The organism is Streptomyces sp. NPDC048473, from assembly GCF_043200155.1.
Classification (GTDB): domain Bacteria; phylum Actinomycetota; class Actinomycetes; order Streptomycetales; family Streptomycetaceae; genus Streptomyces.
This window is the reverse complement of sequence record NZ_JBICXE010000002.1, coordinates 172,373-398,307: the sequence shown is the minus strand read 5'-3', so window position 1 is coordinate 398,307 and position 225,935 is coordinate 172,373. Positions and strand designations below refer to the sequence as shown.

The window sequence follows — 225,935 nt, the reverse complement described above, 5'->3', positions numbered from 1 at the left end:
TCGGCGCAGTCATGGGCGGATGCACGGCAGCTGTGGGAGTTCCACCAGATGCATCATGAGCTGCGGCCGTGCTCGGTGGCGGTCGGCCTGGGCAGCCATGACCTGGGCGTGGCCGACACTGCGGTGAACCTGTACCAGCGCGGCATGGTGCCGCTCATCGTCTTCACGGGCGCTACAAGTCGTACGACGCGCGAGCGAATGCCTCGCGGAGAAGCCGTGCACTACCGCGAGCGGGCATTGGAACTGGGGGTTCCCGGTTCCGATGTGCTCGTTGAACCCAACGCGCGCAATACCGGGGAGAACATCCGCTTCTCGAAAGCCCTGCTCGAAGAATCCGGCGCGGACGTCTCGTCGGTCCTGCTGATCAGCAAGCCGTACGAGGAACGGCGCGCGTACGCGACGGCGCGCAAGCTGTGGCCCGATGTCGAGATCGTGAGTGCATCCACACCTATGACGTTTGACGACTATGTCGATTCCATCGGTGACGCTCGGCTGGTGCTCGACATGCTCGTCGGCGCGTTGCAGCGGCTACTGATCTACCCAGATCAGGGATTCATGATCAGCCAGTCGGTGCCGCACGATGTGGCGGCGGCCTACGAGCGCCTGTGTCATGCGGGCTTCACGAGTCGACTCGTGGCAGACGACGCCGGAACGCGTCGCTGAGAGCGCGTTTCTGGGGCCTCGCGGCCATCCTGCGGCCAAGGCCACCTCCCGCACAGCCCGTTGGGCGCTGAATACCCAGGTCGGAGCAGGTTCGCTCTCCATGGACCAGCCGGTCTTGAAAACCGTCGTGATCCCAGCGCGGTAGAACTTTCTCTACTTCATCAAGGCGGCTCGCTCCGCTCACCGCGCGCGGCCCGGCCCCCGGCCGGGCCTGCGCTCCTGTCTCCGCCCGGCTTCAGCCCGGCCGGCGCCCGCGCCGCGCCTTGAGCAATCAGCCGCCTGACCTCAGAGAAGGGGCACGTCGTGGCTGGGGCAGTCGGCTCCACGGCTACACCCGTGCTCGGCTCCACTCGGTGAACCGCCGGTGCGCGGTAGGCCCCGACGGGCCGAAGAGCTGCGCGAACAGCACACCCGTCGGCTCAAGAGATACGCGGTTGTGATTCGCGCCGGTGATTCTCACCATTCCCCGAAGCAGGCCCACGTTCAACGCGACGGGTAGATGCGGGTCAGATCTCTGAGTAACCGTACTTGCATACCTACTACCTGACCACCAGGAAAGCACTCGGCAGGGTCCGCCGGGGTGAATCGACGGTGTGTCAGATCAGTTACCGGTCGGGGGCCGGGCTGCCTGATCCAGAGTGGCGGAAGGCAAACCCTGCCGAGAGACCGCCTTTCCGCCTTCTGGGAGTAGATCGTGCCGTTCTCACTGTCAGTTGCTTCCGGTCAGTCAGGCTGCGGTGTGAGCGGATACCCTGCCGGTTCGGCGGGCCGCCGTCGACGTGCGCTGATCGCTGCGGCCAGCATGCTCTGTGTTGCCGGTATCACCCCGGTGGTGCTGTCCGGGACCGCCCACGCGCAGGGCAGTTGCACGACGTCAGGTTCCACCACGACCTGTGCGTTCGCCTTTACCGGCGCCGAGCAGACGTTCACCGTCCCCAGCGGCGTCACGCAAGTCGATGTCACGGCGATCGGCGCCGCCGGTGGCCTGGAGGGTGTCAACAACGCGCCCGGCGGCCGTGGCGCTCAGGTCTTGGGCACTTTTACCGGACTGTCCAGCGGACAGACTCTCTATGTCGAAGTAGGCGGCAGCGCCACCAACGACGGATCCTGCTACCCGACCTCGCTGTGCACCGGCGGCTTCAACGGTGGTGGCAGCACCAGGTTCGGCGGCGGAGGAGGCGGAGCCTCCGACATCCGCACCCAACCCCGCACCGTCCCCCTCACCACCACCGACTCCCGCCTCATTGTGGCCGCGGGCGGCGGCGGAGCCGGTGAGGGCTTCAGCTCCGGGTGCCCGGGAAGCCAGGGCGGGGACGCCGGCCAGTCGGGCGTAAACGGGGGGTGCAGCGGAGGAACCGGCGGCGGGGCAGGGACCGCCACCCAAGGCGGGGCCGGCGGTACATCGGGAGGTGGACCCGGCACGCTCGGGACCGGCGGCAACGGTGGCGTGAATACGGGTGGCGGAGGCGGTGGCGGCTACTACGGCGGAGGCGGAGGCGGAAACCTCAACTTCTCGGTCGACCCAGTAGGGAACGCGGGTGGTGGGGGCGGTGGTTCCTCCCTCGTACCCGTCGGCGGCACCGGCCCTGCGGTGACCAGCGCTGTTGCGAGTATCACCATCATCTACACCTCACCCATCGGCCCCACGGGCCCGACCGGCCCGACCGGCCCGACCGGCGCCACAGGCGCCGTCGGTGTCACGGGTCCGACGGGTGCTGTGGGTGTGCAGGGTCCGACGGGGGCCACCGGCCCGACCGGTGCTGCGGGTGTGCAGGGCCCGACCGGTGCCACTGGTGACACCGGCCTTATCGGCGCAACCGGCCCGACGGGGGCCACCGGCCCGACCGGTGCTGCGGGTGTGCAGGGTCCGACCGGTGCCACTGGTGACACCGGCCTTATCGGCGCAACCGGCCCGACGGGGGCCACCGGCCCGACCGGTGCTGCGGGTATTCAGGGCCCGACCGGTGCCACCGGTGACACCGGCCTTATCGGCGCAACCGGCCCGACGGGGGCCACCGGCCCGCAGGGTGCAACCGGCCCCGTCGGGCCGGTGCTCAGCCTCGATTCGGTGCCTGTCGGCTCCGCCGCCGTCGTGGTGGAGACCGACTCCCAGGGCGTCGCCTGGATCCAGGAGCGAAAGCTCCCACGCGGTGGCGGTGGCGGTGGCGGTGGCGGTGGGCGGTGGGTCAAGCTGTCGAACATCGCCGGCTACCCGTCGGCCCCGATCGCGAACGTCTCACTGCTCGTCTCCGACGGGCGGCTGTTCATCACCCTGCTGACAGCCGACGGCCAGAACTACGTCGCGAGCTGCCCCCTCGGCCACGGCTCGGTCACCGAACGCATCCTGCGCCACCAGTGCAAACCGTTCGTGCCCCTCGCCGGTCCCCCTGGTGACACTGGTCGACGACTCCCAGTCCGTGAGCCTCAGTCGCCCCTGGGACACCCTTAGTCAGGCGGAGCCTGGCCGCGGGCGGCAGGCAGCGCTCTTCACCACGGCTAGACCGGGTTCCCCTGCACGGCGCCAGCCGACCAGATGCTGCCTTGCGAGGAATGGCAGCGAGGGTCTGAGTTGTGGTCTCACCTGACGCCGGATCCATGGGCGTACGGGGTAGCCCGTGGGCGTCGATGAGCTGCGGAGACATGCGGTGACCGGACGCCCCTGGACTGCCTTGGGGCAAGATCGGACAACTCGTAATGCGTCGGTCGCGACAGCGACCAGCAGCACAGTGCTCTTCCAGGGTCTCCCAGACAAAGCCCGGTTCCTTCAAGCAGCAGCAGAAAAAGCCGCACGAGCTGCGGACCGTATGGGGGAACGGCTACTAGTGGACCGCCGCCCCGTCGCCTTCTGCCCCGAGGTCGCCGCCGGACTGACCACCCCGCGCCGCCCCGCCGAGATCGTCGGCGGCGACGGCCACGACGTGCTGGACGGCCGCGCCCGTGTCGTCGACGACGCCGGGCACGACGTGACGGAGGAGTTCGTGGACGGCGCCCAGCGGGCGCTGGAGACCGCGCGCAGGGCCGGGTGCACCGAGGCGCTGCTGATGGCGCGCAGCCCTTCCTGCGGGCGCGGCACGGTCTATGACGGTACGTTCACGGGCGAGTTCCGCGAGGGCGACGGGGTCACCGCCGCCCTGCTGGAGCGCCACGGCATCACGGTTCGCCCGGCGCCGGGCGGCTGAACCGAGGCGGCGGCCCGCCGGCCGAGACCGGGCGTACAGCCGTCAGAAAGCCGTATCAACGGCTCAGTTCAACGGTTCAGTTCCACTCAACGGTTCAACTCAACGGCTCAGTTCTACGGTTCAGTTCCCCGCCACGTCCTTCACGGCGACCGCCACCGGCATGCTCCCCGAGATGAGTTCCAGGGTCAGCCCCGCCGTCGCCGGGGTCTCCAGCAGCTCCAGCAGCGCCGCCGCCACATCGTCGCGTGGCACCGGTCCGCGGCCGGCCGAGGCGGTCAGGAGGACCATCCCCGTGCCCGCGTCGTTCGTCAGCATTCCGGGGCGCAGGATCGTCCAGTCGAGTGCGGTCCTGGAGCGCACATACGCGTCCGCAGCGCCCTTTGCCCGCAAGTACGCGTCGAAGACCTCGTCGCCCGGGTGGTCGGGGTCGGCGCCCATGGACGAGACCACTACGTAGCGCCGTACGCCCGCCTGTTCCGCCGCGTCGGCGAACAGCACGGCCGCGCCGCGATCCACCGTCTCCTTGCGTTCCGAGCCGCTGTTCGGGCCCGCACCGGCCGCGAAGACCGCCGCGTCGGCGCCGCGCAGCACCTGTGCCACCTCCTCCACGGAGGCCGATTCGAGATCCAGGACGACCGGCTCGGCGCCTGCCGCCCGGAGGTCCTCGCTCTGTTCCGGATTCCGGATGACACCTACGGCTTCGTCCCCGCGCGCGGCGAGCAGCCGCTCCAGCCGCAGCGCGATCTGACCATGTCCACCAGCGATGACAATGCGCATGGTCACGACCGTACGCCGCAGCGGGCCGCCGCGCTCAGGGCCCGCCGCAGGGACCGGAATCCGGCCGGCTCTGGCGGGGCAGACCGAGGGCGACGACGGTCTCCGACTCGCAGAACTCGCGCACCGCGCTCGTCCGCGTCACGACCCGGCCGCGATGCACCACGACCCGGCTGTAGGCGAGTGACAGCACGCCCGAGAGCTGCTCCCCGCGTACGGCGAGCAGCTCGGCCGGGAAGCCGGCCTCGACCCGGACCTCGGGCAGTCCCATCGCCTTCCTCGCGGCCGAGGAGACCGCCTCGTACGCGTCGTCGGCCCGCATCCCGTCCTGTGAGGCCAGCAGGTAGGCGGCCTCCAGTGGATCCCCGCGTCCCACAGGGTTTGCGACGTCCCGCAGCGCCCCGCTGCCCGCCGCGACCCGTACTCCGGCCGCACGCAGCAGCCGTACGGGGGCGGTGCCCCGGCCTTCCACCCCGCAGCAGCCGCCCTGGGGGAGGCAGATCACCGTCACCCCGGCCGCGGCGAGCTGGTCGGCGGCGCGGGCCGCGGCCTGCGGGGGAAGCCGGGAGAGGCCGGCGCACGGGCCGATGGAGACACCGGGCCGCAACCCGCCGGCCATGGCGGCCAGCCGGCCGAGCCGGGCCGGATCGTCACCGTCCGTGTGCAGATCGACGGGGCAGCCCTGTTCGGCGGCGGTCTCCAGGACGGCTTCCACGTACCCCGCCGGATCCGGGTCGAGATCGGGGCAGCCGCCGACCGCGCCGGCCCCCATCTTCACCGCGTCACGCAACATGGCCAGGTTGTCGGCGCCCGCGACGCCGGTGAGCAGTCGGGGTACGGCAACAGGGGTCAGTTCGACGAGTCCGCGCAGCGAGCGGCGTGCCTGCAGTACGGCTTCGAGGGAGGTGAGGCCCTGGACGTCCCCGATCCGCACGTGTGCGCGCAGTGCGGTGGCGCCGTGGCCGAGCTGCAGCAGGGCGGCCTCGGTGGCGCGGCGCTGGATGTCCTCCGGGCAGTGCGACACGGGTCCTGGGGTGTCGGGGCCCGCACCGTGGGCGGTGAGCGCGGTGTCGCTGTGGGCGTGGGGTTCGGCGGGGGCGGGGAGCAGCAGATAGCCGCGCAGGTCCACCCGCGGACCTGGTGCGGTCAGGCTGCCCGCGGTGCCGACGGCCTCGATGCGGCTGCCGCCGAGCCGTACGTCCACGATGCGGCCGTCGGTGAGACGGGCGCCGCAGAGCACCAGGGTGCCGGTCTCGGCGGTGGCGGGGCTGCTGGTCGCGTCGGCGGCGCCGTCGTCCGGCTGCCGCGGCTGGCTGTCGGGCATCGCGCTCCTGGGAAGGGGTACAAGATCACGCAGAGTGAGTCGAGCCTAGGGGCGTGTTCGGTCCGGTTCGAGGAGGAGCGAAATAGTCGTACCGGTGTGGCCCTGAGGGGGATCCGCGGCACGGGTGTACGGCTGGGGCTGCGGCGGCTCATGCGGTGGCCGAGGCGCGGTTCAAGCGGCTGGTGAGGGGGCCGGAAGGTGGCTGATCAAGGGATCGGCGGGGTCTCGATCAAGGGTGCCGGTTGGGGCTTCGAAACGGATTTGGGCGATCGGCGACCAACCGTGTAATGTCTTCATCGCTCGCCCCAATAGCTCAGTCGGTAGAGCGTCTCCATGGTAAGGAGAAGGTCTGCGGTTCGATTCCGCATTGGGGCTCTGGTGATCGGGAAACCCCGCTTCGGCGGGGAGACTCGTCATCAAAGCGGTGTAGCTCAGTCGGTAGAGCAAGCGGCTCATAATCGCTGTGTCACCGGTTCAAGTCCGGTCACCGCTACTTACGGTAGCCGATTGTGGGGTCGGTCCTTCGATCGGCTACTCTTTTTTTGCGTTCACCCGTCCATCCGTCCGTCCAAGGAGCACTCACGTGGCTGCCACCGACGTCCGCCCGAAGATCACGCTGGCCTGCGTGGAGTGCAAGGAGCGGAACTACATCACCAAGAAGAACCGGCGTAACAACCCGGACCGTCTTGAGATGAAGAAGCATTGCCCGCGCTGCAACTCGCACACTGCGCACCGCGAAACGCGCTGAAACAGGCTCGTACACGAGGCCGTCCCCACTGGGGGCGGCCTCGTGTCGTTGTATGGGGGCTGTCCTTCGGCCTTTTCATCTTTCATCAGGAGGTAGCGAGCTCATGGCGCTCGACCAGTCCTTCGTGGGGCGGATCTATCCGCCCACCCCGCCGTACGAGGTCGGCCGGGAGAAGATTCGCGAGTTCGCCGAGGCGGTGGGCGACACCAATCCGGTGTACGTCGACCCCGAGGCCGCCAAGGCGCTCGGCCACAGCGATGTGATCGCGCCGCCGACGTTCGTCTTCTCGATCACCTTCAAGGCCGCGGGGCAGGTGGTGCAGGACCCGCAGCTGGGCCTGGATTACAGCCGTGTGGTGCACGGCGACCAGAAGTTCGCCTATGTGCGCCCCGTGCGGGCGGGGGACCGGCTGACGGTCACCTCCACGATCGAGGGCATCAAGTCCCTGGCGGGCAACGACATCCTGGACATCCGTGGCGAGGTCCACGACGAGTCCGGTGAGCATGTCGTGACCGCGTGGACGAAGCTGGTGGCGCGCGCCGCCGAGGAGGCGTGATGACGGCGAAGGTGGCTTTCGAGTCGGTCGAGGTCGGTACGGAGCTGCCGGCGCAGTCCTTCCCGGTGACCCGGGCGACGCTGGTGCAGTACGCGGGCGCTTCCGGTGACTTCAACCCGATCCACTGGAACGAGAAGTTCGCCCGCGAGGTCGGACTGCCTGATGTGATCGCGCACGGCATGTTCACCATGGCCGAGGCGATCCGGGTGGTCACGGACTGGGCCGGCGACCCGGGTGCGGTCGTCGAGTACGGGGTGCGGTTCACCAAGCCTGTCGTCGTGCCGAACGACGACAACGGCGCCCTGATCGAGGTCAGTGCCAAGGTGGCCGCCCTGCTGGACGACAAGCAGGTGCGGGTGGACCTGACGGCCATGAGCGAGGGCAAGAAGGTGCTGGGCATGTCCCGCGCAGTGGTGCAGCTCGGCTGAGGCCGTTGAGTGTGGCGTAAGGGGCACTGTCCTGGGGCGGTGCCCCTTACGCATGCGGTCGAACCCGATGTGCCGCTCGGGAAGCCGCCCGGCATACCGATTGACTAAGTTAGTGATTGAGTACTAACTTCGTTGCATGGCAAGGATGAGTGCAGAAGAGCGGCGCGAGAGCGTCATCCGCGCGGCGATCACCGAGTTCGCCCGTGGCGGTTACGACGCCACCTCCACAGAGGCGATCGCCAAGCGTGTGGGTGTCTCGCAGCCGTACCTCTTCCGTCTCTTCCCCAATAAGCGGGCCATGTTCCTCGCCGCCGCCGAGCGCTGCCTCGTGGACACCCGGAAGGTCTTCTCGGATGCAGCCGAAGGCCTTGAGGGCGACGAGGCGCTGCACGCCATGGCCGCGGCCTATCAGCGCCTGATCGTCGGCGATCCGGACAAGCTGCTGATGCAGATGCAGACGTACGCGGCCGTTGCGGCAGCCGAAGCCTCGGGGGATCGCGAGTTCGGTGAGTCGGTCCGCGCCGGCTGGCTGCAGATGTGGGACGAGATCCATCTCGTGCTCGGCGCCGATCTCGGTGAGACGACGACTTTCCTCGCGTACGGCATGCTCGTCAACACCCTGGCCTCGCTGGGTTTCCCGGCCGGTCACCGGATCTGGTCGGGTTTCTACGATTCGGCCAGGCCGATCGCCTGAACAGTGCGACCCGGGTTCTGCCCGGTTTTCTGCCCAGAGAAGTTAGTCAGTAATAACTAACCCCCAGGGGAAGTAGTGAACCAGCACACAGCAGGCCGTTCAGGAGCGGTCTGGGCCCTCGTCATCACCAGCGTCGCCGGATTCATGGCGGCCCTCGACAACCTCGTCGTCACCACGGCCCTGCCCTCCATCCGCAAGAGCCTCGGCGGCGAACTGGCGGAGCTCGAATGGACGGTGAACGCGTACACCCTCACCTTCGCCGTCCTGCTGATGCTCGGGGCGGCCCTCGGTGACCGGTTCGGCCGACGCCGGCTCTTCCTCGCCGGGCTCACCGTCTTCACCGGAGCTTCCGCCGCGGCCGCCCTCTCGCCCGGGATCAATGAACTGATCGCCTTCCGGGCCGTCCAGGGCGTGGGTGCGGCGATCATGATGCCGCTGACGCTCACGCTGCTCACGGCCGCCGTGCCGCCCGCCCGCCGCGGTGCCGCGCTCGGCATCTTCGGCGCCATCACCGGACTGGCCGTGGCCAGCGGACCGCTGATCGGCGGAAGCCTCACCGAACACCTGTCCTGGCAGTGGATCTTCTGGCTGAACGTCCCGATCGGTCTGGTCCTGCTGCCGCTGGCGCGACTGCGCCTGACGGAGTCGCATGCGCCGGACTCACGGCTCGACATCCCCGGCACGCTCCTGGTCAGCGCCGGACTGTTCGGCATCGTCTACGGCCTGGTCAACGCCAACTCCGACGGCTGGACCAGCCCCACCGTCCTCACGGCCCTGTTCGCCGGCGCCGCGCTCATCGGCGGATTCATCCACCACGGCTTCCATGCCAAGAATCCGATGCTTCCCATGCGGCTCTTCCGCAGCCGTGCGTTCTTCGGGATCAACATGGCCAGTCTGCTGATGTTCCTCGGGATGTTCGGGTCGATCTTCCTGCTCAGCCAGTACTTCCAGGGTGTACTGGGCTACTCGCCGACCGAGGCCGGCCTGCGGATGCTGCCCTGGACCGGAATGCCGATGCTGGTCGCACCCATCGCGGGGACGCTCTCCGACCGGTTCGGCGGCCGCCCGGTGGTTGTGGCCGGGCTCGTTCTCCAGGCGGTCGGTCTCGCCCTCTTCGCGATGGTCATCGGGCCCGATGCCTCGTACGCCTCGCAGCTGCCCGGCCTGATCGTCGGCGGCGTCGGCATGGCCCTGTACTTCGCGCCCGCCGCCAGTCTGGTGATGTCCAGCGTGCGCCCCGCCGAGCAGGGCATCGCCTCCGGTGCCAACAACGCCCTGCGCGAGGTCGGCGGAGCACTCGGGGTCGCCGTGCTCGCCACGGTCTTCTCCTCGCAGGGCGGTTACGACTCCGCACAGTCCTTCACGGACGGGATCGTTCCGGCGGTGTGGATAGGTGCCGGTGTGGTGGCGCTGGCCGCCCTCGTCGCCCTGTTCATCCCGGGCCGCCACGAGACCTCGGCGCCGGAGCCCGAGGCGGCCGAGGGGCGCGTCGCCGTCGCCGCCTGAGTCACGGCTTCATGCGTACGGTCCCTGGCCCAGCCCGAGCGGCGGGGCCACGGACCGTACTCTTGTCCCCGTGCAGGAACTCCACGACGCCCCCCTCGCCCCCCTGACCACCTTCCGGCTCGGCGGCCCCGCCGCCCGCCTTCTCACGGCGACGACCGACGCCGAGGTGATCGAAGCCGTGCGCGAGGCCGACGAGAGCGGCACCCCGCTCCTCGTCATCGGCGGCGGCAGCAACCTGGTCATCGGCGACAAGGGCTTCGACGGCACCGCCCTGCGCATCGCGACCAGGGGCTTCGCCCTGGACGGTACGACGCTGGAACTGGCCGCCGGGGAGGTCTGGACGGACGCTGTCGCCCGCACCGTCGAAGCCGGTCTCGCGGGCATCGAGTGCCTGGCCGGAATTCCGGGCTCGGCGGGTGCGACGCCGATCCAGAACGTCGGCGCCTATGGCCAGGAAGTGTCCTCCACCATCACGGAGGTCGTCGCCTACGACCGGTACACCCGTGAAACGGTCACCATCCCGAACGCCGAGTGCGCCTTCTCGTACCGGCACAGTCGCTTCAAGGCCGCACCCGACCGCTTCGTGGTGCTGCGTGTCCGCTTCGAGCTGGAAGAAGCGGGCGGTCTGTCCGCGCCTCTGAAGTACCCCGAAACGGCCCGCGCCATGGGCGTCGAACAGGGCGAGCGCGTGCCCGCCGCGGCCGCCCGCGAAACGGTGCTCAGGCTCCGCGCCGGCAAGGGCATGGTGCTGGACCCGGAGGACCACGACTCCTGGTCGGCCGGCTCCTTCTTCACCAACCCGATCCTGGAAGAGGCGGAGTACGAGGCGTTCCTCGCCCGTGCCAAGGACCGGCTCGGCCCCGAGGTGACGCCCCCCGCCTTCCCCGCGGGCGGGGGACGCACCAAGACCTCCGCGGCCTGGCTCATCGACAAGGCCGGTTTCACCAAGGGATACGGCACGGGACCGGCCCGTATCTCCACCAAGCACACCCTCGCGCTCACCAACCGCGGCGGCGCGACCACCGAGGACCTCCTCGCACTCGCCCGTGAGGTCGTCGCCGGGGTCCACGAGGCATTCGGCGTCACGCTCGTCAACGAACCCGTGACGGTCGGCGTGAGCCTGTAGCAGGCGCGCCGCTCAGTACGCCACGCCCACGCCCTGCTTCACCGCCGCCGGATCGTCGATCAGCGCCAGCATCGCGTGCGCCACATCGGCCCGCGAGATGGACCGGCCGCTGCGCGGGTTGCTGCCGTAGACCGTGCGGTACGTCCCCGTCAGCGGCCCGTTGGTGAGCTTCGGCGGCCGCACCGACGTCCAGTCCGTCGCACTCCGGGCCAGCGCGGCCTCCATCAGCGTCAGGTCCGCGTAGACCTCCTTGAGGATCGCCCCGATCGCCTTCAGCATCATCCGGTCCAGCAGCGGGTCGTCCGCGGGCTTCGGTGCGACCGGGGCCGCGCTCACCACCAGCAGCCGCCGCGTCCCCTCGGCCTCCATCGCCCGCAGCACCGACTGCGTGAGCCGCTCGGCGATCCCGTCGGCCTTCCGGCCGCGCGAGCCGAGCCCGGAGAGCACCGCGTCCCGGCCCGCGACCGCCTCGCGCAGCGCCTCCGGGTCGTCGATGCTCGCCGCCGTGTGGACCTGTACGTCGGAGAGCGGGACGGGCAGTCGCGCGGGATCGCGGACCACCGCCGTCACTTCATGACCTGCCGCCACCGCCTGGCGGACGATCTCCTGGCCGATGCCGCCCGTCGCGCCGAACACCGTGATCCTCATTGCGCACCCTCCAGGGTGGGTAAGTATTCACTCACCCCCTAGAGTGAGCGGATACTCACCACCTCGTCAAGCTTCGCTGGAGTGCACATGGAGCAGAAGCCGGCCCGCGTCCGCATCATCGACGCCGCCCATCAGCTGATGCTCACCATCGGCCTGGCCCGCGCCACCACCAAGGAGATCGCCAGAGCCGCAGGCTGCTCGGAGGCCGCGCTCTACAAGCACTTCCCGAGCAAGGAAGAGCTGTTCGTGACCGTGCTCAAAGAGCGGCTGCCCAAGCTCAACCCGCTGCTGAAGCGCCTCATCGCGACTCCAGGGGCCGGGGAGCGGACCGTCGAGCAGAACCTCACCGAGATCGCCCGCCAGGCCGCCCTCTTCTACGAACAGAGCTTCCCGATCGCCGCCTCGCTGTACGCCGAGCCGAGGCTCAAGGAACGCCACAACGCGGCGATGAGGGAACTGGGCACCGGCCCGCACATGCCCATCCGCGGCCTGGACGCGTATCTGCGCTCCGAGCAGGCCGCAGGCCGGGTGCGGGCCGACGCGGACACCTACGCGGCCGCGTCGCTGCTCCTGGGGGCCTGCGCGCAGCGGGCGTTCGCCTACGAGGCCACGGAGGGCGGGGCTCCGCCGCAGTCCCTCGACGAGTTCGCCGCGTCCGTGGCCGGGGCGCTGATACGGGGGGTCGGGGCTTAGGCCGGGTCCGTCCGGAGGCCGGGGGAATCAGGCCCGGACAGGTCCTGGCCCGCCGACTTCGACAGCCAGCCGTCGATGCCGGCCAGGAGCTCCGTCCGTACCGTGGCCGGCGCCGCGGAGCCCCGTACCGACTGCCGGGCCAGTTCCGCCAGTTCCTCGTCCGTGAACGCGTGATGGCGCCGTACGAGGTCGTACTGCGCGGCCAGCCGGGAGCCGAAGAGCAGCGGATCGTCCGCACCCAGCGCCATCGGCACCCCGGCTTCGAACAGTTTGCGCAGGGGTACGTCGGCGGGCTTCTCGTAGACGCCCAGCGCCACGTTCGACGACGGGCACACCTCGCAGGTCACCCCGCGCTCCGCCAGCCTGCGCAGCAGCCGCGGGTCCTCGGCGGCCCGTACGCCGTGCCCGATCCGCGCCGCGTCCAGATCGTCCAGACAGTCCCGCACGCTCGAAGGGCCGGCCAGCTCGCCGCCGTGCGGGGCCGCCAGCAGACCGCCGTCGCGGGCGATGGCGAAGGCCCGGTCGAAGTCCCGGGCCATCCCGCGGCGCTCGTCGTTGGAGAGCCCGAATCCGACGACGCCCCGGTCCACGTACCGCACCGCGAGCCGGGCCAGTGTCCGGGCATCCAGCGGATGCTTCATCCGGTTCGCCGCGATCACCACCCGGATCGGCAGACCGGTCTCGCGCGACGCGCTGTCCACCGCGTCAAGGATGATCTCGATCGCCGGGATCAGCCCGCCGAGCAGCGGGGCGTACGAAGTGGGGTCGACCTGGATCTCCAGCCAGCCGGAGCCGTCCGCGACGTCCTCCTGGGCCGTCTCGCGCACGAGCCGCTGGATGTCCTCGGGGGCCCTCAGACAGGACCGGGCGATGTCGTAGAGCCGCTGGAAGCGGAACCATCCGCGCTCGTCCGTGGCCCGCAGGCTGGGCGGCTCGCCGCCGGTCAGGGCCTCCGGCAGATGCACGCCGTACTTGTCGGCGAGTTCGAGCAGGGTCGTGGGCCGCATCGACCCGGTGAAATGCAAGTGCAGGTGGGCCTTGGGCAACAGCCGTACATCACGCTCCATTCCAAGATCCTGCCGCACACGTGGGGTCCAGCGGTAGCCGCTTTCCCTATCGAGTTGATCCTCGAACAGACAAGCGACCCCCGGCCGGAGCCGGGGGTCGCCCACTGAATTCAGGACGTGCTAGGCCTTGGCCTCGCCCAGCAGCTTCTGGAGCCGCGAGACGCCCTCGACGAGGTCGTCGTCGCCCAGGGCGTACGAGAGCCGCAGGTAGCCCGGCGTACCGAAGGCCTCGCCCGGTACGACCGCGACCTCGGCCTCGTCCAGGATGAGCGCCGCCAGCTCGACCGAGGTGGCCGGGCGCTTGCCGCGGATCTCCTTGCCGAGCAGCTCCTTCACCGAGGGGTACGCGTAGAACGCGCCCTCGGGCTCCGGGCACAGCACGCCGTCGATCTCGTTGAGCATCCGGACGATGGTCTGCCGTCGCCGGTCGAAGGCGGTACGCATCTCGGCGACCGCGTCCAGGTTCCCGGAGACGGCGGCCAGCGCGGCGACCTGGGCGACGTTGGAGACATTGGACGTGGCGTGCGACTGCAGGTTGGTCGCGGCCTTGACGACGTCCTTCGGACCGACGATCCAGCCCACCCGCCAGCCGGTCATCGCGTACGTCTTGGCGACACCGTTGACCACGATGCACTTGTCGCGCAGCTCGGGCACGATCGCGGGCAATGAGGTGAACTTCGCGTCGCCGTAGACCAGGTGCTCGTAGATCTCGTCGGTCAGCACCCACAGACCGTGCTCGACGGCCCAGCGGCCGATCGCCTCGGCTTCGGCCTCGCTGTACACGGCGCCGGTCGGGTTCGACGGGGAGACGAACAGGACGACCTTCGTACGCTCGGTGCGCGCCGCCTCCAACTGCTCGACGGAGACCCGGTAGCCGGTGGTCTCGTCGGCCACGACCTCCACCGGGACACCGCCGGCCAGCCGGATCGACTCGGGGTAGGTGGTCCAGTACGGAGCCGGGACGATGACCTCGTCGCCCGGGTCGAGGATCGCGGCGAACGCCTCGTAGATGGCCTGCTTGCCGCCGTTGGTCACCAGGATCTGGGCGGCGTCGACCTCGTAGCCGGAGTCGCGCAGCGTCTTCTCCGCGATCGCGGCCTTGAGCTCCGGGAGGCCTCCCGCCGGGGTGTAGCGGTGGTACTTCGGGTTGCGGCAGGCCTCGACCGCGGCCTCGACGATGTAGCCGGGGGTGGGGAAGTCGGGCTCACCGGCACCGAAGCCGATGACCGGACGGCCGGCGGCCTTGAGGGCCTTGGCCTTGGCGTCGACGGCGAGGGTGGCGGACTCGGAGATTGCACCGATGCGGGCGGATACCCGGCGCTCGGACGGAGAAGTTGCAGCGCTCATGGCCCCCATGGTCCCAGACCGCAATCCCTGTCGGCACAGGGGTTTCAGGGACCGGACAGGACTCGGACAGCATGCGGACAACATGCGACCAGGAGTTGTCGGGAGCTATCTGTTCGACGCCGGGCCGCCGAACACGTACACTCACCTGTCGTTGGCCTTCACCAGCCGCACCGTTCCCGCACCCGGAGCATCGGGGAAGATGCGGTAGGTTGGTGGAAACCACAAAGGGTCGTAGCTCAATTGGTAGAGCACTGGTCTCCAAAACCAGCGGTTGGGGGTTCAAGTCCCTCCGGCCCTGCTACACACTCCTTCGCCAGGATGTGTGCGCATGTACGTACTTCAATGCACCGCCGTGCGGCTCCACCGGGCGCGGCACGGCCATGACCCGGAATCAGGTGAGAAGCGTGACGGACGCCGTGGGCTCCATCGACATGCCTGATGCCGAGGATGAAGTACCCGAGTCGAAGAAGAAAACTCGGAAGGGCGGCAAGCGCGGTAAGAAGGGTCCTCTGGGCCGCCTCGCGCTGTTCTACCGCCAGATCGTCGCCGAGTTGCGCAAGGTTGTCTGGCCGACTCGTAATCAGCTGACGACATACACCTCAGTGGTGATTGTCTTCGTCGTCGTCATGATTGGTCTCGTGACCGTGATTGACTTCGGATTCCAGCGGGTCATCAAGTACGTCTTCGGCTGATCCCGCGGAGGGCGCCTCATGGGCGCCCCTTTCGCATGTTCCACCCATTTGTATCCAGGAAGAAGCAGCCACCGTGTCTGACCCGAACCTGAACGACGCCGTCGAGCCGACGGCGGGCGCCTTCGAGTCCGCCGAGGACGAGCTCGACATCGTCGAGGCGGCGGACGCCGAGGAGCCGGACCAGGCCGAAGCTGCCGACGCCGCCGCAGGTGAGCCGGCCGAGCAGGCCGCCCTGCACACCGAGGACGACGACGAGGCCGCGGAGGCCGAAGCCGGTTCCGAAGACGACGAGTCCGCCGAAGACGACGAGCCCGCCGAATCTGACGAGGAAGCCGGGGAAGAGGCCGAGCCGGCCGCCCCCGTCGACGCCGTCACGGCCCTGCGCGAGGAGCTGCGCGGCCTTCCCGGCGAGTGGTACGTCATCCACACGTACGCCGGCTACGAGAAGCGCGTGAAGGCCAACCTGGAGCAGCGCGCCGTCTCGCTCAACGTCGAGGAGTTCATCTACCAGGCCGAAGTGCCCGAGGAAGAGATCGTCCAGATCAAGAACGGCGAGCGCAAGAACGTCCGCCAGAACAAGCTCCCGGGCTACGTCCTGGTGCGCATGGACCTGACGAACGAGTCCTGGGGCGTCGTCCGTAACACTCCCGGCGTCACCGGCTTCGTGGGCAACGCCTACGACCCGTACCCGCTGACCCTGGACGAGATCGTCAAGATGCTCGCCCCGGAGGCCGAGGAGAAGGCCGCCCGCGAGGCCGCCGAGGCCGAGGGCAAGCCGGTTCCGTCCCGCAAGGTCGAGGTGCAGGTGCTCGACTTCGAGGTCGGCGACTCGGTCACCGTCACCGACGGCCCGTTCGCGACGCTGCAGGCGACGATCAACGAGATCAACGCCGACTCGAAGAAGGTCAAGGGTCTCGTCGAGATCTTCGGCCGCGAGACCCCGGTCGAGCTCAGCTTCGACCAGATCCAGAAGAACTAGCGGCTTCCCGCCAGTTTCTGGACACATGCCTACCCAGCAGGTCAGACCGGCTCCACAGCCGTTCTGACCTGCTCGGTTTTTGGTCGCGCAGCTATACCCGTTATCGTTGTGCGGTATGCCTCCATCCGGATGACCGGACGGCGGCGAAAAACTCTCACTAGGACCCGGAGAGAGCAATGCCTCCCAAGAAGAAGAAGGTCACGGGGCTTATCAAGCTCCAGATCAACGCCGGTGCGGCCAACCCGGCCCCGCCGGTCGGCCCCGCGCTCGGCCAGCACGGCGTCAACATCATGGAATTCTGCAAGGCCTACAACGCCGCGACCGAGTCGCAGCGTGGCATGGTCGTGCCGGTGGAGATCACGGTCTACGAAGACCGTTCCTTCACCTTCGTCACCAAGACTCCGCCGGCCGCGAAGCTGATCCTCAAGGCCGCGGGCGTGGAGAAGGGCTCCGGCGAGCCGCACAAGACCAAGGTCGCCAAGCTGACGGCTGCCCAGGTCCGTGAGATCGCCACGACGAAGCTCCCCGACCTGAACGCCAACGACCTCGACGCCGCGTCGAAGATCATCGCTGGCACCGCCCGTTCCATGGGCATCACGGTCGAAGGCTGATTCAGCCCCTCACGTCCTCAGTGGTAGGGCCAAGCGCTGGCCCGCACCACGACTCCACACCCTGAAACCACAGGAGTAGAAGTGAAGCGCAGCAAGAACCTCCGCGCTGCGGACGCCAAGATCGACCGGGCGCGCAGCTACGCCCCGCTCGAGGCCGTCCGTATCGCCAAGGACACCGCCTCCACGAAGTTCGACAGCACCGTCGAGGTCGCGTTTGCCCTGGGTGTTGACCCGCGCAAGGCCGACCAGATGGTCCGTGGCACCGTGAACCTCCCGCACGGCACCGGCAAGACCGCCCGGGTCCTGGTCTTCGCGACCGGTGACCGTGCTGCGGCCGCGGAAGCCGCGGGCGCCGACATCGTCGGCGCCGACGAGCTCATCGACGAGGTGGCGAAGGGCCGTCTGGACTTCGACGCCGTCGTCGCCACCCCGGACCTCATGGGCAAGGTCGGCCGTCTCGGCCGTGTGCTCGGTCCGCGTGGTCTGATGCCGAACCCGAAGACCGGCACCGTCACCCCCGATGTCGTGAAGGCTGTCAACGACATCAAGGGCGGCAAGATCGAGTTCCGCGTCGACAAGCACTCGAACCTGCACTTCATCATCGGCAAGACCTCGTTCGACGAGACCAAGCTGGTGGAGAACTACGCAGCGGCGCTGGAGGAGATCCTCCGTCTGAAGCCGTCCGCCGCCAAGGGCCGCTACATCAAGAAGGCCACCCTGGCCACCACGATGGGCCCCGGCATCCCGCTGGACGCCAACCGCACCCGTAACCTCCTCGTCGAGGAGGACCCGGCCTCCGTCTGAGCCCCTGTGCTCGTACGATCGCCGCGTCACGTGTGACATTGACGGGCCCCGCAACCTTTCGAGGTGCGGGGCCCGTCCTCGTATCCGTATGTAACCGGTGGCTGTGTCGGAGCTGTGCGTTAGCGTGAGGCTTCGAGAGTCGAACGAGGGGTGGAAGCGGATATGAGGACCAGTACCGTGCGACGCGTGTGTCTGTCGGTAGCGGTGGCGGCGACGCTGACGTCGGTCGCGGCCTGCGGGGGATCGGACGGCAACGGCGACAACCGCGGCAGCGGCGTGGTGAAGGCCGACCCGATCGCAGCGTTGCGCGCCGTACAGAAGAAGACCGGTGGGGAGAACTCGGCGAAGGTCGAGGGCACCACCCAGATGGGCACCACCATGTCCATGAAGCAGAGCGGCACCATCGACTGGGCCGACGGTCTCACCGGCACCATGGAGATCACGTACACCGGCGGCAGCATGGCGGACGCCATGAAGCAGAACGGTGGCAGCGGCACAATGCAGGCCCGCTACTTCAAGGACGGCTACGTCGTCAACATGGGCGATGCCTTCGCCAAGCAGGCCGGCGGCAAGCACTGGATCAGCTACGGCTACGCCGACCTTGCCAAGCTCGCGGGTGCCTCCGGCGAGGCGATGAAGCAGCAGATGCAGAACACCACCCCCGACCAGGGTGTGAAGTCCCTGCTGGCCTCCGGCGACGTGAAGAAGGTCGGCCAGGAGGACATACGGGGAGTCTCCGCCACGCACTACTCCGGCACCGTCGACGTCGCCGAACTGACCGCGAAGAACTCCGCGCTCGACGCCGGTCAGCTCGACCAGCTGAAGAAGCAGCTGAGCGACGCCGGGATCACCACGGAGAAGGTCGACATCTGGGTCGACGAGAACAACCTGCTGGTCAAGAAGACCGAGCGCGGCCAGATGAAGACCGGCGAGCTGAACTCGACGGTGTACTACAGCGACTACGGCACGAAGGTCTCGGTCGAGAAGCCCCCGGCCGGCGACACGGTCGACTTCACCGATCTCGTGAAGCAGCAGCAGGGGACCGGTTCGGGCACGAACTGAAAGGTCGGTCCAAACCTCCCGCACCGCCCGAAGAGGGACGGATTTGCTCGGCGCGACCCCGGTCGCGTACTCTCCTAAAGAAGCCAAAGACCGCTGGTCGTTGCTGCGCTCTCGCAAGAGGGAACAGCAACCGAAGGATCCGTTGAGTACGGGCGACCTGCGCAGGTGACTGTGGAAAGCTCCCGGACTTCGTTCGGTCGAGCTACGCCCTGGCGCCTGCGCCGGGGCGTTTCGTCTTTCCCGGCCCCTTCTGAGCGGTCCTCATCACCCGGAAGGAGGCCGACGCTCATGGCAAGGCCCGACAAGGCTGCCGCGGTAGCCGAGCTCGCGGACCAGTTCCGCAGCTCGAACGCCGCTGTGCTGACCGAGTACCGGGGTCTCACCGTGGCACAGCTCAAGCAGCTGCGCCGTTCGCTCGGTGAGAACGCCCAGTACGCCGTGGTGAAGAACACGCTGACCAAGATTGCGGCCAACGAGGCCGGGATCAACACGCTGGACGACCTGTTCGCAGGTCCGACGGCGGTTGCCTTCGTCACCGGTGACCCGGTGGAGTCGGCGAAGGGTCTTCGTGACTTCGCCAAGGACAACCCCAACCTCATCATCAAGGGCGGTGTCCTTGATGGTAAGGCGCTGACCGCGGATGAGATCAAGAAGCTTGCGGACCTCGAGTCCCGCGAGGTTCTGCTCGCCAAGGTGGCCGGTGGAATCAAGGCGTCGATGGCCAAGGCCGCGGCGACTTTCCAGGCCCCGCTGTCGGAGTTCGTCCGCACTGCGGACGCGCTTCGCGCCAAGGTCGAGCAGGGCGGTGCCGGTACGCCGGCTCCCGCCGACGCCGAGGTGGCGGAGTAACCCTCCGCTTCACGGCTCGCAGCGGGCCCGTACGCCCGCCTTCATATACACCCGGCACCTGCCGACTTAGTGGAAGGACGCCATCATGGCGAAGCTGTCCCAGGACGAGCTGCTCGAGCAGTTCGAGACCCTGACCCTCATCGAGCTCTCCGAGTTCGTCAAGGCGTTCGAGGAGAAGTTCGACGTCAAGGCTGCCGCTCCGGTCGCCGTTGCCGCCGCCGGTGGCGCTGCCGCCGCCGCTGAGGCCGTCGAGGAGCAGGACGAGTTCGACGTCATCCTCACCGGCGCCGGCGAGAAGAAGATCCAGGTCATCAAGGTCGTGCGTGAGCTGACCTCGCTGGGCCTCAAGGAGGCCAAGGACCTCGTCGACGGCACCCCGAAGCCGGTCCTCGAGAAGGTCGCCAAGGAGGCCGCCGAGAAGGCTGCCGAGTCCCTCAAGGCCGCCGGCGCTTCCGTCGAGGTCAAGTGACTCAGGGAGTCTGCTGACTCCTTCTGACTGCCCGTGCCGCACGGCACGGACGTCAAAACGCGAAGGGCGATCACCCATCCGGGTGGTCGCCCTTCGGCGTACCCGCTGCGGCTGCCTTGCTCTTCCGGCGGCGACGAGTATGGTGATCTTCGCCGTTGCCTCTCGGGGGTGGCCGGCAGGCGCCGGGAGGCGGTCGAGTGAGGACCTCGGGGAGCTGTCCCGGCAGGGAGGCCTTGACGAACCGCACGCGGCGCGCAATTCTCAGGACGCGTCGTCACATCGATCCGAATCCGAGGCATGGATCGTGGGCGAAGAGGGCAGTAAAGAAGAGCGCACCGCGCGCAAGGGCTAGTCATAGGTGTTGAGAACAGCTGTTGAGAGCAACGTGGGTCTCTGAGAACCCCGACTGGACATCAGTGTGCCGTTTGGCTACACTGACCCTTTGCGCTGCCTGTTAGCTGCCTCCTGCCCGTCACCAGGGGCATGTCCAATCTTGAGCACCGATGGCTGATCGTCCCTGACCTGGGATTTCTGTCTTCGTGTCCAACTTGGGACCGGTACGCGCGTAGTGAGTCCGAGCCCTCGGAAGGACCCCCTCTTGGCCGCCTCGCGCAACGCCTCGACCGCGAATACGAACAACGGTGCCAGCACCGCCCCGCTGCGCATCTCTTTTGCAAAGATCAAGGAGCCCCTCGAGGTTCCGAACCTCCTCGCGCTGCAGACCGAGAGCTTTGACTGGCTCCTCGGCAATGCCGCCTGGAAGGCTCGCGTCGAGGCTGCTCTGGACAGTGGACAAGACGTCCCCACCAAGTCCGGCCTGGAGGAAATCTTCGAGGAGATTTCACCGATCGAGGACTTCTCCGGGTCGATGTCGCTTACGTTCCGCGACCACCGATTCGAGCCCCCGAAGAACTCGATCGACGAGTGCAAGGAGCGCGACTTCACGTTCGCCGCCCCGCTCTTCGTCACGGCCGAGTTCACCAACAACGAGACCGGCGAGATCAAGTCCCAGACGGTCTTCATGGGCGACTTCCCGCTCATGACCAACAAGGGCACCTTCGTCATCAACGGCACCGAGCGTGTCGTCGTGTCGCAGCTGGTCCGCTCGCCGGGTGTCTACTTCGACTCCTCGATCGACAAGACGTCCGACAAGGACATCTTCTCCGCCAAGATCATCCCGTCCCGGGGTGCCTGGCTGGAGATGGAGATCGACAAGCGCGACATGGTCGGTGTCCGCATCGACCGCAAGCGCAAGCAGTCCGTCACCGTTCTCCTGAAGGCTCTCGGCTGGACCACCGAGCAGATCCTGGAGGAGTTCGGCGAGTACGAGTCCATGCGCGCCACCCTGGAGAAGGACCACACCCAGGGCCAGGACGACGCGCTGCTCGACATCTACCGCAAGCTCCGCCCGGGCGAGCCGCCCACGCGCGAGGCTGCTCAGACGCTGCTCGAGAACCTCTACTTCAACCCGAAGCGCTACGACCTCGCGAAGGTCGGCCGCTACAAGGTGAACAAGAAGCTCGGCGCCGACGAGCCGCTGGACGCCGGCGTGCTCACCACCGACGACGTCATCGCGACCATCAAGTACCTGGTCAAGCTGCACGCCGGTGAGACCGAGACGGTCGGCGAGTCCGGTCGTTCGATCGTCGTCGAGACCGACGACATCGACCACTTCGGCAACCGTCGTCTGCGCAACGTCGGCGAGCTCATCCAGAACCAGGTCCGTACGGGTCTGGCCCGTATGGAGCGCGTCGTGCGTGAGCGCATGACGACCCAGGACGTCGAGGCGATCACGCCGCAGACGCTGATCAACATCCGGCCGGTCGTCGCCTCCATCAAGGAGTTCTTCGGCACCAGCCAGCTGTCGCAGTTCATGGACCAGAACAACCCGCTGTCGGGTCTGACGCACAAGCGTCGTCTCTCGGCTCTGGGTCCTGGTGGTCTGTCCCGTGAGCGGGCCGGCTTCGAGGTCCGTGACGTGCACCCGTCCCACTACGGACGCATGTGCCCGATCGAGACCCCTGAAGGCCCGAACATCGGTCTGATCGGTTCGCTCGCCTCGTACGGCCGCGTCAACGCGTTCGGCTTCATCGAGACGCCGTACCGCAAGGTCGTCGACGGCCAGGTCACCGACGAGGTCGACTACATCACGGCCGACGAGGAAGACCGTTACGTCATCGCCCAGGCGAACGCGACGCTCTCCGACGAGCTGCGCTTCACCGAGCCCCGCGTCCTGGTCCGCCGTCGTGGTGGAGAGGTCGACTACGTGCCCGGCACGGACGTCGACTACATGGACGTCTCGCCGCGCCAGATGGTGTCCGTCGCCACCGCGATGATCCCCTTCCTGGAGCACGACGACGCCAACCGTGCCCTCATGGGCGCGAACATGATGCGTCAGGCGGTGCCGCTCATCAAGTCGGAGGCCCCGCTCGTCGGCACCGGCATGGAGTACCGCTGCGCCACCGACGCCGGTGACGTACTGAAGGCCGAGAAGGACGGTGTGGTCCAGGAGGTCTCTGCGGACTACATCACCGTGACCAACGACGACGGCACGTACACCACGTACCGCATCGCCAAGTTCATGCGCTCCAACCAGGGCACCTCGGTCAACCAGAAGGTTGTCGTCTCCGAGGGCGACCGGGTCGTCGCCGACCAGGTCCTCGCCGACGGTCCGGCCACCGAGAACGGTGAGATGGCCCTCGGCAAGAACCTGCTCGTGGCGTTCATGCCGTGGGAGGGTCACAACTACGAGGACGCGATCATCCTGTCGCAGCGCCTCGTGCAGGACGACGTCCTCTCCTCGATCCACATCGAGGAGCACGAGGTCGACGCCCGTGACACCAAGCTCGGCCCGGAGGAGATCACCCGGGACATCCCGAACGTCTCCGAAGAGGTCCTCGCCGACCTCGACGAGCGCGGCATCATCCGTATCGGTGCCGAGGTCGTCGCCGGTGACATCCTCGTCGGCAAGGTCACGCCCAAGGGTGAGACCGAGCTGACCCCCGAGGAGCGTCTGCTCCGCGCGATCTTCGGTGAGAAGGCGCGCGAGGTGCGCGACACCTCGCTGAAGGTGCCGCACGGTGAGATCGGCAAGGTCATCGGCGTCCGCGTCTTCGACCGCGAAGAGGGCGACGAGCTGCCGCCGGGCGTGAACCAGCTGGTCCGCGTCTACGTCGCGCAGAAGCGCAAGATCACCGATGGTGACAAGCTCGCCGGCCGTCACGGCAACAAGGGCGTCATCTCGAAGATCCTCCCGATCGAGGACATGCCGTTCCTGGAGGACGGCACCCCGGTCGACATCATCCTCAACCCGCTGGGTGTCCCGTCCCGAATGAACCCGGGACAGGTCCTGGAGATCCACCTCGGCTGGCTCGCCAGCCGCGGCTGGGACGTCTCCGGCCTCGGTGACGAGTGGGCCAAGCGCCTGCAGGTCATCGGCGCCGACCAGGTCGCCCCCGGCACCAATGTCGCCACCCCCGTCTTCGACGGTGCGCGCGAGGACGAGATCTCCGGCCTCTTCGGAGCCACGATCCCGAACCGCGACGGCGACCGGCTGGTCCAGCCCTCGGGCAAGGCCAACCTGTTCGACGGCCGCTCCGGTGAGCCGTTCCCCGAGCCGGTTTCGGTCGGCTACATGTACATCCTCAAGCTCCACCACCTGGTCGACGACAAGCTGCACGCTCGTTCGACGGGTCCGTACTCCATGATCACCCAGCAGCCGCTGGGTGGTAAGGCTCAGTTCGGTGGACAGCGCTTCGGTGAGATGGAGGTGTGGGCCCTTGAGGCTTATGGCGCCGCATACGCCCTCCAGGAGCTCCTGACGATCAAGTCCGACGACGTGACCGGCCGCGTGAAGGTCTACGAGGCCATCGTCAAGGGCGAGAACATCCCCGAGCCCGGCATTCCCGAGTCCTTCAAGGTGCTCATCAAGGAAATGCAGTCGCTCTGCCTCAACGTGGAGGTGCTGTCCTCGGACGGCATGTCCATCGAGATGCGCGACACGGACGAGGACGTCTTCCGCGCTGCGGAAGAGCTCGGTATCGACCTGTCCCGGCGCGAGCCGAGCAGCGTCGAAGAGGTCTGACGGGCCTGGCCGGGGCTTCCTCGTGAAGCCCCGGCCGCCCCGGACCGTTCAGACCATGTTTGACACTCGACCCTGAAAGAGGGATTGACGACAAGTGCTCGACGTCAACTTCTTCGACGAGCTGCGGATCGGCCTTGCCACCGCGGACGACATCCGGACCTGGTCGCACGGCGAAGTGAAGAAGCCGGAGACCATCAACTACCGCACGCTCAAGCCCGAAAAGGACGGACTCTTCTGCGAGAAGATCTTCGGTCCGACCCGGGACTGGGAGTGCTACTGCGGCAAGTACAAGCGTGTCCGCTTCAAGGGCATCATCTGTGAGCGCTGTGGCGTGGAAGTCACGCGCGCCAAGGTGCGTCGTGAGCGCATGGGCCACATCGAGCTTGCCGCTCCTGTCACCCACATCTGGTACTTCAAGGGCGTCCCGTCGCGCCTCGGCTACCTGCTGGATCTCGCGCCGAAGGACCTCGAGAAGGTCATCTACTTCGCCGCGTACATGATCACGTTCGTGGACGAGGAGCGCCGTACGCGTGACCTGCCCTCGCTGGAGGCGCATGTCTCCGTCGAGCGTCAGCAGGTCGAGAACCGTCGCGACGCCGACCTCGAGGCCCGCGCCAAGAAGCTCGAGACCGACCTGGCCGAGCTGGAGGCCGAGGGTGCCAAGGCCGACGTGCGCCGCAAGGTGCGCGAAGGTGCCGAGCGTGAGATGAAGCAGCTGCGCGACCGTGCGCAGCGCGAGATCGACCGTCTCGACGAGGTGTGGAGCCGCTTCAAGAACCTCAAGGTCCAGGACCTGGAGGGCGACGAGCTGCTCTACCGCGAGCTGCGTGACCGCTTCGGCACGTACTTCGACGGCTGCATGGGTGCCGCTGCTCTGCAGAAGCGCCTGGAGTCGTTCGACCTCGACGAGGAGGCCGAGCGCCTCCGCGAGATCATCCGTACCGGCAAGGGCCAGAAGAAGACCCGTGCGCTCAAGCGCCTCAAGGTCGTCTCCGCGTTCCTGCAGACCAGCAACAAGCCCAAGGGCATGGTGCTCGACTGCGTGCCGGTCATCCCGCCGGACCTGCGTCCGATGGTGCAGCTGGACGGTGGCCGCTTCGCGACCTCCGACCTGAACGACCTGTACCGCCGTGTGATCAACCGCAACAACCGCCTCAAGCGTCTCCTTGACCTCGGTGCCCCCGAGATCATCGTGAACAACGAGAAGCGGATGCTGCAGGAGGCCGTCGACGCGCTGTTCGACAACGGCCGCCGCGGTCGCCCGGTCACCGGTCCCGGTAACCGCCCGCTCAAGTCCCTCAGCGACATGCTGAAGGGCAAGCAGGGTCGATTCCGTCAGAACCTTCTCGGTAAGCGTGTGGACTACTCCGCGCGTTCCGTGATCGTCGTCGGCCCGCAGCTCAAGCTGCACCAGTGCGGTCTACCGAAGGCCATGGCGCTGGAGCTCTTCAAGCCGTTCGTGATGAAGCGCCTGGTCGACCTGAACCACGCGCAGAACATCAAGTCGGCCAAGCGCATGGTCGAGCGCGGCCGCACCGTGGTGTACGACGTCCTCGAAGAGGTCATCGCCGAGCACCCGGTGCTGCTGAACCGTGCACCGACCCTGCACCGCCTCGGCATCCAGGCCTTCGAGCCGCAGCTGGTCGAGGGCAAGGCCATCCAGATCCACCCGCTCGTCTGCACCGCGTTCAACGCGGACTTCGACGGTGACCAGATGGCCGTGCACCTGCCGCTCTCCGCGGAGGCGCAGGCCGAGGCCCGCATCCTGATGCTGTCCTCGAACAACATCCTGAAGCCGGCCGACGGTCGTCCCGTCACCATGCCGACCCAGGACATGGTGCTGGGCCTGTTCTTCCTCACCACGGACGAGGAGGAGCGCAAGGTCATCGGCCAGGGCCGTTCCTTCGGTTCCACGGCCGAGGCGATCATGGCCTTCGACGCCCGCGAGCTGTCGCTCCAGGCGAAGGTCGACATCCGCTTCCCGGTGGGCACCATCCCGCCGCGTGGCTGGGTGCCGCCGGTCGCCGAGGAAGGCGAGCAGGAGTACCAGCAGGGCGACACGTTCCGGCTGCGTACGTCCCTGGGCCGCGCGCTCTTCAACGAGCTGCTGCCCGAGGACTACCCGTTCGTCGACTACTCGGTCGGCAAGAAGCAGCTCTCCGAGATCGTCAACGACCTCGCCGAGCGCTACCCCAAGGTCATCGTGGCGGCGACGCTCGACAACCTGAAGGCGGCGGGCTTCTACTGGGCGACCCGTTCCGGTGTCACCGTGGCCATCTCCGACGTCGTGGTCCCCGAGGCCAAGAAGGCGATCGTCGCCGGCTACGAGGCGCAGGACGAGAAGGTCCAGAAGCAGTACGAGCGCGGTCTGATCACCAAGGACGAGCGCACGCAGGAGCTCATCGCGATCTGGACCAAGGCGACCAACGAGGTTGCCGAGGCGATGAACGCGAACTTCCCCAAGACGAACCCCATCTTCATGATGGTTGACTCGGGTGCCCGAGGAAACATGATGCAGATGCGTCAGATCGCCGGTATGCGTGGTCTGGTGTCCAACGCCAAGAACGAGACGATCCCGCGTCCCATCAAGGCGTCCTTCCGTGAGGGCCTCACCGTTCTGGAGTACTTCATCTCCACGCACGGTGCCCGTAAGGGTCTGGCGGACACCGCTCTGCGTACCGCCGACTCGGGTTACCTGACCCGTCGTCTGGTGGACGTCTCGCAGGACGTGATCATTCGCGAGGAGGACTGCGGCACCGACCGCGGCCTCAAGCTGAAGATCGCCGTCAAGGGTGCGGACGGTGTGCTCCGCAAGACGGAGGACGTCGAGACCTCGGTCTACGCCCGCATGCTCGCCGAGGACGTCGTCATCGACGGCAAGGTCATCGCGCCTGCCAACGTCGACCTCGGTGACGTCCTGATCGACGCCCTGGTGGGCGCCGGCGTCGAGGAGGTCAAGACCCGTTCGGTCCTGACCTGTGAGTCCGCGGTCGGCACCTGTGCCTTCTGCTACGGACGCTCGCTCGCCACCGGCAAGCTGGTCGACATCGGTGAGGCGGTCGGCATCATCGCCGCCCAGTCCATCGGTGAGCCCGGTACCCAGCTGACGATGCGTACCTTCCACACCGGTGGTGTGGCCGGTGACGACATCACCCAGGGTCTGCCCCGAGTCGTCGAGCTCTTCGAAGCCCGTACGCCCAAGGGTGTCGCCCCGATCTCGGAGGCGGCAGGCCGCATCCGTATCGAGGAGACCGAGAAGACCAAGAAGATCGTCGTCACCCCCGACGACGGCAGCGACGAGACGCCGTTCCCGATCTCGAAGCGTGCCCGTCTGCTGGTGGGCGAGGGCGACCACGTCGAGGTGGGCCAGAAGCTCACCGTGGGTGCCACCAACCCGCACGACGTGCTGCGGATCCTCGGTCAGCGCGCGGTCCAGGTCCACCTGGTCGGCGAAGTCCAGAAGGTCTACAACTCGCAGGGTGTGTCGATCCACGACAAGCACATCGAGATCATCATCCGGCAGATGCTCCGCCGTGTGACGATCATCGAGTCCGGCGACGCGGAGCTGCTGCCGGGCGAGCTCGTCGAGCGGTCGAAGTTCGAGACCGAGAACCGTCGTGTGGTCCAGGAGAGCGGTCACCCCGCCTCCGGTCGTCCGCAGCTGATGGGTATCACCAAGGCCTCGCTCGCCACCGAGTCGTGGCTGTCGGCGGCGTCCTTCCAGGAGACGACCAGGGTTCTGACGGACGCGGCGATCAACGCCAAGTCCGACTCCCTGATCGGCCTCAAGGAGAACGTCATCATCGGTAAGCTCATCCCGGCCGGTACGGGCCTCGCCCGCTACCGCAACATCCGGGTCGAGCCGACCGAGGAAGCCAAGGCCGCGATGTACTCGGCCGTCGGCTACGACGACATCGACTACTCGCCGTTCGGCACGGGCTCCGGCCAGGCCGTTCCGCTGGAGGACTACGACTACGGTCCGTACAACCAGTAAGCGAGTCGCTTGATCGACCGGAGGGCGGTCACCCCGTTGTGTACGGGGTGGCCGCCCTCCGGCGTGTGATACGTCACGATCCGCGGCCGGGTCCCGTCTGCCGGACGGGGCCCGAGGCGGCCCTGAGTGGCCCCTGGGAGCCCTGTACGGGGGCGTGGGGGGTGCGGGAGCCTACGCGTACGGGTCGGGACAAGCCGGGCGCTCGTGACGGCGTGTCGCCGCGGACAGCATTTGTTTTGACCGGAGTCGACGAGGTAGGTACGCTCAGACCTTGTGCCTGGGGTGTGCCTGGGCTCGTGTGCGTGTCCTCAACCGCATGGCGAGCCCGTCAGTGGCCACCGCAATCTGCGCTCCTTCTGCCTTGCGGCAGGAGCCTGCAGTATTCGACACACCCGACCGCGTGGGTCGGCGACGTTCCAGGTTAGTTTCACGAACGGCACACAGAAACCGGAGAAGTAGTGCCTACGATCCAGCAGCTGGTCCGGAAGGGCCGGCAGGACAAGGTCGAGAAGAACAAGACGCCCGCACTCGAGGGTTCGCCCCAGCGCCGCGGCGTCTGCACGCGTGTGTTCACGACTACCCCGAAGAAGCCGAACTCGGCACTCCGTAAGGTCGCGCGTGTGCGTCTGACCTCCGGTATCGAGGTCACGGCCTACATCCCGGGTGAGGGACACAACCTGCAGGAGCACTCCATCGTGCTCGTGCGTGGTGGCCGTGTGAAGGACCTGCCGGGTGTTCGTTACAAGATCATCCGCGGCTCCCTTGACACCCAGGGTGTCAAGAACCGCAAGCAGGCCCGAAGCCGCTACGGCGCCAAGAAGGAGAAGTAAGAATGCCTCGTAAGGGCCCCGCCCCGAAGCGCCCGGTCATCATCGACCCGGTCTACGGTTCTCCTCTTGTCACCTCGCTGATCAACAAGATCCTGCTCAACGGCAAGCGTTCCACTGCCGAGCGGATCGTGTACGGCGCCATGGAAGGCCTCCGCGAGAAGACCGGCAACGACCCGGTCATCACGCTGAAGCGCGCGCTTGAGAACGTCAAGCCCTCGCTCGAGGTCAAGTCCCGCCGTGTCGGTGGCGCCACCTACCAGGTGCCGATCGAGGTCAAGCCCGGTCGCGCCTCCACCCTCGCGCTGCGCTGGCTCGTGGGTTACTCCCGCGCCCGCCGCGAGAAGACCATGACCGAGCGCCTCATGAACGAGCTGCTCGACGCCTCCAACGGTCTTGGCGCTGCCGTCAAGAAGCGCGAGGACACCCACAAGATGGCCGAGTCCAACAAGGCCTTCGCGCACTACCGCTGGTAGTCGCTACCCACATCGAGACCGAGAGAAGATTGAGCCTTATGGCCACCACTTCGCTTGACCTGGCCAAGGTCCGCAACATTGGGATCATGGCCCACATCGACGCGGGCAAGACGACCACCACTGAGCGGATCCTCTTCTACACCGGCGTTTCGTACAAGATCGGTGAAGTCCACGACGGCGCTGCCACGATGGACTGGATGGAGCAGGAGCAGGAGCGCGGCATCACGATCACGTCCGCCGCGACGACCTGTCACTGGCCGCTCAATGATGTTGACCACACCATCAACATCATCGACACCCCGGGTCACGTCGACTTCACCGTCGAGGTGGAGCGTTCGCTCCGCGTCCTCGACGGCGCCGTCACCGTGTTCGACGGTGTGGCGGGGGTCGAGCCGCAGTCCGAGACCGTCTGGCGTCAGGCGGACCGCTACGGCGTGCCGCGTATCTGCTTCGTCAACAAGCTCGACCGCACCGGCGCCGAGTTCCACCGCTGCGTCGACATGATCGTCGACCGCCTCGGTGCGGTTCCGCTGGTCATGCAGCTCCCCATCGGCGCCGAGGCCGACTTCAAGGGCGTCGTCGACCTCGTGTCGATGAAGGCCTTTGTGTGGCCGGAAGAGGCCGTCAAGGGCGAGATGTACGACACGGTCGACATCCCGGACACCCACATCGAAGCGGCTCAGGAGTGGCGCGGCAAGCTGCTCGAGGCCGTCTCCGAGAACGACGACCAGATGATGGAGCTGTACCTGGAGGGCGTCGAGCCCACCGAGGAGCAGCTGCACGAGGCGATCCGTCGGATCACCCTCGCATCGAAGGGCAGTGCCGACTCGGTCACCGTCACCCCGGTGTTCTGTGGCACGGCGTTCAAGAACAAGGGCGTCCAGCCCCTGCTCGACGCGGTCGTCCGCTACCTGCCTTCCCCCCTGGACGTCGAGGCCATCGAGGGCCACGACGTCAAGGACCCCGAGGTTGTCATCAAGCGCAAGCCCTCGGACGACGAGCCGTTCTCCGGCCTGGCGTTCAAGATCGCGAGCGACCCGCACCTCGGCAAGCTCACCTTCGTCCGGATCTACTCCGGTCGCCTCGAGGCCGGCACCGCGGTGCTGAACTCGGTCAAGGGCAAGAAGGAGCGCATCGGCAAGATCTACCGCATGCACGCGAACAAGCGTGAGGAGATCGCGTCGGTGGGCGCCGGTGACATCATCGCCGTCATGGGCCTGAAGCAGACCACCACCGGTGAGACGCTGTGTGACGACAAGAACCCGGTCATCCTGGAGTCCATGGACTTCCCGGCGCCGGTCATTCAGGTCGCCATCGAGCCCAAGTCCAAGGGTGACCAGGAGAAGCTGGGTGTTGCCATCCAGCGCCTCTCCGAGGAGGACCCGTCCTTCCAGGTGCACTCCGACGAGGAGACCGGCCAGACCATCATCGGTGGTATGGGCGAGCTTCACCTCGAGGTGCTCGTCGACCGCATGAAGCGCGAGTTCCGCGTCGAGGCGAACGTCGGCAAGCCGCAGGTCGCGTACCGCGAGACGATCCGCAAGGCCGTCGAGCGCATCGACTACACGCACAAGAAGCAGACTGGTGGTACCGGCCAGTTCGCGAAGGTGCAGATCGCCCTTGAGCCCATCGAGGGTGGCGACGCGTCCTACGAGTTCGTCAACAAGGTCACCGGTGGCCGCATCCCCCGTGAGTACATCCCCTCGGTGGACGCGGGTGCTCAGGAAGCCATGCAGTTCGGCATCCTGGCCGGCTACGAGATGGTGGGCGTCCGCGTCACCCTTCTCGACGGTGGTTACCACGAGGTCGACTCCTCCGAGCTCGCCTTCAAGATCGCCGGTTCGCAGGCGTTCAAGGAGGGTGCTCGCAAGGCGTCCCCCGTGCTCCTTGAGCCGATGATGGCCGTCGAGGTCACCACGCCCGAGGACTACATGGGCGATGTCATCGGCGACCTCAACTCCCGCCGTGGCCAGATTCAGGCCATGGAGGAGCGCAGCGGCGCTCGCGTCGTGAAGGGCCTCGTGCCCCTCTCGGAGATGTTCGGCTACGTCGGAGACCTCCGCAGCAAGACCTCGGGTCGCGCAAGCTACTCGATGCAGTTCGACTCCTACGCCGAGGTTCCGCGGAACGTCGCCGAGGAGATCATCGCGAAGGCCAAGGGCGAGTAACTCTCCCGAGCTCACGCTTTAGGCTTGTCACCGGAGCCTGGTGGGGCATTCGTCGCAGAGCGCAAGCAATGCGGCGAATGCCCCCGGCCCCGGCATCCCAGCAAAGATCACCTGGCGCCGATGAAGCAAGGCGTACAGAACCACTCCACAGGAGGACCCAGTGGCGAAGGCGAAGTTCGAGCGGACTAAGCCGCACGTCAACATCGGCACCATCGGTCACATCGACCACGGTAAGACGACCCTCACGGCCGCCATTACCAAGGTGCTGCACGACGCGTACCCGGACCTGAACGAGGCCTCGGCCTTCGACCAGATCGACAAGGCTCCCGAGGAGCGCCAGCGCGGTATCACGATCTCGATCGCGCACGTCGAGTACCAGACGGAGTCGCGTCACTACGCGCACGTCGACTGCCCGGGTCACGCCGACTACATCAAGAACATGATCACGGGTGCGGCGCAGATGGACGGCGCCATCCTCGTGGTCGCCGCCACCGACGGCCCGATGCCGCAGACCAAGGAGCACGTGCTCCTGGCCCGCCAGGTCGGCGTTCCGTACATCGTTGTCGCGCTGAACAAGGCCGACATGGTGGACGACGAGGAGATCCTGGAGCTCGTCGAGCTCGAGGTTCGTGAGCTCCTCTCCGAGTACGAGTTCCCGGGCGACGACCTTCCGGTCGTCAAGGTCTCGGCGCTCAAGGCTCTTGAGGGTGACAAGGAGTGGGGCCAGACCGTCCTCGACCTGATGAAGGCCGTCGACGAGTCGATCCCGCAGCCCGAGCGTGACGTCGAGAAGCCGTTCCTGATGCCGATCGAGGACGTCTTCACGATCACCGGTCGTGGCACCGTCGTCACCGGTCGTATCGAGCGTGGTGTCCTGAAGGTCAACGAGACCGTTGACATCGTGGGCATCAAGCAGGAGAAGACCACCACCACGGTCACCGGCATCGAGATGTTCCGCAAGCTGCTCGACGAGGGCCAGGCCGGTGAGAACGTCGGTCTGCTTCTTCGTGGCATCAAGCGCGAGGACGTCGAGCGCGGCCAGGTCATCATCAAGCCGGGTTCGGTCACGCCGCACACCGAGTTCCAGGCGCAGTCCTACATCCTGTCGAAGGACGAGGGTGGCCGTCACACCCCGTTCTTCAACAACTACCGCCCGCAGTTCTACTTCCGTACCACGGACGTAACGGGCGTTGTGACCCTTCCCGAGGGCACCGAGATGGTCATGCCGGGTGACAACACCCTCATGAACGTCACGCTGATCCAGCCGGTCGCCATGGAAGAGGGCCTGAAGTTCGCCATCCGTGAGGGTGGCCGGACCGTGGGCGCCGGCCAGGTCACCAAGATCGTCAAGTAATTACCTGACTGTCTGACCTGGTTGCTCCGCACAGAGCACCAAGAAGGGCCCCGGCCCGCCGCGCAAGCGGTGGACCGGGGCCCTTCGGCATGTGCGGAGACCTCTCAGGGGCGCCAGAGCCATGGCAGGGCGTCGGGCCCCAGGGCCACCACCGTCGGCCGCCCGTCCTTGCCGACATGCAGCGTGGGCCCGTCCAGCGCCACCGGCCCACGTCTGCGTACGGAGAGCCCTTCGGATGTACGGAGCTGGATCAGGCCGGCCGTGGTGCGGCCGAGCAACACCGGGGCGTGCGGCGACCCGGCGGCGGACACCGGCCCGTACCCGTCGAAGCCCGCCCGGTCCTTGATCAGCCGCCCGTATCCGTCGATGCCGGTCTCGTCCGCCGTCTCCCCGGTCCGTACGGTCGTCAGGCCGGCCTTCGCCGCCGCGCGGTAGAACAGCTCGACGGTCCCGTCCGCCCCGGGCAGCGCGGCCGGGCCGTCCCCGGGCACCGGCACTCCGCTGATCTGGGTGCGTGCGGTGACCGCGTCCCCGGGCGCGTCCTGCGTCCAGTGATGCACCGCGAAACGGCCCGCCGCGAAGACATGGACACACCCCGCGTCGTCCACCACGGCACTCAGCCCGTCCTGGACCTTGCCCCCGCCCGTGTCCCGCCATCCGCTCCACCGGCCGGCCGTGTCCCGTACCTGCGTACTGAGGCCCTTCTCCGCGTTCCGTACGAACAGGTGGACCTGCCCGTCGGGGGCGGTGACCGCGACCGGGACGCCGATCCGGCGCCCGCCGTCGTGATCCCGCACCGGGTTGCCCAGCCCCTGCCAGGCACGGAAGCTGCCGCCCGGGGAGCGCTGCTCCAGGACGACGATCTCGCGTTCGTTGTCCGCCCCGTGCCCGCTGAGCGCGGCGAACCGCAGACCGAAGAGCAACTGCCGCCCGTCCGGCAGCGACGCGCTGCCCAGGACCGGGGCGAGCGGGCCGCCGCCGAGGTCGTCCGGCGTGTCCCACACCCCGCTGCCCGGCGCGCTCTCGCGCCAGCTCACCGCCCGCAGCCCCAGCACCCCGTACGCGACGAGCCGCCCGTCCGGAGCGGCGGCGACGGCGGGCCGGGGGCCCGGGTAGCGGTAGTGGGTGGAACGTACCCAGCCCTTCCGGTTGGTCAGCGGCCGGTTGCCGCCCACGTCGTAGTCCCCGCAGCCCGCGGAGTTGCCGCAGCGCCAGTCGATCGAACCCCCGTACGGCACCAGATGTGAGGCCTTCTGCGCCAGCACCGCGGGCGGCAGATTCTTCGGCCAGTGCCGGTTGTAGTAGCCACGGAACGCCGTGGCGGCGAAGCTCGGCGCCTCACCGCCGCCCTCGGTGGCCCGCGCCACCCACCGGATCAGCGCCGTCCAGGTGAACAGCGCGGTCGCGGTGTGGTCGGGGTGGTCGGAGTAGCCCTGCTGCTCGCTGTCCCGGCGGCGGACGAGCTCGCTGCTGTGCTGGACGTCGGGGTCCGGGTCCATCGTGTGCACGGCGCTCGGCCGGAACCGGTCGAACAGCCCGGCCAGGACGTCGGCCAGCCCGTCGTACGTGTACGAGCCCACCTGCTTCAACGGGGAGTCGTCGGCGACGACGGTCGGCAGGACGAGCCTGCGGTCCTGCCAGAGACTGGGCAGCCCGAGACGCCCGTACGAGGTGTGCATCGCGGTGTTGATGAAGATCAGCTCGACCCTGCGGCCGCCGTTGCCGAGGCTGTTGATCTCGGCGCGGTGGTTGCCGTGCAGGTTGATGACGGACTTCTGCCACTTTGTGAACCTGCCCAGGCCGAGCAGCGCCGCGTACGCCTGCCGGAGCCCCTGGTGACGGGAGGAGGAGTACCCGGCCTTGTCGGGGGCGGGCAGCGGGCGGCCGGGCACGCGGTTGATGCCGGTGGCCTCGCCCGCGGTCAGATAGACGCAGACCAGCGGCGTTCCGGCGTCGAGGGCCTGCTGCGTGTCCGGGTTCATGAAGTACAGGTCGTCGTCAGGGTGGGCGAGGATCTGCATCATCAGGCCCGGGTGCGAGGTGCTTATCGGCAGGCCGTGCATCGGGACCGCGGTGGGGTTGCGGCGGCGGGACGGCGAAGGCGCGGTGCAGGCGCTGAGGGCTGCCACGCTCATCGCACCGGCCGCCGCCGTCAGCAGAGTGCGCCGCGGCATTCCCGTGAGAGATGTGCGCAACGCAGGTCGATCCGTCACACCGTGCTCCGTCCACTTCCCCCGCAGCGGGCGGCTGTGCGGCCCTGTGCTGCGTGCCGAATCCGTGCAGGCGGCGGCGGAGGAGGGCGAGCCGCTGCTGCGGGGGAATAGACGGAGACTCCCAGGGGTGGGTTGCCTGGGTTTGTACGGTTTCACCCGGATGGCTCAGTGCGCGGGTGTGCGCACCATGAACACGTCGATCGGGTCCTGCCGTTCCTCGGTGAACCCGTGCCGTTCGTAGAGCGCGCGGGCGGCGCTGCCCTGCAGCACGTCGAGGCGGACGGCCACGCCTTCCTCATCGGCCCGCGCGAGCAGCGACCGCAGCACGCCGGTGCCGATGCCGCGGCCCTGGAGCGTGGGGGAGAGGTAGAAGTTCTCCAGCCACAGCCCGTCCTCCACCGGCCGCAGGGTGACGCAGCCCGCGAACCCGCCGTCCGCGACGATGACCGAGGTGTGCTCCGGTGCGTAGACGTCCCGCAGCCGCTGCCGTACGCGGTGCTCGTCGTAGCGCCCGAGTCGCTCCAGGTCGGGGCGCATCACGGTGGCCCTCAGCTCGGCTATGACCTCGACGTCCTCGGGCTCGGCGGGGCGCAGGGCCCAGGCCGCGATGGTGCTGTTGTTCACGGCTGAATCCTCTCAGGTACGTCGTTGCCGGTTTCTGTCACCGCAGCTCCGGGGCCGCGCCCCGGTCCGCCCGGCGCAGGCCCGCTTCCGGGATGCCGCGCAGCAGCCGGGCGCCGATCTCCGCGAGCCGGGCCTCGTCGGGCGGGGTCCGGCCGAGGCCGATGGCGTACTGGACGAGGGACGCGTCGGCGGTGAACGGGCGGGGCCAGGCGTGGGCGTCCGGGGAGCCCGCTTCCGTGAGGGCGGCGAGCAGGGCAAGCACCCGGCCCCGGAAGCGGCCCTCGTCGGGGCCTGGGCGTACGGAGACGATTGCCCAGGCGGCGTGACGCAGGTGCAGGGGCGGCGGGGCGCAGAGCAGGGCATGCGGTACGGGACCGGTGTCGGCGGCGGACTCCACGATCTCCCAGGCGCGGAAGAGTTCCTCGGCGACGAGGTCGCGGCCCGCGGGGGAGACCTGCGAGGTGCAGGAGCGCACGGGGGCGGTCGGGGTGAGCACGTTGAGGGGGAGCTCGCCCGCCTCCCCCGAGCCGACCGGCCGGCTCCAGTCCCAGGCGGCCCAGGTCGCGAAGAAGTGCCGGAGCAGGGGTACGGGCGGCAGATCACCGGCCTCGTGGGCGGTACGGGCCGCCAGTACGGACCAGGCGAGGCCGGGCAGTCCGCCGCACGGGGCGGAGTCCAGGCCGCGCGCCCCGGCCCAGGCCTTCACCTCGCGCGCGAGGCGGCCGAACGCAGCCCGGTGCGGGTCCGCCGCCGCGAGCACCGCGTCCGCGTCGCTCACCGCGCTGAGCGCCGTGGCCGCCGCCTCGCCCAGTTCGGCGCGGCGGGCGACCGCCCCGTCCGGGGAGAGGCCACCGGTCGCGACGGTCACCAGGTCCACCCGGAACCCGTCGAGGCAGAAGCGCAGACCGGGTACGCGCGCACCGGTCACCTCGCGCAGACCGACGGCCTCCGGCAGGGCAGCGGCCAGCCGCTCCCGTATCCCCGGAAGGTCCCCGTCACCGGGCAGCGCCGCGACCAGGTCCACATCGGCGCCGGGCAGCGCACAGCCCATCCGCCGCGAGCCGACCGGATGGACGCGGCCCTCGGGCAGGGCGGCGGCCACCCGGCGGACGATCTCCGCCGCGCCGGCTTCCGAGCCGTCCTGCGCCGCCCCGGCCAGCTCCACCCGTACCCCGAAGTGGTCCGAGACGTACAGCCCCTCCGGCGTCGGCACATCGCCCAGCAGCGCCGCCGACACGGGCCGCAGCCGCTCCGAGCGGACCAGCACCCGGTCCAGCCGGGACGCCCGCCCCGTCAGGGAGGAGACGGCGGCCAGCGGATTGACGGACGGATCGAAGGTCGGCGTCCGGTCGCCCGCGCCGTGCACCCGGCTCCAGGCGTCCGGCATCCCCAGCCGGTCCTGCGGAGTGCCGCCGCCGTCGTTGAAGTCGCCGAGCAGCATCACATCGCCCTCGATCGCGGCCAGCCCCGTTGCCAGATCGGTGAGTTCTGCATCGCGCCGGGCGGCGCCGTTCGCCGAGTGGTCGCTGCTGAGGTGGGTGACCGCGACAGTGACCGGTCCTTCCGCGGTCTCCACGACCACGGCGGCGACCGCCTTGTGCGGGCCGAGTCCGTGCAGGCCCGCCTCCCGTACGGGGACTCTGCTGAGCAGCAGCAGTCCGCAGTCGGCGACATCCCGGCCGGCCGGGTCGGCCCAGAGGGTGTAGCTCTCGCGGACCCAGGGCGTGGACAACAGCAGGCCGAGCAGGGCGGGTTCGGCCTCCTGGAGGGCGATGACATCCGCGTCCGCCGCACGCAGGGCGTCGAGGAGGAGCGGCCGGCGCCGGGCGGTGTCGATGCGGTCGCTGTCGTAGCGGTCCCAGAGGGTGTTCCAGGTCAGCAGCGTCAGGGAAGCGGACCGCGCGGGCGCCGGTGCGTCCTCGGGCAGGGGTGTCCAGGCGGCCTCCGGTACGGAGTACGCGTGCGGCGTACGGGAGGTGAAGTACGGGGACGGCAGCCGGCGCGGGGCGCGTACCCGTCCGGCGTCCGTCGCGTCGATCCGGTCCACGCCCGAGGACCGGTCCCACACCAACTCGCCGTCGGCCTCGAAGAACAGCACCCGGTGCCAGGGGATGTCCCCGCCGGGCGTGAACAGGGGCAGCGGCACCCGCTTGGGCACGGTCCCGCGCTGCGCCACGCCCATCACGAAGCGCGCCGGGTCGAACCGGGCGTCCCAGCGGACCCGGTGATAGATCTCCTCGCTGGTACGCATCTACGCCCTGTCCTCCACGGTTCCGCTCGCGCCGATGTACCAGGTGCGGTGCGCCTGGCCGGGATACGGGGGTACGAACCGGTGCAGTTGCGAGGTCAGCACCTCCGGGGGCACCGGGTGGGTGCGGCGTCTGTTGCGGCGGAGCAGCTCCGCCTCGTCGACCAGGGCCACGGCGTGGGTGAGCAGCGCGTCCCTGCGCCGGGCGACCGCGTGCACCAGGGAGCGCTGGTGTGCGTTGAGCGAGGTCGCGTCCCAGACGACCGTGCCACCCGCGGCGAGCGCGGTGTCCAGCCGGTCGAGCCCCTCGCGCAGCACCTCCCCGTTGGCCTTCTGGTCGGCGCGCGATCCCCGGGCCAGCCGCAGATCGTCGAGCGAGAGATACGTGTCGACACCGGGCAGAGCGCGCGCGAAGGTGCTCTTGCCGCTGCCGGAGGGGCCGACCAGATGGACCAGGCGGGGGAAGTCCCCGCTCCGCCACCGCCAGGTCGCGGCGACCGCCTCCTCGGCGGTGGTGACCCGGCCCAGGGCGTACGCCTCACGGGCCTGCGCCCGGCAGCGGTCGGCGGCCGCCGGCTCCAGATCGGCGAACGCCTCCCGCAGCCCGTCCGGTTCCCGTACGCCCTCCGCGTGCAGCGCCGACCACTCCACCTGTTCGCGCGCCCCGTCGGTGTCCGCCACCGCGGCGGCCAGCGCGTGCAGCAGCGGCAGATCGGCGGCGAACGACATCCGGACCAGGCCGGTCCGGCGCTCCTCGTCCGGGTACGGGCGGTGCAGCGCGGGGTGCAGTCCGACGAGATCCGCGACGCGCCGGGCCGACGGCATCCCCAGCGTCCCCGCCAGCGCGGGCGCCAGTTCCGTACGGCGTCCGCGGTGCAGCAGTGCGGCCAGTACGCCGGTCAGCCGGTCGTCACCCGTCCGGCCCAACGCGTCGAGGGAATCGCCCATCGCGACAGCGGCCCCCGCGTCCCCCGCAGCCGCGCCCGTCGCGTCGGCCAGCGCCGCCGCGTCGACCGGTGCCCCCGACCGTACGGCCCACAGGGCGGCGGCCGGGCCGAGCCCGTTTTCCACGACGGAGGCGTGCATCCAGTGCGTATCGGTCTGTACGTGGCCGGGCCGCACCCACTTCGCCACCCGGCGCCCGAAGTCCGGTGCGTCGAAGCCGTCCGCGGGGCGTACGACGTACCCCTCCTGCCGTCCGGTGTCCGGCCTCAACGCCCGCAGCGCCTTCTCGGCCCGCGCGTCGAACGCCCCGCGCCACAGCACCGGCGGCACCGGAATCCCCAGCTCGCGCAGGAAGACCACGGTCCGGTCCCAGCCCAGGCAGTGCTCCCCGTCCCAGACGGAGAAGCCGTAGAAGAAGCTCTCCAGGTTGTCGTACGGGATCGAATGGCGGGCGAACATGTTCTCTCCGCACACCCGCCACCCTTCGGGGATACGGGCCCCTGTCCGGCCCTGGAGCGCCTTCACCCACCCCCGCGAGGGGTGATGGGCGGAATCGAGCGAGCGGGCGTGGAGTCCGTCGGCGTAGAGCGTGGTGTTCTCGCCGTCCAGCTTCTCGGTGACGACGACCTCGCGGCCGGCCAGCCCGGAGAGGTCCGCGATCCGTACGTCGTCGGAGGTGGCCCCCGGGGACCAGGGCAGATGCGCGGTGCGCGGATAGTGCGTACGCATGATCGATGCCCCTGGTGACGACGGCGTGTCCGGCCGGTCACTGTAGGGGCGCGGGCGCAGGACGCTCGACCTAATTACGATGAGTGGTGCCCGGCACGGCTCCCGGTGCGCGCCCGCGTTTGACCCGGCGACCACGCGGGGTAAGATTCTCCGCCCGATTGGCCAGGCTCACGCCCCGTATGGCACACTGACCAGGTTGCTCGGTTGAGTGTCAATGCTGCGCGCCTCCCGCCGGGAGGACCGGAAGCGAGTCCCACAGTACTCGTCGACCCCTTGCGGGTCGGACGTACGGGAATCTTTCGGGAAGCGTCAGTGGGGCACAGGCCAGGCACCCGGTGGGTGTTCCGCCCCCGGTCTCGCGGTCCTCGGGCCCGCACCCCCTTGGTTGGGAAATCCTTCGGGAGATCTGCGTAGAGGGGATGCGACACGCCCGACCGCGTGGGTCGGAGATGGAGTCTTGAGAACCCCCGGGTTCCAGAGCGTTACGAGAGACAGGACTACTAGTAGCCATGGCGGGACAGAAGATCCGCATCCGGCTCAAGGCCTACGACCACGAGGTCATCGACTCCTCGGCGAAGAAGATCGTCGAGACGGTGACCCGCACTGGTGCGTCGGTCGCGGGCCCGGTGCCGCTGCCCACTGAGAAGAACGTGTACTGCGTCATCAAGTCGCCGCACAAGTACAAGGACTCGCGCGAGCACTTCGAGATGCGCACGCACAAGCGCCTCATCGACATCCTCGACCCCACGCCGAAGACGGTTGACTCGCTGATGCGTCTCGACCTGCCGGCGGGCGTCGACATCGAGATCAAGCTCTGAGGTGACGCGCGAGATGGCTAAGAACATTAAGGGCGTCCTGGGCGAGAAGCTCGGCATGACCCAGGTCTGGGACGAGAACAACCGGGTCGTCCCGGTGACCGTCGTCAAGGCCGGGCCCTGCGTCGTCACCCAGGTCCGCACCAACGACAGCGACGGCTACGAGTCGGTCCAGATCGCCTTCGGCGAGATCGACCCGCGCAAGGTGAACAAGCCCCTCAAGGGCCACTTCGCCAAGGCCGACGTGACCCCGCGCCGCCACCTGGTGGAGCTCCGCACCCCTGACGCCAGCGAGTACACGCTGGGCCAGGAGGTCACTGCCGAGGTGTTCGAGTCCGGCGTCAAGGTTGACGTCACGGGCAAGAGCAAGGGCAAGGGCTTCGCCGGTGTGATGAAGCGTCACAACTTCAAGGGTGGCAAGGCGTCCCACGGTGCCCACCGTGTGCACCGTATGCCCGGCTCCATCGGTGGCTGTGCCACCCCCGGCCGTGTCTTCAAGGGCATGCGCATGGCGGGTCGCATGGGCAACGAGCGTGTCACCACCCAGAACCTGACCATCCACGCGGTTGACGCGGAGAAGGGTCTGCTCCTCATCAAGGGCGCAGTCCCCGGTCCGAACGGCGGCCTCGTCCTGGTCCGTACCGCGGCCAAGGGGGCTTGAGGTAATGAGCACCATTGACATCCTTTCGCCGGCAGGCGACAAGGCCGGTACCGTCGAGCTCCCCTCGGAGATCTTCGACGCGAAGACCAGCGTTCCGCTGATCCACCAGGTCGTTGTCGCACAGCTGGCAGCTGCCCGTCAGGGCACGCACAAGACCAAGACCCGCGGCGAAGTCCGTGGTGGTGGCCGCAAGCCGTACCGCCAGAAGGGCACCGGCCGCGCGCGCCAGGGTTCGACCCGTGCGCCGCAGTTCGTCGGCGGTGGCGTCGTCCACGGCCCGCAGCCGCGTGACTACTCGCAGCGGACCCCGAAGAAGATGAAGGCCGCCGCCCTGCGCGGTGCCCTCTCGGACCGGGCACGCCACTCCCGCATCCACGTCGTCACCGGCGTGGTCGACGGTGCAGCCTCCACCAAGGCCGCGAAGACGCTGCTCGGCAAGATCTCGGAGCGCAAGAACCTGCTCCTGGTCGTCGACCGCGCCGACGAGGCCGCGTGGCTGTCCGCCCGCAACCTGCCCCAGGTGCACATCCTGGAGCCGGGCCAGCTGAACACGTACGACGTGATCGTCTCTGACGACGTGGTCTTCACCCAGGCCGCCTTCGAGTCCTTCGTGTCTGGCCCCCAGACCGCTGAGACCGAAGGGAGCGACGCCTGATGAGCGAGGCGACCGTTACCAGCAAGACCTACTCGGACCCGCGCGACGTTCTCGTCAAGCCGGTCGTTTCCGAGAAGAGCTACGCGCTGCTCGACGAGAACAAGTACACGTTCATCGTCGCGCCCGGCTCCAACAAGACCCAGATCAAGCAGGCCGTGGAAGCGGTCTTCTCGGTCAAGGTCACCGGGGTCAACACGATCAACCGGCAGGGTAAGCGCAAGCGCACCAAGACCGGCTTCGGCAAGCGCGCAGACACCAAGCGCGCCATCGTGACCCTCGCCGAGGGCGACCGTATCGACATCTTCGGCGGCCCGACCTCCTGACGGAGGTCGAGTCGTCCGGAATCGGACGAGGACTGAGAAATGGGTATCCGCAAGTACAAGCCGACGACCCCGGGCCGTCGTGGCTCCAGCGTCGCCGACTTTGTCGAGATCACGCGGTCCACGCCGGAGAAGTCGCTGGTCCGCCCCCTGCACAGCAAGGGCGGCCGTAACAACGCCGGTCGTGTGACCGTTCGCCACCAGGGCGGTGGCCACAAGCGCGCCTACCGAGTGATCGACTTCCGTCGTCACGACAAGGACGGCGTGCCGGCCAAGGTCGCGCACATCGAGTACGACCCGAACCGCACCGCGCGCATCGCGCTCCTGCACTACGCGGACGGCGAGAAGCGCTACATCATCGCGCCGCGTGGCCTGACGCAGGGCGACCGTGTCGAGAACGGCCCGGCCGCCGACATCAAGCCCGGCAACAACCTGGCGCTGCGCAACATCCCGGTCGGTACGACCATCCACGCCATCGAGCTGCGGCCCGGCGGCGGCGCGAAGTTCGCCCGTTCCGCGGGTGCCTCCGTGCAGCTGCTGGCGAAGGAGGGCACCATGGCCCACCTTCGTATGCCGTCGGGTGAGATCCGCCTGGTCGACGCCCGCTGCCGCGCCACGATCGGTGAGGTCGGCAACGCCGAGCAGTCGAACATCAACTGGGGCAAGGCCGGCCGCATGCGCTGGAAGGGCGTTCGCCCGACCGTCCGCGGTGTCGCGATGAACCCGGTTGACCACCCGCACGGTGGTGGTGAGGGCAAGACCTCCGGTGGTCGCCACCCGGTCTCGCCGTGGGGTCAGAAGGAGGGTCGTACTCGCTCGCCGAAGAAGGCATCGAGCAAGTACATCGTCCGCCGCCGCAAGACGAACAAGAAGCGCTAGGAGCGGGTTTAGATGCCGCGCAGTCTCAAGAAGGGGCCCTTCGTCGACGGCCACCTCATCAAGAAGGTGGACGTACAGAACGAGGCAGGCACCAAGAACGTCATCAAGACCTGGTCCCGTCGCTCGATGATCGTCCCGGCCATGCTGGGTCACACCATCGCGGTGCACAACGGCAAGATCCACGTCCCGGTGTTCGTCACCGAGTCGATGGTCGGCCACAAGCTCGGCGAGTTCTCGCCGACTCGCACCTTCCGCGGCCACGTCAAGGACGACCGGAAGTCGAAGCGCCGCTAACCGCGGGGTGGAAACGACTATGACTTACACCGAAGGGACAACCATGGAAGCCAGGGCCCAGGCGCGGTACATCCGCGTCACGCCCATGAAGGCCCGCCGCGTGGTGGACCTCATCCGTGGCATGGATGCCACGGAGGCTCAGGCGGTCCTGCGTTTCGCCCCGCAGGCCGCGAGCGTGCCGGTTGGCAAGGTGCTGGACAGCGCCATTGCCAACGCTGCACACAACTACGACCACACCGACGCCTCTTCGCTGGTCATCAGCGAGGCGTATGTGGACGAGGGCCCGACCCTGAAGCGGTTCCGTCCGCGTGCTCAGGGCCGTGCCTACCGGATCCGTAAGCGGACCAGCCACATCACCGTGGTCGTCAGCAGCAAGGAAGGAACCCGGTAATGGGCCAGAAGGTAAACCCGCACGGGTTCCGGCTCGGCATTACCACGGACTTCAAGTCCCGTTGGTACGCCGACAAGCTGTACAAGGACTACGTCAAGGAAGACGTTGCCATTCGTCGCATGATGACGAAGGGCATGGAGCGGGCCGGCATCTCGAAGGTTGAGATCGAGCGCACCCGCGACCGCGTCCGCGTTGACATCCACACCGCCCGCCCGGGCATCGTCATCGGTCGCCGTGGCGCCGAGGCCGACCGCATCCGTGGCGAGCTGGAGAAGCTGACCGGCAAGCAGGTCCAGCTGAACATCCTCGAGGTCAAGAACCCCGAGGTGGACGCTCAGCTGGTGGCCCAGGCCGTCGCCGAGCAGCTCTCCTCCCGCGTCTCCTTCCGTCGTGCCATGCGTAAGAGCATGCAGAGCTCGATGAAGGCCGGCGCCAAGGGCATCAAGATCCAGTGCGGTGGCCGCCTCGGCGGCGCCGAGATGTCCCGCTCGGAGTTCTACCGCGAGGGCCGTGTGCCCCTGCACACGCTCCGTGCGAACGTCGACTACGGCTTCTTCGAGGCCAAGACGACCTTCGGCCGCATCGGTGTGAAGGTCTGGATCTACAAGGGCGACGTCAAGAACATCGCCGAGGTCCGCGCCGAGAACGCTGCTGCCCGCGCTGGCAACCGCCCGGCCCGTGGCGGCGCTGACCGCCCGGCCGGCCGTGGTGGCCGTGGTGGCGAGCGTGGCGGTCGCGGTCGCAAGCCGCAGCAGTCCGCGCCGGCAGCCGAGGCCCCCAAGGCCGACGCTCCCGCCGCCGCTGCTCCGGCTGAGAGCACCGGAACGGAGGCCTGACCGAAATGCTGATCCCCCGTAGGGTCAAGCACCGCAAGCAGCACCACCCGAAGCGCAGCGGTATGTCCAAGGGTGGCACGCAGGTTGCGTTCGGCGAGTACGGCATCCAGGCGCTGACCCCGGCGTACGTGACGAACCGCCAGATCGAGGCAGCTCGTATCGCGATGACCCGCCACATCAAGCGTGGCGGCAAGGTCTGGATCAACATCTACCCGGACCGCCCCCTGACGAAGAAGCCTGCCGAGACCCGCATGGGTTCCGGTAAGGGTTCTCCCGAGTGGTGGATCGCGAACGTCAAGCCCGGTCGGGTGATGTTCGAGCTGTCCTACCCGAACGAGAAGATTGCTCGTGAGGCGCTTACCCGCGCTGCTCACAAGCTTCCGATGAAGTGCCGGATCGTTCGGCGCGAGGCAGGTGAGTCGTGATGTCGGCCGGTACCAAGGCGTCCGAGCTGCGCGAGCTGGGCAACGAGGAGCTCCTCAACAAGCTCCGCGAGGCCAAGGAAGAGCTGTTCAACCTCCGCTTCCAGGCGGCGACCGGGCAGCTCGAGAACCACGGCCGGCTCAAGTCCGTCCGTAAGGACATCGCCCGGATCTACACCCTGATGCGCGAGCGCGAGCTGGGCATCGAGACGGTGGAGAGCGCCTGATGAGCGAGAAGACTGTGACTGAGACGAACACCGACCGCGGTTTCCGCAAGACCCGTGAGGGTCTGGTCGTCAGCGACAAGATGGACAAGACCGTCGTCGTCGCTGTCGAGGACCGTGTCAAGCACGCGCTGTACGGCAAGGTCATCCGCCGTACGAACAAGCTCAAGGCGCACGACGAGCAGAACGCCGCAGGCGTCGGCGACCGCGTCCTCCTGATGGAGACCCGGCCGCTGTCCGCCACGAAGCGGTGGCGCGTCGTCGAGATCCTCGAGAAGGCCAAGTAATTCCTGAAGGGCATTCCCCTCAGGCAAGTTCCGCCAGGCTCGGTGGGGGTCCGCTCCGGTAACGGAGAGGCCCCCGCCGGGAACCGGCAGACGATCAGGAGATAGACGTGATCCAGCAGGAGTCGCGACTTCGCGTCGCCGACAACACGGGTGCGAAGGAAATCCTCACCATCCGTGTTCTCGGTGGTTCGGGTCGCCGCTACGCGGGCATCGGTGACGTCATCGTCGCCACCGTCAAGGACGCGATCCCCGGTGGCAACGTGAAGAAGGGTGACGTCGTCAAGGCCGTCATCGTTCGCACCGTCAAGGAGCGTCGTCGCCAGGATGGTTCGTACATCCGCTTCGACGAGAACGCCGCCGTCATTCTGAAGAACGACGGCGACCCCCGCGGCACCCGTATCTTCGGCCCGGTGGGCCGTGAGCTGCGCGAGAAGAAGTTCATGAAGATCATCTCGCTCGCGCCGGAGGTGCTGTAAGCATGAAGATCAAGAAGGGCGACCTGGTTCAGGTCATCACCGGTAAGGACAAGGGCAAGCAGGGCAAGGTCATCGTGGCCTACCCCGCTCAGGACCGCGTCCTCGTCGAGGGTGTCAACCGGGTCAAGAAGCACACCAAGGCCGGTCAGACCGCTCGCGGTTCGCAGACCGGTGGCATCGTCACGACCGAGGCCCCCATCCACGTGAGCAACGTTCAGCTCGTCGTGGAGAAGGACGGCAACAAGGTCGTCACGCGCGTCGGTTACCGCTTCGACGACGAAGGCAACAAGATCCGCGTTGCCAAGCGGACGGGTGAGGACATCTGATGGCTACCACCACCACTCCGCGTCTGAAGACGAAGTACCGCGAGGAAATCTCCGGCAAGCTGCGTGAGGAGTTCTCGTTCGAGAACGTCATGCAGATTCCCGGTCTGGTCAAGATCGTGGTCAACATGGGTGTGGGCGACGCCGCCCGCGACTCCAAGCTGATCGATGGCGCCGTGCGCGACCTCACCACGATCACCGGCCAGAAGCCGGCTGTCACCAAGGCCCGCAAGTCCATCGCGCAGTTCAAGCTGCGTGAGGGCCAGCCGATCGGCTGCCACGTCACCCTTCGTGGTGACCGGATGTGGGAGTTCCTGGACCGTACGCTGTCGCTCGCGCTGCCGCGTATCCGTGACTTCCGTGGCCTGTCGCCGAAGCAGTTCGACGGCCGTGGCAACTACACCTTCGGTCTCACGGAGCAGGTCATGTTCCACGAGATCGACCAGGACAAGATCGACCGGGTCCGGGGCATGGACATCACCGTGGTCACCACGGCGACCAATGACGACGAGGGTCGTGCCCTCCTTCGTCACCTCGGCTTCCCGTTCAAGGAGAACTGACCGTGGCGAAGAAGGCTCTGATCGCTAAGGCCGCCCGTAAGCCGAAGTTCGGCGTTCGCGGGTACACCCGCTGCCAGCGCTGCGGCCGGCCCCACTCCGTCTACCGCAAGTTCGGCCTGTGCCGCGTGTGCCTTCGTGAGATGGCTCACCGTGGCGAGCTGCCGGGCGTGACCAAGAGTTCCTGGTAAATCTCCTTCGCCCACTGGGCGTTGGGAATACCCGGAAGCTCTCGGTAAGTATCTGGTCGGCAGGAGCCCGGCTCTTCATGCCGTAGGCTTGAAGGGTTGGGCGCCTGCCGCCCTAGACCGACTTACTACGCCGTAGGTCCCCGCACCGCACCCGTCCCGCCACTGAGTGGGGAGAGGGATGGCGCATACAGGAAACCCCGGCGAGAGAGGCCGAAGGCCAATTCATGACCATGACTGATCCCATCGCAGACATGCTCACGCGTCTGCGTAACGCGAACTCGGCGTACCACGACGACGTCGTGATGCCGCACAGCAAGATCAAGTCGCACATCGCGGAGATCCTCCAGCAGGAGGGCTTCATCACGGGCTGGAAGGTCGAGGACGCCGAGGTCGGCAAGAACCTCGTCCTCGAGCTGAAGTTCGGCCCGAACCGCGAGCGCTCGATCGCCGGCATCAAGCGAATCTCGAAGCCGGGTCTGCGTGTATACGCAAAGTCCACCAACCTGCCGAAGGTCCTCGGCGGCCTGGGCGTGGCGATCATCTCCACGTCCCACGGTCTCCTGACCGGCCAGCAGGCCAGCAAGAAGGGCGTAGGTGGGGAAGTCCTCGCCTACGTCTGGTAGTCGGGAACGGAGGAATAGCTAATGTCGCGAATCGGCAAGCTCCCCATCCAGGTTCCCGCCGGTGTGGACGTCACCATCGATGGCCGCACGGTCGCAGTGAAGGGCCCCAAGGGTTCTCTCGCGCACACCGTTGCGTCGCCGATCGAGGTCACCAAGGGTGAGGACGGCGTTCTGAACGTCGTCCGCCCGAACGACGAGCGTCAGAACAAGGCCCTTCACGGCCTGTCCCGCACGCTGGTGGCGAACATGATCACCGGTGTGACCCAGGGATACACCAAGGCGCTCGAGATCAGTGGTGTCGGTTACCGCGTCCAGGCGAAGGGCTCCAACCTGGAGTTCGCCCTGGGCTACAGCCACCCGATCCTGATCGAGGCCCCGGAGGGCATCACCTTCAAGGTGGAGTCCCCCACGAAGTTCTCCGTCGAGGGCATCGACAAGCAGAAGGTCGGCGAGACCGCGGCCAAGATCCGCAAGCTGCGGAAGCCTGACCCGTACAAGGCCAAGGGCGTCAAGTACGCCGGCGAGGTCATCCGCCGCAAGGTCGGAAAGGCGGGTAAGTAGCCATGGCATACGGTGTAAAGATCGCCAAGGGCGACGCGTACAAGCGTGCAGCCCTCAAGCGTCGTCACATCCGCGTCCGCAAGCACATCTCCGGTTCGCCGGAGCGTCCGCGCTTGGTCGTGACGCGGTCCAACCGCCACATGGTCGCTCAGGTCATCGACGACATCGCGGGCCACACGCTCGCGTCGGCGTCGACCCTGGACGCGTCCATCCGTGGTGGCGAGGGCGACAAGAGCGCCCTGGCCAAGCAGGTCGGGGCCCTGGTCGCCGAGCGTGCCAAGGCCGCAGGCGTCGAGGCCGTCGTGTTTGACCGCGGTGGTAACCAGTACGCCGGGCGGATTGCCGCTCTGGCTGACGCCGCCCGTGAAGCCGGGCTGAAGTTCTAAGCCCCGGTTCCTACGCACAGCGGACGTAACAGAGAGAGGTAAATCCAATGGCTGGACCCCAGCGCCGCGGAAGCGGTGCCGGTGGCGGCGAGCGGCGGGACCGGAAGGGCCGTGACGGCGGCGCAGCTGCCGCCGAGAAGACCGCGTACGTTGAGCGCGTTGTCGCGATCAACCGCGTCGCCAAGGTTGTGAAGGGTGGTCGTCGCTTCAGCTTCACCGCGCTGGTCGTGGTGGGCGATGGTGACGGCACCGTCGGTGTCGGTTACGGCAAGGCCAAGGAAGTTCCCGCGGCCATCGCCAAGGGCGTGGAAGAAGCCAAGAAGAGCTTCTTCAAGGTTCCGCGCATCCAGGGCACCATCCCTCACCCGATCACGGGCGAGCGGGCCGCGGGTGTCGTGCTGCTGAAGCCGGCTTCCCCCGGTACCGGTGTTATCGCCGGTGGCCCGGTGCGCGCCGTTCTGGAGTGCGCCGGCGTTCACGACATCCTGTCGAAGTCGCTTGGCTCGTCCAACGCGATCAACATCGTGCACGCGACCGTGGCGGCCCTCAAGGGCCTGCAGCGTCCCGAGGAGATCGCGGCTCGCCGTGGTCTGCCCCTCGAGGATGTCGCCCCCGCGGCTCTGCTTCGTGCACGTGCGGGAGCGGGTGCGTAATGGCTCGCCTCAAGATCACGCAGACGAAGTCGTACATCGGCAGCAAGCAGAACCACCGCGACACGCTTCGTTCGCTCGGGCTCAAGCGCCTGCACGACGTGGTTGTCAAGGAGGACCGCCCCGAGTTCCGCGGAATGGTGCACACCGTCCGCCACCTCGTGACGGTTGAGGAGGTCGACTGACATGGCGGAGAACAAGCCGCTGAAGGCCCATGACCTCCGGCCCGCCCCGGGCGCCAAGACCGCCAAGACCCGTGTGGGTCGTGGTGAGGCGTCCAAGGGTAAGACCGCTGGTCGTGGTACCAAGGGCACCAAGGCCCGTTACCAGGTTCCGGAGCGCTTCGAGGGTGGGCAGATGCCCCTCCACATGCGTCTCCCGAAGCTCAAGGGCTTCAAGAACCCGTTCCGCACCGAGTACCAGGTCGTGAACCTGGACAAGCTCGCGACGCTCTACCCCGAGGGTGGAGAGGTCACCGTGGCCGACCTGGTCGCCAAGGGTGCGGTGCGCAACAACCACCTCGTCAAGGTCCTCGGACAGGGCGAGATCTCCGTGGCACTGCAGGTTTCGGTTGACGCCGTCTCCGGCTCCGCCAAGGAGAAGATTGCCGCCGCAGGCGGCACTGTCACCGAGCTCGTCTGAGACAACTCGATGGCCTGAACATCCGACCGGGGATGCCTCTCATATGGGGCATCCCCGGTTGGTCGTTCCTAGGTGGGCATGGTCGCCGGTAAGGTGGCGTGCGTTGTTGTGTGGTATCCCCCTGGGCGCCCGCCCGGGGACCTTTGACTGTTACGTATTCGTCGATCCTCAAGACCGTCACCTCTACGCATTGCGCGGGGGTCGCAGGAGGCACCGTGCTCACCGCGTTCGCCCGGGCGTTCAAGACGCCCGACCTGCGCAAGAAGCTGCTCTTCACGCTCGGCATCATCGTGCTCTACCGGCTCGGGGCACACATCCCGGTACCGGGAGTGAGCTACGAGAACGTCCAGACCTGTGTTGATCAGGCCAGCAAGGGCAACAACAGCCTCTTCGGCCTGGTGAACATGTTCAGCGGTGGTGCACTGCTGCAGATCACGATCTTCGCGCTCGGCATCATGCCGTACATCACGGCCAGCATCATTCTTCAGCTGCTGACCGTGGTGATTCCCCGACTCGAGGCGCTCAAGAAGGAGGGGCAGTCCGGTCAGACGAAGATCACGCAGTACACGCGTTATCTGACCGTCGCGCTCGCCATCCTCCAGGGCACCGGCCTGGTGGCCACCGCCACCAGTGGCGCGCTGTTCAGCGGCTGCCCGGTCGCCGACCAGATCGTGCCGAACCAGTCGATCTTCACGACCATCGTCATGGTGATCACGATGACCGCGGGTACCGCGGCCGTCATGTGGCTCGGTGAGCTCATCACCGACCGCGGCATCGGCAACGGCATGTCGATCCTGATGTTCATCTCGATCGCCGCCAGCTTCCCCGGCGCCCTGTGGGCCATCAAGACCAGCGGCAAGCTGGCCGACGGCTGGATCGAGTTCGGCACCGTCATCCTGATCGGCTTCGTGATGGTGGGCCTCGTCGTCTTCGTCGAGCAGGCCCAGCGCCGTATCCCGGTGCAGTACGCGAAGCGCATGATCGGCCGCAGGTCGTACGGCGGTACGTCGACGTACATTCCGCTGAAGGTGAATCAGGCGGGTGTGATTCCCGTCATCTTCGCTTCTTCGCTGCTCTACATCCCGGCCCTGATCGTCCAGTTCTCCAACTCCACTGCGGGCTGGGCGACCTGGATCAAGGACAACTTCGTCAAGGGCGACCACCCGTACTACATCACGGCGTACTTCCTGTTGATCGTCTTCTTCGCCTTCTTCTATGTGGCGATTTCGTTCAACCCCGAGGAAGTCGCCGACAACATGAAGAAGTATGGTGGCTTCATCCCGGGTATCCGGGCAGGTCGACCTACTGCCGAGTACCTGAGCTACGTGCTCAACAGGATCACTTGGCCGGGCTCGCTGTACCTGGGTCTGATCGCTCTGGTGCCGACGATGGCGTTGGCAGGCTTCGGTGGCGCTAACCAGAACTTCCCGTTCGGCGGGACGAGCATCCTCATCATCGTGGGTGTGGGTCTGGAGACCGTGAAGCAGATTGAGAGTCAGCTCCAGCAGCGCAATTACGAAGGGTTCCTCCGCTGATGCGAATCGTCCTCGTCGGGCCGCCCGGTGCCGGCAAGGGAACGCAGGCTGCGTACCTTGCCAAGAACCTGTCGATTCCGCAGATCTCCACGGGCGATCTCTTCCGTGCCAACATCAGCCAGGGCACCGACCTTGGCAAGCAGGCCCGCGCCTTCATGGACGCGGGGCAGTTGGTGCCGGACGAGGTCACCATCGGGATGGCCAAGGACCGCATGTCTCAGCCGGACGCCGAGAACGGCTTCCTGCTGGACGGCTTCCCGCGCAATGTGGGTCAGGCCGAGGCTCTTGACGCCATGCTCAAGGACGAGGGCACCAAGCTGGACGCGGTCCTGGACCTGGAGGTCCCCGAGGACGAGGTGGTCAAGCGCATCGCCGGCCGCCGGATCTGCCGGAACGACGGCTCGCACGTCTTCCACGTGACGTACAACCCGCCTGAGACCGAGGGCGTCTGCGACACCTGCGGCGGCGAGCTGTACCAGCGCGACGACGACACCGAGGAAACGGTTCGTACCCGGCTGGAGGTCTACCACACGCAGACCGAGCCGATCATCGACTACTACAGGGCCCAGAACCTGGTGGTCACCATCTCCGCGCTCGGCAAGGTCACCGATGTGACCGAGCGGGCGATGGAGGCTCTGAAGTCCGACGAGGGCTGAGAGAAGAACTCCGTAGTACTTGTGCAGTCGGCCGCGGCGTCCATGGGCGCCGCGGCCGACTGTTTGCGCCGTATCGTTGAGTACGCCGCACACCCCCTCACACCGCTCACCGTTCGATGCAGTCCGATGCAGAGAGGCGCCGCGCAATGGTGCAGATCAAGACCCCCGAGCAGATCGCGAAGATGCGTGAGGCGGGGCTGGTGGTCGCTGCCATTCACGCGGCCACCCGCGAGGCGGCGGTCCCCGGCGCCACCACGCTGGACCTGGACCAGGTCGCGCGCAAGGTGATCGCCGATCACGGAGCGAAGTCGAACTTCCTCGGGTACGGCGGGTTCCCCGCGACCATCTGCACCTCGGTCAACGAGGTCGTCGTCCATGGCATCCCGGACGACAAGACCGTCCTCAAGGACGGCGACATCATCTCCATCGACGCGGGCGCGATCGTCGACGGGTGGCACGGCGACGCCGCGTACACGTCCTTCGTCGGCACAGGTCACGCTCCGGAGCTGATCGAGCTCTCCCGGGTGACCGAGGAGTCCATGTGGGCCGGTATCGCCGCGATGAAGGTGAACAACCGCCTCGTCGACATCTCGAAGGCGATCGAGTCCTACATCCGCCGCCAGCCCCGCCCCGCCACCGGCAAGTACGGAATCATCGAGGACTACGGCGGCCACGGCATCGGCACCGAGATGCACATGGACCCGCACCTGCTGAACTATGTCGCCCGCAAGCGTGGCAAGGGCATCAAGCTCGTGCCCGGCGTCTGCCTGGCGATCGAGCCGATGGTCTCGCTCGGTACGGCGCAGACCGAGGTGCTCCAGGACGACTGGACGGTCATCACGACGGACGGAACCTGGTCCTCCCACTGGGAGCACTCGATCGCCCTCACCGAGCAGGGCCCCCTGGTCCTGACGGCCCCCGACTGCGGCAAGGCGAAGCTGGCGCAGTACGGGATCGAGGCGGCACCGGACCCGCTGGGCTGATCGCTCACCCGGCGGACGGAGTCCGGCGCAGCCGGCCGAGGCCTGTGAGGCGCCCCGGCGCCGAGCCCGCGAGGGTTGCGTGAAGGAGGGGCCGGGATCGAGGCGGCACCGGACCCTTCCCCGAGGTCTCAAGGACCAGGGGAGACCCCATCGGCTGATCCCGGACTGCTGGGTTGATTTGACCCCCTTGTAGAGGTCTAAGGATCTCCGGGGGTGGGCAAACTTGACGGATTCGTGTTTTGGGGTCCGCTGACGTAGACTGACTCGTCGGCTCTCGTGCATCAGTGTGTCCGCATACGGTGCCGGAAGTCGATCAAGGTAGCCGATTCGAAAGGCGAAGCGTGGCCAAGAAGCAAGGTGCCATCGAGATTGAGGGCACCGTGATCGAGTCCCTCCCGAACGCCATGTTCAAGGTGGAACTCCAGAACGGTCACAAGGTCCTCGCGCACATCAGCGGCAAGATGCGGATGCACTACATCCGAATTCTTCCGGATGACCGGGTCGTCGTGGAGCTCTCTCCGTACGACCTGACGCGTGGCCGGATCGTCTACCGCTACAAGTAGATCTTGCCCGCACCCCGCTTCGGCGTGGTGATGGCACTGACCCGGAGAACCTGACATCCCATGAAGGTCAAGCCGAGCGTCAAGAAGATCTGCGACAAGTGCAAGGTGATCCGCCGTCACGGTCGGGTCATGGTCATCTGCGACAACCTGCGCCACAAGCAGCGCCAGGGCTGACGCACGACCCCCTGCATCTCGCAGTACTTCGCGCGACGCACGTAAAACGTACATACGCAGAGTCCGTCCAAGCCTCGGCTGACGACACCTCCGGCGGGGGCCGGGGACCCGGGCGTACCACCTCTCGTCACGAGAGGTCGGCGATCGGGAGTGGCGCTGCGGAAGACCCCCGAAATAACAACTGGAGCCATTGAATGGCACGCGTTTCAGGTGTTGACATCCCGCGCGAAAAGCGCGTGGAGGTTGCCCTCACCTACGTCTTCGGTATCGGGCGTACCCGGTCCAAGGAGATTCTCGCCACCACTGGCGTGAACCCGAACACCCGCGTTCGTGACCTGGCCGAAGAGGACCTGGTCAAGATCCGCGAGTACGTGGACGCCAACCTCCGCACCGAGGGTGACCTCCGTCGCGAGATCCAGGCCGACATCCGCCGCAAGGTCGAGATCGGCTGCTACCAGGGCCTGCGTCACCGCCGCGGCCTGCCGGTCCACGGCCAGCGCACCAGCACGAACGCTCGTACCCGCAAGGGCCCGCGTCGCGCGATCGCCGGTAAGAAGAAGCCGGGCAAGAAGTAGTCCTCAGCGGACGCACTGCGGGCGTCCGGCCCACCGGTCATCCGCAGCAACCAGCGGTCTTCGCTGTAGGACCGATCACCTCCCCTCTCCATCTGGAGTCAAGACATGCCCCCCAAGGGTCGTCAGGGCGCAGCCAAGAAGGTGCGTCGCAAGGAAAAGAAGAACGTCGCTCACGGCCACGCGCACATCAAGAGCACGTTCAACAACACGATCGTCTCGATCACGGACCCCTCGGGCAACGTGATCTCCTGGGCCTCCGCCGGCCACGTCGGCTTCAAGGGTTCGCGCAAGTCCACCCCCTTCGCCGCGCAGATGGCCGCCGAGTCGGCCGCCCGCCGCGCGCAGGAGCACGGCATGCGCAAGGTTGACGTCTTCGTCAAGGGTCCGGGCTCCGGCCGCGAGACCGCGATCCGTTCGCTCCAGGCCACTGGCCTGGAGGTCGGTTCGATCCAGGACGTCACCCCCACTCCGCACAACGGATGCCGGCCGCCCAAGCGTCGCCGCGTCTGATTCCGTCTGAGGCTACGGAGACAACTGGAAAATGGCGCGATACACCGGGGCCGACTGCAAGCGTTGCCGTCGGGAGAAGCAGAAGCTGTTCCTCAAGGGCAGCAAGTGCGAGAGCGCGAAGTGCCCGATCGAGATCCGTCCTTACCCCCCGGGTGAGCACGGACGCGGGCGCACCAAGGACAGCGAGTACCTTCTTCAGCTTCGTGAGAAGCAGAAGTGCTCGCGTATCTACGGTGTTCTTGAACGACAGTTCGTGAACTACTACAAGGAAGCGAACCAGAAGTCCGGCAAGACCGGTGAGAACCTTCTGCGCATCCTTGAGACCCGCCTCGACAACGTGGTCTACCGGGCAGGCTTCGCCAAGTCCCGCGACCACGCCCGTCAGCTGGTGCGTCACGGACACATCGCCGTGAACGGCACGAAGACCGACATTCCGTCGGCCCGCGTCGCCGCGAACGACGTCATCGAGGTTCGCCAGAAGTCCAAGGCCCTGACCCCCTTCCAGGTGGCCCGGGCCGAGGCCGGCGAGCGCACCGTACCGGCGTGGCTCGAAGCCGTGCCGTCGACGATGCGGATCCTCGTGCACTCCCTGCCCGAGCGCCAGGTGATCGATACCCAGGTGCAGGAGCAGTTGATCGTCGAGCTCTACTCCAAGTAGCAGCTCGTGGGTCCGGGCGGTACGGCTCTTTCGGGTCGTGCCGCCCGTACCCTTGTCAGTATCTGGGGGCGTCAAATAGTGGGCGCCCACGACTGAAGGAACGCAACATGCTTATCGCTCAGCGTCCGTCGCTGACCGAAGAGGTCGTTGACGAGTTCCGCTCCCGGTTCGTCATCGAGCCGCTGGAGCCGGGTTTCGGCTACACCCTCGGCAACTCTCTTCGCCGTACGCTCCTCTCCTCGATCCCCGGCGCTGCTGTCACCAGCATCCGGATCGACGGTGTCCTGCACGAGTTCACCACCGTGCCGGGCGTCAAGGAGGACGTCACCGACCTCATCCTCAACATCAAGCAGCTGGTCGTCTCCTCGGAGCACGACGAGCCGGTCGTGATGTACCTGCGCAAGCAGGGTCCCGGCCTGGTCACCGCTGCTGACATCGCCCCGCCGGCCGGTGTCGAGGTCCACAACCCGGACCTGGTCCTGGCCACGCTGAACGGCAAGGGCAAGCTGGAGATGGAGCTGACCGTCGAGCGCGGTCGCGGCTACGTCTCCGCCGTCCAGAACAAGCAGGCGGGCCAGGAGATCGGCCGTATCCCGGTCGACTCCATCTACTCGCCGGTGCTCAAGGTCACGTACAAGGTCGAGGCGACCCGTGTCGAGCAGCGCACCGACTTCGACAAGCTGATCGTCGACGTCGAGACCAAGCAGGCCATGCGTCCCCGCGACGCCATGGCGTCGGCCGGTAAGACCCTGGTCGAGCTGTTCGGTCTGGCGCGCGAGCTCAACATCGACGCCGAGGGCATCGACATGGGCCCGTCCCCGACGGACGCCGCGCTCGCTGCCGATCTGGCGCTGCCGATCGAGGAGCTCGAGCTCACGGTCCGTTCGTACAACTGCCTCAAGCGCGAGGGCATCCACTCCGTGGGTGAGCTCGTGGCTCGTTCCGAGGCCGACCTGCTCGACATCCGCAACTTCGGTGCGAAGTCGATCGACGAGGTCAAGGCGAAGCTGGCCGGTATGGGCCTGGCGCTCAAGGACAGCCCGCCCGGATTCGACCCGACGGCCGCGGCCGACGCGTTCGGCGCCGATGACGACGCGGATGCCGGTTTCGTGGAGACCGAGCAGTACTGATTCGCCTCCGGCTGGGGTGCCCGGGTTTTCTGGGCGCCCCGGACCGGGGTGAGGGCTTTGTCCTCAATCGCCGGACGGGCTTGATTTTGGGCTCGGGCGTGAGGGTATTGCCCTCAATCGCCGGACGGGCTTGATTCGATCATGGCCCGGTCGGCTCTTGATCTTCCGTGTGGCGTCCGCTGCACGGGAACTGACACCGGTACCTGATACGGCCGGTGCAGCACACAAGGAGAAAAACCATGCCGAAGCCCGCCAAGGGTGCCCGTCTGGGCGGCAGCGCTGCGCACGAGAAGCTTCTTCTCATCAACCTTGCGAAGGCGCTGTTCGAGCACGGCCGCATCACCACGACCGAGGCCAAGGCCCGCCGCCTGCGTCCGGTCGCCGAGCGTTTCATCACCAAGGCGAAGAAGGGCGACATCCACAACCGTCGCCTGGTGCTGCAGTCGATCACGGACAAGGGCATCGTTCACACGCTCTTCACCGAGATCGCTCCGCGGTACGAGAACCGCCCCGGTGGTTACACCCGCATCACCAAGATCGGCAACCGTCGTGGCGACAACGCCCCGATGGCCGTCATCGAGCTGGTCGAGGCGCTGACCGTGGCCCAGCAGGCCGCCGGTGAGGCCGAGGCCGCGACCAAGCGTGCGGTCAAGGAAGACGCCCTCAAGAAGGACGAGGCTCCGGCCGAGGTCGTCGAGGACGCCAAGCCGGCCGAGGCCGACGCGGAGTCCAAGGACGCCTGAGCGTTCTGAGACCACTGGACGGGCCCGCATCACCCTTCGGGGCGGTGCGGGCCCGTTCCGTATGTACTGGCAGAAAAGGACATCCTTCGGTGAGTGACGAAGTAGAGCCCGGCTTCGTACGGGTGCGGCTGGACCTGGCGTACGACGGCAAGGACTTCTCCGGCTGGGCCAAGCAGACCTCCAGGCGGACCGTCCAGGGGGAGATCGAGGACGCGCTGCGGACCGTGACGCGGTCCACGCGGACGTACGACCTGACGGTTGCCGGGCGCACCGATGCCGGGGTGCATGCCCGGGGCCAGGTCGCCCATGTCGATCTGCCGGACGAGGTGTGGGCCGAGCACGCGGACAAGCTGCTGCGGCGGATGGCCGGACGGATGGCGCCCGATGTACGGATCTGGCGGATCGCCCGGGCGCCGGCCGGGTTCAATGCCCGGTTCTCGGCGCTGTGGCGTCGTTACGCGTACCGCGTCGCCGATCGCGCCGGTGGGGTGGATCCGCTGTTGCGCGGTCATGTGCTGTGGCACGACCGGCCGTTGGACGTCGATGCCATGAACGAGGCGGCGGCCCGGATGGTCGGGGAGCACGACTTCGCCGCGTACTGCAAGAAACGCGAGGGCGCGACGACCATCCGTACGCTGCAGAAGCTGAGTTGGATACGGGACGAGGCGTCCGGGATCATGACGGCGACCGTGCAGGCCGACGCGTTCTGCCACAACATGGTGCGGGCGCTGATCGGTGCGGCGCTTTTCGTCGGGGACGGTCGCCGTCCGGCCGAGTGGCCCGCACAGGTGCTGGCGGCACGGGTGCGGGATCCCGGCGTGCATGTGGTGCGTCCCCATGGGCTGACGCTGGAGGAAGTGGCGTACCCGGCCGACGAGTTGCTGGCCGCTCGCTCCAAGGAGGCGCGCAATGTGCGCACGCTTCCCGGAGCCGGCTGCTGCTGAGAGCCGCCGGGCAGGCAGGGCCGGGCCGTCAGCTCGCGGCTCTGCCGTGCGCCCGGCGTCGCTGCCGCCAGGCCCCCGTCAGCCGGGCCGCCAGGAACAGGGCCGCGAGCGTGGCTGTCGTCGCTCGGAGCGGGCGGGTGTCCGGGGCCGCCCATCCGTGGACCGTGGCTGCCGTGCACAGCAGCAGGCCCAGGATGCGCAGCAGCCACCAGCGCGGTGGGCGGTGTTCGTAGCTGTCCGGGGGCGACGGGTGTTCGCCGTCCTGGGTGGTCATCGAGGAGCGCATGCCGGCCAGCAGGCCGCGGCGGGTGAGGACCTGGGCGTGGGGGAGGGTGTCGAGGACTTCCGGGCGGTCGCCGAAGCCCGGAGGCAGCGGGGGCAGGGACAGGGCCGCCAGGAGATCCGACTGGTGCCGGGGCGGGTTGCCCGTGGAGCGGAGGATGTGGGTCAGCGGGCGTGGGTCCGTGAGGGCGAAGGCGCGGGACAGGGCTTCCGCCGTGGCGGTGACCGTGGCGTGGTCGGGGGCCGGGGACGTGGCGTTCCACTCGTGGGTGGCCAGGGGCCTGCCCTTGAGGAACAGGGTGAGCCCGCAGCGTTCGGGCGTGCGGCGCAGGACCAGCGTGGGCCACTTCTCGCCGGTGGTGAAGTTGTCCGCCGCCGTGGTCAGCGGGTCGTCCGTGGAGAGGACCGAGCGTTTGGCGGGCCGGGGTTCCGGGACTGCCTCGACGTAGGTGTGGGTGGCGGTCGCAGGGGCGGTGCGGAGCGAGACGCCGCACATCAGTGCCGCCTGCGCCACGTCCGCCGGGCGGGCCGCCGCTATCGCGACCGCGCACGGGGCGCCCGGTGTCCAGGCGGGGGTGGCTGAGGGGGCGGTGCGGGGCTGCGGGGGACGGCCGAAGAACGGGGTCCGTGTCGCCACGTGGATGCGGACGCCCGACCGGGTCTCCAGGAACTCCTGGCGCGGGTCGTCGCCGAAGTACCCCCAGGGGTACTTGGTGGCATGGACGCCGATGCTGCGAAAGGCGTCCAGTGCTTCGTCCCAGCGCTCCGTACGCAGCAGCATCAGGGCCAGGTGGTTGCGGAAGCCGGCCGCCTCGTGGCTGCCCGGTTCGTACGCGGCCGAGAGCTCCAGGGCGAGGGCGACCGCCGCCGCGACGCGGGGCGCGTACGGGTCGGGGTCGGCCGGTACGCCGGGGGAGGGGGACACGACCACGTACTCCAGCGCCGCGAACAGCGGCAGTGCGTGCAGCTTCGAACCGGGCGGGGCCGTATCGGCCGCGCTCTCGGCGAAGCCGAACATCTCCTCGTGCGAACCCCACCACTTCGCGCACAGGTACTGGAGGGCCGCGGCATGGCATCCGTAATGGTGCGGGTCGCGTGCCAGGGCGTGCGCCCAGTACTCGTCGAAGACATCGCGCGGGGCCTGGCTGCCCCTGGCGTGGGTCAGGGCGATGCGCCACGGCACGGGGTCGGCGGGGTTGAGTTCGGCCGCCCTGCCGATCACCGGGGCCGCGTCCTCCAACAGCGCGAAGAAGGCCCGGAACTGGTCGCGCGAGACATGCCTGGCGCGTTCCGCCGTACGCATCTCCCAGGCCCGGTCGATGGAGAGGTCCGCCCGGACCAGAGCCGCGTCCGGGTCCTCGGGGGATTCGGCCAGCCAGGCGTCCAGCCAGCCGGGGTTGTGCAGGGTGGCCTCGGCGAGACGGGACACGTAACCGTCCCTCAGTTCCCACTGGGTGTGCTCACGGGTCGCGGCGAGCAGCTCGCGGGCAGGGCCGTGGTCGCCCTCGGCAGCCGAGGTCAGAGCGGTACGCAGTGCGGCGTCCGGGGCGTCGACGACCACGGCCTCGTCCGGCGGCAGATCGGCACCGATGGCCGCGCTGTGGCGCAGCACGCGGGGAAGGGTGAGGAGGAACGGAAGGCGCACGAGATCCCCGGGCCGGGTCAGCCGGCGGGTGCGGTGGCTGCAGCCGATGCCTGGAGCTCGCCGCGGTGGCGGATCTGACGGAACGTGAAGTTCGTCAGGTCGTCACCGGTGGCGTAGGCGTTCTTGTCGGACGTGGTGACGTTCTTGCCGCTGGTGTACCCGCTGATGGTGAAGTAGGCGTAGCGGCCGTAGGAGTTGGCGGTACGGCGGCAGACCGATCCGGTGCGGCAGAAGGCCGGTACACCCGAGCCGCTCAGTGTGGCGATGCTGCCGCTGGACTGCTGGGCCGCCCTCTTGGCCCGGGCTTCCGTCTTGAAGACCGCGAGGCCGACGGTGACGGCGACGCCGTCCTTGCTGTACGTGGCCCGGATGACCTGGTCGCAGCCGTTGTTGACGAGGATCGAGCCGAGCGCGCCCTTGGTGGTCGCGGCACAGCTCTTCGTCTGCTGTGTCGCGCCCTTGACGTAGACGTGGTTGCCCATCGTCAGCTTCTTGCCGGGGAAGAACGCGTCGACGGTGATCGGCGCCTTGTCCTTCTTGACGTCGGATATGTAGTCCTTCGGGTCCGGCGGGGGCGGTGGTGCCACCGAGGAGAAGGATGGTTCGGGCTCGGCGGTGTTGTTCGGCAGATCGGTCGGTGCCGGCAGCTCGCTCGCGTTCTTGCCGGAGCCGGTGGAGCTGTTGTTGTTGGTCGAGATGACCGCCGTCGCCACGATCGCGCCGACCGCCGCGGTGGCGAGCACGCCGCCGCCGATGAGCAGCCACTTCTTGCGGCGGCCGCGCGCGGCGGACTCGTCGGCCAGCGCTGCCCAGTCCGGAGTCTGTGTGTCCCCTGGCCCCCAGGAGGGCCCCCCTTGCCCAAAGCTCATGCGGCGAATCCTAGACGGAACGTAAACCGGTTGGGCCAGGGCTTCGCGGCCCGTGACAATGCTGTGCATGGGACATCTTGAAGCGGGCCATCTTGAGTACTACCTACCGGACGGGCGGGTGCTGCTCGGCGATGCTTCGTTCCGGGTCGCGGACGGGGCCGTGGTCGCCCTCGTGGGGGCGAACGGTGCCGGAAAGACCACATTGCTGAGGCTGCTCGCCGGGGAGCTCCAGCCGCACGGCGGGTCCGTGTCGGTGAGCGGTGGGCTCGGGGTGATGCAGCAGTTCGTGGGCTCCGTGCGGGACGAGCGTACGGTCCGGGATCTGCTGGTCTCCGTCGCCCAGCCCCGTATCCGGGAGGCGGCCCTGGCGGTCGACAAGGCGGAGGAGCTGATCCTCACCGTCGACGACGAGGCCGCGCAGATGAAGTACGCGCAGGCCCTGAGCGACTGGGCGGAGGCCCGCGGGTACGAGGCCGAGACGGTGTGGGACATGTGCACCATGGCCGCGCTCGGTGTTCCGTACGAGAAGGCGCAGTGGCGCGAGGTGCGCACGCTGTCCGGCGGTGAGCAGAAGCGGCTGGTGCTTGAGGCGCTGCTGCGCGGGCCGGACGAGGTGCTGCTGCTCGACGAGCCGGACAACTATCTCGACGTCCCCGGAAAGCGGTGGCTGGAGGAGAAGCTGAGGGAGACCCGTAAGACGGTCCTCTTCGTCTCCCACGACCGGGAGCTGCTGTCCAGGGCCGCCGAGAAGATCGTCAGCGTCGAGCCGAGCCCGGCGGGCAGCGACGTGTGGGTGCACGGCGCCGGTTTCGATACGTACCACCAGGCCCGCAAGGACCGGTTCGCCCGGTTCGAGGAGCTGCTGCGGCGCTGGGAGGAGGAGCACGCCCGGTTGAAGGCGCTGGTCCACCGGCTCCGGCAGCAGGCGGCGATCAGCCCCGACATGGCGTCCCGCTACCGGGCGATGCAGACCCGCTTCAAGAAGTTCGAGGACGCGGGACCTCCGCCGGAGCCGCCGCGCGAGCAGGACATCAAGATGCGGCTGCGCGGCGGCCGGACCGGCGTACGGGCGGTGACCTGCAAGAACCTTGAGCTGACCGGGCTGATGAAGCCCTTCGACCTGGAGATCTTCTACGGGGAGCGGGTCGCCGTCCTCGGCTCGAACGGCTCCGGGAAGTCGCACTTCCTGCGGCTGCTGGCGGGCGAGCCGGTGGCGCACACGGGGGAGTGGAAGCTCGGGGCGCGCGTCGTACCGGGTCACTTCGCGCAGACGCACGCCCATCCGGAGCTGCTGGGCCACACGCTCGTCGAGATCCTGTGGACCGAGCATGCCAAGGACCGGGGCGGGGCGATGTCCGTGCTGCGGCGGTACGAGCTGGAGCGGCAGGGCGACCAGCCGTTCGAGAAGCTGTCCGGCGGGCAGCAGGCGCGGTTCCAGATCCTGCTCCTGGAGCTGGCCGGCACGACCGCACTGTTGCTGGACGAGCCGACGGACAACCTGGACCTGGAGTCGGCGGAGGCCCTGCAGGACGGGCTGGAGGCGTACGACGGGACGGTGATGGCCGTCACGCACGACCGGTGGTTCGCGAAGTCCTTCGACCGGTATCTGGTGTTCGGCTCGGACGGCGTCGTACGGGAGACGACGGAGCCGGTGTGGGACGAGCGGAGGGTCGAGCGAGTGCGGTGACGCTCCGCTGGGGGTGGCGGGGTGCCGGGGCGCTCACCCGTCCGCTGCAGACCGGTGACGACGACACGGATTCTGTCCAAGCGGGGAGTCGCCGTGTCGGAGCAGGTGCGGGAGCGGATCGTTTCTTGCGCTGATCCGGATGTGTTGAGCGACTGGTTCGACCGGTCGTTGACGGCCGAGCTCGCCGAGGACCTGTTCGTGGCGACCGGGGCCTGACTCCGGGGCGGCTGAGAGCCAGGCTTCGGGGCGGCCGAAAGCCTGGCCGGGCCCCGGGTTCGGGGGCTGTTTTGACCCGCACGGGGGAGCGACGGTATTCTTCTGGTTTGTTATGCGTATTGGCTTGGTCGTTCTCACGCGAGGGGCCCTTACGCCGGTCCACCGGGCCGATGACCAGCGGCAGGCACTCGGGTTGCGTCCCCGCAGCGCCGCCAAGGCTGGTGTGATCGTCCGGGTGGCCTTGTCAGGACTCACTCACTGAAGAAGCGAAGGCTACGACCGTGCGTACGTACAGCCCCAAGCCCGGCGATGTGACGCGCCAGTGGCACATCATTGACGCGCAGGACATCGTCCTGGGTCGTCTGGCCACCACGGCTGCGAACCTCCTCCGCGGCAAGCACAAGGCGATTTACGCCCCCCACATGGACATGGGCGACTTCGTCATCATCATCAACGCCGAGAAGGTTCACCTCTCCGGCAACAAGAAGACCCAGAAGATGGCGTACCGCCACTCCGGGTTCCCGGGTGGTCTCCGCTCCGTCCGTTACGACGAGCTGCTCGCCAAGAGCCCCGAGAAGGCTGTCGAGAAGGCCATCAAGGGCATGATCCCCAAGAACACCCTGGGCCGTCAGATGCTCTCGAAGCTCAAGGTCTACGCGGGCGACCAGCACCCGCACGCTGCTCAGCAGCCGGTCCCGTTCGAGATCACCCAGGTCGCGCAGTAGTTCCGGCCTCCCCCTAAGACCAAAAGAAAGATCTGAGGAGAATCGTGGCCGAGACCACTGTTGAGAACCCCGTCGAGGGCACCGAGGGCGAAGAGGTTTTCGCTGAGGTGACCACCTTCGAGTCCGAGGTTCCCGTCGAGGGCGAGTACACCAGCGAGTCGCTGGCTTCCCGCTTCGGCGACCCGCAGCCCGCCGCCGGCCTTGGCCGTCGGAAGAACGCCATCGCCCGCGTCCGGATCGTTCCGGGCACCGGCAAGTGGAAGATCAACGGTCGCACCCTTGAGGACTACTTCCCCAACAAGGTGCACCAGCAGGAAGTCAACGAGCCCTTCAAGGTGCTCGAGCTCGACAACCGCTACGACGTCATCGCCCGCATCTCGGGTGGCGGCGTCTCGGGTCAGGCCGGCGCCCTGCGCCTCGGTGTGGCCCGTGCGCTGAACGAGGCGGACGTGGACAACAACCGCGCCCCGCTGAAGAAGGCCGGCTTCCTCTCCCGCGACGACCGTGCGGTCGAGCGCAAGAAGGCCGGTCTCAAGAAGGCCCGTAAGGCCCCGCAGTACAGCAAGCGCTAAACCGCCTGCTCATCTGCTTTACACGTTCGCCCCGGCGGCACACCTCGTGCTTGCCGGGGCGTTCGTCTATCGGCACCCTCGGGCGTATAACGGCATAAGACGTTCATACGCTTGCATACGCAGCGTTGTGTTGCGTTGCCCGGCGATGGATGCGCCGCACTGTGCGTCGCATCGTGTTGCTGTGTTGCGTTGCTTTGGTTTGCTTTGGCTTGGTTCGGTTTGCGGTTTCGGAGCATCTTCGGAGGACACCAGTGGGACGACTCTTCGGCACGGACGGTGTGCGCGGTGTCGCCAATGCGGATCTGACGGCCGAGCTGGCGCTCGGTCTCTCGGTCGCTGCGGCGCATGTGCTTGCCGAGGCGGGCACCTTTGAGGGGCATCGGCCGACAGCCGTGGTCGGACGTGACCCACGTGCCTCCGGAGAGTTCCTGGAGGCCGCCGTCGTGGCAGGTCTCGCCAGTGCCGGTGTGGACGTCCTGCGGGTCGGTGTGCTGCCCACCCCTGCGGTGGCGTACCTCACCGGCGCGCTGGGCGCCGACCTCGGCGTGATGCTCTCCGCCAGCCACAACGCCATGCCGGACAACGGTGTCAAGTTCTTCGCCCGTGGCGGTCACAAGCTCGCCGACGAGCTCGAGGACCGGATCGAGACGGTCTACGAGCAGCACCGCACCGGTGCGCCCTGGGCGCGTCCGACGGGCGCAGGGGTGGGCCGGGTCACCGACTACACCGAGGGCTTCGACCGGTACGTCGCCCACCTCATCACCGTCCTCCCGAACCGGCTCGACGGGCTGAAGGTCGTCCTCGACGAGGCGCACGGCGCGGCCTCCCGGGTCTCGCCCGAGGCCTTCACGCGGGCCGGCGCCGAGGTGATCACGATCGGTGCCGATCCGGACGGTCTGAACATCAACGACGGCTGCGGCTCCACCCACCTGGATCTGCTGAAGGCCGCCGTCGTCGAGCACGGCGCCGACCTCGGCGTCGCGCACGACGGCGACGCCGACCGCTGCCTCGCCGTGGACGCCACGGGCGCGGAGGTCGACGGCGACCAGATCCTGGCCGTACTGGCCCTCGCCATGCGCGAGGCCGGTCAGCTGCGCAAGGACACCGTGGTCGGCACGGTCATGTCCAACCTCGGCTTCAAGATCGCGATGGAGCGGGAGGGCATCCAGCTCGTCCAGACAGCCGTCGGCGACCGTTACGTACTGGAGTCGATGAAGGCCGAGGGCTATGCGCTGGGCGGCGAGCAGTCCGGCCATGTCATCGTCCTGGACCACGCCACGACCGGCGACGGCACGCTGACCGGCCTGATGCTGGCGGCCCGGGTCGCCGCCACCGGCCGTACGCTCGCCGAGCTGGCCGGGGTCATGCAGCGGCTGCCGCAGCTGCTGATCAACGTCCCCGACGTCGACAAGTCCCGGGTCGGGACCTCCCCGGAGCTGGCCGCGGCGGTCGCCGAGGCCGAGCGCGAGCTGGGCTCCACCGGGCGCGTACTGCTGCGCCAGTCGGGCACGGAGCCGCTGGTACGGGTCATGGTCGAGGCGGCCGACATCGACCAGGCACGGGCTGTCGCCGAACGGCTGGCCGATGTGGTGAAGTCCGCACTCGGTTAGTCCGCACTCGGTGGGTCCGGGCCCGGTTGGTCGGTGCTCGGCCGGCCGATGTGGGGACGTCCGCACTCGGCCGGCCCGGGTTGGGCTGGTCCGCGCACTCGGCTGGTCCGCGTACTCGGCCGGTCCGGGCCCGGTCGGCCCGCAGCCGGCCGGCCCATTGCCCCGGTCGGCCTGCTCGCGCGTTATTTATTCGCCGGACGGGCTCGCAACGTAGCCCGTCCGGCGGCGGTGCGCCGCCCACAGGGCCTCGTCCGTACGGCCGGCGGGGACGATCAGGCGCAGATGCAGCACGCGGCCGCTCCCAGGGGACTCGGAGGGTCAGAGTTTGCGCAGGGACAGCCGCTGGACCTTGTGGTCCGGCCCCTTGCGCAGCACCAGAGTGGCACGGCCCCGGGTGGGCGCGACGTTCTCCACCAGGTTGGGCTTGTTGATGGTCCGCCACATCGTCGCCGCGTACTCCATGGCCTCCTCCTCGGAGACCTGGGTGTACTTGCGGAAGTACGAGAACGGGTTCTGGAACGCCGTCTCACGCAGCTTCCGGAACCGGTTGAGATACCAGGTCTCGATGTCCTCGGCCCGCGCGTCCACGTACACACTGAAGTCGAAGTAGTCGGCGAGCCCGACCCTCGTCCGCCCGTCCTTGCCGGGCAGCGCGGGCTGCAGCACGTTCAGTCCCTCGACGATCAGGATGTCGGGACGGCGTACGGTGAGCCGCTCGCCCGGCACGATGTCGTAGATCAGATGCGAGTAGACGGGCGCCGTCACCTCGTCCTTGCCGGCCTTGATGTCGGCGACGAAACGGGTCAGGGCCCGCCGGTCGTACGACTCGGGGAACCCCTTGCGCGACATCAGCCCGCGCGACTGGAGCTCCTTCATCGGCAGCAGGAACCCGTCCGTGGTGACGAGCTCCACCCGCGGATGCTCGGGCCAGCGGGCCAGCAGCGCCTGGAGGATACGGGCGCTGGTGGACTTGCCGACCGCGACACTGCCGGCGACCCCTATGACGAACGGGGTGCCACGCTGCGCGCCGTGCCCGTTGCCCGCGTCCCCGAGAAAGGTGTTCAGGGCGCCACGTAGACCCGAGGTGGCCTGGACATAGAGGTTGAGGAGCCGGGAGAGCGGCAGGTAGACGTCCCGTACCTCGTCGAGGTCGATGACGTCCCCGAGCCCGCGCAGCTGCTCCACCTCGTCGGCGGTCAGCGGCAACGGCGTCTTGTCGCGCAGAGCGCTCCACTCGGCACGCGACAGATCGACATACGGCGTCGCTGCGTGCTCGGCACGTCGGTGGGTGCTGCTCCGTGGCGGCGAAGTGATCACGTGTTCATTGTTGCGGGAGTTTTAACGGAGTGGGGGGTGGGGTCGGTCACGTGCAGGGACGGCGGGGCTCGTTCCGGGCTGCCGGTACCGGTTACGGCTGGGTGTGCACTCAGCACGACCGCGGTCCTGCCCGACATCCGGCGCTTCGGTGGATGGGGCGGAGGCGGCCCGGGAGCCGGCTGAGAAGGCCGGAGGTCCCATGGTGGGCGCGTCGGTGCGGCTGGTCCCTCGGCGCTGGACATGCGCTCCTGCCTCCGGGTTCTCGGCCGGAGGGCTGACATCCGGCAGCGACATGATGCACCCGCGGGTACCTGCCGCTGTCGGCAGGGGCCGGTGTCCGCACCCCTGTAGCGGACACCGGCCCCGGTTCGCGGCCCCGGGTGGGTCAGGGCTTCTCGCCCTTGGTGTCGACGACGACTGTCTCGACCCGGGCTTCACTCATCGTGATCTGCCCGGCCTCGAACTTCTCCGACGGAAATTTCACCTTGCCCACGGAGGGCGTGTACTCGTAGTCCTCGGTGACCACGAAGCGCATCCCGGCGTAGCCGAAGTCCTGCGGGTCGAGGAGGATCTCCCGCTGTTCGTGCCTGCCGTCCTCCTTCCGGGTGATGGCAATGGCTTCGCGTCCGGCGGCGTCCTTCACCAGGTGGTCGGTGACATGGACACCGGGGACGGTGGCCAGGGCACGGTAGATCCGGGCGAGGGCGGCCGGTGCGATCGGGTACGCCTCGACCATCAGCCCCATCGCGCGGAAGCTGTGCTGAGCCTGCCCCTCCGGCGGGTTCTCGGCGGTGTGGCCCGTCGGGTAGAACGAACGGACCTTCGCCAGCAGGCGCGCCGGGTCGTCGGGCAGCTCATTGGCGGCCCGGTAGACCTGGCGGGACGTGCGGTAGTCGTCGTCCTTGCCGTTCTTCGCCGCGGCGGAGTTGTCGTACGGGACCCAGGAGTCGGGGTCGTACTCGAAGCGGCCGGCGTTCGAGCCCTCCGGCTGGGCCATCACCGTCTTCGTGTAGATCCACTGGTCGTCGCGCGGCTCCGGTGCGGCCGGCTGCTTCTCCAGTGCGTCGGCGGCCCGGTTCAGTACCTCGGCCGGGCTGCTCAGCCGCAGGGTTCCCGTGGTCGAAGCAGGTCCGGAGCGGTCGGGGGCGGCGGCGCCGACGAGCTGGGTGCCGAGCACGGCCGCCACGGTGATCGCCGCGGCCGCGCCGACCGAAGCGATCCGCCAGTCGGCCTTCAGCCGGCGGACACGGCGGCCCGAGGCGACGGCCTCGGTGAGCCGCAGCCGGCCCGGGGCGAGTGCGGAACGGTCGGGAACGGGCGCGTCCGCGCGCAGCTCGCGCAGCTGGGTCATTTCGTCCATGACGGGGTCAGCTCCATGACGTCGGGCGTGAACGAGGGATCCATGTCGAGCGCCGCACGGACCTTGCGGCGAGCGCGGTTGAGCCGGGACCGTACGGTGCCGAGCGGGATGCCCAGCGCCTCGGCGACCTCCTGGTACCCGAGGTCGGCCCAGGCGACGAGCAGCAGCACATGGCGGTCGCCGGCCGAGAGCGAGGCGAGCGCCCCGGCCAGCGGCGCCTGCGCGGCGATCCGGGCGTCGGAACGGTCGCTCCAGGACGCGGCCACCGGGTCCTGACCGGTACGGGCCAGGGCCCGCAACCCCCTCTCCTCGCTGCGCCGCTGCTTGCCGATGAGATTCGCTGCGATGCCGTACAGCCAGGGGCGGGCGTTGCGATGCGTGCTGTCGTAACGGCGCCTGGAGCGGAAGGCGATGAGAAAGGTCTCCGCCGTGATGTCGTCCGCCGCGCCCTCCCCGAGGCGGCGGGCGGCATAGCGGTGGATGTCCGGGGCGTGGCGGTCGTAGAGCCCGGCGAAGATCTCGGGATGCTCCAGCGACTGCGCGACGACCTCGGCATCGTCGCCGGGGCTGGCTGGTGGTCCGGTCACATCGGCTCCAGGGGGATCGACGGGTGAGCGTGTCACCCCTTGTTGCCCGCAGGGCTCGGAAAGGTTCACAGATTACGGAGCCCCCTGGTTCGACTTACGGAGCCCCTTGGTGCGACGCCGTCACCTCACCGTCAGTACCGCGTTCCCCCGCACCTGCCGGGCCCGCAGGTCCGTGATGACGTCGGCGGTACGCGACCAGTCGTGGACCGAGCCGATCTCCGGGTGCAGCCGGCCCCCGGCCACCAGCCGGACCAGCGCGGCGAGGTCGTCTCCGTAGGTGACGTCGAACAACCGCAGGACAGCCCAGCAGGACGTCAGTCAGACCCTGAGCCACGACCACCGGAACCCGCTACGAGTATCAATGTCAGACCCTGCCCATACGTTCGGGCCATGAGCGATCGACCTGCGAACCAGCCCCCGGAGATCTTCGTCACCGACGCGCCCGACGCAGCGGATGTTGCGCTGGTGTCGGACGCGCTGGACGCGTTCAACGTGCAGGAGACGAGCACCGACGATCGTCGTCCGCTCGCCGTGCTCGTCCGGGATCCACTGACACAGCGCGTCGTCGGGGGCCTGACCGGCAGGACGTCCCTGGGCATGCTCTTCGTCGACCTGTTCCATCTGCCGAGCGAGCTCCGAGGTACCGGGATCGGCAGCGAAATACTGCGGCTGGCGGAGACCGAGGGGCGGAGCCGGGGTTGCCGGTCCGCCGTGCTCTACACCATCAGCTTCCAGGCGCCCGGCTTCTACAAGAAGCACGGCTGGGAGGTGTTCGGCGAAATCCCCTGCGATCCGCCCGGTACGAGCCGTGTGTTCATGACCAAGGACCTGACGCAGTCCGCCCAGCGGTGACGGTCACCGGCGAAGCCTGACGGCTTCGGATCCCGGCCCGTGTCCGTGGCGGCGAGCACCCTCAGGCACCTGCGGGGCGTGTCACAGGTCACGGGAACCCCTCTGAGCGCGCTGTCCTGAGCCCCGCCGACCTGAGAGCCTGAAGGTGCGGCGCGGACGCCGTTCCCGCTGAGCGGCCGCCGGACCCCCACGATCCGAATTGCGGTTCCGGCGTCCGGCCGCACTCTGGATCGGGGGGCCCGCAGCACACCCGAGAGGACAACACGCATGCCCACGGTGACCACACGTGACGGTGTCGACATCTTCTACAAGGACTGGGGCCGCGGCCGCCCCGTCGTCTTCATCCATGGCTGGCCCCTGAGCGGGGACGCCTGGCAGGACCAGCTCAAAGCGGTCGCCGACAACGGGTACCGCGGCATCGCCCACGACCGCCGCGGTCACGGCGGCTCCACCCCGGTCTGGGACGGCTACGACTTCGACACCTTCGCGGACGACCTCGACGACCTGATCACCCAATTGGACCTGCGGGACGTCACGCTGGTCGCGCACTCGATGGGCGGCGGCGAACTCGCCCGCTACATCGGCCGTCACGGCACGGACCGGATCAGGTCCGCGGTGCTGCTCTCGGCGATCTGTCCGCTGATGCTCCAGGGCCCCGGCAACCCCGAGGGCGTACCGCAGTCGGTCTTCGACGGCATCAAGAGCGGCATCCTCGCCGAGCGTTCGCAGTTCTGGAAGGACACCGCGGTCGCCTTCTTCGGCGCCAACCGCGACGGCAACAAGGTCACACGGGGCAACCAGGACGCCTTCTGGTACATGGCCATGGCCGAGACCATCGAGGGCGGCGTCGCCTGTGTCGACGCCTTCGCGGCCACGGACTTCCACGAGGACCTGAAGAAGTTCGACATCCCCACGCTCGTCGTGCACGGTGACGACGACCAGATCGTCCCGATCGACGCCACCGGCCGCAAGTCCGCCGAGCTCATCGCGGACGCGACCCTCAAGGTCTACGAGGGTGCTCCTCACGGCCTCGCCGTCGTCCCGGGCTACAAGGAGAGGTTCAACAAGGACCTCCTGGAGTTCCTCAAGCGCTGAACCGCGTGGCAGGTCATAACCCCTGAACGGCCGGATTCTTCCGCTTACGCTCCGCGCCGGTGGAGGGAGTCCAGGACGCTCAGTTCGTCCTCGGAGAGGTGCAGTGCACCCGCGGCCACGTTTGCGTCCAGGTGATCGGGGTTGCCGGTACCGGGGATGGCCAGCACATGCGGCCCACGGTGCAGCGTCCACGCCAGTCGTACCTGCGCCGGGCTCGCCCCGTGCGCCCGTGCGACGGCGAGCACCTCGTCGCTCTCGGCGCCGCTCGCGCCCGACTGCCGCCCGGTGCCCGCGATGGCGTAGAACGGCACGAACGCGATTCCCTGTTCACCGCAGGTACGCAGGAACTCGTCCTGCTCGGGCCGCACGCCGATTCCGTACATGTTCTGCACGCAGACCACGGGCGCGATGGCCCGGGCCTCGGCGAGGTGTTCAGGCGTGACGTTGGAGATGCCCAGGTGGCGGATGAGTCCGGCGTCGCGCAGCTGGGCCAGTGCGCCGAAACGCTCGGCGATGGAATCGGTGCCGACGATGCGCAGGTTCACCACGTCCAGGTGGTCACGGCCGAGCTGACGCAGGTTCTCCTCGACCTGGCCGCGCAGCAGGTCGGGGGTGGCATGGGGCAGCCACGCACCCGATTGGTCTCGGCCCGGCCCGACCTTGGTGGTGATCACGAGATCATCCGGATAGGGGGCCAGTGCCTGGTTGATCAGCTCATTGGCTGAGCGCAGGGGCGAGAAGTAGAACGCGGCGGTGTCGATGTGGTTCACGCCGAGCTCGACCGCGCGGCGCAGCACGCTGATCGCCCGGCCACGATCGCTCGACACGGCGTCGGGCGCGAACGCCTCGCCGTTCTGCGTCAGACGCATCGCGCCGAAACCGATCCGGTTGACCGCCAAGTCGCCGAGATTCCACGTGCCCGATTCCGCCGCAGTGTTCGTCTGTGAGGTCATGCCCGTGATGATTTCCTCGCGGTAGGCTGGCCGCCATTCATTCAGGTATATGTGAATTCTTGGGGCGGCTGTCGGCAGTGCAGGCGGAGTTGGCGTTTTCGGTGAGCGATCTCGCGCAGGTGCGGTTCGCCGTGTCGCCGATGTGGGAGGCCGGGCCCGGCTTCCGGCTGCTGAACTCCGGCTCCGCGCATTCCGTGCACCGGCCCTGGGCCGAGCAGGTGCGGCCGCGGGTGGTGGCCGCCGGACTGGACCGGGGCTGGCTCGCCGAGCTGATCCCGCCTTCGGGTTATGTGCCCGACTTCCTCAACCCGGCGCCCGCCGGGCCGGCCTCCACGCTGGCGGAGGAACTGGCCGGGATCCTGGCCGCTCCCGCCGACCGCGTACGACACGACCTCGACCGACTGGGGCATGAGCAGGGGCGTCTCGGACCCCGGTTGCGCACCCTGTACGCCAAGCCGCAGGCCCGCATGGTGCGGGTTGCGGAAGAGATCGAGACCTTCTGGGAGCTGGCGCTCGCCCCCTACTGGGCGCGGATCCGGGCCGTGCTCGACGCCGACGTCTTCTACCGGGCCCGGCAAGTCGCCGAGCAGGGCACGGGCCACCTCTTCAACGACCTGCACCCCTCGGTGAGCTGGGACGAGAACGCGCTTCGGCTGGCCCGCCGGCAGCGGACCCTGTCCCGGAAGACGGCGGGCACGGGGCTGCTGCTGATTCCCTCGGCCTTCACCGGACCGGGCCTGCTCACCCGGGTGAGGCCGGCGGAACCGCCGCAACTGGCCTACCCGGCGCGGGGCGTCGGCTCGCTGTGGGCATCCCGTGCCGTCACCGGAACCGACGCCACCGCCGCCGTACTCGGCCGCTCCCGGACCCTGCTGCTGACCGAACTGGAGGCTCCGGCCTCCACCACCGAACTGGCCCACCGCACAGGGCTCTCCCCGGCCGGGGTGTCCCAGTACCTCACCGCGCTGCGCGACGCGGGCCTGGTCACCGCCCACCGGGCCGGCCGCTCGGTGCTCTACGCCCGCACCGCTGTCGCCGAAGCACTCCTTGCTGCCGCCCCATAGGTTTCCAACCCCGGAACGGCCGGTACGTCAGCTGCTTGACGCGGCGCAGGAACGGCATCGTCTCCACGTGTTCGACGCCGTCCAGCATCCCGAACCTGTCGCTCAGACAGCGGCAGAGGTGGGCCGTGTTCCGGGTGACGGTGACCGCCATCAGGCTGGACGGGCCCGAGGTCGCGACGGCGGAAGCGACCTCCTGGTGGGTGGCCAAGGCCTCGCCGACCGTGTTCAGGGCGCGGGGTGCCGCCGTGATGCAGAGCATGGCCGCGCCGCGGAAGCCGAAGTACTCGGCGTCGAACTCGATGTCGAGGTACATCGCCCCGGATCCGGTGAGCTGGGACATCCTGCGTCTGATCGCCGATTCGGAGCGGCCCGTCGCCTTCTGGAGTTCGGGGTGGGTGGCGCGGCCGTCGCGTTCGAGGGCGGCGACCAGCGGCTCGTCCTCGGCGGTCCTCAAGCGCCGGACAGGCTGGATCTCTGCGACGATGCGAAGAAGAGGGGTAGGTGACCAGGAAGGGAACGGTATGTGCGGAATCGTCGGATACGTCGGTGGGCAGTCGGCGCAGGACGTCGTCGTCGCGGGTCTCAAGCGCCTCGAATACCGGGGCTACGACTCGGCGGGCATCGCCGTCCTCGCGGACGGCGGCCTGGCCGCCGCGAAGAAGGCCGGGAAGCTCGTCAATCTGGAGAAGGCGCTGGCCGAGGCGCCGCTCCCGGCCGGGGTCACCGGGATCGGGCACACCCGCTGGGCCACCCACGGCGCCCCCACCGACGCCAACGCCCACCCGCACCTCGACAACGCGGGCCGCGTCGCCGTCGTGCACAACGGGATCATCGAGAACTTCGCCGTCCTGCGCGCCGAACTCGCCGAGCGCGGCCACGAGCTGGCCTCCGAGACCGACACCGAAGTCGTCGCCCATCTCCTCGCCGAGGCGTTCTCGCCCTGTGCGGACCTGGCGGAGGCGATGCGGCAGGTCTGCCGGCAGCTGGAGGGCGCCTTCACCCTCGTCGCCGTGCACGCGGACGCGCCCGACGTGGTGGTCGGGGCCCGGCGCAACTCCCCGCTCGTGGTGGGGGTGGGGGAGGACGAGTCGTTCCTGGCCTCCGACGTGGCCGCGTTCATCGCACACACCCGCTCCGCGATCGAGCTGGGCCAGGACCAGGTGGTGGAGCTGCGCCGGGAAGGTGTCACCGTCACCGACTTCGACGGGCGGCCCGCCGAGGTCCGTAAGTACCACGTGGACTGGGACGTCTCCGCCGCCGAGAAGGGCGGCCACGACTACTTCATGCTCAAGGAGATCGCCGAACAGCCCAAGGCCGTCGCCGACACGCTCCTCGGGCGGATCGACGGCGCGGGCACGCTCCACCTCGACGAGGTACGGATCACGCCCAGTGAGCTCCGGGAGGTCGACAAGGTCGTCATCGTCGCCTGCGGTACCGCGTTCCACGCCGGGATGATCGCCAAGTACGCCATCGAGCACTGGACCCGGATTCCCTGCGAGACCGAGCTGGCCAGCGAGTTCCGCTACCGCGACCCGATCCTCGACCACCGCACCCTCGTCATCGCGATCTCCCAGTCCGGCGAGACGATGGACACCCTGATGGCCCTGCGGCACGCCCGCGAACAGGGAGCGAAGGTCCTCGCCATCTGCAACACGAACGGCTCCACCATCCCGCGGGAGTCCGACGCCGTGCTCTACACGCACGCCGGGCCCGAAGTCGCCGTCGCCTCCACCAAGGCGTTCCTCACCCAGCTCGTCGCCTGCTACCTCGTCGCCCTGTATCTCGGACAGATCTGCGGTACGAAGTGGGGCGACGAGATCCGCACCGTCATCCGCCAGCTCTCCGAGATCTCCGGGGCGGTCGAACGGGTCCTGGCGACGATGGAACCCGTACGCGCACTCGCCCGCTCCCTCGCCGACCACGACACCGTGCTCTTCCTGGGTCGCCATGTCGGCTACCCCGTGGCACTGGAAGGCGCGTTGAAGCTCAAGGAACTCGCGTACATGCACGCCGAGGGCTTCGCCGCGGGTGAGCTCAAGCACGGGCCGATCGCGCTCATCGAGGACGATCTGCCGGTCGTCGTGGTCGTGCCCTCACCGCGCGGCCGGTCGGTGCTGCACGACAAGATCGTGTCGAACATCCAGGAGATCAGGGCCCGCGGCGCCCGCACCATCGTCATCGCCGAGGAGGGCGACGAGGCGGTCGTCCCGTACGCCGACCATCTGATCCGGATTCCCGTTACGCCTACGCTGCTTCAGCCGCTGGTGTCGACCGTGCCGCTGCAGGTGTTCGCCTGCGAACTGGCGACGGCCCGCGGCAACGACGTGGACCAGCCGCGCAATCTGGCGAAGTCCGTGACCGTGGAGTAGCGAGCAGTGAAGGAACACGCGTGATCATCGGGGTCGGGATCGATGTGGCCGAGATCGAACGGTTCGACGCGGCGCTGGAGCGTACGCCGCAGATGGCCGACCGGCTCTTTCTGAAGAGCGAGTTGCTGCTGCCCAGCGGCGAGCGGCGCGGTATCGCCTCGCTCGCCGCGCGGTTCGCCGCCAAGGAGGCCCTCGCGAAGGCGCTCGGCGCGCCGAGCGGCCTGCTCTGGACGGATGCCGAGGTGTACGTCGAGGACAGCGGGCAGCCCCGGCTGCGGGTCAGCGGCACGGTCGCCGCACGCGCGGCCGAGCTGGGCGTACAGCACTGGCACGTGTCGCTCAGCCACGACGCGGGGGTGGCGTCGGCCGTGGTGATCGCGGAGGGTTGAGTCATGCGTACTGCGTACAGCGTTCAGACCGTACGGGCCGCCGAACGGGCCCTGATGGCCAAGTTGCCCGAGGGCGCACTGATGCAGCGCGCCGCGGCGGGACTCGCGGCGGCCTGCGCGGATGTGCTGCGGCGGCGCGGGCGGGTGTACGGGGCCCGGGTCGTCCTGCTCGTCGGCAGCGGTGACAACGGGGGCGACGCGCTGTACGCGGGCGCCCGGCTGGCCCGTCGCGGCGCGGGCGTGTGCGCCGTACTCACCTCGCCGGGGCGCGCCCACGAAGGCGGGCTCGCGGCGCTGCTCGCGGCGGGCGGGCGTGTGGCGGAGGGGGACGCGGCGACGGGCGTCTGGGGCGGGCACATCGATCTCGTCGTCGACGGGATCACCGGCATCGGCGGGCGCGGCGGGCTGCGCCCGGAGGCCGCCGGGCTGGTGCGGGCCTTCGAGGCGACCGGCGCGGCCTTCGTCGCCGTCGATCTGCCCAGCGGGGTCGAGGCCGACACCGGCGAGGTGCTCGGCGACGCGGTGCGCGCCGACGCGACGGTCACCTTCGGTACGTACAAGCCGGGGCTGCTCATCGACCCGGCCGCCGGCCTGGCGGGCGCCCTGCACCTCGTCGACATCGGGCTCGGGCCCGAGCTGCCCGGCGTACCCGACCTGGAGGCTTTGCAGTACGCGGACGTCGCCGCACTTCTGCCGGTTCCCGGCAGCGAGAGCGACAAGTACCGGCGTGGCGTCGTCGGCATCGTTGCCGGGTCGGCGCGGTATCCGGGGGCGGCGGTGCTGGCCGTCTCCGGGGCGCTGCGCGGCGGTGCCGGAGCCGTGCGGTACGTCGGTCCGGGCGCCCGCGCGGTGATCGCCCGCCATCCGGAGACGCTGGTCCACGCGGGGCCGCCGTCGAAGGCGGGGCGGGTGCAGGCATGGGTCGTCGGGCCGGGGCTCGGTGACGGTACGGATGCCGTCGAGGCGGTCGCCGACGTGCTGGCCGCCGATGTCCCGGTGCTGGTGGACGCGGACGGGCTGCGGCTGCTCGACGTCTCCGTCGTACGGTCGCGCACCGCGCCGACCGTCCTCACCCCGCACGCCGGTGAGGCCGCGGCCCTGCTCGGCGTCCCGCGCGAGGAGGTCGAGGCGGGGCGGCTCGCCGCCGTACGGGAGCTGGCCGCCCGTTACAGCGCCACGGTCCTGCTCAAGGGGTCGACGACCCTGGTCGCCACCGACACCGGACACACTCCCGTACGGGTCAACCCGACCGGCACCTCCTGGCTGGCCACGGCCGGCAGCGGCGACGTCCTCTCCGGTCTGACCGGCTCCCTGCTGGCCGCGGGCCTCGCCCCCCGCGACGCCGCGTCCGTAGGCGCGTATCTGCATGGTCTGGCCGCCCGCCACGCCTCGGACGGTGCTCCCGTCGCCGCGCAGGACGTCGCCGAGGCGATTGCGGCGGCGTGGCGGGACGTACGGGCCTGAGTGATCCTGGGCGCAAGCAGCGGCAGGCGGACGCCGACAGGAGGGCCGATCGTGGGCAGCAGCGCCGGCAGCGATGTGCGCGTACGCCGGGTGTACGACCCGCAGGAGGACGGCGACGGCACCCGCGTCCTCGTCGACCGGCTCTGGCCGCGTGGAGTGGCCAAGGACCGGGCCCGCATCGACAGATGGCTCAAGGACGTCACCCCGTCGAACGAGCTCCGCGCCCGGTACCACGAGGACCGCAGCGGCACCCGCTACGACGACTTCGTCGACCGCTACCGCGCCGAGCTGGCCGACCCCGTACACACGGCGGCCGTCGGGGAGCTGGTGGAACTGGTCCGCGCGGGCGGCCCGGTGACGCTGGTGACGGCGGTCAAGGACGTACCGCACAGTCATGTCCCGGTCCTCGTCGACCATCTGGAACACGAGCTGCGCCATCACTGAGGTGTACGCGCGTGGCACGGCGGGCACCCCCTGCGACCGGACCTTCCCGACCTGCCGCCCGGAAGGGCTGTCGTACGCCTCTGAGAGACTGGGCGCGATGAACGAGACAGCGTCCTTGAGAGCCCGTGCCGAGATCGACCTCGCCGCATTGCGCGCCAACGTGCGTGTACTGCGCGCGCGGGCGGCCGGCGCGCAACTCATGGCCGTCGTCAAATCCGATGCGTACGGGCACGGGGCGGTGCCCTGCGCCCGGGCCGCGCTGGAGGCCGGGGCGACCTGGCTGGGCACCGCGACGCCGCAGGAGGCGCTCGCGCTGCGGGCTGCCGGGCTCGGCGGCCGGATGATGTGCTGGCTGTGGACGCCGGGCGGGCCCTGGCGCGAGGCGATCGAGGCCGACATCGACGTCGCGGTGAGCGGGATGTGGGCCCTGCGCGAGGTCGTCGCCGCGGCCACGGAGGCCGGCATTCCGGCCCGTATCCAGCTCAAGGCCGACACCGGCCTGGGGCGCAACGGCTGCCAGCCCGCCGACTGGCCGGAGCTGGTCGCCGCCGCCCGCACCGCCGAGGACGAGGGCACCGTCAGGATCACCGGCCTCTGGTCGCACTTCGCCTGTGCCGACGAGCCGGGCCACCCCTCCATCGCCGCCCAGCTGAACGTGTTCCGGGACATGGTCGCGTACGCGGAGAAGGAGGGCGTCGACCCCGAAGTGCGCCACATGGCCAACTCCCCGGCGACGCTGACGATCCCCGAGGCGCACTTCGACCTCGTACGGACCGGGATCGCGATGTACGGCATCTCGCCCAGCCCCGAGCTGGGCACCCCGGCCGACTTCGGGCTGCGCCCCGTCATGACGCTCGTGGCGTCGGTCGCCCTGGTCAAGCAGGTGCCGGCCGGTCACGGGGTCAGTTACGGACACCACTACACGACCTCCGCCGAGACCACCCTGGGCCTGGTGCCGGTCGGCTACGCGGACGGCATCCCGCGCCATGCCTCCGGCCGTGCACCCGTCCTGGTCGGCGGCGCGTGGCGGCGGATCGCGGGCCGGGTGGCCATGGACCAGTTCGTCGTCGACCTCGACGGGGACGAGATCGAGGTGGGCAGCGAGGCGGTGCTCTTCGGCCCGGGGGACCGGGGCGAGCCGAGCGCCGAGGACTGGGCGCGGGCCTGCGACACGATCGCGTACGAGATCGTCACCCGGATCGGCACCCGTGTGCCGCGCGTCCATCTGCATGCAACCCCGGCCGAGTCCTGACCGATCAAGCGCCCCTGACCAGGCACGATCTGAGCACGGCCGGAACAGACCAGCCCTGACCTGACGGATACGACCGACGAGGAGCGCGGCACGGTGAGCGAGATCAGCGCGGGGGACGCGGTGACGACGGCCGCTACTGCGGTCGGCTGGCGCCGGGCAGGGATCGCCGGAGCCGCCATAGGTGTGATCGCGGCAGGAGCTGCCGCCGGTGTGGCGGTCGAGCGGCTGACCGTGGGCCGTGGCATGCGCAGAAAGGCCCGGCTGGCGCTGGACGCCTCGGGGCCGTACGGCTCGCTGCGCGGACTGCCGGGCCGGGCCGCGGCCGACGACGGCACCGAGCTGTACTACGAGGTCGACGAGGTCGAACCGGACGGCGGTACGGGGGCCGCCGGGGGCGGCGAGAGCGCTGCCAGCGCCTCCGGTGCCGCCACGGGGGCCGGTACGCGCCGCCGCCGGCTCTTCGGCCGCAAGGCGCCCGCGCCCGTCACCGTCGTCTTCAGCCACGGCTACTGCCTCAACCAGGACTCCTGGCACTTCCAGCGGGCGGCGCTGCGCGGACTGGTCCGCACCGTCCACTGGGACCAGCGCAGCCACGGCCGCTCCGAGCGGGGCCGGGCCCAGGCGGACGGGGTGACGGTCGGCATCGACCAGCTCGGCCGCGATCTGAAGGCCGTCATCGACGCGGCCGCCCCGGAGGGCCGGCTGGTCCTGGTCGGGCACTCGATGGGCGGCATGACGATGATGGCGCTCGCCGAGCAGTACCCCCAGCTCATCCGGGACCGGGTCGCCGCCGTCGCCTTCGTCGGCACATCGAGCGGAAAGCTCGGCGAGGTCACTTTCGGGCTGCCGATCGCAGGCGTGAACGCGGTGCGGCGGGTGCTGCCCGGGGTGCTCAAGGCGCTCGGCTCCCAGGCCGAGCTGGTCGAACGGGGCCGGCGGGCGACCGCCGATCTCTTCGCCGGGCTGATCAAGCGGTACTCGTTCGGTTCGCGGGACGTCGACCCGGCGGTCGAGCGGTTCGCCGAGCGGCTCATCGAATCCACCCCGATCGATGTGGTCGCCGAGTTCTACCCGGCCTTCACCGAACACGACAAGAGCCACGCCCTGCCCGCCTTCCGTGACCTCCCGGTGCTGATCCTGGCGGGCGACAAGGACCTGGTGACGCCCAGCTCGCACAGCGAGGCCATCGCGGACCATCTCCCGGACGCGGAGCTGGTCATCGTCCCGGACGCCGGTCATCTGGTGATGCTCGAACACCCGGAAACGGTGACGGACCGGCTGGCGGACCTGCTGGTACGCATCGGGGCCGTGCCGGCAACGGCTAACGTTGGCGGGCATGGAAGCACCGCACAACAGCCTGGCGGCTGAGGCCGACGAGGGCACCGCGCCGGGCACCGTCACCGTGAGCCTCGCCGTCGAGTCCCCCGAACAGATGCAGGCCCTGGGCCGCCGGATCGCCGGTGTACTGCGCCCGGGCGACCTCGTGATGCTCACCGGTGAGCTCGGCGCCGGTAAGACGACGCTGACCCGGGGGCTCGGCGAGGGCCTCGGGGTGCGCGGCGCCGTCACCTCTCCCACCTTCGTGATCGCCCGCGTCCACCCGTCGCTGACCGGCGGTCCCGCGCTGGTCCACGTCGACGCGTACCGCCTGGGCGGCGGGCTCGACGAGATGGAGGACCTGGACCTCGATGTGTCCCTGCCGGAGTCGGTGGTGGTCGTGGAGTGGGGCGACGGCAAGGTCGAGGAACTGTCGGAGGACCGGCTGCAGGTGCTGATCCACCGCGCCGTCGGCGACACGGACGACGAACGGCGCTCGGTGACGCTGATCGGTATCGGGGCGCGCTGGGCGGGGCTGCGGGGGGCGCGCGGGGCGCTGGAGAACTGAGCGCGGGGTGTGCTTTCCGACAGTGTGTCGGCACATTGTTGCGCCGGGCGGGGCGGGCGTGGTCACATGGATGACGAGAGCGGGTTAGGTCTACCTAACCATGCCTTCCATCGGAGCCTCAGGAGGCATCCATGACGACGTCCGCCGAACGTGAAGTGCCGCCGCCGCCATCGATGAGAGACCTGCTGGCGGCTTGCGCCGCGGCCACGGCGGTCTCGACGCCGCCGCCGCTGTCCACCGACCGGGCCCCGGTCACCGTCTCGCCATCGAGCGCCGACCGCACCGAGTCCGCCCTCGAACGCCGGGCAGGCTGAACAGATGCCCTCAATCGCCGGACGGGTTTGTTCTGCCGCAAAACCGGTGCGGGGCGGAAAATCAAGCCCGTCCGGCGATTGAGGACGAGACGGCAACGTGGTGCCGGGTACGCAAAACCGGTGCGGGGCAGAAATCAAGCCCGTCCGGCGATTGAGGACAGGGCGGCGACGTGGGTGCCGGGTACGCAAACCGTGTGGGCGGAATTTCAAGCCCGTCCGGCGATTGAGGACACCGGGGCCGGCCGGCTACGGGACGACGACCACCTTCGTGCGTACCGTCGCGAACTCCCACATCGCATCCCCGTCGGCCCGAGACATCCGCACGCCGCCCGTCTTCAGCGTCGGATCCGGGCTCTCCATCGAGCCGTCCAGCGCCGCGCTGAATCCCACGGACACGCCGTCCGCCATCGCGAACCGCACCACGTGCTCGATCATCAAGCCGTCCGAGCCCTTGGTGGCGGGCCCCGAGCGCGTACCCACCTGGTACGTCCCGGGCGGCGGATTCAGCGCGCTCGGCATGACCTCGAAGGTCCTGGTCACATCCCCGGCCGTGTCGACGAGCCACACCTGACGGTCCTCCAGGGCGTACACCACACGCTTCCCGGTACCGGAGCCGGCAGGGAGCTCGGCCGGAGGCTTCTTGTCCTTCTTCGGCTTGTCATGGCCGGTGGCGGCGGCGCTGCTGGACGTCTTCGGCTTGGGGGCGGCGACGGAGTCCGGGGCGTTCGCCGATGCCTGGTAGGCCAGGAAACCGACCGCGGCGAGAGCCGCCACAGTGAGCCCGGCCACGATTCCCGAGCTGCCCCTAGCCACCGTGCGCGCCCCTTTCGCTTCCGTATGTAGTACAAGCGTTTACGTCGTACCCGCGTGTACACGGTGACGGTAGCAGCCGGTGCAGGTCGTACCGGGACGCCGTACGGGACGCCGTGCCCCTTCGGAGGAGCCGTAGGCTGTTTGCGTGCTCTTGCTCGCCGTGGATACCGCCACCCCCGCCGTCACCGTCGCCCTTCACGACGGGACCTCCGTCGTCGCCGAGTCCGGTCAGGTCGACGCCCGAAGGCACGGGGAACTGCTGCTGCCCGCCGTCGACCGGGTCCTCGCCGAGGCCGGAGTGAAACTCGACGCCGTGACGGACGTGGTCGTGGGCGTCGGCCCCGGACCGTACACCGGGCTGCGGGTCGGCCTGGTCACGGCCGCGACCTTCGGCTCCGTCCTCTCCGTACCCGTGCACGGGCTGTGCACCCTGGACGGTCTCGCGTATGCCGCCGGGCAGGACGGCCTGGAAGGCCCGTTCGCCGTCGCGACGGACGCCCGCCGCAAGGAGGTCTACTGGGCGAGGTACGAGGACCCCCGTACCCGCGTCACGGAGCCCGCCGTCGACCGGCCCGCCGACATCGCCGAGCAGCTCGCCGGACTCCCTGTCGTCGGGGCGGGCGCGGTGCTCTACCCCGAGGCGTTCCCGGACGCCCGGGGCCCCGAACACGTCTCCGCCGGTGCGCTGGCCGCCCTCGCAGCCGAGCGTCTCGCCGCGGGCGCGGAGCTGCTGCCGCCGCAGCCGCTCTACCTCCGCAGGCCCGACGCCCAGGTCCCGAAGAACTACAAGGTGGTCACCCCGAAGTGACGACCACGACTGCCGTACTGCGCGAGATGCGCTGGTGGGACATCGATCCGGTGCTGGAGCTCGAACACGAGCTGTTCCCGGACGACGCCTGGTCGGCCGGCATGTTCTGGTCCGAGCTGGCGCACTCCCGCGGCCCGCAGGCCACCCGCCGCTATGTCGTCGCCGAGGACCCCGTCACCGGCCGGATCGTCGGCTACGCCGGGCTCGCCGCGGCCGGTGATCTCGCCGACGTACAGACGATCGGTGTCACCCGCGACCACTGGGGCGGCGGCCTCGGCTCCGAACTCCTCACCGACCTGCTGAAGCACGCCACGGCCTTCGAGTGCGCCGAGGTGCTCCTCGAAGTCCGCGTCGACAACACCCGGGCGCAGAAGCTGTACGAACGCTTCGGCTTCGAACCGATCGGCTTCCGCCGCGGCTACTACCAGCCCGGCAACATCGACGCACTCGTCATGCGCCTCCACGTACAAGAAACAGAGACTGACTGATGGCTGACGAACCGCTCGTACTCGGCATCGAGACCTCCTGCGACGAGACCGGCGTCGGCATCGTCCGCGGTACGACGCTGCTCGCCGACGCCGTCGCGTCCAGCGTCGACACGCACGCCCGCTTCGGCGGCGTCGTCCCGGAGATCGCCTCCCGCGCGCACCTGGAGGCGATGGTCCCCACCATCGAGCGCGCCCTGAAGGAGGCCGGGATCAGCGCCCGCGACCTCGACGGCATCTCCGTCACCGCGGGCCCCGGGCTCGCGGGCGCGCTGCTCGTCGGAGTCTCGGCGGCGAAGGCATACGCGTACGCGCTGAACAAGCCGCTCTATGGGGTGAACCACCTCGCCTCGCACATCTGCGTCGACCAGCTGGAGCACGGCCCGCTGCCCGAGCCGACGATGGCGCTGCTGGTCAGCGGCGGCCACTCCTCGCTGCTCCTCGCGCCCGACATCACCAATGACGTACGGCCGCTGGGCGCGACCATCGACGACGCGGCGGGCGAGGCCTTCGACAAGATCGCCCGGGTGCTGAACCTCGGCTTCCCCGGCGGCCCGGTCATCGACCGGCTGGCGAAGGAGGGCGACCCGAAGGCGATCGCGTTCCCGCGCGGTCTGAGCGGCTCGCGCGATCCCGCGTACGACTTCTCCTTCTCCGGTCTGAAGACCTCGGTGGCCCGCTGGATCGAGGCCAAGCGGGCGGCGGGCGAGGAGGTGCCGGTACGGGATGTGGCCGCGTCGTTCCAGGAGGCCGTGGTGGATGTGCTCACCCGGAAGGCCGTCCGGGCCTGCAAGGACGAGGGCGTCGACCACCTGATGATCGGCGGCGGTGTCGCGGCCAACTCGCGGCTGCGGGCGCTGGCCCAGGAGCGGTGCGAACGCGCCGGCATCCGGCTGCGGGTGCCGCGGCCGGGGCTGTGCACGGACAACGGGGCGATGGTCGCGGCGCTGGGCGCGGAGATGGTGGCCCGGGGCCGGCCGGCCTCGGACCTGGAGCTGTCCGCGGACTCGTCGCTGCCGGTGACGGACACCCATGTACCGGGCGCCCACGCACACGCTCATGACCACGACCATGTGCACGAGATCAGCAAGGACAACCTCTACTCATGAGCGGTACGACCGTTGCGCTGATGTGGGAGGCCCGCGCCGCCGACGGCAGGGGCGCCGAACTTCTGGAGTGGGCGCGCGCCCGGTCGGCCGAGCTGGCCCGCGAGCCGCTGCGGTGCGAGCTGCTGCGCGCACCGCAGGACCGGGTTCTGGTCCTCACCTGGTGGGCGGGGGCGTACGGCGACGAGCTGCCCGAACTCCCGGAACCGGACGCCGAGTTGATCACTCGTCCGGTGCACCGCTGGCGCTTCGAGTCCCTGGGGGCCGTCGAGTCCCTCGGCTGATCAGCCCCTCGATGATCGCGTCGAGTTCTTCGGTCACCTCGTAGTCGGCGGCGTACTCGCGCCACCGGTCCTTGACCTCCGTGAGCCGGGGCAGCGCGGCCGCGTCCTCCTCGGTGACCATCTCGGGGAAGTGCCGCCTGCGCGGCGGGTTCTCCGCACGGCGCTCGGCCGCCCGGCGGAAGACCAGGTCGCCGTAGACGTAACTCCAGATCGTCCGGTATGCGCGTACCGCCTGCGCGGGGGAGAGGCCGCAGGTGAGCGCGGAGCCGATGATCTCCTCGACCATCCAGAGCGCGTTCTTGTCGGTGATCTCGCCCAGCGCCAGGATGTCCAGCACCCAGGGGATCCGCGCCAGGATGCCGTGCATGTGCACGGCCACCGCGAGCATCCGTTCGCGCGGGTCGTCGGGCAGTTCGGGGCGCGGGAAGGCGGCCGCGGTGCCCGACAGGGTGAGCATCAGCAGCTCGTCCTTGTCCTGCACGTAGTGGTACAGCGCCATCGGCGTGGAGCCGAGCTCCTTCGCCACCCGCCGCATGCTCAGGGCGTCCAGGCCCTCTTCCTCGATGATGCGGCGCGCGGTGGCGACCATCGCGTCCGGGTCGAGCCTGCGCGGCCGCCCGACGGACCGTTTCGCCGCCGTCTGCTTCTTCGCTGTTCCTGACGCCTTCTCTGTCCCTGACACCCGGGCATTGTCTCCCGTTCCGTTGCGGTGACTAATTCCTATACGCGTATAGTAATGACTCGTCCGAGTGACCACGAGGGAAGGGGAAGCCGTGAACGACCAGTCACGGCACGTGCGTTGGCTGCTGGTGGTGGCCCTCATCGTGCAGTTCATGGTGGCGTTGGACATGTCCGTGGTGAACGTCGCGCTGCCGGACATGCGCCGCGATCTCGGCTTCACCCCGGAGGGGCTCCTCTGGGTGGTGAACGCCTATGCGCTGGCGTTCGGCGGGCTGTTGATGCTCGGCGGGCGTCTCGCCGACCTGATCGGCAGCAGCCGGGTCCTGACGGCGGGCCTGGTGCTGTTCGGCGCGGCGAGCCTGGCCGGGGGACTCGCGTGGTCGCCCGGCGGGCTGATCGCCGCACGGGCGGTGCAGGGGATCGGCGCGGCCGCGCTCGCCCCGGTCGCTTTCGCCCTGATCGCCCTCGCCTTCCCGGCCGGGCCCGCCCGCTCCCGAGCCCTGGGGCTGTGGGGCATGGCGGGCGCGGCGGGCGGCGCGGTCGGCGTGCTCGCGGGCGGGGTGCTCACCGATGCGGCGAGCTGGCGTGCGGTGATGCTGGTGAATGTGCCGATCGTGGTGTTCGCGCTCGTGGGGGCCGTACGCTCCGGGCTGGAGAGCCGCCCCACCCGGACCGGCGCCCGGCTCGATGTGGCCGGGGCGCTGCTGGCCACCGCCGGTACGACCCTGCTGGTCCTCGGGCTCGTACGCACATCGGCCCACCCATGGGGGTCGGCCCGGACGCTGAGCACGCTCGGTGCCGCCGTGCTCCTGCTGGCCGCCTTCGCCGCCGTCGAGCTGCGCGCCGGGACTCCGCTGCTGCGTCTCGGCCTGCTGAAGGGTCGGCCGGTCCTGACCGCGAATCTCTTCTGCCTGCTGCTGAGTTCGGGGCAGTTCGCCGCGTTCTACTTCGCCTCGCTCTACATGCAGCAGGTGCTCGGTTACGGGCCGACCGCCGCCGGCGTTGCCTTCCTGCCGTTCTCGGTGGGCGTCGTCGCGGGCTCGGTCGTCGCCACCCGTACGGTCGCGGCGCTCGGCACCCGGCGGCTGCTGGCGGCGGGCGGTGGCCTTGCCGCGCTCGGCCTCGCCGGGTTCGCCGCGACGGCGCAGGCGGACGGCAGCTTCCTGTACTCGATCCTCGGCCCGTCCCTGGTCTGCAGCGTCGGCATCGGGATGTGCTTCGTACCGCTCGGCACCGCGGCCACGACCGATGTCGCATCCGACGAGGCGGGGATGGCCTCCGGGCTGCTGAACAGCGCCCGCCAGGTCGGCGGCTCGCTCGGGCTCGCGGCCCTGGTCACCGTCGCCGCCCAGGTCACCGGCGACGGGGGCCGGCCGGCGGATCTGGCGGCGGGGTACGCGGCGGCGTTCTGGGTCTGCGCGGGGCTGCTCGCGGCGGCGGCGCTGGCGGCCCTGGTGCTGCTCCCGGCGTCGGCACGGACCGCTCGGGTGGCCGACCTGTCGACCGCTCCGGCGGTCGACCCGGTGGCTGCTCCGGTGGCTGCTCCGTCGGCCGGCCCGTCGGCTGCTCCGGTGGCCGCTCCGGAAGATTCTCAGAAGAATTCCGGTGGAGCTGTCGATCCGGCCGTCTCCCGTTCGACGCAAGGGTGAGAGGCGGGGAAGGACCCCGCCCTTCCGACCGAGGAGTCACCATGCCCCGCTTCATGTCGCTGATCCGCATCGATGAGCAGAACCTCCCCGCCGAGACCCCGGGCCCCGAGTTCGAGAAGCGCATGGGCGCCCTGTTCGAGGAGATCACCAAGGCCGGGGTCATGCTGGAGACGGCCGGGCTCACCCCGACCTCGCAGGGCACCCGGGTCACCTGGTCCGGCGGCAAGCTCAGCTACACCGACGGCCCCTTCACCGAGACCAAGGAGGTCGTCGGCGGCTACGCCATCCTCCAGGCCAAGGACAAGGCCGAGGCCCTGGAATGGACCAAGCGGTTCCTCCAGATCCACCCGGCGAACTGGACCGTCACCTCCGAGGTCCGCCAGATCGACGAGGCCACCGGCCTCTGACCGGCCCCGCTTGCCGCGCCCCGGCACGGCTGCTCTGATGAGTGACCGTGACGGCAGCAAGCGCGACCGGGGCGGTCGAAGCGGTCTTCAGGATCGAGTCCGCGCGGATCATCGCAGGTGTCACCCGCATCGTGCGGGACGTGGGCATCGCCGAGGAACTCGCGCAGGACGCCCTGGTGGCCGCGCTGGAACAGTGGCCGGAGTCAGGTGTCCCGGACCGGCCGGGCGCCTGGCTCATGGCCACTGCCAGACACCGCGCGATCGATCTCGTACGTCGCAAGGAGACGTACGCGCGCAAGCTGGCCGAGGTCGGGCGGGCCCTGGAGGACGTGCCGCCGCCCGAGCCCGCGGAAGCGGACGACATCGACGACGACCTGCTCCGGCTGATCTTCACCGCCTGCCATCCGGTGCTCTCCACCGAGGCCCGGATCACCCTCACCCTGCGACTGCTCGGCGGGCTCACCACCGATGAGATCGCCCGCGCGTTCCTGGCCCCCGAACCGACCGTCGCCCAGCGCATCGTCCGGGCGAAACGGACCCTGGGCCGGGAGGGCGTCCCCTTCGAGGTGCCGTACGGACCCGAGCGCGCCGCCCGCCTCGATTCCGTGCTCGAAGTCATCTACCTGATCTTCAACGAGGGGTATGCGGCGACCGCGGGCGACGACTGGCTGCGCCCCGCACTGTGCGAGGACGCGCTGCGGCTGGCCCGGGTGCTCGCGGGCCTGATGGAGCAGGAGTCCGAGGTCCACGGCCTGGTCGCGCTGCTGGAACTCCAGGCCTCGCGCACCGCCGCCAGGACCGGGCCGGACGGTGCGCCGGTGCTGCTGGCCGACCAGAACCGGGCCCGCTGGGACCATCTGCTGATCCGGCGCGGTGTCGCGGCCCTGGAGCGGGCCGTGGCGGCGACGCAGGAGGGCGCCGGTCTCGGCCCGTACGCCGTGCAGGCCGCGATCGCCGCGTGCCACGCCCGGGCGGTGACGTACGAGGACACGGACTGGACCACCATCGCCGCCCTCTACGACCGCCTCGCAGTGATCGCACCGTCGCCGGTCGTCGAGCTGAACCGGGCCGTGGCGGTCTCGATGGCGCAGGGACCGGCGGCCGGCCTCTGCCTGGTCGACGCGCTGGCCGACGAACCGGCGCTCAAGGGCTACCACCTGCTGCCCAGCGTCCGCGGCGATCTGCTGGCCAGGACGGGACGTACGGACGAGGCGCGGGCGGAGTTCGTACGGGCGGCCGGACTGACCCGCAACGAACGGGAACGCGCGATGCTCCTGGACCGCGCGGCGCTTCTGGAACGCGCCGGCCGATGAGTTCCGGGCGCCGGCCCGGTCTACCCTGCACAACCTTCGGCACCATCCACCCCCGTGCCACCCGACAGGAGCAGACCATGCAGAAGATCAAGACCTTCCTGTGGTTCGACAACCAGGCCGAGGAAGCCGCGCATCACTACATCTCCGTCTTCGGCGGCGACTCGAAGGTGCTGAACACGACGTACTACAACGAGGCGGCGCCGGGCGAGACGGGCAAGGTCATGACCGTCGACTTCCTCCTGGCCGGCCAGGAGTACATCGCGCTCAACGGCGGCCCGCAGTTCCCCTTCACCGAGGCGGTCTCGCTGTCCGTGGACTGTGCGTCGCAGGAAGAGGTGGACACCCTGTGGTCCCGGCTCACCGAGGGCGGCGAGGAGGGACAGTGCGGCTGGCTCAAGGACAAGTACGGCCTGTCCTGGCAGCTCGTCCCGCAGGGGCTGAACGAGGCGCTGTCCGACCCGGACCCGGCGAAGGCCGAGCGGGCGATGAAGGCGATGCTGGGCATGGGGAAGCTGGACATCGAGGCGCTGCGCAACGCCTGAGCCCCGCCTCCGGCACCGGCCCCGTCAGGGCGCGGCGACGCCCATCGAGTCGGCGCCCATCGTCTTCGGCGCGCCCTTCTCGTAGAACACGTCGAGGTCGACGATCGTGAACCCCGCGGCCATCAGCATCTCGGCGATCGGCCGGGTCAGATGGCATCCGGCGAAGAGCCGCCGCTCCAGCGGATCGAGGCGGCGCTGCCAGCGGCGTATGTTCTCGTCCTCCTCCGGCGCCAGTCCGTGCTCCAGGAAGTGCAGGGTCGCGCCGGGTTTGAGGACCCGCCGTACCTCGCGCAGCGCCGCATCGGCGTCGGGGATGGTGCACAGCGTCCACGTGGACAGGGCGCCGTCGAAGGTGTCGTCCTCGAACGGCAGGTACTGGCTGTCCAGACAGGCGCGCCGCACCGGGGTGCGCCCTGCGTCGATACGGTCATGGGCCAGCTTCCAGCCGAGATCGGACGGCTCGACCGCGGCCACGTCGGTGACGGCATCGGGGTAGAACGGAACGTTGCGTCCGGAGCCGAACCCGATCTCGATGATCTCGCCGTACAGGCCTTCGCAGACCCGGCGCCGCAGCGGTTCGACCGATTTCATTCCGCCGACGGCATCGACGATCCGGGGCACGATCCGCTCGACGTAGAACCCCATCGCGAACCTCCATGTGTCCCTTTCCAGCATGGCACCCCGGCGGCCCCGGCGCACCGTGCCGCCGCAGGGAGCCGGGTGCCCGGTCGGTAGGGTCGGGCACATGTTTCGCCGTGCGCAACTGCCGCCGCCCCCACCGCCCGTGGAGATACGTACCTGGCCCGACCGTGAGGCGTTGCTCACCGACCGGGCCGTGGTGCTCGGGGCGTTGGTGAAGATGCATGTTTCACCGGGGCGGCTGGGGCTGCTGTGGCTGTGGGGAGCACTGTGCGCGCTCGGCTGGTCGCTTGTGGGCGCGGCGATCATTACGTTGGAGGAGACGTACGACATCTTCAGCGCCTTGCTCGGTGTGATCCTCGCCGGCCTGGGCGCCTGCTGCATGGTGCCCGCGATCGCCTTCGTCGTCATCGGTCTGCGCCGTGACCGCGATATCCGCCGACTGCTCGCCGTCTGGGGTGAGTTGGACCGCGATCCGGTGCGTGACGCGCGATTGCGGAGGCCGGGCGTCAGCCTCGTCTGGCTGCTGATGTCCTTCGCGCTGTGCGCGCTCGGGCTGTACGCGTGCATCGCCGTCCCGGCGACCGCCGAGGCGGCCCGGGACAGTTTCGGGCGGGTCGCCCTGGTCGTGGGACTGGGGATGACCGGCTGGATCGTCGGGCTGATCGGCATCAGCACGGCCTTCGCCCACCGTCGTTGGGTGCTGCGGGTACTGATCGGGGCGTCCGCTCCGGAGCCGCTGTTCTCCGTCGGGGGCGGCGCCCACCGCTGACCCCGGACCTATCCTGACCGGATACATGAGTCACGCAGGGGGAGGAGTGTCACATGGAGTGGTACTGGTGGGTGCTCATCATCTTCTGGACGGGCGGCTTCGGATGGGCGGTCGACAACGTCCGTACCGCGCTGCGCAACCGGCACACCCGCAAGCTGGAGCTGCTGGAGACGGCCAAGCAGGAGCGGCTGGCCCTCGAAGCGGCCCATAAGCCGCCGGAGCCGGTCTGCGGCTGCACGCACCATCTCGCCAAGCACGACAAGCAGGGCAAGTGCCATGAGCGGGTCGAGGTGCCGACGGCCTGGGACGAGTCCAAGAAGCCGGTCCGCTTCGAGTCGGGGCAGTGCAACTGCCAGCAGTACGTGGGTCCTCAGCCGCTCTCGCAGGTGTACGCCGAGGACCTGACCGACCTGGCCTAGGGCGTCTTCTTCGGCACCGGGTGGCCGATCAGCATCGTCGGGGCTCCGGCCACCCGGGTCAGGAAGACCGTCGCGGCGTTCGGCCCCTGGAGCTTCATCCTGCGGCGCAGCTCCTCCGGTTCGACGGCCGATCCGCGCTTCTTCACCGTCAGGACGCCGACCTTCCGCTCCCGCAGCAGCGCCTTGAGCTTCTTCATGTTGAACGGCAGCTGGTCGGTGATCTCGTAGCCGGCGGTGTACGGGGAGTCGTACGGCTCGTCGCTCGTGACGTACGCGATGGTCTCGTCGACCAGTCGGCCGTCGCACCGCGCCACGATGTCGGCGACCAGATGGGCGCGGATGACGGCGCCGTCCGGCTCGTACAGATAGCGGCCGACCGGGCCGACGGGCGGGGCGGGCAGCGGCGCGCCGGACCACAGGGTGGCGCGGGCCGGAAGCACGGTGGCGCGGTAGGAACCGGCCGCGAAGCCCTCGCCGAACCAGAGCACCGCCTCCTTCACATCGCCGCCGTCCGAGATCCACTCGGCCTCCGCCTGCGCCGGAATCGCCTCGTGCGGGATGCCGGGGGCGATCTTCAGCGCGGCGCGGGGGGCCTTGAGCGCGGCGCCGGTCGCCCAGGAGAGCGGCGGTGAGTACGCCTCGGGGTCGAAGATCCTGCCCCTGCCGCCGCGCCGCGCCGGGTCGACGAAGACCGCGTCGTACGGCGAGGTGTCGATGTCGGTGACATCGGCGCACCGCACCTCGATCAGACCGTCCAGGCCGAGCGCGACGGCGTTGGCGCGAGCCACCTCGGCGGTCAGCGGGTCGCGGTCCACCGCGAGGACAGAGATGCCCGCCCGCGCGAGCGCGATCGCGTCGCCGCCGATCCCGCAGCAGAGGTCGGCGACGCTCCGCACCCCGCCCGCCTCCACGAACCGCTGTGCGCGATGGGTGGCCACCGACGTACGGGTCGCCTGCTCGACGCCGTTCGGCGTGAAGAACATCCGGTACGCGTCCTCGGCGCCGAATTTCGCCACCGCCCGCTGCCGCAGCCGTGCCTGCCCCAGCGCCGCCGAGACCAGGGAGGCCGGGTGGGTGCGGCGCAGCCGGGTGGCGGTGGCGAGCTCCTGGGCGGGGTCGTACGACCGCAGCCCGTCCAGGAGCGCCGCGCCCTCGGGGGTGCGCAGGGCCATGAAAGCGGTGAGCGGGTCGTTGGCGTCGGACGGGTCATTGGCTTCGGACGGGTCGGGAGTGCCGGACCGGTCGTCGGCGTCGGACGGGTCGTTCGGGGCGAAGGCGTTCACCTGCCCCATTGTGAGCCAGCCGGGTTGACCGGTGGGCCCTGTGGCGGTGTCGGGCCGAGGCGCCCTGCACGTGCTGGCAGGATGCGACGCCATGCATCTTGTACGACAAAAGGAAGAATTAACCATGAAACGGAGCGGATCGGGCGCACCCGAACCGGGAGGCGGGCGGGGCTCCGGCAGGCATCGGCCGGCCTGCGCGGTCCTGGCCGCACTCCTGGTCGCCGCGGTCGGCTCCGGCTGCGCCTCCGGAAGCGGCGGCTCGTCCGGCGACGGCGACGAGTACCGGGCCCGGCCCGCCGCCGGGCCCCCGGGCGGCCTGGGGCAGGGGGCGGGCCCCGGACAGCGGGCCGGCCAGGGCGGCGCACCTGCCGGATCCCGTGAGAACGCGAGGTTCAGCCCGGCCGTACGGGCGGCCCTCGCCAAGAAATGGGGGCTGGACAGGCCACCGCTGATCGCACCCCCTCCACCCGCCGTGAAACCGCACATCACCACCCGCGAGGGGTTCGAGGTCGAGGGTGGGGACGACTCGCTGCCGCCGGTCTTCACCACCGTCCCGACCAAGGACCGGATCGTCTTCCTGACGATGGACGACGGTGACGAGAAGGACCCCGAACTGCTGCAGATGATGGACGAGCTGGACATCCCGTACAGCGCGTTCCTCAGCGACTACCTGGTGAGCAACAGCTACGGGTACTTCCTGGAGATGCAGCGCCTCGGCGTCGGCCTCAACAACCACACGCTCAACCACCCCTACCTGCCAGGGCTCTCGTACAGCGAGCAGAAGAGCGAGATCTGCGACCAGCAGGCCGTCATCGCGGAGCATTACGGGCGGCGGCCCACCCTCTTCCGCCCGCCGTACGGCAACTACAACGTGGACACGCTCCGCATCGCGAAGTCCTGCGGCATCAAGGCCGTGCCGCTCTGGAACGCGGAGGCGTTCCCGGACCACATGGAGTGGCGCGAGGAGGACCAGGACCTGCACCCCGGTGACATCATCCTCACGCACTTCCGGGGCCGGAAGGACTGGGGCGGCAGCATGGCCGACCTGGTCCGGGCGGTCATGAAGACCATCACGGACAAGGGGTACGCCGTGGCCCGGCTGGAGGACTACGTATGAGAAGGGCGCACCGGCTGCTCGCCGGACTGCTGACAGCCGGTGCGTTCCTGACCGCCACCGCCGGGTGCGCACAGTCGGTGGACCCGATCGAACGGCTGAGCCGCAAGGCCGCACAGAAGGTGACCCACCCGCGGCCGGCACCCGCGGCGGGCCCGCAGGCGCATCCGCCGGTGCATCCGCGCGGCGATCACGGGGCGCCGGGGTCGCTGGTCGTCATCGCCTGCCGTCAGCTGCCGGAGTCCCGGCACTCGCGGTTGTCGCCACCGCTGAGGCACTGGTGGCCGGACCGGCCGGGATCGTACGAAGGAGCGGAGGCCGTCGCCGGGTGCGAGCGGCGGTAGTCCTCGTGCCCGATCAGTACCGCCACCGCGCACAGCAGGAGCGCGGCCAGGATCTGGATCGCGCCCGCCCAGGGCCGGTTCGCGCGGATCAGCACCACGGCGAACAGGCAGATCACCGCGGCGATCCCGCCGAAGATGAGGACGGGCCTCCAGTCCATCGGCGGCGGCTCCGTCGTCTCCTGGCCGTCGGGGTCCCACCGCGAGAGGATCAGGTAATAGAGGACGCCCACACAGATCAGCCCCTCCAGGACGACCAGCAGCAGACCCAGCAGCGCATCGAGGCAGCCGTTCACGGGGCGCGAGGAGTCCTGCGCGGCCGAGGGACGATGCGGGAGCGGGTTCGACGGCTGGTACGGAGGTTCGAGCATGAAGCCACGGTCGTACGGAACGGCGCGGTCCGTCCCTGCGTTGTTCCTGTGTTGTCCAGACCTTTGCGTTGTCCGGACTGTCGGATGCGATCGGCACCCGTCGCACCGTGTGCGAGCGGGGGCCCGCATGACGCCACGACTGGCTGAATTGGCACTCCGCTTGACCGAGTGCTAATCCCGGTCATAGTCTCAGTGCTGGCACTCACCACTGGAGAGTGCCAGCAGTACTGTGCGACTGGCAGGTCCGGCACCCGCGACGACGGATCCACCTGGTCGCCACCCAAAGACTCTTAACCCCGTGAGATCTCCGAAGGGGGAGACCGGATCGTGTCGACCGTCAGCACCAAGGTTGCGATCAAGCCGCTCGAGGACCGCATTGTGGTCCAGCCGCTCGACGCCGAGCAGACCACGGCCTCCGGCCTGGTCATTCCGGACACCGCCAAGGAGAAGCCCCAGGAGGGCGTCGTCCTGGCCGTGGGCCCGGGCCGCTTCGAGAACGGCGAGCGCCTTCCGCTCGACGTCAAGACCGGCGACGTCGTGCTGTACAGCAAGTACGGCGGCACCGAGGTGAAGTACAACGGCGAGGAGTACCTCGTCCTCTCGGCTCGCGACGTGCTCGCGATCATCGAGAAGTAATTCACCCACGTTTGCTTCTGTTCTGCGCCCCTGGCCCCCTGCGAATTACCAGCCGGGTGGTCGGGGGCGCAGTTCATTTGAGAGGAAAACTCAGCTGCCATGGCGAAGATTCTGAAGTTCGACGAGGACGCCCGTCGCGCCCTTGAGCGCGGCGTCAACAAGCTTGCCGACACGGTCAAGGTGACGATCGGCCCCAAGGGCCGCAACGTCGTCATCGACAAGAAGTTCGGCGCTCCCACCATCACCAACGACGGTGTCACCATCGCGCGCGAGGTCGAGCTCGACGACCCGTACGAGAACCTCGGCGCCCAGCTGGTGAAGGAGGTGGCGACCAAGACCAACGACGTAGCAGGTGACGGTACGACCACCGCCACCGTGCTGGCCCAGGCGCTCGTCCGCGAGGGTCTGCGCAACGTCGCCGCGGGTGCTTCCCCGGCCGCCCTGAAGAAGGGCATCGACGCCGCGGTCAAGGCCGTGTCCGAGGAGCTCCTCGCGACCGCCCGCCCGATCGACGACAAGTCCGACATCGCCGCCGTGGCCGCGCTCTCCGCGCAGGACAGCCAGGTCGGCGAGCTCATCGCGGACGCGATGGACAAGGTCGGCAAGGACGGTGTCATCACCGTCGAGGAGTCCAACACCTTCGGTCTGGACCTCGACTTCACCGAGGGCATGGCCTTCGACAAGGGCTACCTGTCCCCGTACATGGTGACCGACCAGGAGCGTATGGAGGCCGTCCTCGACGACCCGTACATCCTGATCCACCAGGGCAAGATCGGCTCGATCCAGGAGCTGCTCCCGCTGCTGGAGAAGGTCATCCAGGCCGGTGGCTCCAAGCCGCTGCTGATCATCGCCGAGGACGTCGAGGGCGAGGCCCTGTCGACCCTGGTCGTCAACAAGATCCGTGGCACCTTCAACGCCGTCGCGGTGAAGGCCCCGGGCTTCGGTGACCGCCGCAAGGCCATGCTCGGCGACATCGCCACCCTCACCGGTGCGACCGTCATCGCCGAGGAGGTCGGCCTCAAGCTCGACCAGGCCGGTCTGGACGTGCTGGGCTCCGCCCGTCGCGTCACCGTCTCCAAGGACGACACGACGATCGTGGACGGCGGCGGCGAGCCCGGCGACGTCAAGGGCCGGGTCAACCAGATCAAGGCCGAGATCGACGCCACGGACTCCGACTGGGACCGCGAGAAGCTCCAGGAGCGCCTCGCGAAGCTGGCCGGCGGCGTGTGCGTGATCCGTGTCGGTGCCGCCACCGAGGTGGAGCTCAAGGAGAAGAAGCACCGTCTGGAGGACGCCATCTCCGCGACCCGCGCCGCGGTCGAGGAGGGCATCGTCTCCGGTGGTGGCTCCGCTCTGGTCCACGCCGTCAAGGTCCTCGACGGCAACCTCGGCAAGACCGGCGACGAGGCCACCGGTGTCGCGGTCGTGCGCCGCGCTGCCGTCGAGCCGCTGCGCTGGATCGCCGAGAACGCCGGCCTCGAGGGTTACGTCATCACCTCGAAGGTCTCCGAGCTCGACAAGGGCCAGGGCTTCAACGCCGCGACCGGCGAGTACGGCGACCTGGTGAAGGCCGGCGTCATCGACCCGGTCAAGGTCACCCGCTCCGCGCTGGAGAACGCCGCGTCCATCGCGTCGCTGCTGCTCACGACCGAGACGCTGGTCGTCGAGAAGCCGGCCGAGGAAGAGCCGGAGGCCGGTCACGGTCACGGCCACTCCCACTAGCGTGTAGCTCCGCCCAGCCACTGAGGCCCGGTACCCCGTCGCGGGGTACCGGGCCTCGGCATGTGCGGCTGGACCGAGCCCCGCCCGTGGCCGGGGGCCCCGGGCCCCGCCCCCGAACGCCCGCTGCTCAATCGCCGGAAGTCCAGGGGTGCAAATCAGCCCGCCCGGCGATTGAGGACATCCTTCATCCCGTCCGGCGTTTGAGGACCGGGGTCCGCGGCGGAGCCCCCCACACGGCGGAGCCGCATATCGATACTGCCGGGAAGAGGCGGGCAGGGGACAAAGCCCCCCGTCACGCCGAGCGCGGCAGTATCCCCGCCCGGACCGGATCCGCGAACGGCAGGCCGGCCGCGTACCGCTCCAACTCGTCCAGCGCCTCATCGGCCATCCGGTGCAGCTCATCGCCCAGCGAACCCGCGACATGCGGAGTGAGCAGCACATTCGGCAGGTCGTACAACGGCGAGTGCGCAGGCGGAAGTTCGGGCTCCGTCACATCCAGCACCGCGTGCAGCCGCCCGGCTGTCAGCTCGGGCAGCAGCGCCTCCTCGTCGATCAGCGATCCCCGCGCCGTGTTGATCAGCGTCGCCCCGGTCGCCATGGCCGACAGCTGCGCCGCGCCGATCATGTGGTGCGTCTCCGGGAGCTGCGGCGCGTGCACCGAGACGACCGAGCTGCTCGCACACAGCTCGTCGAGCGAGGTGAGCCGTACACCGAGCCGCGCCGCCTCCGGGCCGTCCACGTACGGGTCGTACAGCAGGACGTCCAGATCGAAGGGGCGCAGCAGTTCGATCACGCGCCGGCCGATGCGGGAGGCGCCGACGATGCCGACCGTACGGTGGTAGTTGCCGGAGCCGTCGAGCTCCGCGAGCCAGTCGTTGTCGGCGCGCAGGGCGCGATAGCGATCCGCGGAGTGCAGGATGCGCTTGCCCGCGAAGAGGATCGCGGCGAGCGTGAATTCGGCGACGGGCAGCGCGTTGGCCCCGGCCGCCGAGGTGACGGCGATCCCGCGCTCCCAGCAGGCGTCCGTGATGTGGTGCTTCACGGAACCGGCCGCGTGCACCACGGCCCGCAGCCGGGGCGCGGCCGCCAGTACCTCGGTGGTGAGCGGCGTCGCACCCCAGCAGGTGAACAGCACCTCGGCATCGGCGAGCGCGGCGGCCACCTCGGGCGTCGGGTCGGCCAGGTCGTGGGCGACGAGGTGCGGGTCGGTACGGGTGAGGGCCGCCAGCCGGGTGCGGTGGCGGTCGGCGAGGAGGCGTCCGGCGATGCCGGGGCCCATCGCGAGCAGGGCCGTCGGCCGGTTGTCAGTGGCGTGGGGCATGGTGGAACTCGTACTCCTCAGGGCTCGCGTGAGAGTCACTTGACGCTGCCGGCGGTCAGACCGGCCTTCCAGTGCCGCTGCAGCGAGACGAAGGCGACGATGAGGGGGATGACGGCGAGGAGAGAGCCGGTGACGACGAGCGGATAGAAGCTCGGCTCGCCGTGGGTGTTGGTGTTCCAGGAGTACAGACCGAGGCTCAGCGGGAAGAGCTTGCGGTCCGAGAGCATCACGAGGGGGAGGAAGAAGTTGTTCCAGATCGCGGTGAACTGGAAGAGGAAGACGGTCACGAAGCCCGGCATGACCATGCGCAGCCCGATGGACCAGAAGACGCGCAGCTCGCCGGCCCCGTCGATACGGGCGGCCTCAAGGGCCTCGTCCGGTATGTAGCCGGTGCTGAACACCCGGGCGAGATACACGCCGAACGGGTTGACGAGCACCGGGATCAGTACGGACCAGTAGGTGTTGACCAGGCCGGTCTTGGAGGCCAGGAGATACATCGGCAGGGCGAGCGCCGTGGTGGGGACGAGCACGCCCATCAGCACAAGGGCGAACAGCTTCTCCTTGCCCCGGAATTCGTACTTGTCGAAGGCGTACCCCGCGGCGACACAGATCAGTGAGCAGACGATCGCCCCGCCGCCCGCGTAGAAGAGGCTGTTGAGATACCAGCGGAAGTAGATGCCGTCGCCGTAGGAGGCCAGGTTCGACAGATTCTCGCCGAGGTTGAAGCCCTCGAAGGAGAACGCGTTGCCCGCGAGCAGCCCGCCGGTGTCCTTCGTGGCGGCCGTGACCAGCCAGACGAGGGGGAAGAGCATGTAGACGACGGCGAGCAGAAGGAAGCCGTTGACCGCGGTCTTCGACATCCAGCGGCCGCGGGAGGCGGGGGAGTTCATGCTTTCTTGCCCTTCCGGCCGGTGAAGCGGGTGACGACGAAGGACAGCAGCGCGGCCGTGAGCGCCAGCAGGATGGAGGCGGCCGCGGCGAGACCGTAGTCGTTGCGTTCGAAGGCCGCGGTGTACGCGTACATGTTCGGCGTCCAGGTGGAGGAAACGGCGGAACCGGTCCCCTTGTTGAGGATCAGCGGCTCGGTGAACAGCTGGAGGGAGCCGATGACCGTGAACAGCGCGACCATCACGACCGAGGCGCGGATCAGCGGGACCTTGATGCTGAGTGCGACGCGCCAGGCACCGGCCCCGTCGACGGTGGCCGCTTCGAGTACGGAGCGGTCGATGGCCTGCAACGCGGCGTAGAAGATCACCATGTTGTAGCCGAGCCACTCCCACAGGGCGATGTTGACGATGGAGGGGAGGGCGCCCTCGGGCGAAAAGAAGTCGAAGCCGATTCCGCCGGACTCCATGGCGCTGACCACCGGGCTGAGCTGGGGTGTGTAGAGGTAGACCCAGATCAGCGCGGCGATGATGCCGGGCACGGCGTGCGGCAGGAAGAGCGCGAGCTGGAAGAACCGGCGGGCGCGGGCCAGCGTGGAGTCCAGCAGCAGGGCGAGGGCGAGGGCCCCGACGAGCAGCAGCGGAATGTAGAACAGGCAGTATCCGAGGAGTACGCCGAAGCCCTCGCGGAACGCCCGGTCGCCCAGGGCCGCCGTGTAGTTGTCGAGTCCGCTGAAGACGGTCTCGGTGCCGCCGAAGCCCAGTCCGGACTGTTTCTCGGTGAACAGGCTGAGCCAGACCGCGTATCCGATCGGCAGCACCATGGCCACGGTGAACAGTACGAAGAAGGGCCCCAGCAGGATGGCGGCGGCTCTGGTCGTCCGGGCGCGCTTCATCAGCCTGCGTCCTCGACCTTCAGGCCGCGCTTCTTCAGCTCGGTGACCGTGGCGTCGTGCCCGGCCTTCACCGCGTCCTTGATGGTGGTGCCGCCGCTGGCGACCTTGCCGAACTGGTCCTTGATGGTGGTGTTCGTCGTGCCGGTCGTCGGGCCCCAGTTCCAGTCGGGGCCGATGGACGTCGCGGCGTCCTCGAACACCTGGTAGATGTCCTCGCCGCCGTAGAAGTCCGCGTCGAAGGCCTTCTTCGCCACCGGGCGCAGCGCCGCCGCGGCCGGGAAGGCGCTCGAAGTGCCGGACTCGATGCGGGCCTTGATGCCTTCCTCGGTGGTCGACATCCAGGTGGCGAACTCGACCGCGGCCTTGGCCTTCTTGCTGGTCCTGGTCACCGCGAAGGTGGAGCCGCCGAGCATGCCGCTGGCCGGCTTGCCGTCCCAGCTGGGCATCGGGGCGACGGCCCACTTGCCGCTCTGCTCGGGCAGCGTGCCCTTGAGGACGCCCGCGCCCCAGGCGGCGCCGAGGTAGCCGACGGTGCCGCCGTTCTTGAGGGAGTTGGTCCACTCGGGGCTGAACGAGGCGTTGGCGCGGATCAGGTCGTCGTCGAGCAGGCCCTGCCAGTAGTCGGCGACCTTGCTGGTGGCCGCGTCGGCCGTGCTGACCTTCCAGGTGTCGCCCTCGGGCTTGTACCACTGGGCGCCGGCCTGCCAGGCCATCGCCTGGAACGTGGTCGGGTCGTCGGGGAAGAAGGTGCCGATACGGGCCTTCTTGTCGGCCTTCTTGACCTTCTCGGCGGCCTTGCGGAAGTCGTCCCAGGTCTGGGGAACCTCGACGCCGTACTTCTCGAACAGATCCTTGCGGTAGTAGAAGGCCTGTGGCGAGGCGTCGAACGGAACGGCCCAGTTCTTGCCGCCGAGCGTCGTCAGCTCGACCGCCTGCGGCAGCAGCTTCTTCTTGATGTCGTCGGTGAAGTACTGGCCGATGTCCTGGAGCGCGCCCTGACTGACGTACTCCGGAAGCTGCGGGTACTCGATGGAGACCAGGTCGGGGGCGTTGCCCGCCTTCACCGCGTTGGAGATCTTGGCGTAGCCGCCCGCGTTGCCGGACGGGATCTCCTCGTACACCACCTTGATGTTCTTGTGCGAGGCGTTGAACGCGTCAACGACCTCCTTGGACCCCTTGGTCCAGCCCCAGAAGGTGACGCTGACGGGCTTGCCGTCGCTTCCGGCGGCGGCACTGTCGTCGCCGCTGCCGCCACAGGCCGTGAGAACGGCGAGGGCGGTGGCGGCGCCGACTACGGCGAGGGACGTTCTGCTCGAACTGCGGCTCACAGCGAGGCTCCTGAACAGGCGACGACATTGGCGTTGGCCGTGATCCTTGGACCAGCCGTGACCGAAGTCAAGAGCGAAAGAGCGATTGATCGAAAAAAGATCAGATAAGTTACGTACGGAAGTGAACGGGGCGCCCTGTGCGAGAGGTGCGGGGCAACCCGTGAGAACGCCTACGAGAGGGGCGCTCCGCACGAGTCCCGGACCCGCAGCTGCGGGAGCAGTGTCAGATGCCGCCGGGGCGTGTCCGCGCCCTGGCCGAGCCGCTCCACCAGCAGTTCCGTCGCATGGCGGCCCACCTCGCGCTTGGGCGGTGCCACGGCCGTGAGCGGGGTGTCCGCGAGGGCCGCCACCTCGTCGTCGTACGCGATCAGCGCCAGATCGTCCGGCACCCGTACGCCCAGCTCGGCCAGGCGCTGCACCACCTGGATCGCGTCCACGTCGTTGTGGATCAGCGCCGCCGTCGCCACCCCTGAGCGGACCGCCTCCCGCAGCGCCTGCACGGCCTGTTCGAACGCGTCCGGAGCGAGTTCGGCCGGTACGGAATCGATCACGTCCTGCGGTGCGCGCAGCCCGAGTACGGCCAGGGCCTCCTCGTACCCGGACCGCACCGCGACGGCGGTGGGGGAGTCCGCCCGGGCCATCAGCAGCGGCGCCCCGTGCCCGAGATCCACCAGGTGGCGTACGGCGAGCAGCACCCCGTGCGCATGGTCGGAGCAGACCCGGTCCAGGCCGTCCAGCGGGGAGCCCGTGGTGGGCCTGCGCTCCAGCAGGACGGTCGGCACGGGCAGTGAGGCGATCCAGTCGCCGAACGCGGCGGGGTCGCCGGGGTGCCGCCAGCCCGGCGCGATCAGCAGCCCCTCGGCACCCGCGGAGAGCAGGCCCTCGGTGCGGGCGTGGTCCTCCTGCGGCCGGTAGTCGGAGATCCGCAGTATCAGCCGGGCGCCCGCCCTTGCGGCGGCCTCGTGGGCCCCGCGGATGACCTCGGCGAAGTAGTACGTCGCGGAGGGCGCGAGCATGCCGAGGACCAGGCCGCTGCCGCCGGGCCCCGTGGTGGCGGCGGGGGCGGCGTCCTGCGGCCAGGACACCGAGCCGTGGACCCGGTCGAGCAGGCCCCGGCCGGCCAGCTCCTCCACGTCCCGGCGCACCGTGACGGGCGAGACCCCCAGCTGCGAGGCCAGATCCGAGACCCGGGCCGAGCCCCGTTCCCGTACCAGCCCCAGCAGGCGGTCATGACGTTCAGCAGCACTTTCGCGCACGGCAGCAGTCCCCTCGCAGTGTGTGGCCCGGCCCCCGGTCCGGCCGGTGCCGGGGGCGTTGTCCGACCCTAGACCAACGTGATCGAACGATGGGAGTTTCGATCATTCAAACGCAATCCATTGACGTTCGATCAATCCGAGTCCAGGATTCCGGCGATGCCGACTCGTCCCGTCCCTGACTGTTCGTACGGAGGAATTGTGAGACATCGCGTCACTGCTGCGGCGCTCGCGGCCCTGACGGCCGCCGCCGGCCTGACCGTCGCCGGCCAGAGCGCCGCACAGGCCGCACCCACCGGCCGTAGCTTCCACGTCGACTGCGCAGCCGCCCCGGCCGGTGCCACCGGCAGCGAGCAGCACCCCTGGACCACGCTCGCCGAGGCCAACGCGCACACCTACGGCCCCGGCGACCGGCTGCTCTTCAAGCGCGGCGCCACCTGCACCGGCACCCTCACCCCCAAGGGCACAGGCTCCGCCCGCGCCCCGTTCACCATCGCCGACTACGGCAGCGGCCCGGCCCGCGCCGAGCTCGACGGCGCGGGCGCCCACGATGTCATCCTGCTTTCCAACATGCAGTACGTGCACCTCAAGGCCCTGGAGATCACCAACGCCGACAACCCCGGCAGTGAGCGCAACGGCGTCCGCCTCCGCCTCACCGACTACGGCACCGCCCGCGGCTTCGACATCTCCGGCCTCTACATCCACGATGTGCGCGGCGGCGACTACAAGACGGTGTCCGGCTCCAGCGCGATCCACATCGCGGTCGAGGGCACAGCGAAGGCCAGCCGGTACGACGGCCTGGACATCGGGCACAACCGCATCGAGGACGTCGACCGCGAGGGCATCTACTTCAAGTCGACCTTCTCCAAGCGCGATCTCGTCGGCGAGCAGCAGGACCCGAACGTCTACCCGGGGGAGTGGACGCCGAGCACCGGAGTCCGCATCCACCACAACACGCTGAAGTCCCTGGCCGGTGACGGCATGAAGCTCGACACCACCAGCGGCGCCCGCGTCGACCACAACCGGGTCGACGGCTTCCAACTGCGCTCGCCCTCCGCCAACGCAGGCATCTGGACCTTCAACACCGACGACACGACCGTCGAATACAACGAGGTCTCGGGCGGCGGCAACACTCACGACGGGATGTCCTTCGACGCCGACGGCGCCTCGCAGAACACGGTCTTCCAGTACAACTACAGCCACGACAACAAGGGCGGCTTCCTGCTGATCTGCCCGTACAGCGGCGCCAAGACCATCGGCACGGTCGCCCGCTACAACGTCAGCCGCAACGACGGCGCCCGTCTGATCCAGAACTGCTGGGGCCCGATCCTCGACACGGAGATCTACAACAACACCTTCCACAACAAGGAGCAGATCCCCGGCCACCTCGTCCAGGACGACGCCGGCAGCCCCGCCACCACCCAGCACGAACTGTCCATCCGGAACAACATCTTCGTGAGCGAGGGCACCGGCGGCTACGCCTTCAAGAACCCGACGCCCGGGCTCTCCTTCGACCACAACGCCTTCTACGGCATCGACATGACCCGCCCCGATGCAGGCGGTATCACGGCCGACCCGAAGCTGCGCACGGACTTCCGGCTCGGTGCGGGCTCGCCCGCCCTCGCCGCCGGAGCCGTCATCGAGAACAATGGCGGCAAGGACTACTTCGGCAACGAACTGAAGCCCGGCGCCCCCAACATCGGCGCCTACGCGGGCCGCGGAGTGCGGTAACCACCTGCCCGGTAACCGCACTGCGCGGGCCGCAGAGTGCGGTAACCGCCCACCCGTTGACCACCTGCCCGGTAACCGCCCGCTCACTGGGGCCCGTACTTGCGGCCTGTCTTGGAGGTGACCCCTCCGAGCAGGCCGCGCGGCGTCACCTTCACGAGCCCCATCAACGCCTTGTACCGCGGGTCCGGAACCGAGACCGACTTGCCGCGCGCCAGGTCCGCCAGGGCCGTCGCCACCAGTTTGTCCGCGTCGAGCCACATCCAGCCCGGGATGTTGCCGGTCCCCATCCCGGCCCGCTCGTGGAACTCGGTCCGTACGAAGCCGGGGCACAGCGCCATCAGCCGCACCCCCGAACCGGCCAGGTCCTTCGCCGCGCCCTGGGTGAACTGCACGACCCACGCCTTGGACGCGCCGTACGTCCCGCGCGGCACGAACGCCGCCACCGAGGCCACATTGACGACCCCGCCCCGCCCGCGCTCCTTCATGCCGGCCGCGGCCGCCGAGGTCAGCCGCAGCACCGCCTCGCAGTGCACCTTCAGCATCTTCAGCTCATCGGCCATGGGCACATCCAGATAGCGGCCCTTGTTGCCGAACCCGGCGTTGTTGACCAGCAGATCGACCGGCTGGTGACGGTCCGTCAACCGGTTCTCGACCGCGGCGATCCCCTTGTCCTCGGACAGGTCGGCCGTCAGCACCTCGGCCTCGATGCCGTGCCGGTCGTGCAGTTCCGTCGCCTGCTCGCGCAGCCGCTCGGTGTTGCGCGCCACCAGCACCAGGTTGTGCCCATCGGCCGCGAGCCGCCGCGCGAAGGCGGCTCCGATCCCTGCTGTCGCGCCCGTAATCAGTGCAGTCGTCATACGCGGCACGTTAGTGCCTGTACGGCACGCCGCGATCAGTCGTCCGCCGCCTGCGTCTCCACGTACTTCAGAGCGGCACGCAGCGACTCGGGATGCAGCGCGTCCCCCGCCGCGAGCAGCTTCGGGAGCAGCTCCCGTCGCGTTGTCGAGGCCAGGAAGTCCAGTTTCACTGTGACGTCGTGGTCCGGGCGGTGCACGATCTCGACCGGGTCCCCGGCGCGGATCCCGCCCGGCTCGATCACCCGCAGATAGGCACCCGGGGAAGCCGCCTGCGTGAACCGCTTGACCCAGCGCTTCTCGTCGAGATGACCGGCGAACGTACGGCACGGAATCCGGCTCGACGTGACCTCCAGGACCAGCTCGGGGCCGATCCGCCAGCGCTCGCCGATCTTCGCGCCGCTCACGTCCAGACCGCTGGTCGTCAGGTTCTCGCCGAACGCGCCATTGGCCAGCGGGCGGCCGAGTTCCCGCTCCCAGCCGTCGAGGTCCTCGCGGGCGAAGGCGTACACGGCCTGATCGGAGCCGCCGTGATGGCGCAGATCGCACACCGTGTCCCCGGCCAGGCCACTGCCGCCGGTGCCCTTGGGGCCGGGGTCGGTGACGCGTACGGGGCCGTCGGCCGGCTGCTTGTCGATCCCGGTCAGGCCGCCGGGGGCGTCGGAGTAGCCGACGGCCTTGGGCCGTCCCACATTCACCGTCAACAGCTTCATCGGCTTCATACAGAGAACGCTAACCACTCCACTCTCAAAGAAATGCGCCAAAAATTCGCACCCAACCCAAGAATCTCTTATGATTGAAGTGTGATCGAAGCCCGTCATCTCCGTGTCCTGCGCGCCGTGGCCGCCACCGGCTCGTTCTCCGCCGCCGCCCGCGAACTGGGCTGCACCCAGCCCGCGGTCAGCCAGCAGATGAAGGCGCTGGAAGCCTCCGTGGGGACCACCCTGTTGATCCGTACGGGACGCGAGATGCGGCTCACCCAGGCGGGTGAGGCACTTGTCCGGCACGCCTCCGGGATCCTCGCCGGGCTCACCGCCGCCGAGGAGGAGGTCGCCGCGATCGCCGGGCTGCGGGCCGGCCGGGTCCGGCTCGTCTCGTTCCCCAGCGGCAGCTCCACACTGGTCCCCGGCGCCCTCGCGGCGCTGCGCGCGGCCCACCCCGGCACCCGGGTCTCCCTGGTCGAGGCCGAGCCGCCGCGCTCGGTCGAGATGCTGCGCGAGGGCGACTGCGACATCGCGCTGGCGTTCCGTTACGGCGCCTCCGGCGCGGAGTGGGACGACCTGGTCGTACGCCCGCTGCTCACCGACCGGCTGATCGGCCTGGTCCCGGAGGGGCACCGGCTGGCCGGTGCGGCGGCGGTCGGCGTCGCCGAGCTGGCCGACGAGTCGTGGATCGCGGGCTGCCCGCGCTGCCGCCGCCAGCTGGTGGAGGTCTGTGAGGAGTCCGGGTTCACGCCCCGGATCGACTTCGCCACAGACGACTACCCGGCAGTGATCGGCCTGGTCGGCGCCGGACTGGGGGTGGCCGTACTGCCGGAGCTGGCGATCGAGTCGGTACGCCCCAAGGGGGCCCGCACCGTGACGGTGGAACCGGCCGTCGAGCGCGAGATCGTCGCCCTGACCCTGCCCGACCTGGCCCAGGTACCGGCAGTGGCTGCCACCCTGGATCGGCTGTCCCTGGCGGCCGCCCGCTGAGCGGGGCCTGCCTGTGACCCGGCCCCCTTTGGTGGCCGGGTAAAACGCGGAAACGTTTTTCTATTTATGGTGCGGGGTGCGGCGGGATCAGCCGTGCCCCGACGGGGACGGAAGGCCCGACGGCGCCGCTGCTGTGATCAGCCGGTTGCGGGCCCGTCCCATGAGCTCCTCGCGTTCGTCCTCGGTCAGTCCGCCCCACACTCCGTAGGGCTCACGCACCGCCAGTGCGTGTGCTGCACACTCGGCGCGAACCGGGCATCGCATGCAGACCTCTTTTGCCGAGTTCTCGCGGGCGCTCCGTGCCGCCCCGCGCTCACCCTCCGGGTGGAAGAACAGCGAGCTGTCGACCCCACGGCAGGCCGCCAACAGCTGCCAGTCCCACAGATCGGCGTTGGGTCCGGGAAGGCGGGAGAAATCTGCCATTGCTTGTCCCCTCGAAACCATGCTGAGTCGGAATCGTCGTTGTCGTCCGTTAATGACCGTGTCCATGACATTTACATCTACGGTGTAAGTAGATGTAAATATGACTGATTGCGAATCTAGCCACAGACACCAGCAAAAGGGAAGAAAACCCGCCAAATAGGGCATACCTTCATGTGAAGTTTCCGTTGACGGTTGGATGATCCGCGCCGCTCTCCTCCGTGTACGGGTCCTCACGTAGAGTGCCGAACCCGGCCGTCCGACCCGTAACTCTTTCGAGTGACCATCGTTGAGAGGGCGGTGGCGGTTGACAGAAAAAGCGATCGGGCAGATGTCCGAGAGCGTCAACCGCTCAGGTGACGACTTGTAACAGCCTGGAGGCTCAAGGTGACGCGCATCAGCTGCGGAGGACGGTCATGACATCCGTCCTCGTCTGCGACGACTCCCCGCTTGCCCGAGAAGCGCTCCGTCGCGCGGTCGCGACCGTGCCCGGCGTCGAGCGTGTGACGACGGCGGCCAACGGCGAGGAAGTACTCCGCCGCTGGGGCGCCGACCGTTCGGATCTGATTCTGATGGACGTACGCATGCCCGGTCTGGGAGGTGTGGAGACGGTCCGGCGGCTGCTCTCCGCCGACCCCGGCGCCAGGATCATCATGCTGACCGTCGCCGAGGACCTGGACGGTGTCGCGCTCGCGGTCGCCGCCGGTGCCCGCGGCTATCTGCACAAGGACGCCTCCCGCGCGGAGCTGCGGGCCACCGTCACCCAGGCGCTGGCCGATCCGACGTGGCGGCTCGCCCCGCGCCGGCTGCGGTCGGCCGAGATGGGGGCGGCGCCGACGCTCACCGCGCGTGAGATCCAGGTGCTCGAAGGAATGAGTCACGGCCGCTCGAACGCCGAGATCGGCCGTGAGCTGTTCCTCTCCGAGGACACGGTGAAGACGCACGCCAGGCGTCTGTTCAAGAAGCTCGGCGCCTCGGACCGGGCGCACGCCGTGGCGCTCGGCTTCCGCTGGGGCCTGGTCCGCTGAGGACCGGCCATGGCCGGCAGTCGATCGATTCCCCGTCCGCACACCGGCGGACGGGGCGATGTGACCGATGTGCGCGGGGTGGGCTCCGCCCCGCCGGTGGTGCCCTCCGCGCCGACGGTATGTGACGCTTCCCGGCCGATGACGCATCCTTGAGATGTGGAGTTCCTCGGGAACGATTCGGTCGAGCGGAAGGGGAGGGCGCAGGACATGACTTCCGGCGCACCCGCTCATAACGCTTCGGTGCACAACTACGGACGCGGCGGCACGGATGATGCGGCTCCGGGGCACCATGGTCCGATGCGCGACGACGAGACGACGGTGATCGGTGCACTGGTGCACCGTGCTGTCGAGGGCGACGCGCAGGCCACCCATGATCTGCTGGCCCATGTCCACCCCCTCGCGCTGCGCTACTGCAGGTCCCGGCTGAACCGGCTGCCCGGTGATGCTCGCCACTTCGTGGAGGACCTGGCGCAGGAGGTCTGTGTCGCGGTGCTGATGGCGCTGCCGCGCTACAAGGACACCGGCAGACCCTTCGAAGCCTTTGTCTTCGCCATCGCGGGCCACAAGGTCGCCGATCTCCAGCGGGCCGCCATGCGGCACCCGGGATCGACGGCCGTGCCCTCCGACGAGATGCCCGAGCGGCCGGACGATTCGCTCGGGCCCGAGGAGCGTGCGCTGCTCAGCAGCGATGCGGCCTGGGCCAAGAAGCTTCTTGCCAACCTCCCGGACAACCAGCGTGAGCTGCTCGTGCTGCGGGTCGCGGTCGGTCTGACCGCCGAGGAGACCGGACAGATGCTGGGCATGTCGCCGGGTGCGGTCCGGGTCGCCCAGCATCGGGCGCTGAGCAGGCTGCGGGCCCTCGCGGAGCAGTGACCCGGGCCTGGTCCAGGTTCCGTACGAAGCTACAGAACCTCTAGGTGATCTTGCTCGTGGAATGAGACACCGCCGGAGGCCGTTAGCATGGACATCCGCACCGATCAAGGCCATTTGGGGAAGGTGTCATGACTGCAAACGTCGACGGAGTGCCCGAGAAATTCGCGACGCTCGGGCTGACATACGACGACGTGCTGCTGCTGCCCGGCGCGTCCGACATGGCGCCCGACCAGATCGACACCTCCTCGTACATCTCCAGGAACGTGCGGGTGAACATCCCGCTGCTCTCCGCTGCGATGGACAAGGTCACCGAGGCGCGCATGGCGATTGCCATGGCCCGGCAGGGTGGCGCCGGTGTGCTGCACCGCAATCTCTCCATCGCCGACCAGGCCAACCAGGTCGACCTGGTGAAGCGCTCCGAGTCCGGCATGGTCACCGACCCGATCACGGTGCACCCGGACGCGACGCTGCGCGACGCCGACGAACTGTGTGCCAAATTCCGCATCAGCGGCGTCCCGGTCACCGACGGCGCGGGCAAGCTGCTCGGCATCGTCACCAACCGCGACATGGCCTTCGAGTCGGACCGTACGCGCCAGGTGCGCGAGGTCATGACGCCGATGCCGCTGGTCACCGGCAAGGTCGGCATCTCCGGCGTGGACGCCATGGAGCTGCTGCGCCGCCACAAGATCGAGAAGCTTCCGCTGGTCGACGACGCGGGGGTCCTCAAGGGCCTCATCACCGTCAAGGACTTCGTCAAGGCCGAGAAGTACCCGAACGCCGCCAAGGACAAGGAAGGCCGACTGCTGGTCGGCGCCGCCGTCGGCGTCGCGGGCGACGCGTACGAGCGGGCCCAGGCGCTCATCGAGGCGGGCGTCGACTTCATCGTCGTCGACACCGCCCACGGCCACTCCCGGCTGGTCGGCGACATGGTTGCCAAGATCAAGTCGAACTCCTCGGTCGATGTCATCGGCGGCAACATCGCCACCCGTGACGGCGCCCAGGCGCTGATCGACGCGGGCGTCGACGGCATCAAGGTCGGCGTCGGCCCCGGCTCCATCTGCACCACCCGCGTCGTCGCCGGCATCGGCGTCCCGCAGGTCACCGCGATCTACGAGGCCTCGCTCGCCGCCAAGGCGGCCGGTGTCCCGGTCATCGGCGACGGCGGTCTGCAGTACTCCGGCGACATCGCCAAGGCCCTGGTGGCCGGTGCGGACACCGTGATGCTCGGCTCGCTGCTCGCGGGCTGCGAGGAGTCCCCGGGCGAGCTGCTCTTCATCAACGGCAAGCAGTTCAAGTCGTACCGCGGCATGGGTTCGCTCGCCGCGATGCAGACCCGTGGCGACCGCAAGTCGTTCTCCAAGGACCGCTACTTCCAGGAGGGCGTCGCCTCCGACGAGAAGCTGGTCCCCGAGGGCATCGAGGGCCAGGTTCCCTACCGCGGCCCGCTCTCCGCGGTCGTCCACCAGCTCACCGGCGGTCTGCGCCAGTCGATGTTCTACGTCGGCGGACGCACCGTCCCGGAGCTCCAGGCCAACGGCCGGTTCGTCCGGATCACCTCGGCGGGTCTCAAGGAGAGCCACCCGCACGACATCCAGATGACGGTCGAAGCGCCGAACTACAGCAGGAAGTAACGCAACAGCGCAGCTGAGGGGCGGACCGGGGTTCCCGGGACCGCCCCTCAGCCGTGTGTCGGGGATACTGGACAACGCAGACGTAGAGGGAAAGGCCACACCATCGTGACTGAGATCGAGATCGGGCGCGGCAAGCGCGGCCGCCGGGCGTACGCATTCGACGACATCGCCGTCGTTCCGAGCCGTCGTACCCGTGACCCGAAGGAGGTCTCGATCGCCTGGCAGATCGACGCCTACCGTTTCGAGCTGCCGTTCCTGGCGGCCCCCATGGACTCCGTGGTCTCCCCGCAGACCGCGATCCGCATCGGTGAGCTCGGCGGCCTCGGCGTCCTCAACCTCGAGGGCCTGTGGACCCGGCACGCCGACCCGCAGCCGCTGCTCGACGAGATCGCCGAGATGCCCGTCGAGTCGGCGACGCGCCGCCTCCAGGAGATCTACTCCGCCCCCATCCAGGAGGAGCTGATCGGACAGCGCATCAAGGAGGTGCGCGACTCCGGTGTCGTCACCGCCGCCGCGCTCTCCCCGCAGCGCACCGCGCAGTTCTCGAAGGCCGTCGTCGACGCGGGTGTGGACATCTTCGTCATCCGCGGTACGACGGTCTCCGCCGAGCATGTCTCGGGTGCGGCCGAGCCGCTCAACCTCAAGCAGTTCATCTACGAGCTGGACGTCCCGGTGATCGTCGGCGGCTGCGCCACGTACACCGCCGCCCTGCACCTGATGCGTACCGGTGCGGCCGGTGTCCTCGTCGGCTTCGGCGGCGGCGCCGCGCACACGACGCGCAACGTCTTCGGCATCCAGGTCCCGATGGCGACCGCGGTCGCCGATGTGGCCGGAGCCCGCCGCGACTACATGGACGAGTCGGGCGGCCGGTACGTGCACGTGATCGCGGACGGCGGCGTCGGCTGGTCCGGCGACCTGCCGAAGGCCATCGCCTGCGGTGCGGACGCCGTGATGATGGGCTCCCCGCTGGCCCGTGCGACGGACGCGCCGGGCCGCGGCCGCCACTGGGGCATGGAGGCCGTCCACGAGGACGTGCCGCGCGGCAAGCTGGTGGACCTGGGCTCCGTCGGCACGACCGAGGAGGTCCTCACCGGCCCCTCGCACACCCCCGACGGTTCGATGAACATCTTCGGTGCGCTGCGCCGCGCGATGGCGACCACGGGGTACAGCGACCTCAAGGAGTTCCAGCGCGTCGAGGTGACGGTGGCGGACTCGCAGCACCGCCGCTGAGTGTTCGGAGCATGACGGGGGCCCGGACCGCCGGTGCGGTCGCTGTTGGTTGATTCGGGCCCGGTTACTTCGCCCCGCCGAGTTGTTCGGCGGGGCGAAGTGCTGGGAAGTGGCTGGTGCGGGATCAGGACCGGCCATCACGCTGTCCGGGACGGTGCCGTCGGCCGTGGCCACGTTCGTCATCAGGTTCAGGGCGTCCGGCTCACGGGCAAGAAGTGATGGGCCCACATCTCGGGCATTCACTCAGAGCCGGTGTGCGGCTTCGGCCCGGGGTGCGCCGCGGGTGTCGAAAAGGAACTGCGCCTTGGCGGCGAGTGTCCGGCGATCGTACGTGCGGTGGTGCTGGAGCAGCACCCGTCAGATCGGCACTGGAGGCCGCTTCGTACAGCGAGTCGGCGCGGGGCGCCGGGAGTTCGCGTACCCGCCAGGTCGAGGACATGCGGGTCGTGGCAAGCGATCCGGCCGGGGGTTGACGTGCCGGAGTCGGTCTCCAGGACCCTTGCCGTCCCGGCCTCGCGCGGGCTGGGGGCGCGGTCGAGGTGGAAGTCGCGTCCGCCGGAATCCCGCTCGGCTGCATCGGCATCAACACCCACCCCGTAAAGCGATGTCGGCCCCCAAGACCACAACCAGGTCTTGAGGGCCGACATCCCGCACTGGACCGAATCGACCGACAGCGTCTGCAGATCCGGGCCCTTCCGGGTGCGAGGACGCCTGGTGGCTACGAGGCCTTCTTTGCGCCGCCTACCGCGCCGACAGCACCGATCAGGAGGAAGAGGTACGTCTTGAAGTCGGCCGACTCGCTCCAACCCTTCGTGATGACGTCGAAGTGGTCGAAGAAAACGCTGGACGCCGACGTGTGTGTCAGGTCGGACAGCATGATCGAGATGCCCACGAGCTGGCCGAGGTAGACCGCGCCGATCGACAGCAGGGCGCTGACGACGGGCAGCACCGGGTTCTGTCCGCCGACCTTGCTTGCCGCGAAGCCGACGAGGAAGCCGACGCCGACGGCGATGTAGCCGACCTCGCGCTCGATCGCACCGGCGATGACGCCGTACAGAAAGGCCGCGGCGAGCGCCGTGACCACCGCTGTGAGCAGGCCCAGGCCCAGGTTGTTGCGCGCCGGGGCCGGCGGGGCGAACGGCGCGCCGCCGAACGGGACGCCGGGCTGGCCGGGCTGGCCGTACGGGCCGGGCTGCTGACCCGCGAACGGGTTGCCGGTCGGGGCGGCGGGCTGGCCGGGCTGCTGGCCTGCGTACGGGTTGCCGCCGGCGGGCTGGGCGTCGTTCGGCTGGTGTGCCGGTGGCACGGGCTGGCTCATGGTGGAATCCCCCCTGGGACGGAAGCGCACGACTGTGCGAGAAGTGACGCCGCAGGCTAGCAGTCACCTGTGACATCGCCCACCGAAATCCTTGGGGAACCCTTCACGAAAGCTTTGGAGAACCCTTTCTCACAGCCGGTGTGCGGCCCCCGCCGGAGTCGCGCCCCGGGTGTCCAGGAGGAGCTGGGCCTTCACCGCGAGGCCCTGGAGATCGTACGTACGGTGGTGCTGGAGCAGCACCGTGAGGTCGGCGCTCGAAGCCGCCTCGTAGAGCGAGTCGGCGCGCGGGACCGGGAGTTCACGTACCCGCCAGTCCAGGACATGCGGGTCGTGGTAGCCGATCTGGGCGCCCATGTCCATCAGCCGGAGCGCGATCTCCCGGGCGGGGGAGGCCTCCTGGTCGGCGAGGTCCGGCTTGTAGGTGACGCCGAGGAGCAGCACCCTGGCCCCACGTACGGACTTGCCGTGCTCGTTCAGGAGGGTGGCGCAGCGCTGGATCACGTACTGCGGCATCCGGTCGTTGATCTCCTGGGCGAGCGAGACCATCCGCAACGGGTGGCCGGGGGTGCGGCTGTTGTACGGGAGGTAGCCCGGGTCGACGGGGGCGCCGTGACCGCCGACGCCGGGGCCCGGACGGAACGGCTGGAAGCCGAAGGGCTTGGTCTCGGCGCACCTGATGACGTCCCAGAGGTCTACGCCGAGATCGTGACAGAGCACTGCCATCTCGTTGACCAGGGCGATGTTGACGTGCCGGAAGTTGGTCTCCAGGACCTTCGTCATCTCGGCCTCGCGCGGCCCGCGGGCCCGGACGACCTTGTCGGTGAGCCGGCCGTAGAAGGCGGCGGCGGATTCCGTGCAGGCGGGAGTGAGGCCGCCGATGACCTTGGGGGTATTGGCGTAGACGTGGGTCCTGTTGCCGGGGTCGAGGCGGCTGGGGGAGTAGGCGAGGTGGAAGTCGCGTCCGGCGCGCAGCCCCGAACCCTCTTCGAGGAGGGGCAGTACATAGCTCTCGGTGGTGCCGGGCTGCACGGCCGATTCCAGCAGGACGGTGGTGTGCGGGCGCAGCCGGGAGGCGAGCGCGCGGGCCGCGTCGCCGACGGCGGTGAGGTCGAGGGTGCGGTCGGCGCCGAGCGGGGTGGGCGCGCAGATCACCGCGGTACGGACCCGGCCCAGTTCGGCCGGGTCGGTGGTGGGCCGGAAACCCCCCGAGAGCATCCGGCGTACGTCCGAGGCGGTGAGCGATCCCTCGACGGGGGTGTGGCCCGCGGAGAGTTCCGCGTAGGCGCGTGGGTCGGTGTCGTAGCCGACGGTCTGGACACCGGCGGCGACGGCGGCTTGGGCGAGGGGCAGGCCGAGGTGGCCGAGTCCGATGACTGCGAGGTCTGCGGGCATGTGGATGGGCCGTCCTTCCCTTGGACCGACCGGCAGATGGAGGGCGCCACCCTCCGTTTGCCGGTCGGTCCATGACCATGAGAGCAGAAAGCGCAACCGCTGGGGACAGCGCAATGTCAGACTAGGCGTAAATATGACCTATATGTCGCATTGTGAGGCTTCAGTCGTCCTGGTGTTGTCCACAGGCGGTGGCCGAAGTCGTGGACGGCGGACAGAATCGAGAGGTGGGCACGGGTCGTCCGACCGCTCGGTCGGGTCGAACCGCGTGTCGGACCACCCCGATCTACCCGGGAGGCAGCAGTGAGGACAGCGACACTGGGACCTGCGGAGCGCGCCGAGGCGCTTGCCGCGATGGCCGAGCGCGAACTGGACGTGCTGGTCGTGGGGGCGGGCGTGGTCGGCGCCGGTACGGCGCTGGACGCTGCGACAAGAGGACTCTCGACCGGCCTCGTCGAGGCGCGCGACTGGGCCTCGGGCACATCGAGCAGGTCGAGCAAGCTGATCCACGGCGGGCTGCGGTATCTGGAGATGCTCGACTTCGCGCTCGTCCGGGAGGCGCTGAAGGAGCGCGGGCTGCTCCTGGGGCGGCTGGCCCCGCATCTGGTGAAGCCCGTGCCGTTCCTCTATCCGCTGCAGCACAAGGGCTGGGAGCGGCTCTACGCCGGTTCCGGCGTAGCGCTCTATGACGCGATGTCGGTGTCGTCGGGACACGGCCGCGGTCTGCCCGTCCACCGGCATCTCTCCCGTCGCCGTGCCCTGCAGGTCGCCCCGGCGCTGAAGAAGGACGCCCTGGTCGGGGCGTTGCAGTACTACGACGCGCAGATGGACGACGCCCGCTATGTGGCGACCCTGGTGCGCACCGCCGCCGGATACGGCGCCCATGTGGCGAACCGGGCGCGGGTGATCGGCTTCCTCCGGGAGGGTGAGCGGGTCGTCGGCGCCCGTGTGGAGGACGTCGAGGCGGGCGGTGAGTACGAGGTCAGGGCCAAACAGGTGGTCAACGCGACCGGCGTCTGGACGGATGACACCCAGGCGCTGATCGGGGAGCGCGGGCAGTTCCACGTCCGGGCGTCCAAGGGCATCCACCTGGTCGTCCCGAAGGACCGCATCCACTCCTCGACCGGCCTGATCCTGCGGACCGAGAAGTCCGTCCTCTTCGTCATCCCGTGGGGACGGCACTGGATCATCGGGACGACGGACACCGACTGGGACCTGGACAAGGCGCACCCGGCGGCATCCAGCGCCGATATCGACTATCTGCTCGAACACGTCAACTCGGTCCTGGCCACACCCCTGACCAGGGACGACGTCGAGGGTGTCTACGCGGGGCTGCGGCCGCTGCTGGCCGGCGAATCGGATGCGACCAGCAAGCTCTCGCGGGAGCACACGGTGGCGCACCCGCTGCCGGGCCTCGTGGTCGTGGCGGGCGGCAAGTACACGACGTACCGGGTGATGGCGAAGGACGCCGTGGACGAGGCGGTGCACGGCCTCGACAAGCGGGTGGCGGAATGCGTCACCGAGGACGTTCCGCTGCTGGGGGCGGAGGGATACCGGGCGCTGTGGAACGCCCGGGCGGGAATCGCGGCGCGTACGGGGCTCCATGTCGCCCGGGTGGAGCATCTGCTGAACCGCTATGGCTCCATGACCGAGGAGCTCCTCGATCTGATCGCCGACGATCCGGCGCTGGGGGAGCCGCTGCCGTCGGCGGACGACTATCTGAAGGCCGAGATCGTCTACGCGGCCTCGCACGAGGGGGCCCGCCACCTCGACGACGTACTGACCCGCCGGACCCGGATCTCCATCGAGACCTTCGACCGGGGCACGCTCAGCGCCCGGATCTGTGCGGAGCTGATGGCGCCGGTGCTGGGCTGGGACGAGGGGCAGATCGACCGGGAGGTCGAGCACTACGAGAAGCGGGTGCAGGCGGAGCGGGAGTCGCAGCGGCAGCCGGACGATCTCACGGCGGACGCGGCGCGGCTCGGGGCACCGGACATCGCGCCGCTCTAGGCCTCATCCTGTGCGGGGTGCGGGGTGCGGGGTGCGGGGTGCGCGGCCGCAGAACTCCGCGTCGAGGAGTGCCGGTTCGAGCGTCGTCGCATCGGTCAGGGTGTCCGTGTCGATGCGGTACGTCAGGGTGTGCCGGCCGTCGGACGGTGGGCCAGGGCGACGCGGACCGCGGCGGTGGCGGAGACGGGGTGGGCGGAGGTGTCGGCGGTTTAGTTGTAGAGGCCACTGGTGTGGCTGAGCAGGGCGCGCAGGGTGATGCGGCGGCCGTCGTTGCCGTTGCCGCGGATCAGCCCCGGCAGCAGCCGGTCGACGGTGTCCGACAGCTGCAGCCGTTTCTCCCGGGCGAGTTGGAGTACGACCGTCGCGACGAAGGTCTTGGTGATGCTGCCGGCCCGGAACCGGTCCGCCCTGCGGATACCCGGGCCCGTCGAGCGGTAGGTGTCGTACGGTGCGGAAGAGGCGCGACGGGCCAGCAGTGCCGCAGTGGGAGCACCGCCCCGGGCGACGAGCCGGGGAAGATAGGCGGCTGCGGGCGTGAGGTGTGGTTCGCTGGGCAGGGTTGCTGTTCCCAGGCCGAGCAGCGCCAGCAGCAACGGGGCGGCGAGCAGCGCCCTGAGTATCGGCACGGCAGGGAATCCCTTCCGCGGGCCACATCATGGCGGGCCTGTGGACCCGGCACCAAGACCGGTCCCGGGGTGAGGGACAATGAACGCTCTGCCAGGGCGGGTTGATCGCAGAGGGGACGCATGTCGGAGGCGGAGCAGGCACGGGAGCCCCAACGGGACAAGGACGGACGTCTTCTTGCGGGGCGGTACCGGCTCGGGGAGGTGCTCGGCCGGGGCGGTATGGGCACGGTCTGGCGTGCCGTCGACGAGACGCTGGGGCGCACGGTCGCGGTCAAGGAGCTGAGGTTCCCTTCGGCCATCGACGAGGACGAGAAGCGCCGGCTCATCACGCGCACGCTGCGTGAGGCGAAGGCGATCGCCAGGATCCGCAACAACGGCGCGGTGACGGTCTACGACGTGGTCGACGAGGACGACCGGCCGTGGATCGTGATGGAACTCATCGAGGGCAAGTCCCTCGCCGAGGCCATCCGCGAGGACGGGGTGCTGACACCGAGGCGCGCTGCCGAGGTCGGCCTCGCCATCCTCGACGTGCTGCGGCTGGCGCACCGCGAGGGCATCCTGCACCGCGATGTGAAGCCGTCCAACGTGCTGATCGCCGAGGACGGCCGGGTCGTGCTGACCGACTTCGGCATCGCGCAGGTCGAGGGCGACCCGTCGGTGACCTCGACGGGCATGCTCGTCGGCGCCCCCTCGTACATCTCCCCGGAGCGCGCCCGCGGGCACAAGCCGGGACCGCCCGCCGACCTGTGGTCGCTCGGCGGACTGCTGTACGCCAGCGTCGAGGGCTCCCCGCCGTACGACAAGGGGTCGGCCATCGCCACCCTGACCGCGGTGATGACCGAGCCGCTCGACCCGCCGAAGAACGCCGGTCCGCTGGAGGAGGTCATCTATGGCCTGCTCGCCAGGGATCCCGATCAGCGGCTCGACGACGCGGGCGCGCGCGCCCTGCTCAACGACGTGATCCACGCTCCCGAGAAGCCGGACCCGGTGGTGCCCCCGCCCGCCGACGCCACCCAGATCATGGCGCTGCCCGGGAAGACCGCCGAACGCGGCACCAAGGCGGCGTCGAAGTCCGGGGAGTCGGGCGAGGGCGCCCGGGACCGGCTGCGGGGTGCACTGCGCTCCGTACGGAACGCGAAGGCGGCACCGGCCGCCGCGGTGGGGGCGGCCGCAGCCTCGACCACCGCGCCGCCCCCTCCCTCGGCGTCTCCGTCGACCGCTTCCTCGACGGGCCCTTCGAAGCCTGCCCGGCCTTCGGCTCCGGCGAAGGCGGCCGCGGCCTCCGCCTCCGTACCGTCGCCGCGCCCCGCCACGTCGCCGACCACCTCACCGACCACCCCGCCCCGTGCGTCCATCACGGACGTGGTGCCGCGCCGCACCCTGGCGATCATCGCGGCCGTGATCGTGCTCGCCGTGATCGGCACGGTCCTCGCCCTCACGCTCGACGGAGGCGGCAAGGACGACGCGAGCGGCGGCAACGGCAAGGACGACAAGTCCACCTCGGTAGGAGCCTCGTCCACCGGCGGCTCCGCGGACACCGACAGCGGCAGTGGCAGTGGCAGCGGTACGGCCCAGGACCAGGGCAGCAATCAGGGCCAGGGCAAGGACGACAACTCGGACAAGGGGTCGGACGGTTCGAAGGGCGACGACCCGGACGCCGCTGACGCGCTGCCCGCCGGATACAGAACCATCAAGAACAAGCAGTTCCACTTCACGATGGCGATGCCCGAGGGCTTCCGGCTCACCGATACGGCGGGCCGCAACTCCGGCGGCATCTACAACGTCGACGGGGGCTTCCCGCGCATCCAGGTCGACTACACCGATTCGCCCGGCGGTGACGCCGCCGCATCCTGGAACGCCGCGAAGGGCGCCGTCGCGGCCAGCAGCAACGGCTACCACCACCTCGGCGTGAACAAGGTCCAGTACAACGGCTACCCGACCGTCGCCGACTGGCAGTTCGAGCGCACCCAGCAGGGTCAGCGGGTCCGGGTGCTGAACCGGGGCTTCAAGGTCGACGCCACCCACGGCTACGCGATCATGATCAGCTGCAAGGCGAGCGAGTGGGACAGCAAGGAGTGCCGGACACTGCGCAAGACCGCGTTCGACACGTTCGCGCCCACCGACTGATCCACGGGGTGAAAAGGGCCGGGATGCGCCGACCCTGACGCACGGCCGTGACTTGCCACGTATCGTGAGAGCCTGAGGACCGTACGCAGCCAGAACGGTGAGTCAATTGCACGGTAAGTGACCGCAATTGATGGATTCGTGCGGTCTTCGTGGCCGGGGGACAGCGCGCTCTGGGGAGGCGTCGTGGACGACTATGCGGGTCGGGTACTTGCCGACCGCTATCGCCTTCCGCTGCCCCCTTCCGATGAGTACGAGCTGGTCGAGACCCGGGCGTTCGACACTTACAGCGGACAGGAAGTCCTGGTCCGACAGGTTCCGTTGCCCGAGGTGGTGGACGCCGAGGTGCTCGACGCCGACGGTCCGGCCCCGGCGGCCCGGCGGGCCACCGGGCGTGCCGTGCGGCGGTCCGCGGACCCGGCGGTCCGGCGCGCCATCGAGGCGGCGCAGGCGGCGGCCCAGGTCCCCGACCATCCCCGGCTCGACCAGGTCTTCGACGTGTTCGCCGAGGACGGCTCGCTCTGGATCGTGAGCGAACTCGTCATGGCCCGCCCGCTCGCCGCCCTGCTCGCGGAGCGCCCGCTCAATCCCTTCCGGGCCGCCGAGATCGGCTCCGACGTGCTGACGGCGCTGCGGGTGCTGCACGCCCATGGCTGGACCCACCGCAACATCACCGTCCGCACGGTGCTGGTCTGTGACGACGGTCGCGTCGTACTGACCGGTCTGGCGGCCGGGGCAGCGGAGGAGGCGCTCTGCGGGTACGTACCGACGCCTCAGCCCGACGACGAGGACGAGGGCGGGTACGGCGACGGGTACGGCGGCCGCCCGGCGTACGAGACCGGCCCGACCGCGCCGTACGCACCGCCGGCACCGCCCGCCCCTCCGGCCGAGGTGCCGGCTTCGCACGGCCCGGCGGCGATCGAGACGGGCCGGGCGACCGGCGATCCGTACGGCGATGGCGATGACGATCCGTACGGCGCTGACGATCCGCATCCCGATGACGATCCGCACCCCGATGACCGGTACGCCGATGACACTCACGGCGGTACGGCGGGCGAGCTGGAGGCCGTACCGCGCCCGGTGGGCCCCGCCCTCCCGGCGACCGCCCCCGGAACGGGCAGCGCCGCGCAGTCGCGTGCCGGAGCCATCGCCGCCTACCGCGCGGGCGCCCGCGCCGCCGCCCGTGTCGGCGAGGACCAGGGCCGGGCCGGGGCGGGCGAGACGGAGGACACCGGCAGCCTGCCGGTCCAGCGCCCCGCGCGGCCGGAAGGCACGGGGCCGTCCGACCCGGACCGCGGCCACCCGCAACCGGCCGGTCCCTGGGACCGGACCGATGAGGGCCCGTACGCCCAGGCCTCATACGCTCAGGCCCCCTACGCCGAGGAGCCGTACGAAGACGACCCGTACGACGACGAGGACGACGACGGCTACGGAGGCGACGGCCAGTCGCCGCCCGGCCGGCGGCTGCATCTCACCGGCACCTGGAGCGACGGCCCCGGATCCGGGCGCCCCGTCCCCGCCGGAGGCTCGGGCGAGGACGCCCTGCGCGCCGACGCCCGCCGCCACGGCAGCTCCCCGGCGCTGCCCACGCACCGGCCCGAGCCGCAACAACAGCCGCAACAACAGCCGGGCCGCTGGGACGAGATCGTCGCGGGCGGCCGTACGGGCCCCGCCTACCGCGGTCCCGCCACCACCCTCGCCGCCGAGCGCGCCCGGCAGGCCCGGATCGCCGTCGTCGGCGCGGTCACCGAGCGCTGGGCGCCCGAGCAGGCCGGCCCCGTCCACGAGAACTGGCAGCTGGCGCCGCCGATCGGCCCCGCCACCGACCTCTGGGCGCTGGGCGCGCTGCTCTACCGCGCCGTCCAGGGCCACGCCCCGTACCCCGAGGAGAACGCGGCCGAGCTCGTCCAGATGGTGTGCGGGGAGCCGCCCGCCTTCGCCGAGGAGTGCGGTCCGCTGCGCCCCGTCGTCGAGTCGCTGCTGCGCCAGGACCCCACCGAGCGGCCGGACTTCGAGGAGCTGCGCGGCTGGCTGCGCTCCCTCGTACGGTCGGCGCCCGAGCCCGAGGCCGGTCTGGACGTCGTACCTCTGCCGTCCGTCGACAGCACCAGGCTTCCCGTCGTACGCCGCCGGGGCGAGCTGGTCCGCAGGCGCCGCGGCCGCATGGGCCAGGGCGCGGCCCACGGCCGCCACCGCCACACGAAGGAGAAACCCGACCGCCCCGACAGGCCCCGGGCGGAAAGAGTGCCCAGGGCGCCGCGCGAGCCCAAGGGCCCCAAGGCGCTGCGCACCCCGCCGCCCCGCCCCCAGCAGGGCGAGGGGCGGGCGCCGCGACGGCTGGGGCGGCTGCTTCTGGTGCTGATTCTGCTGGCCCTGGTCGCGGCCATCGCGTACGCCGTGATGTTCATGCCCAACGCGGACAGCGACTCCGGCACCCGCTCCTCGGGCCCGGCGTCGTCGACATCCGGTTCGCCGGACCCCGGCGCCGGCGCGTCCGGCGGGCAGTCGCCCTCGCAGCCCCCCGGCGCGCAGCAGCCGCAGACCAGCCGCTCCGCCGTCGCGCTCGCCCCGGGCTACGCCCTGCGCAAGGACCCGGAGGGCTTCGAGGTCGGCGTGCTCAAGGGCTGGCAGCGCAGCCCCGCCAACGCGGACCGTCAGATCCGGTACGGCAGCGACGGCTTCAGCCTGCTGATCGTCCCCGGACGCGACACCGTCAAGACCAACGGTGACGACCCGTTGGCGTACCAGGCCGACAAGGAGCTGGAGTTGCAGCCGTTCCGCGACTCCAGCTGGTCGGGATCGAGCGGACTGCGCCGGATCGACGTCGGCCGACAGGCCATGGCGGAGGGTCAGTTCACCTGGCAGGACGCATCCGGCCGCGAGGTGTACGCCCGTAACCTCGCGATGATTGTCGACGGCCGCTACCACATTCTCCAGGTCATCGGCCCGGAGAACCGGCGCGACAAGGTTTCGGACATCTACGAACAAGCCATCGCCTCTTACCGCGTGACGCCCTGAAGCATCCCGGTACGTCACCCGAAGGATGGCGGAGCGACAAGCATCACAGTGCGGTCTCTTGGGGGATGCGAGGTTCCGTGGCCCACATCCCCTCCGTAATCTGGCCTCCGAAGGAACGGGGCGGGGATACGTGGATCGATCACAGGGCACGGACGCGGGACTGGTACTGGCCGGAAGGTATCGGCTCGGCGAAGTCCTCGGGCGCGGCGGCATGGGCAAGGTCTGGCGCGCCCACGACGAGGTGCTGCACCGCACGGTCGCGGTCAAGGAGCTGACCGCCGGGCTGTACGTCGCCGAGGCCGACCGGATCGTGCTGCACGCCCGCACGCAGAAGGAGGCCCGCGCGGCGGCCCGGATCACGCACCCGGGCGTGGTCACGGTCCATGACGTGATCGAGTACGACAACCGGCCCTGGATCGTCATGCAGTACGTCGACGGCCCGTCACTCGCCGACGCGGCCAAGGAGTCCGGCGAGATCGAGCCGCGCGAGGCAGCCAGGATCGGCCTCCATGTGCTGGGCGCCCTGCGCGCCGCACACGGTGCGGGGGTCCTGCACCGGGACGTGAAGCCCGGCAACGTACTCCTCGCCAGAGACGGCCGGGTGCTGCTCACCGACTTCGGGATCGCCGCGATAGAGGGCGACTCGACCATCACCAGGACCGGTGAACTGGTCGGCTCCATCGACTATCTGGCGCCCGAACGGGTGCGCGGCGGCGATCCGGGCCCCGCGTCCGACCTGTGGTCCCTCGGCGCCACGCTCTACACCGCGGTCGAGGGGCGCTCGCCGTTCCGCCGCACGTCCCCGATCTCCACCATGCAGGCCGTCGTCACCGAGGAACCGCCGCCGCCCGGGCGGGCGGGCCCACTAGCTCCCGTGATCACCGCGCTGCTCCGCAAGGACCCCGAGGACCGGCCGTCGGCGGCGGAGGCGGAACGGATGCTGCTGGAGGCCATGGAGGGTCGCGAGCCCCGGGCCGCGCAGGCGTACGTACCGACGCAGCGCGTCCCCGACGAGGTCCTGCGCACGCTGGGCCAGGACGGCGCGTCCGGGGCGGGTACGGCGGGTACGGCCCGACTTCCCCACCCGGCCGCCGGTTCCGCCGCCGGCCCGGTGTCGTCCCCGGTGACCCGGCGCAGCCGGAGCCGGTGGCGTACGACGGTGCTGGTCATCGCCGCAGCCGCGCTGGTCGGCGGCGGTGCGGGGCTCGCCGCGATGAAGTACGGGGACGGCACGGACAGCGCCGCCGAGCGGAACAGCACGGGCACGCACGCGACCGACAGCCGCGAAAAGCCCGGCACTTCGCGCCCGACGAAGCCCGATACCTCGGACAAGGGTGTACCCGACGGCTGGAACCGGGTGAACGACCCCGAAGGCTTCAGCCTGATCGTGCCCGACGGCTGGGTGCGCCGGGCGGACGGCAATCAGGTCGACTACACCCCGGACAACGGCGTGCATTACATCCGGATCAGCATCGACCCGGCGCCCGACTTCGAGAACTCGTACATGCACATGCTGAGCCTGGAGAAGCTGCTCGCCAAACGGCTGCCCGGGTACCAGCGCAAGACCCTGCACTCCAACACGTACCGCGACCACGAGGGCTCGCTCTGGGAGTTCACCTGGACCGAGACCAAGGACCATCCGGGCCCGCGCCATGCGATCGACCAGATGTACTACGAGGACACGGGCGGCCCGGAGTACGCGATGTACATGACGGGTCCGGCGTCGGACTGGGACGCGACCCGGGAACAGTTCGACACGATGCTGCGTGGATGGCGTGCGCCCGGCAGCTCCGACTGAGGCCGCCGTACCGTGCCGGCGACCGCAGGGGTCCTGATCAGGGGCTTTGTTGCCAGTGATCACTGGCTTGTTTGTGGGGACTGTGAAAACCCATTACTCACGGGTACCCAAAGCGTGCGGCTGGACGTACTCTCGCCCTCATGACGGACTCGCAGGCCTCCACGTCCACCGCCGCAGCCGGCACCAACCCCGTGGCCGCCGCCCCCGCGGGCGCGCGCACCGCCGCCGATGTGGTGACACCCGAGGTGATCGCCCAGCTGACCCGTGGTGTGGCCGGCTCCGGCCGTACGGCCAACCACACCCCCTTCACCGGGGAGAAGCTGGCCGATCTGCCCGAGTCCACCCCCGAGGACGTGGCGACGGCCTTCGAGCGGGCCCGCGCCGCCCAGCCGGCCTGGGCCGCGACCCCCGTCCGCGCCAGGGCGGCCGTCCTGCTCCGCTTCCACGACCTCGTGCTCAGCCGCCAGGCCGAGGTGCTCGACCTCATTCAGCTGGAGACCGGCAAGGCCCGTCTGCACGCCCACGAGGAGGTGCAGGCCGTCGCCGTCGCGGCCCGCCACTACGGGCGCAGGGCCGGCTCGTATCTGAAGCCGAAGCGGCACACCGGAGTCGTACCGACCCTCACCAAGGTCACCGAGCTGCGCCAGCCGCGCGGCGTCATCGGCCAGATCGCGCCGTGGAACTACCCGTTCGAGCTGTCCGTCGGTGATGCGCTGCCCGCGTTCGTCTCCGGCAACGCCGTCGTGATGAAGCCCGACACGGAGACCGCGCTGACCGCGCTGTGGGCCCGGGACCTCTTGATCGAGGCCGGGCTGCCCGCCGAGGTGTTCCAGGTGGTCCTCGGTGACGGGCCGGTCATCGGCCCCGAGGTCGTCAAGCACGCCGATTATGTCTCGTTCACCGGCTCCACCCGTACCGGCCGCGAGGTCGCGCAGGGTGCGGCGGCCCGGCTCGTCGGGGTCTCGCTGGAGCTCGGCGGCAAGAACGCCATGCTGGTCCTCAGGGACGCCGATGTGGAGAAGGCCGCCGCGGGCGCCGTCCGCGCCTGCTTCTCCTCCGCCGGTCAGCTCTGCATCTCCATCGAGCGGCTGTACGTCCACGAGTCGGTCGCCGACGACTTCGTGGCCCGCTTCGCCGCCCGTACGAAGGCCATGAGGCTCGGCAACTCCCTCGCCTACGGTGCCGACATGGGCTCCCTGGTCGGCGAGCGCCAGCTGGAGACCGTCACGCGGCATGTCGCGGAGGCCGTCGAGAAGGGCGCCAAGCTCGTCGCGGGCGGCGTCGCCCGTCCCGACATCGGCCCGCTCTTCTACGAGCCGACCATCCTCGACGGCGTCGAGGCGCCGATGGCCGTCTGCAACGAGGAGACCTTCGGACCGGTCGTCTCCATCTACCGCTTCACCGACGAGGACGAGGCCGTCGCCCTCGCCAACGCCACCCCGTACGGCCTGAATTCGAGCGTCTGGACCAAGGACGCCAAGCGCGGCCACCAGGTCGCCGCCCGGCTGCGGACCGGCACGGTCAACATCAACGAGGGGTACGCCCCCGCGTACGGCAGCGTGCAGTCCCCGATGGGCGGCATGAAGGACTCCGGTCTCGGCCGGCGGCACGGCTCCGAGGGCATCCTCAAGTACACCGAGGCGCAGACCGTCGCCCAGCAGCGGCTGATTCCGCTCGCCCCGTCCTTCGGCATGGACGACGAGGGGTACGCGGCGTTCATGACCCGCAGCCTGAAGGCGATGAAGGCGTTCCGCCTGCGCTGAACCCCGTAACACCGCAGTACGTTCTGCCCTTTTCGTACCGAGGAGAGCCATGTCCCAGGACAGCCCTGCCCAGAATCGGCCCGTTTCCGCGGAAGGGGCCGACGACGACGCCGCGTACGATTACGACGTCCTGGTCGTCGGCTCGGGCTTCGGCGGTGCGGTGTCGGCCCTGCGGCTGACCGAGAAGGGGTACCGGGTCGGGGTCCTGGAGGCGGGCCGCCGCTTCAGCCCCGGCACCCTCCCCAAGAACTCCTGGGACATCAAGAACTACCTGTGGGCACCCGCACTCGGGCTCTACGGCATCCAGCGCGTGCATCTGCTCGGCAATGTGATGGTGCTGGCCGGTGCGGGCGTCGGCGGCGGCTCGCTCAACTACGCCAACACGCTGTATGTACCCCCGGCGCCGTTCTTCGAGGACCGGCAGTGGGCGTCCATCACCGACTGGCAGGACGAGCTGAAGCCGTACTACGACCAGGCCAAGCGGATGCTCGGGGTCCGGCTCAACCCGACGATGACCCCCTCCGACGTCCATCTGAAGGCGGCCGCGCAGGCCATGGGCGTCGGCGACACCTTCCATCTCGCCCCGGTCGGCGTCTTCTTCGGTGACGGCAAGGACGCCGACGGTACGGCGATGGCGAAGCCCGGCGGCACGGTCGCCGACCCGTACTTCGGCGGCGCGGGCCCCGCCCGCAAGGCCTGCACCGAGTGCGGCGAATGCATGACGGGCTGCCGTCACGGCGCGAAGAACACCCTCAACGAGAACTACCTCCACCTCGCCGAGAAGGCCGGAGCCGTCATCCACCCGATGACCTCCGTCGTCGCGATCGCGGACGACCCGGAGGGCGGCTACCGCGTCACCACCGTCCCGACCGACCGCCGCAGGAAGGCGAAGCCCACGCGGCTGCGCGCCCGCAAGGTGGTCGTCGCGGCGGGTACGTACGGAACGCAGACCCTGCTGCACACCATGAAGGACCGGGGCCTGCTGCCCCGGCTCTCGGACCGGCTCGGCGAACTGACCCGGACCAACTCCGAAGGCCTCGTGGGCGCGCAGACCTCCGACCGCCGCTACCGCAAGAAGCATGGCACCGCGAAGGCCGACTTCACCCGGGGCGTTGCGATCACCTCCTCGATCCACCCCGACGAGAACACCCACATCGAGCCGGTCCGCTACGGCAAGGGATCCAACGCGATGGGTGTGATGACCATCCTCCAGGTCCCGTACAGCACCCGCCGGGTGCTGGGCTGGCTCGGCAACATGGCCAAGCACCCGACGCTCGCCGCGCGTTCGCTCTCCAACCGGCGCTGGTCGGAGCGGACCATCATCGGGCTCGTCATGCAGTCGCTGGACAACTCCCTGACCGCGTACCGCAAGCCCGGCGGCATCGGGAAGGGCCTGCTCACCGCCCGGCAGGGGCACGGCGCACCCAACCCGACGCAGATCGAGGAGGCGACGCTCAGCGCCTCACTGCTCGCCGAGGAGATCAACGGCTTCCCCGGCTCGAACGTCGGCGAGCTGATGGGCACCCCGCTCACGGCACACTTCCTCGGCGGCTGCCCCATCGGCGCGAGCGCCGAGGACGGGGTGATCGATGCGTACCACCGGCTCTACGGACACCCCGGCATCTCGGTGGTCGACGGCTCGGCGGTCTCCGCGAACCTCGGCGTCAACCCGTCGCTCACCATCACCGCGCAGGCCGAGCGCGCGATGTCCTTCTGGCCCAACAAGGGCGAGGCGGACCCGCGTCCGGAGCAGGGCGAGGCGTACGAGCGGCTGGCCGCGGTCGAGCCGCAGGCACCGGCGGTGCCGAAGGAGGCCTTCGGTGCGCTGAAGCTGCCGTTCCTCGGGCTGCCGACTGTCCCGCCGAAGAAGCCGGAGAAGAAGCTGTAGCAGTCGTAGCGAACCGGGACAGCAGAAGGGGCTGCACCCCCCTCCGAGTGCAGCCCCTCCGCGCTTACGGTGACGAAACGCCTTACGCGCCGGTGTCACCGTTCCTGCGGCGCCGCACGATGAACATCGCGCCTGCGCCGAGCACTACGGCCGCGCCGCCCGCGGTGGCGGTCATGGGCGAGGCACTGGACCCGTCCGCCGTCGTCCCGGCGAACGCGGCCGGGGCAGCCAGCACCGCGGCAGGGGCGATGACTGCCGTGGCGGCGGCGAGCGCCATGGCGCGGCGAAGCTTCATGATGACCTCGGAAGTCCGGCGTACGGCTGTGAGCAGTACGGGTATCGGAACGGGCCTGCCGTGACGGGTCACAGGCGGGGCTGGTGGTTCCGCATGGTTGACCCGCGGTCCGCCGCAATGGTTGTCCGGATGCTCACAGAACCTTTATGTGACACCGCTCACGTTCCTCTCCGTACTCAATCCGTGACCTGTGGCTGGGCAACTGTTCAGCGGGCCACGCGGTCGAACTCGTATCGCTGTCACAGCGGTCGCACCGCCCCCACCGACCTCAGAGAGTCCGCGATGAGAACCATTTCCCCGCGAGCCGCGATGCGCCGCGCCGCCGGCGGTTTCGCCGCCGTCGGTCTGCTGGCCGCCGGCTCGCTCGCCCTCGGCACCCCCGCTCAGGCGGCCGGTCCCGAGCTGGTGATCGGCGGCCCCGCCGCGACCGCCCTGCACCCCTACCCGGCGAGCGGTTCACCACGGAAGTCGACGGTCGAGATCACGGTCGACAACCCGTCGCGGAACGGCGAGCCCGGCACCTTCGACGGCGACTTCACCGTGACCTTCGATCTGACCGGGATCGCGGGCGTCGCCGATGCGGCCTTCGGCGAGACCGGCGGTGCAAAGTGCGAGGTCACCGGCCCCACCGCCGTCTGTCACGGCCATGGCCTCGGGCCCGGCCGGAGCACGCTCGCCGAACTCGGCCTCTTTGCCGCCGAGGGCAGCCGTATCGGCGACTCGGGCAGGATCGAGGCCACCGGCAAGGCGGACGGGGCGACGTTCACGGCCTTCTCCGCCGAGGTCGGCATCGGCGGCCCCGACCTGGTGATGGAGCGGCTCCCGCTGAAGCAGAATCTGAAGCCCGGCGAGACCCAGCCGGTCCCCGTCACCTTCACCAACAACGGCACGCGCGCGGCCGACGGCGTCCTGCTCACCCTGATGTACACACGCGGCCTGGACTTCGTCGAGCGCTACGCGAACTGCGAGTACAGCGAGGGTGAAACGGGCCGGGGCTTCCCCGCCGGAACCACCGCCCGCTGCTCCGTCCCCGGTACGTACGAAGCGGGGGCGACCTACCGGCTCGCCGTACCGCTCTCCCTCAAGGCCACCGAGCACGCCTTCCACGACACGTTCGTCTACCGCATCGACGAGGACGGACCGGGGCAGCCCGACGGGCGGGGCGCGGGGCGGAGCGTCACCGCGGGCAAGGGCGCAGCGCTCACCCTGAAGGAGGCCGCCACCGTCCGCGGAGTGGACCTCGATCCCCGGGACAACCAGCAGGAGGCCGACTTCGTCACCGCGAACTCCGCCGACTTCGTGGCCTACGGTGCCCGGGCGAAGGGCGCCGCGGGCGACACCGTCGCGGCCACCATCGGCTTCCGCAACAAGGGCCCGGCCTGGGTCGGGTACCTGAGGTCCGGCGAACCCGTCGCCACGGTCGACTTCACCGTCCCCGAGGGCGCCTCGGTCACCGGCAGTCCCACTGCCTGCCGAGGCGTGACGGCCGACGGGCAGTACCGCGAGAACCGGAGCGGGGCGCCCCGTTATGTCTGTGACACGTCCACGGCCGTACGGGACGGCGCCGACTTCGCCCTGCGCTTCCATCTCAAGATCGACAAGGTGGTGGCGGGAGCCTCCGGCACGGTCACGGTACGTACCCCGCAGCTCGCCGAGCCCCCGAAGCTGCCCTTCGATCCGAAGCCGGGCAACAACACCGCGCGGCTCGTCCTGAACAGTGACAACGGCGACAGCGGGGACGACGACGGCGGCTCCGGATCCACCACGTCGGGCGGGGCCTCCGGCTCCGGCTCGACCGGCGGCTCCGGCGCCACGTCCAACGGCTCGACCACCTCGGGAGCCGCAACGGGCGGTCCCACCACGGCCGGTTCCACCGGCGGCGCCCTGGCATCGACCGGCACGACCGCGCTTCCGGTGGCCGCCGGTGCGGTGGTCGCACTCGCAGCGGGCGGCGTGCTGTACGCGACGGCCCGCCGCCGCCCGCAGCGGGGCTGACGGCCGGGAGCCGGAGGGGGAATGAGCAAGGGCCCCGTGGACCGGGAGGCGGTCCACGGAGCCCTGCCCGATCAGCACCGGGACGCGGCCTCGGCACCGAGCTGGACGGCTGCGCCCGCGCAGACCGTTTCGACCGGATACGGTCGGCTCCGGGCGTCCCCGGAGCCGACCGTTCTTGGGGTGACCGGGCTGCTGTCCCCTGCCGACCGGTCACGCACGCTGGGGCGCGGTCCCACGGCGTACCTGCAGTACGCCACACGCTCCAGCGGAGCCACGCGTGGTTTCTTTCCAAAGCCGCCCCTGGCTGGCACGGACACCGGGACCAACGAAGCCACTGCGGACCCGGTCACGCGCCGTACGGGTGAGAGTCGGCCCGAACTGGGATACGCCGGGACACCCCTGCCCCGCGGGGTGTCAGGCCCGGCCGCGGCAGAGCTCCAGCAGCGTCATGGCGAGGGAGGTGCCGGGCTTGCCGAGCGCGTCGCGGTACTGGCCGAGGATCTCCATCTCGCGCGAGAGGTTGATCCGGCGGCCGCCGGAGGTGATCCGGGCCTCCTGGATGACCGCGGAGATGGCCATCCGCTCCTGGACGAGTCCGATGATCCGGTCGTCGAGGGCGTCGATGCGGGACCTTGCGTTGTCGATCAGCGCGGCGGCCTCATCGGTGTGCGCGCCGGTCTTCGCGGGGGCGGTGCTGGTCATGGTGGTGACTCCTCGTGGGGTGCGGCCCCCGAATCCGACCGGTCCGGAACGACAGAACGCCCCGGGCCTTTCGGCCCGGGGCGCCTGGAACGTTGCTTGTCAGTGGATCAAGCAGCACGACCATGGCAGCCGGCGGGCCGGATGCCATAGGTAAAGACGAAGGTCGTGTGCTGACGCATGACCTCAGTATGGCCCTGCCCGTGCGGGTGGGCCAACACGGGGCCCGGATGCTGAGACGCCGCCCGGCCCGGGCCCGACGGCTGCGCTTCCCGCATTCCCGTCCGGGCGTGACGACGGCCGCCTCCGCAACCCCGGTAGAATCGACAAAACCGACCCCCTTTCACCGCCGGAAGGCCGCCCCGTGCCAGCAGCACCCCCCGCCGCCCCCGAAACCGCCACCGACGTGGTCCTCGTTGTCGACTTCGGCGCGCAGTACGCCCAGCTCATCGCCCGACGCGTCCGTGAGGCCCGGGTCTACAGCGAGATCGTCCCGTCGACGATGCCGGTGGCCGAGATGCTGGCCAAGAACCCCCGGGCGATCATCCTGTCCGGCGGCCCCTCCTCGGTGTACGCGGAGGGCGCGCCCTCCCTGGACCGTGCGCTGTTCGAGGCCGGAGTTCCGGTCTTCGGCATGTGCTACGGCTTCCAGCTGATGGCCACCACGCTCGGCGGCACCGTCGACGACAACGGTGCCCGTGAGTACGGCCGTACCCCGCTCACCGTCTCCAAGACCGGCTCCACGCTCTTCGAGGGCACCCCCGCCGAGCAGCCGGTCTGGATGTCGCACGGCGACGCCTGCTCCGCCGCCCCCGAGGGCTTCACCGTCACCGCGTCCACGGACGTCGTACCGGTCGCCGCCTTCGAGAACGACGAGAAGAGGCTCTACGGCGTCCAGTACCACCCCGAGGTCCTGCACTCCACGCACGGCCAGCAGGTCCTGGAGCACTTCCTCTACCGCGGCGCCGGCATCGAGCCGACCTGGACCACGACCAATGTGGTCGAGGAGCAGATCGCGCTGATCCGTGAGCAGGTCGGCACCAAGCGCGCCATCTGCGGCCTGTCCGGCGGTGTGGACTCCGCGGTCGCCGCAGCCCTCGTGCAGAAGGCCATCGGCTCCCAGCTGACCTGCGTGTATGTGGACCACGGTCTGATGCGCCAGGGCGAGACCGAGCAGGTCGAGAAGGACTTCGTGGCCGCCACCGGCGTCCAGCTGAAGGTCGTCGACGCCGAGGAGCGGTTCCTGAACGCGCTGGCCGGGGTCTCCGACCCCGAGCAGAAGCGGAAGATCATCGGCCGCGAGTTCATCCGCGTCTTCGAGCAGGCCCAGGCCGAGCTCGTCGCCGAGGCGGGCGCGGCCGGCGAGGACGTCGCGTTCCTCGTCCAGGGCACGCTCTACCCGGACGTCGTCGAGTCCGGCGGCGGCACCGGCACCGCCAACATCAAGTCCCACCACAATGTCGGCGGTCTCCCCGACGACATCGAGTTCCAGCTCGTCGAGCCGCTGCGTCAGCTGTTCAAGGACGAGGTCCGGATGGTCGGCCAGGAGCTCGGCCTGCCGGAGGAGATCGTCCAGCGCCAGCCGTTCCCCGGCCCGGGTCTCGGCATCCGTATCGTCGGCGAGGTCACCAAGGAGCGGCTCGACCTGCTCCGCGAGGCCGACGCCATCGCCCGCGAGGAGCTGACCGCGGCCGGTCTGGACCGCGACATCTGGCAGTGCCCGGTGGTTCTGCTCGCGGATGTACGGAGCGTCGGCGTCCAGGGCGACGGCCGCACCTACGGCCACCCGATCGTGCTGCGTCCGGTCTCCTCCGAGGACGCCATGACGGCCGACTGGTCGCGTCTGCCGTACGAGACCCTCGCCAAGATCTCGACCCGCATCACCAACGAGGTCGCCGACGTCAACCGCGTCGTGCTCGACGTGACGAGCAAGCCGCCGGGCACCATCGAGTGGGAGTGACCTTCCCGACGGGCCCCGCCTGACACCCGGTGCCTGGCATCCGGTCGACGCCGATGCCGTCGCTCATTCACTTGAGCGGCGGCATCGGCGCGTTTCAGGACCCGTGCTCGTCCCCGGACCCGTGCCCGAATCGAGTCCCGATGCCTCTGGCCACCTGCGGCAACCGGAGGTAACTTCCGATCCCGTACGCCCTGGGAGCCCCGAGGAGTCGCCATGCCCGAGCCCACGCCCATACCCGTGGACCAGCTCCACTTCGCGATGCCGCCCGTCCACGAGTCGGTGGAGGACGAGCGCGCGTACCGCAAGGAACGGCTGGCCGGGGCGCTCAGGCTGTTCGGGGAGTACGGGTACGAGGACGGCGTCTCCGGTCACATCACCGCGCGCGACCCGGAGTTCACCAACTGCTTCTGGGTCAACCCCTTCGGGGCCCCCTTCGACGGGCTCGCGCCGGATGAGCTGATCCTGGTCAACGGGGAAGGGCAGGTCGTCGAGGGACGGCACCACGTCAATCAGGCGGCGTTCGCCGTCCATGCGCAGGTGCACCGGGCCCGCCCGGATGTCGTCGCCGTCGCGCACACCCACTCCGTACACGGGCGGGCCCTGTCCGCGCTCGGCGAGCTCATCGAACCGATCACCCAGGAATCCTGTGCCTTCTACGAGGACCACGTCCTGTACGACGCGTACACCGGGGTCATCGTGGACGAGGAGGAGGGGCGCCGGATCGCCGCCGCGCTCGGTGGTCACAAGGCGATCGTGCTGCGCAACCACGGGCTGCTGACCGTCGGCGACTCGGTGGACGCGGCCGCCTGGTGGTTCATCGCGCTGGAGCGCTCCTGCCAGGTGCAGCTGGCCGCGCGGGCGGCCGGAAAGCCGGTGCTGATCGAGCACCGGGACGCGGTCGCCACCCGTGAGCAGCTCGGCAGCGACCTGGTGGGCTGGATCAATTACCAGCCACTGTGGCGCCGGATCAGTCGCACATTCTGACGATACGCGCCGACGGGCCGCCCCGATGCGGGCCCGAGCCCTTCCGTACGGCACAATTCGCAGCAATCGCAGCCGAGTTGGCTGAACCGGGGCTTGAAAGGGCGGCGTTCTTCGTGGCGTTGGACGAGGCGAGGGCGAGCAGCACGCACGGCGGCGGCTGCACGTGCGGTGACTGCCCGCACGGGGCGCGCGAGGGTCACCGGCGCGCGGTGGCCGCCTTCCTGGCCAAGCGGGACGAACTCGCCGCAGGTCAGGGGCTGCCGCCCGGGGTCGCCCGGTCCGCCTCCGCGACCCGTCAGTGGGTCTCGGACGAGCTGACCCAGTCCGCCAAGTCCGTCGCCGAACGGGGCCGGGAGGCGGGCGACGCCTGGCTGCACCGGGTGTGGCGGCGCACCCTGATCGCGGTGTGGGGGAGTCTCGCCGTGCTGGTGATCGCCGAGGCCGCCACCGCCATCGGTGCGGGCTGGACCAACGCCCGTACGGCGGGGCTGGTCGCCGGACTCGTCACCGCGGGCCTGCTCACCGGTGCCGCCCATGTCCACCGGGCCCGCGGCGGCCTCCTCGCCCCGGTGATCGGTGAGGACAACCGGCTCTCCACCTCCCGGGCGGTCGCCGCGTCCTGGGTGCTGCTGGCGGTCTTCTCCGTACTCGTGCTGGCGCTCCAGCTGGCGGGAGCCTCCGGTCACGCCGAGCGCGACGAACTGATCGAGGGGCTGGATCTGGCCAGGGGCGCAGGGATGGTGACCGTGCTTGCGCTGGTGTGCGCCATCGCCGTGGTCGTACGCCGGGTGGTGACCGTACGGGCCCTGTCCGGGCGGCTGCAGAAGCTGCGGGCCGACCGGCCGCGCGCCGCCGATCTGCTCACCGACGACTCCGGGCGGGGCAGCTTCACGGATGTGCAGTACGTGCTGGTGAGCACCGTCGCCGTACTGTTCGCCGCGGTCCGCCTCGCCCGCAGGCCCGAGCAACTGCCCGACCTGCCCTGGGGGCTGGCGCTGCTGGTCACCGTCTCGGCGCTCGCGTACTTCGCCGGGAAATACGCGGAGGGCGGGCGCCCGGTGGTGCTCTCGGTGGTCCGGGCCCGCGAGGCCGGGGATCTGGACGCGCCGATCCGTACCGGCGACGACATCGAGATCCGTGGTGCGGGCTTCGTGCCGCCCGGCGCCGGGGCGCCGGACCGGCTGGCCCGCATGGTCGTCCGGATCGGGCGGGTCCATGTCCATGTGCCGCTCATTCCGGTCACCGGCGGCTTCGCCAACCCGTCCGACAGCGTGCTCACCGTGCCGGTACCGGTGGAGGTGGAACCGGGGCTGGTGGAGGTGCAGGTCGTGACCGCTGCCGGGGTGGAGACGAACCGGGTCGAGATCGATGTGACGGACTGACTGCCGCGGCCCGTGCCCGGCCGCGGGTGACGGATACCGGCCGATCGGATGCCCCGCCGGGTGAGCCGCGCGTTCACGACGTACGTATGGTCTGTTGACGGGTCTACGGAAGGCGGGGCAGCCACATGCAGGACATTCAGGGTTACGGCATGAACGTACGCGGTCTGGGCGAGCCGAGAGGGCTCAAGGAGCTGGCGCGGGAGCACGCCCTGCTGCCCCTGCGGATCTTTCTCGGTGTCACCTTCATCTACGCCGGGCTCGACAAACTGACGGACAGTTCCTTCTTCCGCGCGAGCGGCGCCGGGTCCATCGGCGAGACGATGCACGCGGTACGCGACTCGTCGGCGATCCCGGCCCTCGTCGACCTCGCGCTGAAGAGCCCCGGCGCCTTCGGGTACGCCATCGCCATCGGCGAACTCGCCGTCGGCATCGGCACCCTCATCGGGCTGTGGGCGCGGCTGGCCGCGCTCGGCGGGGCGCTGATCTCGCTGAGCCTGTGGCTGACGGTGAGCTGGCAGGTCGATCCGTACTACTTCGGCAACGACCTGGCCTACCTCATGGCCTGGCTGCCGCTGCTGCTCGGCGGGGCCGCGGCGTTCTCCGTGGACGCCCTTTTCGCGTCACGACGGCGACGGATCGCGTAGTTCACCCAGGTCACGGTGGCGGCCAGCCAGAGGCCGCCGAAGAACAGCGGGAAGAAGAAGACCCACGGGGCGTCCCAGACCCCCGCGACGTCCGCCGCGTATCCCGCTGCCAGAGCGAGCATGACCACGCCCGCCACCGCCCGCCCCGGACGGATCTCATGACGCAGCACGGGTGACCTCCACCTGTCCGATGCCGACTTCGAGAGTGAGCTCGACCGTGCCGGCCGGTTTGCTGCCCGGGGGCGGCGGAAACGTCCTGTGCTCATTCTGCGACGGGTTGACGTCCACATCGCGTTGCCGGTCGGCCGGTGCGTCGCCCGTCCGGCTGACCGGCAGCGTGATGTCGCCGAGGCCCGCCCGCGCGTCCACCGTCACCGTCACCGCCTTCGGCACGACGACGACCGCGCGGCCCGCCCCGACGTTCACCCCCGTACGGACGGTGTCGCCCCGGGGGACCGTGATCTCGGTGAGGTCCAGCCGTGCCACCCCGGAGCCCAGTTCGTAATGCGGCCGGACCGCCGCCACCGAGGCCGGCCGCCAGCCCTCGCGCACCCACTGGGTGGTGATGTCCTTCGGCAGCGCGGACGCGCCCGCCAGCAGGGCCGCCGTGATCATCGACAGCATGACCGTGCCGAACCCGGTCCGCCCGAGGAGCGCACTGACCAGCATCCCGAGCCCGAACACCGCGAGCGCACCGGCCAGACCGATCTGCAGACTCGTACCGAACGGCTGGGAATCCCAGTTCAGCCCCGTGCCCAGACCGCCGGCGATCAGCGCGAGCAGGAACACGAGACCGCCGATCGAGGCCGGGCCCGTGGTACCGGGCTCGTGCCGGGGCGCGCGGAACGGGTCTTCCGGCGTCGCCCCCCGGGGGCGTACCGTCCGGCCGTCGAGCGGCGCATCGGCCGGACCCCACAGATAGCCGGGGCCCACCGGCCCCGAGGTGCCGTCCTTGATGATCGGATCCCGCCACCACGACGGGGTACCCGGTGACGGCGGAGCCTTCACCTCGGGCGGTGCGTCCGCCACCGCCTGCGCGGTCGCCGGATGCAGCGGGTCCTCGGGCGCCGCCGTCCTGCGGTTCTGCGTCCAGACGGCGAAGCCGACGACCGCGAGCGACAGCATCGCGGAGAACGCCAGCGTGCCGCCGTTGCCCAGCATGGAGAGGAACAGCCCGCAGCCGATCAGCGCGAGCAGCACCGCGATCAGCGACGCACCCTCGACGCGGCCGGACAGCAGCCTGCGCGCCTCGTTCTCGTCCTCGCCGTCCAGGGGGATCAGCAGCCAGGCGAAGCCGTAGAAGATCAGCCCGATGCCGCCGGTGACGGACAGCACACCGAGCACGATCCGGAAGATCACCGGATCGACGTCGCAGTACCGGCCGAGCCCGCCGCAGACCCCGGCCACGACTTTGTGCCGCGGGCTGCGCCGCAGCTGCGGTCCCGGCTCGGGAGGTGGTGCGGCGCCGGGGGAGGCGTCCTGGGGAACGGTCATGGCTCCATGGTGACGGGCCGAGCGCCCGTCCGGGACCCGCGCCGACCCTGGCCGATCCCTGATATTCGCCCGGCGGCCCCCTGGGGGAGGCGCTCCGGCACCGGCCCGGCGGCTTCTGCGGGAGGCGCCCGCGCGCACCCCCGGGGCCGAACTCTCAGGGTCCAGTCGGGGGCGGACCCTGATGCCGTCGCCCGTACGGACATGTGACGATCGGGTCATGCCAGCCGCCACGCCCCGAGCCACAAGCTCCCTCAACGCCGACCCGGAGGAGCCACCGCTGCGCAAGCTGTACCGCAGCGCCGACGGACGGCTGCTCGGCGGCGTCGCGCGCGGTCTCGCCGGGCATCTCGGGCTGCCCGTCGCCTGGGTGCGGTTCGTCTTCCTCGGCCTGTTCTTCGCGGACGGCCTCGGCGCGCTGCTCTACGCCGTGTTCTGGATCGTCGTCCCGCTCGGTGTCGGTGGCGTGGAGGCGCCGCGCTCCGTCTTCGAGACCGCCCCGGACGGCAGACGACGGCTCCGCAAACCCGACAGGGGCCAGGTCTTCGCCCTCATCGCGCTGTTCATCGGCGCCATCATCTTCGTCGGCAACGTCGACATGGGCAGCAAGGCCGACCGCTACATCTGGCCCACGCTGCTGATCGGCGCAGGTTCCGTACTGGTGTGGCGGCAGGCCGACAACGCCCGGCGCGCCCGCTGGATGGAGGTTGGCAGCCGCCGCCGGGTCCTGCATCTGGCCCGGGGCCTCGCCGGGGTCGCCCTGGTCGGCCTGGGCCTGGCCGTCTTCATGGTGGTACGCGGCTCCGCGGCCCAGCTCGGCAACGTCCTGACCGCCGCGATCGCCGTCCTCACCGGCATCGCGCTGCTGGCCGGCCCCTACCTCGTACGCATGACCCAGGACCTCTCCGAGGAACGCCTGATGCGCATCAGGGCCCAGGAGCGCGCCGAGGTCGCCGCCCATGTCCATGACTCGGTGCTGCACACCCTGACCCTGATCCAGCGCAACGCGGAGGACGCGGGCGAGGTCCGCAGACTGGCCCGCGCCCAGGAACGCGAACTGCGCAACTGGCTGTACAACCCCGAGGGCACCGGCAAGGACGAGGACGACGAACCCGCGACCCTCGCCGAGGCGGTCAAGCGCGCCGCCGCCGAGGTCGAGGACAAGCACGGCGTCCCGCTGGAGGTCGTCGTCGTCGGCGACTGCCCGCTGGACGAGAAGCTGGCCGCGCAGATGCAGGCCGCACGCGAGGCGATGGTCAACGCCGCGAAGTACGGTGGCGAGGGCGGCGCCGTGCAGGTCTACGCGGAGGTCGAGGGCCGCACGGTCTTCGTCTCCGTGCGCGACCGGGGCCCGGGATTCGATCCGGACTCCGTACCGGGGGACAGAATGGGCGTACGAGAATCAATCATCGGCCGGATGCAGCGCAACGGCGGTACGGCGCGGCTGCGTTCGGTGCCCGGCGGGGGCACGGAAGTCGAGCTGGAGATGGAGAGGGCGAGCGATGACGGAGACCACTGAGGCGACCGGGGGCCCGGAGCACCGGGTACGGGTCGTGCTCGTCGACGACCACCGGATGTTCCGCACCGGTGTCCAGGCCGAGATCGGCCGCACCGAGGAGACCGGCGTCGAGGTCGTCGGCGAGGCCGCCGACGTCGACCAGGCGGTCACCGTCATCACGGCGACCCGCCCCGAGGTGGTCCTCCTCGACGTCCACCTGCCGGGCGGCGGCGGCGTCGAGGTGCTGCGCCGCTGCGCCCCGATGATGGGCGCCGTCGAGAACCCGGTGCGGTTCCTGGCGCTGTCCGTCTCGGATGCCGCCGAGGACGTCATCGGCGTCATCCGCGGCGGCGCCCGCGGCTATGTCACCAAGACCATCACCGGCACCGACCTGGTCGACTCGGTCTTCCGGGTCCAGGACGGCGACGCCGTGTTCTCGCCCCGGCTGGCCGGCTTCGTCCTCGACGCCTTCGCCTCCACGGACGCGCCGCCGGTCGACGAGGACCTGGACCGGCTGACGCAGCGCGAGCGCGAGGTGCTGCGGCTGATCGCCCGCGGCTACGCGTACAAGGAGATCGCCAAGCAGCTGTTCATCTCGGTGAAGACGGTCGAGTCGCATGTCTCGGCGGTGCTGCGGAAGCTCCAGCTGTCCAACCGCCACGAACTGACCCGGTGGGCGACGGCGCGACGGCTGGTCTGAGCCGGCCGGCCGTACCGTCGGGGTCGAGCGAGATGTGTCCGGGTGTCCTCTTGCCGAGTGACCGGGAGCCGGGAGCCTATGCCACCCGGGTCGCTCCGGCGAAGGGCATTTGGTCGATCGGCGCGATCCGGACCGGCGCTCCCGGGCGCGGGGCGTGGATCATCTGGCCGTTGCCGATGTAGAGCCCGACATGGCTGATGCCGGAGTAGAAGAACACCAGGTCGCCCGGGGCCAGTTCGGAGCGCGGGATGTGCTGTCCGGCGTTGATCTGGGTGTACGTGGTCCGGGGGAGCGCGACACCGGCGGAGCGCCAGGCGGCCTGGGTGAGCCCGGAGCAGTCGAACGAGGACGGGCCGGTCGCGCCCCAGACGTACGGCTTGCCGAGCGCCCCGTACGCGAACGCGATGGCCTCGGCGGCACGGGTGTTGGGGGCCAGGACGGGGCCGCGCGCGGTGCTGCGGTCGGCACGGCCGGCGGCGCGCGCACTGTCCGAGCTCTCGTATGCGGCGCGCTCGGCCGGGGACAGGGTGGCGAGGAGCCGCTGCGCGTCGGCCAGTTTGGTGCTGATCGTCGCCTTGTGCTTCTTCAGCTCGGCCTGGCGCGATGCCAGGGCTGCCAGCTTTCCCTTGGCCTGCGAGCGCAGCTGGGCGATCCGGGCGACCTGCCGCTCCACCTCGTCGACCTCGGCGGCCTGGCGGTCGCCGATCCGGTCCACGTACGACGCGCGCTCCAGGTACTGGTCGGGGTCGGAGGAGAGCGCCAGCTGTACGGCCGGGTCGAGGCCACCGGTGCGGTACTGCGCGGCGGCGAGTGAACCCAGCGCGTTGCGGGAGGCGTTGAGGCGCTCGGTCCTGCGGGCGGCCTCGTCGCGCAGGGTGTCGACGGCATCGGCGGCGGCGGTCGCCTTCTCCTTCGCGCCGTTGTACTGCTCGGTGGCGACCTCCGCGTCGTGGTACAGCCGGTCCATCTCCGCCCCGACCTGGGCGGGGGTGAGCCGGGGATCGGCTTGTGCGGAGCCCGGCAGGGCGGCAGCGGTGGCGGCCCCGGCAAAGGCGAGGGTGGCTGCGGTGCGGGCAGCAGAGCCGGTGTACGGGCGCTGCTTGGGTTTCCGGTGCGCTGCCACGGGGGCGTGCGTCCTTCCTGGCGACTGCCCGCCGGGGACTACCGGCGGGCCCGCCGGAGGTCCGGCGGCGGGTCACCAACAGGGGGAGTGGCCCGCCGCCGGATCTCTCGGCGGGGTGACCGGTTCGCCGTCCGGGTGCGGAGCGGCGGTGAGCCGGTCACCTGGTCAGGACGCTAAACCCGGGGCACGGGGAAGAGTCGTAATGACGCCTATTGCCCGAATTTGGCGCGGCACTGTCATTGATTGATCGGGAAAATTACACCAGAGTCAGGCAATTGGTGCAGACGTGAGTGAAGCGACAGGAAGTCACACCTGCCTGCGGAGTGGTGATATGGCCGGGGCTAGGCTGCGGACCCATGGATGTACTCATCAATGTCTTCGTCGCCCTGCACATCATCGGTATCGCCTCTCTGCTGGGCGGTTTCCTGACCCAGATGAAGGCGATGGGCGCGGGCACGGCCCGGTTCGTCCCGGCGATGCTGCACGGCGCACTGACGATGCTGGTCACCGGTGTCGCGCTGGTCGGGCTCAACGAGGCCGACGACCAGACCGTGAACAACATCAAGATCGGGGTCAAGCTGCTGCTCCTGGTCGTCATCCTCGCGCTCGTCTACATCAAGCGGGACGAGGAGAAGGTCGACAAAGGTTCCTTCGCGGCGGTGGGCGGGCTGACGCTCGCCAACATCTTCATCGCCACGCTCTGGACCTGAGCCGGCCCGCGCCGCACCACCGGACGGGCTCGGAATTCAAGCCCGTCCGGCCGCTGAGGGCATAGGAGTGTGAGCCGCTACGACGGCCGCACGCTGCCGTAGATCGGCATGTAGTAGATCGATTCCTCGCGCACATTCGCCCCCGGCTTCGGCGCGTGGATCATCATCCCGTCGCCCTTGTAGATGCCGACGTGGCTGATGTCGTCGTAGAAGAAGACGAGGTCGCCCGGCTGCAGATCGGCCGTCGCGATCCGGATACCTGTCTCCACCTGGTCCCAGGTGGTGCGCGGGATGTCGACGCCCGCGGCCTTCCATGCCGCCTGGGTGAGCCCGGAGCAGTCGTACGAGGACGGGCCCGTCGCGCCCCAGACGTACGGCTTGCCGATCTGGGCCGTGGCGAAGGCGAGGGCCTTCTCCGCCTTGGTGGTGGCGCTGCTGTCCGAGCCGGTTTTGGTGCCCGTTCCCGTACCGCTGCCGGATTCCGCCTCCTTCGCGGCCCTGCGGTCCGCCTCCGCCTTGGCGGCGGCCTGCTGCTGCGCCAGTTCCTCCGCCTTGCGCTTGGCCTCCGCCTCCTTCTTGCGCTCCAGCGCCGCGAGCCGGGCCTTCTCCTCGGCGGTCAGCTTCGTCAGTGTCGCGCGCGCCTCGCCCAGCTTCTTCTGGACGTTCTGCTTGCTGGTGCGCAGCGTGGTCTGTGTCGCGGTCAGCGTCTCCAGGCTCTGCACCGCTTCGGCGCGCTTCTTCGACGCCTTGGCCTGCTGCGTACGGAAGTCCGTGACCGCCTTCTGCTGCTGACCGGTCATCCGGCTCATCAGCTGGTTCTGGTCGAAGTACGACTGCGGGTCGTCGGCCAGGAAGAAGGTGGCGCTCGGCGCGATGGAGCCGGTGCGGTACTGCGCGGCCGCGTAGGCGCCGAGCGTCCTGCGGGCGTCGTTGAGCTTGTCGGCGCGCTCGGCCACGTCCTCCAGCAGGGCGTCGACCTTGGTGCGCTGGGTGGCGGAGGTTTCCTTCGCCCGGTTGTACTGCTGGGTCGCGGTGCCCGCCTGCCGGTAGAGGTCGTCGACCTTCTTCTGGACGTCCTCGATGCTGGGCTTCGGAGCGGGCGCGGCCGTGGCGCTCTGCGTGGAGAGCAGGGTCACGGACGCCAGTGCCGCCGTCGTGAACCCGACGGCCGGTGTGGTGGTGCGCACCCGGGTGCGCGGTTTGCGATGCGACGCCAAGGCCGGCATCTCCTTCCGTGGACCGCCTACCGGGTTAGCTGTCGGGTTCGGGCGGAACGGAAGGCTGCCCTACGGTCCGAGTGGGGGATAAGGACCGATTCACCCCGGTACTGCGTGTGGGTCCCCGGTTCCGAACTCCCGCGAGGGCAGCACGGATTCGGCGTGGGTGCCCGCTCGGCGTGGTTCGCCTCAGGGGGTACGGGCCGCCCGGTCGAGCACGCTAGCCAACCCGTGGTGCTGCTGTGAAGGTCGATGTTCGATATGCCCGATACATTTTCGTGACCTTGATGAAAGGGGGCGGCGCGGGCGGACGAGGGCCCGGATTTTCTTACGTGGCGTGGGTGCCCGCTCTCTTTGTGTGCCCGGCCGCCGGGTCCGGTTCGCCATGCGGCCGTCGGGTGTCGGTGCGGCGGCCTAGACTCGACAAGCGATGAGCAGCCTCTTTGACGACAGCTTCCTGGCCGGCCTCCAGCACTCGGAGGAAGAGCCCCCGCCACCCCCCGAGGACTCCGCACCCGAAGCGGTGCCGGAGGACCTTTTCGCGGGCGTATTCGACGGGCCCCCGCCACCCAGAGACGCGTACTACCGCGACGGCGCGCACCGCCCCGTCATCGACGCCGCGGCGCTCCTCGACGGGCTGAACACCGAGCAGCGCGCCGCCGTGGTCCACGCGGGTTCCCCGCTGCTCATCGTCGCCGGAGCGGGCTCCGGCAAGACCCGGGTGCTGACCCACCGCATCGCTCACCTCCTCGCCGAGCGCGGGGTGCACCCCGGCCAGATCCTGGCGATCACCTTCACCAACAAGGCCGCGGGCGAGATGAAGGAGCGCGTCGAGCAGCTCGTCGGACCGCGCGCCAACGCCATGTGGGTCATGACCTTCCACAGCGCGTGCGTACGCATCCTGCGCCGCGAGTCGAAGAAGCTCGGCTTCACCTCGTCGTTCTCCATCTACGACGCCGCCGACTCCAAGCGGCTGATGGCCCTGGTCTGCCGCGATCTCGACCTCGACCCGAAGCGCTTCCCGCCGAAGGCGTTCACCGCCAAGGTCTCCAACCTGAAGAACGAGCTGATCGACGAGGAGACCTTCGCCGGTCAGGCCGCGGACGGCTTCGAGAAGACGCTCGCCCAGGCCTACGCGATGTACCAGTCCCGGCTGCGCGAGGCCAACGCGCTGGACTTCGACGACATCATCATGACGACGGTCCATCTGCTCCAGGCGTTCCCCGACGTCGCCGAGCACTACCGCCGCCGCTTCCGGCACGTCCTGGTCGACGAGTACCAGGACACCAACCACGCCCAGTACACCCTCGTACGCGAACTGGTCGGCCCGGCCGGAGAGGCCGACGCCCCCGCCGAGCTGTGCGTCGTCGGTGACGCGGACCAGTCGATCTACGCCTTCCGCGGCGCGACCATCCGCAACATCCTCCAGTTCGAGGAGGACTACCCGAACGCGACCACGATCCTCCTGGAGCAGAACTACCGCTCCACGCAGACGATCCTGTCCGCCGCCAACGCGGTCATCGAGCGCAACGAGAGCCGCCGCCCCAAGAACCTCTGGACGAACGCCGGCACGGGCGCCCGGATCACCGGCTATGTCGCCGACACCGAGCACGACGAGGCGCAGTTCGTCGCCGACGAGATCGACCGGCTGACCGACGCGGGCGACGCCAAGGCGGGCGACGTCGCGATCTTCTACCGTACGAACGCGCAGTCCCGTGTCTTCGAAGAGATCTTCATCCGCGTCGGCCTGCCCTACAAGGTCGTCGGCGGCGTGCGCTTCTACGAGCGCAAGGAGGTCCGGGACGTCCTGGCCTACCTCCGGGTCCTCGCCAACCCCGAGGACACCGTCCCGCTGCGCCGCATCCTCAACGTGCCCAAGCGCGGCATCGGCGACCGTGCCGAGGCGATGATCGACGCGCTCTCCATGCGCGAGAAGATCACCTTCCCGCAGGCGCTGCGCCGGGTCGACGAGGCGTACGGCATGGCGGCCCGGTCGGCCAACGCCGTCAAGCGGTTCAACACGCTGATGGAGGAGCTGCGCACGATCGTCGAGTCGGGCGCGGGCCCGGCGGTGGTCCTGGAAGCCGTGCTGGAGCGCACCGGCTACCTCGCCGAGCTCCAGGCATCCACCGACCCGCAGGACGAGACCCGCATCGAGAACCTTCAGGAACTCGCCGCCGTCGCCCTCGAATTCGAGCAGGAGCGGGGCGAGGAGGAAGGCGCGGGCACGCTCGCCGAATTCCTGGAGAAGGTCGCGCTCGTCGCCGACTCCGACCAGATTCCCGACGAGGACGAGGACGGCTCCGGTGTCATCACGCTGATGACGCTGCACACCGCGAAGGGCCTCGAATTCCCGGTGGTCTTCCTGACCGGCATGGAGGACGGCGTCTTCCCGCACATGCGGGCGCTCGGCCAGGTCAAGGAGCTGGAGGAGGAGCGGCGGCTCGCGTACGTCGGCATCACCCGGGCCCGCGAGCGGCTCTATCTGACCCGGGCGGCGATGCGCAGTGCGTGGGGGCAGCCCTCGTACAACCCGCCGTCGCGGTTCCTGGAGGAGATTCCGGACCAGCACCTGGAGTGGAAGCGGACCGGACCGATGGCGGCCCCGGCCGGACCGACGTCGGGGATCACCTCGTCGCTGTCCTCGTCGCGTTCGCGCTCCGGCCCCTCGGGCTTCGCGACCCGGCGGACCTCGGACAAGCCGACGATCACGCTCGTGGTCGGGGACCGGGTCACGCACGACCAGTTCGGGCTCGGCACGGTGACAGCGGTCGAGGGCGTCGGTGACCAGGCGAAGGCGACGGTCGACTTCGGGGACGAGCGGCCGAAGAAGCTGCTGCTGCGGTACGCGCCGGTCGAGAAGCTGTAGGCGGGGCGTCGGGCAGGCGGCCGGGGTAGTTGCACCGGCCGCCGGGTGGCTCAGGTCGGGTTGAGGCCGTGGCTGCGGAGCCAGGGCAGCGGGTCTATTGCCGCTCCGCCCCCGGGCCGTACCTCGAAGTGCAGGTGCGGACCGGTGGAGTTCCCCGAATTCCCGGAGTACGCGATGACATCGCCGGCCTTCACCGGGCCCGAGCGGATCTTGGTGCTGCTGAGGTGGCAGTACCAGGTCTCGGTGCCGTCGGCCATGGTGACGATGGCCATGTTCCCGTAAGCGCTGTTCCACTGGGTGCGTACGGTGCCGTCGGTCGCGGCCATCACGGGCGTGCCGTACGAGACGGGGAAGTCGATGCCCGTGTGCACGGACATCCAGTTGACGCCCGCCTGGCCGAAGTACGCGCTGAGGCCGTGCTGCGCGACCGGCAGGAGGAACTTGGGGCGCAGCGCCTCTTTACGGGCGGCCTCTTCCTCGCGCTTCTTCTTCTCGGCGGCCTGCCGCTCCCTCAGGTCGATGCGCTCCTGGGTACGGCTGGCGCGGTCGGCGAAGTTCTCGGCGTCGGCGCTGAGATTGGCGAGCTGGGTGTCCAGCTTGTTGTTGGCGGCGACCGGCTTGACGGAACCGGGGTCGGCGGCCGCCATCGTCGTGGTGTTGTCGTCCTTCTTGTCCTCGCCGCCCAGTCCGCTGACGGAGGCCGCGGCGATACCGGCCACGCTCATCACGCAGGCGGAGGGAACAGCGACGGTGAGGAGCGCGGAACGCTTCGCGGGGGAACGCCGACGGCTGCGGGTGGTGGGGCGGCTGAGGGGGCGGTGCGCGGTGCCGGCCGTGTCGTCGGCAGTCGCGTCGGCGGCCTCGGCATCGTGTCCGTCGGTGCCGAAGTCCGTCTCCGCCTCTGTCTCCGGGAGGCTGAACTCGGCGGTGCGGTAGGGCTCGTACGGGTCGAAGGAGTCCTGGCCGGAGTAGGACTCGTAGGGCTGGTGCGCCTCGTGGGCCTCTTGCGCTTCGTATGCCTCGTGTGACGCCGGCGCCTCGTGCAACACCTGCGCGGTTTGCGCGGTTTGCTGCTCCTGCTCGGGCGTGCCGCCGGTGTTCCAGGCGGTGGCGTCGTACGCGCCGGTGTCGTACGCGGCCGTGTCGGTCGTCGGCCACTGGCCGGTCTGGTACCAGCCGTTGGTGTCCCACTGGCCCGTGGCCTCCGGGGCGCCGCCCTGTGCCGGAATGTCGGCGAAGGTGGCGGTGGCGGCCGTGGTCGCCGCCGTGCCGTAGTCGGCGGCGGGCGTCCAGGCGGCTGTGGTGTCGTACGTCGGACCTGCGGCGTACTGCTGCTGGGGCTGCGCTGCGTACGAGGCGTAGGCGTCGTACGTGGTGGTGGCGTGTGCCCCCGTGTCCCACTGCGTGGAGTCGTACTGGCCGCTGTACCCGGCCTGGCCGGTGTCGTAGCCGTCGGCGTACGTGCCGTCGTAGCTGCCGGGAAGGGAGCCGAAGAGCGGGTCGCTGTCGAAGCTGCCGGTGGCTTGGCTGTCGTACCCGGCGTACCCGGCGTGGGGGTGCTGGTCGTTCACCAACTTCTCTCTCGCCTCGGCAGCAGGACCTGTGGTCTGGGGTCCGGTGGGGGGATCCCAGGGGGAGCAGTGGCCGCGACTGTACCCGGCGGTACGTGACGTCGACAATCTTCGGCAGGCTCGGGCGACTCAGGAAACGGGCAATCGGCCGTCTTTCGACGCGCTGTCCACACAGCCTTGGCTCTATGTTCGAAACGCGTTCTATTTGAGGGGCGTCCGGTGCGGCGGGGCGGGCGGGCTCGCCCGGATCAGGCCACCGAAGCGGCTCCGGCGGCCCCTGCTGTTCCGGACGCTCCTGCAGCTTCTGCTGTTCCTGTGGCTCCTGTGGCTCCTGTGTCTTCGATCATCGATTCGCGGGACTCCAGCGCCTGCCGGACGGCGGCGGCGACGGTCGGGTGCACGGGGAGCGCGAGATGGCCGATCCCGCTGACGCGTACGTTCAGCGCGTCGAGATCCGGATGGTCGATGCAGGCCGCCTCGGCCGGGACGATCACCCGGTCCAGCTCGCTCCAGAAGCTCACGAACCGGGTGCGGCAGCCGGGCGCCGGCCTGCGCAGTTCCTCGATCGGCGCGGAGCCCGTACGCATCTGGCGCACGATGGGGTGAGCGCTCGCCAGCGGGGCGACGGCCGTGCCCCCGTGCGGTGTGCCGAGGGTGACCAGGGTGCGGACCCGCTGATCACCGCCCAGCCGCTGTACGTAATAGCGGGCGATCAGGCCGCCGAGGCTGTGCCCGACGATGTCGACCTCGTGGTGTCCGGTGCGGGCGCAGATCTCCTCGACGTGCCGCCCGAGCAGCTCGGCCGCCGTACGGATGTCGCAGGTCAGCGGCGAGTAGTTGAGCGACTCCAGATGGCGCCAGCCGTGCCGGGCGAGGGAGCGGCGGAGCAGGACGAAGACCGAGCGGTTGTCGATGAAGCCGTGCAGGAGTACGACGGGCGGCCGCTCGCTGTCCTCGGAGGGGAGGGCGCAGGTCCCGGCGGGTGCGGTGGTCGGTCCGGCCGGGCGTGGCGGGGGCCGCCGCTCCCCGGCGATGCCGGTGGGGTAGAGGAGCACATGCCCGGCGAGCACCACCAGCTCAAGCACGGTGGCCTTGAGCAGAGCGGATGACAGCCGGGTGCAGCACTGACACGGCCGGCGCAGCAGTAGGGGAAGGAAAGGCAGGACCTTCATGGCCGACCTCCTGCTTCGGCAAGCGGGGAGGCGGCTCCGGTCCCCGTATGCCCTCATGGGGTGCCGTTGCGGAGGTACGGGCGGCCCGCCCGGCCACCCGGCCGGGGGTCGGCCCCGATTCGCAGGCCCCTGCTCACCGGTGGTGACCGGCGAACGATCGGCCTGCCGGGCCCGATGACGAGTGGGCCCGGCACGCCGTACCACCGTGCCGCGCGGCTGGCGGCGCGGTGGTACGGCGACCTCTTGGCGGCTCCCCTGGCGGCCGGTCCCGCACGGCAGGTGTGCCGCGTCAAGCGGGAACGGCGCCCGGTGAACATGTCCCACGTGTGATTTCCCCCTCCCCGTCCACCGCGAAACGGCAGGGTGCGGGATGCTGTCGATAACGTTCGTTCACATCCCCGGCCCTTCAGGCACGGGAGACGCATGTGGAGGCAGTGATGGGTGTGACCGGTCCGATCCGTGTGGTGGTGGCCAAGCCGGGCCTGGACGGCCATGATCGCGGGGCCAAGGTGATCGCGCGGGCACTGCGCGACGCCGGTATGGAGGTCATCTACACCGGGCTCCACCAGACGCCCGAGCAGATCGTGGACACCGCGATCCAGGAGGACGCCGACGCGATCGGCCTCTCGATCCTCTCCGGTGCGCACAACACGCTCTTCGCCAAGGTGATCGAGCTGCTGAAGGAGCGCGAGGCGGAGGACATCAAGGTCTTCGGCGGCGGCATCATCCCGGAGGCGGACATCGCACCGCTGAAGGACCAGGGCGTCGCGGAGATCTTCACCCCGGGTGCGACGACGACGTCGATCGTCGACTGGGTCAACGCGAACGTCCGCCACCCCGCGGAAGCCTGACCCCTCCCCAGGGCAAGGCGGCGGGCCGCCAGGCCCGCCTGCCCGGGGCGGTGTGCCGGGGGCCGGCTGCGGGGGGCCGGTCGGCGGGGGCCGGCTGCGCGGGGCCGGTCGGCGGGGGCCGGTTGCCCCTGGATCGCCTGGAGCCGCTTGCCCGGGACCGGCTCTCCATGCCGCGCCCGGGACCACTTACCCGGGACCGGCCACTGGCCCCCGCCGGACACTTGGCCCCGGGCCCCCGGGTGGTGCCGCCCCCCGGACCCGGCCCCGTCCTCGGCCCCCGGACCCGGCCCCGGACCCGGACCCGGCCCCGTCCTCGGCCCCCGGACCCGGCCCCGGACCCGTCCTCGGCCCCCGGACCCGGACCCGGCCCCCGGACCCGGCCCCGTCTTCGGACCCCGGCCTCCCGGCTTCCTGCCGGGCTCCCGTCCTGTCAGCCTCCCGTCCTGTCAGCCTCCCGGCCTGCCGGGCCCTCCGGCCCCGGGCCCCCGCGCCCAAGCGCCCGGTGCCTGCTGATCCCCCTCGGCCCGGAGTCCGCCGATCCCCCTCAGCCCGGTATCAGCTCCAGGTCCATCGCCGCGCGCAGCCGCAGCGTGGAGACCAGTCGTTGGAATGCCTCCGACCAGTAGCCGTTCGCGCCCGGTGAGGCGTCCTCCGGTTCGTCCGGGGTGGTGGTGAGGACCTCCAGGCGGTCCGCTTCGGCCGGGTTCAGGCAGCGCTCGGCGAGGCCCATCACGCCGCTGAAGCTCCAGGGGTAGCTGCCCGCGTCCCGGGCGATGTCCAGGGCGTCGACGACCGAGCGGCCGAGTGGTCCGGCCCAGGGTGTCGGGCAGACTCCGAGCAACTGGAAGGCCTCCGACAGTCCGTGCGCCGCGATGAAGTCGGCCACCCATTCGGCCCGTTCGGCTGCGGGAAGTATGGCGAGGAGCTTCGACCGCTCGGCGAGCGACGCCGTACCGGGGCCGTTGGACGGGGGGACGGAGGGGGCGCCGAGCAGCGCGCGGGCCCACTCCGGATCCCGCTGCCGCACTGCTGCCCGGCACCATGCCGCGTGCAGTTCCTCGGCCCAGCCGTCGGCCACCGGCAGGGCGACGATCTTCTGCGCGGTGCGGCCACCGAACCGCACCGGCCAGGTGGCGAGCGGGGTCGCCTCCACCAACTGGCCGAGCCACCAGGACCGTTCGCCCCGCCCGGACGGCGGCACCGCCACCACGCCGTCGCGCTCCATCGACGCATCGCATTCGTGCGGGGCCTCCACGGCGACGGAGGCCTCGTCGCCCGTGAGGTCCGGGCTCACACAGGACATCGCGCGGGCCGCCATCCGTCCGGCGAACGCCGACTCCGGTAGTGCGGACAGCAGTTCGGCAGCCGTCGAGCGGACATTGCGGCTGCGGTCGGAGAGCGCCTGCTCCAGGAAGGTCTCGTCCACTTCGGACAGTCCGGTGCGCAGCGAGTCGAGGAACATCAGCCGGTCCTCGGCGCGCTCGGTGGTCCATGTGGTGGCGAGCAGCGCGAGCGCTTCAGCGGGATCGTGCGCCCGTACGGCCCCGAGCACGGCGACCCGTTCGGCGAACAGGCCCTCCTCCCACAGCCGGGCGACCGCTTCCGGCTCCGTGACGTCCGGCAGCGACGAGCCGCCGGACGAGCCGCGCAGCGCGAACTTCCACTCGGGGTTAAGCCCGGCCAGCCACAGTCCGCGCGGCCCGGCGAAGGCCAGGGCGTGCGGCCGCAGATCGGTACGGGACCTGGCCGCGTCCAGCAGGGGCGGGAGCAGCGCGGCCGGGGCCCGATAGCCGTGCTGATTGGCGGTGGCCAGCCACTGCGGGATCAGCTCCGTGAGATCAGGAGCCGTACCGCGCCGGCCGCCCGAGCCGCCCGGTGCCGACCGGTCGGCAAGCAGTTGGGCGAGTCTGCGCCGCGCGGCCGGGGGAAGCGGCGGCCGCGGGTCGGCGGGCGCCGGTTCGGGCCGGGCGGCCGCGGGGGCGGGCAGGAGTCCCGCCCTGCGCCGCACGGTGTGGAGCGCAGCCGCGTCCAGCAGTCTCGCCGGTCCGCCGCCTCCCTCGGCCGGGCGGCGGTCGGTGCCCAGAAGTGCCGAGGTGACGAGCTCTTCCCAGGGTGCGGGTGTGATGGTGCTGGTCATTGGTCCCCCTTCGAACTTCGAATCCGACGTCAGATGAGCGGCACGGTCTCGCAGGTCGTGCCGGCGCTGCTGATTTCGGCGCCGTCGGCGTCCGCGTCTGCGGACCAGGCCGCGAGCGGGTCGAATCCGCGGTGGCCGCATTCGCCGAATACCGTGACCGGGGAGCCTCCGGAGAGCGCGACGAGCTTCCACAGTCCGGGCCGGGACAGCGCCGCCGGGGCGACGGGCAGGGCCGCACCGCCCGCCGCGTCGACCAGCTGCCAGCCGTCCCCGGACGGCACGGGTATGACCTCGCGCAGTGTCACCGGCCAGGCGTCCAGCCAGGGATCGCCCCGCAGGGCGTCTCCGTACGCGCCGATCGCGGCCGTTGCCGTGTCACCCGGTGGTGGCGCACCGGTCGGCGAAGGGACACCGAACTGCCCGCCCAGCTCCGCCCGTAGCCGGCCGGCGCCCGGATAGGGCGTGATCTCGGCGTCGATCGTGATGCCCACCGGCAGTGCCAGCCCGGGGGAGCGCCCGGCCGCACCGAAGGAGAGCAGCAGTGCCGTGCGGCCCGAGTCCCTCCCGTACAGCCAGATGCGGCGCGTGACGATCTTGCCGTCCGGGGTGTCGTACTGGGCGAGGACCAGCCAGTGGTCGCGGACCGGTGGGCCCTCTGCGGGGGTGGTCAGCCCCACGCGGGTACGGACCGTGGCCGCCAGCGGCTCCGGCAGCCGGTCGATCCCCAGCCATGCGCTGTCCAGCAGATGCAGCAGCGCGCACTCCTCCAGCAGCCGCACCGGCCAGCCCGGACCGGACGCCGGGATGGATCCCAACTCCCTCACGCGGGCGGCCAGTCCGGGCGCCTGGGCGTCGACCATGCGGGCCGCCGTCTCCTCCCACAGTCCGTACCCCGACTGATCGGCCGCTGCCAGACCGCCGCGCAGCAGATCCGTCAGCCGCTGCTCCAGCTCCTGCGCGCCGCCGGTGATCCGCTCGGCCCGGCGCTCGGCGCGCCGCCGGACGGCCTCCGGGTCGGCCGGGCCCGTGGCCGGGGCGCCGCCCGCCGCCGGCCCACCCTTCTCCCCCTTCTCCGCCGCACGCCGGCGACGGCCCGTCAGCCACTCACCCGCCCAGTCCGGCACCTCGCCCGCGGGCAGGGCCGATTCGCCGGACGCCCAGACCAGCAGCAGACCCAGCGCGTGCTTGCACGGGAACTTCCGGCTGGGGCAACTGCACTTGTACGCAGGGCCGGTGGTGTCCACCACCGTTTGATACGGCTTGCTTCCGCTTCCCTTGCACAGCCCCCACACCGCACCCGAACCGTCACACCCGCCGCCCGACCACGGACCGGCCGAACCGAGCTTGCTCCCTGCCTTGCGTGATGCCTCATCAGGAGCCAGGGCCAGGACCTGCTCCACCGTCCAGCGCGCCGCCGGGTCGGCGGTAGGCAAGGGTTCTCCCCCGTGAGATAGCAGCATGGGAACGACGGTAGAACGCACCACTGACAATCGGCCTGACCTGCTGATTCGTCGTCGCGCACACCACTTGACTTTACTTTCTCTTTGCGATTCGCTGCGAACTGCCGACCTTCGGATCCAGGGGGGATCAACCGATGAGCCACACCGTCCGCAACATCCACAACATCTACAACATCCGTAACGTCCGCACCGTTCGTACTGTCGTCTGCGCAGCTGTCGTCCTCGGCCTCGCCATGGGCCTCGGCGCCTGCTCCGAGGCGGTCGATCAGGTGGACAAGGCCGTGAACGAGACGTACGAAGTCACCTACGAGGTCACCGGCACGAGCGTCGACGAGATCCAGTTCCACGCGGGCGGGGGCAAGGCCATGGACCCGAAGATCGAAACGGTCAAGTCCCCCACCCTGCCGTGGCGGAAGACCGTCACGCTGCGCGGGATCATGCCGCCCGCCGTCATGCCGTTCGCCCTGGACGAGGGCGGGGCCGACGTCGCCTGCTCGATCACGCACAAGGGCAAGGTCATCAAGGAGGCCGAGGGCGAGGGCCTCATCACCGCGGGCGGCTGCGTCGCGGTCTCGCCGGTGGCCGGCTGAACTCCCCGCCCGTAGCCGCTGAATCGGCCCTGACCTGCGGTCGGGGCCGATTGTCAGTGCCATGGTGCACGGTGGGAACCACATCAGGTCGACCGATCTGGAGGGGGATCCATGACCGTGTCCGAAACCACCGCAGCCGTCGGCGTACAGGCCCTGCGACCGCATGCCGAGGACGCCTTCGCCTATGAGCTGAAGGCCCTTGCCGCGGCCGACGACCGCCCGCGGCCCGCCCGTTGGCAGCTGTCCCCGTGGGCCGTCGCCACCTACCTGCTCGGCGGCACACTGCCGGACGGCACGGTGATCACACCCAAGTACGTCGGCCCGCGCCGCCTCGTCGAAGTCGCCGTGACCACACTCGCCACCGACCGGGCCCTGCTGCTCCTCGGCGTTCCCGGCACCGCCAAGACCTGGGTGTCCGAGCATCTCGCGGCCGCCGTCAGCGGTGACTCGACGCTGCTCGTCCAGGGCACGGCAGGCACCCCGGAGGAAGCCGTCCGCTACGGCTGGAATTACGCACAACTGCTCGCGCACGGGCCCAGCCGCGACGCCCTGGTGCCGAGCCCGCTCATGCGCGCCATGTCCGACGGCATGACCGCGCGGATCGAGGAACTCACCCGTATCCCCGCCGATGTGCAGGACTCGCTCATCACGATCCTGTCGGAGAAGACGCTCCCCGTCCCCGAACTGGGCCAGGAGGTCCAGGCCGTCCGCGGTTTCAACGTCATCGCCACCGCCAACGACCGTGACCGCGGGGTCAACGAGCTGTCCAGCGCGCTGCGCCGCCGGTTCAACACCGTCGTGCTGCCGCTGCCGGCCACCCCCGATGCGGAGGTCGACATCGTGTCCCGGCGCGTCGACCAGATCGGCCGTTCGCTCGACCTCCCGGCCGCGCCCGACGGCATGGCCGAGATCCGGCGCGTCGTCACGGTCTTCCGCGAGCTGCGTGACGGTGTCACCACCGACGGCCGCACAAAGCTCAAGTCCCCCTCGGGAACGCTGTCGACGGCCGAGGCGATCTCCGTCGTCACCAACGGCCTGGCGCTGGCCGCGCACTTCGGCGACGGGGTGCTGTGCTCCGGTGATGTGGCGGCGGGCATCCTCGGCGCGGTCGTCCGCGATCCCGCGGCCGACCGGGTCGTCTGGCAGGAGTACCTGGAGACCGTGGTCCGGGAGCGGGACGGGTGGAAGGACTTCTACCGCGCCTGCCGCGAGGTATCCGCATGACCCGGACCGCGCGTCCCGTCGGACCGCTGCTGCTCGGGGTGCGGCACCACGGCCCGGGCTCGGCCCGAGCCGTCCGTGCGGCCCTGGATGCCGCCCGCCCGCGGGCCGTGCTCATCGAGGGGCCTCCGGAGGGTGACGCACTGCTGCCGCTGGCTGCAGACGAGCAGATGCGGCCGCCGGTCGCGCTGCTCGCCCACGCCGTCGACGACCCGGGGCAGGCGGCGTTCTGGCCGCTGGCCGCGTTCTCGCCCGAGTGGGTCGCGATCCGCTGGGCGCTGGCGCACGACGTACCGGTCCGCTTCATCGATCTGCCCGCGGCGAACTCCCTGGCCATGGCACAGGCAGCGGAACGCGAAACGGGCCGGGACGGGGACGGGGAGCCGGCTACCGGCGGCTCACCCGCGCAGGCCCCGATCGACCCCATCGGTGTACTGGCCGAGACAGCGGGTTATGACGACCCGGAGCGCTGGTGGGAGGACGTCGTCGAACACCGCACCCAGGGCGCCGAAGCCCTCGACCCGCGGGCACCCTTCGCCGCGCTCGCCGAGGCGATGACGGCCCTGCGCGAGGTGTACGGGGACGGCGGCCACCCTCGTGACACCATCCGTGAGGCGTATATGCGCATCCAACTGCGCAAGGCGGTAAAGGAGGTCGGCGACGACATCGCGGTTGTCTGCGGTGCCTGGCATGTGCCCGCGCTCGGCACGAGGACCACACTCGCCGCCGACCGGGCCCTGCTCAAGGGGCTGCCCAAGGTCAAGGCCGAGCTGACCTGGGTGCCCTGGTCGCATCACCGGCTCGCCCGCCACAGCGGATACGGGGCGGGCATCGACTCGCCCGGCTGGTACGGACACCTCTTCGAGGCAGCCGACCGCCCGATCGAGCGGTGGATGACCAAGGTCGCCGGACTCCTGCGCGACGAGGACCGGTTCGTGTCGTCCGCCCATGTCATCGAGGCCGTCAGACTCGCCGAGACCCTCGCCGCCATGCGCGGCCGCCCGCTCGCCGGGCTGAGCGAGACGACCGATGCGATCAGGGCCGTGATGTGCGAAGGCTCCGATGTGCCGCTGGCGCTCGTACAGGACCGGCTGATCGTCGGCGAGACACTCGGCGAAGTGCCGGACACCGCCCCCGCCGTCCCCCTGCAGCGCGATCTCACCCGACAGCAGCGCACGCTCCGGCTCAAACCGGAGGCGCTGGAACGGGAGTTGGAGCTCGACCTGCGCAAGGACACCGACGCGGCCCGCAGCCGGCTGCTCCACCGGTTGCGGATCCTCGCAGTCGGCTGGGGCGAGCCCGCCGCAGGCCGGGGGAGCACCGGCACCTTCCGGGAGAGCTGGCGGCTGCGCTGGGAACCCGAGCTGTACGTACGGGTCGCGGAGGCCGGGACATGGGGCACCACGGTGCTCTCCGCGGCGACCGCCAAGGCCGAGTCCCAGGCGGCTTCGGCCACCGCGCTCGCCGAGGTCACCGCGCTCGCCGAGCACTGCCTCCTCGCGGAATTGCCCGATGCGCTGCCCGTGGTGATGCGGGCCCTCGCCGACCGCGCCGCGCTCGACGCCGACGTCGGCCATCTCGCCGACGCCCTGCCCGCGCTGGCCCGCACCCTGCGCTACGGCGACGTGCGGTCCACGGACACCGCGGCTCTCGGCGAGGTCGCGGCCGGGCTCGCCGAGCGGATCTGCGTCGGACTCCCACCCGCCTGCACCGGGCTCGACGCGGACGGCGCCGCCGAAATGCGCCGCCGGGTGGACGGGGTCCACACCGCGATCGGGCTGCTCACCGGAGCCGTTCAGGAAGATGCTGACGGGGACGGGCTGCGCGAGCGCTGGACCGCCGTACTGCACAAGCTCGCCGCCCGGGACACGGTCGCGGGCGTCATCCGGGGCCGCGCGGCCCGCCTGCTGCTCGACGAAGGACGGCTCGCGGAGGACGACGCGGCACGGCTGATGGGCCTGGCCCTCTCGCCCGGCACACCCCCGGCCGACGCCGCGGCCTGGATCGAGGGGTTCGTCGGCGGAGCCGCCGGGGGAGGCATGCTCCTCGTCCACGACGAGCGACTGCTCGGCCTGGTCGACGCCTGGCTCACCGCGGTCCCCGCCGACACCTTCGCCGATGTGCTGCCCCTCTTGCGCCGCACCTTCTCGGCGTACGAAGCGGGTGTACGGCGCACGCTGGGCGAACTCGTACGGCGTGGTCCGGCCGCCGGGGGACCGACAGTCACCGGCACCGGGACCGGGACGACGGCACCCGGTTTCGGCCCCGGACTCGACGGGGCCCGGGCCGACGCGGTGGTGCCGGTGCTGCGTCTTCTGCTCGGTCTGGACACCGGCACCGATCCGGACCCGGGCGGCGTCGCCCCGGACAAGAGAGACCGGGGCGAGAGAGACCGGGAAAAGAGACACCCGGACAAGAGAGCCGAGAACGTCAAGGAACCGCTGGGGGCAACGGGATGACCACGGACACGGCCGGCACCACACCACCCCCGGCCCGCGGCCTGCAGTCCGGCCCGGCGAACGACGAGCGGCTGCGCCGGTGGCGGCTGGTCCTGGGCGGAGACAGCGCCGAGAGCACCGGCTGCACCCTCACCGGACGCGACGCCGCGATGGACGGCGCACTGACCGCGCTGTACGGCGGAGGAGGCAAGCCCGGGGGCCGGGGCGGGAGCAACCGTTCGGCCGGACTCGGGGCGTCCGCCCCCTCCGTGGCCCGCTGGCTCGGCGACATCCGCACGTACTTCCCCAGCTCCGTCGTCCAGGTCATGCAGCGCGACGCGATCGACCGGCTCGGTCTCTCCGCACTGCTCCTCGAACCGGAGATGCTGGAGGCCGTCGAGGCGGACGTCCATCTCGTCGGAACGCTCCTCTCGCTCAACAAGGCCATGCCCGAGACGACGAAGGAGACCGCAAGAGCCGTCGTGCGCAAGGTCGTCGACGATCTGGAGAAGCGGCTCGCCACCCGCACCCGGGCCACACTCACCGGCGCGCTGGACCGCTCGGCCAAGATCAACCGGCCCCGCCACCACGACATCGACTGGGACCGAACCATCCGGGCCAACCTCAAGAACTACCTCCCCGAGTACGGCACCGTCGTCCCCGAGCGGCTCATCGGCTACGGGCGGGCCGCGCAGTCCGTGAAGAAGGACGTGATCCTCTGCATCGACCAGTCGGGGTCGATGGCCGCCTCCGTCGTCTACGCCTCCGTCTTCGGCGCGGTGCTCGCCTCCATGCGCACCCTGCGGACCAGGCTCGTCGTCTTCGACACAGCAGTGGTGGATCTCACCGACCAGCTCGACGACCCCGTCGACGTACTCTTCGGCACCCAGCTCGGCGGCGGCACCGACATCAACCGGGCGCTCGCCCACTGCCAGTCGAAGATCACTCGCCCCGCCGACACCGTCGTCGTCCTCATCAGCGACCTCTACGAGGGCGGCATACGCAACGAGATGCTGAAACGGGTCGCCACGATGAAGGCGTCCGGAGTGCAGTTCGTGACGCTGCTCGCGTTGTCCGACGAGGGCGCGCCCGCCTACGACCGCGACCATGCGGCGGCCCTCGGGGCCCTGGGCGCACCAGCCTTCGCATGCACCCCGGATCTCTTCCCGGAAGTGATGGCAGCGGCGATCGAGAAGAGGCCGCTTCCCATACCGGACAAGGACACTCATCAGTAACAAGGGGCTTGCGCGACCCCGGGAGGTTCGTGCAAGCATCGTCCCGTCATCCGCGGAGGACCGCATTCCGTGGTCCGCGCCATCCGGAGAGGGCTCATCCCCACGTGACCACCACAGCCGTTCGTTCCGCCACCGGCCCGCGCCCCAGGCGCGGGCCGGCCGGCCGGCGAGCGCTGCAGGTGGTGCTGTTCCTCGGCGGGCTGCTGGCCCTGGGCCTGCTCTTCGGGACGCGGGCCCAGGCGGCACAGCAATCCGCTCCGCCGCTCCCCGGCACGGGGACGACGATCACCCACGCGGCAGGCACGGCAGCGGAAGCCGGAACGGACCCCGTACGCACGGCCGCTGAGCCGAGCGCGCGAGAGGTCGCGGATACGGTCACCGACGCGAAGACAGGCCCGGCGGACACCCCGCGCACCGAGCGTCCCGGCAAGGCCGCTACAGCCCCGGCCGTCCACCCGCCCGCCCAACCGGCGTCCCGCCGCACTGTTTCCCTCGTCGCCCGGCCGGCTGTCGGGACGGTCCGCGCCACAGCCCGGCCACTCGCCCAACAGGCCCAACAGGTCGACAACGCGGCCGGGATGCTCCTCCGCACGGTGGCCACCGGCGTCGTCGGCGCGCTCCCCGACGGGTTGCTGCCGCCGACATTGCCGCACAACCACACCCCCACGGGTCCGCCCGCCGACCCGCACCGGGTCCCCGGCTCCGCCGACGACAGCGCGCGAACCCTCGTAACGCACCCCATCCGTACGTACACCCCTGCGGCGACAGCCGGTCCGGGCGGGTTCTCCCGGCTGAGCGACACAGCGGTGCGTGGCGCCCAACGGGCCTCCGCGCCGGTATCCCGGCCGATGTCCGAGCGGGCACCGCACGATCCCGCCCGCGGTCTCGGCCGTTCCGCATCCGCCGAGGCCCACGCGCCGCGCAACGGCGACCAGCACGCCGTCCCGCTCGCGGGCGGTTCTTCCTTCGGACTCATACGCGGTGCCGGCCTCCCGGCGACCGCCGCACCGGTCCGCGACAGATCCGGCGACATCCTCGAATTCCCCGGCTAGGGCAGCCCGTTCCCCCGCCCCGACCTGCCGCGCGGGGGCGGAACAGGTCTGCCCGCCGTCCGGACAGCTCCGGACCGCCGAAACGAATTCGAAGGATCTGACACACATGCACAAGAACATCCGCCGTTCCATAGCTGTTGCCGCCACCGCCACCGGAATGTGGGCCCTCGGCACCGCCGCAGCCAGCGCGGACGAGCTGCCCGTCTCCGTTCCGCTGTCCACCCCCGACCACTCGGTCGACGCCGCCGACGTGGTCAACGGAGTCGACGGGGCCGAGGAAGTCGGGAGCCTCACGGACCTCGGGAACAGCAAGGACCTCGGCAGTCTCGCGGACCTCGGCAACCTCAAGGACACCGTCGGGACGAAGGTCACCGGGGTGAAGGGCGCGGTCGCGGCGAAGGCCGCCGAAGCGACGTCCGCAGCCGAGGGCGCCACGGCCGCCGAGCAGGCCGGCCGGGCCAAGGCGGCCCAGGACCAGGTCACGGGCGCCGCGGACGAGGCCACCGGCACGCTCCACGACGCAATCAGCCGGTCCGACGTCCTGGCCCCGCAGGGCATCCTGGACGAGCAGCTCCCGCAGGGTGTCCAGGCCGCACCCGAGGCGCCCATCGACTACCTCTTCGGCCCGATCGAGCAGATCCCCGGCTACGCCGACTACACCAGCTACGCCGACTACACCAGCTACACCGGCTACGCACGGACGACGGCACCCGACGCTCTGACCACCGCGCAGGGCATGGCCCAAAGCACCGCCCGAAGCGCTGCCGGGAGCACCACCGGGACCGTCACCCGGTCCACCGCCCAGGCCGAGCCGGTTGTCGGCCAGACCGCGGACGCCGTGCTGCCGCCCGTCGCCGCCGACGCCGTCTCCACGGTGCTGCCGGTCGTCGGCCAGGCGCTCGGCGATGTCTCCACCCTTGTCCAGGGTGTGGTCGCCGAGGTCACGCCGTTCGCCGAGGGCGTCGTGCAGCAGGCCGCGGTGCCCTTCGTGCAGGGTGTGGCGAACGAGGTCCAGCCGCTGGCCCAGGGCGTGACGGGCGCGGTCCAGCCGTTCGCCGCGGGCGTCACCTCCGAGGTGCAGCCGCTGGCCCAGGGTCTGACCGGGGACGCGGTCGCCCCGTTCGCACAGGGCGTCACCGGCCGGGTGATGCCGCTGGCGCACGGCGTCGGAGCCCAGGCGCAGCCGTTCGCGGGCGGCCTCGTCGGTACCGTCGGCGACGACGTCCGTCCCACTGTCGGGAACGCGGCGTACGGCGCCGAGGGCCTGACCTCGATCACTCCGGCGTATGTGACCGATGCGACAGGCTCGGTGCCCTCCTTCGGCGCTCCCGGGTTCAGCACTCCCGAGTACCCCGGCCGGAGCATCTGAGAACGGCGGCCCCGGACCGGCCGACCGGCCGGTCCGGGGCCCGTCCCCGCTGCACCGCACGAGTGCCCTTTTGTCCACTGCGACCCGGGCACCAGCGCGATCTGTGACCGTAATCACCGCTCAGGTGTGATCTGCGATTTAGGGTCACGCGGAGCGCGGGGATAACCTGCGGGATGGACATGCCGCGTACCCCGGGTCACCGTGTGCGCCTTCCTAGTGACAGAGCAGTCACGTTGCCCCTCGCGGCACGCCCACGCAGAAAACGAACCGCGAGACCATTGATTAAGGGACGGACGCGCGTGGACCTGTTCGAGTACCAGGCGAGGGACCTCTTCGCCAAGCACGGTGTACCGGTGCTGGCCGGTGAAGTCATCGACACGCCTGAGGCAGCCCGCGAGGCGACCGAGCGGCTGGGCGGCAAGTCGGTCGTCAAGGCGCAGGTGAAGGTCGGCGGCCGCGGCAAGGCCGGCGGCGTCAAGCTGGCCGCCACCCCCGACGAGGCGGTCGCCCGTGCGACCGACATCCTCGGCATGGACATCAAGGGCCACACGGTCCACAAGGTGATGATCGCCGAGACCGCGCCGGAGATTCTTGAGGAGTACTACGTTTCGTACCTCCTCGACCGCACCAACCGCACCTTCCTCGCCATGGCGTCCGTGCAGGGCGGCGTGGAGATCGAGGTCGTTGCGGAGGAGAACCCCGAGGCCCTCGCGAAGGTCCCGGTCGACGCCAACGAAGGCGTCTCGATCGAGAAGGCCCGCGAGATCGTCGCCCAGGCGAAGTTCCCGGCCGAGGTCGCCGAGAAGGTCGCCGCGGTCCTGGTGACCCTGTGGAAGACCTTCATCGCCGAGGACGCGCTCCTCGTCGAGGTCAACCCCCTCGCGAAGGTCGCCAACGGCGACATCATCGCGCTGGACGGCAAGGTGTCTCTCGACGAGAACGCCGACTTCCGTCAGCCCGAGCACGAAGCGCTCGAGGACAAGGCCGCAGCCAACCCGCTCGAGGCTGCCGCCAAGGCCAAGAACCTCAACTACGTCAAGCTCGACGGCGAGGTCGGCATCATCGGTAACGGTGCCGGTCTGGTCATGTCGACGCTGGACGTCGTCGCGTACGCCGGTGAGAACCACGGCAACGTGAAGCCCGCCAACTTCCTCGACATCGGTGGCGGCGCCTCCGCCGAGGTCATGGCGAACGGCCTGGAGATCATCCTCGGCGACCCGGACGTCAAGTCCGTCTTCGTCAACGTCTTCGGTGGCATCACCGCGTGCGACGAGGTCGCCAACGGCATCGTCCAGGCTCTTGAGCTGCTCAAGAGCAAGGGCGAGGCTGTCACCAAGCCGCTGGTCGTGCGCCTCGACGGCAACAACGCGGAGCTGGGTCGCAAGATCCTTTCCGACGCCAACCACCCGCTCGTTCAGCGCGTGGACACCATGGACGGCGCGGCCGACAAGGCCGCCGAGCTCGCCGCGGCTGCGAAGTAAGGGACGAGGGACTCCAACACCATGGCTATCTTCCTCACCAAGGACAGCAAGGTCATCGTCCAGGGGATGACCGGTGCCACCGGCATGAAGCACACCAAGCTCATGCTGGCTGATGGCACCAACATCGTCGGCGGCGTGAACCCGCGCAAGGCCGGTACGTCCGTCGACTTCGACGGCACCGAGGTACCCGTCTTCGGCTCCGTCGCCGAGGCGATCGAGAAGACCGGCGCGGACGTGTCCGTTCTCTTCGTGCCGCCGGCCTTCGCCAAGGCCGCCGTCGTCGAGGCGATCGACGCCGAGATCCCGCTCGCTGTCGTGATCACCGAGGGCATTGCCGTCCACGACTCCGCCGCCTTCTGGGCGTACGCGGGCTCGAAGGGCAACAAGACCCGGATCATCGGCCCGAACTGCCCCGGCCTGATCACCCCCGGTCAGTCCAACGCCGGCATCATCCCGGGCGACATCACCAAGCCCGGCCGCATCGGTCTCGTGTCCAAGTCCGGCACGCTGACCTACCAGATGATGTACGAGCTCCGTGACATCGGCTTCTCGTCCGCCGTCGGCATCGGTGGCGACCCGGTCATCGGTACGACGCACATCGACGCCCTCGCGGCGTTCGAGGCCGACCCCGAGACCGACCTGATCGTGATGATCGGCGAGATCGGCGGCGACGCCGAGGAGCGTGCGGCCGACTTCATCGCGAAGAACGTCACCAAGCCGGTCGTCGGTTACGTCGCGGGCTTCACCGCCCCCGAGGGCAAGACCATGGGCCACGCCGGCGCCATCGTCTCCGGCTCCTCCGGCACCGCGCAGGCGAAGAAGGAGGCCCTTGAGGCCGCTGGCGTCAAGGTCGGCAAGACGCCGACCGAGACCGCCAAGCTGGCGCGCGAGATCCTCAGCGCCTGATCTCTGCTCCACAGCCGTATCGCGTCACCGCACAGACGGCGCGGGCCCGTACCCCGGTCAGGGGTACGGGCCCGCGCCGTCTCTGTCTCTCCGTCTGCCGGCGCTCCAGGTCAGCCGGCGTCGGGGACCAGCCGGGCCGGACCCTGTACGAGCTCGCCCCGAAGCTTCTTCTGCAGCTTCAGGTCCTGCGGCGTCAGCTGCTGCGGACCGCTTCGTGGCGGCACCCCGCCGACCTGCTGAGCGGGTGACTCCGGGGTTTCGTACCGGGTCGGAGCCGTCGCCAGGGTGAACAGCGTCAGACCGATGAGCAGCACCGTGAAGGAGATGGCCGCTCTGGTCCACAACTGGGCCTTGCGCTCGCTGTCCGTACGGATCATGTCGGGCGCGGGGAGCGAGGCGGCGGGCTGGGCCTGGGCGAGTGCGCCGAGCTGTTGATGCAGGAGCGCCGACTGCTCGGTGGGGGACGACGGTTCCGCCGGCTCCGGCAGCCGCTCGGCGACCGCGGCACGTGCGTTCATCAGCCTGCTCGCCGCCGCCGGGGTGCTGGCCTCCGTCTCCGCCGCGGTCTCCGGCAGATCCAGGCCGACACCGTCGTGGAGCAGCAGGGTGCGGCGGTACGACGGCGGCAGGTCGAGCAGCGCGTCGAGCAGTGCGCGCGCACCGGGTTCGGCGGGCGGCGGGTCGAGCTCGCGGTGCGTGCGGCGCAGCCGGTGCCAGGGCGACATCGCGTACTCGTGCGCGGCGGCCCGCACCCAGCCCACCGGATCCCCGTCCACCGCGACCTCCGGCCAGCGCTCCCAGGCCCGCGCGAAGGCCCGCGCGACGGACTCCTGGGAGAGGTTCCGGTGCCCGGTCAGCAGAAACGTCTGGCGGAAAAGGGCGGCGGCGCAGCTCTTGTACAAGGCATCGAATGCCTCGGCCGGTGCTTCAAGTGCTTCAGGCACTTCAGGCGCGACGCGGGTGGCGGATGCGTCGTCCATGACGGATGCGCCGGGTGCGCCGGGTGCGCCGGATGCGCCGGATGGGTCGGGGAGTTCGGGGGTGGTGCCCGGCTCGGTCGGGGCCATGGCGGTGCTCCCGGTGGCTTCGACGGGGGTCGGCGGACTGGACAGCGGACGGGACGGCGGCTTCGTGGACGTCACCGGTTTCGTGGACGCCACCGGCTTGGACGACCTCGCGACCGTCGTCGGCGTCGCCGGGCGGGCCGCCCGTTTGACGGCGGCCTTCGGCCGGATGTTCGGAGCGGCGGACTTGATCCGGGTATTCGGAGGAGTGGCCTCCGGGCCCGTCCGGCCGCCGCTGATCAGCCTGGCGTACGCCTCACGCTTGCGCCCCCGGGGCGTGGCGCGACCCGTCTCCCAGGACTGGACCGTGGCCTGGGCGACGCCCACCACCGTCGCGACCTGCTCTTCACTCAGCGAGTTCGCCTCACGCAGTCTGCGTCGCTCCTTGGGGGAGGGGAGCGGATGGGCAGCGGCCGCACCGGTCGAGCTATGCGTCATGAAGGATCCCCCGCGAGCCTGCACTGGGTGAAAAGTACATAAACGTATATTGGGCGACACAGCGGCTGTTCGCCCGTTACACGGAATAAGGGCGTGTCGTTGGGAGCATGGCCGTGTGACCCAAGTGACCGAACGCAGCCCGTCGTTGCCGACAGAGCAGGGCCGGTCCGCCGTGCTGGCCTTCACCTTCCTGCGTGGGGCGCTTGCGGCCGGGCTGGGGCTGGGCGCACTCACCGTGCTCGTCATGGTGCTGTGGATCAGCTCCCCGGCCCCCGACGACGGCCCCGGCGGGGCCCTCCACACGGCGGCCGGGTTGTGGCTGCTTGCCCACGGCGCCGAGCTGATCAGAACCGACACGCTCGGCGGTGCCCCGGCCCCGGTCGGCCTCGTTCCGCTGCTGCTCGCCGTGGTGCCGGTGTGGCTGGTGCACCGCGCGGCCCGGGATGCCCTGGAGTGCGACGAGGGGCGGCGGGCGCCCTCGGCGGCGGGCGCGTTCGCCACGGTCAGCAGTGGATATCTGCTGGTCGGGGCCGCTGTCGCGCTCTATGCGCGAGGTGGTTCGCTGCCTGCGTACGCACCCTCGTTGCTCTTCCCTTCGGCCGTTGTGGTGACGGGCGCGGCGGCTGCCGGGGTCTGGACGGCATCCGGGCGTCCGATCGCGCCGCCGTCCTGGGCGCCGTTGCGCCTGCACGAGAAGCTGGCGCGTACCCGGTTCGGGGAGCGTGCGGAGACGGTGTACCGGTCGGCCGCGGCCGGGGTGGCGGTGCTGCTCGGCGGCGGGGCGCTGCTCGTCGCGGTGGCGCTGGTGTGGCACGCGCAGCCGGCTCAGCAGTCGTTCGTCCAGCTCTCGGGCGACTGGACGGGCCGGGTCTCGGTACTTCTGCTCGCACTGGTGCTGGTGCCGAATGCGGCGGTGTGGGGTGCCGCGTACGGACTCGGGCCGGGCTTCGCGCTCGGTACGGCGTCCACGGTCACCCCGCTCGCCTTCTCGGGGCGCCCGGCACTGCCCGTCTTCCCCCTGCTTGCCGCGGTGCCGGCCCAGGGTCCGGGGACGGTCCTGAACTGGGCGGCCGGTGCGGTGCCGGTCGCGGCCGGGGCGACGGTCGCCTGGTTCACGGTACGGAGGGCCGCGCCCGCCCACGCCGCACGGGAGGAGATGTGGAGCCTGCGGGAGACCGCGCTGACGGCCGGGCTGGGGGCGGTGGGGTGCGGGGTCGGTACGGCGGTGCTGGCCGCGGCGGCGGGGGGACCGCTCGGCACCGGGGCGCTGACGGAGTTCGGCCCGGTGTGGTGGCTGACGGGTACGGCGGCCGCGGCCTGGACGGCGTTGCTCGGCGTCCCCGGGGCGCTGCTGCTCCGGGCCTGGCGGCTGCGGGACGGCGACGGGGGCCGGTGGGTGCGACGACCGGTGGAGGAGACGGCAGCGGCGGAGTGTGCGCCCGCCGCTCAGACGCCTGCGAAGGGCCCCGAGAAGGTACCCGAGGAGCCGGGTGGCGGCGGCCGACGGTGGTGGCAGCGGCACGGGCGCCGGGACGAGGGCGAGGCGGTCGAGCCGGCATCCGCTCCGGGAGCCGCGCCCGCGCCCGTGCCCGTACCCGTGCCCGTACCCGTACCCGTGCCCGTATCCGTTCGCGCCTCCGGGGACGTACCTGCCACGGCGGCTTCCCTCGCGACCGGCGGCGCTGCGTCGGCGTTCCCGTCGGACGGGAAGTCGGACGGGAAGTCGGGCGGGAAGAGCTCGGACGGGAAGAGCGGGAACTCCGAGCCGTACGACTTCCTGCCGAGCGACCCCTGGCACGAACGGACGGCCCGGCCTCGGGAGGCCGGGCCGTCCGGATCCGTGAATCCGTGAAGTGTCAGTTCTTGACGCCGAAGAAGGGCTCCAGCGGCTTCGGCAGCAGGTCGTTGCAGGCCAGCTGGCCGGACTTGGTCAGGGCGTCGTTCACACAGGTGTAGTAGTCGCGGTAGACGAGCTGCACCGTGAACGTCGTCGCGACGATCGAGAGCGCGAGCAGCGCCGTCACCAGGCCGCTGACCGCAGCTGTGGTCTGCTGCCTGCCGTAGCCCGGAGCGGCGGGGGCGCCGGGCACGGACCCGGGCGCGGACGCCGGAACACGCCCGGAGCCGGAACCCTGAAGGGGGCCGACAGTCGGCGCACCGGACGCCGGGGCCGGCCCGGCTGCTCCGGCGGAGCCGCCGGGCGCGGACGCGCCCTTCGGCTTCGCCCGGAGCGAGCTGATCGACCAGTACACGGCGAGTGCGCCGAGCAGCAGGGCGATTTCCGGGAAGTCGAAGAGCGCGAAGAAGAAGGCCCACATGCCGCAGAGCAGCGCGTAGCGTGCGCGGCGCTGGGCGGGGTCGGTCGGATCCCAGCGCATTCCGCCGGGGCTGCCCTCGGGGCGGCCCTGGCCGTTCGGCCCGCCCTGGCTTCCGGGACGTCCGCCGAAGCCGCCGCTCTGGCGGCCGGGCTGTTGGCTGCTCCACTGGCCGCCCCAGGCCGGCCGGTCGTCGGAGGAGCCGCCCTCGGGCGACCCGTCGCCGTCGCCCCGGCCCCCGTTCCCTTGACCGTTGTTGCCGTTGCCGTTGCCGGCGTTCGAAGGGTGGCGGGGCTGCCAGGGCTGGTCGGGCCGGTCCTCGGGCGGTGCGGCGAACGGGTTGTCGTCCGCGGGGCCGGAAGACCCCGACGAACCGGAGGAACCGGAAGAAGAACCGGAGGAACCGGAGGAACCAGAAGAAGAGGAATGGCCCGTGGGGGACTGGCGCTCCCGCAGCAGCAGTGAGGTCCGCTCGGGCAGCGGGTGGCGGAAGGCGGTGCGGCGGCGTCGGTCCGGCATATGGTGAACGTCTTCCCCATCTCGTCATTTCCGCCCTGCGGACGGTTCGCTGTCCCCTGACGCTACCTCCCGGCCAGGAGGGGCCGAAAGCTGGGAGCGCGGCGCAGGTTGGCAGATACCCATCACCCGGACCCTCTCGCGCTTCGCCGCGGCCGGCTTGCCGCCTCTCACCCCCGTCCCGTGGGGGTCCCCCGAGGTGCCGGTATCGTTGCTGACGGTCGGCTCGTTCGTAGAGTTCCCCGTATCGAGGGGCTCCATTCTTTCGTACGACCATACAAATCAGCGTTGATTTGCTTCACCACGCGAGTTCACCACGCGAGAAAGGGCCCAGCCGTGGCCTCCCCGCCCCCCTCCGCAGCACCGGCCCGTCTGGTCGTGCTGGTCTCCGGCTCCGGTACGAACCTCCAAGCCCTGCTCGACGCCATCGGCGACGACCCCGAGGGCTTCGGCGCACAGGTCGTCGCGGTCGGCGCCGACCGGTCCGGCATCGTCGGTCTGGAGCGGGCGGAGCGCGCCGGACTGCCGACCTTCGTGTGCAGGGTCAAGGACCACGCCACCCGCGAGGAGTGGGACGCGGCGCTCGTGGCCGCGACGGCCGAACACCGCCCGGACCTCGTGGTGTCCGCCGGATTCATGAAGATCGTGGGCAAGGAGTTCCTCGCCCGGTTCGGTGGCCGGTTCATCAACACCCACCCCGCCCTGCTCCCCAGCTTTCCCGGTGCCCACGGGGTGCGTGACGCACTCGCGTACGGCGTGAAGGTCACCGGGTGCACCGTCCACTTCGTCGACGACGGTGTCGACACCGGCCCGATCATCGCGCAGGGCGTGGTCGAGGTGGCCGAAGCGGACACGGCGGAGGGCGAAGCCGCTCTCCACGAACGCATCAAGGAAGTCGAGCGCAAGCTGCTCGTCGAGGCCGTGGGGCGGCTCGCCCGCGACGGCTATCGCATTGAGGGACGAAAGGTTCATCTCGGTCATGTCGGTGAATAAGCCCATCCGCCGCGCCCTGGTCAGTGTCTACGACAAGACAGGGCTCGAAGACCTCGCCCGCGGTCTGCACGAGGCGGGTGTCGAGCTCGTCTCCACCGGCTCCACCGCCGGGAAGATCGCCGCTGCCGGGGTGCCGGTCACCAAGGTCGAGGAGCTCACCGGCTTCCCCGAGTGCCTCGACGGCCGCGTCAAGACGCTGCACCCGCGCGTCCACGCCGGCATCCTCGCGGACCTGCGACTTGACGCCCACCGCGAGCAGCTCGCCGAACTCGGTGTGGAGCCGTTCGACCTGGTGGTCGTCAACCTCTACCCGTTCAAGGAGACCGTCGCCTCCGGCGCTTCCGCCGACGAGTGCGTGGAGCAGATCGACATCGGCGGCCCGTCCATGGTCCGCGCCGCCGCCAAGAACCACCCGTCCGTGGCCGTCGTCACCAGCCCCGGGCGGTACGCCGACGTCCTCGCCGCGGTCAAGGCGGGCGGCTTCGACCTGACCGCCCGCAAGCGGCTGGCCGCCGAGGCGTTCCAGCACACCGCCGCGTACGACGTGGCCGTGGCCTCCTGGTTTGCGGACGAATACGCCGCCGCCGACGACTCGGGCTTCCCGGACTTCTTCGGTGCGACGTACGAGCGCAAGAACGTCCTGCGGTACGGCGAGAACCCGCACCAGCCCGCCGCGCTCTACACCTCCGGCGCCGGTGGCCTGGCCGAGGCGGAGCAGCTGCACGGCAAGGAGATGTCGTACAACAACTACACGGACACCGACGCTGCGCGCCGGGCCGCGTACGACCACGCCGAGCCGTGCGTCGCGATCATCAAGCACGCCAACCCGTGCGGCATCGCGATCGCCGACGACGTCGCCGAGGCGCACCGCAACGCGCACGCCTGCGACCCGCTGTCGGCCTTCGGCGGTGTCATCGCCGTCAACCGTCCGGTGACCGTCGCCATGGCGGAGCAGGTCGCGGAGATCTTCACCGAGGTCATCGTCGCCCCGGCGTACGAGGACGGCGCGGTCGAGGTCCTCGCCCGCAAGAAGAACATCCGCGTGCTGCGCTGCCCCGACGCCCCGACCTCCACGGTCGAGGTCAAGCCGATCGACGGCGGCGCGCTGCTCCAGGTCACCGACCGCCTCCAGGCCGACGGCGACGACCCGGCCAACTGGACCCTCGCCACCGGTGAGGCCCTCTCCGAGGACGAGCTGAAGGAGCTCGCCTTCGCGTGGAAGGCCTGCCGTGCGGTCAAGTCCAACGCGATCCTGCTCGCCAAGGGCGGCGCCTCGGTCGGCGTCGGCATGGGCCAGGTCAACCGCGTCGACTCCGCGAAGCTCGCCGTCGAGCGGGCAGGCGAGGAGCGGGCACGGGGCGCGTACGCCGCCTCCGACGCGTTCTTCCCGTTCCCGGACGGGCTGGAGATCCTGACCGCGGCCGGCATCAAGGCCGTGGCCCAGCCGGGCGGTTCGGTCCGCGACGAGCTGGTCGTCGAGGCCGCGAAGAAGGCGGGCGTGACGATGTACTTCACGGGTACGCGGCACTTCTTCCACTGACACTGCCCCGGCAGAACGACCGAAGGCCGTACCCCCGCGCACGTGCGGGGGTACGGCCTTCGTGTGATTCCGGTGCCGCGACTGCGGGCCGGCCGGCCCGCAGTCGGATCAGTACTGCGGCTGCTGCTGGCGGTTGAACCAGGCGCTGCCGTCGGCCCTCGCGACGAAGACGATGATCAGCACGGCGAGAACCGTGTGGACGAGACCGAAGATGACGAACGGGTAGATACCGAGAATCGCGGTGATCGCACCGAAGACGATCGCCGTGATGCGGATGCCGTTGGTCCCCTTGCCGAACTTCACGGCGAGGAACACGGCAAAGGCGCCCCACAGCACTGCGAAGACCACGATGCCCCACAGGGCACTGCCGGAGTAGTCGGCAAGCTGCTGGAACTGAACGTCGTCCTTGAGTGTCGCGTCGTTCTTGGCGGCGTTCACGGCCGCGGCGGCGATCGCGAAGATGACCGCGCCGATGACCTGCAGGCCGGTGATCACGTAGAGCATGACGCGGGCTGCCTTCACGCCGCCCGGCATCTCGGTGGGCACACCGGGGAAGCCGTATCCGCCCTGCACGGGCGGGGCCGCCGGGTAGCCGCCCTGCGGCACGCCCTGCGGGGCCTGCTGCGGGTAGCCGTACCCCGGCTGCCCGCCCTGCTGCTGCTGGCCGTAGGGGTTGTTCGGGTCGCCGAAGCTCATGGCGAATTTCCTCCGTTGTAAAAAGTGCGGGGACGACGCGGTCCGGGCGGAGGAAACATGCGCAATGAGTACGGTCTGTCCCCCCGACACTGTCCGCGGTACTGCGCGGCTCATCGTTGTCTTGACATCGGCTTTTTGTCCAGCCGATTGCCGAATGCGTTGTGCAAGCGCAATCTGGTGGCCATGGTCGGCACCCAGAATTGGTATGCGGGTGGGGTCATCCGCGAGTATGGGGACATGACTGCCCAGATTCTCGATGGCAAGGCCACCGCAGCCGCGATCAAGTCCGATCTGACCGTCCGCGTGGCGGCCCTCAAGGCGCAGGGCATCACCCCTGGCCTGGGAACCCTGCTCGTCGGGGACGACCCGGGCAGCCGGTGGTACGTGAACGGCAAGCACCGTGACTGCGCGCAGGTCGGCATCGGCTCCATTCAGCGCGAACTCCCCGACACCGCCACCCAGGAGGAGATCGAGGACGTCGTACGGGAGCTCAACGCCAATCCCGAGTGCACGGGTTACATCGTGCAGCTTCCCCTCCCCAAGGGGATCGACACCAACCGTGTCCTGGAGCTGATGGATCCGGCCAAGGACGCCGACGGCCTCCACCCGATGAACCTCGGCCGGCTCGTACTGAACGAGTCGGGCCCGCTGCCCTGCACCCCGCAGGGTGTCGTCCAGCTGCTCCGCCACCACGACGTGGAGATCAACGGGGCGCATGTCGTGGTCGTCGGCCGCGGTGTCACCATCGGCCGCTCGATCCCGCTGCTGCTGACCCGTAAGTCCGAGAACGCCACCGTCACCCAGTGCCACACCGGTACGCGTGACCTCTCCGCCCAGCTCAAGCAGGCCGACATCATCGTCGCCGCCGCCGGAGTGCCGCACATCATCAAGCCCGAGGACGTGAAGCCGGGCGCGGCCGTGCTCGACGTCGGCGTCAGCCGGGACGAGAACGGCAAGATCGTCGGGGACGTCCACCCGGGCGTGGCCGAGGTCGCCGCCTGGATCTCCCCGAACCCGGGCGGTGTCGGCCCGATGACCCGCGCCCAGTTGCTCGTCAACGTGGTCGAGGCGGCCGAGCGCAACGCAGCCGACGCCGTCTGAGCCGGCTGACCCGATCCGGAAGGAATCCCATGGGTGCTGGTACGAGTCCGGCCGACCCGGCCGCCGAGGCGGACCGGACGTCCCCGGTGCCGTCGGAGGCGGACGTCTCCGGCGCGGGTGCGGCGGATGAGGCTGCGCCGGATCGGGCTGCAATCCGTGAAGCAGCTGCGGCCCGAGAAGCCGCGCCCCGCGAGGGTGCTGCTCCGGAGGGCGCTGCTCGCGAGGGGACGGCCGTCCGGGCCGACGCGGACGCCGATGCGGGCGCCGGTGAGGACTCCGGCGACGCGGACCCGGGCGAGGACGCCCGCCCGGAGGCTGCCGCTGCAGCAGGTCCGGGCAGCAGTGCCCCGGCCGGCGCCCCGCACAGCGGTCCGCATCCGTCGCGGAGGTTCCCGTCGTTCACCCGGGACACCGCGCGTCCCGAGGGCGGTGGCCGGGCCGCGTCCGGGGACGCGCCCGCCCCGGCCCGGCAGTGGCCGCTGCTCGCCGTGCTCTGCACGGCCGGGATCGGGCTGCTGATCGTGGCCGTCGACCCCTTCGCCGAGGCCTTCAGGATCGGCACGATGCTGATCGGTGTGGCCCTCATCGGGGGTGCCGTGCTGCGGGTCGTGGTCCCGTCGGTGGGCATGCTGGCGGTCCGTTCCCGTTTCACCGACCTGGTGACGTACGGGCTGCTCGGCTTCCTCATCGTGATGCTCGCGCTGGTGGCGCAGCCCGAGCCGTGGCTGGACGTTCCGTTCCTGGAGGACGCGGTCCACTTCACGATCCGCTGAGGCCGTCCGTACGGCCGAACCGCTTTCGGACGGTGTCCGTCCCCTCCCCCGAGAAGGGACGGACACCCGAGGGCGGGGGCCACCGAAACGCAGGCGCTCCGGAATATGGTGACTTGAGCGGCCTTGCCCCCGTCCTGACTTCAGCCTCGTGGACGGCGAGGAGCGGTACAAGAGAACCCTGTGGCCTGTGGCACGGAAGTGACCATTCCGCCACGGTGTGATCGCGACGCAACGGAGTGATCGGCACGCAACGGTGACGCCGGGGGCGTGCGCGGGTGCGGCCGGAGTCCCGAACGCCCCCGTGCGCCCCGTCTCCTGGAACTGTCGTCCAGCGTTCGTGCGTACTCCTGGGTAGTCCAGAACGGAAGAAGATCCGGATCTGGGCAAGGGGAAGCAATGCCTCGTTGGAAGGCGCTGTCGGACGAACTCGACCCGCAGGTCAGGGAGTTTGCCGGCCAGCTGCGCAGGCTCGTCGACCGCGGAGGGCTGAGCATCGCCGCCGTGGCCGACCGCACGGGTTACAGCAAGACGTCGTGGGAGCGCTATCTGAGCGGACGTCTGCTCGCGCCCAGAGGAGCGATAGTCGCTCTCGCCGAGGCGACGGGCACCGATCAGGTGCATCTGACGACCATGTGGAAGCTGGCGGAGCGGGCCTGGAGCCGTTCCGAGATGTGCCAGGACGAGATGCACCAGGACGAGATGCACCAGGACGAGATGCACCAGGACGAGATGCGCCGGGACATGACGATGGAGCCCATCCGGATCTCCCAGGCGCGTGCGGCGCTCCCGCCGGTGCCGCAACAGCCATCGCAAGTGGGTCGTCCGGGTGGCGGCCGCAGACGACTGGCCGTGTTCCTCGCGGGGGCGGTCGGCGCCTTGCTCGTACTGGCCGGGGCGGTGCTGCTGACCGTAGCGATGCGGTGACGATGACGGTGACGGCAAGTCACACCACCGAGCGACCGCCTCCCGGGTGACCGGATACGGCCGGGTGAGCGCTGCGTGACGGGTTGTGTGCGGTGCCACAGGGGGCCGGGCGGCCGGGAGGTTCCGGGTCGGATAGCCTGATCGCTGGATATCTCTTCACATCAAGATTCAGGGATGTCCAGCACCAGGGGCAGGGACCCCCACCGCCAGCTGTCTAACGGAGATCGCCATGACCCGCACTCCCGTGAATGTCACCGTGACCGGCGCAGCCGGCCAGATCGGCTACGCGCTGCTCTTCCGCATCGCCTCCGGCCACCTGCTCGGCCCGGACGTGCCGGTCAACCTGCGCCTCCTGGAGATCCCGCAGGGGCTGAAGGCCGCCGAGGGCACCGCGATGGAGCTCGACGACTGCGCCTTCCCGCTGCTGCGCAACATCGAGATCACCGACGACCCCAATGTCGGCTTCGCCGGTGCCAACGTCGCCCTCCTGGTCGGCGCCCGCCCGCGTACGAAGGGCATGGAGCGCGGCGACCTGCTCTCCGCCAACGGCGGCATCTTCAAGCCGCAGGGCAAGGCCATCAACGACAACGCCGCGGACGACATCAAGGTCCTCGTCGTCGGCAACCCGGCCAACACCAACGCGCTCATCGCGCAGGCCGCCGCCCCGGACGTACCGGCTGAGCGCTTCACCGCGATGACCCGCCTCGACCACAACCGCGCGATCTCGCAGCTGGCCGCCAAGACCGGTGCCGCCGTCTCCGACATCAAGAAGCTGACGATCTGGGGCAACCACTCGGCGACCCAGTACCCGGACATCTTCCACGCGGAGGTCGCCGGCAAGAACGCCGCCGAGCTCGTCAACGACGAGGCGTGGCTGGCCGACACCTTCATCCCGACCGTCGCCAAGCGCGGCGCCGCGATCATCGAGGCCCGTGGCGCGTCCTCGGCCGCCTCCGCAGCCAACGCCGCCATCGACCACATCCACACCTGGGTCAACGGCACCGCCGCGGGCGACTGGACCTCCATGGGTATCCCGTCGGACGGCTCCTACGGCGTGCCCGAGGGCATCATCTCGTCCTTCCCGGTTACCACGAAGGACGGCAAGTACGAGATCGTCCAGGGCCTGGACATCAACGAGTTCTCCCGTACGCGCATCGACGCGTCGGTGAAGGAGCTCACCGAGGAGCGCGACGCGGTTCGCGAGCTCGGCCTGATCTGATCCGTACGCCTCCGAGGCGTACCCCACCGCCCCGGCAGCAGTCGCTGCCGGGGGCGGCTGCGTCAGTATGCGGCCGTGGCCGGGAACTGACCGCAGGGTGTGCGCAGTCTGGGCTGTCATGCGCGTGACGATGATTCTTCCGGCCCTGACCGAGGCGACCAGCCCGCTGTTCCGGCCCATCAAGTACTCGCTCTTCCCGCCGCTCGGCCTGGCGACCCTCGCCGGCTATCTGGACCCGGACGACGACGTGACGCTCCTCGACGAGCATGTCGAGCGGGTCGACATCGAGGCGCTCGACAGCCCCGATCTGCTGGTCGTCCAGCCGTACATCACCTCCGCCCGGCGCGGCTACGAGATAGCCGACCACTTCCGTGCCCGCGGCGTCCACGTCGCCATGGGCGGCCTCCATGTGACCTCGCTCCCGGACGAGGCCGCGGCACACGCCGACACGATCTTCACGGGGCCGGGGGAGGACACCTGGCCGCTGTTCCTGAAGGAGTTCCGGGACGGTGTGCCGGGCCGCAGATACGACTCCGAGCTGCGCACCCTGGCCGGACTGCCGCCCGTGCGACGGGACCTGATCAAGCGGCATCTGTATCTGGTGCCCAACTCGATCGTCGTCTCGCGCGGCTGCCCGCACCACTGCGACTTCTGTTACAAGGACGCCTTTTTCGAGGGCGGCAAGTCCTTCTACACCCAGACCGTGGACGACGCCCTCGCCGAGATCGAGCGGCTGCCCGGCAGACATCTGTACTTCCTCGACGACCATCTGCTCGGCAACCGGCGGTTCGCGGAGGCGCTCTTCGACGGGATGGCCGGAATGGGACGGCTCTGGCAGGCGGCCGGCACCGTGAAGTCCGTACTCCAGCCCGATCTGCTGGAGCGGGCCGTGGACGCGGGGCTGCGCAGCCTGTTCGTCGGCTTCGAGACCGTCAACAGCGCGAACCTCGCCGAGCGGCGCAAGGACCAGAACATCGGCAAGGACTACGCGGCAGCCGTGCGCCGTCTCCATGACGCCGGCGTCATGGTCAACGCCAGCTTCGTCTTCGGGCTCGACCACGACGGCCCGGACGTCTTCGACCGTACGGTGGAGTGGGCCGTCGGGCAGGGCATCGAGACGGCCACCTTCCACATCATGACGCCGTACCCGTCCACCGGTCTGTGGAAGCAGATGGAGGCCGAGGACCGGATCGTCCACCGGGACTGGGACCTCTACGACACCCGCCATGTCGTCCACCGCCCGAAGGGAATGACTCCGCGTCAACTGGAGGACGGTTACTGGCGGGCGTACCGCGACTTCTACCGGTGGTCCAACATCTGGCGCGGCGCGGCCGCCCAGCCGGGCACGCACGAGCGCCTGCGGCATCTGGCGTACGCGGGCGGCTGGAAGAAATTCGAGCCCGCCTGGGACGCCCTGATCCGCTCCCGCAACGTCGTGCGGGCCATGCCGATGCTGGAACGGACCCTGGCGGCCTTCGGCGGCAGACAGCCCTGACCGTGTCCGGTCACCGGGCCCGGTCGCCGGGCACGGCGACCGGGGGGCCTACCCCTTCCGCAGCTCGTCGGCGATCTCGCGTACGGCTGCCATGGCCCGGCGCTGCAGCCCGGGGCCGAAAGTGATCCGGGTGGCGCCCAGCTCCCCCAGCCGTCGCGGGGCCGGACCGTCCGGCCGGGCAAGGGCGTTGAGCGGGGCCGGGACGGCGGCGGCCAGCCGGGGCAGGGCCTCGGGCGGGGCCGCGATCGGGTAGACGCAGTCAGCGCCCGCCGCCACGTACAGCAGGGCGCGGCGAACCGTCTCCGCCTCCGTCTCCTCGTCCGTGCCGTCGGGGACGCCGTGGATGTATGTGTCGACGCGGGCGTTGACGAAGAGCCGGTCGCCCGCGACCGCCCGCACCTCCGCCAGCCGGTCCGCCTGCCGCTGGGCATCGACGAGGGTGCCGCCGTCCGAGTCCTCCAGATTGCAGCCGACGGCCCCGGTGTCGAGGAGGCGTTCCACGAGTTCCTTCGGCGCCAGCCCGTAACCCGTCTCGATGTCCGCCGAGACAGGGACTGCGGCCGGGACGGCGCGCACGATCCTGGCCACGGCCGCGAACATCTCGGCGGCGGGCGTCGCCCCGTCCTCGTATCCGAGTGAGGCCGCGACCCCGGCGCTGGGCGTGGCGAGCGCCGGGAAGCCCGCATCGGCGAAGGCGCGGGCGCTCGCCGCATCCCATGGGCCGGGGAGGACCAGGGGGTCGCCGGGGGCACGGTCGTGGTGCAGGGCGCGGAGGGCGGAGGCAGTCATCGCGGGGCTCCCGAAGGGCGGTCCGAGGGGCGGGGCGGGGTGTGCGCGGGGTCAGTGCTTGATCTCGCCGGGCTTGTAGTGACCGGGGACCAATCGGGTGGTCACGGCGAACCGGTTCCAGGCGTTGATCGTCGTGATCGCGGCGATCAGATGGGCGAGCTCGGTCTCGTCGAAGTGCTTGGCGGCCTTCTCCCACACCTCGTCCGGCACGAAGCCGTCGGTCAGCACGGTCACCGCCTCGGTCAGCTCGATGGCCGCGATCTCCTTGGGCGTGTAGAAGTGCTGCGACTCCTCCCACGCGCTGAGCTGGATGATCCGCTCGATGGACTCGCCCGCAGCGAGTGCGTCCTTGGTGTGCATGTCGAGGCAGAACGCGCAGTGGTTGAGCTGCGAGGACCGGATCTTCACCAGCTCCCCGATGACCGGGTCGAGGCCCCTGCGGGACGCCGCGTCCAGCCGGACCATGGCCTTGTAGACATCGGGGGCGAGCTCGGCCCAGTTCATGCGGGGGGTGTGCTCGGGGTTGAGTCCGGAGGTCGGGTGGTGGTGCTCGTGCGTCGTCATGGGTACGACGTTACGGCGTGGATGGCGCAGCGGTATGGTCCATTTCCATGAGGGATTCCTGGGCCACTTTCGGTGCCGACCTGCATCTTGAAACAACGGGTGCGGCAGGGCTGCGGGCCGGGCTCATGGACGCCCTGCGCGAGGCCGTACGGACGGGGCGGCTGGCGCCCGGCACCCGGCTGCCGTCCTCCCGCAGCCTCGCCGTCGACCTCGGCATCGCCCGGAACACCGTCGCCGACGCGTACGCGGAGCTGGTCGCCGAGGGGTGGCTCACCGCCCGGCAGGGTTCGGGGACCAGGGTGGCGCAGCGGGCCGAGCCGCGCCGGGCGGCCACCAGGGCGGTGCGGTCCCGGCCGGTGCGGTCCCGTCCCGCCCACAACCTGCTGCCCGGATCGCCCGACCTCTCGACGTTCCCCCGCGCCGACTGGCTCAAGGCGGCCCGCCGCGCCCTGACCGCCGCACCCAACGACGCCTTCGGGTACGGCGATCCGCGCGGACGCATCGAGCTGCGCACCGTACTCGCCGACTATCTGGCCCGCGCCCGCGGTGTCCACGCGGACCCGGAACGGATCGTGATCTGCGCCGGATTCGTGCAGGCGCTGAAGCTGATGGGGACGGTGCTGCGCAAGCGGCGGGTGCGGGAGGTGGCCGTCGAGTCGTACGGACTGGACCTGCACTGGAACCTGCTCGCGGACGCCGGGCTGCGCATGCCCTGTCTGCCGGTCGACGGTCTCGGGGCCAGGACCGGTGAGCTGGCCGGACTGCGCGGCGTGGGCGCGGTCCTGATGACGCCCGCGCACCAGTTCCCGACGGGGGTTCCGCTCCATCCCGACCGGCGGGCCGCGGCGGTCGACTGGGCGCGTGGTACGGGCGGGCTGATCCTGGAGGACGACTACGACGGGGAGTTCCGCTACGACCGGCAGCCGGTCGGTGCGCTCCAGGGCCTCGATCCCGAACATGTCGTACACCTGGGGACGACGAGCAAGTCGCTGGCGCCGGGGCTGCGGCTGGGATGGATGGTGCTCCCGGAGAACCTGGTGGGGGAGGTGGCCGAGGCCAAGGGGCTGAGCGACTGGTCGTCGAGCGCGCTGGAACAGCTGACGCTCGCGGAGTTCATCGAATCGGGTGCGTACGACCGTCATGTGCGCTCGATGCGGCTGCGCTACCGCCACCGTCGCGACCAGCTCGTCGCGGTGCTGGCGGAACGGGCCCCCGATGTCCGGATCAGTGGTATCGCCGCCGGACTGCATGCCGTACTCGAACTCCCGGAGGGCAGCGAGCCATCGGTGATGCGGGCGGCCGCCTGGCAGGGGCTGGCGCTGGAGGAGATCTCGCGCTTCCGGCACCCGGAGGCGGCGCCGGGGCGTGACGCACTGGTCATCGGCTACGGGACACCGACCGACAGCGCCTGGACGGGCGCACTGGACGCACTCTGCCGGGTGCTGCCCTAGGTCCTACAGCCTTCCGGGGACGGTCGGTCCGGCCGGTTCGGGGGTGTCCGCCGGGGCCTCGCCGAACCGGGCCAGGGCCAGCGCGCCCGCCACCGCCACCACGAAACCGGCGACCGCCAGCCAGCCGAGGCCCTCGCGGGTACGGTCCCCGAGCCAGATGACGCCCACCAGCGCCGGGCCGATCGTCTCGCCGAGCACCATGCCGGCCGTCGCCGTCGTCACCGAACCGCGCTGCAGCGCCGAGGTGAGCAGCAGGAACGCCGAACCGCCGCCCAGCAGCAGCGCGTACACGGCCGGGTTGGCGAGCAGCGCCGACGGGGACACGTCGTCGATCAGCCGGACCGTGACCTCCACCACCCCGAAACCGCACCCCGCGCCGAGCCCCAGAACGAGAGCCCGCGACGTTTCCGGGAGGCGCCCGGCCGCCGAGCCGATCAGCAGAATGCCTAGGGAGATCCCCAGCATCGTCCAGCCCAGGGCCGCCGAACCGGCCTTGTGGCCCTCACCGCCGGAGGCGAGCCCCAGCATGCCCAGGCCCGCGCAGACGACGCCGACCGCGGTCCACTCGACGCCGCTCAGCCGCACCTTGAGAAGCCGGGCGGCGACTACCGCCGTCACCGCGAGACTCGCGGCCAGGGCGGCGCCTACCGCGTAGATCGGCAGGGACCGCAGGGCGATGATCTGGAGGACGAAACCGCAGCCGTCGAGGGCGAGTCCGGCGAGGTAGCGCCACTGGCGCAGGGCGCGCAGCAGCAGCGCCGGATCGACCCCCGCGTCCGACCCCGGCTCGGCGGCGGCCCGCGAGGCGACGGCCTGGAGGACGGAGGCCGTACCGAAGCAGACGGCGGCGCCGAGCGCGCAGATCATTCCGAAGAACACAGAGGGACTCTACTTGCGGACGTTCGGTGCACCCGCTTTCGGCCTCGGTCGGCGGCCATCTAATCTGACAAGTGGCCACACTGGCTTGATTCGTACGACGGGGGAGACGGAAACATGGCCATACGCAGGCTGAGGTCGAGCACGGTGGTGCTCGGCGGCATGGGGGTGCTCGCGGCGATGATCACCTCCTGCGGTTCGGAACCGGACAAGCGGTGCGTCGACCCGCTGACCCAGGACAAGCTGCCGAGTTACGAGTGCAAGAACAGCAGCGGCAATGGGTCGTACTACTACGGCGGCAGCAGCAAGAACGGCAAGGTGCAGGGCGGCAGCTTCAACAAGTCCGCGGTCGACCGCGGCGGCTTCGGCTGCTCGGGCACCGGCGGCGGCTGAACCGGTATGGAGCGCCGCGCCACACAGCCGCGTCCCGGCTGGCAGCAGACGGTGGAGGAGCAGGGGCTCGTCTACCCTCTCACCCGCTACCCGGACGGGTCACTGCGCCCGTACTGGGACGAGAGCGCCTACTACGTCTTCTCGCTGCCCGAGGTCGAGGCACTGGAGGACGTCGTCGAGGAACTGCACACGATGTGTCTGGCCGCGGCCGCGCACATCGTGGAGCAGGACCGCTTCGCCGAGCTCGGCATCACCGACCGCCGGCTGGCCGGACTGATCGCCCGGTCCTGGCGCCGCCGTGACGAACTGCCGTCCCTGTACGGCAGGTTCGACCTGCGCTACGACGGGACCGGTCCGGCGAAGATGCTGGAGTACAACGCGGACACCCCCACCTCCCTGGTGGAGGCCGCGAGCGCCCAGTGGTTCTGGATGGAGGACCGCTTCCCGGGCGCCGACCAGTGGAACTCCCTGCACGAACGTCTCGTCGAGGCGTGGAAGCGGCAGGCCGCGCTGCTGCCGCCCGGACCGCTGCACTTCGCTCACTCCGACGGGGACGAACTGGGCGAGGACCTGATGACGGTCGCCTATCTGCGGGAGACCGCCGAACAGGCCGGCATCGACACGGAGGCGCTCTCCGTCGAACAGATCGGCTGGGACGGGCTGACCGGGCGGTTCGTCGACGAGCGGCTCCGCTTCATCCGCAGCTGCTTCAAGCTGTACCCGTGGGAGTGGCTGGCGACCGACCGGTTCGGGCCGCATGTGCTGGACACCCTGGACAACGGCGGCGGCACCGGCACCACCTGCTGGATCGAGCCCGCCTGGAAGATGCTCCTCTCCAACAAGGCGCTCCTGGCGATCCTCTGGGAGCTCTATCCGGGCCACCCGAATCTGCTCCCCTCCTATCTGGACGGCCCCCGTGAACTCGCGGCGACGGGTACGGGTGCGGGCGATGGAGGTGGCCCCGGCTACGTCGCCAAGCCGCTGCTCGGCCGTGAGGGGGCCGGGGTCACGATCCATGAGCCGGGAAGCCCCGCGGTGCTGCGGGACGAGCCGTGCTGCTACCAGGAACTGGCGCTGCTGCCGGACTTCGACGGCAACCGGGTGGTTCTGGGGGCGTGGGTCGTCGAGGACGAGGCGGCCGGGCTCGGCATCCGGGAATCGGCGGGGCCGGTCACGGACGAGTACGCCCGCTTCCTGCCTCACGTCATCCTCTAGGGCCTGCCCGGCGACCGACGACGGGACCTCAGCCGCGCAGTACGTCGCGGAGCTGCTCCAGTCCCCAGTCCAGGTCCTCCTTGCTGATCACCAGCGGCGGGGCGATCCGGATCGTCGAGCCATGGGTGTCCTTGACCAGCACCCCGCGGTCCATCAGCTTCTCGGAGATCTCCCGGCCGGTGCCGCGGCTCGGCGCGATGTCGACGCCCGCCCACAGCCCGCGGCCCCGTACCGCCTCCACCGCGCCCCCGCCCACCAGCAGCCCCAGCTCCTGGTGGAGGTGCTCGCCCAACTCGGTTGCCCGCTGCTGGAATTCGCCGGTACGAAGCATCGCGATGACCTCCAGCGCGACCGCGCAGGCAAGGGGATTCCCGCCGAACGTCGAACCGTGCTCACCGGGCCGGTACACCCCGAGCACGTCCTTCGACGAGACCACCGCGGACACCGGCACCACACCACCGCCCAACGCCTTGCCGAGCACGTACATGTCCGGCACGACACCCTCGTGCTCACAGGCGAAGGTCTTCCCGGTCCGGCCCAGGCCCGACTGGATCTCGTCCGCGATGAACAGCACATTCCGCTCACGGGTGAGTTCACGCACCCCGGGGAGATAGCCGGGCGGCGGCACCAGCACCCCGGCCTCGCCCTGGATCGGCTCCAGCAGCACCGCCACGGTGTTCTCGGTCATCGCCTCCGCGAGCGCGGTCAGATCCCCGTACGGCACGATCTCGAACCCCGGCGTGTACGGACCGAAGTCCTCCCGTGCCTCCGGGTCCGTGGAGAAGCTGATGATCGTCGTCGTCCGGCCGTGGAAGTTGTTCGCGGCGACGATGATCTTCGCCATGCCGTCCGGGACGCCCTTCACCCGGTAGCCCCACTTGCGGGCGGTCTTCACCGCGGTCTCCACGGCCTCCGCCCCGGTGTTCATCGGCAGCACCGTTTCCATGCCGCACAACTCGGCGAGCTGCGTACAGAAATCGGCGAACCGGTCGTGGTGGAAGGCGCGCGAGGTGAGGGTCACCCGCTCCAGCTGTGCCTTGGCCGCGTCGATCAGGCGCCGGTTGCCATGACCGAAATTGAGCGCCGAATATCCGGCGAGCATGTCGAGATAGCGCCGGCCCTCGACATCGGTCATCCAGGCCCCGTCCGCCGAAGCGACGACGACGGGCAGCGGATGGTAGTTGTGCGCGCTGTGCGCCTCGGCGGAGGCGATGGCAGTTTCCGTGGTCGACACGGGATCTCCGTTCGTCGTGCGGCGTGGGCGGAGGGTGGTGCCCACTTTGTATCGTCGGTCGGAACCCTGGCGAGGAAACCTTCAATTCACGGCGCGCCCGTCCGTGCCCGTCCACCGCCCGCGGCCGCTCCGACGGCCCGACTGTGTTCCTCCTCTCATTCGGGATGGTGCGCCTCCTGCGTCCGCACGGGAGGCGCACCTTGCGTACCGGCTGCCGGGGATCGGTTCCGTACCTGAGACAATGGGTCCATGGCCTCTGAACGCCCCCGCGTGCTCTCCGGAATCCAGCCCACCGCAGGCTCGTTCCACCTCGGCAACTACCTCGGTGCGGTCCGCCAGTGGGTGGCGCTGCAGGAATCCCACGACGCCTTCTACATGGTCGTGGACCTGCATGCGATCACCGTTCCGCAGGACCCCGCGGAGTTGCGCGCGAACACCCGGCTCGCCGTCGCCCAGCTCCTCGCCGCCGGTCTCGACCCGGAGCGCTGCACGCTCTTCGTTCAGAGCCATGTTCCCGAGCACGCCCAGCTCGGCTGGATCATGAACTGCCTCACCGGCTTCGGCGAGGCGTCCCGTATGACGCAGTTCAAGGACAAGTCCGCCAAGCAGGGCGCCGACCGCACCACGGTCGGTCTCTTCACGTACCCGATGCTGATGGTCGCCGACATCCTGCTGTACCAGGCCGACCAGGTCCCGGTCGGCGAGGACCAGCGCCAGCACCTGGAGCTGACCCGCAACCTCGCCGAGCGGTTCAACGGCAGCTACGGCGACACGTTCACCATGCCGGACCCGTACATCCTCAAGGAGACGGCGAAGATCTACGACCTTCAAGACCCGTCGTCGAAGATGAGCAAGTCGGCGGCCACCCCGAAGGGCCTGATCAACCTCCTCGACGAGCCGAAGGCCACCGCCAAGAAGGTCAAGAGCGCGGTCACCGACACCGACACGGTCATCCGCTTCGACCGGGCCGAGAAGCCCGGTGTCAGCAACCTGCTGACCATCTACTCCACGCTGACCGGCACCGGTATCGCGGATCTTGAACAGAAGTACGAGGGCAAGGGCTACGGTGCGCTCAAGACCGACCTCGCCGAGGTCATGGTCGAGTTCGTCACACCGTTCCGCACCCGTACCCAGGAATACCTGGACGACCCGGAGACGCTGGACTCGATCCTGGCCAAGGGCGCGGAGAAGGCCCGCTCCGTCGCGGCCGAGACCCTGGCCCGGACGTACGACCGGATGGGCTTTCTGCCCGCGAAGCACTGAGTCCAAGGACCCTGGCGGATTCGCCGCCGCAGGGGTCACACTGGCGACGGGACGTTGATCCGGTGGATGGCTGAAAATAGACCATCGACCATCGAGGATTTCCATCGAGGATTGAGGAGAACGACGTGGGGACCGTAACGCTCGGCGTTTCGATCGCGGTCCCGGAGCCCTACGGCAGCCTGCTCCAGGAGCGGCGCGCGAGCTTCGGGGATCCTGCCGCGTACGGCATTCCCACCCACGTCACACTCCTTCCGCCGACCGAGGCCGCGGCGGCCGACCTGCCCGCGATCGAGGCGCATCTCGCGCAGATCGCCACGGGCGGCCGCCCCTTCCCGATGCGGCTGTCCGGCACGGGGACCTTCCGTCCCCTCTCGCCGGTCGTCTTCGTCCAGGTCGTCGAGGGTGCCTCGGCCTGCTCGTGGCTGCAGAAGCGGGTCAGGGACGCCTCCGGGCCGCTGGTGCGCGAGCTCCAGTTCCCGTACCACCCGCATGTGACCGTGGCGCACGGCATCGCCGAGCAGGCGATGGACCGGGCGTACGAGGAGCTCTCCGACTACGAGGCCGCCTGGACCTGCGGTTCCTTCGCGCTGTACGAGCAGGGCCCGGACGGCGTCTGGCGCAAGATCAACGAGTTCCCGTTCGGTGCCGGGGACGGCGCGCCCGCCGTGCCCGCGCAGGGCGGCTCCTCCGTGGACGAGCCCTCCCTGCACCCCTGAGCGGCCCCGGCGGGCCCTCCTCCGGCGCCGCCGGATCAGACCGGCAGGCGCCGGAACAGCGGGCGCGGTACATGCCGCAGTGCCGACATCACTACACGCAGTGACCCCGGCACCCACACCGTCTCCGAACGCCGCCGCAGACCCGTCACGATCGCCGCCGCGACCGCGTCCGGAGTCGTCGCGAGAGGCGACGCCTCCAGCGGTGCGGCGGCGAACCGGGCCGCGGTGAGCCGCGGCGTCGCGGGCCGGGCCGCCGTTTCAGGCCGTACGACGCCGGGGCGTACGACCATCACATGCACCCCCGTGCCGTACAGCGCGTCCCCCAGCCCCTGCGTGAACGCGTCCAGGCCCGCCTTGCTGGACCCGTAGATGAAGTCGGCACGGCGGACGCGTTCGCCCGCCACCGAGGACAGCACCACCAGCGAGCCGTGCCCCTGCGCCTGGAGTGCGCCGGCGCACACCAGCCCGGCGGAGACGGCCCCCGTGTAGTTGGTCCGGGCGACCCGGACCGCGGAGAGCGGCTCCTCCTCGTCTCGCCCCTGGTCGCCCGCGATGCCGAAGGCGAGGAGCACCATGTCGATGTCGCCCTCGGCGAAGATCTTGCCGAGGGCGGTCTCGTGGGACTCGGAGTCGAGGGCGTCGAAGTCGGCCGTACGGACGTCGGCGCCGCGGGTGCGCAGTTCGGCGGCGGCCGAGTCGAGGGCGGGGGAGGGGCGGCCGGCCAGCCAGACCGTGCGGGTCCGGCGGGCGATCAGCCGGCGTGCGGTGGCGAGAGCGATCTGAGACGTGCCGCCGAGAACGAGCAGGGACTGCGGGGCACCGAAGGCGTCCTTCACGGAGACACTCCTTGTAGACGAGGGGAGGGGGACGAGAGGGCGGAGGACCGCGGCGTCAGAGCGACAGGCGGCGCGACAGGTCCGAGCGGAACGCCCCGTTCGGGTCCAGCTCGGCGCGCAGCGCCCGGAATTCGGCCAGCCGTGGATACATCGCGGCCAGCATCTGAGGCCGCAGCCGGGAGTCCTTCGCCAGGCAGACCCGGCCGCCGGCCCCCGCCACCTCCTCGTCCAGCGAGTCCAGGAACCCTGCCAGGCCCGGCAGCGAGGCGGGCAGATCGAGAGCGAGCGTCCAGCCGGGCATCGGGAACGAGAGCCAGCCCGGGTCGCCCGCGCCGAACCGCTTGAGCACGGCGAGGAGCGACGGGCAGCGCCGCCGGGAGATCCTGCGCACGATCCGGCGCAGCGCCTCCTCCTGTCCGTGCCCGACGACGAACTGGTACCGCACGGATCCCCCGCGGCCGTGGACCCGGTTCCAGTGCGGCAGACCGTCCAGGGGGTGGAAGAACGTGGACAGCTTCTGGAGTTCGCCGATGCGGTACTTGGGGGCCCTGCGGTAGTGGAGCTCATTGAGGAGGGCGACGGAGGTACGGCCGAGCAGCCCCTCCGGTACGAGAGCGGGCGAGGCCGGAAGCTGTCCCGGGCGGAACGCCAGCGGTGTGCGCCGGGCGCGCGCCGGGAGCGTGTACCGGGGTACGTGCTCCCCTCGGGTGAGTACGGAGCGCCCCGTCGCCCGGCCGCGGGCGAGGAGATCGATCCAGGCGACGGAGTAGCGGTAGCGGTGGTCTCCGGCGGAGAGCCTGGCCAGCAGGTCGTCCAGGTCGACGGTCCGTTCGGTGTCGACCGCCATCCACGAGCTGGTGATGCGGTGGCACCGGAGTGTGGCGCAGAGGATCACACCCGTCAGACCCAGGCCGCCTGCGGTCGCGTCGAAGAGATCGGTGCCGGGCCGGACCGTACGGATGTCGCCCTCGGCACTCAGCAGCTCCAGCTCCTGGACGTGCCGGGAGAAGGAGCCGGAGACGTGATGGTTGCGGCCGTGGATGTCGGTGCCGATCGCGCCGCCCACGGTGACATAACGGGTGGCCGGTGTGACGGGGACGAACCAGCCGAGCGGCAGCAGGACTTCCATCAGCCGGTGCAGGCTGACCCCGGCGTCGCAGACCACCAGGCCGGTCGCGGCGTCGATGGTGTGGATCCGGTTCAGCGCGGTCATGTCGAGGACGGAGCCGCCCGCGTTCTGTGCGGCGTCGCCGTGGGCCCGGCCGAGGCCCCGGGCGATGGAGCCGCGCGGTCCGCAGCCGCGTACCGTCGCCGCCGCCTCCTCGTACGTACGGGGGCAGAAGCGCAGGGCGGTCGTCGGGGCGGTACGGCCCCAGCCGGTCAGGGACACGGTGTCGACAGACATGGTGGTGACCGTATCGCCCGAGAAAACCCTTTCGAGGGATTTGTTACAACACTCACCGATATGGGTGATTGAAGAAGTGTCAGCCCGTACGGCAGCGAAGGGGATGCCGGTTTTCCGCGCCCGGGAGGGTAGTCGTACGTCATGGACTGGCTGAAAAACCTCCCTGTCATCGGGCCGATCGCCTCCCGGCTGATGGCGACGCACGCCTGGCGCTCGTACGAAACGCTGGAACGGGTCCGCTGGACCAGGCTCGCCGCCGCGATCACCTTCATCAGCTTCCTGGCGCTCTTCCCGCTGATCGCGGTCGCTGCGGCGATCGGTGCCGCGCTGCTCTCCACCGAGCAGATCCATAAGATCGAGGACAAGATCGCCGAGCAGGTGCCGGGCATCTCCGACCAGCTCGGCATCAGCAGTCTGGTGGCCAACGCGGGCACGGTCGGGCTGGTCGCCGGTGCGCTGCTGCTCTTCACCGGTATCGGCTGGATCGGCGCGATGCGGGGCTGTCTGCGCGCCGTGTGGGGCATGGACGACATGGACCTGGGCAATCCGGTCATCCGCAGGCTCAAGGACGTCGGGCTGCTGGTCGGTCTCGGCGGGGCGGCGCTCGTGACTCTCGCCGTCTCCTCGGTCGGCTCCGTCGCCGTCGGCTGGACCGCCGGTCTGCTGGGCATCTCGGACCGCGGCGCGGGCGGTGTGGTGCTGCAGGTGGCCGCCTTGGTCGTGGCGGCCCTCGCCGACTTCCTGCTGCTGCTCTACCTGCTGACACTGCTGCCCGGCGTCGAGCCGCCGCGGCGCAGGCTGCTGGTCGCCGCGGCGATCGGCGCGGTCGGCTTCGAACTGCTCAAGCTGCTGCTCGGCAGCTATATGAAGGGCGTCGCGTCGAAGAGCATGTACGGCGCCTTCGGGGTGCCGGTCGCGCTGCTGCTGTGGATCAACTTCACGGCAAAGCTGCTGCTGTTCTGCGCCGCCTGGACGGCGACGCAGAGCGGCAAGGAGATCAGGAAGGAATCCGCGGCCGTCAGCGACGAGGAAGGCGGCGCACCAGGTCCGGCAGCGGCCAGCGCCGGTTGACCAGGAACACCCCGCCGGCCAGCAGCACCAGGACGCCTCCGGCGATCCCCAGCGCGATCCCGACGCCCCCGCCGCCCCCGGTGGCGGCGGCCTCGGTGCTGTGCGAGGGGCCGTTCCTGCCCCGGTCCTTCTTCTGCTCCGCTGCGGGGCCCTTCCCGGTCCCGGTCCCGGTGTCGGCGGACTTCGGGGGCACCAGTTCGCCGACCGGGGTCACCTTGCCGCTCGCGTCGAAGCCCCAGTCGAGGAGGCTGGCGGCTTCCTTGTAGACGGCGTGGGGCTCTTTGGACGACGGGTTCATGACGGTGACGAGCAGCACCTTGCCGTTGCGTTCGGCGACACCGGTGAAGGTGTTGCCCGCGTGTGTGGTGTAGCCGTTCTTGACGCCCGCGATGCCCTTGTACGGATCGACGCCGTCCGCGCCGGTGAGCAGCCGGTTGGTGTTCTGGATCTTGAAGCTCTCGCGCTTCCCGTCCTTCTCCGCGCCGGGGAAGTCCGCCTCGGCCGTCGAGCAGTACTCCCGGAAGTCCGCCTTCTGCAGCCCGCTGCGGGCGAACAGCGTCAGGTCGTACGCGCTGGAGACCTGATCGGGCGCGTCGTATCCGTCGGGCGACACCACGTTCGTGTCGAGCGCCTGCAACTCCTCGGCGTGCGACTGCATGTCGGCGACGGTCTTGGGAACGCCGCCGTACATCGAGGACAGCACATGCACCGCGTCATTGCCCGAACGCAGGAACACTCCGAGCCACAGGTCCTGGACCGTATAACTGAGGTGTTCCTTGACGCCGACCAGGCTGCTGCCCTCACCGAGACCGGCGAGGTCCTTCTCCTGCACCGTGTACGTCCGGGTCTTCGGCTGCAGTCCGGGCATCACGGTGTCCGCGAAGAGCATCTTCAGGGTGGAGGCGGGGGGCAGCCGCCAGTGCGGGTTGTGCGCGGCGAGGACCTGGCCGTTCTCCGCGTCCGCGACGATCCAGGACCTGCCCGTGAGCTCCTCGGGCAGTACCGGGGCGCCGGCCCCCAGCTTGACCTGCGTACCGGTCCGGCTCAGCAGTTCGCCACCGACCCGGGACATACCGGTGGGTGGCTTCGGCTTGTTGTCGGAGGTGTCCTTATCGGCCGCCGATGCTGGACTGATGACAAAAGCGGACAACAAGGCGGCAGAGGTGACCGTCAATGCGATCTTTTTCAGAGCAGGCACGGTCGGAAACGTACAGGGCGAAGATGTGGATGTGGATATGGACGGCTTGACCCGCCGTGCGTACCGCCGGGACAGCCCACCCCGGGCGACTTTGCCGGAACGCGGCGGAGATACTGAGTCCATGAAGCTCAGCCGCCCCGTCTCCTGGTTCCTGCTCGCTTTCGGGGTGTGGAGCTGGTTCATCTGGATCACTTTCGTCAAGAACCTGTGGAAGGACGGCAGCGGACTCGCCTTCGACGACGCGGGTGACCCGACTGCGTACTTCTGGGTGCATCTGCTGCTCGCCATCACGTCCTTTCTCCTGGGGACGGCCGTTGGTGTGATCGGGTTCCGTGGAGTCAGGGCCCTGCGCCGCGAACGTGCATAACAAGCCGTAGGACGGGTGGGGGAGCGCACATGGCAGTGGCCGGTCTCGCGGTGACGGCGGTCGTGGTGCTCGCGCTGCTCGTCGGCGTGCACCGCTATCTGTGGCGCCGCTTCGTCGGTGACACGACGGCCGAGGGCAGCGCCCTGCGCAGAACCGGCACGGTGGCCGCGTATCTCCTGCCGCTGCTGAGCATCGGCGCCCTGGTCTCCGGCCGTACGGGTGCGCCCTTCTGGCTCCAGCGGGTGCTGGCCTGGCCGGGCTATCTGTGGCTGGCCGCGCTGCTGTATCTGACGCTGGCTCTGCTGGTGGGTGAGGTGGTACGGCCGATTCTGCGGCGGGTGCTCGCAGGCCGTGCGAATGAGCCAAGTCGGTCAAACCGGCCTTCGGTGACGAAAGTGCTCGCGCCTGTGGCCGCCGACACCGGCGCCCCCGCCGTCCCCGTCGCGGACATCCTTGTCGCCGATGCCCCCACCGCAGACACCCTCGCCGCCCCCACGCGCCGTCTGTTCGTCGCTCGGGCCGTCGGGGGCGCCGCCGCCGTCGCGGGGCTCGGCACGGTCGGCTACGGCACGTACGGCGTGCTGCGCGGGCCGCGGATCAAGCGGATCACCGTGCCGCTCGCCAAACTGCCCCGCTCCGCGCACGGCTTCCGGATCGCCGTCGTCAGCGACATCCACCTCGGCCCGATCCTCGGCCGCGCCCACACCCAGCGGATCGTCGACACGATCAACCGGACCCAGCCCGATCTGGTCGCCGTCGTAGGGGATCTCGTCGACGGAACCGTCGCCGACCTCGGTCCGGCCGCGGAGCCGCTCGCGCAGCTGAGTGCCCGCCGGGGCAGCTTCTTCGTCACCGGTAATCACGAGTACTACTCCGGCGCCGCCCAATGGGTCGATCACGTACGGGAACTGGGGCTTCACCCTTTGGAGAATGCCCGGGTCGAGATCGGCGGATTCGATCTTGCGGGCGTCAACGACATCGCCGGGGAGAGCGAGGGTCAGGGGCCCGATTTCGACCGCGCGCTCGGTGACCGGGACCGTACCCGCGCCGCCGTTCTCCTCGCCCACCAACCCGTCGTCATCCATGACGCAGTCGCCCACGGCGTGGACCTCCAGCTCTCCGGCCACACCCACGGCGGCCAGCTCTGGCCGGGCAACTACGTCGCCGAGCTGGCCAATCCCACGGTCGCCGGGCTCGACCGCTACGGCGACACCCAGCTGTACGTCTCGCGTGGAGCGGGCGCCTGGGGGCCGCCCGTACGGGTCGGCGCACCCTCCGACATCACCGTCGTGGAGCTCGCCTCCCGGCAGGCCTGACGCTCCGTCGATGGCCTGTTACAGACCTTGCCGGACCTCGCGGATCGACCCGAGGTTTCAAGTGCCGAACAAAAGGCTATGAGTCCCAGATTTGCTCTTCCAGATGTGAAAATCGTGTGATTGGCTGAGCGTGAGCATGCGGTGATGTGCGTATCTGAGCGCAACGCCGAGGTGGGGCTGGTAAGGGAGAGCACGGCAATGCGGTCGATCCGGCTACGGATTCTCGCGATTCTCGCGGTATTGGTCATCGCAGGCGTCGGCGCCTGGCAGCTGCTTCCTTCGAACGAGGTGAAGAAGGACCCGATCGCCGTCGGCACAACGGACGAAGTCACCTCGCTCGACCCGGCGGGTGCCTACGACGCCGGTTCCTGGGCGATGTACAGCAACATCTATCAGTCCCTCATGACGTTCAAGTCCGGGGCGATCGTCCCCGAACCCGACGCCGCCGAGAGCTGTGGATTCCTCGGCCAGAAGCTCCAGACGTACCAGTGCAAGCTGCGCGACGATCTGTTCTTCTCCAACGGCCGCAAGATGACCGCCGAAGACGTCAAGTACTCCATCGAGCGCATGATCAGGATCAAGACGGATGTCGGTCCGTCGGTGCTGTTCCCGAGCCTCAAGAACGTGGTGTCCGAGGGCCGCACCATCACCTTCAACCTCTCCTCGCGTGATGCGACCTTCCCGCAGAAGCTCGCCACGGGAGCCGGTTCGATCGTCGACCGCGAGTCGTACCCGCCGAACAAGCTCCGGGCCGGAAACACGGTCGACGGCTCGGGCCCGTACATCCTGAAGTCGTACCGGCCGGACGCTACCGCCGAGCTGGTCCCCAACCTCCGGTACAAGGGTGCGCTGAAGAAGACCGGTGTCCCGGTCACGGTGCACTACTACAAGGAGTCGGACGCGCTCCTGGCGGCCTGGAAGTCCGGAGCGGTCGATGTGACGCACCGCCAGCTGCCGCCGGCCACGCTCGCCGGGCTGAACCCCGGCGACCCCAACCTGCGCGTCACCGAGGCGGACAGCGCGGAGATTCGCAATCTCGTCTTCAACGTCCGCGCCGGCTCCCCGTTCGCCGACAAGAAGGTCCGCCAGGCCATCGCGTCGATCATCGACCGCGGGCCGCTGGTGACCGACGTCTACAAGGGCACGGTCGAACCGCTCTACTCGCTGATCCCGCAGGGCTACATCGGGCACAGCACACCGTTCTTCGACGCCTACCCCACGCCCGACCCCGAGCGCGCCAAGAAGCTGATGGAGGAGGCCGGCGTGCAGACGCCGCTGCACTTCACCTTCGGCTACCGCGGCGGCGACGAGGCGTACGCGAAGGAGACCGCGGAGCTGCGCCGCCAGCTGGAGGCGACCGGGCTGTTCAAGGTCTCGGTCAAGGCTGTCGACTGGCAGAAGTTCCAGAAGGAGTACGCGGCCGGCAAGTACGACGCGTACACCGTCGGCTGGCTTCCCGACTACCCGGACCCCGACACCTTCAGCCAGCCGCTGGTGGGCCGCAGCAACAGCCTCCACAACGGCTACACCAGCAAGAAGATGGACGCCTTGATCGGCGCCACGCTGCAGTACAGCGACCGCAGCCGCACCTCGGCGGACTTCAAGGAGCTCCAGGCGCTGGTCGGTGAGGACGTGCCGCTCGTGCCGCTGTGGCAGAAGAAGGACTACGTCGTCAGCACAACCGATGTCTCCGGTTCGCAGTACCTCTCGGACGGCACCGGCATCTGGCGGCTGTGGGAACTGAAGCGGATCTGACGGTCCGCCGCGCCGGACCCGGCGCGTAGGACAGGACCCAAGGGGCGGTCGTCCCGGCACTGCCGGACGGCCGCCCCTTTGTTCCGGCCCGGCCCGGGGCCTCTCAGGCCCGGCGCTTCGCGGCGCCGGGCAGGAACTCCTCCAGCACCTCGTGAACCTGCCGCACCAGCGGCCGCAGCACCCGGAACCGGGAGAGCGCGATGGCGCGGGCACCGATCGGGGCGGAGCGCTCGACCAGGCGGCGGCTGCGTTCGGTGTGATCCGTCCGGTCGTACACCCAGTACAGCACCAGGCCCATCTGCATCAGCCACATCAACTGCGGCAGCAATTCGGCCAGTTCGGGATCGGTCTTGGCGTCGGAGCCGGCCAGGCACCGCCGGTGGATGGAGATCGCCGCCTCGCGGGCCGCGACCGAATCCGCCGAGAACGGGCTGAGCGGGCTCTCCGGGTCGGCGGCGTTCTTGAAGAACTGGGCGGCGAAGCGGTGGTACGGCTCCGCCACGTCCAGCCACGTGAGCAGGACCCCGCGCATCCGCACCGCGAGGTCCTTGTCACCGTCCAGGATTGGCTGGACCGCCGCTTCGTGCTCGGCGGCGAGCCGGTCGTAGAAGCCCTGGACGAGGTGTTCCTTGTTCGTGAAGTAGTAGTAGGCGTTCCCCACGGAGACGCCGGCCTCCTGGGCGATGGCCCGCATCGTCGTCTTGTCGTAGCCGCGTTCCTGGAAGAGCCGGAGCGCGGTTTCGAGGATGAGTGTGCGGGTCTGCTCGCTCTTGGGAGCCTTGACTTCCTTCACGTCCTTCGCTTCCTTCACCACAGTCCCGAGGGTATCCGCCCCGGTCAGTCCCCAGGTCCGGGGACCGTACAAGCACCGTCCCCGTCGCCGCACGGTGTCGCGGTCAGCGAGCGGTACTTCGCGGCGGCGAGCACGGTCGCCCGGGCGAACGGGCGGCCCGCCGGGGTGGCCAGCCAGTGGGACCTGGGCCGGTGTTCGGCCAGCGCCCAGAGGCAGACGATCCATGCGTCGGTCCCGCGGTAGATCTGCCCCCGGTCGCCGATCGCCGTGATCTCGTCGAGCGTCCCTGCGTGGTCGAGCCCGGGGAAGCGGCGGCGCGCCTCCTCGGAGGCCGCAGGGACGAGGTCGAGCGGCACGAGCTGACGCTGCTTCATCAGCCACCGGCGCAGATGGACGCAGAGCGAGCACTGCGCGTCGTACAGCACCGTGAGGCGTTCGACGGACAGCCGATGCCCGCCTGTTCCGGCCGTCATGGCGCGCTCAGGTCCTGGGAGCGGGTGCGGCCCACGGACCGTTTCCCGGACCCGTCCAGCCCTGCGGCGGTACGGGCGGGGTCTGCTCACGCTCCATCAGACCGCGCCGGCGGATCTTGTTGAGCACATAGACGTTGCCGAGGTGCAGCACACCGAGGACGAGCAGGACGACCCCGAGCTTCACCGACAGTGCCTCGAAGAGCCCGCGGGCGTCGGCGACCCCGTCGTCGTTCCTCAGGTAGAGGGTGACGAAGCCCAGGTTGACCAGGTAGAAGCCGACCACCAGCAAGTGGTTGACGGCATCGGCGAGTTTCTCGTTCCCGTGCAGCACATCGGCGAGGAACACCTTGCCGTTGTGGCTGAGCGTGCGCGCGACCCAGATGGTGAGCGCCACACTGATCAGCAGGTAGATGACGTACGCGACAACAGTGAGGTCCATGCCCCACCCTCCCTTGAACGCGTTCAAAAGCTGTTGTCATGGACAGTAGACCTATCTTTGAACATGTTCAAGCCGGTACCTCGGCGACTCGTTCCCCCTGCTTGCCGGGCGCCCCGAAGCGTCGTACCCCCGGCACCGCCGCCGTCGCCAGGCAGGCCGCACCGACCGCCACCGCGGCGATGGCCAGGGGGACTTCGGCGCCCCAGGCCGAAGCGGCGAGCGGGGCCAGGGTGTAGCCGAGCGGCATCGCGGCGAGGGAGAGCAGCCAGTCGTACGAAGTCACGCGGGCCAGGGTGTGCGCGGGTACGGCGGACTGGACCAGGGTCTCCCAGACCGGGTTGAGGAAGCCGAGGCCGGCCTGGGCGATCCCGTACGCGGCGATGGTCAGGGCGACGGGGGCGTGGGCGGCGAGGAGGCCGAGCGGGAGGGCGTACGTGGCGAGGCCGAGGTTGGCGATCAGGACCGGGCGGCGGGGGTGGGCCCGGCCGGCCAGCAGGGAGCCGAGGAGCAGGCCGACCGCGCCGGTCTGGAGGAGGGCGACCCAGACGCCCTCGCCGCCCAGTTCCCGGACGAAGAGTGCCGGGCCCACGGTCATCAGGACGGCCGCCGCGCCGTTCCACACGGCGTGGGCGATCAGGCTCGTCCAGTACCAGTCGCGGCCCCGGACCTCGCTCCAGCCCTCCTTGAGGTCGGTGAGCAGGGAACGCCGGGGGATGGGTACGTGCCGGACCTTCATGGCGGCCAGCAGCGCCGCGCTCACCGCGAAGCTCACGCCGTCCAGCACGAAGGCCCAGCCCGGACCCACGGTGAGGATCAGGGCTCCGGCGAGGGCCGGGCCGCCGAGCCGGGTCGCGCTGTTGACCACCGCCATCAGCGAGTTGGCGCGCAGCAGTCCCGGCTCCGCCACGGTGCCGCGGATCAGCGGTGACACGGTCGGCATCGCGAACGCCCCGGCGGCGCCGCCGATCGCCTCGGCGACCGCGATCTGCCAGAGCGCGGGGGAGCCGCTGAGCAGCTCCGCGCCGACGAAGAGCTGGGTCACGCACCGTACGAGGTCGGTGGTGAGTGCGACGGTACGGGCGTTGAAGCGGTCGCCCACGACGCCGCCCAGTGGCAGCAGGAGCAGCTTGGGGACCATCGCGCATCCCAGAACCAGGGCGAGCGCTCCGGTCGATCCTGTGGCCAGATAGACGGCCAGGGAGAGGGCGGTGGGGATGGCGGAGTCGCCGAGGAGGGAGAGGGTGCGTCCGATGAAGAGCAGGCGGAAGGCGCGCGTGCGCAAGGGGTGCGGCATGCGTGCAATTTATTTCGGTATCGAAGTATTCGTCAATGAAATATCTTGTACCGAAGCATAGTTGGAGTCCGGGCGTACGCTTTCCCCATGGAGCGACGCGACTGGACCGACGGACATGTGGAGCGCTGGAAGCCCGTCCTTCCCGACCTCGACCCCGATGTCGAGGGCGCGGTGACCCGGATGAAGAAACTCTCCGTCCATCTGCGCCGGGTGCGCGAACAGTCCCTGGTCGACTTCGATCTGGACCGCCAGGAGTTCGACACGCTCCACAAGCTGGCCGGACGCGGCGGGAAGGCGGCCCCCTCCGAGCTCGCCGCCGACCTCGACCTCGCGCCCGCCTCCGTCACCGGCCGGCTGGACGCGCTCGAACGGCGCGGCTTCGTCCGCCGTACGCCCTCCACCACCGACCGCCGACGGGTCGATGTGGAACTCACCGACGAGGGCCGCTCGACCTGGCTGGGCGCGATGGACGTCCTCGGCCATGAGGAGTACCGGCTGTTCGGCGTCCTCGACAAGGACGAACGCACGCTGCTCAACGACATGCTGCGGCGCATCATGGTGGTCGCCGAGGACCGGGGCGGCGCCGAGTGTGACTGAGACGCGGGGGGCCGGAGTGCCGGGCGCTCAGCCGACTTCGCGGGCTCCGTCGGCTCCGTGGGCCCTGTCGTCAGGGCATTTGGCCACGTAATCGGCGAACTCCGTCCGGAGTTCGTCCAGATCCTGCGCCAGGATGCGGTCGAGCGTCTCGTTCCACCGCTCGGCCGCCTGCTCCACCGACGACCGGAAGCCGCGCCGCAGCGGCACGCCCGCGAGCAGCAGCGCGAACGCGGCGACCGGCCGCAGAAGCAGGCGCCCGTGCAGGGTCAGCGTGACATCGACGTACCACCGGCCCTGCTCCGCGGGACGCGGCCCGAGCTGCAGGCGTGCGACGCCCAGCCGGTGCTTGAGCCGCACCGTCGCCGGGGCGTGCAGGGCCGTGGGCGCCCCGGGCGCAAGAGCGGCCGCCGCCCACCAGGCGGCCAAATCGAGCGACACCTTCCCCGACAGGCGGCGCAGTGAACCCGACCCCTCCGGGCCCCGCACCCGCCCCTCGGCCTCCAGCGACCTGGGGCGCTCGGGGCTGCGCAGCCGCAGGGTCATCCGGCCGGACAACTCCGGTGACCGCACCAGCTGTTCCACGGCGACGAGACTGCCGCGCCGCCACTCCCGTACCACCGTCGCCTCCAGCTCCTCGGTGTCGGAGCCGGTGCCGGAGGGCTCGTACCGGGCACCCGGCCGCAGGTGGTCGCCCTTGACCAGGCTGAGGCCGGGTACGGTCCGCCCGTCCGGCAGCACGATGTCCCGGCCCCGGGCCCGGGTGGACTCGGCGAGATCGCAGACCAGCCCGGCGTACGCATGGAGCCGGTCGCGATCCACTGCGACGACCGTGACAGTGTGCTGGAGGCGGGCCATCCCCGTGGACCGTCAGATGCTCATCGAACGCGCCGTGTTGATCTGGGCCATCACCATCTGGAAGGTCTCCGGGCCGGTCGCCTGGATCATCGTCGAGTGGTGCCGGCCGCCGCTGGTGACCGAGACCTGGATGAAGCCGGTCGTCTTCTTCTCCTTCATCAGGAGGAAGAGCAGCCCGATCAGGCAGAGCAGGGCGAAGATGATCGCGAGCACGATCGCGACCGTCGGGATCTTCTCCTCGGTGCGCGACATGTCGGTGGCCGTCCACACCGCACCCTTGAGCGGCATCGTTCCGGACGGCGTCACGATCGAGTCGTTCATGACGGTGATGTCGCCGAAGGACAGCATCGGCGCACCGCCACCGGCGCCGGGCGGCAGGCCCGGCTGCTGCGGGTACCCGTAACCGGGCATGGTCGGCTGGCCCGCCTGGTCCGGGGGGTAGCCGTAACCGGGTCCGGGCTGGGCCGCGGACTCGGGCAGCTGCTGAGGGTAGCCGTAGGCCGGAGTGCCCGCGCCGGGCTGGGTGTACCCCTGGCCGTCCGCGACGGTGGGCGGATTGCCCGGCTGCTGGGGAGGTCCCCACTTGTATGAGTCGTCCGCGTACGGATTCGGATCGCTCAACGTTCCCCGCTCTCGATCAAGCCTGTGCGCCCCGCGCCTTGCTGCGCCGGGGGCGGCGAACCGGTGTCCGGTTCCGCATGACCGTACCGTCAAGACCCGGACGGCGCAGCAAGAGGCCCCGCTTCCCGCAGCGTTCGTGCGGAAAACGGGGCCTCGGATGCAACTGGTGCGCCAGTGACGGTCAGAAGCGGCGCGTGATCAGCGCCCGCTTGACCTCCTGGATCGCCTTGGTGACCTCGATGCCACGCGGGCAGGCGTCCGTGCAGTTGAAGGTGGTGCGGCAACGCCACACACCGTCACGGTCGTTGAGGATCTCCAGGCGCTGCTCGCCGCCCTCGTCGCGCGAGTCGAAGATGAAGCGGTGCGCGTTGACGATCGCCGCCGGGCCGAAGTACTGGCCGTCGTTCCAGAACACCGGGCACGAGGACGTGCACGCGGCGCACAGGATGCACTTGGTGGTGTCGTCGAAGCGCTCGCGGTCCTCGGCGGACTGCAGACGCTCACGGGTCGGCTCGTTCCCCTTGGTGATGAGGAAGGGCATGACGTCGCGGTACGCCTGGAAGAACGGGTCCATGTCGACCACGAGGTCCTTGAGGACCGTGAGGCCCTTGATGGCCTCGACCGTGATCGGCTTATCCGGGTTGAGGTCCTTGATCAGCGTCTTGCAGGCGAGCCTGTTCTTGCCGTTGATCCGCATCGCGTCGGAGCCGCAGATGCCGTGCGCGCAGGAGCGACGGAACGTCAGCGTCCCGTCGGTCTCCCACTTGATCTTGTGAAGGGCGTCGAGCACACGCTCCTTCGGGTCGATCGAGATCTGGAAGTCCTGCCACTGGGTCTCGTCGGAGACCTCGGGGTTGAAGCGGCGGATCCGGAAGGTGACCGTGATGTACGGGGAGGCGGCGGACTCCGCCTCGACCTTGTCCAGAGTCGGGGTAGCCATCAGTACTTACGCTCCATCGGCTGGTAGCGGGTCTGGACGACCGGCTTGTAGTCGAGCCGGATCGACTCGGTGCCGTCGGCCGCGACCTCGCGGTACGCCATGGTGTGGCGCATGAAGTTGACGTCGTCGCGGTTCGGGTAGTCCTCGCGGTAGTGACCGCCGCGGGACTCCTTGCGGGCCAGCGCGGAGGTCGCCATGACCTCGGCCAGGTCGAGCAGGTTGCCCAGCTCGACGGCCTCCAGCAGATCCGTGTTGAACCGCTTGCCCTTGTCCTGGATGGACACGTTGAGGTAGCGCTTGCGCAGCTCGGCGATCTTGTCGACGGCCGTCTTGATCGTCTGCTCGGTGCGGAACACCATCACATTGGCGTCCATGCACTCCTGCAGCTCCAGACGGATCGTCGAGACCCGCTCGGTGCCCGTCGAGTTGCGCAGCCGCTCGATCTGCTCCTCGACCATCTGCGCCGGGTTCTCGGGAAGCTCGACGAAGTCGTGCTTCGCGGAGTACTCGGCGGCACCGATGCCGGAGCGGCGTCCGAAGACGTTGATGTCGAGCAGCGAGTTGGTGCCCAGACGGTTGGCGCCGTGCACGGAGACACAGGCGACCTCGCCGGCGGCGTACAGGCCCGGGACGACGGTGGTGTTGTCGGACAGCACCTCGCCCTCGACGTTGGTCGGGATGCCGCCCATGGCGTAGTGCGCGGTCGGCTGGATCGGAATCGGGTCCGTGTAGGGCTCGATGCCGAGGTACGTACGCGCGAACTCGGTGATGTCCGGGAGCTTGGCGTCCAGCTGCTCCGGCGGCAGGTGCGTGAGGTCGAGGTAGACGTGGTCGCCCTCGGGACCGCAGCCGCGGCCCTCACGGATCTCCGTGTAGATGGAGCGGGACACGACGTCACGGGACGCGAGGTCCTTCATGACGGGCGCGTACTTCTCCATGAAGCGCTCGCCGTCCTTGTTGCGGAGGATGCCGCCCTCACCACGGGCGCCCTCCGTCAGCAGGATGCCCATGCGCCAGATGCCCGTCGGGTGGAACTGGAAGAACTCCATGTCCTCCAGCGGCAGGCCGCGGCGCCAGGCGGCGGCCTGGCCGTCACCGGTCAGGGTGTGCGCGTTCGACGTCACCTTGAAGAACTTGCCGGTGCCGCCGGAGGCGAAGATGATCGCCTTCGCCTGGAAGACGTGGATCTCGCCGGTCGCCAGCTCGTACGCGACGACGCCCGCGGACTTCTTGACCCCGGTCTCGGGGTCCTCCTGGAGCAGGAGGTCCAGGACGTAGAACTCGTTGAAGAACTCCACACCCTCCTTGACGCAGTTCTGGTACAGCGTCTGGAGGATCATGTGGCCGGTACGGTCCGAGGCGTAGCAGGACCGGCGGACCGGGGCCTCGCCGTGGTTACGGCTGTGACCGCCGAAACGGCGCTGGTCGATCTTGCCCTCGGGCGTGCGGTTGAACGGCAGGCCCATCTTCTCCAGGTCGAGAACGGAGTCGATGGCCTCCTTCGCCAGGATCTCGGCGGCGTCCTGGTCGACCAGGTAATCGCCGCCCTTGATCGTGTCGAAGGTGTGCCACTCCCAGTTGTCCTCTTCCACGTTGGCGAGCGCGGCGGCCATGCCGCCCTGCGCGGCGCCCGTGTGGGAGCGGGTCGGGTAGAGCTTCGTGAGCACGGCGGTACGGCTGCGCTTCGTGGACTCGATGGCCGCGCGCATACCGGCGCCGCCGGCGCCGACGATGACGGTGTCGTACTTGTGGATCTGCATGATTTCCTCTGGTCCCTCTGGCCCGGCGCCTAGCGGATGTTCGGGTCGAAGGTGAAGATCACCAGCGTGCCCAGCAGGACGGTGAACACCGTGGCGGTGTACAGCAGCATCTTCAGCCAGAAGCGGGTGTTGTCCCGTTCGGCGTAGTCGTTGATGACCGTACGGAGGCCGTTGGCGCCGTGCAGCATGGCCAGCCACAGCATCGCCAGGTCCCAGAGCTGCCAGAACGGCGAGGCCCAGCGGCCCGCCACGAAGGCGAAGCCGATCTTGGAGACGCCGCCGTCCAGCACCAGCTGGATCAGGAGGTGGCCCAGGACCAGGACGACCAGGACGATGCCCGACAGGCGCATGAAGAGCCAGGCGTACATCTCGAAGTTGGTGCGCGAACCCTTGGGGGTCTTGGCCGTCCGCTGGCGCGGGGGCTCGATGACCGGGGCCGGGTTGTCGACGTCGTAGAGGCTTACGCCGTCGACGGAGCCGATCGTCGCGGAGGACTCGGTGGACATTGGCCTCAGCTCCCGAAGACTTCGCGTACGGCGTGGCCGAGGACGGGGTACAGGGCCCCGACCATCAGCACGACCCAGACACCCACGACGGACCAGAGCATCTGCTTCTGGTAGCGCGGGCCCTTGGCCCAGAAGTCCACGGCGACGATGCGGAGACCGTTCAGCGCGTGGAAGAGAATGGCGGCCACCAGGCCGTATTCGAGGAGCGCGACGATCGGCGTCTTGTACGTGGCCACGACGTCGTCGTAGGCCTCGGGGGAAACGCGGACGAGAGCGGTGTCCAGGACGTGTACGAACAGGAAGAAGAAAATGAGGACACCGGTGACTCGATGAGCCACCCAGGACCACATGCCTTCCCGGCCGCGGTACAGCGTTCCAGCCGGCACGGAAGAACCCTCCGGGAGCGGGGATTGGGGCCGGCCGGCTTGCTGTCGGTCTGACCCGGCCGGGTACGGTCCACCGGCCCCGGCCATCGTAGCGACGCTTTGTCGGTTCGTTCGCGCGGGGGCCTCTGGTGTGATCAAAGTGGCAATCAAACAGCCACGGACGGGCTAGAACGGGCTGGTTAACACCGCTGACCGGCCCGTTCCGTTATGAACCCGATACCAGCTCGATGATGCGGCCCCGGGCGAGTCGCCGCATCTCGTCCGCGGTGACCACCCGCTCCTGGTCGGGTTCGTGGCCCAGCCTGGCCCGGATTCCGGCGAGCACCTGGTCCGGCTGTTCGGCGGGCCCGAATCCGTCCAGGCAGATCACGAAGACATGGCCGAAGCGGCACTCGTACGCCGCATGCGCGGCCCGCAGCGCGAGATGGGCGGAGTGCGGCGCGGCGTGGTGCAGCCCGGGGGAGACCTCGGCGGCGAGTGCCTCGGCGAGATCCGCCGGTGACAGGTCGTAGCCTGCCTCGTCGGCGGCGGCCAGCAACGCGTCCAGGTCGGGGTACGGGCGGTGCGCGGCCACCCGCTGCGCCCAGCGGTGGCTGCCGCAGCAGTCCAGCAGGGCGGCCTCGGCCTCGGCGGACGGCGCGGTGTTGAAGCGGTCGAGGTCCGGGGCGTCGGCCCGGCCCTGTGCCGGTCCGGAGTTCTGGACGGGTACGGCCGTCCGGGTGGCCGGTTGCCACAGTCGCTTCGGGAGGCCGGCGTGGGACTCGCTGGACCTGGACAGCGTGGGCTCCTCGAATCAACGGCATCTGTGAACCTGGAGTGGGCGGGACGGGTGAGACCAGGCGGATGCAGGGTGAAGGGAGAGACGAATGTGCCTCAAAACTAGCGAGGTCGGGCAACCGTCGCCCGACGGATACGCGAACTTCACCCGGACGGGAGAGTTTCAGAACGTCTGATGAACCGTATTCCAAGGAGAATTTCCGGCTATCTCCTGACTTCTGCCATGTTTCCCGTCAATAACGGAGGTTTCTGACCGATGTCGCCCTCACGCGGCACTCTCGTGGCCGGTGCGGTCCTCACCGCGGCGGCTGCCGCGACGATCGCCGTCGTCGTCTGGCCGGAAAGCTCCGACAGCGGACTCGCGGGGGAGTCGGGGTCCCGCTCTCCCTCGCACGCCTCGGCCGCCCCCTCGCCGACCCGGAGCTACCCGCTCTCCACTGCGCCCCGCACCATCCCCGCCGTACGCGAGCACATCGCCGCCCGCGGTCCCGGCTGGCGGCCCGGCCCGGCCGCCGGGGTCGTCATCGCCCACGGCAGCGGGACGCTCGCGGACGAAGGACAGCTGCTCGCCGGGGAACTGAAGATCCACTACCGGGGTGACGTCGCCGCCCGCGCGGGCGACGTGGAGCTGGCCCTCACTCCGGGCAAGGGCACCCCCGAGTCGTACACCCTCAAGACGCACGGCGGACGGGTCACGATCAGCGGCCCCGACCAGGCCGGTGTCTTCTACGGAACCCGCACGCTGAAACAGTCGGTGCGCGCCGACGGCCAGATGCCCGAGGGCGAGGTACGCGACCGCCCCGACCGGCCGCAGCGCGGCCTCAATCTCGACATCGCGCGCAAGTACTACACCGTCGCCTGGATCGAGGACCGGCTGCGTGAGATGGCCGATCTCAAGCTCAACCAGCTCGGCCTGCACTTCTCCGACGACCAGGCGTTCCGTATCCAGTCCGACACCCACCCCGAAGTGGTGTCGCCGCAGCACCTCACCAAGGCGGAGGTGCGGCAGATCCTCGGCCTCGCGGGCCGGCTGCACATCGAGGTCGTCCCCGAGATCGACTCCCCGGGCCATCTGGGTGCGGTCCTGCGCGCCCACCCCGACCTCCAGCTGCGCAATGTGTCCGGTGTGCGCTCGACCGGATCGCTCGACATCTCCGACCCGGGGGCGGCGAAGCTCATCGACGAACTCCTCGGGGAGTTCACCGAGCTGTTCGGCGGCCGGTACTGGCACCTCGGCGCCGACGAGTACCGCGCCCTGATGGCGCGGGACCCGGCCGCCTCGTACCCGCAGCTGCAGCGCGCCGCCCAGCAGAAGTACGGACCGCAGGCCGGCATCAAGGACCTCGCCACCGGCTGGCTCAACGACCGCGCGGCGGTGGTGCGCCCGCACGGCAAGCAGCCCAAGGCCTGGAACGACGGCTTCTTCCGCGACGGAGTCGTCCACGCCGACAAGGACATCGAGGTCGAGTACTGGACGGGCAAGGAGTACGGCGCCCGGCTGCCGGAGGAGTATCTGCGCGAGGGACGGCGCGTGGTGAACCTCAACGACGAGTTCCTCTATTACGTGCTCGGCCAGCCCAACAACTTCGTCTATCCCACGGGCAAGCGGATCTACGAACAGTGGACCCCGCTCGTCCTGCGCGGCACCCAGCCGGTCCCGGCGCGCTACTCCGGCCAGATCCTCGGCGGCCGGTTCGCGGTCTGGGGCGACCTCCCGCAGGCGCAGACCCCGGCGCAGGTGGCGCAGGGCATCCGGATGCCGCTGCGGGCGACGGCCCAGAAGCTGTGGGCCCCGGGCAAACCGGCGCTGACCTGGGATCAGTTCCGGGCGCTGGCCGCACGGATCGACGGGGTGGGCTGAGCGGGGCGGGCCGGATTACTTGTGGACAGCGCGGTGGACCGGGGTTACGTTCACGTGCCGCGCGCTCTGGGGAGGGACGCGCGTTCCTTGCGTTCCTGGCTCAGAATCCTGGGGGGTTCCACATCGTGCTGTGCTCCACCTGCCGTCTCAGACCGCCGGTCACCGCGGACGGTCACTGTCTTGTCTGTGCCGGACCGGCTGGGACGGCGGCGCCGTCCCAGCCGGTCCCGGCCTTCGTTGCTCCGCAGCAGTATCTGCGTTCGCCGGACGGGCTCGCGAAGGCCGTCGTCATTCTGCTGATGGTCGTCGCCGTGACGGATCTGCTCGCCGTGGCAGCGGGGCTGAACGTCCGCATCCTGCTCGCGAACGGACTGGAGAACGACTTCGCGACGTACGACGACGCGAAGGCGGGCCTGGCGGACAATCTGTACGGGTCCGCGGGTCTGCTGCAGGGTCTCACGACCCTGGCCACCGCCGTCGTCTTCATCATCTGGTTCCGGCGGGTGCGGATGAACGCCGAGGTGTTCGACCCGAGCACGCAGCCGATGTCGCCCGGCTGGGCGATCGGCGCATGGTTCGTCCCGGTCGCCAACCTGGTGCTGCCGCGCCGGATCGCGGGCGGCATCTGGACCGCGAGCGCCCAGACCAACACCGACGGCAGCTGGCGCAGGGTCCCGGCCACCCCGATGAATCTGTGGTGGGGGGTGTGGGTCGTCTCGTTGCTCTTCGGCCGGTACACGGCCCAGCAGTACTGGAAGGCCGAAGACCCGCAGGAGATCATCGACACGACGGGCCTGGTGATGGCGTCCGACGCGTTCGACATCGTGGCCGTGGTGTTCGCCATCCTCTTCGTACGCAAGCTGACCCGGATGCAGGGGGAGCGAGCGGCCCTCGGTGTGTATCCGCTCGGCGCCCGGCCTTCGGCGGCGCGGGCCCACTGAACGATGCGATCCGGCCTCCCACAGTGACGATTTTGAGCCATCCGGCGCTGAACGCGGTAATGGGAAGCGCCGCGTCCCCGTGCGTGCACGCGCGGGGACGGGCCGACGGGAGACGCCGATGAGCCTGCTGGAACTGATCGCCGCCGCCGACGAGCGGGGGCTGGCCGCGAGCGCGGTCGCCTGCCTCGACCGCTGCCTGTCGCAGCCCGCCGACGGGACCGATCCGGATCCGCTGCGCCCGCTCTGGGCGGGGTGCGCGGACGGCTCTGTGTGGCCGGACCGCCTGGCGGAGGTGCGCGCGGCGGTGGATGCCGCGGCCGATACGGAGGGGGCGGCGCCGCAGATCCGGAAGCTGCTGGGCGACGCGCCTGTGGACCGGGCGGCGCCGGAGCTGCGGGAGTGGGCGGACGCCTGTTCGTTGCTGGCTCTGGAGGTCCACCTCGGGCAGGATGCGACGCCGCCCGCCGGAGTGGAGGCGGTGCGGTGCTGTCGCGAGGGCGATCCGGAGGGCGCCGGTCCGTTGCTGGCAGGGGAAGTGCGCCGGCAGGTCCGGATCCTGGAGATGCTGGCGGAGACTGCCGAAGCGTCAGGGGCGGGTGCCGGACTGCGCCAGGTGCTCGATGTGTCGACGGAGGGGCAGCGTGTGCTGCGTGCGGCGGTTTCGCGCCGGGCGCGCGGGCGGGGGTAGGCAACCGGGGTCGTCCGGCGGCCGTTCTTTCCTGGGATGCCGGGCGTCGGCCCCGACTCGGTCGAACTCGTCGACGGGGGAACGGTGCTGGGCGGGATCCCGGACCGGCCGGACAGAGAGAACTGAGGAAGAACGAGGACGACCGGGGCCGCCACCCCCCACAGGAGAGGCCCCGGTCGTCTTCCGCGGGGCCGTAGGACGACCCCGTACTCTTCTCAGCGCCGTGGCTGCGTTTTCTGTCACACCGCCCCGTGTCGGAAGAATGTTGCAGCTTGTACAAGTCATGGACGTGACCCCCGCGAAGGACGTAGCGTGCTGAGTCGCGCAGGGTGGCGCGGCAGTGATGACCAGCTGCGATTCAGGACAGCAGGGCAGGTTGAGGGAGTGCTGGGGGACGACGCGGAGCTCACTGCCGCGGTGCTCGCGGCGCAGGACGGGGACGAAGACGCCTTCCGTACTGTGTACCGCGCTGTACAGCCGCGGCTGCTGGGCTACATACGGACACTGGTGGGTGATCCGGACGCCGAGGACGTGGCGTCCGAGTCCTGGCTGCAGATAGCGCGCGACCTCGACCGGTTCAGCGGCGACGCCGACCGCTTCCGTGGCTGGGCGGCGCGGATAGCCCGTAACCGCGCCCTGGACCATCTGCGGATGCGCGGCAGGCGCCCCGCGATCGGTGGCGACGAGTCGGAGCTGTCGGAGAGGCCGGCCGAGTCCGACACCGCCGACGAGGCGATGGAGGCCCTGGCCACCGGCCGCACGATGTCGCTCATCGCCCAGCTGCCGCAGGACCAGGCCGAGGCCGTGGTGCTGCGGGTGGTCGTCGGCCTGGACGCGAAGAGCGCGGCCCAGACGCTGGGCAAGCGGCCGGGGGCGGTACGCACCGCGGCGCACCGGGGACTGAAGCGGCTGGCCGAGCTGCTGCGCACGGACGGCACGGACCATGCCGACGGCCGCCCCGGTGACATCGACGGCGAGGGTGGCGACGGCCGTGCCGACGGCGGCGCGGGCATCGCCGCGGACCGTGTTCCCGCGGGCGATCCGGCGGATCCGTCCGCCCCTCGCGGGAGCGCGGCAGGCCGGACGGCGGAACTCGGCGCCCTGCCCGCCCAGCGCCCCTCCCGCAACGGTCCGGCGGCGCCGGCCGGTGTGACGCATTCGCGTCCGTGGACGCAGAAGGACATGTGATGGCCGACGAGCACTACGAATGGCTTGACAAGGACGCGGCGGAGAGATTGCTCCGCCGCGAACCGGTCGATCCCGTCGGCGGTCACTTGTGCACGGAGGCGGAGAGGCTCGCGGCAGCGCTGGACGCCGCCGCACGGGCCGCCCGCCCGGCCACCGGCGAACTGCCGGGCGAGGCCGCGGCACTGGCAGCCTTCCGCGCCGCCACGCACTCCGCGCGCGCACGGACACGGGCGGCGAATCCGCAGGTGAAGGGGTACGCCGAGCAGCCGGGCGAACCGGCACCGGCCGACGACGTACTCGAACCGGTGCACATCCGGCCCGCCTCCGGCGGCTTCGCCCCGGACTGCTCCTCTTCCTCCGCAGGTTCCGGCCGTACCCGCTCCCTGCGCTGGAGCCGGCCCATCCGCTTCGGCCTGGTCGCCTCCTTCGCGGGCTGCGCGCTCGGCGGGGTGGCCGTGGCCGCGAGCACCGGGATGCTCCCCGGACCGTTCGGCGGGCACACCCCCGTACCGGCGACCTCCGTCTCGGCCGCGGCGACCCCCGAGGAGCTCGGCTCGGGGGCCGTCACCGAAGCGAGCCCGTCCGCGCAGCCGCCCGCCTCCCCGGAGCCGGAGCCCTCCAGTCACCCGGCGGATCCCTCCGCTCCCACCGGTGACCGGGACAACGGCAGAACCGACAAGGGCGATGACTCCGAGGGCGACGACAACCGGAAGCCCGGCGGCGCCGCGAGCGGATCCTCCGACAGCACCGAGGACGGCAAGCAGAGCGACGGCTCCGGGGACGGCACCTCCGGCAACTGGTACGCCAAGACGGTCAAGGCCTGCCGCGACTACCGCGACGGCAAGCTGGACGACGGCCGCAGACGGTATCTCGTGGCGCTGGCGAAGGGCGCCCGCAATCTGGACCGGTTCTGCGACCGAGTGATCGCCAGGGCCGATGAGGGCCAGAACAGCTCGGGCGGCGACAGCGGTAGTGGCGGCGACGGGGACAGCGGCGGCTCCAGCGCGCTCCCGGCGATCCGGTTCACCACCCCGCCGTCGCCGTTGCCCTCGACCCCGGTCTCCTCGCCGGCAGCGGACCGGGCGTCCCTCGACGCCGTCGGATCACCCGGCTGAGAGCCGTGCGCGCCAGTCCTTTTCGAGCCGTCCACCACCAGGTGTGACGTTTTTCGAGGCCACGGCGCAGTACAGAATGAGCCGACTGGTCATCGGCAGCGCACAGAGCCGGGGTTCCCCCCGTACCTGCGGCTCAGCGCATCGGCGCGGGCGGGACACGTTCCCCCGGTCCCGTCCGCGCCCCTTTCCTTCCGGCCTTCCGGCCTTCCGGCCTTCCGGCCTTCCGGCCTTCCGGCCTTCCGGCCTTTCCGCCTTCCCGCCCGACAGGACCTACCCGTAGACGACGACCTTGTCGCCCGTCCTCACCTGGGCGAAGAGCGAGGCGATCTTCCCCTTGTCGCGGACATTGACGCAGCCGTGCGAGGCGCCGCTGTAGCCGCGGGCCGCGAAGTCCGCCGAGTAGTGCACCGCCTGGCCGCCGCTGAAGAACATCGCGTACGGCATGGCCGTGTGGTAGATCGTCGACACATGGTGCCGTGACTTCCAGTAGACGGAGAAGGTGCCTTCGCGGGTCGGCGTGTACTGGGAGCCGAAACGGACGTCCATCGACGAGACGACGCGGCCGTCGATCATCCATGACAGCGTCCGGCTGTTCTTGCTGATGCAGAGCACCCGGCCCGTCATGCAGCGCTTGTCCGGCTTGGTGACGGGCAGGGTGGCCGGCGGATTCAGCTCGGCGGCCGTCGGCTCGTGCGTCATGCCGAGCAGCTTCTGCCAGGTGACGGTGTCCGTCCTGCCCGTACGGGAGAGACCGCGCTTGCCCTGGAAGGACTGGACGGCGGCGACCGTGACGGTGCCGTAGTAGCCGGTGGGGGAGCGGTCGAAGTGGCCGATCTGCCGCAGCCGGGCCTGCAGTTCGCGCACCTGCTTGCCCTCGGAACCGCTCGCCATCAGCGTCGTGCCCTGCGGGTCCGGCTTCGGCGCGGGCGTCGCGGTGGCCTGCGGGGACGATGACGATGCGTCCGGCGAGGGCGACTGCTGCGCGGCGGGCTTGGCGTCGTCGGTCGCCGTGGCCCGGGGCGGTGACGACGGGGCCGCGGACGCGCTGTCGGCGGGCTGCGCCGTGCAGCCGGCGGTCATGGCGAGAACGGCGAGCGCCGCCGTGGCCGTGGTCCCCGCCCAGCCCCGTGTCCTGACCTGTGCCTTGCCCGGTGTCCTGCGACGTGACGTGCTTCCGGTGATGCTGCCTATCATCTCGGCCCCCTGTGTCTCCGGATCTCCGGGTTTCTCCGGTGTCCCATTGGATGGATTCCCGCTCTGCCCGGTTGCCAAAGCCCGCGCATGATGGGGAGAGCGGCGGCGAGGGCCGTGGGGGAGGGCTGTGAGCAAGGTCCCAGCCGGTGCCCCTCCACCGGTCTCGTGCCCGCCGCTACAGTCCGTCGCGGGAATCCTTGGTTACCAGTAAGTAGCTTTACTGAGCAGCTTCAGCGGGAGGCACAGCAGATGACGCGCGAGTCGGAGTCGGGACTGCCCATCGAGCCGGTGTACGGGCCGGACGCACTCGACGGGTGGAACCCCGACGACAAGCTGGGAGAGCCGGGCGCCTACCCCTTCACGCGCGGTGTCTACCCCACGATGTATACCGGCCGGCCGTGGACGATGCGCCAGTACGCAGGTTTCGGTACGGCCACGGAATCCAACGCCCGCTACAAGCAGCTGATCGCCAACGGCACGACGGGCCTCTCCGTCGCCTTCGACCTGCCCACCCAGATGGGCCACGACTCCGACGCGGCGATCGCGTCCGGCGAGGTCGGCAAGGTCGGGGTCGCGATCGACTCGATCGACGACATGCGGGTCCTGTTCGGCGGGATCCCGCTGGACAAGGTCTCCACGTCCATGACGATCAACGCCCCGGCCGCGCTGCTCCTCCTGCTGTACCAGCTGGTCGGCGAGGAGCAGGGTGTCCCGGCGGAGAAGCTCACCGGCACCATCCAGAACGATGTGCTCAAGGAGTACATCGCGCGCGGCACGTACATCTTTCCGCCCAAGCCCTCGCTCCGGCTGATCGCCGACATCTTCAAGTACTGCCGGGCCGAGATCCCGAAGTGGAACACCATCTCGATCTCCGGCTACCACATGGCGGAGGCCGGGGCCTCGCCCGCGCAGGAGATCGCGTTCACCCTCGCGGACGGGATCGAGTACGTCCGTACCGCCGTCGCCGCCGGTATGGACGTCGACGACTTCGCCCCCCGTCTCTCCTTCTTCTTCGTCGCGCGTACGACGATCCTCGAAGAGGTCGCCAAGTTCCGCGCCGCCCGCCGGATCTGGGCGAGGGTGATGAAGGAGGAGTTCGGCGCGAAGAACCCCAAGTCGCTGATGCTGCGTTTCCACACCCAGACCGCGGGCGTCCAGCTCACCGCCCAGCAGCCCGAGGTCAACCTGGTACGCGTCGCCGTCCAGGGCCTGGCCGCGGTCCTCGGCGGTACGCAGTCGCTGCACACCAACTCCTTCGACGAGGCAATCGCCCTGCCGACCGACAAGTCCGCCCGCCTCGCCCTCCGTACCCAGCAGGTCCTGGCGTACGAGACGGACGTCACGGCCACCGTGGACCCGTTCGCGGGTTCGTACGTCGTCGAGTCGATGACCGACGATGTCGAGGCCGCCGCCCTGGAGCTGATGCTCAAGGTCGAGGACATGGGCGGCGCGGTCAACGCGATCGAGCGCGGCTTCCAGAAGAACGAGATCGAGCGCAGCGCGTACCGCATCGCCCTGGAGACCGACAGCGCGGAGCGCGTCGTGGTCGGCGTCAACCGCTTCCGGCTCGACGAGGAGGAGCCGTACGAGCCGCTGCGCGTCGACCCCGCGATCGAGGCCCAGCAGGCGGCCCGCCTGGCGAAGCTCCGCGCCGAACGCGACCGGGGCGCGGTGGACACGGCGCTGGCACAGCTGCGGAAGGCGGCCGAGGGCACGGACAACGTCCTGTACCCGATGAAGGACGCACTCAAGGCACGGGCGACGGTGGGCGAGGTCTGCGATGCGCTGCGGGGGGTGTGGGGGACGTATGTGCCGTCGGACGTGTTCTGAAGTTCTACGTGCTCGTGTACACCGATCCGGGCGCCGACGATTACCGCACCTGTTCGACGTACAAGCGCGGGTCCGAGGTCCCCCTTCCTGCGTCTGTGGGAGTTGATGTGAAGCTCTCCGTAGACCGCCTCCTGGATGGCGACGAGGACTGACCCGAGCTCCTTCCGAGCCCGCCGAACGGAGTGTCGTACGCGCGTGCGACACTCCGTTTCATGCTGGGTGTCACCGATCTTCCGACTTATCTCGCCGGCCTGGTGCTGATCGTTCTTCTGCCGGGGCCGAATTCGCTGTACGTGCTGTCCGTCGCCGCCCGGCGCGGTGTGCGGACCGGCTATGTGGCGGCGGCCGGGGTGTGGACCGGGGACACCGTGCTGATGACGCTGTCCGCGCTGGGGGCCTCGTCGTTGTTGCAGACGACGCCGGTGCTGTTCGCCGTCGTCAAGTTCGCGGGTGCGGGCTATCTGACCTGGCTGGCGATCGGCATGCTGCGGGCCGCGGTGGCCATGTGGCGCGAGCGGCACCGGCGGATGGCCGAGCTGACCGAGGAGACCGCCGAGCCCGAGGCCGCGGCGGCGATGGAGCGGCCGTACCGGCGGGCGCTGGCGGTCAGCCTCTTCAATCCGAAGGCGATCCTGTTCCTGATCTCGTTCTTCGTGCAGTTCGTCGACCCCGGCTACGCCTACCCGGCGCTGTCCTTCCTGGTGCTGGGCACCCTGCTGCAGATCGCCAGCTTCCTGTATCTGTCGATGCTGATATTCGGCGGCACCCGCCTGTCCGCCGCGTTCCGCCGCCGCAAGCGGCTGTCGGCGGGGGCCACTTCGGCGGCGGGTCTGCTGTTCCTGGGGTTCGCGGCGAAGCTCTCGCTCAGCAGCGTGTGACCGCGGCGACGCCCAGCGGGGCCAGGTACTGCGCCAGGCCCGAGGTGTCCTCGCCCGCCCAGCCGATGTAGCCGTCGGGGCGGACCAGGAACAGGCCCTTTCCGTACGCCTCGTAGGCATCCGTGCGGTGCACGCGGACCACGCCGCTGTCGAACGCCGGGAGTCCGGTGTCCGTGCCGACTGCCAGCAGCGTGAACTGCGGGCCGCGGAAGATGTCGAAGAGGCGTCGGCCCCCGTCCGCCGGTCCGTCCGCCGGTCCGTCCGCCGGCCCGTACGCCGGTCCGTCCGGGGCGCGGTCGCCGGAGTGCAGGGCGCCCGCCCGGCCCACCGACAGCGGGCCCTCGCGGTAGCCGAGGCCGAGCTGCTGGGTCGCCGCGCCGCGTTCCTGCTCGCCCCGGTGGATGCGGGTGGACAGGCCGAGCATGTCGGCCGCGATCGGGCGGCGCTCCTCCTCGTAACTGTCGAGCAGGGCGACGGGCGCGCCGTGCCGCAGCACCTGGCCGAGCTTCCAGCCCAGGTTGTACGCGTCCTGGACGCTGGTGTTGAGGCCCTGGCCGCCCGCGGGGGAGTGCACATGCGCCGCGTCGCCCGCCAGGAAGACCCGGCCGTCGCGGAACCGGTCGGCCAGAGCGGCGCGCGGCCGGAAGTCGGAGGACCAGAGGACCTCGGTGATGTCCTGCGCCGTCAGATGGGTGCGGGCGGCGACCAGCGCGCGTACGCCCTCCTGGGACGTGTCGGGCTCGCCCTCCTTGAACTGGGCGACCAGCTGGAAGTCCGCCGTGCCGGGCAGCGGGCAGAGGGTGAGGAAGCCCTGCTCGCCGCTCATCACATGCCAGTTGAGCCGGTCCAGGGCGTCCTCGGCCACCCGCACATCGGCGACCAGCATCGGCGCCGGATCCACGGACTCGCCCGTCATCGCGATCCCCAGCGCGCGCCGGACCGTGCTGCGGCCGCCGTCCGCCGCGACCAGGTAGGAGGCCCGCACCGATCCTGTGCTCAGGCGGGCCGTGACGCCGTCCGCGTCCTGGTCGAGCCCGGTCAGTGCGGGGAGAAGGCGACATCGCCGCCCAGCTCGCGCAGCCGGGCGAGCAGGATCTCCTGGGTGCGCCACTGCGGCATCATCCACGGCTCCCCGTACGGCTCGGCCTCGGTCGGGGACGCACGGCGGAACATGTCGTGCTCCTGCTGCCGCTCCCCGTCCTGCCAGACCATCCCCACCGGGGCCGGGCCTCCGTGCTCACGCACCGCGTCGCCGACCCCGAGGTCGTCGAGGACCTCCCTGGTGCGCGGCTGGATTCCCTTGCCGCGCGAGCCGGGAAAGAGGGCGGGCGACTGCTCGACGACCAGGGCGCGCACCCCGCGGCGGGCCAGATCACAGCCGAGGGCCAGGCCACAGGGGCCGGCGCCGACGATCACGACATCGATTTCCTTAACGCTGTTAAGTTCCATGGTTCGGAGTGTGTGCTTAACGCTGTTAAATTGTCAAGGTGGGCACAACGAAGATCGACCGGGCGCGAGTGGCCGACACCGGGCTGCGGCTGCTGAACGAGGTGGGCCTCGACGGGCTCACGCTGCGCGCCATCGCCAGGGAACTGGACGTCAAGGCACCCGCGCTCTACTGGCACTTCAAGGACAAGCAGGCACTCCTCGACGAGATGGCCACGGTGATGTACCGCCGGATGCTCCACGAGGACCTGCCGGGACCGGCCCCGGAGCGTTGGCAGGACCAGCTCGTCGCGTACAACAGCGCACTGCGCACCGCTCTGCTGCGCTACCGCGACGGGGCGAAGGTCTACAGCGGCGCCAAATTCACCGGCACCGACCACGCCGACGGCCTCGAATCCCATCTGCGGACGATGGTCGACGCCGGCTTCGAGCTGTGGCAGGCCGTCCGGGCGGGCACCACCGCCTACTCGTACACCATGGGCTTCGTCACCGAGGAGCAGGGCGTTCAGCCGATGCCCGACGAGCGGCGGGACGGCTTCGACATCGGCGAACGCGCGCAGCGGATGGCCCGGTATCCGCTCGCCGCCGCGGCCGGTGCCGAGATCTTCGCCAACTACGACGAACGCTTCGAGGACGGCCTGCGGCTGATCGTCGCGGGCATCGAGGCGCGGTACGCGGTGGGGTGAGACGGGGGTGTGGGCGTCGCGCGAAGGCGTGTCACTCCGCCCGCAGGTAGGCCGACGTCAACACCCCTCCCGGCATCCGCAGCCGCGAGGAACCGTTCTCCAGGTGCTTGTCCGACGCCTCCTGGATGCTTGCCCAGGTCGTTCACGCTTCTCGGTGAGCCGGGCGGTGGTCAGCGTTCCGCCGGTGGTGGCGGCCGTGTGCCCCCGGAGAGCACCCGGAGCGCTCAAGTCTGCCGCCGCCGCGTCGCGTCGGGCGTCACGTGGGTGTCGTCCAGCGTTCACCACCCGTCGCCCCGGTAGCCACTCCCTCCTCGACGGGGCTGATTACGTTGAGCGGCTACAAGATCGAAGGCGAGGGCCGGCGTGCCGAAACTGTCCGTTGTCGTACCGCTCCACAATGTCGCCCCGTATGCCGACACCACGCTGGGCAGTCTTGCCCGCAATGCGGCCGGGGACGTCGAATTCCTGCTGGTCGACGACTGTTCCACGGACGAGACGCCGTCCGTCATCGACCGCTGGGCCGCGAGAATCCCGCAGGCCCGGGTCATCCGGCACGACACGAACGTGGGGATCGCCGCCGCGCGCAACAGCGGAATCGAGGCGGCGAGCGGTGAGTTCCTCACCTTTCTCGACGGCGACGACTGGTACGCCCCCGGGCACCTGGATCGGCTCCTGGAAGCAGCGGAGGAACTGGGCGTCGACTTCGTCCGCAACGACCACGTCCAGGCGACGGGCACCAGCCGGGTGGTCCGCCGCGCCCCCGCCCGGGTGCGGGACCGGGCGACGGACCCGCGGGCGGGGATCGCGTACCCGGCGATGGAGACGATGGTCGACTACCCCTTCGTCTGGGCCGGGCTCTACCACCGACGGCTCTTCGAGGACGGCGGCCTGCGCTTCGACTCCGCCCTGCGCACCGCCGAGGACCGGTTGTGGACCTGGCGGCTGCATCTGCGGGCACGCACCTGCGCGGTCCTGGGGCTCCACGGGATCTTCTACCGGCGCGGTGTCACCACCTCGCTGACCCAGATCAAGGACTCCCGCCAACTGGACTTCTTCCCCGCGTACGACACCCTGCTGGAGGAGCTGGCGCAGGACCGGGACGCGGAACTCCTCCTGCCCAAGGCGGTCCGTTCGTACTGCGCGCTGATCGCGTTCCACAGCGAGAAGGCGGGCGAGTACGGGGCCGGCACCGCCCGCAGCCTGAGACGGGAGTCGATCGCCGCGCTGCACCGCATGCCCCAGCACGTACTGGACCACACCCTGATGACGATGGACACGAAGCGCAGCACCTTGCTCCGACGCCTGCGTGACAAGCAGAAGGCCGCCTGACCCATGCCTACGCGCACCCAGATCTTCCAGGTGTCGACCCTGTACGGGGCCGCCACGCTCGCTGCCGCGCTCGACGCCGGCCAGTTCGGACCACCGGCGGAGAGCCGCCGGATCCTGCTGGTGTGCAACAACGCCCCGGTACCGGAGACGGCCGCCGGGCTGGACGCGATGCTCGGCTACGACCGCATCGCCGCCCGTTTCGACTCCGTCGTCAGCTGGAACGAAGCGATCCGCCCGTACCACCCGGGCGCCTGGGGTCCTCGTGCCGAGGACGTCGTGCTGTGGCAGCGCGCACTCCGGCTCGCCTGGGGACTGGGTGAGGAACCCGTCGAACTGGTCCTGGAATCCATCCAGGTCGACCCGGCCCGCGCACTCGGGGCGATCTTCTCCGAGAGCACCCTGCACGTCTACGCGGACGGCCTCATGAGCTATGGGCCGACCCGCACCAGGCTGCCCCAGACGATGGGCTGCCGCGTCCAGCGCGTGCTCCACCTCGACCTGGTGCCCGGGCTCAGGCCCATGCTCCTGTCCGAATTCGACGTGGAGCCCGAACTCGTACCGGCGGACGCCTTCCGCAAGGTCCTCGGCGAGATCGCCGGTGCGGCGGACGGCGACCCGCAGCTCACCGAGGCGGTGGAGCAGGCCCCCACCGCCGTACTTCTGGGCCAGTACCTGGCCGCCCTCGACATCCTCACCGCCGACGAGGAGGAGGACCTGCACATCCGTATGCTGCGCGGGGCCGCCCGGGCCGGCCACACGTCCATCCTCTTCAAGCCCCACCCCACCGCCCCCGCCCGCTACTCCGACGCCCTGGACCGCGCCGCCGCCGAGGCCGGGGTCCGGCTCGTCACGATGGACACCCCCCTGCTGGCGGAGACCCTCTTCGAGAGGTGCGCACCCGCACTCGTCGTCGGCTGCTTCTCGACCGCCATGCTCACCGCCGCGGCGTACTACGGCATTCCCGTCGCCCGCGTCGGCACGGGCCGGGTGCTGGACCGCCTCACCCCGTACGAGAACAGCAACCGCATTCCGCTGACGATCGTCGACCACCTCGTGCCCGATCTGGAGGACCACGGCGGCGGTGCTGTTCCCGCACTGCCGCCCAGCTCACCCGCGACCCTGAGCCCCCTCGTCCGCACGGTCGGGTACTGCATGCAGTCCGAACTCCACCCGGAACTGCGCGGTGAGGCGGAGGCATGGCTGCGGGACCGGCTGGACGTCAGCACCCAGCGCTACTTCAAGCGCCGCCGTATCGACATGCTGTCCCTGCCCGGTGGCAGCGCCGAGGGCACCGCGGCCCGACTGCGCCGGACGGTGCGGCGCACCCGCAGCACCCTGAGTCGGTGACGGCCGCTCAGCGGGCACGCGTCCTTCACCTCCGCGCCATCCGCAGGAAGTGACTGTTCACCTCGCCGGAGTTTCCCGGGCGGCAGTGCGTTCATAGCCTTCGAAGACCATGTCATCCACCGTCTCCCCGGCCGGAACACCGGCCTCCTCGCCCGCACCGGCACCAGCGGACCCGCAGACCGAAGAGGCCCGAGGGTCCCGCCCGCGCCGCGAGCACCGTTACGACATCGATCTCATCAGACTGCTCTGCTCGGTCGGCGTGATCCTCTGTCATACGGGCTCCGCGTTCGTGAACGCCGTGGGCCGCAAGCCGTCGGGCGGCTCGGGCACCTACTGGGCAGGGCTGGCGGCGGACTCGGCGGGCCGATTCGCCGTGCCCCTGTTCTTCGCGATCGCCGGGTGGGTCGTCCTCGTCGGCGCCCCGCCGAAGGACGGTGCGCGGCTGCGGCAGCGCATCGTCCGCATCGCGCTGCCGCTCGCCGTGTGGACGGCGGTGTACCTGGCGTGGGGCCGCTGGCGCGGCACCAACGACGATCCGGTCGGTGACCTGGCGCTCGACTCGGTCTTCGCCTCGGTGCGTCCCGCCTACCACCTCTGGTACCTGTACGCCTACATTCCCGTGATCATGCTCCTGGCCTTCACGACGATGGTGAAGTCGGGCAAGCGGCCCTGGGGCCTGGGCGCGGCGCTCCTGGTCCTGGCCGCGGCACCGTCGCTCTTCGGCGACCTCTCCTCGGTCACGGGCTGGGACATGCCGCGTTTCGGCTGGGGCTTCGGCCCGTACCAGGTGATCTACGCGGTGCTCGGCGCGCTCCTGTTCGCGCTGCCCGCCGGGGCCGTCGGGAAGCGACGCCTGCTGTGGCTGCTGCCGACGGCGGCGGCGCTGGCTGCGGTGATCGCGTACCAGTACAAGGTCCACTACGCGATTCCGTACGCCAGTGTGCTGGTGGCCCTGTTCAGCGTCGGTGTGCTGCTCACCCTGCACCGGTTGAGGGTTCCCGAAGGGCTGCGCCCCCTCCTGACCCGGCTGGCCGACGCCTCCTTCGGCGCCTACATGGTCCACGTCCTGATCCTCGGCGTGCTCACCGACCTGTTCGTCTCCGCCGACCTGACGTTGCCGGTGGCCGCTGCCCTGGTCGTCGCGGTGACCGCGGCGACGACGTTGCTGGCGTTCGGTGCGGGCCTGCTGTGGGCGCGGCTCGGGATGAGCCGGATGCTCGGCTGAGCCGCCGGGCAAGGACGGGCCGCACGCGGCGCGGGCCCCGGAGGGCCGACGCGCCGCGTGCGCCCGCATGTCACACGGGAATCCTGGCTGCATAGCTCGCCGCCGGTGCCGCAGAGGCGGTCGACGAAAGGGCCACGACCGATGCGCCGGCCATGGCCGGAGCGGCCGGCTCTGCTTTCACACCACGGATGTGGAACACGATGGTCCTCTCGGGATTCCGATGTGCAGGAAGGTGCACGTGACCATCCTGGGAACGCCGAGCACGATCGCAGAGCCGGTGATGAGTCCACAGCGGGTGTTCTTTTCGATGATCGCGATCCGGACATGTGCGGCGGTGAACGCGCGGTGGATTTCCCTCATGCCCGAGGGGAATTTCCCCCGATAAGGAAAAGGGGGCGGCGAACACGCCGTGCGACGGCCGGGGGATACGGTGGCTCCGCGCGCCGCAATGAATATCAATCGGATTTTCCGTCGATCGTCAACGTGGCTGATACGGCGCTCTTGACATTCTCGGCGTGGCATCAAGGCCGTGGGTGCGGCCGGCCGCTCGTCCGGAATCCGGGCGAGCGGCCCCCGTCAGCGCAGTACGGTCCGCCCCAGCCGGCGAGCACGGCGCGCCGTCCGCCGCAGGGCCGGATTGCGGGAGAGCGTGCCGAGTCTGCCGGGCAGACCACCGGGGAGCCCGAGCACCGTCAGTCTGCGACGGGAGAAGAACTGCTGCTCGTCCGGTGTGACGCCGTCCTCGAGATACGCGGCGGCGTCCGGCCTCAGATGCGGGTAGATCCGCGGCTGCATCATGAACCCGAGGGTGGTCACGAGCCGGCCCGGATCCCCGGGCGTCCGGGTGCGCCCCGTTTCGAGTTCGGGCAGCAGGGTGTGGGCGAGAACCGCCGGTACACGATTGCTGTTCTGAAGCGGGGTCAGGCGCTCCAGCAGCGTTCCCGTCCCGGTGCGGGCGGTGTCCAGACCGTACAGCTGCCGGGCGGTGAAGAGCGCGGTGGAGAAGCAGCCCACGACGAGTGCCGGGCGCAGCTGCTCGTACAGCGTCTCGGCGAGCACCGGTACGTCGAGAACGGTGAGTTCCACACCGAGCCGTCCGGCCTCGGACTCCAGGAGACGGGACCAGCGGGCGGGCGCCGTCGGATGGGGCTTGAAGACGATCTGCCGGTGCCCGAGCGCCGCGGCGCCACGCAGCATCCGCAGGTGGAGTTCCTCTTCCTCCTCCGTAGTGAGGATCTCCAGCGCCGAGAGGTACTGGCCGAGAAGGAGCGCCGGACTGTCGTACGGGACCTTCGGCGCGGGCGAGACCGCTCCGACTTCCCCGAGGACCCTGCGGAAGGTGTCCCCGGGGATGATCTGCGACTCCACGCCGAACTCCGTCAGCAACAAGGGCTTCAGACCCGGCACCAGATCGAGGTGGAGAAGCCGGCGCACGCGTGTACCGAGCAGCGGATCGAGCTTGATCCGGGTGGGCCCGTAGCTCATCAGCCCGTCCGCGTACACATCCACGGCCGCGCCCATGAAGATCCCGGTGACGGCGAGAGCCGGGTTGACCTGGATGGATTCGACGGTGAACTCGACGTCGTCGTCGCCGAGCTCCCACAGCCTGCGCAGATGGCGTTCCCAGAGCGGGACGTCCTCGGGCCGTGGGGACCAGCCCGACGGATGGAACGGTTCGATCGCCGCGTTCCAGGAGAGCACGTCGTCGAACCGGCCGCGCAGCGCCTCGAAGCCCGGCATCGTGTCGAGCGCCGGTGCGACCTCGGGGACGGCGGCGTTGTTGCTGATCAGCAGGATGCGCCGGTCCGCGGGCCGGACCAGGCCCGCGTCGATGGCCGCGGCCACGGTGGCCGCACCGTAGAGGGTGGACGCGCAGAAGATCTGGGTGGTCATGCGGTGGCCCCCGCACCTGCGAAGGGCCGGCGGTGCAGCCGCCGCAGTCGGGCGGACCTGTCGGTACCCATGGAGTTGATCGTCTCTTCCAGAATGTTCTGCGGCATACGGTGCAGCGCGGCCGCACTCATGGTGAGAAGGCGGCGGGCCACGGCCGGTTCGAATTTGGAGATCTCCACCAGGTGGTGGGAGATGATCGCGCAGTAGGTGCGTACGGCCTTCGGCAGCAGCGCGTCGGCCTCTGGATCCTGCGCGGTCTCCTCCAGCACCTGATCGAACGCGCGGATGAAATCGAGCTGCCGGATGTCGCCGATCTGGGTGAGCGAGGAGGCGACACCGCGCCGGTAGAACACGCCGAGCAGCCCGACCGCGGCGAACGACTCCGCCTCCCGGTGCAGCCGCCAGATCCACGGCCGGTCCTCGGCGGTGCGCAGCCCGTCCGTGAAGTGGATCAGACCGCGCTCGACCAGGCGGCGGTGATAGGCACCGGCCCAGGCGAACGGGTAGTCGACGGAGGTGGTGCGGCCGACCGGGAGAATCGCGTCGCGCGGACGCATCGGCACGTCGCGCAGGCCGTGGGGCACCCGGCGCACGGTGCGTGCCTTGGCGGTGCACTGCACGTGGTCGGTCCGTACGAAGTCGCAATCCAGACGGTCCATCGCGTCGACCAGGGCGGCGCAGTGTCCGGGAGCCAGCCAGTCGTCGCCGTCGAGGAACGTGACGTACCGGCCGCTCGACGCGTCGAGACCCGTGTTGCGGGCGGTCGCCAGCCCCTGGTTGTGCTCGTGCTGTCTCAGGACCACCCCCGGGATCTCGTCCCGCGCCCGGCGCAGGATGTCCGCGGTCCCGTCGGTCGAGGCATCGTCGACGAGGATGAACTCGAAGTCCTCGCGCGCGTTGGCACGCAGGCTTCTGAGGGTGTCGGGGGCGTATGTCTGCACGTTGTAGAACGGCACGATGACGGAGAGCTTAACCACCCGCGTCACGCTAAGGGCGGGTTCGGCATTTACCTTGTCCCGGAAAAAGACTGCGGGTGAACGGTGCATGTGAGAATAGTGAACCGGCGTGAATCCGAGGGCTGCCCGGCCATTTTGCGAGTCGATTAGCCAACCGTCGGTGGTCTGTTAACCAGCTGTTGCCGTCACGTTGGGCTGCGAATCGAAATGCCTTCCTAAGTTCTGGGACGTGCCCCCACGTACCGATAAGACGACCGCCCTCCGGGTAGCCGTACTCGCAGACTCCGACACCCGGTGGAAATGGGGCGCGCTCACCGCGCGCCGCCTCACCACCGGTGCTTTTACGGGGTCGGCGCAGCGCGTCGAGATCAGCGGACTCCTGCTGCGAGGCCGGGCCACCCCGACCCCGCGACAGCTCGCCGAGGTCGGCGACGTCGGTATCGACACCGACCGGGTGCGCGAGGTGACGGCCGTCGAATTCCTGCACACGGTGCGGGAGGAGGGATACGACGTCGTCGTACTCGCCCTCGTCGGGGGAGCCGTCCAGGCGATGCTGCACGGCCTCGCCGCGCTGCGGCTGCCCGCCAGGCCCGTTGTCGTCACCGGTTATGTCGGCGTCGTCTACGAGAAGCTCGCCGACGGACTGCTGCTGCGGCACGGCGCGGATGTCGTCCTCGCCAACTCCCGCCACGACGCGGAGCGTTTCCGCGCGGTGTACGAGGGAGTGGGCGCCGATGCCTCGGCCGTCACGGAGGCCGCCCTGCCGTTCCTCGGCGGCGAGCCGCACCGCCCACAGGAGGGCCGTGACACGGTCGTCTTCGCCGCCCAGCCCTCCGTACCGGCCTCCCGCGCCGACCGTACGTATCTGCTGCGCAGGCTCGTTGAGCACGCCAGGCTGCACCCGGACCGCGAGGTGCTGCTGAAGCTGCGCTCCAAGCCCGGCGAGCACACCACGCACATCGAGGAACTCCCGTACCAGCGGCTCGCGGAGAGGCTGCCCGGCGGGCTGCCGCCCAACTTCCGTCTGGTGTACGGGCACATGGGCGAGGTCCTGGACCGCACCGACCTGCTGGTCACGGTCTCCTCGACCGCCGCGCTGGAGTCCCTGCACCGGCGCATTCCGACCGCGGTCCTCACCGACCTCGGCGTCCGCGAAACCCTCGGCAACCACCACTTCATCGGCTCCGGCCTGCTCACCTCCTGGGACCACCTGGACGGCGGCTTCCGCCCGGAGCCCGACGGTGCATGGCTGGCCGGCCAGGGCGTCGCCGCCGACGGCACGTACGCCACGGCGTACGACAACGCCCGCGCACGCGTCGAAGCCCTGCTCGCCGCCGCCCGCCTGCCCGACCTCGCCCCGTACTACACACCCGCCACCGCCCCCGGCTACCTCCCCGGCATCCTCGCCCGCCACCACCTGGCCCCCGACGGCCACCCGCTGCCGGGCACGGACCGGCCGCGCGAGACCGGCGGGGTGCGCGGCGCGGTCCGCGACGCGGTACGGGAAGCGGCGCGGGGCGCGTACCGGCAGGGCGTCCAGCGGGTCGCCCCGGTGATCCGACGGATGGGCGAACTGTGAACACCACTTCAGGAGCAGAGATGACCCCGATCCCGACCGTGCTCGCCGTGATCCCCGCCCGCGGCGGATCCAAGGGCGTCCCGGCCAAGAACCTCGCCCAGGTCGGCGGCGTACCGCTGGTCGCCCGCGCCGTACGCGCCTGCCTGGACTCCCGCGAGGTCACGGACGTCGTCGTGACGACCGACGACGCGGCCATCGCCGACGCGGCCCGCGCCGCCGGCGACGCACTGGGCGCACCGGAGCGGGTGCACATCGTCCAGCGCCCCGCAGCCATCGCCGGGGACAAGTCGAGCAGCGAGGACGCGGTGCTGCACGCCCTGGACGCGTACGAGGCGATGCACGACCGGAAGGCCGACGTGGTGCTGCTGGTCCAGTGCACCAGCCCCTTCGTCGTACGGGAGGACATCGACGGCGTCGCCGCGGCCGTCGCCCACGACGGCGCCGACACGGCGGTCACGGTCGCCCCCTTCCACGGCTTCCTGTGGCGCGACGGCAGTGCGCTGGAGGAGGACAACTACGGCGTCAACCACGACAAGTCCGTCCGGCAGATGCGCCAGGACCGTCCGGAGGACCTGCTGGAGACCGGCACCGCGTACGCCATGAACGCCGCGGGCTTCCGTACCCACCGCCACCGCTTCTTCGGCAACACCGCCCTGGTGCGCACCGACGCCGCCCGGGTCCTGGAGATCGACGACCCGCACGACCTGGCCCGCGCCCGCGCGCTGGCACCGCTCCTGGACCCCTCACCGCTGCCCACCCGTGACGACATCGACGCGGTCGTCCTCGACTTCGACGGCACGCAGACCGACGACCGGGTCCTCATCGACGCCGACGGACGCGAGACCGTCGCCGTCCACCGCGGCGACGGCCTGGGCATCGCGGCCCTGCGCAAGGCCGGAATGCCGCTGCTGATCCTCTCCACGGAACAGAACCCGGTCGTAGCGGCCCGCGCCCACAAGCTCCGCATCCCGGTCCTGCACGGCATCGACCGCAAGGACCTGGCGCTCAAGCAGTGGTGCGACGAACAGTCCATCGCTCCCGAACGCGTCCTCTACGTCGGCAACGACGTCAACGACCTGCCGTGCTTCGCACTCGCCGGCTGGCCCGTCGCGGTCGCGAGCGCCCATGACTCGGTACGTGCCGCGGCGCGCGCCGTCACGACCACCCCCGGCGGCTTCGGCGCCATCCGCGAGATCGCGGCGTGGCTGCTGGGCCCCACCCTCACGACCACGACTCCCGCTCAGTCCCCCAAGTAACCCAGGGGCCCCCAAGCCCCGAGCAACCCCCGGGCCCCCAAGCCCCCAAGCTAAGGAACACCACACATGAGCACCTCCCGTCTGCGCACCCTCGGCACCCGCACCGCGGGCCCGGGCCGGCCCGTCTACGTCACCGGCGAGATCGGCATCAACCACAACGGCGACCTCGGCAACGCCCTCGCGCTGATCGACGTGGCGGCCGAAGCCGGCTGCGACGCCGTCAAGTTCCAGAAGCGCACCCCGGAGATCTGCACCCCGCGCGACCAGTGGGACATCGAGCGCGACACCCCCTGGGGCCGGATGACGTACATCGACTACCGCCACCGCGTCGAGTTCGGCGAGGCCGAGTACCAGGCCATCTCCGAGCACTGCGCCAAGCGCGGCATCGACTGGTTCGCCTCCCCGTGGGACACCGAGGCCGTCGCCTTCCTGGAGAAGTTCGACGTCCCCGCGCACAAGGTGGCCTCGGCCTCCCTCACCGACGACGAGCTCCTGCGCGCCCTGAGGGCGACCGGCCGCACGGTCATCCTCTCCACCGGCATGTCGACCCCGCGTCAGATCCGCCACGCGGTCGAGGTCCTGGGCTCGGACAACATCCTTCTCTGCCACGCCACTTCGACGTACCCGGCCAAGGCCGAGGAGCTGAACCTGCGGGTCATCAACACCCTCCAGCAGGAGTTCCCCAACGTCCCGATCGGCTACAGCGGCCACGAGACCGGCCTCCAGACGACCCTGGCAGCCGTCGCCCTCGGCGCCGCGTTCATCGAGCGCCACATCACCCTCGACCGCGCCATGTGGGGCTCCGACCAGGCCGCCTCCGTCGAGCCGCAGGGCCTCACCCGCCTCGTCCGCGACATCCGCACCATCGAGGCCTCGCTCGGCGACGGCATCAAGAAGGTGTACGAGTCCGAGCTCGGCCCGATGAAGAAGCTCCGCCGGGTCGCGGGCGTCGTCGCCGAGAACGCCGAGGCGGCCCCGGCCGCCGAGCCGGTCGCGGTCTGACGGGCCGACCGGTGAACCTCGCCTTCGTCGAGAGCCCGGTCCAGCTCCTGAACGTCCTGGAGTGGGCCTACACAGAGGGAGGCGACGACCAGGTCCTCACGGACATCACGGTCGTCGTCCTCCCCCCGGTCGACCCGATGTCGCGCGGTCAGCTGCGCCGGATGGCGGAGCTGGCCCGCGACGAGGGCATCAACGTCCGCTGGCAGGAGGCGCGCGGCGGCGCGGGCGCGCCCCTGAAAACCCTGCGCTCACTGACCGGACTGCTGCGCAGGGCGGAGCGGATCGTCATCGGCGACCCCTTCTCCCGCTACGTCCAGCTCCTGCTCACCCTGGTCCGCGCCCGCCGCCTCACCGTGGTCGACGACGGCACGGCCACCATGGAGTTCGTCGCCCAACTGGCCCGTGGCGAACGCCTGGTGCGCTGGCACCGCAAGGGCAGCTCGGGCCCGCGCGAACTGGTCCTGGCCCCGGTCACGGCCCGCGCCCGCAGCCGCTTCACCCCGTCCGCGACCCGTACGGTCGAGGTCTTCACGGCGATGCCGGTCGAGGCTCCGCCCGGCGTCACCGTCACCTCCAACACCTTCGCCTGGACCCGCTCCCGCTTCGGCCCGCCGCTGCTCACCAAGGGCGCGGACCTGGTCGGCACCTCGCTGGTCGAGACGGGCGTGGTCGACCGGGCCCAGTACCTGGAGGCCGTCGCGGCCCTGGCCCGCACCCACAACGCCACCCGCTACTTTGCCCACCGCCGCGAGTCCGCCGACAAGCTCCACGCCCTGGAAGCCGCCACCGGCCTGGAGATCGTCCGCCCCGACCTCCCCCTGGAACTCATCGCCCGCCGCGGCCCCATCGGCCGTACGGTCCTGAGCTTCCCCTCCACGGTCGTCCACACCCTGCCCCTCGCCCTCGTCGGCACGGAGGTCAAGGTCGCGGTCTGCGACATCGCCCCGGAATGGCTCCGCGACACGGCATCCCCGCGTGCGCAGGGCTTCCTGAGCGGCGTCACAGAAACGGCCCGCGACGTGCAACGCCTGGCACCCTGGCGGGCGACGGCGATCACGGAGGCATAGCGTTGCAGCCTCGCGTCCGGACCACCCGGCCGCGTCACTTGCCCGGGCGCTCCAGCATGCGGGTCAGGAGATTGTGGGTGGCCCGCTGGACCTGTGGGCTGATGTGCTCGGGGTCGTTGAGAGCCAGCGGCCAGTGGAAGGTCCCGGCGACGAAGACGAGTGTGCCCTGCTCGTTCTCGCACAGGCTGGTGTTCTGGACCATGCGGCCGCGGCCCCAGCTGTCGACGTACGGGGACGCGGAAAGCAGCGTCTGCCGTCCGTCGGGGCGGGGCATGGACGGGTTGAAACCGTCGGCCTCGACGGCGATCAGGTCCGGGATCTCGTCGCCGTCCCGCAGGCCGGTGCCCGACCAGAACCAGTGACTGCTTTCGCGGACCACGAGCGGCGCGGGATCCTTGAGGATGCCGTTGTACTGCACGCCCAGCAGCCCTTGTTCCGCCTTGCGGTGCCGTTTGCCGAGCTGGCGCCAGCGCACGGTGGGC

Annotated in this window: 212 protein-coding genes, 3 tRNA genes, 4 pseudogenes and 1 riboswitch (2 of these 220 running past the window's edge); of the genes and pseudogenes, 150 read left to right on the top strand and 69 right to left on the bottom strand. The window is 69.9% G+C overall.

All coding sequences use genetic code 11. The features are described from left to right. The 3 genes from ACGFU7_RS05185 to ACGFU7_RS05175 all read left to right on the top strand — a co-directional run. A protein-coding gene (locus ACGFU7_RS05185) for a YdcF family protein (RefSeq protein ID WP_393692429.1) crosses the window boundary here: on the top strand, positions 1-663 show its 3' portion. Its footprint begins 6 nt before the window's first position; only the last 663 of its 669 coding nucleotides appear in the window; its start codon lies beyond the left edge, outside the window; its stop codon occupies positions 661-663. A gap of 739 nt (positions 664-1,402) precedes the next feature. After that, complete coding sequence (locus tag ACGFU7_RS05180) at positions 1,403-3,112, top strand: glycine-rich protein (RefSeq protein ID WP_393692427.1); 1,710 nt, start codon at positions 1,403-1,405, stop codon at positions 3,110-3,112. Positions 3,113-3,467: 355 nt separating this feature from the next. Then, entirely contained in the window at positions 3,468-3,842 is a 375-nt protein-coding gene (locus tag ACGFU7_RS05175) for a DUF523 domain-containing protein (RefSeq protein ID WP_393692425.1), read from the top strand. Between the two features lie 120 nt (positions 3,843-3,962). Here ACGFU7_RS05175 and ACGFU7_RS05170 read toward each other — a convergent pair whose 3' ends face one another. Continuing rightward, positions 3,963-4,619: an SDR family oxidoreductase gene (locus ACGFU7_RS05170; protein ID WP_393692423.1), complete on the bottom strand. Its 657-nt coding sequence runs from the start codon at positions 4,617-4,619 to the stop codon at positions 3,963-3,965. Positions 4,620-4,653: 34 nt separating this feature from the next. After that, a complete protein-coding gene (locus ACGFU7_RS05165; RefSeq protein ID WP_393692421.1) occupies positions 4,654-5,940 on the bottom strand; it encodes an amidohydrolase family protein in 1,287 nt (428 codons plus the stop codon). 302 nt (positions 5,941-6,242) lie between these two features. On the opposite strand from ACGFU7_RS05165, the gene ACGFU7_RS05160 reads away from it, so the two are divergent. The 8 genes from ACGFU7_RS05160 to ACGFU7_RS05125 all read left to right on the top strand — a co-directional run bounded on the left by ACGFU7_RS05160 (position 6,243) and on the right by ACGFU7_RS05125 (position 10,998). Beyond that, a tRNA-Thr gene (locus tag ACGFU7_RS05160) sits at positions 6,243-6,315 on the top strand. 45 nt (positions 6,316-6,360) lie between these two features. Continuing rightward, positions 6,361-6,433: transfer RNA gene (locus ACGFU7_RS05155), tRNA-Met, on the top strand. Between the two features lie 90 nt (positions 6,434-6,523). Further along, positions 6,524-6,688 (top strand): 50S ribosomal protein L33, encoded by a 165-nt coding sequence (gene rpmG / locus ACGFU7_RS05150; RefSeq protein WP_003956487.1) that lies wholly within the window; start codon positions 6,524-6,526, stop codon positions 6,686-6,688. Between the two features lie 103 nt (positions 6,689-6,791). Beyond that, a complete protein-coding gene (locus tag ACGFU7_RS05145) occupies positions 6,792-7,244 on the top strand; it encodes a MaoC family dehydratase N-terminal domain-containing protein (RefSeq protein WP_393692419.1) in 453 nt (150 codons plus the stop codon). Further along, positions 7,244-7,672 (top strand): MaoC family dehydratase, encoded by a 429-nt coding sequence (locus ACGFU7_RS05140; RefSeq protein ID WP_393692417.1) that lies wholly within the window; start codon positions 7,244-7,246, stop codon positions 7,670-7,672. Before ACGFU7_RS05145 ends, ACGFU7_RS05140 begins: the two co-directional genes overlap by 1 nt. Before the next feature lie 145 nt (positions 7,673-7,817). Beyond that, positions 7,818-8,366, top strand: a complete 549-nt coding sequence (locus tag ACGFU7_RS05135) for a TetR/AcrR family transcriptional regulator (protein WP_393692415.1) — start codon at positions 7,818-7,820, stop codon at positions 8,364-8,366. Between the two features lie 75 nt (positions 8,367-8,441). Then, positions 8,442-9,872 carry an MFS transporter gene (locus ACGFU7_RS05130; protein WP_393692413.1) on the top strand — a complete coding sequence of 477 codons (1,431 nt, stop codon included), beginning with the start codon at positions 8,442-8,444 and terminating at the stop codon, positions 9,870-9,872. Positions 9,873-9,942: 70 nt separating this feature from the next. After that, positions 9,943-10,998, top strand: a complete 1,056-nt coding sequence (locus tag ACGFU7_RS05125; protein WP_393692411.1) for a UDP-N-acetylmuramate dehydrogenase — start codon at positions 9,943-9,945, stop codon at positions 10,996-10,998. A 12-nt stretch (positions 10,999-11,010) separates the two neighbouring features. Here the strand turns inward: ACGFU7_RS05125 and ACGFU7_RS05120 are convergent, their stop codons facing one another. Beyond that, positions 11,011-11,646: an NAD(P)-dependent oxidoreductase gene (locus ACGFU7_RS05120; RefSeq protein ID WP_393692409.1), complete on the bottom strand. Its 636-nt coding sequence runs from the start codon at positions 11,644-11,646 to the stop codon at positions 11,011-11,013. Positions 11,647-11,733: 87 nt separating this feature from the next. Between ACGFU7_RS05120 and ACGFU7_RS05115 the strand changes: the two genes are divergently transcribed. Then, positions 11,734-12,339 carry a TetR/AcrR family transcriptional regulator gene (locus ACGFU7_RS05115; protein ID WP_393692407.1) on the top strand — a complete coding sequence of 202 codons (606 nt, stop codon included), beginning with the start codon at positions 11,734-11,736 and terminating at the stop codon, positions 12,337-12,339. Here the strand turns inward: ACGFU7_RS05115 and ACGFU7_RS05110 are convergent. Beyond that, complete coding sequence (locus ACGFU7_RS05110; RefSeq protein WP_393692405.1) at positions 12,336-13,406, bottom strand: adenosine deaminase; 1,071 nt, start codon at positions 13,404-13,406, stop codon at positions 12,336-12,338. The two genes, ACGFU7_RS05115 and ACGFU7_RS05110, sit on opposite strands and share 4 nt — an antisense overlap. Positions 13,407-13,526: 120 nt before the next feature. Continuing rightward, the gene (locus ACGFU7_RS05105; RefSeq protein WP_393692403.1) at positions 13,527-14,753 is read right to left on the bottom strand and encodes a pyridoxal phosphate-dependent aminotransferase; all 1,227 of its coding nucleotides are present in this window, start codon (positions 14,751-14,753) and stop codon (positions 13,527-13,529) included. Between the two features lie 225 nt (positions 14,754-14,978). On the opposite strand from ACGFU7_RS05105, the gene ACGFU7_RS05100 reads away from it, so the two are divergent. The 14 genes from ACGFU7_RS05100 (at position 14,979) to tuf (ending at position 33,122) form a co-directional block, all read left to right on the top strand. After that, positions 14,979-15,051 (top strand) — tRNA-Trp (locus ACGFU7_RS05100). A 106-nt stretch (positions 15,052-15,157) separates the two neighbouring features. Beyond that, a complete protein-coding gene (gene secE / locus ACGFU7_RS05095) occupies positions 15,158-15,445 on the top strand; it encodes a preprotein translocase subunit SecE (protein ID WP_073732696.1) in 288 nt (95 codons plus the stop codon). Positions 15,446-15,518: 73 nt separating this feature from the next. Next, on the top strand, positions 15,519-16,424 hold the full coding sequence (gene nusG / locus ACGFU7_RS05090) for a transcription termination/antitermination protein NusG (protein ID WP_393692401.1): 906 nt from the start codon (positions 15,519-15,521) through the stop codon (positions 16,422-16,424). Positions 16,425-16,600: 176 nt separating this feature from the next. Beyond that, entirely contained in the window at positions 16,601-17,035 is a 435-nt protein-coding gene (gene rplK / locus ACGFU7_RS05085) for a 50S ribosomal protein L11 (RefSeq protein ID WP_006126872.1), read from the top strand. An 81-nt stretch (positions 17,036-17,116) separates the two neighbouring features. Then, positions 17,117-17,839, top strand: a complete 723-nt coding sequence (gene rplA / locus ACGFU7_RS05080; protein ID WP_393692399.1) for a 50S ribosomal protein L1 — start codon at positions 17,117-17,119, stop codon at positions 17,837-17,839. A 162-nt stretch (positions 17,840-18,001) separates the two neighbouring features. After that, complete coding sequence (locus ACGFU7_RS05075; protein ID WP_393692397.1) at positions 18,002-18,901, top strand: hypothetical protein; 900 nt, start codon at positions 18,002-18,004, stop codon at positions 18,899-18,901. Between the two features lie 288 nt (positions 18,902-19,189). Then, a complete protein-coding gene (rplJ, locus tag ACGFU7_RS05070; RefSeq protein ID WP_327273523.1) occupies positions 19,190-19,750 on the top strand; it encodes a 50S ribosomal protein L10 in 561 nt (186 codons plus the stop codon). 85 nt (positions 19,751-19,835) lie between these two features. After that, positions 19,836-20,219, top strand: a complete 384-nt coding sequence (rplL, locus tag ACGFU7_RS05065) for a 50S ribosomal protein L7/L12 (RefSeq protein WP_030914109.1) — start codon at positions 19,836-19,838, stop codon at positions 20,217-20,219. A gap of 598 nt (positions 20,220-20,817) precedes the next feature. Beyond that, on the top strand, positions 20,818-24,303 hold the full coding sequence (gene rpoB / locus ACGFU7_RS05060; protein WP_393692395.1) for a DNA-directed RNA polymerase subunit beta: 3,486 nt from the start codon (positions 20,818-20,820) through the stop codon (positions 24,301-24,303). A gap of 94 nt (positions 24,304-24,397) precedes the next feature. After that, entirely contained in the window at positions 24,398-28,297 is a 3,900-nt protein-coding gene (locus ACGFU7_RS05055) for a DNA-directed RNA polymerase subunit beta' (protein ID WP_393692393.1), read from the top strand. A gap of 458 nt (positions 28,298-28,755) precedes the next feature. Further along, positions 28,756-29,127 carry a 30S ribosomal protein S12 gene (gene rpsL, locus ACGFU7_RS05050; protein ID WP_003948652.1) on the top strand — a complete coding sequence of 124 codons (372 nt, stop codon included), beginning with the start codon at positions 28,756-28,758 and terminating at the stop codon, positions 29,125-29,127. A gap of 2 nt (positions 29,128-29,129) precedes the next feature. Next, on the top strand, positions 29,130-29,600 hold the full coding sequence (gene rpsG / locus ACGFU7_RS05045) for a 30S ribosomal protein S7 (RefSeq protein ID WP_093897234.1): 471 nt from the start codon (positions 29,130-29,132) through the stop codon (positions 29,598-29,600). Positions 29,601-29,638: 38 nt separating this feature from the next. Next, positions 29,639-31,768 carry an elongation factor G gene (gene fusA / locus ACGFU7_RS05040; RefSeq protein WP_393692391.1) on the top strand — a complete coding sequence of 710 codons (2,130 nt, stop codon included), beginning with the start codon at positions 29,639-29,641 and terminating at the stop codon, positions 31,766-31,768. Between the two features lie 160 nt (positions 31,769-31,928). After that, a complete protein-coding gene (tuf, locus tag ACGFU7_RS05035; RefSeq protein ID WP_356640245.1) occupies positions 31,929-33,122 on the top strand; it encodes an elongation factor Tu in 1,194 nt (397 codons plus the stop codon). A gap of 104 nt (positions 33,123-33,226) precedes the next feature. Here the strand turns inward: tuf and ACGFU7_RS05030 are convergent, their stop codons facing one another. The 4 genes from ACGFU7_RS05030 to ACGFU7_RS05015 all read right to left on the bottom strand — a co-directional run bounded on the left by ACGFU7_RS05030 (position 33,227) and on the right by ACGFU7_RS05015 (position 39,881). Next, the gene (locus ACGFU7_RS05030; protein WP_393692873.1) at positions 33,227-35,296 is read right to left on the bottom strand and encodes a PIG-L family deacetylase; all 2,070 of its coding nucleotides are present in this window, start codon (positions 35,294-35,296) and stop codon (positions 33,227-33,229) included. 204 nt (positions 35,297-35,500) lie between these two features. Next, positions 35,501-35,959, bottom strand: coding sequence for a GNAT family N-acetyltransferase (locus ACGFU7_RS05025; RefSeq protein WP_393692389.1), 459 nt, complete (start codon positions 35,957-35,959; stop codon positions 35,501-35,503). 37 nt (positions 35,960-35,996) lie between these two features. Then, entirely contained in the window at positions 35,997-38,210 is a 2,214-nt protein-coding gene (locus ACGFU7_RS05020; RefSeq protein WP_393692387.1) for a poly(A) polymerase, read from the bottom strand. Continuing rightward, positions 38,211-39,881, bottom strand: coding sequence for an RNA ligase family protein (locus tag ACGFU7_RS05015; protein ID WP_393692385.1), 1,671 nt, complete (start codon positions 39,879-39,881; stop codon positions 38,211-38,213). A gap of 509 nt (positions 39,882-40,390) precedes the next feature. On the opposite strand from ACGFU7_RS05015, the gene rpsJ reads away from it, so the two are divergent. The 32 genes from rpsJ to truA all read left to right on the top strand — a co-directional run bounded on the left by rpsJ (position 40,391) and on the right by truA (position 58,545). Then, a complete protein-coding gene (rpsJ, locus tag ACGFU7_RS05010) occupies positions 40,391-40,699 on the top strand; it encodes a 30S ribosomal protein S10 (protein ID WP_003948644.1) in 309 nt (102 codons plus the stop codon). A gap of 13 nt (positions 40,700-40,712) precedes the next feature. Next, positions 40,713-41,357 (top strand): 50S ribosomal protein L3, encoded by a 645-nt coding sequence (rplC, locus tag ACGFU7_RS05005; RefSeq protein WP_031080467.1) that lies wholly within the window; start codon positions 40,713-40,715, stop codon positions 41,355-41,357. Between the two features lie 4 nt (positions 41,358-41,361). Further along, positions 41,362-42,012, top strand: coding sequence for a 50S ribosomal protein L4 (rplD, locus tag ACGFU7_RS05000; protein WP_393692383.1), 651 nt, complete (start codon positions 41,362-41,364; stop codon positions 42,010-42,012). Beyond that, positions 42,012-42,335, top strand: a complete 324-nt coding sequence (gene rplW / locus ACGFU7_RS04995; protein ID WP_014154589.1) for a 50S ribosomal protein L23 — start codon at positions 42,012-42,014, stop codon at positions 42,333-42,335. Before rplD ends, rplW begins: the two co-directional genes overlap by 1 nt. Positions 42,336-42,374: 39 nt before the next feature. Next, complete coding sequence (rplB, locus tag ACGFU7_RS04990) at positions 42,375-43,211, top strand: 50S ribosomal protein L2 (protein ID WP_093773282.1); 837 nt, start codon at positions 42,375-42,377, stop codon at positions 43,209-43,211. 12 nt (positions 43,212-43,223) lie between these two features. Next, on the top strand, positions 43,224-43,505 hold the full coding sequence (gene rpsS / locus ACGFU7_RS04985) for a 30S ribosomal protein S19 (RefSeq protein ID WP_003966956.1): 282 nt from the start codon (positions 43,224-43,226) through the stop codon (positions 43,503-43,505). A 43-nt stretch (positions 43,506-43,548) separates the two neighbouring features. Then, complete coding sequence (gene rplV, locus ACGFU7_RS04980; RefSeq protein WP_004571827.1) at positions 43,549-43,896, top strand: 50S ribosomal protein L22; 348 nt, start codon at positions 43,549-43,551, stop codon at positions 43,894-43,896. Further along, positions 43,896-44,732 carry a 30S ribosomal protein S3 gene (gene rpsC / locus ACGFU7_RS04975; RefSeq protein ID WP_037688007.1) on the top strand — a complete coding sequence of 279 codons (837 nt, stop codon included), beginning with the start codon at positions 43,896-43,898 and terminating at the stop codon, positions 44,730-44,732. Before rplV ends, rpsC begins: the two co-directional genes overlap by 1 nt. Before the next feature lie 5 nt (positions 44,733-44,737). Next, positions 44,738-45,157, top strand: a complete 420-nt coding sequence (gene rplP, locus ACGFU7_RS04970; protein ID WP_014047785.1) for a 50S ribosomal protein L16 — start codon at positions 44,738-44,740, stop codon at positions 45,155-45,157. Continuing rightward, a complete protein-coding gene (rpmC, locus tag ACGFU7_RS04965; RefSeq protein ID WP_015035581.1) occupies positions 45,157-45,381 on the top strand; it encodes a 50S ribosomal protein L29 in 225 nt (74 codons plus the stop codon). Before rplP ends, rpmC begins: the two co-directional genes overlap by 1 nt. Then, complete coding sequence (gene rpsQ, locus ACGFU7_RS04960) at positions 45,381-45,665, top strand: 30S ribosomal protein S17 (RefSeq protein ID WP_030977953.1); 285 nt, start codon at positions 45,381-45,383, stop codon at positions 45,663-45,665. Before rpmC ends, rpsQ begins: the two co-directional genes overlap by 1 nt. Positions 45,666-45,772: 107 nt before the next feature. After that, positions 45,773-46,141, top strand: coding sequence for a 50S ribosomal protein L14 (gene rplN / locus ACGFU7_RS04955; protein WP_003966950.1), 369 nt, complete (start codon positions 45,773-45,775; stop codon positions 46,139-46,141). Between the two features lie 2 nt (positions 46,142-46,143). Then, on the top strand, positions 46,144-46,467 hold the full coding sequence (rplX, locus tag ACGFU7_RS04950) for a 50S ribosomal protein L24 (protein ID WP_003966949.1): 324 nt from the start codon (positions 46,144-46,146) through the stop codon (positions 46,465-46,467). Continuing rightward, positions 46,467-47,024, top strand: a complete 558-nt coding sequence (rplE, locus tag ACGFU7_RS04945; RefSeq protein ID WP_393692381.1) for a 50S ribosomal protein L5 — start codon at positions 46,467-46,469, stop codon at positions 47,022-47,024. The genes rplX and rplE overlap by 1 nt, the downstream gene beginning before the upstream one ends. A gap of 2 nt (positions 47,025-47,026) precedes the next feature. Beyond that, positions 47,027-47,212 carry a type Z 30S ribosomal protein S14 gene (locus ACGFU7_RS04940; RefSeq protein ID WP_003948630.1) on the top strand — a complete coding sequence of 62 codons (186 nt, stop codon included), beginning with the start codon at positions 47,027-47,029 and terminating at the stop codon, positions 47,210-47,212. Positions 47,213-47,436: 224 nt separating this feature from the next. Continuing rightward, positions 47,437-47,835 carry a 30S ribosomal protein S8 gene (gene rpsH / locus ACGFU7_RS04935; protein WP_030351444.1) on the top strand — a complete coding sequence of 133 codons (399 nt, stop codon included), beginning with the start codon at positions 47,437-47,439 and terminating at the stop codon, positions 47,833-47,835. Between the two features lie 21 nt (positions 47,836-47,856). Then, positions 47,857-48,396, top strand: coding sequence for a 50S ribosomal protein L6 (gene rplF / locus ACGFU7_RS04930; RefSeq protein ID WP_382899812.1), 540 nt, complete (start codon positions 47,857-47,859; stop codon positions 48,394-48,396). Positions 48,397-48,398: 2 nt separating this feature from the next. Then, positions 48,399-48,782, top strand: coding sequence for a 50S ribosomal protein L18 (rplR, locus tag ACGFU7_RS04925; RefSeq protein WP_219569007.1), 384 nt, complete (start codon positions 48,399-48,401; stop codon positions 48,780-48,782). Between the two features lie 47 nt (positions 48,783-48,829). Continuing rightward, the gene (gene rpsE, locus ACGFU7_RS04920) at positions 48,830-49,435 is read left to right on the top strand and encodes a 30S ribosomal protein S5 (RefSeq protein ID WP_266913326.1); all 606 of its coding nucleotides are present in this window, start codon (positions 48,830-48,832) and stop codon (positions 49,433-49,435) included. Next, positions 49,435-49,617, top strand: a complete 183-nt coding sequence (rpmD, locus tag ACGFU7_RS04915; protein ID WP_018550611.1) for a 50S ribosomal protein L30 — start codon at positions 49,435-49,437, stop codon at positions 49,615-49,617. The genes rpsE and rpmD overlap by 1 nt, the downstream gene beginning before the upstream one ends. Before the next feature lies 1 nt (position 49,618). Next, positions 49,619-50,074: a 50S ribosomal protein L15 gene (gene rplO / locus ACGFU7_RS04910; RefSeq protein WP_018550610.1), complete on the top strand. Its 456-nt coding sequence runs from the start codon at positions 49,619-49,621 to the stop codon at positions 50,072-50,074. Between the two features lie 215 nt (positions 50,075-50,289). After that, positions 50,290-51,609, top strand: coding sequence for a preprotein translocase subunit SecY (gene secY / locus ACGFU7_RS04905; RefSeq protein WP_393692378.1), 1,320 nt, complete (start codon positions 50,290-50,292; stop codon positions 51,607-51,609). After that, positions 51,609-52,265 (top strand): adenylate kinase, encoded by a 657-nt coding sequence (locus ACGFU7_RS04900; RefSeq protein WP_393692376.1) that lies wholly within the window; start codon positions 51,609-51,611, stop codon positions 52,263-52,265. Before secY ends, ACGFU7_RS04900 begins: the two co-directional genes overlap by 1 nt. Before the next feature lie 146 nt (positions 52,266-52,411). Next, complete coding sequence (gene map / locus ACGFU7_RS04895) at positions 52,412-53,248, top strand: type I methionyl aminopeptidase (RefSeq protein ID WP_393692374.1); 837 nt, start codon at positions 52,412-52,414, stop codon at positions 53,246-53,248. Between the two features lie 341 nt (positions 53,249-53,589). Then, positions 53,590-53,811, top strand: coding sequence for a translation initiation factor IF-1 (gene infA / locus ACGFU7_RS04890; protein ID WP_003956442.1), 222 nt, complete (start codon positions 53,590-53,592; stop codon positions 53,809-53,811). A gap of 60 nt (positions 53,812-53,871) precedes the next feature. Continuing rightward, the gene (rpmJ, locus tag ACGFU7_RS04885) at positions 53,872-53,985 is read left to right on the top strand and encodes a 50S ribosomal protein L36 (RefSeq protein ID WP_003956441.1); all 114 of its coding nucleotides are present in this window, start codon (positions 53,872-53,874) and stop codon (positions 53,983-53,985) included. Between the two features lie 194 nt (positions 53,986-54,179). Then, positions 54,180-54,560, top strand: coding sequence for a 30S ribosomal protein S13 (gene rpsM / locus ACGFU7_RS04880; RefSeq protein WP_018519286.1), 381 nt, complete (start codon positions 54,180-54,182; stop codon positions 54,558-54,560). Positions 54,561-54,665: 105 nt separating this feature from the next. Further along, positions 54,666-55,070: a 30S ribosomal protein S11 gene (gene rpsK, locus ACGFU7_RS04875; RefSeq protein WP_003956432.1), complete on the top strand. Its 405-nt coding sequence runs from the start codon at positions 54,666-54,668 to the stop codon at positions 55,068-55,070. A 31-nt stretch (positions 55,071-55,101) separates the two neighbouring features. Beyond that, positions 55,102-55,728, top strand: coding sequence for a 30S ribosomal protein S4 (gene rpsD / locus ACGFU7_RS04870; RefSeq protein ID WP_393692372.1), 627 nt, complete (start codon positions 55,102-55,104; stop codon positions 55,726-55,728). Between the two features lie 107 nt (positions 55,729-55,835). Then, the gene (locus tag ACGFU7_RS04865; RefSeq protein WP_024755423.1) at positions 55,836-56,858 is read left to right on the top strand and encodes a DNA-directed RNA polymerase subunit alpha; all 1,023 of its coding nucleotides are present in this window, start codon (positions 55,836-55,838) and stop codon (positions 56,856-56,858) included. Positions 56,859-57,097: 239 nt separating this feature from the next. Beyond that, the gene (rplQ, locus tag ACGFU7_RS04860) at positions 57,098-57,601 is read left to right on the top strand and encodes a 50S ribosomal protein L17 (protein WP_393692370.1); all 504 of its coding nucleotides are present in this window, start codon (positions 57,098-57,100) and stop codon (positions 57,599-57,601) included. Positions 57,602-57,690: 89 nt separating this feature from the next. Next, complete coding sequence (gene truA, locus ACGFU7_RS04855; RefSeq protein WP_393692368.1) at positions 57,691-58,545, top strand: tRNA pseudouridine(38-40) synthase TruA; 855 nt, start codon at positions 57,691-57,693, stop codon at positions 58,543-58,545. A 28-nt stretch (positions 58,546-58,573) separates the two neighbouring features. Here truA and ACGFU7_RS04850 read toward each other — a convergent pair whose 3' ends face one another. Together ACGFU7_RS04850 and ACGFU7_RS04845 are read right to left on the bottom strand one after the other, a co-directional pair. Next, positions 58,574-60,439, bottom strand: coding sequence for a hypothetical protein (locus ACGFU7_RS04850; RefSeq protein ID WP_393692366.1), 1,866 nt, complete (start codon positions 60,437-60,439; stop codon positions 58,574-58,576). Positions 60,440-60,489: 50 nt separating this feature from the next. Further along, positions 60,490-61,341: a hypothetical protein gene (locus ACGFU7_RS04845; RefSeq protein WP_393692365.1), complete on the bottom strand. Its 852-nt coding sequence runs from the start codon at positions 61,339-61,341 to the stop codon at positions 60,490-60,492. Positions 61,342-61,399: 58 nt separating this feature from the next. Between ACGFU7_RS04845 and ACGFU7_RS04840 the strand changes: the two genes are divergently transcribed. From ACGFU7_RS04840 to glmM, 5 genes are all read left to right on the top strand, one after another. Beyond that, positions 61,400-63,028: an ABC-F family ATP-binding cassette domain-containing protein gene (locus ACGFU7_RS04840; protein WP_393692871.1), complete on the top strand. Its 1,629-nt coding sequence runs from the start codon at positions 61,400-61,402 to the stop codon at positions 63,026-63,028. 54 nt (positions 63,029-63,082) lie between these two features. Then, a complete protein-coding gene (locus ACGFU7_RS04835; protein WP_393692363.1) occupies positions 63,083-63,244 on the top strand; it encodes a hypothetical protein in 162 nt (53 codons plus the stop codon). 281 nt (positions 63,245-63,525) lie between these two features. After that, the gene (gene rplM / locus ACGFU7_RS04830; RefSeq protein ID WP_114246110.1) at positions 63,526-63,969 is read left to right on the top strand and encodes a 50S ribosomal protein L13; all 444 of its coding nucleotides are present in this window, start codon (positions 63,526-63,528) and stop codon (positions 63,967-63,969) included. Positions 63,970-64,013: 44 nt separating this feature from the next. Then, positions 64,014-64,541, top strand: a complete 528-nt coding sequence (gene rpsI / locus ACGFU7_RS04825) for a 30S ribosomal protein S9 (protein WP_030914197.1) — start codon at positions 64,014-64,016, stop codon at positions 64,539-64,541. Positions 64,542-64,792: 251 nt separating this feature from the next. Further along, positions 64,793-66,151, top strand: coding sequence for a phosphoglucosamine mutase (glmM, locus tag ACGFU7_RS04820; protein WP_393692361.1), 1,359 nt, complete (start codon positions 64,793-64,795; stop codon positions 66,149-66,151). A 318-nt stretch (positions 66,152-66,469) separates the two neighbouring features. Here the strand turns inward: glmM and coaA are convergent, their stop codons facing one another. The 4 genes and pseudogenes from coaA to ACGFU7_RS04800 all read right to left on the bottom strand — a co-directional run. After that, entirely contained in the window at positions 66,470-67,468 is a 999-nt protein-coding gene (coaA, locus tag ACGFU7_RS04815) for a type I pantothenate kinase (protein ID WP_393692359.1), read from the bottom strand. Between the two features lie 385 nt (positions 67,469-67,853). Beyond that, positions 67,854-68,828 (bottom strand): CU044_5270 family protein, encoded by a 975-nt coding sequence (locus ACGFU7_RS04810; protein WP_393692357.1) that lies wholly within the window; start codon positions 68,826-68,828, stop codon positions 67,854-67,856. Next, positions 68,816-69,415 carry an RNA polymerase sigma factor gene (locus tag ACGFU7_RS04805; RefSeq protein WP_393692355.1) on the bottom strand — a complete coding sequence of 200 codons (600 nt, stop codon included), beginning with the start codon at positions 69,413-69,415 and terminating at the stop codon, positions 68,816-68,818. The genes ACGFU7_RS04810 and ACGFU7_RS04805 overlap by 13 nt, the downstream gene beginning before the upstream one ends. A gap of 120 nt (positions 69,416-69,535) precedes the next feature. Further along, positions 69,536-69,691, bottom strand: a pseudogene (locus tag ACGFU7_RS04800) (alcohol dehydrogenase); the annotation flags it as partial. A gap of 114 nt (positions 69,692-69,805) precedes the next feature. On the opposite strand from ACGFU7_RS04800, the gene ACGFU7_RS04795 reads away from it, so the two are divergent. Together ACGFU7_RS04795 and ACGFU7_RS04790 are read left to right on the top strand one after the other, a co-directional pair. Further along, a complete protein-coding gene (locus ACGFU7_RS04795) occupies positions 69,806-70,267 on the top strand; it encodes a GNAT family N-acetyltransferase (RefSeq protein WP_393692353.1) in 462 nt (153 codons plus the stop codon). Between the two features lie 267 nt (positions 70,268-70,534). Continuing rightward, positions 70,535-71,362, top strand: coding sequence for an alpha/beta fold hydrolase (locus tag ACGFU7_RS04790; protein ID WP_393692351.1), 828 nt, complete (start codon positions 70,535-70,537; stop codon positions 71,360-71,362). 44 nt (positions 71,363-71,406) lie between these two features. Here ACGFU7_RS04790 and ACGFU7_RS04785 read toward each other — a convergent pair whose 3' ends face one another. Then, a complete protein-coding gene (locus ACGFU7_RS04785; protein ID WP_393692349.1) occupies positions 71,407-72,315 on the bottom strand; it encodes an oxidoreductase in 909 nt (302 codons plus the stop codon). Between the two features lie 77 nt (positions 72,316-72,392). Between ACGFU7_RS04785 and ACGFU7_RS04780 the strand changes: the two genes are divergently transcribed. Then, entirely contained in the window at positions 72,393-73,379 is a 987-nt protein-coding gene (locus ACGFU7_RS04780; protein WP_393692347.1) for a DUF5937 family protein, read from the top strand. Here the strand turns inward: ACGFU7_RS04780 and ACGFU7_RS04775 are convergent. Further along, positions 73,300-73,833: an Lrp/AsnC family transcriptional regulator gene (locus ACGFU7_RS04775; protein ID WP_393692345.1), complete on the bottom strand. Its 534-nt coding sequence runs from the start codon at positions 73,831-73,833 to the stop codon at positions 73,300-73,302. The two genes, ACGFU7_RS04780 and ACGFU7_RS04775, sit on opposite strands and share 80 nt — an antisense overlap. A gap of 67 nt (positions 73,834-73,900) precedes the next feature. Between ACGFU7_RS04775 and glmS the strand changes: the two genes are divergently transcribed. The 8 genes from glmS (at position 73,901) to ACGFU7_RS04735 (ending at position 81,496) form a co-directional block, all read left to right on the top strand. Next, the gene (glmS, locus tag ACGFU7_RS04770) at positions 73,901-75,748 is read left to right on the top strand and encodes a glutamine--fructose-6-phosphate transaminase (isomerizing) (protein WP_393692343.1); all 1,848 of its coding nucleotides are present in this window, start codon (positions 73,901-73,903) and stop codon (positions 75,746-75,748) included. Positions 75,749-75,768: 20 nt separating this feature from the next. Further along, on the top strand, positions 75,769-76,137 hold the full coding sequence (locus ACGFU7_RS04765; protein ID WP_393692341.1) for a holo-ACP synthase: 369 nt from the start codon (positions 75,769-75,771) through the stop codon (positions 76,135-76,137). A gap of 3 nt (positions 76,138-76,140) precedes the next feature. After that, on the top strand, positions 76,141-77,601 hold the full coding sequence (locus tag ACGFU7_RS04760; protein WP_393692339.1) for an NAD(P)H-hydrate dehydratase: 1,461 nt from the start codon (positions 76,141-76,143) through the stop codon (positions 77,599-77,601). Between the two features lie 51 nt (positions 77,602-77,652). Beyond that, complete coding sequence (locus ACGFU7_RS04755) at positions 77,653-78,045, top strand: DUF488 domain-containing protein (protein ID WP_393692337.1); 393 nt, start codon at positions 77,653-77,655, stop codon at positions 78,043-78,045. 97 nt (positions 78,046-78,142) lie between these two features. Then, a complete protein-coding gene (alr, locus tag ACGFU7_RS04750; protein WP_393692335.1) occupies positions 78,143-79,297 on the top strand; it encodes an alanine racemase in 1,155 nt (384 codons plus the stop codon). A 93-nt stretch (positions 79,298-79,390) separates the two neighbouring features. Continuing rightward, entirely contained in the window at positions 79,391-80,665 is a 1,275-nt protein-coding gene (locus tag ACGFU7_RS04745; RefSeq protein ID WP_393692333.1) for an alpha/beta fold hydrolase, read from the top strand. After that, on the top strand, positions 80,634-81,182 hold the full coding sequence (tsaE, locus tag ACGFU7_RS04740) for a tRNA (adenosine(37)-N6)-threonylcarbamoyltransferase complex ATPase subunit type 1 TsaE (protein WP_393692331.1): 549 nt from the start codon (positions 80,634-80,636) through the stop codon (positions 81,180-81,182). Before ACGFU7_RS04745 ends, tsaE begins: the two co-directional genes overlap by 32 nt. Positions 81,183-81,313: 131 nt before the next feature. Then, positions 81,314-81,496: a hypothetical protein gene (locus ACGFU7_RS04735; RefSeq protein ID WP_393692329.1), complete on the top strand. Its 183-nt coding sequence runs from the start codon at positions 81,314-81,316 to the stop codon at positions 81,494-81,496. Positions 81,497-81,742: 246 nt separating this feature from the next. On the opposite strand, the gene ACGFU7_RS04730 is transcribed toward ACGFU7_RS04735, so the two are convergent. Continuing rightward, on the bottom strand, positions 81,743-82,309 hold the full coding sequence (locus tag ACGFU7_RS04730; RefSeq protein ID WP_393692327.1) for a hypothetical protein: 567 nt from the start codon (positions 82,307-82,309) through the stop codon (positions 81,743-81,745). Between the two features lie 145 nt (positions 82,310-82,454). Between ACGFU7_RS04730 and tsaB the strand changes: the two genes are divergently transcribed. The 4 genes from tsaB to ACGFU7_RS04710 are packed head-to-tail and all read left to right on the top strand — an operon-like array spanning position 82,455 to position 84,992. Then, positions 82,455-83,117 (top strand): tRNA (adenosine(37)-N6)-threonylcarbamoyltransferase complex dimerization subunit type 1 TsaB, encoded by a 663-nt coding sequence (gene tsaB, locus ACGFU7_RS04725; protein WP_393692325.1) that lies wholly within the window; start codon positions 82,455-82,457, stop codon positions 83,115-83,117. Further along, complete coding sequence (rimI, locus tag ACGFU7_RS04720) at positions 83,114-83,605, top strand: ribosomal protein S18-alanine N-acetyltransferase (RefSeq protein ID WP_393692323.1); 492 nt, start codon at positions 83,114-83,116, stop codon at positions 83,603-83,605. The genes tsaB and rimI overlap by 4 nt, the downstream gene beginning before the upstream one ends. After that, positions 83,605-84,711 carry a tRNA (adenosine(37)-N6)-threonylcarbamoyltransferase complex transferase subunit TsaD gene (gene tsaD / locus ACGFU7_RS04715; protein ID WP_393692321.1) on the top strand — a complete coding sequence of 369 codons (1,107 nt, stop codon included), beginning with the start codon at positions 83,605-83,607 and terminating at the stop codon, positions 84,709-84,711. The genes rimI and tsaD overlap by 1 nt, the downstream gene beginning before the upstream one ends. Further along, positions 84,708-84,992 (top strand): hypothetical protein, encoded by a 285-nt coding sequence (locus ACGFU7_RS04710; protein ID WP_393692319.1) that lies wholly within the window; start codon positions 84,708-84,710, stop codon positions 84,990-84,992. The genes tsaD and ACGFU7_RS04710 overlap by 4 nt, the downstream gene beginning before the upstream one ends. Here ACGFU7_RS04710 and ACGFU7_RS04705 read toward each other — a convergent pair. Then, on the bottom strand, positions 84,931-85,674 hold the full coding sequence (locus ACGFU7_RS04705) for a TetR/AcrR family transcriptional regulator (protein ID WP_393692317.1): 744 nt from the start codon (positions 85,672-85,674) through the stop codon (positions 84,931-84,933). The two genes, ACGFU7_RS04710 and ACGFU7_RS04705, sit on opposite strands and share 62 nt — an antisense overlap. 91 nt (positions 85,675-85,765) lie before the next feature. Here ACGFU7_RS04705 and ACGFU7_RS04700 point away from each other — a divergent pair, with 91 nt between their 5' ends. The 4 genes from ACGFU7_RS04700 to ACGFU7_RS04685 all read left to right on the top strand — a co-directional run bounded on the left by ACGFU7_RS04700 (position 85,766) and on the right by ACGFU7_RS04685 (position 89,584). Further along, the gene (locus tag ACGFU7_RS04700; RefSeq protein ID WP_393692315.1) at positions 85,766-87,322 is read left to right on the top strand and encodes an MFS transporter; all 1,557 of its coding nucleotides are present in this window, start codon (positions 85,766-85,768) and stop codon (positions 87,320-87,322) included. 41 nt (positions 87,323-87,363) lie between these two features. Further along, on the top strand, positions 87,364-87,729 hold the full coding sequence (locus ACGFU7_RS04695) for a YciI family protein (protein WP_393692313.1): 366 nt from the start codon (positions 87,364-87,366) through the stop codon (positions 87,727-87,729). Positions 87,730-87,770: 41 nt separating this feature from the next. Further along, positions 87,771-89,042, top strand: a complete 1,272-nt coding sequence (locus ACGFU7_RS04690; protein ID WP_393692311.1) for an RNA polymerase sigma factor — start codon at positions 87,771-87,773, stop codon at positions 89,040-89,042. Positions 89,043-89,119: 77 nt separating this feature from the next. Beyond that, positions 89,120-89,584 carry a VOC family protein gene (locus ACGFU7_RS04685; protein WP_393692309.1) on the top strand — a complete coding sequence of 155 codons (465 nt, stop codon included), beginning with the start codon at positions 89,120-89,122 and terminating at the stop codon, positions 89,582-89,584. A 24-nt stretch (positions 89,585-89,608) separates the two neighbouring features. Here the strand turns inward: ACGFU7_RS04685 and ACGFU7_RS04680 are convergent, their stop codons facing one another. Beyond that, positions 89,609-90,229 (bottom strand): class I SAM-dependent methyltransferase, encoded by a 621-nt coding sequence (locus ACGFU7_RS04680; RefSeq protein WP_393692307.1) that lies wholly within the window; start codon positions 90,227-90,229, stop codon positions 89,609-89,611. 100 nt (positions 90,230-90,329) lie between these two features. On the opposite strand from ACGFU7_RS04680, the gene ACGFU7_RS04675 reads away from it, so the two are divergent. Together ACGFU7_RS04675 and ACGFU7_RS04670 are read left to right on the top strand one after the other, a co-directional pair. Beyond that, positions 90,330-90,995 carry a hypothetical protein gene (locus ACGFU7_RS04675; RefSeq protein ID WP_393692305.1) on the top strand — a complete coding sequence of 222 codons (666 nt, stop codon included), beginning with the start codon at positions 90,330-90,332 and terminating at the stop codon, positions 90,993-90,995. A 53-nt stretch (positions 90,996-91,048) separates the two neighbouring features. After that, the gene (locus ACGFU7_RS04670) at positions 91,049-91,414 is read left to right on the top strand and encodes a hypothetical protein (protein WP_393692303.1); all 366 of its coding nucleotides are present in this window, start codon (positions 91,049-91,051) and stop codon (positions 91,412-91,414) included. Here ACGFU7_RS04670 and ACGFU7_RS04665 read toward each other — a convergent pair. Beyond that, a complete protein-coding gene (locus ACGFU7_RS04665; protein WP_393692301.1) occupies positions 91,411-92,706 on the bottom strand; it encodes a methyltransferase domain-containing protein in 1,296 nt (431 codons plus the stop codon). The two genes, ACGFU7_RS04670 and ACGFU7_RS04665, sit on opposite strands and share 4 nt — an antisense overlap. An 82-nt stretch (positions 92,707-92,788) precedes the next feature. On the opposite strand from ACGFU7_RS04665, the gene ACGFU7_RS04660 reads away from it, so the two are divergent. Further along, complete coding sequence (locus ACGFU7_RS04660; RefSeq protein ID WP_393692299.1) at positions 92,789-93,814, top strand: polysaccharide deacetylase family protein; 1,026 nt, start codon at positions 92,789-92,791, stop codon at positions 93,812-93,814. A 226-nt stretch (positions 93,815-94,040) separates the two neighbouring features. On the opposite strand, the gene ACGFU7_RS04655 is transcribed toward ACGFU7_RS04660, so the two are convergent. Further along, positions 94,041-94,523, bottom strand: coding sequence for a DUF6234 family protein (locus ACGFU7_RS04655; protein ID WP_393692297.1), 483 nt, complete (start codon positions 94,521-94,523; stop codon positions 94,041-94,043). A gap of 327 nt (positions 94,524-94,850) precedes the next feature. Between ACGFU7_RS04655 and groES the strand changes: the two genes are divergently transcribed. Beyond that, complete coding sequence (gene groES / locus ACGFU7_RS04650) at positions 94,851-95,159, top strand: co-chaperone GroES (protein WP_393692295.1); 309 nt, start codon at positions 94,851-94,853, stop codon at positions 95,157-95,159. A gap of 99 nt (positions 95,160-95,258) precedes the next feature. After that, positions 95,259-96,881, top strand: coding sequence for a chaperonin GroEL (gene groL / locus ACGFU7_RS04645; protein ID WP_393692293.1), 1,623 nt, complete (start codon positions 95,259-95,261; stop codon positions 96,879-96,881). Between the two features lie 292 nt (positions 96,882-97,173). Here the strand turns inward: groL and ACGFU7_RS04640 are convergent, their stop codons facing one another. The 5 genes from ACGFU7_RS04640 to ACGFU7_RS04620 all read right to left on the bottom strand — a co-directional run bounded on the left by ACGFU7_RS04640 (position 97,174) and on the right by ACGFU7_RS04620 (position 102,566). Further along, positions 97,174-98,202 (bottom strand): hydroxyacid dehydrogenase, encoded by a 1,029-nt coding sequence (locus ACGFU7_RS04640; protein WP_393692291.1) that lies wholly within the window; start codon positions 98,200-98,202, stop codon positions 97,174-97,176. Positions 98,203-98,237: 35 nt separating this feature from the next. Next, positions 98,238-99,092: a carbohydrate ABC transporter permease gene (locus tag ACGFU7_RS04635; protein ID WP_393692289.1), complete on the bottom strand. Its 855-nt coding sequence runs from the start codon at positions 99,090-99,092 to the stop codon at positions 98,238-98,240. Continuing rightward, entirely contained in the window at positions 99,089-99,982 is an 894-nt protein-coding gene (locus ACGFU7_RS04630; protein WP_393692287.1) for a carbohydrate ABC transporter permease, read from the bottom strand. The genes ACGFU7_RS04635 and ACGFU7_RS04630 overlap by 4 nt, the downstream gene beginning before the upstream one ends. After that, positions 99,982-101,310 carry an ABC transporter substrate-binding protein gene (locus ACGFU7_RS04625; protein WP_393692285.1) on the bottom strand — a complete coding sequence of 443 codons (1,329 nt, stop codon included), beginning with the start codon at positions 101,308-101,310 and terminating at the stop codon, positions 99,982-99,984. Before ACGFU7_RS04625 ends, ACGFU7_RS04630 begins: the two co-directional genes overlap by 1 nt. A 170-nt stretch (positions 101,311-101,480) precedes the next feature. After that, the gene (locus ACGFU7_RS04620; protein WP_393692283.1) at positions 101,481-102,566 is read right to left on the bottom strand and encodes a LacI family DNA-binding transcriptional regulator; all 1,086 of its coding nucleotides are present in this window, start codon (positions 102,564-102,566) and stop codon (positions 101,481-101,483) included. A 198-nt stretch (positions 102,567-102,764) separates the two neighbouring features. Between ACGFU7_RS04620 and ACGFU7_RS04615 the strand changes: the two genes are divergently transcribed. Next, entirely contained in the window at positions 102,765-104,294 is a 1,530-nt protein-coding gene (locus ACGFU7_RS04615; protein ID WP_393692281.1) for a right-handed parallel beta-helix repeat-containing protein, read from the top strand. 83 nt (positions 104,295-104,377) lie between these two features. On the opposite strand, the gene ACGFU7_RS04610 is transcribed toward ACGFU7_RS04615, so the two are convergent. Beyond that, the gene (locus ACGFU7_RS04610; RefSeq protein WP_393692279.1) at positions 104,378-105,151 is read right to left on the bottom strand and encodes an SDR family NAD(P)-dependent oxidoreductase; all 774 of its coding nucleotides are present in this window, start codon (positions 105,149-105,151) and stop codon (positions 104,378-104,380) included. Between the two features lie 35 nt (positions 105,152-105,186). Beyond that, complete coding sequence (locus ACGFU7_RS04605; protein WP_393692869.1) at positions 105,187-105,861, bottom strand: MOSC domain-containing protein; 675 nt, start codon at positions 105,859-105,861, stop codon at positions 105,187-105,189. Between the two features lie 90 nt (positions 105,862-105,951). On the opposite strand from ACGFU7_RS04605, the gene ACGFU7_RS04600 reads away from it, so the two are divergent. Beyond that, positions 105,952-106,842 (top strand): LysR family transcriptional regulator, encoded by an 891-nt coding sequence (locus ACGFU7_RS04600; protein ID WP_393692277.1) that lies wholly within the window; start codon positions 105,952-105,954, stop codon positions 106,840-106,842. Between the two features lie 87 nt (positions 106,843-106,929). On the opposite strand, the gene ACGFU7_RS04595 is transcribed toward ACGFU7_RS04600, so the two are convergent. Continuing rightward, positions 106,930-107,265: a WhiB family transcriptional regulator gene (locus tag ACGFU7_RS04595; RefSeq protein ID WP_393692275.1), complete on the bottom strand. Its 336-nt coding sequence runs from the start codon at positions 107,263-107,265 to the stop codon at positions 106,930-106,932. A 413-nt stretch (positions 107,266-107,678) separates the two neighbouring features. Here ACGFU7_RS04595 and ACGFU7_RS04590 point away from each other — a divergent pair, with 413 nt between their 5' ends. The 4 genes from ACGFU7_RS04590 to ACGFU7_RS04575 all read left to right on the top strand — a co-directional run bounded on the left by ACGFU7_RS04590 (position 107,679) and on the right by ACGFU7_RS04575 (position 112,024). Beyond that, complete coding sequence (locus ACGFU7_RS04590) at positions 107,679-108,290, top strand: response regulator transcription factor (protein ID WP_003948568.1); 612 nt, start codon at positions 107,679-107,681, stop codon at positions 108,288-108,290. A gap of 297 nt (positions 108,291-108,587) precedes the next feature. After that, positions 108,588-109,163, top strand: coding sequence for a sigma-70 family RNA polymerase sigma factor (locus ACGFU7_RS04585; protein WP_093893485.1), 576 nt, complete (start codon positions 108,588-108,590; stop codon positions 109,161-109,163). Positions 109,164-109,291: 128 nt separating this feature from the next. Beyond that, the gene (gene guaB, locus ACGFU7_RS04580; protein WP_393692273.1) at positions 109,292-110,794 is read left to right on the top strand and encodes an IMP dehydrogenase; all 1,503 of its coding nucleotides are present in this window, start codon (positions 109,292-109,294) and stop codon (positions 110,792-110,794) included. Positions 110,795-110,899: 105 nt separating this feature from the next. Beyond that, on the top strand, positions 110,900-112,024 hold the full coding sequence (locus tag ACGFU7_RS04575) for a GuaB3 family IMP dehydrogenase-related protein (RefSeq protein ID WP_072486665.1): 1,125 nt from the start codon (positions 110,900-110,902) through the stop codon (positions 112,022-112,024). A 243-nt stretch (positions 112,025-112,267) separates the two neighbouring features. Here the strand turns inward: ACGFU7_RS04575 and ACGFU7_RS04570 are convergent. The 3 genes and pseudogenes from ACGFU7_RS04570 to ACGFU7_RS04560 all read right to left on the bottom strand — a co-directional run. Next, positions 112,268-112,542 (bottom strand): annotated as a pseudogene (locus ACGFU7_RS04570) (nucleotide sugar dehydrogenase); the annotation flags it as partial. A gap of 200 nt (positions 112,543-112,742) precedes the next feature. Continuing rightward, complete coding sequence (locus ACGFU7_RS04565) at positions 112,743-113,342, bottom strand: hypothetical protein (protein ID WP_393692271.1); 600 nt, start codon at positions 113,340-113,342, stop codon at positions 112,743-112,745. Between the two features lie 129 nt (positions 113,343-113,471). Next, positions 113,472-114,734, bottom strand: coding sequence for a nucleotide sugar dehydrogenase (locus tag ACGFU7_RS04560; RefSeq protein ID WP_393692270.1), 1,263 nt, complete (start codon positions 114,732-114,734; stop codon positions 113,472-113,474). 300 nt (positions 114,735-115,034) lie between these two features. On the opposite strand from ACGFU7_RS04560, the gene ACGFU7_RS04555 reads away from it, so the two are divergent. Continuing rightward, a complete protein-coding gene (locus ACGFU7_RS04555; protein ID WP_393692268.1) occupies positions 115,035-116,741 on the top strand; it encodes a glycerol-3-phosphate dehydrogenase/oxidase in 1,707 nt (568 codons plus the stop codon). Positions 116,742-116,950: 209 nt separating this feature from the next. Here the strand turns inward: ACGFU7_RS04555 and ACGFU7_RS04550 are convergent, their stop codons facing one another. Then, entirely contained in the window at positions 116,951-117,367 is a 417-nt protein-coding gene (locus ACGFU7_RS04550; protein ID WP_393692266.1) for a serine hydrolase domain-containing protein, read from the bottom strand. A gap of 120 nt (positions 117,368-117,487) precedes the next feature. Here ACGFU7_RS04550 and ACGFU7_RS04545 point away from each other — a divergent pair, with 120 nt between their 5' ends. The 5 genes from ACGFU7_RS04545 to ACGFU7_RS04525 all read left to right on the top strand — a co-directional run bounded on the left by ACGFU7_RS04545 (position 117,488) and on the right by ACGFU7_RS04525 (position 127,958). After that, entirely contained in the window at positions 117,488-119,494 is a 2,007-nt protein-coding gene (locus tag ACGFU7_RS04545) for a serine/threonine-protein kinase (RefSeq protein WP_393692264.1), read from the top strand. A gap of 183 nt (positions 119,495-119,677) precedes the next feature. After that, the gene (locus tag ACGFU7_RS04540) at positions 119,678-122,509 is read left to right on the top strand and encodes a protein kinase (RefSeq protein ID WP_393692262.1); all 2,832 of its coding nucleotides are present in this window, start codon (positions 119,678-119,680) and stop codon (positions 122,507-122,509) included. Between the two features lie 130 nt (positions 122,510-122,639). Beyond that, positions 122,640-124,307, top strand: coding sequence for a serine/threonine-protein kinase (locus tag ACGFU7_RS04535; RefSeq protein WP_393692260.1), 1,668 nt, complete (start codon positions 122,640-122,642; stop codon positions 124,305-124,307). A 140-nt stretch (positions 124,308-124,447) separates the two neighbouring features. Continuing rightward, complete coding sequence (locus ACGFU7_RS04530; protein ID WP_393692258.1) at positions 124,448-126,070, top strand: succinic semialdehyde dehydrogenase; 1,623 nt, start codon at positions 124,448-124,450, stop codon at positions 126,068-126,070. A 49-nt stretch (positions 126,071-126,119) separates the two neighbouring features. Continuing rightward, positions 126,120-127,958, top strand: a complete 1,839-nt coding sequence (locus tag ACGFU7_RS04525; protein ID WP_393692256.1) for a GMC family oxidoreductase N-terminal domain-containing protein — start codon at positions 126,120-126,122, stop codon at positions 127,956-127,958. A gap of 82 nt (positions 127,959-128,040) precedes the next feature. Here the strand turns inward: ACGFU7_RS04525 and ACGFU7_RS04520 are convergent, their stop codons facing one another. Continuing rightward, a complete protein-coding gene (locus tag ACGFU7_RS04520) occupies positions 128,041-128,253 on the bottom strand; it encodes an LPXTG cell wall anchor domain-containing protein (protein WP_393692254.1) in 213 nt (70 codons plus the stop codon). Positions 128,254-128,535: 282 nt separating this feature from the next. Here ACGFU7_RS04520 and ACGFU7_RS04515 point away from each other — a divergent pair, with 282 nt between their 5' ends. Further along, positions 128,536-130,248 carry a peptidase gene (locus ACGFU7_RS04515; RefSeq protein ID WP_393692252.1) on the top strand — a complete coding sequence of 571 codons (1,713 nt, stop codon included), beginning with the start codon at positions 128,536-128,538 and terminating at the stop codon, positions 130,246-130,248. 414 nt (positions 130,249-130,662) lie between these two features. Here the strand turns inward: ACGFU7_RS04515 and ACGFU7_RS04510 are convergent, their stop codons facing one another. Continuing rightward, entirely contained in the window at positions 130,663-130,950 is a 288-nt protein-coding gene (locus ACGFU7_RS04510) for a chorismate mutase (protein WP_393692250.1), read from the bottom strand. Between the two features lie 361 nt (positions 130,951-131,311). On the opposite strand from ACGFU7_RS04510, the gene guaA reads away from it, so the two are divergent. The 4 genes from guaA to ACGFU7_RS04490 all read left to right on the top strand — a co-directional run bounded on the left by guaA (position 131,312) and on the right by ACGFU7_RS04490 (position 135,917). After that, complete coding sequence (guaA, locus tag ACGFU7_RS04505; protein WP_393692248.1) at positions 131,312-132,907, top strand: glutamine-hydrolyzing GMP synthase; 1,596 nt, start codon at positions 131,312-131,314, stop codon at positions 132,905-132,907. A gap of 213 nt (positions 132,908-133,120) precedes the next feature. Then, positions 133,121-133,891 (top strand): class II aldolase/adducin family protein, encoded by a 771-nt coding sequence (locus ACGFU7_RS04500; RefSeq protein ID WP_393692246.1) that lies wholly within the window; start codon positions 133,121-133,123, stop codon positions 133,889-133,891. 113 nt (positions 133,892-134,004) lie between these two features. Beyond that, positions 134,005-135,273: a hypothetical protein gene (locus tag ACGFU7_RS04495; RefSeq protein ID WP_393692244.1), complete on the top strand. Its 1,269-nt coding sequence runs from the start codon at positions 134,005-134,007 to the stop codon at positions 135,271-135,273. 134 nt (positions 135,274-135,407) lie between these two features. Beyond that, positions 135,408-135,917 (top strand): DoxX family protein, encoded by a 510-nt coding sequence (locus ACGFU7_RS04490; protein ID WP_393692867.1) that lies wholly within the window; start codon positions 135,408-135,410, stop codon positions 135,915-135,917. A gap of 156 nt (positions 135,918-136,073) precedes the next feature. Here the strand turns inward: ACGFU7_RS04490 and ACGFU7_RS04485 are convergent, their stop codons facing one another. Beyond that, positions 136,074-137,411, bottom strand: a complete 1,338-nt coding sequence (locus ACGFU7_RS04485; RefSeq protein ID WP_393692242.1) for a PspC domain-containing protein — start codon at positions 137,409-137,411, stop codon at positions 136,074-136,076. A 217-nt stretch (positions 137,412-137,628) separates the two neighbouring features. Between ACGFU7_RS04485 and ACGFU7_RS04480 the strand changes: the two genes are divergently transcribed. After that, on the top strand, positions 137,629-138,927 hold the full coding sequence (locus tag ACGFU7_RS04480; RefSeq protein ID WP_393692240.1) for a PspC domain-containing protein: 1,299 nt from the start codon (positions 137,629-137,631) through the stop codon (positions 138,925-138,927). Further along, positions 138,911-139,606, top strand: coding sequence for a LuxR C-terminal-related transcriptional regulator (locus tag ACGFU7_RS04475; protein ID WP_393692238.1), 696 nt, complete (start codon positions 138,911-138,913; stop codon positions 139,604-139,606). The genes ACGFU7_RS04480 and ACGFU7_RS04475 overlap by 17 nt, the downstream gene beginning before the upstream one ends. Before the next feature lie 76 nt (positions 139,607-139,682). Here the strand turns inward: ACGFU7_RS04475 and ACGFU7_RS04470 are convergent, their stop codons facing one another. Then, a complete protein-coding gene (locus ACGFU7_RS04470; RefSeq protein ID WP_393692236.1) occupies positions 139,683-140,729 on the bottom strand; it encodes an NlpC/P60 family protein in 1,047 nt (348 codons plus the stop codon). 356 nt (positions 140,730-141,085) lie between these two features. On the opposite strand from ACGFU7_RS04470, the gene ACGFU7_RS04465 reads away from it, so the two are divergent. Beyond that, the gene (locus ACGFU7_RS04465) at positions 141,086-141,439 is read left to right on the top strand and encodes a hypothetical protein (RefSeq protein WP_393692234.1); all 354 of its coding nucleotides are present in this window, start codon (positions 141,086-141,088) and stop codon (positions 141,437-141,439) included. A gap of 77 nt (positions 141,440-141,516) precedes the next feature. On the opposite strand, the gene ACGFU7_RS04460 is transcribed toward ACGFU7_RS04465, so the two are convergent. Then, complete coding sequence (locus ACGFU7_RS04460; protein WP_393692232.1) at positions 141,517-142,665, bottom strand: NlpC/P60 family protein; 1,149 nt, start codon at positions 142,663-142,665, stop codon at positions 141,517-141,519. After that, positions 142,664-142,829: riboswitch (cyclic di-AMP (ydaO/yuaA leader) on the bottom strand. (Overlaps the previous gene by 2 nt.) A gap of 257 nt (positions 142,830-143,086) precedes the next feature. On the opposite strand from ACGFU7_RS04460, the gene pcrA reads away from it, so the two are divergent. Further along, positions 143,087-145,525, top strand: coding sequence for a DNA helicase PcrA (gene pcrA, locus ACGFU7_RS04455; protein ID WP_393692230.1), 2,439 nt, complete (start codon positions 143,087-143,089; stop codon positions 145,523-145,525). 50 nt (positions 145,526-145,575) lie between these two features. On the opposite strand, the gene ACGFU7_RS04450 is transcribed toward pcrA, so the two are convergent. Both ACGFU7_RS04450 and ACGFU7_RS04445 read right to left on the bottom strand, forming a co-directional pair. Continuing rightward, complete coding sequence (locus ACGFU7_RS04450; protein WP_393692228.1) at positions 145,576-147,096, bottom strand: M23 family metallopeptidase; 1,521 nt, start codon at positions 147,094-147,096, stop codon at positions 145,576-145,578. Between the two features lie 248 nt (positions 147,097-147,344). After that, complete coding sequence (locus ACGFU7_RS04445) at positions 147,345-148,268, bottom strand: esterase/lipase family protein (protein WP_393692226.1); 924 nt, start codon at positions 148,266-148,268, stop codon at positions 147,345-147,347. A gap of 437 nt (positions 148,269-148,705) precedes the next feature. On the opposite strand from ACGFU7_RS04445, the gene ACGFU7_RS04440 reads away from it, so the two are divergent. Next, the gene (locus ACGFU7_RS04440) at positions 148,706-149,119 is read left to right on the top strand and encodes a cobalamin B12-binding domain-containing protein (RefSeq protein WP_124716864.1); all 414 of its coding nucleotides are present in this window, start codon (positions 148,706-148,708) and stop codon (positions 149,117-149,119) included. A 544-nt stretch (positions 149,120-149,663) separates the two neighbouring features. On the opposite strand, the gene ACGFU7_RS04435 is transcribed toward ACGFU7_RS04440, so the two are convergent. Together ACGFU7_RS04435 and ACGFU7_RS04430 are read right to left on the bottom strand one after the other, a co-directional pair. Continuing rightward, positions 149,664-151,256: a DUF5691 domain-containing protein gene (locus ACGFU7_RS04435; protein WP_393692224.1), complete on the bottom strand. Its 1,593-nt coding sequence runs from the start codon at positions 151,254-151,256 to the stop codon at positions 149,664-149,666. A 29-nt stretch (positions 151,257-151,285) separates the two neighbouring features. Further along, a complete protein-coding gene (locus ACGFU7_RS04430) occupies positions 151,286-152,716 on the bottom strand; it encodes an SWIM zinc finger family protein (RefSeq protein WP_393692222.1) in 1,431 nt (476 codons plus the stop codon). Between the two features lie 134 nt (positions 152,717-152,850). Here ACGFU7_RS04430 and ACGFU7_RS04425 point away from each other — a divergent pair, with 134 nt between their 5' ends. The 8 genes from ACGFU7_RS04425 to sucD all read left to right on the top strand — a co-directional run bounded on the left by ACGFU7_RS04425 (position 152,851) and on the right by sucD (position 163,008). Beyond that, on the top strand, positions 152,851-153,306 hold the full coding sequence (locus ACGFU7_RS04425) for a hypothetical protein (RefSeq protein WP_393692220.1): 456 nt from the start codon (positions 152,851-152,853) through the stop codon (positions 153,304-153,306). 111 nt (positions 153,307-153,417) lie between these two features. Next, on the top strand, positions 153,418-154,530 hold the full coding sequence (locus ACGFU7_RS04420; RefSeq protein WP_393692219.1) for an AAA family ATPase: 1,113 nt from the start codon (positions 153,418-153,420) through the stop codon (positions 154,528-154,530). After that, positions 154,527-156,986, top strand: a complete 2,460-nt coding sequence (locus ACGFU7_RS04415) for a DUF5682 family protein (RefSeq protein WP_393692218.1) — start codon at positions 154,527-154,529, stop codon at positions 156,984-156,986. Before ACGFU7_RS04420 ends, ACGFU7_RS04415 begins: the two co-directional genes overlap by 4 nt. Further along, positions 156,983-158,200 carry a VWA domain-containing protein gene (locus tag ACGFU7_RS04410; protein WP_393692216.1) on the top strand — a complete coding sequence of 406 codons (1,218 nt, stop codon included), beginning with the start codon at positions 156,983-156,985 and terminating at the stop codon, positions 158,198-158,200. The genes ACGFU7_RS04415 and ACGFU7_RS04410 overlap by 4 nt, the downstream gene beginning before the upstream one ends. A 104-nt stretch (positions 158,201-158,304) precedes the next feature. Next, positions 158,305-159,252 (top strand): hypothetical protein, encoded by a 948-nt coding sequence (locus ACGFU7_RS04405; protein ID WP_393692214.1) that lies wholly within the window; start codon positions 158,305-158,307, stop codon positions 159,250-159,252. A gap of 106 nt (positions 159,253-159,358) precedes the next feature. Beyond that, positions 159,359-160,621 (top strand): hypothetical protein, encoded by a 1,263-nt coding sequence (locus ACGFU7_RS04400; RefSeq protein ID WP_393692212.1) that lies wholly within the window; start codon positions 159,359-159,361, stop codon positions 160,619-160,621. Between the two features lie 299 nt (positions 160,622-160,920). Beyond that, on the top strand, positions 160,921-162,102 hold the full coding sequence (gene sucC / locus ACGFU7_RS04395) for an ADP-forming succinate--CoA ligase subunit beta (RefSeq protein WP_393692210.1): 1,182 nt from the start codon (positions 160,921-160,923) through the stop codon (positions 162,100-162,102). 21 nt (positions 162,103-162,123) lie between these two features. After that, positions 162,124-163,008, top strand: a complete 885-nt coding sequence (gene sucD / locus ACGFU7_RS04390; protein WP_393692208.1) for a succinate--CoA ligase subunit alpha — start codon at positions 162,124-162,126, stop codon at positions 163,006-163,008. Between the two features lie 110 nt (positions 163,009-163,118). On the opposite strand, the gene ACGFU7_RS04385 is transcribed toward sucD, so the two are convergent. Continuing rightward, the gene (locus tag ACGFU7_RS04385) at positions 163,119-164,510 is read right to left on the bottom strand and encodes a sigma factor-like helix-turn-helix DNA-binding protein (RefSeq protein ID WP_393692206.1); all 1,392 of its coding nucleotides are present in this window, start codon (positions 164,508-164,510) and stop codon (positions 163,119-163,121) included. Between the two features lie 124 nt (positions 164,511-164,634). On the opposite strand from ACGFU7_RS04385, the gene ACGFU7_RS04380 reads away from it, so the two are divergent. After that, positions 164,635-166,362: a DUF6350 family protein gene (locus ACGFU7_RS04380; RefSeq protein WP_393692865.1), complete on the top strand. Its 1,728-nt coding sequence runs from the start codon at positions 164,635-164,637 to the stop codon at positions 166,360-166,362. Between the two features lie 4 nt (positions 166,363-166,366). Here the strand turns inward: ACGFU7_RS04380 and ACGFU7_RS04375 are convergent, their stop codons facing one another. After that, on the bottom strand, positions 166,367-167,344 hold the full coding sequence (locus ACGFU7_RS04375) for a hypothetical protein (RefSeq protein WP_393692204.1): 978 nt from the start codon (positions 167,342-167,344) through the stop codon (positions 166,367-166,369). Positions 167,345-167,677: 333 nt separating this feature from the next. Between ACGFU7_RS04375 and purN the strand changes: the two genes are divergently transcribed. Together purN and purH are read left to right on the top strand one after the other, a co-directional pair. Then, positions 167,678-168,334: a phosphoribosylglycinamide formyltransferase gene (purN, locus tag ACGFU7_RS04370; protein WP_393692202.1), complete on the top strand. Its 657-nt coding sequence runs from the start codon at positions 167,678-167,680 to the stop codon at positions 168,332-168,334. Then, positions 168,321-169,874 carry a bifunctional phosphoribosylaminoimidazolecarboxamide formyltransferase/IMP cyclohydrolase gene (gene purH, locus ACGFU7_RS04365; RefSeq protein WP_393692200.1) on the top strand — a complete coding sequence of 518 codons (1,554 nt, stop codon included), beginning with the start codon at positions 168,321-168,323 and terminating at the stop codon, positions 169,872-169,874. The genes purN and purH overlap by 14 nt, the downstream gene beginning before the upstream one ends. Before the next feature lie 108 nt (positions 169,875-169,982). Here purH and ACGFU7_RS04360 read toward each other — a convergent pair whose 3' ends face one another. Continuing rightward, positions 169,983-170,570, bottom strand: a complete 588-nt coding sequence (locus ACGFU7_RS04360; RefSeq protein WP_393692198.1) for a hypothetical protein — start codon at positions 170,568-170,570, stop codon at positions 169,983-169,985. Between the two features lie 237 nt (positions 170,571-170,807). Between ACGFU7_RS04360 and ACGFU7_RS04355 the strand changes: the two genes are divergently transcribed. From ACGFU7_RS04355 to ACGFU7_RS04335, 5 genes and pseudogenes are all read left to right on the top strand, one after another. Further along, positions 170,808-171,671 (top strand): bifunctional methylenetetrahydrofolate dehydrogenase/methenyltetrahydrofolate cyclohydrolase, encoded by an 864-nt coding sequence (locus tag ACGFU7_RS04355; RefSeq protein ID WP_393692196.1) that lies wholly within the window; start codon positions 170,808-170,810, stop codon positions 171,669-171,671. Positions 171,672-171,700: 29 nt separating this feature from the next. Then, positions 171,701-172,444 (top strand): DUF3017 domain-containing protein, encoded by a 744-nt coding sequence (locus ACGFU7_RS04350; protein WP_393692194.1) that lies wholly within the window; start codon positions 171,701-171,703, stop codon positions 172,442-172,444. A gap of 396 nt (positions 172,445-172,840) precedes the next feature. Beyond that, positions 172,841-173,350, top strand: a pseudogene (locus tag ACGFU7_RS04345) (helix-turn-helix domain-containing protein); the annotation flags it as partial. Positions 173,351-173,597: 247 nt separating this feature from the next. Then, on the top strand, positions 173,598-174,587 hold the full coding sequence (locus tag ACGFU7_RS04340) for a malate dehydrogenase (RefSeq protein WP_393692192.1): 990 nt from the start codon (positions 173,598-173,600) through the stop codon (positions 174,585-174,587). Between the two features lie 118 nt (positions 174,588-174,705). Next, complete coding sequence (locus ACGFU7_RS04335) at positions 174,706-176,082, top strand: B12-binding domain-containing radical SAM protein (RefSeq protein ID WP_393692190.1); 1,377 nt, start codon at positions 174,706-174,708, stop codon at positions 176,080-176,082. 48 nt (positions 176,083-176,130) lie between these two features. Here the strand turns inward: ACGFU7_RS04335 and ACGFU7_RS04330 are convergent, their stop codons facing one another. Next, on the bottom strand, positions 176,131-176,871 hold the full coding sequence (locus ACGFU7_RS04330; protein ID WP_393692188.1) for an isocitrate lyase/phosphoenolpyruvate mutase family protein: 741 nt from the start codon (positions 176,869-176,871) through the stop codon (positions 176,131-176,133). A 51-nt stretch (positions 176,872-176,922) separates the two neighbouring features. After that, complete coding sequence (locus ACGFU7_RS04325; RefSeq protein WP_393692186.1) at positions 176,923-177,435, bottom strand: carboxymuconolactone decarboxylase family protein; 513 nt, start codon at positions 177,433-177,435, stop codon at positions 176,923-176,925. Between the two features lie 47 nt (positions 177,436-177,482). Between ACGFU7_RS04325 and ACGFU7_RS04320 the strand changes: the two genes are divergently transcribed. Further along, positions 177,483-178,886 carry a PLP-dependent aminotransferase family protein gene (locus tag ACGFU7_RS04320; protein WP_393692184.1) on the top strand — a complete coding sequence of 468 codons (1,404 nt, stop codon included), beginning with the start codon at positions 177,483-177,485 and terminating at the stop codon, positions 178,884-178,886. A gap of 3 nt (positions 178,887-178,889) precedes the next feature. Here ACGFU7_RS04320 and ACGFU7_RS04315 read toward each other — a convergent pair whose 3' ends face one another. Further along, entirely contained in the window at positions 178,890-179,753 is an 864-nt protein-coding gene (locus ACGFU7_RS04315) for a hypothetical protein (RefSeq protein ID WP_393692863.1), read from the bottom strand. Between the two features lie 126 nt (positions 179,754-179,879). Between ACGFU7_RS04315 and ACGFU7_RS04310 the strand changes: the two genes are divergently transcribed. Continuing rightward, positions 179,880-180,155: a hypothetical protein gene (locus ACGFU7_RS04310; RefSeq protein WP_393692182.1), complete on the top strand. Its 276-nt coding sequence runs from the start codon at positions 179,880-179,882 to the stop codon at positions 180,153-180,155. Between the two features lie 6 nt (positions 180,156-180,161). After that, a complete protein-coding gene (locus tag ACGFU7_RS04305; RefSeq protein ID WP_393692181.1) occupies positions 180,162-181,370 on the top strand; it encodes a glutathionylspermidine synthase family protein in 1,209 nt (402 codons plus the stop codon). A 28-nt stretch (positions 181,371-181,398) separates the two neighbouring features. On the opposite strand, the gene rocD is transcribed toward ACGFU7_RS04305, so the two are convergent. Continuing rightward, on the bottom strand, positions 181,399-182,604 hold the full coding sequence (gene rocD / locus ACGFU7_RS04300) for an ornithine--oxo-acid transaminase (RefSeq protein WP_393692179.1): 1,206 nt from the start codon (positions 182,602-182,604) through the stop codon (positions 181,399-181,401). A gap of 249 nt (positions 182,605-182,853) precedes the next feature. On the opposite strand from rocD, the gene trpS reads away from it, so the two are divergent. Both trpS and ACGFU7_RS04290 read left to right on the top strand, forming a co-directional pair. After that, positions 182,854-183,867: a tryptophan--tRNA ligase gene (gene trpS / locus ACGFU7_RS04295; protein WP_393692177.1), complete on the top strand. Its 1,014-nt coding sequence runs from the start codon at positions 182,854-182,856 to the stop codon at positions 183,865-183,867. Positions 183,868-183,992: 125 nt separating this feature from the next. Further along, on the top strand, positions 183,993-184,583 hold the full coding sequence (locus tag ACGFU7_RS04290; RefSeq protein WP_393692175.1) for a 2'-5' RNA ligase family protein: 591 nt from the start codon (positions 183,993-183,995) through the stop codon (positions 184,581-184,583). A 35-nt stretch (positions 184,584-184,618) separates the two neighbouring features. Here the strand turns inward: ACGFU7_RS04290 and ACGFU7_RS04285 are convergent, their stop codons facing one another. Continuing rightward, positions 184,619-185,419 (bottom strand): decaprenylphospho-beta-D-erythro-pentofuranosid-2-ulose 2-reductase, encoded by an 801-nt coding sequence (locus ACGFU7_RS04285; RefSeq protein ID WP_393692173.1) that lies wholly within the window; start codon positions 185,417-185,419, stop codon positions 184,619-184,621. A gap of 55 nt (positions 185,420-185,474) precedes the next feature. After that, positions 185,475-186,824 carry an FAD-binding protein gene (locus ACGFU7_RS04280; RefSeq protein ID WP_393692171.1) on the bottom strand — a complete coding sequence of 450 codons (1,350 nt, stop codon included), beginning with the start codon at positions 186,822-186,824 and terminating at the stop codon, positions 185,475-185,477. Between the two features lie 141 nt (positions 186,825-186,965). Here ACGFU7_RS04280 and ACGFU7_RS04275 point away from each other — a divergent pair, with 141 nt between their 5' ends. After that, on the top strand, positions 186,966-187,895 hold the full coding sequence (locus ACGFU7_RS04275; RefSeq protein WP_393692169.1) for a YihY/virulence factor BrkB family protein: 930 nt from the start codon (positions 186,966-186,968) through the stop codon (positions 187,893-187,895). On the opposite strand, the gene ACGFU7_RS04270 is transcribed toward ACGFU7_RS04275, so the two are convergent. Next, positions 187,843-189,093: a D-alanyl-D-alanine carboxypeptidase family protein gene (locus ACGFU7_RS04270; RefSeq protein ID WP_393692167.1), complete on the bottom strand. Its 1,251-nt coding sequence runs from the start codon at positions 189,091-189,093 to the stop codon at positions 187,843-187,845. The genes ACGFU7_RS04275 and ACGFU7_RS04270 overlap by 53 nt on opposite strands. Positions 189,094-189,214: 121 nt before the next feature. Between ACGFU7_RS04270 and ACGFU7_RS04265 the strand changes: the two genes are divergently transcribed. From ACGFU7_RS04265 to ACGFU7_RS04255, 3 genes are all read left to right on the top strand, one after another. Next, on the top strand, positions 189,215-189,460 hold the full coding sequence (locus ACGFU7_RS04265; RefSeq protein ID WP_093549020.1) for an SCO4848 family membrane protein: 246 nt from the start codon (positions 189,215-189,217) through the stop codon (positions 189,458-189,460). Between the two features lie 29 nt (positions 189,461-189,489). Next, positions 189,490-190,776, top strand: a complete 1,287-nt coding sequence (locus ACGFU7_RS04260) for a metallophosphoesterase (RefSeq protein ID WP_393692165.1) — start codon at positions 189,490-189,492, stop codon at positions 190,774-190,776. Between the two features lie 198 nt (positions 190,777-190,974). Continuing rightward, positions 190,975-192,531 carry an ABC transporter substrate-binding protein gene (locus tag ACGFU7_RS04255; RefSeq protein ID WP_393692861.1) on the top strand — a complete coding sequence of 519 codons (1,557 nt, stop codon included), beginning with the start codon at positions 190,975-190,977 and terminating at the stop codon, positions 192,529-192,531. A 103-nt stretch (positions 192,532-192,634) separates the two neighbouring features. On the opposite strand, the gene ACGFU7_RS04250 is transcribed toward ACGFU7_RS04255, so the two are convergent. The 4 genes from ACGFU7_RS04250 to ACGFU7_RS04235 form a co-directional block, all read right to left on the bottom strand. Continuing rightward, the gene (locus ACGFU7_RS04250) at positions 192,635-193,345 is read right to left on the bottom strand and encodes a TetR family transcriptional regulator (RefSeq protein ID WP_393692163.1); all 711 of its coding nucleotides are present in this window, start codon (positions 193,343-193,345) and stop codon (positions 192,635-192,637) included. Positions 193,346-193,368: 23 nt separating this feature from the next. After that, positions 193,369-193,797, bottom strand: a complete 429-nt coding sequence (locus tag ACGFU7_RS04245; protein ID WP_393692161.1) for a thiol-disulfide oxidoreductase DCC family protein — start codon at positions 193,795-193,797, stop codon at positions 193,369-193,371. A 7-nt stretch (positions 193,798-193,804) separates the two neighbouring features. Further along, complete coding sequence (locus ACGFU7_RS04240; protein WP_393692159.1) at positions 193,805-194,236, bottom strand: hypothetical protein; 432 nt, start codon at positions 194,234-194,236, stop codon at positions 193,805-193,807. 67 nt (positions 194,237-194,303) lie between these two features. Continuing rightward, positions 194,304-195,530, bottom strand: a complete 1,227-nt coding sequence (locus ACGFU7_RS04235; RefSeq protein WP_393692158.1) for an MFS transporter — start codon at positions 195,528-195,530, stop codon at positions 194,304-194,306. An 87-nt stretch (positions 195,531-195,617) separates the two neighbouring features. Here ACGFU7_RS04235 and ACGFU7_RS04230 point away from each other — a divergent pair, with 87 nt between their 5' ends. Further along, positions 195,618-196,127, top strand: coding sequence for a MarR family winged helix-turn-helix transcriptional regulator (locus ACGFU7_RS04230; protein ID WP_393692156.1), 510 nt, complete (start codon positions 195,618-195,620; stop codon positions 196,125-196,127). 27 nt (positions 196,128-196,154) lie between these two features. Here ACGFU7_RS04230 and ACGFU7_RS04225 read toward each other — a convergent pair whose 3' ends face one another. The 7 genes from ACGFU7_RS04225 to ACGFU7_RS04195 all read right to left on the bottom strand — a co-directional run bounded on the left by ACGFU7_RS04225 (position 196,155) and on the right by ACGFU7_RS04195 (position 201,931). Next, the gene (locus tag ACGFU7_RS04225; RefSeq protein WP_393692154.1) at positions 196,155-196,982 is read right to left on the bottom strand and encodes a hypothetical protein; all 828 of its coding nucleotides are present in this window, start codon (positions 196,980-196,982) and stop codon (positions 196,155-196,157) included. Between the two features lie 12 nt (positions 196,983-196,994). Further along, on the bottom strand, positions 196,995-197,603 hold the full coding sequence (locus tag ACGFU7_RS04220; RefSeq protein ID WP_393692152.1) for a hypothetical protein: 609 nt from the start codon (positions 197,601-197,603) through the stop codon (positions 196,995-196,997). A 181-nt stretch (positions 197,604-197,784) separates the two neighbouring features. Then, the gene (locus ACGFU7_RS04215) at positions 197,785-198,543 is read right to left on the bottom strand and encodes a succinate dehydrogenase iron-sulfur subunit (RefSeq protein ID WP_393692150.1); all 759 of its coding nucleotides are present in this window, start codon (positions 198,541-198,543) and stop codon (positions 197,785-197,787) included. After that, complete coding sequence (sdhA, locus tag ACGFU7_RS04210; RefSeq protein WP_393692148.1) at positions 198,543-200,303, bottom strand: succinate dehydrogenase flavoprotein subunit; 1,761 nt, start codon at positions 200,301-200,303, stop codon at positions 198,543-198,545. The genes ACGFU7_RS04215 and sdhA overlap by 1 nt, the downstream gene beginning before the upstream one ends. 29 nt (positions 200,304-200,332) lie before the next feature. Beyond that, complete coding sequence (locus ACGFU7_RS04205) at positions 200,333-200,809, bottom strand: succinate dehydrogenase hydrophobic membrane anchor subunit (protein WP_393692146.1); 477 nt, start codon at positions 200,807-200,809, stop codon at positions 200,333-200,335. Positions 200,810-200,814: 5 nt separating this feature from the next. Beyond that, the gene (sdhC, locus tag ACGFU7_RS04200; protein WP_093900148.1) at positions 200,815-201,195 is read right to left on the bottom strand and encodes a succinate dehydrogenase, cytochrome b556 subunit; all 381 of its coding nucleotides are present in this window, start codon (positions 201,193-201,195) and stop codon (positions 200,815-200,817) included. A 205-nt stretch (positions 201,196-201,400) separates the two neighbouring features. Further along, positions 201,401-201,931, bottom strand: coding sequence for a 2-oxo-4-hydroxy-4-carboxy-5-ureidoimidazoline decarboxylase (locus tag ACGFU7_RS04195; RefSeq protein WP_393692859.1), 531 nt, complete (start codon positions 201,929-201,931; stop codon positions 201,401-201,403). 297 nt (positions 201,932-202,228) lie between these two features. Here ACGFU7_RS04195 and ACGFU7_RS04190 point away from each other — a divergent pair, with 297 nt between their 5' ends. From ACGFU7_RS04190 to ACGFU7_RS04170, 5 genes are all read left to right on the top strand, one after another. After that, positions 202,229-203,833, top strand: coding sequence for a glycoside hydrolase family 20 protein (locus ACGFU7_RS04190; RefSeq protein WP_393692144.1), 1,605 nt, complete (start codon positions 202,229-202,231; stop codon positions 203,831-203,833). A gap of 125 nt (positions 203,834-203,958) precedes the next feature. After that, on the top strand, positions 203,959-204,774 hold the full coding sequence (locus tag ACGFU7_RS04185) for a DUF4328 domain-containing protein (protein WP_393692142.1): 816 nt from the start codon (positions 203,959-203,961) through the stop codon (positions 204,772-204,774). A 118-nt stretch (positions 204,775-204,892) separates the two neighbouring features. Further along, positions 204,893-205,462: a hypothetical protein gene (locus tag ACGFU7_RS04180; RefSeq protein ID WP_393692140.1), complete on the top strand. Its 570-nt coding sequence runs from the start codon at positions 204,893-204,895 to the stop codon at positions 205,460-205,462. Between the two features lie 384 nt (positions 205,463-205,846). Further along, a complete protein-coding gene (locus ACGFU7_RS04175; RefSeq protein WP_393692857.1) occupies positions 205,847-206,650 on the top strand; it encodes an RNA polymerase sigma factor in 804 nt (267 codons plus the stop codon). Beyond that, positions 206,650-207,765, top strand: a complete 1,116-nt coding sequence (locus tag ACGFU7_RS04170; RefSeq protein WP_393692139.1) for a hypothetical protein — start codon at positions 206,650-206,652, stop codon at positions 207,763-207,765. Before ACGFU7_RS04175 ends, ACGFU7_RS04170 begins: the two co-directional genes overlap by 1 nt. Before the next feature lie 270 nt (positions 207,766-208,035). Here the strand turns inward: ACGFU7_RS04170 and ACGFU7_RS04165 are convergent, their stop codons facing one another. Then, positions 208,036-208,845: a L,D-transpeptidase family protein gene (locus ACGFU7_RS04165; RefSeq protein WP_393692855.1), complete on the bottom strand. Its 810-nt coding sequence runs from the start codon at positions 208,843-208,845 to the stop codon at positions 208,036-208,038. A gap of 363 nt (positions 208,846-209,208) precedes the next feature. Between ACGFU7_RS04165 and ACGFU7_RS04160 the strand changes: the two genes are divergently transcribed. Both ACGFU7_RS04160 and leuE read left to right on the top strand, forming a co-directional pair. After that, entirely contained in the window at positions 209,209-210,789 is a 1,581-nt protein-coding gene (locus ACGFU7_RS04160; RefSeq protein WP_393692138.1) for a methylmalonyl-CoA mutase, read from the top strand. Positions 210,790-211,001: 212 nt separating this feature from the next. Then, a complete protein-coding gene (gene leuE, locus ACGFU7_RS04155; RefSeq protein WP_393692136.1) occupies positions 211,002-211,667 on the top strand; it encodes a leucine efflux protein LeuE in 666 nt (221 codons plus the stop codon). Here leuE and ACGFU7_RS04150 read toward each other — a convergent pair. Next, a pseudogene (locus tag ACGFU7_RS04150) lies at positions 211,657-213,056 on the bottom strand (FAD-dependent monooxygenase); the annotation flags it as partial. The gene leuE and the pseudogene ACGFU7_RS04150 overlap by 11 nt on opposite strands. Positions 213,057-213,154: 98 nt before the next feature. Here ACGFU7_RS04150 and ACGFU7_RS04145 point away from each other — a divergent pair. The 4 genes from ACGFU7_RS04145 (at position 213,155) to ACGFU7_RS04130 (ending at position 217,700) form a co-directional block, all read left to right on the top strand. Further along, positions 213,155-213,799, top strand: a complete 645-nt coding sequence (locus ACGFU7_RS04145; protein ID WP_393692134.1) for a TetR/AcrR family transcriptional regulator C-terminal domain-containing protein — start codon at positions 213,155-213,157, stop codon at positions 213,797-213,799. A gap of 363 nt (positions 213,800-214,162) precedes the next feature. Then, complete coding sequence (locus tag ACGFU7_RS04140) at positions 214,163-215,128, top strand: glycosyltransferase family 2 protein (RefSeq protein ID WP_393692132.1); 966 nt, start codon at positions 214,163-214,165, stop codon at positions 215,126-215,128. Positions 215,129-215,131: 3 nt separating this feature from the next. Next, positions 215,132-216,475, top strand: coding sequence for a polysialyltransferase family glycosyltransferase (locus tag ACGFU7_RS04135; RefSeq protein ID WP_393692130.1), 1,344 nt, complete (start codon positions 215,132-215,134; stop codon positions 216,473-216,475). A gap of 109 nt (positions 216,476-216,584) precedes the next feature. Continuing rightward, complete coding sequence (locus ACGFU7_RS04130; protein WP_393692128.1) at positions 216,585-217,700, top strand: acyltransferase; 1,116 nt, start codon at positions 216,585-216,587, stop codon at positions 217,698-217,700. Positions 217,701-218,276: 576 nt separating this feature from the next. On the opposite strand, the gene ACGFU7_RS04125 is transcribed toward ACGFU7_RS04130, so the two are convergent. Both ACGFU7_RS04125 and ACGFU7_RS04120 read right to left on the bottom strand, forming a co-directional pair. Further along, the gene (locus ACGFU7_RS04125) at positions 218,277-219,593 is read right to left on the bottom strand and encodes a polysialyltransferase family glycosyltransferase (protein WP_393692126.1); all 1,317 of its coding nucleotides are present in this window, start codon (positions 219,591-219,593) and stop codon (positions 218,277-218,279) included. After that, the gene (locus ACGFU7_RS04120) at positions 219,590-220,570 is read right to left on the bottom strand and encodes a glycosyltransferase family 2 protein (RefSeq protein WP_393692124.1); all 981 of its coding nucleotides are present in this window, start codon (positions 220,568-220,570) and stop codon (positions 219,590-219,592) included. The genes ACGFU7_RS04125 and ACGFU7_RS04120 overlap by 4 nt, the downstream gene beginning before the upstream one ends. Positions 220,571-220,778: 208 nt before the next feature. Between ACGFU7_RS04120 and ACGFU7_RS04115 the strand changes: the two genes are divergently transcribed. The 4 genes from ACGFU7_RS04115 (at position 220,779) to ACGFU7_RS04100 (ending at position 225,453) form a co-directional block, all read left to right on the top strand. Continuing rightward, the gene (locus tag ACGFU7_RS04115) at positions 220,779-222,128 is read left to right on the top strand and encodes a DUF6716 putative glycosyltransferase (protein ID WP_393692122.1); all 1,350 of its coding nucleotides are present in this window, start codon (positions 220,779-220,781) and stop codon (positions 222,126-222,128) included. Between the two features lie 20 nt (positions 222,129-222,148). Next, entirely contained in the window at positions 222,149-223,384 is a 1,236-nt protein-coding gene (locus ACGFU7_RS04110) for a cytidylyltransferase domain-containing protein (protein ID WP_393692120.1), read from the top strand. Between the two features lie 66 nt (positions 223,385-223,450). Beyond that, complete coding sequence (locus tag ACGFU7_RS04105; RefSeq protein ID WP_393692118.1) at positions 223,451-224,386, top strand: N-acetylneuraminate synthase family protein; 936 nt, start codon at positions 223,451-223,453, stop codon at positions 224,384-224,386. A gap of 11 nt (positions 224,387-224,397) precedes the next feature. After that, positions 224,398-225,453 carry a hypothetical protein gene (locus tag ACGFU7_RS04100; protein WP_393692116.1) on the top strand — a complete coding sequence of 352 codons (1,056 nt, stop codon included), beginning with the start codon at positions 224,398-224,400 and terminating at the stop codon, positions 225,451-225,453. A 34-nt stretch (positions 225,454-225,487) separates the two neighbouring features. Here the strand turns inward: ACGFU7_RS04100 and ACGFU7_RS04095 are convergent, their stop codons facing one another. Next, on the bottom strand, positions 225,488-225,935 hold the final stretch of the coding sequence (locus ACGFU7_RS04095) for a N,N-dimethylformamidase beta subunit family domain-containing protein (protein WP_393692114.1). The gene runs 935 nt beyond the window's last position; only the last 448 of its 1,383 coding nucleotides appear in the window; its start codon lies off the right edge, out of view; it ends in the stop codon at positions 225,488-225,490.

Excerpts from the sequence above, each read along its gene's own strand:
- ACGFU7_RS04460 (WP_393692232.1), bottom strand. The coding sequence starts at position 142,665 with ATGCCGGCCTTGGCGTCGCATCGCAAACCGCGCACCCGGGTGCGCACC.
- ACGFU7_RS04355 (WP_393692196.1), top strand. The coding sequence starts at position 170,808 with ATGACTGCCCAGATTCTCGATGGCAAGGCCACCGCAGCCGCGATCAAG.
- ACGFU7_RS04680 (WP_393692307.1), bottom strand. The coding sequence starts at position 90,229 with ATGGGGTTCTACGTCGAGCGGATCGTGCCCCGGATCGTCGATGCCGTC.
- ACGFU7_RS04670 (WP_393692303.1), top strand. The coding sequence starts at position 91,049 with ATGGAGTGGTACTGGTGGGTGCTCATCATCTTCTGGACGGGCGGCTTC.
- glmS (WP_393692343.1), top strand. The coding sequence starts at position 73,901 with ATGTGCGGAATCGTCGGATACGTCGGTGGGCAGTCGGCGCAGGACGTC.
- ACGFU7_RS04330 (WP_393692188.1), bottom strand. The coding sequence starts at position 176,871 with ATGACTGCCTCCGCCCTCCGCGCCCTGCACCACGACCGTGCCCCCGGC.
- rpmJ (WP_003956441.1), top strand. The coding sequence starts at position 53,872 with ATGAAGGTCAAGCCGAGCGTCAAGAAGATCTGCGACAAGTGCAAGGTG.
- ACGFU7_RS04655 (WP_393692297.1), bottom strand. The coding sequence starts at position 94,523 with ATGCTCGAACCTCCGTACCAGCCGTCGAACCCGCTCCCGCATCGTCCC.
- ACGFU7_RS04525 (WP_393692256.1), top strand. The coding sequence starts at position 126,120 with ATGTCCCAGGACAGCCCTGCCCAGAATCGGCCCGTTTCCGCGGAAGGG.
- ACGFU7_RS04160 (WP_393692138.1), top strand. The coding sequence starts at position 209,209 with ATGACGCGCGAGTCGGAGTCGGGACTGCCCATCGAGCCGGTGTACGGG.
- ACGFU7_RS04510 (WP_393692250.1), bottom strand. The coding sequence starts at position 130,950 with ATGACCAGCACCGCCCCCGCGAAGACCGGCGCGCACACCGATGAGGCC.
- rplE (WP_393692381.1), top strand. The coding sequence starts at position 46,467 with ATGGCTACCACCACCACTCCGCGTCTGAAGACGAAGTACCGCGAGGAA.
- ACGFU7_RS04665 (WP_393692301.1), bottom strand. The coding sequence starts at position 92,706 with ATGGGGCAGGTGAACGCCTTCGCCCCGAACGACCCGTCCGACGCCGAC.
- ACGFU7_RS04315 (WP_393692863.1), bottom strand. The coding sequence starts at position 179,753 with ATGATCTGCGCGCTCGGCGCCGCCGTCTGCTTCGGTACGGCCTCCGTC.
- ACGFU7_RS04675 (WP_393692305.1), top strand. The coding sequence starts at position 90,330 with ATGTTTCGCCGTGCGCAACTGCCGCCGCCCCCACCGCCCGTGGAGATA.
- ACGFU7_RS04105 (WP_393692118.1), top strand. The coding sequence starts at position 223,451 with ATGAGCACCTCCCGTCTGCGCACCCTCGGCACCCGCACCGCGGGCCCG.
- ACGFU7_RS05105 (WP_393692403.1), bottom strand. The coding sequence starts at position 14,753 with ATGAGCGCTGCAACTTCTCCGTCCGAGCGCCGGGTATCCGCCCGCATC.
- ACGFU7_RS04865 (WP_024755423.1), top strand. The coding sequence starts at position 55,836 with ATGCTTATCGCTCAGCGTCCGTCGCTGACCGAAGAGGTCGTTGACGAG.
- rpsK (WP_003956432.1), top strand. The coding sequence starts at position 54,666 with ATGCCCCCCAAGGGTCGTCAGGGCGCAGCCAAGAAGGTGCGTCGCAAG.
- ACGFU7_RS04360 (WP_393692198.1), bottom strand. The coding sequence starts at position 170,570 with ATGAGCTTCGGCGACCCGAACAACCCCTACGGCCAGCAGCAGCAGGGC.
- guaB (WP_393692273.1), top strand. The coding sequence starts at position 109,292 with ATGACTGCAAACGTCGACGGAGTGCCCGAGAAATTCGCGACGCTCGGG.
- ACGFU7_RS04305 (WP_393692181.1), top strand. The coding sequence starts at position 180,162 with ATGGAGCGCCGCGCCACACAGCCGCGTCCCGGCTGGCAGCAGACGGTG.
- ACGFU7_RS04415 (WP_393692218.1), top strand. The coding sequence starts at position 154,527 with ATGACCCGGACCGCGCGTCCCGTCGGACCGCTGCTGCTCGGGGTGCGG.
- rplF (WP_382899812.1), top strand. The coding sequence starts at position 47,857 with ATGTCGCGAATCGGCAAGCTCCCCATCCAGGTTCCCGCCGGTGTGGAC.
- ACGFU7_RS05015 (WP_393692385.1), bottom strand. The coding sequence starts at position 39,881 with ATGCGTACGCACTATCCGCGCACCGCGCATCTGCCCTGGTCCCCGGGG.
- ACGFU7_RS04260 (WP_393692165.1), top strand. The coding sequence starts at position 189,490 with ATGGCAGTGGCCGGTCTCGCGGTGACGGCGGTCGTGGTGCTCGCGCTG.
- map (WP_393692374.1), top strand. The coding sequence starts at position 52,412 with ATGGTGCAGATCAAGACCCCCGAGCAGATCGCGAAGATGCGTGAGGCG.
- ACGFU7_RS04430 (WP_393692222.1), bottom strand. The coding sequence starts at position 152,716 with ATGCTGCTATCTCACGGGGGAGAACCCTTGCCTACCGCCGACCCGGCG.
- ACGFU7_RS04205 (WP_393692146.1), bottom strand. The coding sequence starts at position 200,809 with ATGTCCACCGAGTCCTCCGCGACGATCGGCTCCGTCGACGGCGTAAGC.
- ACGFU7_RS04230 (WP_393692156.1), top strand. The coding sequence starts at position 195,618 with ATGGAGCGACGCGACTGGACCGACGGACATGTGGAGCGCTGGAAGCCC.
- ACGFU7_RS04545 (WP_393692264.1), top strand. The coding sequence starts at position 117,488 with ATGTCGGAGGCGGAGCAGGCACGGGAGCCCCAACGGGACAAGGACGGA.
- rplK (WP_006126872.1), top strand. The coding sequence starts at position 16,601 with ATGCCTCCCAAGAAGAAGAAGGTCACGGGGCTTATCAAGCTCCAGATC.
- ACGFU7_RS04695 (WP_393692313.1), top strand. The coding sequence starts at position 87,364 with ATGCCCCGCTTCATGTCGCTGATCCGCATCGATGAGCAGAACCTCCCC.
- ACGFU7_RS04165 (WP_393692855.1), bottom strand. The coding sequence starts at position 208,845 with ATGACCGCCGGCTGCACGGCGCAGCCCGCCGACAGCGCGTCCGCGGCC.
- rpmD (WP_018550611.1), top strand. The coding sequence starts at position 49,435 with ATGGCTCGCCTCAAGATCACGCAGACGAAGTCGTACATCGGCAGCAAG.
- ACGFU7_RS04400 (WP_393692212.1), top strand. The coding sequence starts at position 159,359 with ATGCACAAGAACATCCGCCGTTCCATAGCTGTTGCCGCCACCGCCACC.
- ACGFU7_RS05030 (WP_393692873.1), bottom strand. The coding sequence starts at position 35,296 with ATGCCGCGGCGCACTCTGCTGACGGCGGCGGCCGGTGCGATGAGCGTG.
- ACGFU7_RS04565 (WP_393692271.1), bottom strand. The coding sequence starts at position 113,342 with ATGAGCCAGCCCGTGCCACCGGCACACCAGCCGAACGACGCCCAGCCC.
- ACGFU7_RS04785 (WP_393692349.1), bottom strand. The coding sequence starts at position 72,315 with ATGACCTCACAGACGAACACTGCGGCGGAATCGGGCACGTGGAATCTC.
- rplJ (WP_327273523.1), top strand. The coding sequence starts at position 19,190 with ATGGCAAGGCCCGACAAGGCTGCCGCGGTAGCCGAGCTCGCGGACCAG.
- rplV (WP_004571827.1), top strand. The coding sequence starts at position 43,549 with ATGGAAGCCAGGGCCCAGGCGCGGTACATCCGCGTCACGCCCATGAAG.
- ACGFU7_RS04480 (WP_393692240.1), top strand. The coding sequence starts at position 137,629 with ATGCCAGCCGCCACGCCCCGAGCCACAAGCTCCCTCAACGCCGACCCG.
- rpsG (WP_093897234.1), top strand. The coding sequence starts at position 29,130 with ATGCCTCGTAAGGGCCCCGCCCCGAAGCGCCCGGTCATCATCGACCCG.
- ACGFU7_RS04420 (WP_393692219.1), top strand. The coding sequence starts at position 153,418 with ATGACCGTGTCCGAAACCACCGCAGCCGTCGGCGTACAGGCCCTGCGA.
- ACGFU7_RS04635 (WP_393692289.1), bottom strand. The coding sequence starts at position 99,092 with ATGAACTCCCCCGCCTCCCGCGGCCGCTGGATGTCGAAGACCGCGGTC.
- ACGFU7_RS04325 (WP_393692186.1), bottom strand. The coding sequence starts at position 177,435 with ATGACGACGCACGAGCACCACCACCCGACCTCCGGACTCAACCCCGAG.
- ACGFU7_RS04735 (WP_393692329.1), top strand. The coding sequence starts at position 81,314 with ATGACGACGTCCGCCGAACGTGAAGTGCCGCCGCCGCCATCGATGAGA.
- rpsM (WP_018519286.1), top strand. The coding sequence starts at position 54,180 with ATGGCACGCGTTTCAGGTGTTGACATCCCGCGCGAAAAGCGCGTGGAG.
- ACGFU7_RS04590 (WP_003948568.1), top strand. The coding sequence starts at position 107,679 with ATGACATCCGTCCTCGTCTGCGACGACTCCCCGCTTGCCCGAGAAGCG.
- ACGFU7_RS05175 (WP_393692425.1), top strand. The coding sequence starts at position 3,468 with ATGGGGGAACGGCTACTAGTGGACCGCCGCCCCGTCGCCTTCTGCCCC.
- ACGFU7_RS04350 (WP_393692194.1), top strand. The coding sequence starts at position 171,701 with ATGGGTGCTGGTACGAGTCCGGCCGACCCGGCCGCCGAGGCGGACCGG.
- rplD (WP_393692383.1), top strand. The coding sequence starts at position 41,362 with ATGAGCACCATTGACATCCTTTCGCCGGCAGGCGACAAGGCCGGTACC.
- tsaE (WP_393692331.1), top strand. The coding sequence starts at position 80,634 with ATGGAAGCACCGCACAACAGCCTGGCGGCTGAGGCCGACGAGGGCACC.
- rplX (WP_003966949.1), top strand. The coding sequence starts at position 46,144 with ATGAAGATCAAGAAGGGCGACCTGGTTCAGGTCATCACCGGTAAGGAC.
- ACGFU7_RS04900 (WP_393692376.1), top strand. The coding sequence starts at position 51,609 with ATGCGAATCGTCCTCGTCGGGCCGCCCGGTGCCGGCAAGGGAACGCAG.
- pcrA (WP_393692230.1), top strand. The coding sequence starts at position 143,087 with ATGAGCAGCCTCTTTGACGACAGCTTCCTGGCCGGCCTCCAGCACTCG.
- ACGFU7_RS04585 (WP_093893485.1), top strand. The coding sequence starts at position 108,588 with ATGCGCGACGACGAGACGACGGTGATCGGTGCACTGGTGCACCGTGCT.
- ACGFU7_RS04340 (WP_393692192.1), top strand. The coding sequence starts at position 173,598 with ATGACCCGCACTCCCGTGAATGTCACCGTGACCGGCGCAGCCGGCCAG.
- ACGFU7_RS04225 (WP_393692154.1), bottom strand. The coding sequence starts at position 196,982 with ATGGCCCGCCTCCAGCACACTGTCACGGTCGTCGCAGTGGATCGCGAC.
- ACGFU7_RS05140 (WP_393692417.1), top strand. The coding sequence starts at position 7,244 with ATGACGGCGAAGGTGGCTTTCGAGTCGGTCGAGGTCGGTACGGAGCTG.
- ACGFU7_RS04440 (WP_124716864.1), top strand. The coding sequence starts at position 148,706 with ATGGGTGTGACCGGTCCGATCCGTGTGGTGGTGGCCAAGCCGGGCCTG.
- leuE (WP_393692136.1), top strand. The coding sequence starts at position 211,002 with ATGCTGGGTGTCACCGATCTTCCGACTTATCTCGCCGGCCTGGTGCTG.
- rpmC (WP_015035581.1), top strand. The coding sequence starts at position 45,157 with ATGTCGGCCGGTACCAAGGCGTCCGAGCTGCGCGAGCTGGGCAACGAG.
- ACGFU7_RS04410 (WP_393692216.1), top strand. The coding sequence starts at position 156,983 with ATGACCACGGACACGGCCGGCACCACACCACCCCCGGCCCGCGGCCTG.
- ACGFU7_RS04560 (WP_393692270.1), bottom strand. The coding sequence starts at position 114,734 with ATGCCCGCAGACCTCGCAGTCATCGGACTCGGCCACCTCGGCCTGCCC.
- ACGFU7_RS05135 (WP_393692415.1), top strand. The coding sequence starts at position 7,818 with ATGAGTGCAGAAGAGCGGCGCGAGAGCGTCATCCGCGCGGCGATCACC.
- ACGFU7_RS04275 (WP_393692169.1), top strand. The coding sequence starts at position 186,966 with ATGGACTGGCTGAAAAACCTCCCTGTCATCGGGCCGATCGCCTCCCGG.
- trpS (WP_393692177.1), top strand. The coding sequence starts at position 182,854 with ATGGCCTCTGAACGCCCCCGCGTGCTCTCCGGAATCCAGCCCACCGCA.
- ACGFU7_RS04215 (WP_393692150.1), bottom strand. The coding sequence starts at position 198,543 with ATGGCTACCCCGACTCTGGACAAGGTCGAGGCGGAGTCCGCCGCCTCC.
- ACGFU7_RS04310 (WP_393692182.1), top strand. The coding sequence starts at position 179,880 with ATGGCCATACGCAGGCTGAGGTCGAGCACGGTGGTGCTCGGCGGCATG.
- rplC (WP_031080467.1), top strand. The coding sequence starts at position 40,713 with ATGGCTAAGAACATTAAGGGCGTCCTGGGCGAGAAGCTCGGCATGACC.
- ACGFU7_RS04520 (WP_393692254.1), bottom strand. The coding sequence starts at position 128,253 with ATGAAGCTTCGCCGCGCCATGGCGCTCGCCGCCGCCACGGCAGTCATC.
- ACGFU7_RS04180 (WP_393692140.1), top strand. The coding sequence starts at position 204,893 with ATGAGCCTGCTGGAACTGATCGCCGCCGCCGACGAGCGGGGGCTGGCC.
- ACGFU7_RS04190 (WP_393692144.1), top strand. The coding sequence starts at position 202,229 with ATGTCGCCCTCACGCGGCACTCTCGTGGCCGGTGCGGTCCTCACCGCG.
- ACGFU7_RS04265 (WP_093549020.1), top strand. The coding sequence starts at position 189,215 with ATGAAGCTCAGCCGCCCCGTCTCCTGGTTCCTGCTCGCTTTCGGGGTG.
- groL (WP_393692293.1), top strand. The coding sequence starts at position 95,259 with ATGGCGAAGATTCTGAAGTTCGACGAGGACGCCCGTCGCGCCCTTGAG.
- ACGFU7_RS05115 (WP_393692407.1), top strand. The coding sequence starts at position 11,734 with ATGGAGCAGAAGCCGGCCCGCGTCCGCATCATCGACGCCGCCCATCAG.
- rplW (WP_014154589.1), top strand. The coding sequence starts at position 42,012 with ATGAGCGAGGCGACCGTTACCAGCAAGACCTACTCGGACCCGCGCGAC.
- ACGFU7_RS05075 (WP_393692397.1), top strand. The coding sequence starts at position 18,002 with ATGAGGACCAGTACCGTGCGACGCGTGTGTCTGTCGGTAGCGGTGGCG.
- rpsD (WP_393692372.1), top strand. The coding sequence starts at position 55,102 with ATGGCGCGATACACCGGGGCCGACTGCAAGCGTTGCCGTCGGGAGAAG.
- rpsJ (WP_003948644.1), top strand. The coding sequence starts at position 40,391 with ATGGCGGGACAGAAGATCCGCATCCGGCTCAAGGCCTACGACCACGAG.
- ACGFU7_RS04530 (WP_393692258.1), top strand. The coding sequence starts at position 124,448 with ATGACGGACTCGCAGGCCTCCACGTCCACCGCCGCAGCCGGCACCAAC.
- rpsE (WP_266913326.1), top strand. The coding sequence starts at position 48,830 with ATGGCTGGACCCCAGCGCCGCGGAAGCGGTGCCGGTGGCGGCGAGCGG.
- sdhA (WP_393692148.1), bottom strand. The coding sequence starts at position 200,303 with ATGCAGATCCACAAGTACGACACCGTCATCGTCGGCGCCGGCGGCGCC.
- ACGFU7_RS04335 (WP_393692190.1), top strand. The coding sequence starts at position 174,706 with ATGCGCGTGACGATGATTCTTCCGGCCCTGACCGAGGCGACCAGCCCG.
- ACGFU7_RS04375 (WP_393692204.1), bottom strand. The coding sequence starts at position 167,344 with ATGCCGGACCGACGCCGCCGCACCGCCTTCCGCCACCCGCTGCCCGAG.
- ACGFU7_RS04255 (WP_393692861.1), top strand. The coding sequence starts at position 190,975 with ATGCGGTCGATCCGGCTACGGATTCTCGCGATTCTCGCGGTATTGGTC.
- ACGFU7_RS04630 (WP_393692287.1), bottom strand. The coding sequence starts at position 99,982 with ATGAAGCGCGCCCGGACGACCAGAGCCGCCGCCATCCTGCTGGGGCCC.
- rpsQ (WP_030977953.1), top strand. The coding sequence starts at position 45,381 with ATGAGCGAGAAGACTGTGACTGAGACGAACACCGACCGCGGTTTCCGC.
- ACGFU7_RS04595 (WP_393692275.1), bottom strand. The coding sequence starts at position 107,265 with ATGGCAGATTTCTCCCGCCTTCCCGGACCCAACGCCGATCTGTGGGAC.
- rpsH (WP_030351444.1), top strand. The coding sequence starts at position 47,437 with ATGACCATGACTGATCCCATCGCAGACATGCTCACGCGTCTGCGTAAC.
- ACGFU7_RS04810 (WP_393692357.1), bottom strand. The coding sequence starts at position 68,828 with ATGGACGAAATGACCCAGCTGCGCGAGCTGCGCGCGGACGCGCCCGTT.
- ACGFU7_RS04445 (WP_393692226.1), bottom strand. The coding sequence starts at position 148,268 with ATGAAGGTCCTGCCTTTCCTTCCCCTACTGCTGCGCCGGCCGTGTCAG.
- ACGFU7_RS05120 (WP_393692409.1), bottom strand. The coding sequence starts at position 11,646 with ATGAGGATCACGGTGTTCGGCGCGACGGGCGGCATCGGCCAGGAGATC.
- ACGFU7_RS04135 (WP_393692130.1), top strand. The coding sequence starts at position 215,132 with ATGCCTACGCGCACCCAGATCTTCCAGGTGTCGACCCTGTACGGGGCC.
- ACGFU7_RS04685 (WP_393692309.1), top strand. The coding sequence starts at position 89,120 with ATGCAGAAGATCAAGACCTTCCTGTGGTTCGACAACCAGGCCGAGGAA.
- tsaD (WP_393692321.1), top strand. The coding sequence starts at position 83,605 with ATGGCTGACGAACCGCTCGTACTCGGCATCGAGACCTCCTGCGACGAG.
- ACGFU7_RS04660 (WP_393692299.1), top strand. The coding sequence starts at position 92,789 with ATGCATCTTGTACGACAAAAGGAAGAATTAACCATGAAACGGAGCGGA.
- sucD (WP_393692208.1), top strand. The coding sequence starts at position 162,124 with ATGGCTATCTTCCTCACCAAGGACAGCAAGGTCATCGTCCAGGGGATG.
- ACGFU7_RS04640 (WP_393692291.1), bottom strand. The coding sequence starts at position 98,202 with ATGCCCCACGCCACTGACAACCGGCCGACGGCCCTGCTCGCGATGGGC.
- rpsC (WP_037688007.1), top strand. The coding sequence starts at position 43,896 with ATGGGCCAGAAGGTAAACCCGCACGGGTTCCGGCTCGGCATTACCACG.
- rplP (WP_014047785.1), top strand. The coding sequence starts at position 44,738 with ATGCTGATCCCCCGTAGGGTCAAGCACCGCAAGCAGCACCACCCGAAG.
- rplO (WP_018550610.1), top strand. The coding sequence starts at position 49,619 with ATGGCGGAGAACAAGCCGCTGAAGGCCCATGACCTCCGGCCCGCCCCG.
- rplR (WP_219569007.1), top strand. The coding sequence starts at position 48,399 with ATGGCATACGGTGTAAAGATCGCCAAGGGCGACGCGTACAAGCGTGCA.
- rpsS (WP_003966956.1), top strand. The coding sequence starts at position 43,224 with ATGCCGCGCAGTCTCAAGAAGGGGCCCTTCGTCGACGGCCACCTCATC.
- ACGFU7_RS04840 (WP_393692871.1), top strand. The coding sequence starts at position 61,400 with ATGCTGTGCATGGGACATCTTGAAGCGGGCCATCTTGAGTACTACCTA.
- ACGFU7_RS04760 (WP_393692339.1), top strand. The coding sequence starts at position 76,141 with ATGCGTACTGCGTACAGCGTTCAGACCGTACGGGCCGCCGAACGGGCC.
- ACGFU7_RS04385 (WP_393692206.1), bottom strand. The coding sequence starts at position 164,510 with ATGACGCATAGCTCGACCGGTGCGGCCGCTGCCCATCCGCTCCCCTCC.
- ACGFU7_RS04425 (WP_393692220.1), top strand. The coding sequence starts at position 152,851 with ATGAGCCACACCGTCCGCAACATCCACAACATCTACAACATCCGTAAC.
- ACGFU7_RS04710 (WP_393692319.1), top strand. The coding sequence starts at position 84,708 with ATGAGCGGTACGACCGTTGCGCTGATGTGGGAGGCCCGCGCCGCCGAC.
- ACGFU7_RS04475 (WP_393692238.1), top strand. The coding sequence starts at position 138,911 with ATGACGGAGACCACTGAGGCGACCGGGGGCCCGGAGCACCGGGTACGG.
- ACGFU7_RS04790 (WP_393692351.1), top strand. The coding sequence starts at position 70,535 with ATGCCCACGGTGACCACACGTGACGGTGTCGACATCTTCTACAAGGAC.
- rplQ (WP_393692370.1), top strand. The coding sequence starts at position 57,098 with ATGCCGAAGCCCGCCAAGGGTGCCCGTCTGGGCGGCAGCGCTGCGCAC.
- ACGFU7_RS04235 (WP_393692158.1), bottom strand. The coding sequence starts at position 195,530 with ATGCCGCACCCCTTGCGCACGCGCGCCTTCCGCCTGCTCTTCATCGGA.
- purH (WP_393692200.1), top strand. The coding sequence starts at position 168,321 with ATGTCGGTGAATAAGCCCATCCGCCGCGCCCTGGTCAGTGTCTACGAC.
- ACGFU7_RS05110 (WP_393692405.1), bottom strand. The coding sequence starts at position 13,406 with ATGGAGCGTGATGTACGGCTGTTGCCCAAGGCCCACCTGCACTTGCAT.
- ACGFU7_RS04500 (WP_393692246.1), top strand. The coding sequence starts at position 133,121 with ATGCCCGAGCCCACGCCCATACCCGTGGACCAGCTCCACTTCGCGATG.
- ACGFU7_RS04795 (WP_393692353.1), top strand. The coding sequence starts at position 69,806 with ATGAGCGATCGACCTGCGAACCAGCCCCCGGAGATCTTCGTCACCGAC.
- ACGFU7_RS04435 (WP_393692224.1), bottom strand. The coding sequence starts at position 151,256 with ATGACCAGCACCATCACACCCGCACCCTGGGAAGAGCTCGTCACCTCG.
- ACGFU7_RS05020 (WP_393692387.1), bottom strand. The coding sequence starts at position 38,210 with ATGCGTACCAGCGAGGAGATCTATCACCGGGTCCGCTGGGACGCCCGG.
- ACGFU7_RS05170 (WP_393692423.1), bottom strand. The coding sequence starts at position 4,619 with ATGCGCATTGTCATCGCTGGTGGACATGGTCAGATCGCGCTGCGGCTG.
- fusA (WP_393692391.1), top strand. The coding sequence starts at position 29,639 with ATGGCCACCACTTCGCTTGACCTGGCCAAGGTCCGCAACATTGGGATC.
- ACGFU7_RS04465 (WP_393692234.1), top strand. The coding sequence starts at position 141,086 with ATGGATGTACTCATCAATGTCTTCGTCGCCCTGCACATCATCGGTATC.
- ACGFU7_RS04170 (WP_393692139.1), top strand. The coding sequence starts at position 206,650 with ATGGCCGACGAGCACTACGAATGGCTTGACAAGGACGCGGCGGAGAGA.
- ACGFU7_RS04130 (WP_393692128.1), top strand. The coding sequence starts at position 216,585 with ATGTCATCCACCGTCTCCCCGGCCGGAACACCGGCCTCCTCGCCCGCA.
- rplL (WP_030914109.1), top strand. The coding sequence starts at position 19,836 with ATGGCGAAGCTGTCCCAGGACGAGCTGCTCGAGCAGTTCGAGACCCTG.
- ACGFU7_RS04125 (WP_393692126.1), bottom strand. The coding sequence starts at position 219,593 with ATGACCACCCAGATCTTCTGCGCGTCCACCCTCTACGGTGCGGCCACC.
- ACGFU7_RS04245 (WP_393692161.1), bottom strand. The coding sequence starts at position 193,797 with ATGACGGCCGGAACAGGCGGGCATCGGCTGTCCGTCGAACGCCTCACG.
- ACGFU7_RS04110 (WP_393692120.1), top strand. The coding sequence starts at position 222,149 with ATGACCCCGATCCCGACCGTGCTCGCCGTGATCCCCGCCCGCGGCGGA.
- ACGFU7_RS05145 (WP_393692419.1), top strand. The coding sequence starts at position 6,792 with ATGGCGCTCGACCAGTCCTTCGTGGGGCGGATCTATCCGCCCACCCCG.
- ACGFU7_RS04320 (WP_393692184.1), top strand. The coding sequence starts at position 177,483 with ATGAGGGATTCCTGGGCCACTTTCGGTGCCGACCTGCATCTTGAAACA.
- ACGFU7_RS04605 (WP_393692869.1), bottom strand. The coding sequence starts at position 105,861 with ATGAAGCTGTTGACGGTGAATGTGGGACGGCCCAAGGCCGTCGGCTAC.
- ACGFU7_RS04240 (WP_393692159.1), bottom strand. The coding sequence starts at position 194,236 with ATGGACCTCACTGTTGTCGCGTACGTCATCTACCTGCTGATCAGTGTG.
- ACGFU7_RS04610 (WP_393692279.1), bottom strand. The coding sequence starts at position 105,151 with ATGACGACTGCACTGATTACGGGCGCGACAGCAGGGATCGGAGCCGCC.
- alr (WP_393692335.1), top strand. The coding sequence starts at position 78,143 with ATGAACGAGACAGCGTCCTTGAGAGCCCGTGCCGAGATCGACCTCGCC.
- ACGFU7_RS04845 (WP_393692365.1), bottom strand. The coding sequence starts at position 61,341 with ATGAGCTTTGGGCAAGGGGGGCCCTCCTGGGGGCCAGGGGACACACAG.
- ACGFU7_RS04515 (WP_393692252.1), top strand. The coding sequence starts at position 128,536 with ATGAGAACCATTTCCCCGCGAGCCGCGATGCGCCGCGCCGCCGGCGGT.
- ACGFU7_RS04485 (WP_393692242.1), bottom strand. The coding sequence starts at position 137,411 with ATGACCGTTCCCCAGGACGCCTCCCCCGGCGCCGCACCACCTCCCGAG.
- ACGFU7_RS04280 (WP_393692171.1), bottom strand. The coding sequence starts at position 186,824 with ATGTCTGTCGACACCGTGTCCCTGACCGGCTGGGGCCGTACCGCCCCG.
- rplB (WP_093773282.1), top strand. The coding sequence starts at position 42,375 with ATGGGTATCCGCAAGTACAAGCCGACGACCCCGGGCCGTCGTGGCTCC.
- ACGFU7_RS05165 (WP_393692421.1), bottom strand. The coding sequence starts at position 5,940 with ATGCCCGACAGCCAGCCGCGGCAGCCGGACGACGGCGCCGCCGACGCG.